Genomic DNA, 179,372 nt, shown 5'->3' with positions numbered 1-179,372 from the left:
TAAGCAATGCCCCCAGCTCGATAGAGTTGGGGGCATTTTGCGTTCTTGGGCTAGTTTTTTTAGTTCATTCAGACTGTTGTAAGCGGCCAGCCATCCTGTCTTGAATCACAGCACACATAGCAGCTCGTGTCCACCTCAACTCTCTTGGTGGACACCTCAACACTTTTCCCAAACAAGTCGTCGGTGGCTGCTGTCATCGTCGCCTGCATAGCGACGAATTCAAGGCCAGCGCGTGTCAAGTAGCGTGCAATAGTTTCCAGCTGTCAGCGCCCAATACTTTCCAGGTGGTCAGTCAGTTTTGATGTCCTTTTTGCGCTGTTTGAAAATCTGGTGCTTGATCCTGAATTCTGTATTTCAGTAGCCTGTTAGGATAAATGCATCATCTGGAAAAGGTCTGCCATGCCGTCTGCCAAACGTCAGCAACAGGATCTCCGCTGTGAGGACTTGCTCCAGCAGGCGCATTTGGTGCTCGAGTCCGAGCGCCCGCTGGCGGCCGCCGCGCTGGCACTTTTGGCCGAGCAAAGCTGTGATGGCTCGAACGCGACCGCCTGCGCGGCGGCGGCGGCTCAACTGCAGGCAGAGGCCCATTGGGCCAGCGGTGCCTTGGAGCAAACCTATAGCTGTGCGATGCGCGCCGTCGAACATTACGCGGCCTTGAACCAAGCAGCAGGTCAGGTGGCGATGTTGAATCTGTCGGCGCTGGCCGCTTGCGCCGTGGGTCTGGCCGAAGATTCCTTGCCTTTGGCGCTGCGGGCCTTGGAGTTGGCCAGCCGTGAGCCGCAGCTCGATTGTTTGGCCAGTGCCTTGTCAACATTCGCCCATGTGCAGGCGAATCTGGGTGAGTTCGAGACGGCCGAGCAGGTCCATCAACAAGCGCTGATCAAGGCTCGGGAATCGGGCAGTGGCCCGGCCTTGGTGCGTTGTTTCGCCAATGCCTTGATGGCGGGTGTGATGGCGTTTGACAACTTGCTGGCCGGCGGCAAGACCCTCTTGGCGCAAGCCAGTTCGATGCGCTTGCTGCCGATGGCGCAGCAGGCCCATGACCTGCTCGATATGGGTTTTATGTCGGACACCCAGCGCGCCATTCTGCGGCTCAATGTGGGCCATGCCTTGATGAACGCGGAGCGCTTTGAAGAAGCGGGTCAGCTGTTCCGGGATAGCTTGCAACTGATGGCCGATTCGACCTCGGAGGTGCTGCACTACTCGGCGGCGCATGCGCTGTGCGAGTTGGATCTGCGCTGCGGGCATCTGGCCTCGGCGCAGCAGCGTTTGCAACAGTTACTGACGAATCGATCGGTGTCCCTGAATCCGCTGCAGCGGGAGGACTTTTTGCGCACGGCGATGAGCTTGTGTCAGGCCTTGAAGGAGCAGGAGCAGTCGCTCAAATATGGCGTTAGGCTGGGTCAGATACTGGCCGAGCAAGCCGAAAAGCGTCAACGCGCCGCCGCGCAAATACGTGTGGCCAAAGAGAGCGGCCTGCGTCTCGTGCCCGGCCCCTGAATGACGGCGCTGACGGCTGTCGCCGCGTCGCTGGCGCGTAAACACAATTGCGCGTCGCAATATCGCTAGCCTCCAAGGCCTTGGCTGCATAAGCTGAGGCCTTGTGTTTTTGAGCCGGGGATTTGTGATGCGACGATGGAATGGTTGGGGTGATGACGGCGTGACCACGGTCTTGCATGACGGTGCGCTGGAATTTCTGCATGCCCAGGTCGGCGCCACCACGCCGCCGCAGGACGCCGCCTTGGCCGACGCGCTGGCGCGGATTCCGGCCTCGCGCCTGCCCGCGCACCCGCTGCTCGACACCGGCGCGGAGGCAAGGCTGCGCGCCAGTTTTGGCCAGAGCCTGGGTGACTGGTTGCGCCTGCGCTTTGGCCGCATCGGTCCGGTCAGCGACGCCGTGGCTTGGCCGGAAAGCTCGGCCCAGGTGCGCGAACTGCTGGATTGGGCACGCCTGGTCGGCGCCTTGGTGATTCCCTGCGGCGGTGCCACCAGCGTGGTCGGCCACCTGCGCCCACCCGAAGGCGATGCGCGGCCCGTACTGACGCTGATGCTGGGCCGCATGCGCCGCCTGCTGGCGTTGGATCCGCTGTCACAACTGGCCCGCTTTGAGGCCGGCGTGCTGGGCCCCGACCTAGAAGCGCAGCTGCGCGCGCAGGGCTGGATGCTGGGCCATTACCCGCAGAGTTTCGAGTACGCCAGCCTGGGCGGTTGGGTGGTCACGCGCTCGTCCGGCCAGCAGTCGGCGCGTTACGGCCGTATCGAGGCGATGTTCGCCGGGGGCCGGCTCGAGACGCCGACCGGCACGCTCGAGCTGCCGACCTTTCCGGCCTCGGCCGCCGGCCCCGATCTGCGTGAGTGGGTGTTGGGCTCGGAGGGCCGCTACGGCGTGCTGACCGAGGCCAGCGTGCGCATCAGCCGCCTGCCCGAGCGCGAGGACTTTGTCGCCGTCTTTTTGCCCGACTGGGCCGCCGGCGAGGCGGCGGTGCGTGAGTTGGCGCAGGGCAAGCTGGGTCTTTCGATGCTGCGCCTGGCCAACGCGACCGAGACCCTGACCACCTTGCGTCTGGCCGGCCATGCCGGCGCGATCGGCTGGCTGGAGCGCTATCTGTCCCTGCGCGGCTGCCAACCCGGCAGCAAGGTGATGTTGATGCTGGGCTTCAGCGGCGGCGCGGCGCAAGTCGGCGCGATGAAGGCACAGGCACGGTCGATTCTGCGCCGGCACCGGGGCGTCTCCACCGGCACGCTGCTCGGCAAGAAATGGCAGGCCAATCGCTTCAAAGGTGTCTATCTGCGCAATGCCCTGTGGGCACAAGGTTATGCGGTCGACACGATGGAGACGGCGGTCGACTGGCCGCGTGTGCCGGCCATGATGGCCGCGATGGAGCAGGCCGGCCGCGCGGCCTTTGCGGCCGTTGGCGAGCGCTGCCACGCCTACACCCACCTCTCGCATGTCTATGCCCAGGGAAGCAGCGTCTACACCACCTTTGTGTTCCGCATCGGCCCCGACTTTGATGCGGCCATGGCGCGCTGGCAGGCGCTCAAGACGGCGGTCTGCGAGGCCATCGTGCAGGGGGGCGGCACCATCACGCATCAGCATGGCGTCGGCAAGGATCACGCACCCTATTTGGAGGCCGAGAAGGGCGCTGAAGGCATGGCGGCGCTGCGCGCCATGGCCGACCATTTCGACCCGGATCGCCTGCTTGACTCGGGCAATCTGTTCGGCCGGCGAGCAATATGAAACGCGAGGTCGAAATCAAGCGGCTGCAGGCCTTGCGGCAGGTCGATGTGCTGGTGATTGGTGGCGGTATTGCCGGTGCCGGTGTGGCGCTGGAGGCGGCGCGGGCGGGCGCCTCGGTGGCCTTGGTGGAGGCGCGCGACTTTGCCAGCGGTACCTCCTCGCGCTCGTCCAAGCTGGTGCATGGCGGCCTGCGCTATTTGGCGCAGGGCCGTATCGGCCTGACGCGAGAATCGGTGCGCGAGCGTGAAGCCTTGCTGCGCGATGCGCCCGGCCTGGTGGTGCCCTTGCGTTTCCTCTTGCCGGTGCGCGTGGGCGACAAGACCGGCCGGCGTCTGCTCGGCGTCGGCTTAGCGCTCTACGACGCCCTGGCCGGGCTGCGTACGCGCTGCTGGTACGGCGTGGCGGCCCTGCTGGAGCGCGCACCGATTTTGGGTCTGCAGGGTCTGCTGGGCGGTTGGTCCTACCAGGATGCGCAGACCGATGACGCGCGCTTGGTGCTACGCCTGCTGGCCGAGGCGCGCGGCCTGGGGGCGGTGACGATCAATCATCTGGCCGTCAAGGCCTTGACTCGCGGCGCGGCCGGGGTCGACGGGGCACTGCTGGAAGATGCCATCAACGGCGATCGCTTTACCTTGCAGGCCGCTTGCGTGATCAATGCCACCGGCGTCTGGGCCGACCAGCTGCGTGCCGGCCTGGGCCATGCGCCCAAGCTGCGCCCGCTGCGCGGCAGCCATCTGCTGTTCGAGGCCTGGCGTTTGCCGGTGGCCCAGGCGCTGGCCTTCTTTCATCCGGATGATGGCCGGCCGGTGTTTGCGCTGCCTTGGGAGGGTGCGACCTTGGTTGGCACCACCGATCTGGATCATGCCGACGATCTGGCGCAGGAGCCCGCCATCAGCGGCGCCGAGTTCGACTATTTGCTGCGAGCGCTGCGGCAGCAGTTCCCGTCGCTGGGCTTGGGACGCGCCGATGTGCTGTCGACCTGGGCGGGCGTGCGGCCGGTGCTGGCGGAGCAGGGCAGCCAACCAGGCAGCTCTGTAGTTAGCAAACAGGGCGATCCGTCCAAGGCCACGCGCGAGCATCTGATCGTTGAGGAAGACGGGCTGATCACCGTCACCGGCGGCAAGCTGACGACCTTTCGCTCCAGCGCGATTGCGGCCTTGCGGCTGGCCGCCGTGCGCGTGCCGGCGCTGCGTAATTTGCGCCGGCATGCGGCCGTGCTGGCGCCGGCTGGCGCACTGCCTGCTCAGCTGCCTGGCGAATGGCGGCAGCGTTGGCTGGCGCGCTACGGCGGTGAAGCGCAGGCCTTGCTGGACTGCGCGCTGGCCCATCCGGATGAGCTGCAGCACATCGACCGCAGCGATTATTGTTGGGCCGAGCTGCGTTTCGCCTGCCGTGCCGAGGCGGTTGTGCATCTGGACGATCTGCTGCTGCGGCGCACGCGGCTGGGCTTGTTGCTGCGCGGCGGCGGCGCAGAACTGCTGCCCAAGCTGGAGGCCATCGTCTGCGAAGAGCTGGGCTGGTCGGCCGCTCAATGGGCCGATGAAGTGATGCATTACCTGGATCGGGTGGCGCGTTGCTATGCGCTGCCGGCGGAGACCCAGCCATGAGCAATGCCGCCTCCAATAATCGCGATGAGCTGCTGCTGACCATAGACTGCGGCACGCAAAGCGTGCGCGCGCTGCTGGTCGATCTGCAGGGCCATATCCGCGCCAAATGTCAGCAGACGCTGGATGACTACATCTCGCTGCAGCCGGGCTGGTTGGAGCATGACGCCGAGGCCTTCTGGCAGGCGGCGGCGGCGGTCTGCCGTGGCCTCTGGCTCGAACACGCCGATCTGCGTTCGCGCGTCAAAGGCGTGGTCGTGACGACGCAGCGCGGCACGCTGGTGCCGGTCGACGCTGCGGGTCAGGCGCTGCGGCCCTTTATCACCTGGCTGGATCAGCGCCGCGCGTCCAAGGCGCCGCGCGTCAGCCCCTGGTGGGCGCTCGCCTTCAAGGCCGCCGGCGTCAGCGGCACGATCGACTACTTCGGCCGCGAGGCCGAGCTGAACTGGATCGCCGAGCATGAGCCGGAGCGTCATGCGCTGACCCACAAGGTCTTGCTGGTGTCCGGTTGGCTGAACTACCGCTTGACCGGCCGCTTTGCCGATTCGGTCGGCTCCCAGGTGGGCTATCTGCCTTTTGACTTCAAGCGCCAGGATTGGGCGCCGGCCTGGGACTGGAAATGGCAGGCGCTGAAGGTGCGGCGCGAGCAGATGCCCGAGTTGCTGCCGGTCGGCGGCCTGCTCGGCGGCCTGAGCCGCGAGGCGGCCGAGGCCACCGGCCTGGACGAGGGCTTGCCGGTGATTGCCGGCGCGGCCGACAAGGCCTGCGAGATCATCGGAGCCGGCGCGATCAGCCCCGAGATCGGCGCGATCTCCTACGGCACCACGGCCACCATCGACATTACCTCGCCGCGCTATGTCGAGGCCACACCCTTTGTGCCGCCCTATCCGGCGGTGCTGCCGGGCCAGTACAACACCGAGGTGCAGATTTTTCGTGGTTACTGGATGGTCAGTTGGTTCAAGGAGCAGTTCGGCCACCCGGAGCTGGCGGCTGCGCCGATGGAGGGCGTTACGCCCGAGGCGCTGTTTGACCGCATGGTCGCCACCGTGCCGCCCGGCAGCCAGGGTCTGATGCTGCAGCCCTACTGGACGCCCGGTATCCGGCACCCCGGCCCCGATGCACGCGGCGCGGTGATCGGCTTCTCGGATGTGCACACGCGCGCCCATCTGTACCGGGCGATTCTGGAGGGCCTGGCCTATGCGCTGCGCGAGGGCAAGGAGAAGATCGAGGGCCGCAGCAAGGTCAAGATGACTTCGCTGCGGGTGTCGGGCGGCGGCTCGCAGTCCGACGCGGCGATGCAGCTGAGCGCCGACATCTTCAATCTGCCGACCTCGCGCCCGCATACCTTCGAGACCTCGGGCCTGGGTGCGGCGATTGCCGGCGCCGTCGGCCTAGGGCTGCACCGCGACTTCCCGACCGCGGTGGCCGCGATGACGCGGCTGGGCCGGACCTTCGAGCCCAACCCGGCCAATGCCCGGCTCTACGACGAGCTCTACCGGCGCGTCTATCTGCGCATGTATCAGCGGCTGGGCCCGCTTTACGGCGAGTTGCAGCAAATCCTCAATCCGGGTGATTGAGGATGGCCGGCGGGCTTTGCGTCCGGCACACTGTCGGCCATCATGCCCGCTCCCTTCTCACTGCCAAGCGCTGTGCCAGCAAGACCTGACCCCGATCTCGCTCACGCTCACGATCCGCTGAGCGGCCTGCCGCCGCCGGCGCAGGCGCGCGTCGTCGGCGCTTATGCCAAGACGGCGATTGACACCGCGCGTGAACTGGGTGCCGACATGACCCGTCTGGCCTTGGCCTGCGGGTTGCCGGAGATCGCAAGGCCCGGCACGCCTCTGCCCGAGGCGATCGCGGTGCAGCGCTATATCGAGTTGCTCAACGCGGCCGCAGAGCAGTTGGGCGACCCCTTCTTCGGCTTGCATGTCGGTCAGCGCATGGGCCTGTCCACCTTTGCCAGCTACGGCCTGGTGCTATGTACCTGCGCCGACTTTCGCAGCGCCGCCGAACAGACCCGGCGCTTCGAGGGTCTGGCCCACGATCTGGGGCGCTCGCAGATCGTCGAGCGGGAAGGCGTCGCCCATTACCGCTGGCATTCACCCTGGTTGGCTCAGCCCGGCGCCCGCCATTTGAGCGAAAGCGTGATGGCCGGCATTCACACCTTCGTCAGTTGGCTGGCCGGTGGCGCACAGGTGTCGGCCTACGAGTTGGCCTTTGTGCATGCGGCGCCCGAGGGTGTGGATTTGACCGAGTACCGGCTTGTCTTCGGTGCGCCGGTGCGCTTTGGCGCGGCCGTCACCGAGGCCAGCTTCCCGGCCGCCCTGCTTGATGCGCCGCTGCCCAATGCTGACATCGGCATGTTCCCGCCGCTGGCCCGCGCCGCCGAAGAGCGCTTGCTGCAACGCCAGCGTGAGGCCGGTCAGGCCGGCGCGCGGGCCGAGGCCGCCATCGTGCAAGCGGTGCGTGAGCGCATCCGTACCCAGTTGATGCATGACAGCGCGCAACTGCCGGCGGTGGCCGCCGCGCTGGGCCTGAGCGCGCGCACCTTGCAGCGCCGCTTGGCCGAGGTCGAGGCAAGCTTCACCGCCTTGGTCGAGGCGGTGCGGCGCGAACAGGTGCAGCAATATCTGCGCGACCCCAGCCTGTCGCTGACCGAAATCGCCTTTTTGCTCGGCTTCAGCGAGCAGAGCAATTTCAACCATGCCTTTCGCGCCTGGTTTGGATGCACGCCCGCAGCCTGGCGTTTGCGCCCGGAGCCTTGAGGCCAGCCGATCGGGGCTTTCAGAACTCAGAACTCGATTTCGGTGCTGGCTGTTGCGGCTATGCGCGGCCCAAAGCTGGTGATGTCGGGCAGGGTGGCGTTGTGGTGAGCCCGAATCTGCGCGGCGCTGGCATGCGCTTTGTCATGCGTCGTGTGGGCATCGGCCGCCAGCGTGACCGAGAAGCCTAATGCCGCGGCGCGGCGGGTCGTGGTGTCGACGCAGAACTCGGTGGCATAACCGCAGATCACCACATGCTCACAGCCAAAGCCTTGCAGCAGGGCCAGCAAATCGGTGCGCAGGAAGGAGTCCGGCGTGGTCTTGCGCAGCAACTGATCTCCCGTCATCACCACCAAGCCGCGCTCCAACGCCCAGCCGTCCGAGCCATGAGTCAAGGCGCTGGCCTCGCGTTCATGCTGAATGAAGATGATCGGCGCGCCCGCAGCTCTGGCCTTGGCGGCCAGCGCATTGATGCGAGCGACCACCGCATCGGCCTCGAACGGGCGCGGCTCGGCGTCAAACAAGCCGCGCTGCACATCGATGATCAGCAGCGCTGACTTGTTGTGCGCACTCATCTCAGACTGCCTTGACCGGAATGACTGAGGTTTGTCCCGAGGCAATGCGTTGCTGCCACTCGGCCGGGCCGGTGATATGGGCGCTGGTGCCGCCGGCATCCACCGCCACCGTGACCGGCATATCGACGACGTCGAACTCGTAGATCGCCTCCATGCCCAGATCGGCAAAACCGACCACCGGTGCGGCCTTGATCGCCTTCGACACCAGGTAGGCGGCGCCACCGACGGCCATCAAGTAGGCCGAGCCGTTGTCCTTGATCGCTTCGATCGCCACCGGGCCGCGCTCGGCCTTGCCGACCATCGCGATCAGGCCGGTTTGCTCCAGCATCATGCGGGTGAAACCATCCATGCGGGTGGCGGTGGTCGGGCCCGCAGGCCCCACCACCTCGTCGCGCACCGGGTCAACCGGGCCGACGTAATAGATCACGCGGTTGGTGAAGTCGACCGGCAGCTTCTCACCCTTGGCCAACATATCGGCAATCCGCTTATGCGCGGCGTCACGACCGGTCAGCATCTTGCCGTTCAGCAACAGCGTATCGCCCGCCTTCCAGCTCGCCACCTCGGCCTTGCTCAGCTTGTTCAGATCGACGCGACGGCTCTTGTTGTAGTCGGGCGCCCAATGCACATCGGGCCACAGGTCCAGGCTCGGTGCCTCCAGCAAACTCGGGCCCGAGCCGTCCAGCACGAAATGCGCGTGGCGTGTGGCTGCGCAGTTAGGGATCATCGCCACCGGCTTGGAGGCTGCATGGGTCGGGTAGGTCTTGATCTTGACGTCCAAGACCGTCGTCAGGCCGCCCAGGCCCTGCGCGCCGATGCCCAGCGCATTGACCTTCTCGTACAGCTCGATGCGCAGCTCCTCTAACTTGTTCTGCGGGCCGCGCGCCAGCAGCTCATACATATCGATGTCTTCCATCAACGATTCCTTCGCCATCAGCATGGCTTTTTCGGCCGTGCCGCCGACGCCCAGACCCAGCATGCCGGGTGGGCACCAGCCGGCGCCCATCAGCGGCACGGTCTTGAGCACCCAGTCGACGATGGAGTCGTTCGGATTCATCATCACGAACTTGCTCTTGTTCTCCGAGCCGCCACCCTTGGCCGCGACCATCACGTCGACGGTGTCGCCGGGCACGATTTGGACGCTGATGACCGCCGGCGTGTTGTCCTTGGTGTTCTTGCGCTCGAAGATCGGGTCGTTCAAGACCGAGGCGCGCAGCTTGTTGTCGGCGAAGTTATAGGCCTCGCGCACGCCCTGGTTGACGGCGTCCTCAAGCGAGCCGGGGAAGCCTTCCCAGCGCACATTCATGCCGACCTTCAGAAACACATTGACGATGCCGGTGTCCTGGCAGATCGGGCGGCGGCCCTCGGCGCACATCTTCGAGTTGGTCAGAATCTGCGCGATCGCGTCCTTGGCCGCAGCGCTTTGCTCGCGCTCATAGGCTCGCGCTAGGTGGGCGATGTAATCGGCCGGGTGGTAGTAGCTGATGTACTGCAGCGCGCCGGCGATGCTTTCGACGAAGTCGTTGTATTTGATCGAAGTAGACATGATGGGGCGGAGTCCGGAAATTAATGAAACTGCCGTCAGTTTACTGAAACCGGCTTGCGGCGCGCTTTCAGCTCGCCTTATGGGGCCGCGTCCTACAATCGGCCGCCCTCAAATCTTCCTAGACCGATGAACCTGCTGCTTGCCACGGTTGTCCTCTTGCCCCTGCTGCCAGGCACCGTCTTGTGCGGCTGGCTTGGCGGCTTCAAAACAAGCAGACCGCAAGCCCCAGCCTGGGTGGCAGGCCTGATCACGGCCATCGCCTTCGGCCTGCTGCTGTCGGCCGCACCGGCCGTGCTGCAGGGTCAGGTCTTGCTCAGCCATGCCGACTGGGTGCCGGCAATCGGCTTGAATCTCGGTCTGCGCCTGGACGGTTTGTCGCTGCTGTTCGCCGGCCTGATCACCGGCATCGGCCTCTTGATCATTCTCTACGCGGCCTTCTACCTCGGCAAAGACGACCCCAAGGGCAAGTTCTACAGCCAGTTGATGTTGTTCATGGCGGCGATGCTGGGCATCGCTCTGTCCGACAACCTCTTGTTGCTGGTGGTGTTCTGGGAGCTGACCAGCATCTCGTCCTTCTTGCTGGTCGGCTACTGGGGTCACAAGGAAGAAGCTCGCCAGGGCGCACGCATGGCGCTGGCGGTGACCGGCGGTGGCGGTCTGGTCTTGCTGGCCGGTGTGATTGTGCTCGGGCAGATCTGCGGCAGCTACGACTTGGGCGAGATGCTGGGCAAGGGCGCTTTGGTGCAGGCCGACCCCCGCTATCCGCTCGCCTTGGGTCTGATCCTGATCGGTGCCTTCAGCAAAAGCGCGCAACTGCCGTTTCACTTCTGGTTGCCCGAGGCGATGGCCGCTCCCACCCCCGTGTCGGCCTATCTGCACTCGGCCACCATGGTCAAGGCGGGGCTGTTTTTGATGGCGCGGCTCTACCCGGTTTTGGGCGGCACGGGCCTGTTCGAAGGCGTGGTCGCCAGCGTGGGCCTCGCAACGATGGTGTTCGCCGCCTTTGTGGCGATCTTCAAACATGATCTGAAGGGGCTGCTGGCTTATTCGACCATCAGCCACCTGGGCTTCATCACCTTCATGATCGGCTTGGGGACGCCGATGTCGGCGGTGGTGGCGGTGTTTCACATCCTCAACCATGCCTGCTTCAAGGCGGCGCTGTTCATGACGGCCGGCATCGTCGATCACGAGACCGGCAGCCGCGATATGCGCCGGCTCGGCGGCCTGATGAAGGCGATGCCCTGGGTCGGCAGCTTCGCCCTGATCGCGGCGGCCTCAATGGCCGGCCTGCCTCCTTTCAATGGCTTCTTGTCCAAGGAGTTGATGCTGGAGCAAGCGCTGCAGGCGGACTTCTGGGGGGCGATGTCCTGGGCGATCCCGGTCTTGGCGACGCTGGGCGGCCTGTGCTCGGCCGCCTATTCGCTGCGCCTGGTGCACGACGTGTTCTTCAATGGCCCGGCGCGTGATCTGCCCAATCCTCACCCGCATGAGCCGCCCTGGGGCATGAAGCTGCCGGTGCTGATCTTGGTGGCGCTGTGTCTGGCCGTCGGCCTGGCGCCGATGTGGCTGGCCGGGCCGCTGGTGCATGGGGCCGCCACGGCGATGTTGGGGAGCCCGGCGCCCGAGTTCCACTTCGCACTCTGGCATGGCCTGAACCTGCCGCTGCTGATGAGCGTGATCGCCTTGGCCGGCGGCGCCATACTCTATTTCGCGATGCAGGCGGGCGGGCGGCTGCATCGTTACTTGCCCGGACCCTTGAATGCCAAGGCAATATTCCATTGGCTGATCAATGGCCTGTTCGGCCTGGCCGGGCGTTGCACAAGGCGGCTGGAGAACGGCTCGCTGCAGCGCTATGCCGCCTGGATGTTGGGGCTGGCGATTGGCCTGTCGGCTTGGGCAATATTGCGCGTGGGCGGGCTGACCAGCGGCTCTCGCGAATTGCTGGAAGCGCCACCGCTGGCCGTCGCTGTCTGGCTGCTCTTGATCGTGATGGGGGCGGCCTTGCTCGTGCTGCACAGGCAGCGCTTTGTCGCGGTGGTGCTGGCCGGTGGCGTGGGGCTGGTGTGTTCGATGGCGTTTTTGGCCTTGTCCGCGCCCGATCTGGCGCTGACGCAGTTGTCGGTCGATGTCGTGTCGACCGTTTTGCTCTTGATGGGCCTGGCCTTGCTGCCGCAAGTCAGCCCGGTCGAGTCCAGCAATTTGCGGCGCGGCCGCGACGCCTTGCTGGCCCTGCTTGGCGGCGGCGGCATGGCCTGGTTGAGCTGGCTGATGCTGACGCGCAACCATGACTCGATTTCCTGGTATTTCCTCGAGAACGCGCTGGCGGGTGGCGGTGGCAACAATGTCGTGAACGTGATCCTGGTCGACTTCCGCGGCTATGACACCTTCGGTGAGATCACCGTGCTGGGCATCGCGGCCGTCGGCGTGTTGGCCCTGCTGGATGGCTTCAGGGTCAAGCGGCCCGAGCAAGACAGCGCCGGTCGGCCCTGGAGTTATGCCCGCGAGCCGCTGATGCTGCGCGTGGTCGCAAGGCTGGCGCTGCCGCTGGCCTTGCTGGTCTCGGCCTATATCTATTGGCGCGGCCACAACCTGCCGGGGGGCGGTTTCATCGCCGGCCTGATCACCGGCGTGGCGCTGGTCTTGCAATACATGGCGAATGGTCAGCAGCGCGCTGAAGCTGTTCTGCATGCCCAGGGCGGGCGGCGCTATGTGCGCTGGATAGGCGCGGGGCTCTTGATCGCCTGGCTGACCGGCGTGGGCGCCTTCTTGTTCGGCCGGCCGTTTTTGAGCAGCGCCCATGGCCACCCGAGCCTGCCCTTGATCGGTGAGCTGCCGCTGGCGACGGCGGCCCTGTTTGATCTGGGTGTCTACATCACGGTGGTGGGGGCGACGATGTTGATGCTGTCGGTGCTGGGTTCGGCCAGCAAGGAAGGGCCCAAGCCCGCCACGCGAGGAGCGCTCGGATGACGATTTCGATGGAATTTCTACTCGCCACCGGCATCGGTTGGGTGACGGCCTGCGGCATTTATCTGCTTTTGCGTGGGCGCAGTTTTTCGGTCGTGCTGGGCCTGAGCCTGATCGGCTACGCGGTCAATGTCTTCATCTTCGCGATGGGTCGGCTGTGGCAGGCTGCGCCGCCGATCTTGGGCCAGGCCAGCGCCTCGGTGGCGGACCCCTTGCCGCAAGCCTTGGTGTTGACGGCCATCGTGATCGGTTTTGCCACCACCGGTTTTTTGATCGAGCTGGCGCTGCGCAGCCGGCATGAAAACGGCAGTGACCATGTCGACGGCGGCTCCAGCGGGGACCTGCGATGAGTGTCTTCGATCTGCATCTGGCGGTGCTGCCCGTGTTGCTGCCGGCGCTGACCGCCATCTTGCTGCTTTTATTGGGCGACCATGGCGGCGACAGCCATGGCGGCCACGGCCACCACAAGCTCTTGTGGGCGCGCCGGATTACCTTGGCGTCCACCGCCTTGGGGCTGCTGCTGGCGCTGGCGCTGGCCTGGCGCGCGGCCGAGGGCGAGCTGATCACCTACCGGCTGGGCGAATGGCCGGCCCCGTTCGGCATCATGCTGCTGGTTGACCGGCTGGGCGCCATGATGCTGGTGTTGAGTGCTTGCGTGGCGCTGCCGGTGCTCTGGTATGCCTGCGGCGGCTGGGATGCGCATGGCCGCTATTTCCACGCACTGTTCCAGTTCCAGTTGATGGGCTTGTACGGCGCTTTCGTGACCGGCGACCTGTTCAATCTCTTTGTCTTTTTCGAGATCTTGCTGATCGCCTCCTATGTGCTGATGGTGCATGGCCAGGGCGCCGAACGCTTCCGGGTCGGCATGCATTACGTGGTCTTGAATCTGGCCGCCTCGGCGCTGTTCTTGATCGGCCTGGCGCTCATTTACGCCAAGGCCGGCACGCTCAATCTGGCCGATCTGGCGCTGCGTGTGCCACAGGTGGCTGCGCCCGATGCGGCTGTGCTGCAGGTGGCGGCGATGTTGCTGCTGGTGGTGTTTGGTTTCAAGGCGGCGCTGATGCCGCTGGCCATGTGGTTGCCTTCCACCTACGCGGCGGCCAGCCCGCCGGTGGCGGCGCTGTTCGCCATCATGACCAAGGTCGGCGTGTACGCAATCGTGCGGGTGCATGGCGTGGTGTTCGGCGACAGCGCTGGCGCCACGGCGCTGACGGTTGAACCGATTTTGCTGCCCTTGGCCCTGGCGACCAGCGTGCTGGCGGTGCTCGGCGCGCTGGCCGCCAAGACGCTGGCGCGGCTGGTCGCCTGGCTGACCGTGGTGTCGGTAGGCACGGTGTTAGCGGGCATTGGCCTGTATGGCCCGGCGGCCTGGGGCGCGGCCTTTTACTACATGATCAACAGCACGCTGGTGATTGCGGCGCTGTTCTTGCTGGCCGAGTTGGTGGCGGCGCAGCGCGGCGATGCCGATGGGCAATTGGTGCCCGCTGCACCGGTGGCGCAGCCGACGCTATTGGGTCTGATGATGCTGTTGGCGGCGGCCTCCGCCGCCGGCTTGCCGCCGCTGCCGGGCTTTATCGGCAAGCTGATGCTGCTGGAGGCGTCCAGCAATCATGCCTGGGCGCCGCTGGTCTGGACGGTCTTGCTGCTGGTCGGCTTCTTCACTCTGCTGGGGCTGGCGCGGGCGGGCAGTATTCTGTTCTGGCATGTGCGGCTGGATCTGCCGGCCAATGTCAGCTCGGGCGGCAGCCCCAAGCTGGTGCTGGCGACCTGCTCGCTGCTAGCGGCCAGCGTCTTGCTGAGCGTGGCTGCCGCTCCGATTCAGCGTTATACGCAGGCGGCCGCCGTGCAGTTGTCGGACCGCGCGGCCTATGCGGCAGCGGTGTTGGACGAGCAGGGCGGGGCGGCCGCGCAGACGACCCGGCCCTATCAAGTTCAGCAAATTCAGCCTGGGGCGCAACCATGAATCGGAAATCGCCGCTCACTGCCCCGGCGAGGCGCTGGCTCACCCACCCCGCGCTGTCGCTGCTTTTGTTCGCCGGCTGGCTGATGCTGCAGCAGAGCCTGAGCCTTGCGCATGTGTTGATGGCCGCCTTCTTCGGCTTGTTGCTGCCGCGCTTGCTGCTGGGCTTGCTGGGCCCGGCGATGCGGCCGAGGCGGCCAGGCCTGATGTTGCGCTTTGCCGGCATCGTGCTGTGGGACATCGTGATGTCTAACCTGACGGTCGCGCGGCTGGTGCTGGCGCCCGGTGCCAAGCCGCAACCGGCCTGGGTGAGGGTGCCGCTGGCCCTGCGTCAGCCCGGGCCCATCACGCTTTTGGCCACCATCATCACCACCACGCCGGGCACGGTGTCTTGCGTGGTCGATGACGAGGCCCATGAAATTTGGGTGCACGCGCTGGATTGCACCGATGCGCAGGCTATGGCCGCCGACATCAAGTCGCGCTACGAGCAGCCCTTGCTGGAGATTTTTGAATGACAACGAGCTTGCTCTTGGGCTTGCCCATATTGGCCTGGGCCTTGAACTTCGCCACCGGCGCGGTCGGCCTGGCGCTGCTGCTGACCGGCTGGCGCTTAGCTGCCGGGCCAACCGTCACCGACCGTGTGCTGGCGCTCGACACCATGTATGTCAATCTCGTCGCGCTGCTCGTGTTGCAGGGTTTGCGCGAGGGCAATGGCCTGATGTTCGAGGCGGCGCTGATCATCGCGCTGCTCGGTTTCGCTTCGACGGTGGCGCTGGCGCGCTATCTCGGTCGCGGCGATGTTATTGAATAGGAATAAAGCCCATGACTAACTTTGAAATCCACGGGCTGGCGCAAGTGCTGATCGCCTTGCTGCTGGTCATCGGCGGCTTGTTTGCCTTGATCGGCGCTATCGGCCTATTGCGCTTTCCGGACTTTTTCATGCGCTTGCACGCGCCGACCAAGGCCACCACGCTGGGTGTCGGCGGCGTCTTGCTGGCCAGCTTGGGCTATCACTGGACGCAGCATCAGTTCGGCTTGCAGGAACTGCTGATCACGCTGTTCTTGTTCATCACCGCGCCGGTGTCGGCCAATCTCTTGTCCAAGGCGGCGCTGCATCTGCGCCTTCCCTCCAAGGCCGGGCTGCCGCCGGGGCAGCCAAGGGCCTGATGCCTGCTCATCAGTGCTTGTCGTTGCTATGCGAGCCTGACAGCAGCTTGTCGGTATAGGCAATTGCCAGCGCCGAGAACAAGAAGGTCACGTGGATGATGGTCTGCCACATCAGCGTCTTGACTTCGTAGTTGTCTGCGTTGATGAAGGTCTTGAGCAAATGGATCGACGAGATGCCGATGATGGCGGTGGCCAGCTTGACCTTGAGTACCGAGGCGTTGACATGGCTCAGCCATTCGGGCTGATCCGGGTGCTCCTCCAGCCCCATGCGCGACACAAAAGTCTCGTAGCCGCCAACGATCACCATGATCAAGAGGTTGGAGATCATCACCACGTCGATCAGGCCCAGCACCACCAGCATCAGAATCGTTTCATTGAGCTTGGCGATGGGCTCGTAGCCAGTCACTGCGCCGGCGGCGTCCTTGATGGCCACGGCCTTGTAGCCGATGCTCTTGACCAGCTGGGCCAGCGCATCGTGGTTGCCGAATGCGGCCTCGATCAAGTGCACCAACTCGGTCCAGAACTGGAACACATACAGCGCCTGCGCCACGATCAGCCCCAGGTAGAGCGGGAGTTGTAACCAGCGTGTCGCGAATATCAGTCTCGGTAAGGGGCGCAACGCGGGTGTGGGCTGATTCATTGGTTTTCTCATAGGGTTAACGCTAGATTGACGGGCCTTGGCAGGCGATTTTAGGGCCCTATTTATCGGTATGGTGCCTGGGTACGTCGAGTTACCGCGCTAGAGTAAGCGCTTCGTCAGAGATGAGACGCACAGTAGCGGCCAGTCGCACAAGTTAAGTCTTCTTTTTGTAATCCGCTCCTGTCAGAGGAAACACATCATGAGTCAGAACGAACTTTATCTGCCCAGCGCCGCTTGGCAAGCCCAGGCTAATGTCAAAGGCATGGCCGGCTACAACGCATTGGTGGCCGAGGCCGAGGCCGATTACCAGGGTTATTGGGCCCGCCTCGCTCGTGAGTTTGTGACCTGGCAGACACCGTTCACCAAGGTGCTCAATGACAGCGAAGCACCGTTCTTCAAATGGTTTGAAGATGGCCGCCTGAACGTCTCCTACAACTGCCTGGACCGCAATGTCGAGCGCGGTTTGGGTGACAAGGTCGCGATCATCTTCGAGGCCGATGACGGCAGCAGCAGCAAGGTGACTTACAAGGAACTGCTGGGCCGCGTTTCGCAGATGGCCAATGTGCTGAAGGCACGCGGCGTCAAGAAGGGTGACCGCGTCGTCATCTATATGTCGATGTCGGTCGAGGGCGTGGCGGCGATGCAGGCCTGCGCTCGCATTGGCGCGATCCACTCGGTGGTGTTCGGCGGCTTCTCGGCGCAGAGCCTGCGTGACCGCGTGCAAGATGCCGGCGCCGTGATGGTGATCACCGCCGACGAGCAGCTGCGCGGCGGCAAGGCCTTGCCATTGAAGGCGATTGTTGACGAGGCGCTGGACGGCGGCTCCTGCCCAACGCTGAAGGACGTGATCGTCTATCAGCGTACCGGCGGCAAGATCGGCTGGGTCGAAGGGCGTGACCATTGGCTGCATGAAGAGATGGCCGGCAAGTCCGAGGTCTGCGAGCCCGAGTGGGTCGAGGCCGAGCATCCGCTGTTCCTGCTCTATACCTCCGGTTCGACCGGCAAGCCCAAGGGCGTGCAGCATTCCAGCGGCGGCTATTTGCTGCACGCGGCGCTGACCACCAAGTGGACCTTCGATCTGCAGGACAACGATGTGTTCTGGTGCACCGCCGATATCGGCTGGGTGACCGGCCATAGCTACATCACCTATGGGCCTTTGGCGCTGGGTGGCACCGAGATCGTGTTTGAAGGCGTGCCGACCTATCCGGATGCCGGCCGCTTCTGGCAGACGATAGCGAAGCACAAGGTCTCGATCTTCTACACCGCGCCGACCGCGATTCGCTCGCTGATCAAGGCCGCTGAAGGCAATGCCGCCGTGCATCCGGATCGTTATGACCTGAGCAGCCTGCGCTTGCTGGGTTCGGTCGGCGAGCCGATCAACCCGGCCGCTTGGGAGTGGTATCACAAGCATATCGGCGGTGGCCGTTGCCCGATTGTCGACACCTTCTGGCAGACCGAAACCGGTGGTCACATGATCACGCCGCTGCCGGGCGCGACACCGCTGGTGCCGGGTTCTTGCACGCTGCCATTTCCAGGCATCACGACGGCCATCGTCGACGAGATGGGCAATGATGTGCCGAACGGGCAGGGCGGCATCCTAGTCGTCAAGAAGCCATGGCCGTCGATGATCCGCACCATTTACAACGACCCCGAGCGTTTCAAGAAGAGCTACTACCCCGAGGAGTTGAAGGGTTACTACCTGGCCGGTGACGGCGCGATCCGCGATGCGGAAACGGGTTACTTCACCATCACCGGACGCATTGATGACGTGTTGAACGTGTCGGGTCACCGCATGGGCACGATGGAAATCGAATCCGCGCTGGTCAGCTGCACGGAGTTGGTGGCCGAAGCGGCGGTGGTGGGTCGCCCGGATGACACCACGGGCGAGGCGATTTGCGCCTTCGTCGTGCTTAAGCGCGCGCGCCCGACCGGTGATGAAGCGAAGGCGATTGCCAAGCAGCTGCGCGATTGGGTGGCCAAGGAAATTGGTCCGATCGCCAAGCCCAAGGACATCCGCTTTGGTGACAATTTACCTAAGACCCGCTCCGGCAAGATCATGCGCCGCCTCTTGCGCTCGGTGGCCAAGGGTGAGGCCGTTACGCAGGACACGAGTACTTTGGAAAACCCAGCCATCCTGGATCAATTGTCGGAAGCCAATTGATTCAGGAGACGCGAGCGCAGCTCGCGTCAGCGCCGACGGCGCTTGGCTGGGTTAGGGATCACTCATATCGCGCAGCGATGTGGGTGATCACAGAACCCGGCAATCCTTCAATCGCCCGCTCTGCGGGCGCTTTTCATCCTGGATCAATTGTCGGAAGCCAATTGATCAAGGAAGCGCGAGCGCAGAACCTTTGTGGGGCTCAGCAATGGGCGCCCGCCCTCGGCTTTGGTCAAAACCTGGCATTCGGCGCTGCTGCTCTACCCGCACGAAACCCCGGCATGATGCGGGGAGAGCAGTTGCCCTGAGCCTCACCAGATTTTGAACAAGATTTGAAACCAGGCTGCCCGGTCAAGCTGATTGCCCGCTGAAATTGGAAGTTTGCTCTGTGCCCGGAGCTTACGTTGGCCGGCAGACAGTTGGAGCGTCAAAAGGTTGGAGCTTGAGATTCAAGACCCCGGCCTTCGCTGTTACTGACGAGGCCGGGTCACAGGATGATTTTCTTCAATCGCTCGGGAGCTAGGCCAAGCGCCGCGCTTAAATCGGCCCCGGCTAGATCTGCTTGCTCCAGGCAGGCGTCGGTCAAATCTGCTCCGGCGAATCTGACGCCGCGCAAATTGGCTCCCTCCAAATGCGCATGCGCCAGCTTTGCACCCTCCAGATTGGCTCCCCACAGTTTTGCTCCCTCCAAGTGCGCACCCCAAAAATCGGCATGCACCAGATTCGCATCCCAAAATTCCGCTCCGCGCAAATCGGTGTTGCGCAAATCCAATTTTTGATCCAGTCGCTGATCCTTCAATAATGGCGGCTTCGAGCGCCCGAGCACCGTCAAGATCGCCTGGATATCTGTGCGCGGCTTGCTTTGAGCAGCCGGCTGTCCGCCGGCAGGCCAAGCGGCGTTATGCCGGACATAGGCCGTCATGATCTCGCTTGCATGCCAATAATAAGAGTTCGGCGAATCATGGGCCAGGGTGGCGAGCGCGTAGATCCCGCCCAAGCGCGCCTCGATATTCGGATTGCCATTGGCCAATTGCGCACCGAGCTGCGCACTGGCCTGAGTGAAGCGGTCAGTATCTTGCTTGGCGCGGTCCAAATCGAGCTTGTCTTGCGCCGCGCGCAGATTTTTCCAAGAAAACATAATTCCCACCAACAGTGCTGCCCCGCCCGCAGCCTGCACGATCACCGTCCAGATCTTGATCCGGTTGTCGGTCTCGTATTGGAGCAAATCCTTTTCCAAGGCCAAACGTTGTGGCGTCGGCAATTCGGACTGGCTTGCGCCTTCGATGCGCCGACGCAATTGATCCGCTTGCTGACTGGGATATTCGGACAGGCCGATTGCCGAAAAAACCAGCAGTGAGATGAGTAGGGCCAGCAGCAGCGGCGCCAGGATCCGCTCGCGCAATCGTCCAACAACATGATCGATTTGTTTTTTCACATTGCCTCCCTTCGCATCGTTCTAGTCTTGTAAATCCGCATGGCGTTTGCCTTGCGCTTGCTCAAGCAGACGATGAAACGTCAATCGATGCCGACATTTTGTGGTTCAGCTATATTGATTCGCGCTAGCCAGCCGAAGCGGGTTAATCCGCACAAGTTAGGTAGGCTCCCAGCGACGGCAATGGGCCGCTGACATGAAAGGCAACCGAGAGTCCTCGCGCCTCGCTCTACGAGCGCCAATCCTGAGCGGACACATTCCGGACGTTCAAATCGGGTCGATGGTGAAGGCGATTTGAGGGTTAGGGATCGGGCTTTAGGCAAGACCCGACCCTTTTAGGTCAAGTCTTGCTGAAAATATGGGGCGACTCGGCCCATCTGCTCTCCGCGTACCCTGTCGATGCGAACTTCGGTCCCCCGGCCATCTTGCGCTTCGTAAGCCGGCCGCGCATGAACGAGGGCAAAGAAGGCGAACTATGTGGGCTTGAGTCCATCTATGTTGCCAATTAGCTTGTCGACTGGATGGGCCTCGCATCAAGACCGAGAAACAAACCGGCTAGACCTGGCTAGAAATCGTCATGGCCCAGCTTGACGCGTAATGCCAATGCCACCGAGTTCTGCGCTGGGCTGCTGCTGGTGTAGAGCTTGCCCGTTAGAATCCGCCCCGATCCGAATCGAATCGAACTCGACTCATCCAATTTCGCTACTTCCTGGAGATTCTCATCATGGCTTCCAACAATCAAGACGACAACGAACGCATCGCCCTTTGGGTGGTCAGCCTGGTCATCGCGATTTTGCTGCTCAGCATCACCAGCTTTGTGCTGATTAAACAGCGCCACCGCGCCGCTGCTCCTGCTGCGGCTCCCGTCGCGGCCATGGCCGATGCCGAGCTTTATGACGCGCCGCTCAGCGGTGAGTTGCTGGCGACCGTGCAGTTCGGTTTTGCCGAAGCGACCGTGCCGGTCGAAGCCGCACCCGATCTGGCCCGTGCGATGGAGGCCTTGATGGCAGCTCCGGCTCGCAAGATCGTGATTGCCGGTTTTCACGACGCCAGCGGCGACGCGGTCAAGAACGCCGACTTGGCCAAGCAGCGCGCCATTGCGACCCGCTCTGTGCTGACCGCCGCGGGTGTGGATGCCGCGCGCATTTTGTTGCGCAAACCCGAGTCGACCTTGGCCGACGGCACGGCAGAGGAGGCCCGCCGGGTCGAGATCCGCTTGCTGGACTGAAACAAGTAATGGCCAGTTTCGACGGCCAAGAAGCATAGAAAACCGCCTCCGGGCGGTTTTCTATTTGGCGACTGAATTCAGCGCAGCGTGAACACCGCGACGGTGGCCACCAACTCCTCCGCCTGCGTTCTGAGGCTGCTGGCCGAGGCGGCCATTTCTTCGACCAGCGCCGCGTTTTGCTGGGTCGTGTGATCCATCTGCGTGACCGCCTCACCGACCTGCGCCACGCCTGACGCCTGCTCTTTGCTGGCCGTATCGATCTCGGCCATGATGTCGGTGACGCGCTTGATCGAGCTCACGACCTCGCCCATCGTCACGCCGGCTTGGTCGACCAATTGCGTGCCCGCTTCGACCCGCTCGACGCTGGCATTGATCAGCTGCTTGATTTCCTTGGCCGCTTCGGCCGAACGCCCGGCTAGGCTGCGTACCTCGCTGGCCACCACGGCAAAGCCTCGTCCTTGTTCGCCGGCACGGGCCGCTTCGACGGCGGCATTCAAGGCCAGGATATTGGTCTGGAAGGCGATGCCGTCGATGACGCTGATGATGTCGGAGATTTTGCGTGAGCTGTCGTTGATGCCCTTCATCGTCTCCACCACCTGCCCGACGATATTGCCGCCTTCGATGGCGATGGTCGAGGCGCTGGCGGCCAGTTGATTGGCGTGGCGCGTACTGTCGGCGTTTTGCCTGACGGTGGCGCCGAGTTGCTCCATGGAGGCGGCGGTCTGTTCCAGGGCACTGGCTTGTTGCTCGGTGCGGGCGCTCAGGTCAAGATTGCCCTGGGCGATCTCGGCGCTTGAGGTGGCCAGTTGCTCGGCCCCTTGCCGCACGGTGCTGACGACCTGGATCAGGTTGTCCTGCATCGCCTTGAGTCTGGCCATCAGGCTGCTGTGGTCGCCGGGGCGCAGCTCCAGGGGCTGACTCAGATCACCGGCGCCGACACGCTCCGTCACCGCCGCGGCCTCGGCCGGCTCGGCGCCCAGGGCCTGGCCTATGCTGCGGGTGGTCAGCAGCCCGATCAGGCCAGAAAAACCCAGGCCCAAGGCGATGGCCAGCATCGATGCCCAGCGGATGCTCGAGTAACGCGCCGAAGCCTCGTCATACTCCCGCTTCGCCACGTCGATCTGTAATTGCATCAGCGCCTCGGCACCCTTTTTGACCGGCGCAAACAGCACCGGCAGCTGTGTCTTGACCAACTTCTCCACCGTCGGCATGTCGTCGGCCTTCAAAGCAGCAATCGCCGGCAGCAAGCCTTGCTGCACGAACTGCTTGCGATCCGTGCCCCAGGCCTTGGCCAGAACGGCTTCCTCGGGCGTCAGATAGGTCTGCACATAGGCGTCCCAGAGCTTGGTGATGGTGGCGATATTGGCCTCGACCGTGCCGATGGCGGTCTGTACAGATTGCGGGGTTTGATCCGCCAGAGCCATGGTGATGGCCAGGCGGTTGCTGACCACCATGGCCTCGATCTGGCCAATCTGCACCGCCGTGACGGTTCGGTCTTCATAGACTGTTTTCAGCGAGGCGTTCGAGCTGGAAATGCCGTAGAGGCCGAGCCCCCCGACGAGCAGCAGCGCGAAAGAGAGAATGCTCACCAACATCATCAAGCGCGAGGAAATCTTCATGCGGGCTCTCCAGAATCAGGGCGCAGATCGACACCCTTGTTGCGGATATTTGTCAGCTGTTATCGGCGCGGTGCGGCAATTTTTGAGCAATATTTCACGCAATTTTCAAGCAGCCCGGCCGCTCTGACTTGGCCCCGATCCGGCCCACCACGGCCGCCTGCTCGAAGCCATGGCGGGAGAACAGGGCCAGCACCGCGTCCACCGCCTGAGGCGCACAGGAAACCAGCAGACCGCCACTGGTTTGCGGGTCGCTGAGCAGCGTTTGGGCGAGCGGATCGAGGCCGGGCGTCGAATGGATGTCATGGCCGTAGGCGGCCCAGTTACGCCCGGAGGCGCCGGTCACGCAGCCCCGCTCGGCCAAGTCGCGCACGCCCTCCAGCAAGGGCACCGCCGACCAGTCGATCTGCAACTCGCAGCCAGCGCCGCGCGCCAATTCCAGCGCATGGCCGGCCAGGCCGAAACCGGTCACATCGGTCAAGGCATGCACGCCGTCCAGAGCCGCCAGGTCCGGCCCCGGCGTGTTCAATTGGGTCGTGACGGCAATCATCCGCGCATAGCCTTCGGCGCCCAGCAAGTCCTTTTTCAGCGCGGCCGACATGACGCCCACACCCAGCGGCTTGCCCAGCACCAGCACATCGCCCGGTTGTGCGTCGGCATTGCGCTTGACCCGACTCGGGTGCACCAGACCCAGCGCCACCAGGCCGTAGATCGGCTCGACCGAATCGATCGTGTGGCCGCCCGCAATCGGGATGCCCGCCGCCCGGCAGACCGAGGCACCGCCCTCGAGAATGCGGCCAATCGTCTGGGTCGACAGCACATTGATCGGCATGCCGACCAGGGCCAGCGCCATGATGGGTCGCCCGCCCATCGCGTAGACATCGCTGATCGCATTGGTGGCGGCGATGCGGCCAAAGTCGAAGGGGTCATCGACGATGGGCATGAAGAAATCGGTGGTGGCGATCAGCGCCTGCTCGTCATTGAGCTTGTAGACGGCCGCGTCATCGGCGGTCTCTATGCCGACCATCAGCTCGGGCGGAACCGGGAAGCCGGTCGTGCCCTTGAGGATCTCGGACAGCACGCCGGGTGCGATCTTGCAGCCGCAGCCGCCACCGTGGGAGAGCGAGGTCAGGCGGGGTTCCGTGGTGCTCATGGCGCTATTCCTTCTTGAAGTGATGTTGTCTGGCTCAGCAGGCCGGCGACGATGGCGCGCAGCCTGCGCTTTTCTTGATCGGGGTGAAACAGCGCGGCGCGTGCGTCGGCCTGTTTACGCAGGGCTGTCAGCATAGCGGGATCGTCGCGACATTGCCGCAGCAAATCGGCCAGGCCTGCCGCATCGTTCCAGTCAAACAGGCCCAGATAATCTTCGCCCAGCAGGCCGACATTGCCGTCGACCCTGGACGCCAGCACCGGCGTGCCGCTGCACAGCGCCTCGATCACCGCATGGGCGCCGCCCTCCAAGCGGCTCGGGTGCACCAGCACATGGGCCGCTTGAATCCGCTTGCGCGTTTGCTGATGGGGCAGGGCGCCGAGCCAGCGATATTGCGGGCAGCGCTGCATCAAGGCCAGTGCCGCCGCACCCAGGGCAGGTTCCAAGGCGGCGCCGATGTGATCGAGCCGGATGTCGGGGCGGCCCGCCAACAGCTTGGCTGCGTCAAAGTAGGTCTGCGGCGACTTCACCTCGCGCAAATGCCCGACCATCAGCGCACGCAGCCAGCGCCTGGGTTTGTCGGCCAGCGCCTGCCTTGGCGCGCAAGACTGCAGGCAGACATGGGCCTTGGCGCGCAAGCCTTCGGGCAGGGCGCGCAGGCCCAGCTCATTCAACACGACCAGCGCGCTGGCCGCGCGCAAAGAGGCCTGTGCGGCGGCGTCGCTTTGGATGTCTTGGTAGAGGTCGGTGCCGGTCAAGACCAGCAGCAGCGGTTTGCCCGGCCGCTTTTCGGCCCAGGCCCGGACGCTGGCGGCGGAGCGGCGCGCATGCAGGGCCAGCAGCAAGTCGGGCTGCGCTTGATCGTCGCCAGCCTCCCAGCTCTTCGCCAGCGTGACGCGGTAGTCCTCGGACAAAAAGCGCGCCCAGCGCTGCGCTGTTTGCCAATTGCCATTGTTCGCGTCGGCAAAGGCTGGGGTGACGATTAGGATGGCGGGCCGAGACATGACGGGTTTATACGCGATGAAGATGGATCAAGGCAGATTGGCGCGCAGCGCCGGCGCTGAATGGCTGAAACAGGCTTTGGCCGACTCGCGGGCCGACACCTTGCAGACCTTGGCCTGCTACGAGCGGACCTTGGGGGCAGGGTTGCCGGTGCCCTATTCTGCCGAGCTCAATCCGCCGCTGTGGGAACTGGGCCATATCGGCTGGTTTCAGGATGTCTGGCTGAGCCGCAATCCGCAGTGGCGATTGGGGGTGCAAGCCGATCCTTCCATTCAGCGAAGCCCCGGTCGGCGCGGCAATTCAGATGCCTTGTACGACTCCAGCCAAGTGCCGCATGCGCAGCGTTGGACGCTGGACCTGCCCGACCTGAGCAGCACGCGCGCCGACCTGGCCGCACAGCTGGCGCAAAACCTGACCCTCTTGACCCAGGCCGATGGCTCGGCCGCCGAGCTGTACTTCTTCCGCCTGGCGCTGCTGCATGAGGACATGCATCACGAGGCGGCGCTGTATATGGCGCAAAACCTCGGCATCCCGATCGCCGACCCGCGCTGGCAGCCACAGGCCTTGGTGGGCGAGCGGACCTTGGCCGCTTTGTCCGCTTGCCGCTGGGCGCCGGGTCAAGCCGAGGCGGCGCGGGACTGCTTTCACTTCGACAACGAGCTGGGCTGCGCCGAGTCGGACTGGGTCGACCTGGCGCCCTTCGAGATCGACCTGCGCGTGCTCAGCTGGGCCGAATACCTGGCCTTTGTCGACAGCGGCGGCTACGGCCAAGCGCGTTGGTGGAGCGAGGCGGGCCGGGCTTGCTTGCAGGGGCGAACGGCGCCGCGCTATCTGCGCCGGGGCGAGCAGGGCGGCTGGCAGCTACAGCGCTGGGGTGTTTGGCAAGACCTGACCCCGCTTCATCTGACGCAGGCCGCCGTGCATCTGACGGCCTATGAGGCCGAGGCCTGGTGCGCCTGGGCCGGCCGGCGTTTGCCGACCGAGGCCGAGTGGCATTGCGCCGCCTCGAGGCTGGGCACCGACTTTGCCTGGGGCCAGGTCTGGGAATGGACGGCCAGTGACTTCCTGCCCTTCAGCGGTTTCCAGGCGCACCCCTATCGCGACTATTCGCAGCCTTGGTTCGGCCAACGGCGGGTGTTGCGCGGCGCCTCGCTGTTCACCCAGCCGCGCATGCGCCATCTGGACTATCGCAATTTCTTTGCGCCGGCGCGAAACGATATCGCCGCCGGTTTTCGCAGTTGCGCCATGCGCCCGCAGCCAACTTGAGTTCCAATGCCGGCTGAGATTTCTATTTGGAGTGAGTCATGCCCGTCGTCAATCGCCGTTATCTGAACCAAACCCTCGCCGCGGCTGTCTTGGCCCTGGCGGGCCTGTCCGCCCAGGGCCAGACGCCGGTGTTTCGCGTCACCGCGATCCCCGACGAGTCGCCGACCGAGCTGTCCCGTAAGGCCGCGCCACTGATGCGTTACCTGGAGGCCCAACTCGGTATGAAGGTCGAGTTCACGCCGGTGACCGACTATGCGGCGGCGGTCGAGGCGATGGTCAATAAAAAGGTTGATCTGGCCTGGTTCGGGGGCCTGACCTTTGTGCAGGCGAACGCCCGTTCGGGCGGCAAGATGCTGCCCTTGGTGCAGCGCGAGGAAGACACCAAGTTCCGCTCGGTCTTCATCACCTCCGACCCGGCCATCAAAAGCCTGGCCGATCTGAAGGGCAAGGATGTCTCTTTCGGCTCGCAAAGCTCGACCTCCGGCCATGTGATGCCGCGCAGCTTTGTCTTGCAAGCGGGGCTGAACCCGGACAAGGACTTCCGCCGCCTGGCCTATAGCGGCGCGCATGACGCCACCATCGCCGCGGTCGCCGCCGGCAAGGTGCAGGCCGGTGCGCTGAACATCTCTGTGTGGGAGAAGTTCGTCGCCGAGAAGAAGGTCGACACCGAGCGGGTCAAGGTCTTCTTCACCACGCCGCCTTACTTTGACTACAACTGGACCGTGCATGCCGACATGCCGGCCGCTCAGCGCGAAAAAATCGCCAAGGCGTTTTTGAGCTTGAGCCGCGATGATGCCGCCGGCAAAGAGATTCTTGATCTGCAGCGCGCGACTCGTTTTATTCCGACTCAGCCGGCGAATTACAAGGGCATCGAGGCGGCGGCGCAAAACGCCGACCTGCTCTGACCCGGATCGCTTGATTTGAAGCTGTCGCTTACCGCCATCGACGCCGCCCCGCTGGGCGCGGCCGCAGGGCAAGCGCCCGTGCTGCGGGACTTGAGTTTGAGCGTCGCCGCGGGTGAGGCGCTGGCCGTGATCGGGCCCTCGGGTGCGGGCAAGACCACCTTGTTGCAGTTGCTGGCCTGTGCGCTGCGGCCCAGCGCCGGGCAGTACCGGCTTGACGATGGCGAGCCTTGGCGGCTCGGCCGGGCCGACTTGCAGGCGCTGCGCGGCCGCTTGTTTCTGGCGCCGCAAATGCCGCCGCTGCCGCCCAGGCAACGCGTCATCACCGCCGTCTTGGCCGGCTGCCTGCCCGCTTGGAGCCTGCTGCGCAGCCTGCGCTCCTTGGTCTACCCCAGCGATATCGCGGCGGCGCATGCGGCGCTGGCCAGCTTTGATCTGGAGGAGAAGCTGTTCGAGCGGGTCGACCGGCTCTCGGGCGGCGAGCGCCAGCGGGTCGGGCTGGCGCGGGCCTTGGTGACGCCGGCAAAGTTGTGGCTGATGGATGAGCCCTTGTCCGCGCTTGACCCCTTGCGCACAAGCCAGGCGGCCCAGACCTTGATCGAGCAGGCCGCTCGGCGCGGCGTGACGCTGCTGGCCTCGCTGCACCATGTGGAGATGGCCTTGGCGCATTTCCCGCGCATTGTGGGCCTGCGCCAGGGTCAGGTCTTGTTCGACCTGCCGGCTTCCGAGGTCACGCCGGCCTTGTTGGCCCAGCTTTATGCCCAGCATGAAGAGGAGTTGCACGCAGCGGTGACCAACTCGGCCAACTCGGTTGATGCGGCCGCGGCCCGGCCTGCCTTGCTTTCAACGCCATGCCGATGAGTTTGCATGCCAGCGGCCGCGTGCCGGCACGCGACCCGGCTTGGCTGGGGCGCATTTTTGGCTTCAGCCTCGCCTTGGTCCTGCTCTGGCCCTTGATGGTCGCGACCGAGTTCCGCCCTTGGGTCTTGCTGGAGCCGCAGAGCCTGGCCGTTACGGCGCGATTCTTGGCCGACTTTATGCCGCCCAAGCTGGAGCCGGAATTCTTGGGAATGGTCGCACGCGAGGCCTGGCGCACGGTGGCCATCGCGACGGCCGGTATCAGCCTTGCCTTGTTGGCGGCCGCTCCGCTGGCGCTGCTGGCCACGCGCAGCCTCTCGGTCTCGGCCTTGAGCGGGCGCATGGCGAGGGGGCCGGCACTGCTGCGCCTGAGCGTGCGTTGGCTGTTGATCTTGTTGCGCAGCGTGCCGGAGCTGGTCTGGGCCTTGATTTTTGTGCGCGTGGTTGGCCTGGGCGTGACCGCCGGTGTGCTGGCGATTGCGCTCAGCTATGCCGGCATGTTGGGCAAGGTCTATGCCGAGGTGCTGGAGAGCGGCGACACCGAGCCCACGCGCGCCTTGTTGCGCAATGGGGCCGGGCGCGTGCAGGCATTTTTCTACGCCTTGCTGCCGCAGAATGCCGCTGAACTCAGCAGTTACACGGTCTACCGCTGGGAATGCGCGATTCGCTCCTCGGTGGTGCTGGGCTTTGTTGGCGCCGGCGGTTTGGGTCAGCAGATCGACTCGTCGATGAAGATGTTCAATGGCGGCGAGGTCGCCACCATGCTGCTGGTGTTTGTGCTCTTGGTGGCCCTGGCCGATGCCTTGAGCGCCGGCATCAGGCGGGGCCTGGCATGAAACCCTGCCCAGCGCCTCAAGCGCAGCTGAGTCGCCGCGGCTTGGCCGTGCTGCTGGCCATGCTGGCGCTGGTGGTGGCGAGCTTCGGTTCGCTGGATCTGCAATGGGCGCAGATGTTTTCGGCGGACGCCGCGCGCAGCATGGGGCGCTTTGTGGCGGAGTTCTTCCCGCCCGATTTGAGCCCGGTTTTTGTCGCCAAGGTCGGCTGGGCCAGCCTGGAAACCTTGGCCATGTCGGCCTTGGGCAGCTTGATTGCCGCGCTGTTCGGGCTGGCGCTGGCCTTGCCGGCGGCTCGCCTGCATGGCCAGGACGCGGCCCTGGCGCGGCGCCCGACGCGCTGGCTTTTGAATGCCTTGCGGGCGGTGCCGGAGCTGGTCTGGGCCAGCCTGCTGTTGATTTCGGCCGGCCTCGGGCCCTTCGCCGGTACCTTGGCTTTGGCGGTGCATACCACCGGCGTGCTGGGGCGGCTGTTCGCCGAGGCAATCGAGAACTGCGCCGAGGGGCCGGGGTTTGCGCTGCGCGTGCAGGGGGCCGGCAGCCTGCGGGTGTTTTTGTACGCGACGCTGCCGCAGATCTTGCCGCAGCTGATCAGCTACACGCTGTACCGCTGGGAGAACAATATCCGCGCCGCCGCCGTGCTCGGTGTGGTGGGCGCGGGCGGCCTGGGTCAGCTGCTGGCCTTTCATATGGGGCTGTTCCATATGCACAAGACCGCCACCGTCCTGCTCGCGATGCTGCTGCTGGTCGCGCTGGTGGACTTGCTCAGCGACAGATTGCGCCGCGTTCTCGCTTGATCAGGGCTTTCCCGCCTCTCCGAATGGAGGGTATGCAGGGCCAATAGCTTGGCTTGCAAAGTCGGCCCGCTTCGGCGCTCCTGCCGCCATCATCGGCGGCTGCAAAAACAAGCCAAGCAAGGGGCATCAAGATGCTGGATCAAAAGCCGCGTGGCGATTGCGCAGATGCAGCGATGTCGCGGCGCGACTATTGCTGGTTCCGCATGGACGGGCCGAGCAATCTGATGGTCATCAACAGCGTGTTGATGTTCGAGGGCGCACTGGACTTCAACAAGCTGCGCGACACGATCGCGCAGCGCCTGCCCAATTACGCGCGTTTTACTCAGCGGGTGTGCGTGAGCCGGGGCGGGCTGCTGGCCAAGGCCCGCTGGATCAATGATCCTGACTTTGAAATTGCACGGCATCTGGCCTTCGATGCCTCGGCACCCTCGCTCACCGAGAGCGAGCTGCATGATTTGCTTGGGCGGCAAGCCTTGCTGCCCTTGGCCAAGGACAGACCGCAATGGCATATGCAGGTGCTTGCCCGCGCGGGCGGAGGCTTTGCGATCTTGTTTCGCCTGCATCACTGCATCACCGATGGGCTGGGCCTGGTTCATGTGCTGAAGCATCTGACCGATGACAGCATCAAGCACGAGGGCCAAGCCTCGCTGGAATGGCACCCGGCCCATGCCAAGCCCCAAGGCCCGGCCTTGCTGTGCAAGCGCCTGCATCGCCTTGTGTTCTGGACCCGCATCACCGCGCAGTTGGCCCGTTTGGCTTTGTTGATACCGGATCGCCGCAGTTCGCTAAAGCGGCCGCTGAGTGGCGACAAATGCCTGCTGCAACTGCCGGCCATGCCACTCGATCTGGTGCGCGGCATTGCCAAGAGCATGCAGGCCACCGTCAATGATGTGTGGGTGGCGGCGGTGGCGGGCGCGCTGCGTGCCTATCTGCAAGAGCGCGGCGAGCCGGCGGCCAAGAACTCCTTGCGGGCGGCCGTGACCTTCAATTTGCGCAACAAGGGCGATGCCTTTTTGCTAGGCAATCACTTTGGCCTGGTGGCGATGGATCTGCCCAGCGACAGATCCCGTCCGCTTGACAGGTTAGCGCTGGCCAGCGCGCGCATGAATGCCATCAAGGCCTCGCATCAGCCGCACGCGACGATGTTCTTTTTGAGCCTGAGCGGCTATTTGCCGGCGCGCCTGCAAACCGTCTTGCTCAAACTCTTCACGGCCAAGGGCTCGGTTGTGTTGACCAATGTGGAGGGCCCGCCGCAGCCGCGCTATCTGGCCGGCTCGCTGCTGCAGGGCGCTATTTGCTGGGTACCGCAGGCCGGCACCATGGGCGTGGGCTTTGCGCTGATGTCTTATGCCGGGCAGGTGCAGGTCAGCATGTTCGCCGACCGCAACCAGGTCGCCGATCCGCAGCGCCTGATCGCCTTGGTCGGCGAGGCTTTTGCCGAGTTGGATCAGCAAACGCGCTTCGGTGCTTTTGCACTGTCGCGCTGCAATCAAGCCAGGCCTGTGGCTACTGCTACTACTACTACTACTACTGCTTGGTCGTCGGGGCCGGCCGGGTCGGCGGGGTGATGCCGCACAGATCGACATGATTGGGATTGTGCACAAACCAGCCGCCACGGTTGCGCCTTGAGGCCAGCAGTTCGGTCCAGGTGTTGCTGTCGGTGCGCAGCACCTGCAGGGCAGGGCGATCCTCGAGCGGCATATCGGCCAGCAGTCGAACGCGCTGGATCGGCTGGCGTTGCTCGGCTTGCTCGTAAAAACCCATATTCGGCCCGCCACGCTGCAGGCTGGCCAGCAACTCGATCCCCTTCAGCACGCGCCCGACCAGGGTGATGTTCAGGTCCAAGCCACGTGGCGCTTGGCCAATCACCGCATACAGCTCCGCGCCGGTGCTGGAGTCGACCGCATCGCTGCGGCCGGCACCTACCGCCCCATAACAATGCGCGAGCCAGGCCCGGCCGGTCTTGGGGTCGGCGGCGACGGAGAAGCCGTCGACGAAACCCGTTACCGGCGCCCAGCCGTCCAGATCGGGCAGGCGGGCGAGCGGCAGGTCTTTCAGCGGAATCGAGAATTCGGCCGGTAGTTTGGGGGCGGCGGCGCCCAAGGGCTTGGCCAGCGCGGTGTCGTCGGCATTGGGGTCGCCCCATTGGGTGACGAAGTTGTCTTGCACGCGCACGACGGCCAAGCCGTCGTAGTAGCCGCCGTGGGCCAGCGCGCGGATATTGAGCGTATGCAGCGGCGCGAAGCGCGGTGCCAGTTCGATCAAGACCTGACCCTTGGTCTGGCCCTGCGGCAGTTCCATCAGCAAGGTGTTCTCGGGGTCAAGCCCGCGCCAGTGGCTGTCCGGGGACTGCGCCAGAATTTCGGCCCCGCTGCGTGGCTTGGGGATGGGTTTGGCGGTGGCCGCTGGTTTGGGTGCCACTGCCGGCTTGCCGGCGGGTTTCTTCTTCGCTGTTGCCGAAGCTTGCGCCGGCGTCTTCTTGGCCGTATTTTTGTGGGTCGTCGTGGCGCCGGCGCCGGTGCTGATCAGCAGGGCCGCGCTCAGCAGCGTGATGAGGGGGGTGAGTTTTGTTGGCATCTTGGGGTCTTCTCCAGGTGCGGCAGCATACGTCCTTTGCAGGGTGGCTTCCGGTGCGACGGGCCTTCCGGGGTTAGATATTGAACATGCAGGCAAGACTTGACCCCTTCGTCAATTTTTTATCCGGCGCGTCTTGGCGCTGCTGCTCGTTCGGCACGATGCCGGGAGTTCGGCCCGGCGGCCGACTCACTTTTCTTGCTTCGCCAAGAAAAGTAAGCAAAAGAAGGCGACCCTGCCGCATGGCCCTGCGGGTCCGCTCGGTGCTCAAATTTGCCGGGCCGCGCCCAACTCACTGCGCTACGCTGCGTTCAGACAAGGGGCGCGAAGCCAGTTCTTGAAGTCGCTGCGCGACGCCCGGCAAATTCTCCGCTCCTCGCCCACGCAGAAGGGGGGAACGCCCAAGAACATGGCTCGCTGCGCGTCGCCTCGAAGGGTGCTGCGCTGCGCGCAAGCACCGCTCAAGCCGGTGCTTTGAGTGTCGGGATATCCGCTTAGAATGAAAGTAAGCATTGCGGCCGGGGCCAGCTTTTTCCGGCTTGCAAAAGAAGCGTCTAAAGGCCGGCAGGCCTTTGGGTTTGAGACCTGACCCCGGCCTTTTTCAAATTTGCCGGGCCGCGCCCAACTCACTGCGCTACGCTCCGTTCAAACAAGGGGCGCGTAGCCAGTTCTTGTAGTCGCTGCGCGACGCCCGGCAAATTCTCCGCTCCTCGCCCATGCAGAAGGGGGGTCAATAAATTCGGCTCGCTGCGCATCGCCTCGATGGGTGCATGCGCTGCGCGCATGCACCTCGTATGTCTTTGTAGTGAGGGTCAGGTTTTGCCTATATATTTGAAACATGACGGCGAATTTCGGCGGCGTGTCCTCAAACTCTCGGGAGACTCAGATTTATGCGCTTCACAGCTTCTTCCTTCACTCTGGCGCTCAGCGCACTATTGATTCAAGGCTGCGCGGTTCAGGCTCCGCCTACCCCAGTTGCCCCCGCAGCCCCCCCCAGCGCCTCTTGCGTGGAAGGCTTTGATGAAGCCCGCTCGCTCGAAGAAGCCCGCACGCTCGAAATCTTCAATCGCCACCGTAAGTTGCTGCTTGCCCTGAATGCCGGGAATGTGGATCAGGCGCTGGCGATCTATGCGCCGGATGCCATCGTTGTGGCGCCTAACCGCGGACAAATCTCCTACCTAGGCCCCGCCTGGGTACGCCTGTACCTGCAAGAGCAGTTGGTAGCTCGGGGGGCACGCTTCGAGACCGAAGACTTGTTCTACGGCTTTGGCAGCCATTGCGAGGTTCAAGTGTTTGGCGGGCAGTACCACCTCACTCTCAATGGCGAAAAACAGCGGCGACCCTACCTGATTGTGTGGCGACGCATGGACTCGGAATGGTTTGTCATTGCGCATCACATTGATTTGGCATTGCGCGCGGAATAGCAAGTTAGCGCGGCACTCGAGGTCAGGTCTCAGAATATAGGCAAGACTTGACCCTGAAGCCTTCGACCTTCGAGGTGCCAGCGCGCAGCGCAGCACCCATCAAGGCGACGCGCAGCGAGCCGTGTTCTTGGGAAACCCCTTCTGCATGGGCGAGGAGCGCAGAATTTGCCGGGCGTCGCGCAGCGACTTCAAGAACTGGCTTCGCGCCCCTTGTCTGAACGGAGCGTAGCGCAGTGAGTTGGGCGCGGCCCGGCAAATTTGAGCACCGAGCGGACCCGCAGGGCCATGCGGCAGGGTCGCCTTCTCTTGCCCACTTCTCTTGGCGAAGCAAGAGAAGTGGGTCGCCCGCCGGGGCGAACTCCCGGCATCGTGCGGGTAGAGCAAATCAGCCGGAAGCGAGCAGCACCCACCATCGGCGAATTCGCCGTGCATGCCTCGAAAGTCGGAGCAAAAATGATGCCTCCTTACAATCACGCCCATGGCCTTTGTTCACCTCCGCACCCACACCGAATTCTCCGTCGTTGACGGCACCCTCAGAATCGACGACGCGGCCGCCGCGGCCGCCGAGGACGGGCAAATCGCCTGCGCGATCACCGACCTGGCCAACCTCTTTGGCGGCATCAAGTTCTACAGCGGCATGCGCAAGAAGGGCGTCAAACCCATTTTGGGTGCCGACTGCTGGCTGGAGCCGGAAGGCTCGGACAAGAACCCCAGCCGTTTCTTGCTGCTGGTGCAAAACAAGCAGGGTTACCTGAACCTGTGCGAGCTGCTCTCAAGAGCCTGGATTCAAAACGTGCAGCGCAACCAAGCCTGCATGAAATGGGAATGGCTGAGCGAGTTGAACGAAGGCTTGATCTGCCTGTCGGGCGCGCAGTTTGGCGGCCTGGGTGCCGCCTTGCTGGCCGGTGACAAGCCGCGCGCGCTCGATTGGGCCGGGCGCTTTCAAGAGATCTTCCCGCAGCGCTTCTACATCGAACTGCAGCGCGCCGGGCTGGCCGGCCAAGAGGCGCTGGTGCAGGCCAGCGTGCCCTTCGCGGCCGAATTGGGGCTGCCGGTCGTCGCCACCCACCCGGTGCAGTTTTTGGGCACCGAGGACTTCGAGGCCCATGAGGCGCGTGTCTGCGTGGCCGAAGGCGAGACGCTGACCAATCCCAAGCGCATCAAACGCTTTTTGCCGGGTCAGTTTTTCCGCAGCCAGGCCGAGATGGAGGCGCTGTTTGCCGACATCCCCTCGGCGATTGCCAATACGGTGGAGATCGCGCGGCGCTGCAGCCTGAGCCTGGTGCTGGGCAAGCCGCAGCTGCCGGAGTTCCCGACCCCGCTGGTCGACGGCGTCAAGATGACGCCCGATGATTATTTCCGTTATGCATCGCATGAGGGGCTGAAAGAGCGGATGGTGCTGCTCTACCCGAACGAGGACAAGCGCGCCGAGCAGATGCCGCGTTACATCGCCCGCCTGGAGTTCGAGCTCGAGACGATTGTGAAGATGGGCTTCCCGGGCTACTTCTTGATCGTGTCGGACTTCATCTGGTGGGCCAAGAACAATGGCTGCCCGGTCGGGCCCGGCCGGGGTTCGGGCGCGGGCTCCCTGGTCGCTTATGTGCTGAAGATCACCGACCTCGACCCGCTGCAATACAACCTGCTGTTCGAGCGCTTCTTGAACCCGGAACGGGTCTCGATGCCCGACTTTGACATCGACTTCTGCCAGGGCAACCGCGACCGCGTCATCGACTATGTCAAGGACAAATATGGCCGCCCGGCGGTCAGCCAGATTGCGACCTTCGGCACCATGGCGGCCAAGGCGGCGCTGCGCGATATCGGCCGCGTGCTGGGCATGGGTTATGGCCAGGTCGACTCGATCGCCAAGCTGATCCCCGCGCCGCCCGGCAAGACGGTGACGCTGGCCAAGCTGCCGGAGAACTTCGACCCGGCCAAGGAGAAGATGATCTACGCGCGCCATGAGGCGCCCGAGATCGATCAGCGCGAGGCACAGGAAGAAGAAGTGGCCGAGTTGCTCAAGCTGGCCGCCCGCGTCGAAGGCATGGTGCGCAATATCGGCATGCATGCCGGGGGCGTGTTGATTGCGCCCGGCAAGATCACCGACTTTTGCCCGCAATACCAGCAGCCCGGCTCGAACAGCGCGGTCAGCCAATACGACAAGGACGACGTCGAGGCGGTGGGCCTGGTCAAGTTCGACTTTTTGGGTCTGGCCACGCTGACGATTCTGGAGTTGGCCAAGAATTTCATCATTGCCCGCTACCCGGAGCAAAAGAATTTCAAATGGGAGACCGTGCCGCTGGACGACCGCAAGGTCTTCAAGCTCTTCAGCGACGGTTACTCGGAGAGCGTGTTCCAGTTCGAATCGCCCGGCATGCAGCGCCTGCTCAAGGACGCCAAGCCCTCGCGCTTCGAGGACTTGATCGCGCTGGTGTCACTCTATCGGCCCGGGCCAATGGACCTGATCCCTTCTTTTGTGGCGCGCAAGCATGGCAAGGAAGTCATCGAGTATCCGCATCCCCTGTTGGGCCAGGTGCTGGCGGAAACCTACGGTGTGTTCGTCTACCAGGAACAGGTGATGCAGGCGGCCCAGGTGCTGGGCGGCTACAGCCTGGGCGGCGCGGACATGCTGCGCCGGGCGATGGGCAAGAAAAAGGCCGAGGAGATGGCCGAGCATCGCGGCATCTTCCGCAAGGGCGCGGCCGAGAAGGACATTAGCGCTGAAAAAGCCGACGAAGTCTTCGACTTGATGGAGAAGTTCGCGGGCTACGGCTTCAACAAGTCGCACGCGGCTGCCTATGCCTTGCTGTCGTATCACACGGCCTGGCTCAAGGCCTATTTCCCGGCCGAGTTCTTCGCCGCCAACATGACCATCGAGGCCGACGACTCCGAGAAGCTCAAGGTCTTGATGAATGATGCCAAGCTGTTCGGCATCGATTTCGAGCCGCCTAACGTCAATCTCGGTGTGCACCGGTTCGAGCCGATCTCGCCAATCTTGCCCAACGACGGGCAGCCCACGACCGGGCCTACCAAGCCCTGCAAGCGCGTCAATTACGGCCTTGGGGCGATCAAGGGCACGGGCAAGGGCGCGATCGAGTCAATCGTGGCGGTGCGCACAAGCGGCGGCCCGTTCACGAGTTTTTATGATTTCTGCAACCGGATCGACCGCAAGGCGGTCAACAAGCGGGTGGTTGATGCCTTGATCAAGGGTGGTGCCTTCGACGCCCTGCAGCCCGACCGGGCGCGCCTGCTGGCCAGCGTGGCGCGCGGCTACACCCATGCGGAGACGCAAGAAGCAAATGCCGATCAGGGCGGGCTGTTCGACTTTGGCGACTCGCATGCGTCGAGCACCGCCGAGCCCGATCTGGTCGAGGCCGCGCCCTGGAGCATCAAGGAGCGGCTGACGCTGGAGAAGACCGCGATCGGTTATTACCTGAGCGGCCATCTGTTTGATCAGAGCGGCGAGGAAGTGCGCCGCATGGTCAAGCGCCGGGTCGCCAATATCGAGGATGCGGCGCAGAGCCGCGAGGTGGTGATGCTGGCCGGCATCGTCAGCGATCTGCGCGTCATCAATGGCAATCGCGGCCGTGTGGCGATCTTCAAGCTTGACGACAAGAGCGATTTCATCGAGGCGGTGGCCAACGAGGAACTGCTGAATTTGCACAAGGACTTGTTGGTCGATGACGAGTTGCTGATCCTGCAAGGCAAGGTGCAGATGGACCGTTTCGCCGGGGGCTTTCGCTTCAATGTGCAGGCGGTCTGGGACCTGGCCGGTGCGCGCGCCCGCTTCGGCAAGTATTTCTATGTGCCGGTGAGAGCCAAGCTGCCGGCGCTGCAAGACGTCATCAAGCAATGGCCGGCGCGCGTGACGAGTACCGAGCAGGGTCAGGTCGCGCAGGGCCTCAAAATGATCACTCACCATTTCTTGTCTGGCGAGCAAGAGGGTGCGGAGTTCAAGATCGAGTTGGGTGAAGACAGCCGATTCTGGCCCTGCGATGAGGCCTTGGCTCAGCTCAGGCTCGCAACACAGGATGCCAAGCCGGGGTCGGTGTCGCAAATCATCTACGACTGAGGACCCGGGGCGCTTTACTTGCTTTTTTGCCCCTTGTTTGGAGGCTAGAGCGCGCGCAAATAGGCGATGATTCAGCGCATTGCCGACCATGCCAAACGCTCATCCTCAACCCAGCGATTCGCCAGCGCCCCAGCACCCTGTGGTGGGGCCTTGCGGACTCATCCTCACCGGGGGCGGCGCTCGTGCGGCCTACCAGGTGGGCGTGCTGGCGGCGGTGGCGCAGTTGCGCCGTGACGCGGGCCTCAGCGGCGCCAGCCCCTTTCCCATCATCGCCGGCACTTCGGCCGGCGCCATCAATGCGGCCACCTTGGCCTGCCATGCCGATGACTTCGATGGCGCGGTGGACGGCCTGGTCCACCTCTGGCAGAACCTGCATGTCGATCAAATCTACAGCGCCGACGCCTTTGGCATCATCCGCACCGGCGCCCGCTGGTTGACGATGATGAGCCTGGGCTGGGCGGTCGCTCGTTGGCGGCGCACGCAGCCGCGTAGCCTGCTCGACAATTCCCCCTTGGCCGCCTTGCTGCATCGCTGGGTGAAGATGGAGCGCGTGGACGAAATGCTCAGCGCCGGCCATATGCATGCGCTGGCCATCAGCGGCTCCAGCTACACGTCGGGCCAACATGTTACGTTTTATCAAACCCATAAGACCATCACGCCCTGGATGCGGTCGCAACGCATTGCCGTGCCGGCGCAACTGACGGTCGAGCACCTGACGGCCTCATCGGCGATCCCCTTCATCTTTCCGGCCCAATCGCTTGATCTGGACGGGCAGGCCGAGTGGTTTGGTGACGGCTCTATGCGTCAGAGCGCGCCGATCTCACCGGCCATCCATCTCGGCGCCGAGAAAGTCTTGGTGATAGGCGCCGGCCGCATGCATGAGCCGCCGGGGACTCGGCGCGCGCAACTGGTCAGCGGCCACCCCAGCATGGCGCAAATCGCCGGCCATGCCTTGTCGAACATCTTCTTGGACGCGCTGGCGGTGGATGTGGAACGTTTGCAGCGCATCAATAACACGCTGTCCTTGTTGCCGCCCGATGCCCGCGCGGAGACGCCGCTGCGGCCGATCGATGTGTTGGTGATTGCGCCGAGCCGGCGCCTGGATGACCTGGCTGCCGAGCATCAGGGCAGCCTGCCGCCGGCGATCAAGGGCTTGTTGCGCAGTGTCGGCGTGGCGGGTGAGGGCAAGGGTGCCAGCGGCTCGGCCTTGACCAGCTATTTGCTGTTCGAACCCTCGTTCACCGGCGAGTTGATCAATCTGGGCATGAGCGACACGCTGGCGCGGCGCGCCGAGGTGCAGGCCTTTTTTGGCTGGCCGGCGCAGGCCTTGCAATGCGATCCGGCCTCGATGCGACGGCGCAAGGCCGGTTTTGCCGAAACGGTGCCCGGAACTATCGGTCAATCGGGGTAGGCGAGCCCATTGATGCGCAGGCCCATCGCGGAGAGTTTCTTGGCGGTTTTTGCGCCTAGGCCGCTCACCCGCGAACGCATATCGGCCCAGTCAACGAAGCTCGCCTTGGCTCGCTCGACCAGCAGGCGTTCGACCAAACTCGGCCCCAGGCCCGGCATCGATTCAAGCTCGGCTCGACTGGCTTGATTGAGCTCCAAGGGTTTTGGCTGTGCAGCCAAGCTTGCACAAGATCCGCTCAGCATGGCAATCAGCAAGCAGCGCCGTGTCAGGGGGGCTGATCGCTTGCCGTGCATCATGAAAGGCGCTGCTGCACTCTGGCCAACACCTCGTCGGCCGTGTACCACACCGGGTAGCGCTGCATGATCTCGACATTAGGCCCCCAGGGCGCCCATTGCTCAAGCGGGGTCGGGCCCAACACGCTGAGCAGCGGCGCGCCGACCGCCGCCGCCATATGAGCGGGCCCGGTGTCATTGGCCACCACCAACTTCGCACGCGCCAGCAAGGCGTTGTAGACACCCAGGCCGACGCCTTCGAGCCGCAGCGCGGTCGGGTACATGCTGCGTGCGCCCTCGACCTCGTTCGGCCCCGGGCAGATCACCACTTGCTGCCCGCTGGCGGAAAGCCGTTCCACGAAGCTCATGAATTGCGGCCAAGTCTTGTCGACCAAGGCGGTCGTGCCATTCGCAAACGGGCAGACCAGCACATAGCCCGGCTTGATGCCTCGCTGCTGCAGCATCGCATCGGCCTGAGCATATTGAGCGGGGCTGATCTTGAAGTCGATCGAGGCCGGCGGCGCCTCCTTGATGCCCAGGAAGGCGCAGCTCAAATCCCAATAGCTGCGCAAAGCATGGACCTTCATATCCATCGGGTGGGCGCGTGTCAGCAGCCAACTGCGCCCATCGCAGGCATAGGCTTCGGCCCGCAAACCCGCCAGCCGCATATCGAGCGCTGCCGAGATGGCGCCGGGGAAGGCCAAGGCATTGGGCCGCTTGTCAAAGCCAGGGTCAATGCGGCAGGCCTCGGCGCGCAGCGCACGCAGTTGCTTGACGCGGTCACGCAGCTTTTTGGGGCGAACCAGCACCGGCCAGCCTTCACTTTCAAACAACTCGCGCGCCCAGCCCTTGCCCACCAGATGAAGTTGATAGCCATGTTGTTCCAGCAGTCGCAGGGCCGGCAGACCGAGCACCGCGTCGCCGACAAAATTGCGCAGGCGCACGATCAAAGGCCGCGCTCCAACTGTCTCTATCATGGCGAATACTCCCGGTTATGCTCTGCGGCGGCATTCTGCCACCGCGCTTGATGCACATTGATGCGAACTGACGCCGACCTTGATTTCGAGAACACCATGACAACTTCTGAGCAACCCGCCATTACCTTGCCAGCCGCGCGCGAGATCATTGCGCTGCATACGGCAGCCGTGGCGGCCGGCCCAAGCAGCACCGCGCCCCTGGCCGATGATGTGCTAGGTTGGGCGCGCGTCAATCATTTCTACAACGCCAGCCTATGGGCCGAGGAAGACCTTGCCCGCCGCCAAAAAGCGCTGGATGCGGAAATCGTCGCCAACAAGCGCGCGATTGATCGTTTCAACCAGGCTCGCAATGACGCGATCGAGCGCATCGATGAATGGCTGCTCAGCGCCTTGGGCTTGGTTGATGCCAGCAGCATCGGCAGCTTGACGCCGCGCTCAACCCAGCAAGCGGGTGCGCGACTCAATAGCGAGACCGCCGGCAGCATGGTGGACCGCATGTCCATCATGGCTCTGAAGATCGAGGCGATGCGCTTGCAGACCTTGCGCAGCGACGTCGATGAGGCCCACCTTGCCGCTTGCCGCGAACGCCTCACCCGCTTGCGGCAGCAGCGCGATGACCTGGGTGACTGCTACGACGAACTCTTGGCCGACTCCGCTGCGGGCCGCGCCTACTTCAAGGTCTACCGGCAGTTCAAGATGTACAACGACCCGCGCCTGAACCCGGCGCTGGTGGTTGAGAACACCGCCAAGCCGTAGCGGCTATTCGCCGTGCTGTGCCCGCACCATCGCGGCATAGGCACCGTCGCGTTCAAGCAGTTCGGTGTGCGGGCCGCTTTCCAAAACCCGGCCGGCGCCCAGCACATGGATGATGTCGGCCGAGCGAATGGTGGACAAGCGGTGCGCAATGACGATCAGCGTCTTGCGGCCCTGCCATTGCTCCAAGGCTTGCTGAACCGCGCGCTCGCTCTCGGTGTCGAGCGCGGAGGTGGCTTCATCAAAAACCCAGATGGGTGCGTCGCGGTAGAGAGCTCGCGCGATGGCCAGACGCTGGCGCTGGCCGCCGGAGAGCTTGCTGCCGTTGGCGCCGATGATGGTCTCCAGGCCCTGCGGCAGACCCAAGGCAAAGTCCCATAGATTGGCAGCGCGCAAGGCCTGCTCTAACTTGGCCTCATCGCGCGGCTGGGCGTAGGCGATGTTGTCGGCCACCGAGGCGTCAAACAGCACAATGTCTTGCGACACCACCGCAAACTGGCGGCGCAGATTGCCCTTGCGAAGCTCGCTGACCTCGACGCCGTCGATCGTGACCTGACCCGTGTCGGCTTGGCCAAAGCCCAGGAGCAAATGCACGATGGAGCTTTTCCCCGCGCCCGAGGCTCCGACCAGGGCCGTGGTTTGGCCGGCCGCAAAGTTGAGGGTCAGCCCGTTCAGCGCCGGGCGGTCGGCGTCCGGGTATTGCAGATGCACGTCCTTCATCTGGATCTCGCCCTTGCAGTCGCTGAGTTCACGCCTGCCTTTGTCGGGTTCAACCGGCATGTCCAGCAGGCTCATGCAGCCGCGCGCGATGACCAGGGCGCTGGTGATGGGGGGCATCAGGTCGCTGAGATGGCGCAGACGCGAAGTCAGCAAGAGCAGGCCGGTGATGAAGGCCGCGAATTCACCCACACCGGTGTTGGCTTGGCGCGCTTGCAGCAAGGCCAGGCAGACGATCAAGGACAAACCCCAGCTCGCCACGAACTGCGACAGCGGCTGCGTCATGGCAGCCGCTGCGGCCGATTTCAGGTTGTTGCGTTGCACCTGCTTGGCCAGCGCATTGAACTGAGCCCGCTCATGGTCGGCCGCATCAAAGCTGCGCACCACCCGCCAGGCGCGCGTCAGGTCATCGACCTTGTTGACCAACTGCAATTGCGCGTCGTAGGCGATGCCACCGAGCCGGCGCACCCGCGTGGCGACCCGGCGCATGACGAAGGCCATCAAGGGCGTGGTGATCATCGATAGCAGGGTCAGCTGCCAGTTCAGCATGATCAGATAGCCAAGAATCGCGATAGCCGGCAGGCCGTCGCGCAACACGCTGATGAAGGGGTTGGTCAGCATGCCCATCACTTGCTGCGGGTCGTTCACCACCTTGGTGACCGCCGTGCCCGGCTGCAAGCTGGTGAACACGCGTGCATCGGCCTTCAACAGCGCATCAAGCAGCGCGCAGCGGAAGTCCAGCACCACCCGCGTTACCGACCAGTTGAGCAGGTACTGACCCACAAAACCCAGCAGGCCACGCAGCGCAAACAGCCCAATCAAAACCACCGGCACCCACCAGACCGAAAAGGAGTTGGTCGCGAAGCCCTGGCCAAACACGGTCTTGATCAGGTGCGGGATCAGCGGCTCGGTGGCCGCCGCCAAGGCGTAGACCAGCAAGGTCAGCGACAGGCCGGTGCGGTACGGTTTGACAAAGCGCATCAGGCGCTTGGCAACGGGTTTGAGTTCGGGAGAATCAGTCGTCATGGCGGGGGATTGTCGCTGCTGTTTTGGCTTGCGGCCCGAGCCCTGTTGCGTGCGCGCCTGCGTTGATAATGGCGCGATGTGATTGGCCCAGAGTTTGGCCCTGGCGAGCGCTCACAAGCCCTCATCGGCTTGATCCACTTTTTACTTTTCATGGATTTCCATCAATGAATTCACTGTTTCTGCGCAACCTTGCCGAGCATCAGCAATTGATGAACTTGCTGCATGACTTGGACCCCGCCATCGCCGAGGCCGGGCAGCAGTTGGCCAAGGTGCTGACGCAGGGCGGCAAGATCCTGTTCTGCGGCAATGGCGGCTCGGCGGCCGACAGCCAGCATCTGGCGGCCGAGTTGACCGGCCGCTTCATCAAGGACCGGCGCCCGCTGGCGGCGATTGCGCTCAACACCGATACCTCGGCGTTGACCTGCATTGCCAATGACTATGCGTTCGAGCAGGTGTTCGCGCGTCAGCTGACGGCGCTGGCGCGCTCGGGCGACGCCTTGGTGGCGATCTCCACCTCGGGCAATTCGGCCAATGTCTTGCGCGCGGTCGAGGCGGCCAAGGCGGCCGGCGTTTACACCCTGGGTCTGCTGGGGCGCGACGGCGGTCAGCTGCGCGGCCTGTGTGACGCGGCCATCGTGGTGCCGCACCAGGTGACGGCGCGCATCCAGGAGGCGCATATCTTGATCGGCCACACCTTGTGCGGGCTGATCGAAGCCGAACTCGGCTTGGACTGATCGGGGCGGGCCTGTGACTAAGAACTTACTTCAAGGCCTTCCCGCGCGCGAGCTGCTGGCGGCCAAGCGCGTGCTGGTGGTCGGCGATGTGATGCTGGATCGCTACTGGCATGGTGCGGTCGAGCGCATATCGCCCGAGGCGCCGGTGCCGGTGGTGCGGGTTGAGCGCGAGGAGGAGCGTCTGGGTGGCGCGGCCAACGTGGCGCTGGGCGTCAAGATGCTGGGCGCGCGCACGACCTTGTTGACCGTGGTGGGGCGAGATCAGCCCGCCGTCAAGCTGCGCGAGTTGCTGCATGCGCAAGGCGTGGAGACGGTTTTGCGCGACGACCCCAAGCTGCAGACCATCGTCAAGCTGCGCGTGATCGGGCGGGCCCAGCAACTGCTGCGCATCGACTTTGAAAACGAGCCCGACCATGAGTTGCTGGGCGAGATGACGGACGCTTTCGAGCAGCAACTGGCCTCGCATGACCTGGTGCTGTTTTCCGACTACGGCAAGGGCGGCCTGGCGCATATTCCGCAGATGATTGCCTTGGCCCGTGCGGCCGGCAAGCCGGTCCTGGTTGACCCCAAGGGCAGTGATTTCCAGCGTTATGCGGGTGCCACCGTGATCACGCCGAACCGGGCCGAGCTGGCGCTGGTCAGCGGCCAATGGCGCAGCGAAGCGGACTTGACAGCCAAGGTTGATGCCTTGCGGGCCGAGATCGGTGTCGAGGCGGTGTTGCTGACGCGCTCGGAGGAGGGCATGAGCTTGTTCGCCGCGGACGGCATCAGCCATGAGCCCGCGCAAGCGCGCGAGGTGTTCGATGTGACCGGCGCCGGCGACACGGTGATCGCCACCTTGGCGGTGATGATGGCGGCGGGTCTGAGCATGGAAGAGGCGATGCGGTGGGCCAACCGGGCCGGCGGCATCGTGGTCGGCAAGTTCGGCACCGCGACGGTCAGCTATGAGGAGTTGCAAGCATGAGCGTGGGCATGAGCTGGAGCCTGCAAGACAAGCTGCTGGACGCGGCCGCGCTCGACGATGCGGCCCTGGCGGCACGCTTGGCTGCCTTGCCCCGCCCCTGGGTGTTCACCAACGGGGTGTTCGACATCCTGCACCGAGGCCATGTCAGCTATTTGCATGCGGCGCGTCAACTCGGCGGCAGTCTGATCGTCGCGATCAACACCGACGCCTCGGCGCGCGGCCTGGGCAAAGGGCCGGAGCGGCCGATCAACCGCGAGCTCGACCGGGCGCTGGTGCTGGCCGGCTTGGCGGCGGTGGATTGCGTAACTTTCTTCGATGAGCCCACGCCCTGCGCCTTGTTGGCTCGCATTCGGCCCGATATCTACGTCAAGGGCGGTGACTACGATATGGAGTTGCTGGAAGAAACCCGCCTGGTGCGCTCCTGGGGCGGCCGCTCCGAGGCGCTGTCTTTTGTCGGTGGCTACTCGACCACGGCGCTGGTGCGCAGCCTGCGAGCCACCTGAATGAAGGCAGCATTTTTGGACCGTGACGGCGTGATCAATATCGACCATGCTTATGTGGGTCGCTGGGAAGATTTCGAGTTCGTGCCCGGCGCGATTGAGGCGATGCGCCGGCTGCATCGGGCCGGCTATGCGCTGGTCGTGGTGACCAATCAGTCGGGCATTGCCAGGGGCAAATACAGCGAGGCCGATTTTCTGCGGCTGACAGCGCAGATGAGCGAGTTCTTGCTGACACAGCAGGTGCCGCTGGCGGCCGTCGAGTATTGCCCGCATTTGCCGGATGGGCAGGTGGCTGAGTACCGGCAGAACTGCGATTGCCGCAAACCGGCGCCGGGCATGATTTTGCGCGCGGCGCGTAACTTGCAACTTGATCTGAGCCTGTCGGTCTTGTTTGGCGACAAACCCTCCGATATCGAGGCCGCGCAGGCGGCCGGGCTAGGGCGTGCGTTTCTATTGGCCAAGGACGGGCTTGGCGATCCTCCTGACTTGCCAGAGCTGGCTCCCGAACGCTTCGGCAGCTTGGCGCTGGCCGTGTCAGCCTTGCTGGCTTGAGTCTGCGTCCAAAGGCCTGCCGGCGCGCTCCAGCAACTCTGCGCTGGCCTGGGCCCAGGTTCTGATCGGTGCGGCCTTGATCAAGGCCTCACGGGCTTGCAGGGCGGCGGCATCGTTCAGGTAATGACTGAGCTTGGCCTGCATCTCGTCCTCGTCATAGGGATCGAAATAGTCGGCATAAATGCCCGCCGCCTCGGGGATGGAGGTGGCGTTGGAGGCTAGGCAGAACTTGCCGTAGGCGACCGACTCGGCCGCCGGAAGACCGTAGCCCTCGATGGTTGACGGGAACACGGTGAACAGGCAGTTCTGATAAAGGGTGTTGAGCAACTGGTCGGACGCCTTCTCCAGCAAGATCAACTTGCCCGTCAAGGCCTTGGCATTGTTGAGATAGTCATTGAATTCCCGGTAGCTGCCGCTGAGTTCACCCAGCAGCACCAGCTTCACGCCGCTGTCGGCGCCTGCCTGCACGAGCTTGTGCCAGGCCTTCATCAAGCGAATCTGATTCTTCGAGGCCGCAACCCGGCCCACGCACAAGAGATAACGGCCAGCCTCTAGCCCAGCGGGCAAGGCGGTCGGGGCCAGGCCCATCGCGTTGATGTTTTGCCCGAAGCCGAGTTTTTCGACCGGCTTCTCGTAGCCGACAAACTCATGCATGTATTTGATGATCTCGCCTCGGTTGTAGTCCGAGCTGGTGAAAAAGCGGTCGAAGGTCTTGAACGCATCGATGACAAAGCTCAGGAAACGCTTGGCCGTGCCGGCCTGCTTTTCGCCCGGGATCGGGATCATGTCGTGCAGAAAAAGCTGCGGCCGGATGCCGTATTCATCCTTCAGGCGCTGGATATTGGCGACATAGCCCTCCATCGTCCAGTCGCGGCCGATGCTGAGCAACGCGTCACCGGGTTGGAATTCGGGGCTTGGCGCTTTGCGTTCGAACAGCCAGCGCTGGCTATGAAAGCGCAGATGGCCGCCCAGCGTGTGCAGCACGCGTTTGAGCGGGCGGTGAGCGTATTTCTGGCGGTAGTCTGGCCAGGGGAATAGCCGAGCGTTCGGGCACATGGTGAAAAACTTGGCCTTGTCCATCGGCACCCGGCTGCTCAGCACATCGCCCATATATCGTACGAATTCATCGCTGACCAGCGCGACCTTGCGGCAGTCGCGGCCATAGAACATCAAGCATTTCGCGCCATGATCCAGCGCATTGACGGCGTAGTTGATATGCACACGCTGGATGCCGGTGACGGTGGACTTGCGGCGAACCCACAGGATGAGGTCGGTGACGTCAATGTAGATCATGGGAAGATTCAGTTTTCAGTGCCACATACCCGACGGCGATCAATGCGCGCCGGCAAGGCCCAATACTTCGATGACCTGTTCCGCCGTGATCGCCTTGACCCAATCACTGCGCTTGAGCGTCGTGATCACAGTACTGTTTTTCTCGTCAATCGGAGCCCATTCCGGGTTCTTTTGACGCATCAAGGCGATCACCGGAATATGCACCGCATTGGCCAAGTGCATGACGGCCGTTTCAACCGAAATGATCAAGCCGCATTGACTCAACATTGCAGGTAATTGAAAGAAGTTTTCCTCGGCGCTGAATAGCTGCACCCGCTCCAGGCCCTGGGTCGCGAAATAGGCCCGCACCTGGGGCATTTGCTCCGGCACCACATTGACGACAAAACAGGTATTCGCCCAAGCCGGCAGTTTGCGCATTGCCTGGATCAGCTCTACCACCCGAGACAAAGGCCAGCAGCGCTTGTTGTTCTTCGCGAATGGGTTGATGAAGACGGCGCGAGCGGCTTGTTGGCCTTCAGCGGCAAAACCCCATTGCCGCAGTTGTTGCTGGCTGGCCTGCAACCATTGCGGCGGAATGTCGAGAAAGGGGAAGCGCCGATCTTCGGCCAGATTCATGCCAAAAAATGACTTGAACCAGCCGTTGTAAATCGCCGTTATGTGTTGACCGGCTTGCGTCAAGCCGTCCGGATTCAAGGCCGCATTCAGCTTTCTATAGGCCCAGCGCCTGTGCAAGGCCAAGAGACCGGGCTGATGCTTCATGCCGGCCACAAAACCGTTCGGGCAGATCTCGCGGGCCAAGGCCGCGTACAGATGCGGGCGCAGCGTGGCCAGTGAAACGACCAGTGGATATTGTTGTTGCCTTGCTTCTTGAATCGATGCCTTGTACAGCGCCGGGCTATAGGTCTTGTCATAGGTCTTGGCGACAAAAGGGCAGGCCGCCAGCCAGTCGTACAAGGCATATTTTTTCAGATGCACCCAGTCCGCAGGCCGATTGCTGCGGCGCAATTCATCGACCCAGATATGCACTTCGATATGCGGGTATTGCTTCGAAAAGGCCTGGAAGAAGTTCTGCAAATAGGTGTAGTCGCCCAGGGCCAGATGGGTGATGAACAGAATCTTTTGCGACTTCGCCAGCAGGTCGTTGGGGATGAGTTGGGTTGACATAGGCTTTTAGAGGGTACTGGCTTGCCGGACTTCGGATGTGGCCTTCAAGACGCGGGCCACATCCAACTGGCGCATGCAGTCAAAGCGACCATGGCAAGTGGGTTTGCGGTTGCAGGGCGAGCAGTCCAGCCGCTCGTAGAGAACCTGGGTGCGCGCATCGGGGCCGCGCAAATAGGGGGTGGTCGAACCAAACAAGGCGACGGTGGGGATGTTCAACGCGATCGCCATATGGCTCAGGCCGGTGTCGACGCCGACCAGCAGGCTGGCTCGGCTGATGACGGCCACGGTTTCGTCGAGCTTGAATTGGCCGACCAGATTGACGATGGCCGGGTTGCTGGCGGCGATGCGCTGTGCCGCAGGCAGATCGGACGGGCCACCGAGCAGAAGCGGCGTGAGGCCTTGTGCGAGCAAGCCGTCCGCCAGGGCGGCCCAGTTGCTCTCTATCCAATGCTTTTGCGGCCGCGTGGTGAAGGCCGCCAAGACCGCGTACCTGGAGCCGACCTTGGCTTGCTCCAAGCGAGCGCTAGCCAGTTGCCGAGCCGCCTCGCCCACGGCCAGATCCATCCGGTAGCTGTCGCTCGCGGCACCGAGATAGACCGCCAGATCGCGGTATTCATGGGCAACGATGGGCAGTGTCGCGTCGATCCCCACACCGGGCCCAGGCCGCACGCTCTCATGCATCAGCCATTGACTCGATTCGCGCGGCTTCAGGTTGACCCGCCGGGGCGCGCCGGTGAACCAGGCCATCAGGCCGCTTTTGAGCAAGCCTTGCGGGTCGATGACCAGGTCGAAGCGGGCCGCACGCAGGCTGGCCCGAAAGCGCCAGATTTCGCGCAGCGCCTGTAGCCGCTTTCCTGCCCGCCACAAGTTTTTCCATTCGGCCGTCGGCAAAACAATAACTTCGTGCAGACGCGGGTTGTGCTTGAGCAGAGGGGCGGCCGCGGGCTCCACCAGCCATGTGATTTGGGCCTTGGGCCAACGGCTGAGCAGTGAGGGGATCAGCCCCGAGCTCAACACGACATCGCCCAGGGCGCTCAAGCGGACGATCAGGATGCGATCAGGGTCCGACGGCACCGGCCTATTCGTCGACATGGTGTGGCGGGTAGGTGTCCCAGTTCAAACAGCCAGGGCATTGCCAGAAATAATGCTGGGCCTCGAAGCCACAGGCGGCGCAGCGGTAGCGCTGCAAGGGGCGCACTGCGCGGTCGATGGCTGCACCCACCAGGGGGGCTTCCACCTCGCTGAGTTTGAACTGGGCTTGGGTCAGCAGCAAACGTGCGGCTGACAGATTGGGCTGCTCGCGCAAATGGCGGCTCAGGCGTTCACGCTGCAGGTCGGCGGCTGGTTCCAGCTTGGCGATCGCTTGCAGCAAATGCATGCCCGGCGTGCGGCAGTATTGATCACTCAGAATGGCCAAGGCGCGCTCGTGGCATCCGCAGGCCTGCGCGGCCTCGGCAAAGTCCCGTGCCACCAGATTGAAGGCTTCAGGGTTGGCCGCCAACAATTCGGCATAGGCCGCCATCGCCAATTTGGGCTCGCCCAACCTGGCTTGCATCTGCCCGGCCAAGACATGCGCGCGCGCGGCATGGGGCGCAATTCTGCGGGCTTCGGCCAGCAAGTTGGCTGCATCATCGTCGTGATCCCGTGCCTGCGCTTCCAGTGCCAGTTCGCACAGGTAATGCGCTATGCGGGTGGCAAAGGAGGCGGTGCCGGTTTGTTCCAGATGGCGCGCCACATCGGCGGCCTTGCGCCAGTCGCGGGTGCGCTCGTACAGCGCCAGCAAGGCCAGTTCGGCCTCGCTCTCGAAGGGTGTACCGGCCAGCGCGGTGAAGGCGCTTTCGGCGCGGTCAAACAGACCGGCCTTGTAGAAATCCTGGGCCAAGGCGTGCTGAGCGCGCTCGCGCTCGGAGCGCGGCAGGTCGCCGCGCTGCAGCAGATGCTGGTGTACCCGCACCGCGCGCTCGTATTCGCCGCGCCGGCGGAATAGATTGCCCAGAGCGAAGTGCAGCTCCGAGGTGTCGGGATCGTTTTGAACCGCCTCGATGAAGGCATCGATGGCCTTGTCTTGCTGCTCATTGAGCAAGAGGTTGAGCCCTTTGAAATAAGCCTTGGGCGAGTTCTTTTGCTCACGCTTCCATTGCCTGGTGTCGAGCTTGGATGCGAGCCAGCCGATGGCAAAGGCCGCGGGCAGAGCAAACAGCAACCAGCGAAGATCAAATTCCATCGTGGATCACGCCGGGCGACTGGGGCTCGTCGCTGCCATTTGCCGGAGTGACGGCAGCAGGGTTGCGGCTCGCGATGCGGCGGTGATGCCACCAAGCAGGCACCATCGCCAGCACACCCAGGGCGCAACCCATTCCGAAGGCCAGCAAGACCACGATCACCAGCGGCGAACGCCATTCGTGACCGAAGAACCAGCGTACGACGACCTCGTGGCTGTTGTTCAGCGCGAAGGCGAAGAGTGCAAAAAAGAGGAAGGCCCTGAAGACCCAAACAAGGATACGCATTGAGCGGGGATTCTAGTGCCGCTGCCGTGGCCCTCGACGCTACTTAGCGCGCAATCTGTTGCGTAGCGATCAATTCTTTGCCGCTGTGCTGTCGGCATCAACGCCCTCGCGCAGCGCTTTGCCGGGCTTGAAGTGAGGCACCAACTTCTCCGGAATCAAGACCTGCTCGCCGCTGCGTGGGTTGCGGCCCATGCGGGGTGGGCGGCGGTTGACGGAGAAGCTGCCGAAGCCGCGAATCTCGATCCGGTGGCCGCGCGCGAGCGAATCGGACATGGCGTCCAGAATCGTCTTGACGGCGAATTCGGTGTCACGCTGCGCCAGTTGACCGAAGCGCTCGGCCAGCAATACAACGAGGTCGGATCGGGTCATGGCTTGGTGGCCTCAAAGTTTGTACGTATTCATAAAAAAGGCCCGCCCTCCTTGAGGAGGCGGGCCTTCGTGGCAATCAAGCTATGGATCGGCAAGACCTCTGTGAGGCCTTGCCAATGACAGCCGATTTAGCCTTGGTTGTCCAGCTTGGCGCGCAGCAAAGCGCCCAGGCTGGTGGTGCCGGCGTTTTCACGCTCGCTGGTTGCCGACAGACGCTGCATAGCCTCTTGGTTGTCGGCGTTGTCCTTGGCCTTGATGGACAACTGGATGTTGCGTGTCTTGCGGTCGATGCTGACGATCAGCGTCGAGACTTCGTCGCCTTCCTTCAGCATGGTGCGGGCATCTTCCACGCGGTCGCGGGAGATTTCCGAAGCACGCAGATAGCCGGTGACTTCGTCGGCCAGGTCGATCTCGGCGCCACGCGCGTCAACCGTCTTGACCTTGCCGGTCACGATCATGCCGCGGTCATTGACCGTGGTGTAAGTCGTGAACGGGTCGCTGTCCAGCTGCTTGATGCCCAGGGAGATGCGCTCGCGCTCGACGTCAACGGCCAAGACCAGGGCTTCAACTTCTTGGCCCTTCTTGAAGTTGCGGACAGCTGCTTCGCCAGTCTCGTTCCAGGACAGGTCGGACAGGTGCACCAGACCGTCGATGCCTTGAGCCAGGCCAACGAACACGCCGAAGTCGGTGATCGACTTGACGGGGCCCTTGACGCGGTCGCCGCGCTTGACGGTTTCAGCGAAATCTTCCCAAGGATTGGCCTTGCACTGCTTCATGCCCAAGGAGATGCGACGCTTGTCTTCGTCGATTTCCAGGACCATGACTTCGACTTCATCACCCAGGGTGACCAGCTTCGAAGGTGCAATGTTCTTGTTCGTCCAGTCCATTTCGGACACGTGCACCAGACCTTCGATGCCCGGCTCGATTTCAACGAATGCGCCGTAGTCAGCGATGTTGGTGATCTTGCCGAACAGGCGGGTGCTGGTTGGGTAGCGACGTGCGACACCGAACCATGGATCGTCGCCCAACTGCTTCAGACCCAGCGAAACGCGGTTCTTCTCGGCGTCGAACTTCAGGATCTTGGCGGTCAGTTCCTGACCAACCGTGACCACTTCCGATGGGTGACGCACACGACGCCATGCCATGTCGGTGATGTGCAGCAGGCCGTCGATGCCGCCCAGGTCCACGAACGCACCGTATTCGGTGATGTTCTTGACCACGCCCTGAACGATGGCGCCTTCGGCCAGCGTTTCCAGCAGCTTGGCGCGCTCTTCGCCCATCGAAGCCTCGACCACAGCGCGGCGTGACAGCACGACGTTGTTGCGCTTGCGGTCCAGCTTGATGACCTTGAACTCCATGGTCTTGCCTTCGTACGGGCTCATGTCCTTGACCGGACGTGTGTCCAGCAGGGAGCCCGGCAGGAAGGCGCGGATGCCGTTGACCAGAACGGTCAGGCCGCCCTTGACCTTGCCCGACACGGTACCGGTGACGAAGTCGCCCGATTCCAGCGCCACTTCCAACGACAGCCACGAAGCCAAACGCTTGGCCTTGTCGCGTGACAGGATGGTGTCGCCGTAGCCGTTTTCGATCGCGTCGATGGCGACGGAAACGAAGTCACCGATTTGAACTTCCAGCTCGCCCTGGTCGTTCTTGAATTCTTCGATTGGCACGTAGGCTTCGGACTTCAGGCCGGCATTGACGACCACAAAGCTGTGCTCGATACGGACCACTTCGGCGGAGATAACTTCACCGGCGCGCAGGTCGGAACGCTGCAGCGACTCTTCGAACATGGCACCAAAGGAGCCAGCTTCGAACGAAGTAACTTCGGCGAGATTCTTGATTTTTGTCATGGTGTTTCCTGTGTCGGCGCGGTCAAGGCGTTTGGCGAACCGACGGTGGGTGTCTGACGTTTGACCGCCGGACGGGTTAGGTTGTTGATATCGCCGACTTCGGCGAGCCCAAGCTTTGCACTGGGCCCGACAGCAGTAGTCGACGGGTTTTATTGAGCCTCGCCCGGATCAACGCTGATCCGAAAAAGGCCCCGCCTTGGCCCACCAAGCCAGCACCAAATCCTTTGATTCCTCAATGGACAGGGCCGAGTTGTCGAGCTCCAGCGCATCTGCGGCAGGGGCCAGGGGCGAGGCCTTGCGGGTTTTGTCCTGCAAGTCACGCGCCTCCAAATCTTGACGCAAGCCCGCGATACTAGCCGAAATCCCCTTGGAAATCAATTGCTTATAGCGCCGCTCGGCCCTTGTTGCGGCGGTTGCCGACAGAAAAACCTTCAGCGCGGCGTCGGGGAACACGGCCGTGCCCATATCGCGGCCATCGGCGACCAAGCCGGGCAGGCGGCGATAGTCGAGCTGCAACTGGTTCAGCGCGTGGCGCACCTCCGGGTGGGTGGCAACCTTGGAGGCCAGCAGGCCGGTGGTTTCCAGGCGCAAGGCCTCGGTGATGTCGAGCTCACCGAGCGTCACCCGGCCTTTGCGGAAATGCAGATCGAGCCGGGCGGCCACGGCGGCGACCGCTTGGCCGTCATCCAGATCGACGCCGGCGCGCTGTGCGGCCAGGCCGCTGGCACGGTAGAGCATGCCGGAGTCCAGCACTACGTAGCCCAAAGCATGCGCCACCTCATCGGCCAGCGTGCCCTTGCCGGACGCAGTCGGGCCATCGATGCAAATGACCGGAATGTCTTTGCTGCGCGCCTTGCTGACTTCGAACAGCGTCTCGAAATAGTCGGGGAAGGTCTTTGCCACGCAATGCGGCTCAAGAATCCGCACCGGCACGGCCGGGCTGGTTTTGCCCGCCACCAGGCCGTTGAAGGCCGCCAGCGAGAAGCACATTGCGATGCGGTGGTCGTCGTAGGTGTGGATGCTGGCCGCTTTCCAGCTCAGCAGCGGGTGCACGCGCAGCCAGTCCTCGCCTTCTTCGACCGTGGCGCCGAGCTTGCGTAGCTCGGCGGCCATCGCCGCAATGCGGTCGGTTTCTTTGACCCGCCAGCTGGCGATGTTGGTCAGCGTGGTCGGGCCATCGGCATACAGCGCCATCACGGCCAAGGTCATCGCCGCGTCGGGGATGTGGTTGCAGTCCAGGCTGATGCCGTGCAAGGGCCAGGCACCACGCCGTACCTCCAGCCAGTTAGGCCCGGCCTCGACCCGCGCGCCCATCGCCTGCGCCGCCTCGATGAAACGCACATCGCCTTGCAGCGAGGCGCTGCCGACGCCTTCAATGCGCAGCGGCGCCTCGGTGGCGGCCAGCGCACCCAGGGCCACGAAATACGAGGCCGAGGAGGCATCGCCCTCGACATGCACCGCGCCGGGCGAGCGGTAGCGGCTGCCGGCGGGGATGGTGAAGCGCTGCCAATCTTCACGCTGCACCTGGATGCCGAAGCGCTTGAGTAACTCCAACGTGATGTGGATATAGGGCTTGGAGATCAGCTCGCCGACTACCTCAATCACCACGTCCTGTTCGGTGGCGACCAAGGGCAAGGCCAAGAGCAGGGCGGTCAGGAACTGGCTGGACACATCGCCGCGCACCTTGACCGGCCGGGCCAGGTCCAGCTGGGACGGGCCGGTGAGCTTCAGCGGTGGATAGCCTTCTTGGCCCAGGCATTCAATCCGGCAGCCGAGCAGGCGCAAGGCGTCGACCAGATCGCCGATCGGCCGTTCATGCATGCGGGCGACGCCGCTGAGTTCGAAATCACCGCCTTGCGTCGCGGCCAGCAAGGCCAGCGCGGCGGTCAGCGGGCGCATCGCCGTGCCGGCATTGCCGAGGAAGAGTTGCGCTGCATCGACCTTCAGCCGCCCGCCGATGCCGGTGACTTGCAGCACGCCATGGTCGGAGGTTTCGAGCCGGCAACCCAAAGCCTTGAGCGAGTCCAGCATGACGGCGGTGTCGTCGGAATCGAGCAGGTCGTGCACCTCGGTCACGCCCTCGGACAGGCCTGCCAGGAGCAGCACGCGGTTGGAGATGCTTTTGGAGCCGGGCAAGCGAACGGTGCCGCTGGCACTGCGCAGCGGCGGCAGATCGAGAAAGGGAATTTTGAACATGGCTATCGAGAATAAATTGCTGCGGCTGGCGGGTCGCCGAGCGCGCCTTACTTGGGCTGACGCGGTGCTGGCAGTTGCCACTGCGCGCGCGCTTCCGAGATCAAGCGGATGCGGGCTTCGAGCCCGGACGCATCGTCGTCCTTGAGCAGCGCTTCAATGGCATCCAGTGCTTGGCGAAAGCGCTGCGATTGGATCAAGACCTCGGCCTTGTTGGCCATCAGAATGTCTCGCCAGACAGACGGCTCGCTGGCGGCGATGCGGGTGAAATCACGAAACCCTGGGCCGGCCAGGCTCAGGTAGTCGCGCCCCGCCGGCTGTGCGGCTACCGACTGGAAGTAGGCGAAGGCGAGCAAATGCGGCAGATGGCTGACGGCTGCGAAGGCGGCGTCGTGATTCTCAGGCGTCATTTTGAGAACTCTTGCGCCCAGCGCCGACCAGACATCGGTGGCTCGCTGCACCAGGCTTGCGTTGGTCTGTGGCAAGGGCGTCAAAATGACTTGGCAATCGGCGTACAGCGTCGCATCGGCATTTTGGACGCCGCCGGACTCCTTGCCGGTGATCGGGTGCGCCGGCACAAAGGCGTCAATATGCTTGCCCAAGGCGCGTTTGGCGGCGCTGACTACATCGCCCTTGGTCGAGCCGACATCCATCACCAGCACGTTCGGATTGACCATGTGGCGAATCGCCTTCAGCGTCGACTCGGTGGCCGACACCGGCACGGCCAGCAAGACGATATCCGAGCCGGATACCGCCAGCAGCGCCGATTCGGCCGCCACATCGATGACGCCCAGGCGTTTGGCCATCTCGGTGGTTGACGGTGATTTGCTGTAGCCGACCACGCGCTTGACCAGGCCAGCCTTTTTGAGCGCCAGGGCGAAGGAGCCGCCCATCAGGCCACAGCCGATGACTCCGAGCTGATTGAACATCACTGCCACTTGCCTTACGCCTTCAAGGGGTAGGAGCCGATCACCTTGAAAAAGGCGCTCAGTTCACGCAACTCGGCCAAGGCCGCTGCCACATTGGGCTGCGAGGGATGACCATCCAGATCGATGTAGAAATAATAGTCCCATTGGCCGGTGCGGGCCGGGCGCGACTCCAGTCGCGTCATCGACACACCGTGGGTCTTCAGCGGGACTAGCAGGTCATGCATGGCGCCGGGCCGGTTCGGTACCGAGACGATCAGACTGGTGCAGTCATGCGCCGAAGCGGGCGGCGTGGCCATGGTCTGCGGCAGGCAGATGATGGCAAAACGGGTGCGGTTATAGGCTTCGTCCTGAACCGCGTGGGCGACGATATGCAGGCCAAAGATGGTCGAGGCGCGCTCGCCGGCGATGGCCGCCCAGGCCGGGTTGGTGGCCGCGAGGCGTGCGCCCTCGGCATTGCTGGAGACCGCGCGCCGCTCGGCATTCGGCAGATGTTTGCTGAGCCAGTTCTGGCATTGCGCCAAGGCCTGTGGATGGGCCAGTACGACCTCGATACCGACTTGCGAATTGTCCAGCCGCAGCAGATTGTGGCGAATCAAGAGGCTGACCTCGCCGACTACATGCGTGGGGGTGTGCAAGAACAAGTCCAGCGAGCGCGTCACCACGCCCTCGGTCATGTTCTCGACGCCAACCACGCCGTATTGCGCGCTGCCGCTGGCGGTGGCGTGGAAGACCTCGTCAAAGCTATTGCAATAAATCAGGTCGGCGGCGCCGCCGAAGTACTCGATCGCCGCCTGCTCGCAAAAGGTACCCAAGGGGCCGAGCACGGCGACGCGCTGTGGGCTTTCCAGCGCCAGGCAGGCCGACATGATTTCGCGCCAGATCGCGCTCACATGCTCGGCCTTCAAGGGCCCGGTGTTGGCGCTCTTGATCTTCTCGATCACCTGCGCCACCCGGTCGGGGCGGAAAAAAGGCGAACCTTCGCGGCGCTTGATCTCGCCGACTTGCTCGGCCACTTGGGCGCGTTGGTTCAGCAGCGTCAGCAACTGGGTGTCGAGTGAATCGATTTGCTGGCGCAGCGCCAGCAGTTCCGGCGCGGCGGTTGTTTGGGCCGCGCCCGGTGTTTCAGCTGATTTGTCAGCCGGTACTTCAGCCATATTGAGCCTCAAAGTCCTTCAGATACGCCACCAGCGCTTGCACGCCTTCGAGTGGCATGGCGTTATAGATCGATGCACGCATGCCGCCCACGGACTTGTGGCCCTTGAGTTGCAGCAGCTGTCTCTCTTTCGCTCCGGTCAGGAAGGCTTGAGTGAGTGTTTCGGTATTGAACTTGCCGCTCAGGTAGAAGGGCACATTCATGCGTGAGCGACAGTCCGCCGCCACACGGTTTTCAAACATGGTCGAGGCGTCCAGCGCCGCGTACAGCAGTTGGGCCTTGTCGATATTGCGTTGCTCGATCGCCGCCACGCCGGTCTTGCCGGCGTAGCTGAATCGCTTCAGCCACTGGAACACCAGACCGGCCACATAGATGCCAAAGGTCGGCGGCGTGTTGTACATGGACTTGGCCTCGGCCACGACCTTGAAGTCAAAGGCGGACGGGCAAATCGCCATCGCATGACCGAGCAGGTCTTCGCGCACAAACACCAGGGTCAGGCCGGCCGGGCCGATGTTTTTCTGCGCGCCGCCAAAGGCCAGGCCGACGCGTGACCAATCTATGCTGCGCGAGAGCTGATGCGAAGAGCAGTCGATCACCAGCGGTGCGTCGCTGCCCAGCGCCTTCAGGTCGGGCAGTTCGTGAAACTCGACCCCGTCGATCGTCTCGTTGGAGCAGATATGGACATAGGCCGCATCGCCCCGCAATTGCCAGGCGCTTGGGGCGGGCAGGGCGGTGAACTTGCTTTCACTGCCACTGGCCACTACGCTGACATCGGCATAACGCTTCGCCTCGTCGGCGCTTTTCTTCGACCAGGAGCCGCTGACAACCACGTCGACCTTGCCGCCGCGCGCCAAGTTCATCGGCACGATGGCGTTTTCGGCTAAGCCCCCGCCCTGCATGAACAGGATGCGGAAGTTGGCCGGTACCTGCAGCAGCTCGCGCAGATCGCTTTCGGCCGCCGCTGCAATCGAAGTGAACTCCGCGCCGCGGTGGCTCATCTCCATCACGCTCATGCCCGAGCCTTGCCAGTCCAACATTTCGGCGGCGACCTGCTGCAATACTTCTTCAGGCAAGACGGCAGGGCCGGCGGAAAAATTGAACGGACGACGGCTCATCGGATCGAGGCAATAGAGAGGTTTGAGCGTTTACTTCTTGGCGGCTGAGGCGGCTGGAGCGGCAGGCTTGGGCGTGATGCCCAACTGCTTGGCAATACTTGCCTGCAAGGTCTTGAACTTGCCGTCCAGGCCAGGGCCGACATCGGCCATCAGTTTTTGACCCAGCGCGTTTTGCATTTCGGCGCCGATCTGCTGGTACTTCTTGCTGGCGGGTGACTCCAACCAAACGATGATCTGCTTCAGCTCTTCTTCGCTGAATTTCTCATCCAGCATCGGTGCCCAGACGCCGGCCGACATCTTGGCGCCCTTGTCTTTCACCATCGGCACGGACTCATCAACGAACTTGCGCACTTCGGCTTCAATCGCCTTGGCGGTGGCTTCGCGCTTCTCGGCGGGCACTTGGGTTTGCAAGGCCTGGCCGGCACCTTGCATCAGCTGACCGACCGGCTGCTGAATCAGCATGCGGGCAATGTTCTCGACGCCGGGTTGCTGCAGCTGAATCAGCTTGGCAATCAATTCCTTCTTGGCGGCCGACGGAGCGGCAGCAGTAGCCGGGGCAGCGGGCGTGGCGGCCTGTGCGAAGCCGGCATTGACGCAAACTGCGAGGGCCGCTGTGGCCAAAATCTTCATGGACTTGTTCAAGCTTATTCCTTGTTAGCGTCATCAATGGCGCCACCGTCTTCGGTGTGTGCGCCGTCAGGAGTTTCTGTTTCCGAGGTGTTGCCTTCATTCGCATCGTTTTCAACGATGCGTTGCAGGCCCGACAGTTTAGAGCCGTCGTCCAGTGCAATCAGTGTCACGCCTTGGGTGGCGCGACCGAGTTCACGGATTTCCGATACCCGCGTGCGAACCAGCACGCCGCGGTCGGTGATCAGCATGATCTCGTCGTCCGGACGCACCAGCGTTGCGGCCACCACACGGCCATTGCGCTCGGTTTGCTGGATCGCAATCATGCCCTTGGTGCCACGGCCATGCCGCGTGTACTCAAGGATGTTGGTGCGCTTGCCGTAGCCGTTTTCGGTCGCGGTCAGCACCGATTGCGTGCCGTCATCTTCGGCCACCAGCATCGCGATCAGGCGCTGCTCGGGCTCCAACATCATGCCGCGCACGCCGCGCGCGGTGCGGCCCAGCGAGCGCACATCGTCCTCGTCAAAGCGCACCGCCTTGCCGCCGTCGCTGAACAGCATCACATCGTGCTTGCCGTCGGTCAGCGCGGCACCGATCAGGTGATCGCCTTCGTCCAGCGCGATCGCGATGATGCCGGACTTGCGCGGGTTGGCGAAGTCTTCCAGCGAGGTCTTCTTGACCGTGCCCAAGGCGGTGGCCATGAAGATGAAATGGCCTTCCGGGAAGACGCGGAACTCGCCGGTTAGCGGCAACACGACGGTGATTTTTTCGTCTTGCTGCAGCGGGAACATATTGACGATGGGCTTGCCGCGCGACGCGCGTGAGCCCTGCGGTACTTCCCAGACCTTCAGCCAGTAAACGCGGCCACGGTTGCTGAAGCACAGCAGCCAGTCATGCGTATTGGCAATGAAGAGTTGGTCGACCCAATCATCGTCCTTGGTCTGGGTCGCTTGCTTGCCGCGCCCGCCACGCTTTTGTGCGCGGTATTCGCTCAGCGCCTGGCTCTTGATATAGCCGGTGTGCGAGAGTGTCACCACCATATCGGTCGGCGTGATCAAGTCCTCGGTGCCGAGCTCTTGCGGGTTGTGCTCGATCGAGCTGCGGCGCGCGCCGATCTTGGTCTGGCCGAACTCCAGGCGAACCTGCGTCAGCTCATCGACGATGATGGCGGTGACGCGGGCGGGTTTGGCCAGAATGTCGAGTAAATCGGCGATCTGTGCCATCACTTCGCGATACTCGGCGACGATCTTGTCCTGCTCCAGGCCGGTCAAGCGCTGCAAACGCATCTGCAAGATTTCGCCCGCTTGCTCGTCGGAGAGTCGGTACAAGCCATCGCTCTGCAGACCGTAGGCCGGCGGCAGACCTTCCGGGCGGTAGGCGTTGCGGCCGCCTTCGGTGTCACCCTCGGCGCGTGCCAGCATCTCGCGCACCAGCGAGGAATCCCAGCTCTTGGCCATCAAGGCGGCCTTGGCCACAGGCGGCGTCGGCGAGGCCTTGATGGTGGCGATGAACTCATCGATATTGGCCATCGCAACGGCCAGACCTTCCAGCACATGACCGCGGTCGCGCGCCTTGCGCAACTCGAAAATCGTCCGGCGCGTCACCACCTCGCGGCGATGCTCCAGGAAGACGATGATCAGCTCTTTCAGATTGCACAGCTTGGGCTGGCCGTCGATCAGCGCGACCATATTCATGCCGAAGGTGTCTTGCAGCTGAGTCTGCTTGTACAGATTGTTCAGCACCACCTCGGGCACTTCGCCGCGCTTGAGCTCGATCACCACCCGCATGCCGGACTTGTCGCTCTCGTCCTGGATGTGGCTAATGCCTTCGATCTTCTTCTCGTGCACCAGCTCGGCGATGCGCTCCAGCAAGGTCTTCTTGTTGACCTGATAGGGGATCTCGTCAACGATGATGGACTGACGCGAGCCCTTGTCGATGTCCTCGAAGTGGACCTTGGCGCGCATCACCACCTTGCCGCGTCCAGTGCGGTAGCCGTCTCGGGCACCCGACAGGCCGTAGATGATGCCGGCGGTCGGAAAGTCCGGCGCCGGGATGATTTCCATCAATTCGTCGATGGTGACATCGGGGTTCTTCAGCGCATGCAGGCAGGCGTCGATGACCTCATTGAGGTTGTGCGGCGGGATGTTGGTGGCCATGCCGACCGCAATACCGGTCGAACCATTGACCAGCAAACTCGGCAGCCTTGTCGGCAATACCAGCGGTTCGCTTTCCGAGCCGTCATAGTTTGGTCCGAAATTGACGGTTTCTTTGTCAATATCGGCCAGCATTTCATGCGCGATTTTCGCCAAACGGATTTCGGTATATCGCATCGCGGCGGCGTTATCGCCGTCGACCGAGCCGAAATTACCCTGGCCATCGACCAGCATATGGCGCATCGAGAAATCTTGCGCCATCCGCACGATGGTGTCATACACCGCGGTATCGCCGTGTGGGTGATATTTACCAATCACATCGCCGACGATACGGGCAGATTTTTTGTAGGGTCGATTCCAATCGTTATTAAGCACGTGCATCGCGTAGAGCACGCGCCTATGCACCGGCTTCAAGCCGTCTCGTGCATCGGGTAGAGCACGACCCACAATCACGCTCATCGCGTAATCGAGGTATGAGCGCCGCATTTCCTCTTCGAGGCTGATGGGCAATGTTTCCTTGGCGAACTGGGTCATGCTCTATGTGCTCGGCTCGCACCCAGCGGGGGCGGCCTGCATCGTTGGGGACAGGAACCGGCATTCTAAAGGCCTGCGGCTGTAGCAGCGGCGCAACATTGCCGCGAACCTTGTCGCCAAGCCCCGCCACAATACGAAGTTATCGGTGCCCTATGGCACAATCGATGAGTCCCTAGGAGAAACCCGTACTGTGGGAGTTTCCGAGGTTTTTTGTTCCAGTACTAGGCAATCGCAGGGCAACTGCGGCATTCCTTGAGAGGAGAATCATGAAGAAATTGAATCGAGTGGCGTCGCTTTTCGCTATCGCAGCGGTTGCCGCGTCCGGCGCTTTCGCGCAGACCGCACAACAGACCGTTGATAACTGGCGCGCCGCAGACGGTACCGCTGTTAAGAACGGTACCAACGAGTTGTGCTGGCGTGACAGCAACTGGACGCCAGCGACGGCACTCCAGGAATGCGACGGTGCTTTGAAGCCTGCTGTTAAGGCCGCACCTGTTGCTCCAACCCCACCTCCGGTTGTTGCTCCTGTTGCTCCTAAGCCAGTGGTTGTTCCTCCAAAGCCAACCAGCGAGAAGGTCACCTTCGCCGCTGACGCATTCTTTGACTTCGACAAGTCTGTGCTGAAGCCAGAAGGCAAGACCGTGTTGGCCGACCTGTACGGCAAGACCAAGGCGCTGAATCTGGAAGTCATCATCGCCGTGGGTCACACCGACTCGGTCGGTACCGATGAATACAACCAGAAACTGTCGGTCCGTCGTTCGGAAGCCGTCAAGGCGTATTTGGTGAGCTTGGGCGCCGAGAAGAATCGCGTCTACACCGAAGGCAAGGGCGAGAAGGCTCCTGTTGCTGACAACAAGACCGCCGAAGGCCGTGCCAAGAACCGCCGTGTTGAGATCGAAGTGGTCGGTACACGCGACACCAAGTAATCAGCTAGCAAGCGCCTTGGCGCTTGTTTTGCTGAAATCAAAAACCCCGCTGATGCGGGGTTTTTTCTTTTGGTTAAGCGGCTTTGTGGCTGAAGAGTCAATACCCAATGGCAAAGCGCCAAAAGAGCCTGTTTACTTCCCCTCAACGTCAACCCGCTACGATTGCGCCATGATGATCAACGCCGACCCTCAAGAGCTTGCCAAGTTTGGCGATTTGGCCCACCGCTGGTGGGATACCGAGAGCGAGTTCAAGCCGCTCCACCAAATAAATCCTTTGCGTCTGGACTGGATTTGTGGCTTTAGCCCATTGGCCGGCAAGCAAGTGCTGGATGTCGGTTGCGGCGGTGGCATCCTGAGTGACTCGATGGCCCGTCGCGGCGCCCAAGTGCTGGGTATCGATCTGGCGACCAAGGCGCTCAAGGTCGCGCAACTGCATGCGATGGAAACCGGCACCGAGGGTGTGGACTACCGTGAAGTCGCGGTTGAGGCCTTGGCCGCCGAGCGGCCCGCCAGTTTCGATGTTGTGACTTGCATGGAAATGCTTGAGCATGTGCCCGATCCGTCCTCGGTCGTGCGTGCTTGCGCCGAGTTGGTCAAGCCGGGCGGCTGGGTCTTTTTGTCGACGCTGAACAGAAACGTCAAGTCCTTCTTGTTTGCCATCCTGGGCGCAGAGTATGTGTTGAAGATGCTGCCGGCCGGCACGCATGAATATGCGCGTTTCTTGCGGCCTTCGGAGTTGGCGCAATTCTGTCGTGATGCGGGCTTGGATCTGCAAAGCAGCCGAGGCCTGAGTTACAACCCTTTGACTCAGCGCTACAGCTTGGGCTCGGATACCGATGTCAATTACCTTGTCGCTTGTCGCAGACCGTTATGACATTTGATTGCCCCAGGAAATGGCAAGATTCACCTTCCGCCATTCATGCACTGCTATTTGACCTTGACGGCACTTTGGTCGATAGCGCACCGGATTTGGCCGGTGCAGCCAATGAAATGCGTTTGAGCCGGGGTTTGGCTGCGTTGCCGCTGGAAACTCTGCGGCCGTTGGTGGGTACTGGCGCGCGCGGCATGTTGGAAGTGGCGCTGCAAATGACCCCCGCTCACAGCGATTACGAAGCCAGCAGGAGCGAGTTCTTGGATCGCTATGAAGCGCGTATGGCGCGAGAAACGCAGCTGTTTGATCAGGTGCTAGAGTTGCTGAGTGGGCTTAGGCTTGCTGGTATTCCATGGGGCATCGTCACCAATAAGGCCGAGCGATTTGCCCTGCCGCTGACGCGCGAGCTGGGTTTGGATGAGGCGGCCTTTGCCGTCATTGGCGGGGATACAACAGCGCATGCGAAGCCGCATCCCGCGCCGCTGCTCGAGGCGGCCAAACGCGGCGGCATAGATCCGCAGCGCTGCGTCTATATCGGAGACGATGAGCGCGACATCATTGCCGGTCGGGCTGCTGGCATGGGTACGGTGGCAGCGGGCTGGGGATATTTGGGCAATGGCAAGCCGATTGAGGCCTGGAATGCCGATATTATTCTTTCTTCGCCATCCGGGATCTTGAAGTTGCTCGGATTGGCTTAAAATACACAGTTCTGGGGCCGACCAGGTTTCGACGTGGGTGCGGATCCGGAGTAGGGCATGCCGAGCACCAGTTCGCTCGTAAAACCACTGGAAACAAAGTAACTGCAAACGACTCTACGTTCGCACTCGCCGCTTAATTGCGCGTGAGCTTCTCAACGGTTGGCCAATGGGCCGGGCTTAAGTCGCAAGGCTGAAGGCTGAGAAGTCATACACATTGGCTGGTTCTGCATCGGGTTACAAGGTACAGGACAAGATCAAGTGACTGGCGGGAAGGATAGCGTGCCACTGCGCGATTCAACCGTGAGATTCAAATCAGACGGCTAAGCATGTAGAACTGCCCGGTGATGGCTTGCGGACGGGGGTTCAATTCCCCCCGGCTCCACCAATTTAGCATCCCAGGGGATGCAAGAAAGTGAAAATGCCCAAGTAAATCAACGACTTGGGCATTTTTTTTTCGTCCAAAAATGTGGGCTTCACCAAAGCGGCCGCGAGATTTGTGGTCCAGTCCTCAAGCAAATCAATCGTTCGAACGGCGCAAGGCGCTGGAGCGGCGCTCCTCTTCCTTTGAATTGTGTTCGATGCTGTCGCGCACGAATTCGATATGGGCGCGCGCGGCTTGCTCCGCTTTTGCCGGATTGCGCTCGCGAATAGCTTGCCAAATGGCGCGGTGCTGGGCCCTCAATTGCTCCCAGCGTTGCGGGCGCGTGTGCAGATGCTCCAGATTGGTCGATACATGGCCGTGGATCGCACGCATCAGGCTGGCGGTCAAATGCCCAATCAAGACATTGTGGGCGGCCTCGGCAATCGCTTGGTGGAAGGCCACATCGGCATTGATCGATACCGCCAAATCCTCGCCGTCGTAGGCGAGTTCCATCTTTGCATAGAGCGCGTCCAGACGCTTGATATCAAGGTCTGTGGCCCGCTCGGCGGCCAAGCCCGCGGCTTGGCTTTCCAGCATTTGCCTGAACTCAAGCAGATCCCGGTGCAGCATCGGGTGATCCTTGACCATCTCCTGCCAAGGGTCCGCGAAATGCGCCTCCAACTTGTCGGTGACATAGGTGCCGGCGCCATGGCGCGTGCTCAGCAAACCCTTCAAGACCAACTTCTGGATGGCCTCCCGCAGCGAGGGCCGCGAGACGCCCAGGTCCAGCGCAAGAGTTCGCTCTGAGGGCAGGGCGTCACCAGGCTTGAGCGAGCCCTCGAGGATGCGTTTTTCAAGCTCAGCAGCAACCGTATCGGCAAGGCGGGGCACGGCAGATCGGTTCAATGTCATGGCTAAGGCAAGTGGTAAGACCATTCAAATGGTACACGATTGTCGCGCGTGCCAGCCCATGTCACCAAGGGGAAACACCTATTCAATCCATTTTCGAGTCTTCTAACATTTGGTTAACTGGTAAGACCATTTAACCACTCAAGGAAGCTGAGGCCGGAGTGAATTCAAAAGACCCCCGTCAAAACCCAAAGTCCTTTCCACATGCGCCATGTGGCGCCCGTATTTTTTCGATCGGGGTGATTGGGGGCGGACGGCCATGAACACCTTTTTGCAAGACTTGGCCCGCTTGCTGCCGGCGGAGCAACTGATCACCGACCCGCTGCGTCGTCTGGCCTACGGCACCGACGCGAGCTTCTACCGGCTGACCCCGGAGTTGGTGGTGCGGGTCGAATCGGAGCCGCAGGTGCAGGCCTTGCTGCGGGCGTCGCGCGAGCATGGCCGCAAGGTCACCTTCCGTGCCGCCGGCACCAGCTTGTCGGGCCAGGCGGTGACCGACGGCGTGCTGGCGCTGATCGGCGAAGGTTTTGCCGGCTGCGAGATCGGCGCCGATGCCACCAGCGTCAAGATGGGCCCAGCCCTTATCGGCGCCGAGGTCAACGCCCGTTTGGCACCATACGGCCGCAAGATCGGCCCTGATCCGGCCTCCATCAACACCTGCAAGATCGGTGGCATCGCCGCCAACAACGCCTCGGGCATGTGCTGCGGCACCGCGCACAACAGTTATCAAACGCTGGCCGGCCTGCGCGTGCTGCTGGCCGACGGCAGCCGACTCGACACCGAGGACGCCGCCAGCGTGGCCGCGTTTCGCGTCAGCCATGCCGCGTTGCTGGCCGAACTCGCGCAAATGGGCCGCGCCACCCGGGCGGACGATGCCTTGGCCGCACGCATCCGCCGCAAGTACAAGATCAAGAACACCACCGGCTACAGCCTCAATGCGCTGATCGACTTCGAGAACCCCATAGACATCCTCGCTCACCTGATGATCGGCTCGGAAGGTACGCTGGGTTTCATCGCTAGCTTGACGCTGAGCACGGTGGTCGAGGACCCCTGCAAGGCCAGCGCTTTGTTGTTCTTCCCCAGCATAGAGATCGCTTGCCAGGCGGTGACGCGTTTGAAGGCGACGCCGGTCGCGGCGGTGGAGTTGCTTGACCGCGCCGCGCTGCGCTCGGTCGAGTACAAGCCCGGCCTGCCCGCCGTGATGCGCACGCTGGGCGCCGACGCAGCAGCCTTGTTGATCGAGGTGAGGGCCGAAACCGCTGTCGCCCTGCAGTTGCGCAGCGGCGCCGTGCTGGCGGCACTGACCGGCATCGAAACCATCGAGGCGCCGGCCTTTGCCACCGACCCCGCCACCTGCGAGATGTACTGGAAGGTGCGCAAGGGCACTTTCCCCTCGGTCGGTGCGATGCGCCGCGCCGGCACGACGGTGATCATCGAGGACGTCGCCTTTCCGCTCGAATCGCTGGCGGCGGCGACGCTTGATCTGCAGGCGCTGTTGCAGCGCCATGGTTACGACGAGGCCATCATCTTCGGCCATGCGCTGGAGGGCAATCTGCACTTTGTCTTCACCCAGGACTTCTCCGGCGCAGTCGAGCTGGACCGTTATGAAAAATTGATGGAGGCGGTCTGCGCGCTGGTGGTCGACAAGTACGACGGCTCCTTGAAGGCCGAGCATGGCACCGGCCGCAATATGGCGCCCTTTGTCGAGCGCGAGTGGGGCGCCCAGGCGACCGCCTTGATGCACAGGATCAAGCAACTGCTCGATCCGCAGCATCTGCTCAACCCAGGCGTTATCCTCAACCCCGATCAGCAAGCGCATCTGCAGCATCTGAAACCGATGCCGTCGGCCGAGTCGCTGATCGACCGCTGCATTGAATGCGGGTTCTGCGAGCCGCATTGCCCGTCGCATGGGCTGACGCTTTCACCGCGCCAGCGCATCGTCAGCTGGCGCGAGCTGTCGCGGCGCGCGGCCGCGGGCGAGCCGTCCGGCGAGCTGGAGACCGCCTTTGCCTACCAGGGCCTGGACACCTGCGCCGGCTGCGGCCTGTGCTCCACCGCCTGCCCGGTCGGCATCGACACCGGCGAGTTGACGCGTTTGCTGCGCGGCCGCCAAAGCAGCCCGGTCGCGCGCAGGCTTGGGGCTTGGACCGCTGACCATTTCGGCAGCGTGGTCGGGGTGGCAAGGCTGGCCTTGAGCGCCGGCCAAATGGCCGCCGGCGTGATCGGCGACGGCCCACTGGCGCGCCTGACCGGCGGTGCCTGGAAGGCCGGCATGCCGCGTGCCGGCAAGCCGCCCCGGTCTTACCGCGGCGCCGGTGATCCGGTGGTCTATTTCCCGGCCTGTGCCGGCCGCATTTTTGGCGCCAATCATTCCGCTGAGGCGAGCTTGCCGGAGGTCGTCAGCGACTTGTTGGTGCGTGCCGGCTACGCGCCGCGTCTGCCCAAGGATTTTGACAAGCTTTGCTGCGGCCAGAGCTTGGCCAGCAAGGGCCAGGCCGAGGCGGCCGGTGCGATGGCCGAGGCCGTCGTGGCGGCCTTGCTGGCGGCGGCCGATGACGGCCAAGGCGGCTATTACCCGGTCATCTCGGATGCCAGCGCTTGCTCGGCACGCTTGCAGCAAATCCTCGCCGGACTGCCTTCGAACTTGCGCCTGTATGACTTCCACGAATTCGCCCATGACGCGTTGTTGCCGCGCCTGCGCATCACGCGCCAGGCCGGGCCCATCGCGCTGCACATCAATTGCAGCGTGCGTCGTCAAGAGAGTGACGCCAAGCTGCGTGCGTTGTTGAACGCCTGTAGTGAACAAATCATCGAGCCGACCGGTGTCGGCTGCTGCGGTTTTGGTGGCGACCGTGGCTTCGCCGTGCCCGAGCTCAATCGCCACGCGCTGCGCAAGGTTCACGCGGCGCTGCCGAGCAATTGCTGCTCGGGCGTGTCGACCAACCGAACCTGCGAGATCGGCCTGACGGCCGAGACCGGGCGCAGCTATCGATCGATCGCCTATCTGCTCGAGGAATGCAGTCGCGAGTCGCTGCAAACGAGTTGCTAGGCCGTCGCTATTTTTTCATCGACCCAAGGAGACAAACATGAGTTGGCAACAGATCTACGACCCGTTCGGAAATATGGTGATTTCCACCTTGCTGGCGGCCACGCCGGTGGTGGTGATGCTAGTGTCCTTGGGCTTTCTTCACATCAAAGCGCATATCGCCGCCGGGCTTGGTCTGCTGACCGCCGTGTTGGTGGCGGTGTTCGCCTACGGCATGCCGGTCGGCATGGCGGGCACGGCGGCCATGTATGGCGGCTTCACCGGCCTGTTGCCGATCGGCTGGATCGTGCTCAACATCATCTTTCTGCAGCAACTGGCCGAGCAAAACGGCAGCTTCAAGGTCTTGCAGGCCTCGCTGTCGGGCATCACCGATGACAGGCGTTTGCAACTGCTCTTGATCGCGTTCTGCTTCGGCGCATTCTTCGAGGGCGCGGCGGGTTTCGGCACCCCGGTTGCGGTGACGGCCGGCATCCTGATCGGCCTGGGCTTCTCGCCACTCGCCGCCTCGGGCCTGAGCCTGATTGCCAACACCGCGCCGGTCGCTTTCGGTGCGCTCGGCACGCCGGTCATCACGCTGGCCAAGGTGCACGGCTATGACCTGATGGAGGTTACCGCGATGATTGGCCGGCAGCTGCCGTTCTTCTCGTTGCTGGTGCCGTTCTGGCTGATCTGGGCCTTTGCCGGGCGCAAGGCGATGATGGAAATCTGGCCCGCCATTCTGGTCACCGGCCTGTCGTTTGCGATTCCGCAATACATGGTGTCGAACTTCATCGGCCCCGAGTTGGTCGACATCATCGCGGCGATTGTCTCGATGGCCAGCCTGGTGCTGTTCCTGCGCGTCTGGCAGCCAAAGAAGATCTGGACCTCGCCGAATCTGAAGGGCCATGAGACCGACGGCGGCGAGGCCAAGGCGGCCGAGCCGATTCAGCACTACTCACGTGCCGAATTGGCGCGCGCCTGGACACCCTGGTTGATCCTGACCGTATTCGTGTTCGTCTGGGGCTTGCCGCCGGTCAAGGCCTTTCTTAACAGCCTTTACGCGCCAAGCTTCCCGATGGCCGGTCTGCACAATCTGGTCGAGAAGATGCCGCCGGTGGTGCTCAAGCCGACCAAGGAAGGTGCCGTCTATGTCTTGGGTCTGCTCTCGGCCACCGGTACCGGCATCCTGCTGTCGGCCATCGTTGGCGCGCTGGTGATGAAGTACCGGCCGATGGAAATTGCCCGCACCTTTGTGCGTACCTTCTGGCTGGTGCGCTATTCGCTGCTGACCATCGTCTTGATGCTGGGTCTGGGCACGCTGACCCGCTTCTCGGGTACCGACACCACGCTGGGCCTGGCCTTCGCCAATAGCGGCGTGTTCTACCCCTTCTTCGGCACCTTGATGGGCTGGATCGGCGTGGCGATGACGGGTTCTGACACCGCCTCTAACGTGTTGTTCGGTGGCATGCAGCGGGTCGCGGCCGAGCAACTGGGCTTGTCGCCGAACTTGATGGGGGCGGCCAATAGCTCGGGCGGTGTGATGGGCAAGATGATCGATGCGCAGTCGATCGTGGTGGCGTCCACCGCCACACGCTGGTTCAACCATGAAGGCGACATCCTGCGCTTTGTCTTCTTCCATTCGATCGCCCTGGCCAGTCTGGTCGGCGTGCTGGTGACGCTGCAGGCCTATGTCTGGCCGTTCACGCTGATGGTGGTCAAGTAAGGCGGGTTTGGGGCGCGAGCGTCGGCCGGGATACACCGGCCTTGCGAGATCAGCATCAAGGTTCTCAAGAGCTTGCGGGTCAAGGGGCTGAAGTTGTTGCTTGCCGACTAGACCTTTGTCGGCACGCGGCATGGGCTGGAGATCCAAATGCTATGCTGAACTCAGCTGTTCACGATTGACTTAGGCATGATGAAACTAACGCGTAAATTCATGGGCCCGGTAGCGGGCCTGGGCCTCGCATTGACTTGGCTGACGGTCCCTGCACAGCCGGTGGCGCTTGAGCAATGCAGGGCTTTGGCGGATGCGCAAGCCAGGCTGCTTTGCTACGACGGCTGGGTGGACGCGCAGGTGGCGGGCAGAAAGACGGCAGGCCAAGTTGCTCTGGCTGCAGCGCCTGCGCTTGTTCCCGCTGCTGCCCCGGCGGCAGCGCCGGCCGCAGCCGGCTTCGGCCTGGAGCAGCAGGCCCGCAAGTCCGAAGCTCAGGAGGTCGAAAGCGAAATCAGCGGGCTGTTTGAGGGTTGGGGCCCCAAGCATGTGATCCGGTTCGCCAATGGGCAGCTTTGGCAGATCGTGGACGACAGCTCGGCCGTGCTCTATTTGAAGAACCCCAAGGTCAAGGTACGCCGCGGCATTATGGGCACTTATGTGATGGAGTTCGAGGCCAGCAACGAGACCGCCAAGGTGCGGCGTTTGGAGCGCTGAGGGGCCAGCGCGCTGGCCCGGAAAAGTTCAGCGCATTCTGGGCGGTAGCAAGACGCCGGGCCCGACCTGATCGATTCGCGTATGGCCGCAAAACGCCATGGTCAGATCCAACTCCTTGTGGATGATCTCCAGCGCTTTGCTGACACCGGCTTCGCCCATCGCCCCCAGGCCGTACAAAAACGCCCGGCCGATATAGGTACCGCGCGCGCCCAGCGCGCGCGCCTTCAGCACATCCTGGCCCGAACGGATGCCGCCGTCCATATGCACCTCGATCTGCTTGCCCACCGCCTCGACGATGGCGGGCAGCGCGTGGATGCTGGACTCGGCGCCGTCGAGTTGGCGCCCACCGTGGTTGCTGACGATCAAGGCATCAGCGCCCGAGTTGACGGCCAGCCTTGCATCTTCGACGTCCTGTATGCCTTTCAAAATCAGCTTGCCGCCCCAGCGTTTTTTGATCCACTCGACATCGCCCCAATTGAGCGCAGTGTCGAACTGCTGGGCGGTCCATTCGGACAAGGAGCCCATGTTCTCGACACCCTTGACATGGCCGACGATATTGCCGAACTGCCGCCTGGGTGTGCCCAACATGCCCAGGCACCAGCGTGGCTTGGTCATCAGATTGATCAGGTTGGCGATGCTCGGCTTCGGCGGCGCGGACAGGCCGTTCTTGATGTCTTTGTGACGCTGGCCGAGGATCTGCAAGTCCAGCGTCAGTACAAGAGCGCCACAGCGTGCGGCCTTGGCCCGGTCGATCAAACGTTCAATATAGGCGCGGTCCTTCATCACGTAGAGCTGAAACCAGAACGGCGCCTGCGTGCGGCCGGCGACGTCTTCGATCGAGCAGATGCTCATCGTCGACAAGGTGAAGGGGATGCCGAATTTTTCGGCCGCGCGGGCGGCCAGAATCTCGCCGTCGGCATGCTGCATGCCGGTCAGTCCGGTCGGCGCAATCGCGACCGGCATCGCTACATCGACGCCAATCATCTGCGTGGCGGTGGAGCGGTTTTCCAGATTCACCGCAACCCGCTGGCGCAGCTTGATGGCCTGGAAGTCCGCCGAGTTGGCGCGGTAGGTGCCTTCGGTCCATGAGCCGGAATCGGCATAGTCGTAGAACATTCTCGGCACGCGCTTTTGGGCCAGGATGCGCAGGTCTTCGATGCAGGTGATCACGGGCATGGTGAGGTCTCTGGGTGTTTTAAGGTCTTGTTGGCGCTAATGCTAGCGGAGCGAGCTGAGAGAATGTTGAACGCGGACGCAGTTTGTCGTTTCCATTTTTGCCACCAATGAGTAGCCGATGCCAGTCGCTGAGAATCTCGCAAGTCCCTTGCCCACCTGGCAGCGCGTGCTGTGGTTGCTGGCCGGCATCGCTTGCCTGGTGCTTGGCTTCGTCGGCATCTTTGTGCCGCTGCTGCCGACCACGCCTTTTGTGCTGCTGGCGGCGTTTTGTTTCTCGCGTGGCAGCAGTCGCTGCGAGCGCTGGATGCTCAATCACAAACTATTCGGCCCGATGGTGCGCGACTGGCGCGCGACGCGGGCGGTGCCGCTGCGGGCCAAACAGTTGGCCACGGTGATGATGGCTATCGGCTCGGTCACGGCGGCATTCAAGCTGCCGCTGCTCTGGGCTTGGCTGCCGGCGGCTTGCTGTGCCTGCGTGGCCTGGTGGTTATGGAGTTTGCCGACGCGCAAGCCCTGAGACTGCTCAGCACTCAGCCGATACCGGCTCAAGCGGCAATCGAACCCGCACACAGAGTCCTTGTTCGACCTCCGGCAACTCGATGCTGCCGCCGAGGCGCTGCACGATCGACTGCACGATATAGAGCCCCAGGCCTGAGCCACCCTTGCCGCGCTTGGTGGTGAAGAAGGGTTCGAACATGCGAGCCCGCACGGCCGCGCTCGCCCCGACACCGTCGTCCGTCACATCGAGCAAGACCTGGCGCCCATGAAGCCGGGCACTGATCAAAATCTTGCCGCCGCGGCGTTCCGGGAAGGCGTGATTGATCGCGTTCATGACCAGGTTGGACAGCACTTGGGTCAGCAGACCGGAGGCCATGCAAAGTTCGATCTCGGTGTTGACGTCGAGCGAAACCTCCACTGCCGCCTTGCGCAGCGCGGGGCTGAGCACCGACAGCACGCTGCTTAGGTAGTCGGCCAAGTTGAACTCGCTGACCGCCTCTGAGGCTTGATCGACGGTGACCTTTTTGAAATTCCCGATCAAGGCGGCGGCACGCTCCAGATTGCGCTCCACCAACTCGGAGCCGGTCTTCAAGCGGACCGACAATTGCTGCAACTCGTTGCGGCTGATCCGGTCGCCGGCCAATATGTCGACCAGGCGCTGAGCGTTGTCGGACACGCTGGACGCGGCCGTAACGGCCACGCCGATCGGCGTGTTGACCTCATGCGCGACGCCGGCCACCAGGCGGCCCAAGGCGTCGGCCTTCTCTTGCTCCATCGAGGCCTGTGTTTGTTGGGCGAGGGCCAGATCGGCACTCAACAGCACGCGCTCAAAGACCTTGCCCAGATGACTTGCTTGCAACTGGTCTTCGCGCGTCCAGGCCCTCTGGCCGGTCTGAGTCAGCCACAAGACGGCGCGCAATTGCTGCTGCACGAACAAGGGGATCTCGATTTGTGAACTTGCCTGCTCGATGCCGGGCAACCCCAGAAACTCGTTCAGGCAGGGGTGAAGGCGCAGATCCGCCAGCACCAGAGGCACGCCCCGTTGCGTCAACATTTCCAGGTAGCTCGCCTGGTCTGGGGAGCTCAAGCTGAAGCCGCGGCTTTGTTCGTCCAAGCCGGCATGCTGCTGCAGTGCATAAACGCCGGGCAACTCGTTTGCCCACCAAAAGCTGACCCCGTCCAGCGACAGGATCTGGCGGGCTTTTTCGGTCAGCTCCATGCAGGCCTTGCCGATATCGTCGGCGTTGTTGAGCGGCCACTGCTGGTTCGATAGCTCCAGCAACATGATTTCCGGCGGCTTGCGCGAGATGTCGTAATGGGCCAGTTTGGCCAGCCGCTCGGGCAGGTTCAGGCGTTCTATTTCGGCTTGCACCTTGACATGCCGCCAAAGATGTTTGAGCGCCAGATTCAAATCGCCTTGCGCTTGATAGAGCTGAGCCAACTGCTGGTGCGAGCGGCTTTCCTGCGCCCGCGATTGAATGCGCTGTGCCCGCTCAAGTGCGAATTGGGCGCTCTTTAACGCCTCGCCCTGATCGTTGCGCTCCAAGGCAATTTCGGTCCAGGTTTGGCTGGCCACACTTTCTAACCAGGAGTGCCCCAGGCTTGAGGCCAGATCAAGCGCCATGCGGCAGGGTTGCGTGGCCAAATCGGCTTGGCCGCGGGCCAGCAAGACTCGCGCCATTTGCCACAAGGCCTCCGCTTCAAACTCCTGGTGTTGGCCGCGCCGCGCCGCCGCCAAACCTTCCTTGAACTGCCGCTCGGCTTCTTCGAGTTGCGAGTTCTCCAGGTTGCCAACGCCCAGATTGAGCGCCAGCTTGGCCTCCAGATAGCTGTCGTCCAGATTGGCCAGCAAGTTGGCGGCGTCGCGGTGAAAGCGCCGGCCACTGTCCCATGCACCGACGGCGTAATGGATCTGCCCCAAGCCGATGCGTGCCGCCACACCGACGCGGAGTTCTCCCGCCAACTGTGCCAGGTCGACCGCTCTTGACCATTTTTCGGTGGCCTCCAGGTAGTCGCCAACTTGGTAGGCAATCCGGCCTAGCGCCTCGAACATGCGGGCGGCTTGGGCTTGCAAGCCGGCCGAAGCGGCCTGCTGTTGAGCCTGGCTCAAGCTGCCGCGCAACTCTTGGGCGCGGCCTCTATGTTCGAGCAGATTGAAGCGGATATACAGGGTGTCTATCGCCTCGGCCAGCCGGCCTTGGCTACGCATCGCTTGCTCCAGCGTTGCATAGCGGCGCTGCGCGCACAGCGGGTGCCGCTTGGCCATTTGGGCCAAGCGTTTGAGCAGGTCTTCCAGCGCAGAACAGGGAACAGGCACTTGGTCGGCACTCCGGGCTTTGTGGGCCGCTTCGACGCGGGCAAGCGCGTCCAGACCCGCCGCAAGGATAACGGCTTGGCCGCGCGCTGTCATTGCGGCCTTGTCCGGGGTGTTGCAGCGCTGCCGCGCGGAGTCGAAGCTTTGTGGGGTACTCAAAACAAGGCCAAGTTCTCCGGCTTTGGCCCGCTTGCTGCTGGTTTGAGCCGCGCGCGCTTGCCCGCCCCCAGGTCAGGCACCCCCGGCCGGCTCAGCCCCCCGACCCGCACGCCCAGCAGCCGAATCCGCTTGTCCAGCGGCACCCGCTTCAGGCAGGCTCCGGCCGCGCGGCGGATGGCCTGCGCGTCCTGGGTTGGCAACTCCAGGGTCAGGTCTCGCGTGACGGTGTGAAAGCCCTCAAAACGCAGCTTCAGCCCGATCGTGCGGCCCTGATAACCCTTGCGCGTCAGGTCGCTGGCCAACTGCTCGCACAGCCGGGTGAAGACGGCGCCCAACTCGGCCTTGTCGAGCACCGCGTGCAGGTCGCGCTCGAAGGTCGTCTCGCGGCTGATCGATACCGGCTCGCTGTGCGTGACCACGGCGCGCTTGTCGCGCCCATGTGCCGCTTCGTGCAGCCAGGCGCCGAAGCTGTTGCCGAATTGGCCGATCAGCATTGGCGGCTCGGCGGCCGCCAGCTCGGCGACCGTTTCTATGCCCAGCGCCAAGAGCTTGGCCGCCGCTTTTGGGCCGATGCCGTTGACCTTGCGCACGCCCAAGGGCCAGATGCGGGTCGGGATATCGGCCTCGGTCAAGATGGTGATGCCGTCGGGCTTGTCCAGATCGGAGGCAATCTTGGAGAGCAGCTTGTTGGGCGTGATGCCGATCGAGCAGGTCAGGCCGGTGGCACGAAAGACCGAATTCTTGATCTCGCGGGCGATCGCCCGCACGCCGCCCAGCGGGTCGTGGCCGACGGCTTCGCGGATGCCGGGGATGTCGCTCAGGTCAATGTAGATCTCGTCAATACCCCGGTCCTCGATCACCGGCGCCAGCTCGGCCACGGCCGCCTTGAACAGGCGCGAGTACAAGCGGTAGGCGTCAAAGTCGGTCGGCAAGAGGATGGCGTCGGGCGCGCGCAAGGCCGCCTTCATCAGGCCCATGCCCGAGAACACGCCGAGGTCGCGGGCCGCATAGGTCGAGGTCGTGATGACGCCGCGGCCGGTGTAGTCGCGCAGTCTGGAATAGCGCCGGCTGCCGTCTTCCAGCGTCACCGGTGCGTGGCTGCGGCGCCCGCCTATTACCACCGCCTGACCCTTCAGGTCGGGGTAACGCAGCAACTCCACGGAGGCGTAGAACGCGTCCATGTCCAGATGCGCGATCAAGCGCTCGGGGAGCTGTGGAGGGATGTTCTGCGGCGTCGCCATGCCGCCATTGTCGATGCTGCTGCTGTCAGGCTTTGTCAGCAGCGACGCCGCCGGCTCAGGCGTTCAGCCGCAGCTACCGCTGCCGCAGGAACTGATAGGCTCGGCGCCGACCATGGCGGGTTTGCTGAATGCGCCGGTCGCTGGGTCGAAGCCGACTTGGCTCATGTGAAAGACCAAGGCCGCGTCCATCATCTCGGCATGCGATGGAAACCAGTTGACCAACTCCGGCAGCAGATTGCGCATCGGCTCCAAATCATGTTCGGCGTGGGTGTGCACCAGCACTTGGCGCATCACGTCTAGCACCATCGCATGCTGCTTGCTGTGGCAGTTGTCCGGGGCAAAGCCGGTCGCCGCCATAAAGCCTTCTTCCATCGCGAAGTGCTGCTCGGTATGAGCCAGCAGACGCTGGTAGACGGGCAGGGCGCTGTCCTCGGTTTGCAGGGCCAAGGCAAGTTCATTGAGCAAGACAACGAACTCTTGGTGGGTTTGATCAATTTGCGGCTGCTGCAAGGCCAGCGCGTCGGTCCAGGTCAAGATGCTCATACCGAAAGCTTAGCGTGAACGCTGGCGCGCGAGCTTGTCTCAGATCAAGGAGGTCGGTTTCAAGCTTCAGACTCAAACGGATGCGCAAAACGGATGCGCAAGCGCAGGCAATGGGCTGCGCAACTTTGGCGGTTTGGCAATGCCGGCGCCGGTCCCATGCTGACCGGAGCCGGCGATGTTGGTCCCGGCCAGCATATGCGCCCAAGAGCTCACATATATCGCGGCATCTCCTTGGACGCCGTGAACTCGATCGTGGTGCCATCCCGCAAGGAAATTGCCAGAAAAGGGGTCGACTCGACATCCAGCTCGAACAGCGCTTGGTGGTGGCCGGGTTCAACCAATACTCGCAGCTTGGTCGGATGAGATCCATCCTCTAGGTCGAGTTCCAAGGCGTCGGCGCGCGAGATTCTCAAATCTGTAGAAACCCCCGACCGACTGTAGGCTTGCCTTCCATTCACCTCAATGGTCACCGCCTGACCTTGAAAACCGTCTTGCAGATCAATCTGTAGTCGACTCATGGCCGCTCTCCCTTTGATATTGCGAATGAGCCGATGCTCGCACCGTTGGCCGAGCAAAAAAAGGTCTCGTGAAGATGACACGAGACCTTGTCACGAGCTTGGCGAATCAGGGGCGTTAAGGTTTCCCGCTACTGTTTAGCCCTGCCCGAGACTTCACGCGGCTTGCTTGAACTTGGCTGCCGATCGACTCGACGCCAAGGGTCGAACCCCTCATTTCGCGGCGCGCATATTGGCAATGTCCTGCGCCATTTTGAGGGCCAATTTCGCCGACTTTTCGTCACCTTTGTTGCGATGAATCGAGGCGAGCGATTCGAGGCAGTTCTGCTTGCTCAAATCATCCAGCACACTCTTGCCCGAGGTGGCGGCCATCAGCAATGCGTTGGCATCGGCCAGATTTGACTGTCGCACAAGCACGCCATGCTCTTTGTCCTTGGAGATCGTCTTGAACGTCCGTCCCGCATTCACTCCTCGGGCGAATCGGACATAGTCCGTCAAGCGATGGCCTGGATGCTTTTCGAGCATGGTCTCAAAAGCCTCATTGCCTGAGCGCAAGAATTCAGAGTCGGAACCCTTCAGGAAGAACAAGGTGCCTTGTTCTTCGCCCAGAAGCAGGTTTGCCACCTCTTCATTTTCGGCCGATCCCGGATAGCGAACCCGTACCGACAGCACGTTGGACATGACTTGCGATCCATCCAGGGCGTGATAGACGGCCCGCAATGTGTATATGCCGGGCTGATCAAAGTAGAGTCCACCCTTGCCGAACCCGATATAGGCACTGTCTTCAATGACCTTGCCAGCCGGCAGGAACTTTGTCTTGCTGGCCATCAAATGGTCGATGTAGGGCTCATAAAGAACCACGCTGCCGTTGGGCCTTCCGATCACCACGCTGCACATGCCCTGGTTCGGGTGCACATGTGGAATGACGGTCTTGCCGCGCAGGTCGGTCGGGCTGAGCTTGAGATGAATGACCACAGGCTCACCCAAGGCAAAACTCGGATGCACGCCATTGATATGGAATTGCAATCCCGACTGATCACTGATCGGCTCGGCCATCAACTCGGGGTTGCTGAGGGAGGACCCCGTGGCGAAGGGGTTGCCGCCCAAGATGATGTTGTTGCGGAAAGCATGGCGCAGATGAGTCAGTTCCGGGTCGTCAAAGACAAAGCCAAAGGCGGCCCAGAACGCCGCCGCTCCACCGGGGTAGCGCCATGGATAGTTCATATAGGATTTGGCGTTAGGCCGGTTGGCGCCCGGTGGGTTGCCGAGGGACTTTTGCCAGGAATGCAGCAAATTGAAGCAGTGCCCCAGTTCATGCACATAGCAGTAGAGTTGTTCGCGCAGCCTGTCGGGCGTGCTGCCACCCAGCCCGGCATGAAATACCGCGCAACCTTGGCGTTGGCGCCCGGCCTGATCGAACATGATGCCCAGCAACCCGTCACCCAACTCATGGTGCTGACAAACGACCTGCCATACCGCCCATTGGGGAACATCGCGCCACAAGGAGAAATGCCTGACCATCGAGGCATGGAGTTCGGCATCTGACCAACGCACATCCCCCCCGGCTTCACGAATATCGATCACATCTGTGCCGGCGGTGGGCACCAGTTGGATGCCTGCTTCGGCGTAGGCGGACACGACCGACAAAGTCCGGCCCGGGCCACCCGAGGGTAGCGTCGCCGTGTTGTAGCTGCTGAATACCGGAGTCGTGACATCAGATACCCGGTCTGTTTCAATGAAGACCGAGCGGAAATGATGCGCCCCGAATTGGCAAAGGTAGCTGGCTCCGGGCGCGCCGCTGCTGGTGAAGAATTGCAGCACAGCAGGCGCTGCGGGCTGAAATATCGAACGTCGCTGGATCGTCACTTGTACGACGGGCGCTCCGGCACTCCAGGTGAAACGACCCTGACCACGAATCACGATCGCGTTGCTCGTGGTGGTGATGGCGGGGCTGTCGACGATGAAGGATCCGTAATAGTTGACGGTGGCGCCGGCCATCGTGAAGAAGTCCCCGCTGACCTTGCGCAGCGGGTGCACGCCATCAACGTCAACACGCAATTCGAGTTGAATGCCGGCTGTTGTGGGGCTTCGGTAGAGCCCGCTGCTGGTTCTATGAATGACAGGCAAAGGAGCGGGCGCTATCGCCTGAGCGATCTGCCCCTCAACACCGGCCGTAGGCTCTGCGGCGGTCAACACATCAAGCCGATCTTCGATTGAGAGCTCGGCAACATCGGCGAGATCCGCCGGATATTCGTCCACCAAATTGTCAAAGGAAGAGCTTGTCGGATCTTCGTAAGCCATATCAATCTCCTTGAGTTAGTGATTAAGTCAACACTCGATTCACTGGCCTCAGAGCCGTATTTGCAAGGTCAGCGAACTACAAACTTCGACATCTCAAAAACATCAAAGTTCTATCCATTCATATCGCCGAGCAGAGATGAACCGCAAAAAAATATTAGGCCGCCATTGACCGTCCTGATTGCGAAACAGCAATTGCAATGCACACCGCTTCGGTGAACGTGGGTTTCCCGGTGCCAGTTGGCTATCAGTGGTCTCTTGGAGTTAGCTTGTTTCAAGCCGAGCTTGAAATTCCCCGCCGGTGTACCGCCTTTGTGTCAGCGTTGGCTTGGGTGAATAGACAGTTGTGATGTTCGGTGCATGGCCGGACTTGGGCCTCACCTTGGCCGCTCAATGCTGCTGCCTGGGCGCCCGTGGAGCCATACCGCTGCCCGCGCCATCATGGGTCGGGAGCTGGTCACCCATAGGGCATTGTTGTAGCCGGCAAAAGCGGCTTGGCTTTCTGGTGTTGCCGTGTGGCTTGGGGGCGGTTGTGCCACCGCCCCCGCTTCGACCGCCCTGGGTTGAATCGATCCTGTCAGCCTAGCCGCACCCGGTGCCGGGCAATCTGCGCCCGCACCTGGGCCGGCGCGGTGCCGCCGAGAATATTCCGGGCGTTGAGGGAGCCGCGCAGCGACAAGACCTCGAACACATCCTCGCCAATGCGGGCATCGAACTTCTGCAACTCGCTCAAGGGCAGGGCCGACAAATCAAGCCCGGTGCCGATCGCCGTCTTGACCGCATGGGCGACGATCTCATGCGCGTCGCGGAAGGCCAGGCCTTTCTTGACCAAATAGTCGGCCAGATCGGTGGCGGTGGCATAACCCTTCAGCGCAGCGCGTTCCATCGCCTCGGGTTTGACGGTCAAGCCGCCCATCATTTCGGCAAAGATGCGCAGCGTGTCCTTGAGCGTGTCGACGGTGTCGAACAGCGGCTCCTTGTCTTCCTGGTTGTCCTTGTTATAGGCCAGCGGCTGGCCCTTCATCAAGGTGATCAAGCCCATCAGATGGCCGACCACGCGGCCGGTCTTGCCGCGTGCCAGCTCGGGCACATCGGGGTTTTTCTTCTGCGGCATGATGGAGGAGCCGGTGCAAAAGCGGTCGGCCAGGTCGATGAAGCCGAAGCTCTGGCTCATCCACAAGATCAACTCCTCGCTGAGGCGCGAGATGTGCACCATCACCAGCGAAGCGGCGGCCGTGAACTCGATCGCGAAGTCGCGGTCGGAGACGGCGTCCAGACTGTTCTGGCAGACCGCCTCCATCCCCAGCGTGCGGGCGACGCGCTCGCGGTCGAGCGGGTAGCTGGTGCCGGCGAGTGCCGCAGCGCCCAGCGGCAGGCGGTTGACGCGGCGGCGCACATCGACGAGGCGCTCGGCATCGCGGGCAAACATCTCCACATAGGCCAGCAAATGGTGGCCAAAGGCGACCGGCTGGGCGACTTGCAAATGGGTGAAGCCGGGCAGGATCACGTCGGCGTTCTTCTCGGCCACATCGACCAACGCCGTCTGCAGCGCGCTCAGCAAGACGCTCAGCTCATCGATCTCGCCGCGCAACCACAGGCGCACATCGGTGGCGACCTGGTCGTTGCGGCTGCGGCCGGTGTGCAGGCGTTTGCCGGCAATGCCGATCAGCGCGGTCAGGCGCGCCTCGATGTTCAGGTGCACATCCTCCAGGTCGAGCTGCCACTCAAAGCTGCCGGCCTCGATCTCGCTCTTGATGGTGGCCATGCCGGCTTGGATGGCGGCGTGATCTTCGGCACTCAGGATGCCTTGCGCCGCCAGCATCTCCGCATGGGCCAGACTGCCCTGGATGTCGGCCGCCCACATGCGCTTGTCGAAGAACACGCTGGACGTGTAGCGCTTGACCAGATCGCTCATCGGCTCCGAAAACAGCGCGGACCAGGCTTGGGCTTTGTTGGCAAGAGGGTTTTCTGAGACTGAGGACATGGCGGGCTGGACGGCTGAGTGGGGAAGGAAAAATGCGGCCGGTTTGACACACAATCCGGAGCAGGGCGATTCTATCGAGTCGCACACTTACCAGGCTTCGCACAGAGAAAGCAAACATTGAGACCACGCAGCAAGCCGTCGGACTGGCCCGATAGCCCCCCTCAATCCAGCATCTTGGGCTTTGCGTCAAGCGATACGGGTGACGCCGTGCTCCTGCCTTTGTTCGATCCCGAGCGGGTCTTTGACGTCTGCCATGTCGGCGTGGTCTTGCGGGCGGTGTTGGGTGTGCAGGGTTTGCTCGCCTTGGGTCTGGCGCTGGCATCGCGCGACTTGGCCACATGGATGCAAAGCATGGCCAGCGGCACGGTGGTGACGATGTCGGCCGTGCTGGCCTGGCTGCTGCTGGTTTGCAGCGCGCGTCGCCAGTTGGCTAGGCTGCCGCCCATCTGGCAATGGCTGTTGTTGATGAGTTTGGGCGCGCTATGCGCTTTGCTCGGCTGGGAGTTGCTGAGTCTGGCCAGCGATGAGCCCAGCAGCGCCTTTCGAGTCCTCAGCATTGGCTTGGCGGGGGCCGCCACCGCCGGGCAGCTTTTGGCCTGGTTGAAGCAACGCGAACGGGCGCAGCGGCCGGCCGACGCGATGGCGAAACTGGTCGAGTTGCAGGCCCGCATTCGCCCGCATTTCTTGTTCAATACGCTCAATAGCGCGATTGCCTTGGTGCGCTTGGACCCCCAAAAGGCCGAGGGTTTGCTGGAGGATTTGAGCGAGTTGTTTCGCGTCGCGTTGGCCGATGCGACCGCAGTGGTCAGCCTAGACGCCGAGATTGAATTGGCCCGCCGTTACCTCGACATTGAGCAGGTCCGTTTTGGCGAGCGCTTGCGCATTCATTGGCGCCTGGATCCGGCGGCGGGCGCGGCCAAGGTGCCACCCCTGCTGCTGCAACCATTGGTCGAGAATGCGGTGCGCCATGGCGTTGAGCCGAACGAGGCCGGCGGCGAGGTCGAAATCAGCACAAGGCGCCTGGGCAGCGAGGTGGAGATTTGCGTGCTCAATACGGTGGGCCTGCCGGCGCAAACATCTGGTCACGGTTTGGCGCTGCGCAATGTGCGCCAACGCCTGCGGCTGATGCATGATGTGGCAGCGCGTTTCGAGCTGAACCGGGAGCCGACTCGCTTCAGCGTGCGCATTGTGCTGCCCCGTTGAGCGGATTTTTGGGGAATCGATTCGATGTCTTTGCCTGTCACATTGAGAGTTTTGCTGGTTGACGACGAGCCCTTGGCGCGGCTGCGCTTGCGCAGTTTGCTGGAGGGCTGTGCTGATCCGTGCGCCGAGGTCGTCGCGGAGGCGGGCACTGCTTCGCAGGCTCAAGCCTGGCTGCGCGAGCATGGCTGCGATCTGGTCTTGCTGGATGTGCAAATGCCCGGCCCCGACGGACTGGCTTTGGCCACCAGCCTGCGCGCGCAAGGCGAGCAGGGCAGGCCGAGTCCGGCACTTGTGTTTGTGACGGCCCATGCCGAGCATGCGCTGCAGGCATTCGAATTGGATGCAACTGATTACCTGACCAAACCGGTGCGGCGCGAGCGCCTGCAAGCGGCCCTGTCGCGTGTGGCGCAGCGCATGGCCGAGCGGGCGGCCATGCTCGCAAGTCCAGAGGGTCAGGCCTTGCCCGGCGAGGAGGCGAGTGGCGTGATCAATGTGACGGATCGCGGCCGGCTCTTGCGGGTGCCGCTGGCCGAAGTGCTGTATTTCAAGGCCGAGCTGAAATATTTGACCCTGCGCACCGCGAGCCAAAGCCTGGTTATGGACGGCAGCCTGTCGGACTTGGAGCCGCGTCTGGGTGAACGTTTTTTGCGCGTCCATCGCAATGCCTTGGTGGCCAAATCGGCGGTGCGCGAGTTGGAACGGCATGCGCCGACCCATGGCGGCGAGGATGAAGCTGCCGGTGAAGGCAGTGAGGGGGCCGAGGGCTGGGCGGTGCGGATTGCCGGCGTCAATGAATGGCTGGCGGTCTCGAGGCGGCAGGTTGCGGCGGTGCGTGAGGCCTTGGCCGCGCAGGGCCGCTAAACCGGCCAGCCGATCCGGGCAGTGGCGCCGAGCGAGTAGTTCGAGTTTTAAGGCAGCCAGATTTCAAACTTGGTGCCGCCTTGCGGCCTGGGCTCCAGCGTAACCCGACCTTGGTGTTCACCATGCTTATGGGCACGAGCGACGGCCGCGCACAGCTCCATGCCCAGTCCGGTGGAGGAACGACTGGAGGGGTCTTTGGCGCCCAGGCCGAGGCCATCATCCTCGACCGAGAACACCAGGTAACTTCCTATTTGCTTGGCACCAATTTGAACGTCGGAGCGAGCAAATCTCCAGGCATTGTGCAGTGCGGCCTCCATGGCCAGCAGCACCAGCCGGGCATCGAAATACCAGAATGGCGGGGCCTCCGTGCAGTCGCCCAAGCGCAGCGGCGTGCCGTCCGGGCGGGAGTCGACCTTCAATAGTTTGTGCAAGAAGTCCAGTGGCGATTCGTCTTCGGCCTGCGCGCTCATCGGCCTATCGTCGGAGGCATACAAGGTCAGATAGGCGATCAGCCTTTGGCGCAACTGCGAGCAATGCTGGTGCGCGCGGTGTGCGCGTGGCCGGTCGGGTTCAGCCTCCAGCAGAAACAACTCGGCTTCGAGTACGCCCAATTGGTTCTTGATGTCGTGAACAAACAGGGCCAGCAACTCCCGGTTCATGCGTTTAGCTCCAGCATGTGCTCACTTGACCATTTTCACCAAGCTCGACGCGGGGCCGCTGGAGATTTCAATCGCCGAACCCTTGGTCTGCAAGGCCGCCAGCGTTTCGCGCAAATAGCGGCGCATGCTTGCCACGCGGTCATTCGCCGGCAGCAGTTTTTCCAGCCGCGCCAGATAGTCGCGCACCTGCTCGACGCGGCGGTCGTCAAGCGATTTTTTAAGGCGCAGCGACATGCAATTCATCTGCGCGCATTCCAGCAGCACGGTGGTGTTGTCGGGAAAGGCAGCCAACTCGCCTTCGATGGCCACCAGTGCTTCATCCAATTCGCCGGCGCGTAGCAGGCGCTTGGCCTCATGCAAGCGGGTCTTTAAGCCCTGAGTGGCCGTCTTGACCAGCAACTCTATCTGCTCGGTATGACCGGTGTCGGTCAAAGCCTTGCAAATCAGTTGCTGCACCCTTGAATTTTCATGGTCGGCGTTGACCGCTTGACGCAGCAAGGCCAGACCTGCCTCGACCTGCCCGGCCTGCAGTGCTGCCCTTGCGACGGTGACGGTGGCGAAATCGGCCTTGCCCTGACGCATGCTGGCGAGCGCTTGGGCAGCTTCCTTTTGCGCCTTGTCGGTGTCCCCCAGCAAGGCATGGGCCTGCGCGCGTATGGCCAGGGCCACGTTGTCGAATTCAGGCGTGTGGGAGCCCCGGGTGGCGGCTTCGCAAAGTGTTTCCAGCGCTTCTTTGGCCTCGCCCATGTCGATCTGGGTTTGGGCCATGATCAGCAGATCTTGCGAGTTAGCGGTCATCGCACCCTGGCTTGACTTCAAGGCCTTGCTCAGACTGGCCTTGGCGGTGGCGAGGTCACCGTTGCGGTAGGCGCTCTCTGAGAGCACGCGCAGCCGCTTGGCCGACGGCACCACCTGGGCTGCCTGCTTCATCAGAGTGAGTGCGCTGTTCGTATCCCCCAAGGCCTCCATCGAGGCCGCCACCAGGTCAAAGGCGACCAGGCATTTGGAACCCTCCTGGCTATCAAGAATTTCTTGACCCAAGCGCTTGGATTCCTCGAACTTGCCGGATGCCTTGGCAGCCTTCACCAAGCCCAGCTGTGCCCACATCAAGCCGTCGCGCAAGGCCAGCGCGTCCTGATAGATCCGTTTGGCGTCATCGGGGCAACCCAGATCGAGCAGCGCCTGCCCCTTGATCTGCAGCGCATGCATATACCAGCGGTCTTTTTTGGCCAACAGCGTGTCGCAGGCGGTCACCGCCGCGGCCAGGTCGTTCTTGTTCAGGTGGCGATTGATTTCGAGCAGCGCTTGACGCTTGTCGAGTTGGTTTTTCAGCCGGTCTTCGATGTCGCCGGCGGTGATGGGCTTGAGCAGATAGGCATCGGGCATATGCTCGCTGGCCGAGGCCACCGAGTTGTAATTGCTCTCGGCCGTGATCATGAAGAACAGGCAATCGGGCGCCAGCACGCGTTGATCGCGCAGCAACTCGAACAACTGCTGGCCGTCGGTGCGGTGGTTGAGGTTGTAGTCGCACAGAATCAGCCCGTAGCGCTTGGCCTTGATCATGCGCAGCGCGTCTTCGGCCGAGCCGGCCGCGTCGATCTTGCCGATGCCCAACATACCCAGCTGGCCGCGCAGCGTGGTCTGCTGGGTGGCCATATCGTCAACCACCAAGGCGTCGATCTTGGCGTAAGGTGTCTCTATATGCATGGGCTTACCTTGGTCTGGCGCCCCGGCCTGACAGGCGGGCGCGGCGCAATGAGTTTTGCTCGCAAGCCGCAAGCTTACCGGACGAACGGCTGCGCCGCGAGCACAAGCGCAGTAACAAGCTTTGTTTCAGGCCCAGACTTCTCCCGGATTCACGCATAGGTATTTAACTGCGTGCCCAGATGGCCGCTGCTGGCCAATGCCGGTTGAGGCGGCAAGCTGCCGAGCAGGTCCATAACACCTTGTGTCTGCAGATTGATGGCCTTCTTGAGCACCATCATCTGGGCGGCGCTTTCCACCGAGCCGGGCGAGGCTGAGCCGGCGTTGTTGACCAGGGCGGTGTTGGCGAGTTCCATGCTGCGAGCTCCTTGAAGGACGTTCCAGAGCTATCGGCTCGCAAGGGCATAACTTGAGCCGCCCATGGCCGAGCTTGTCGCTATCATCCGCCTGCGCGTCAGATGGCTGGCCTGGGAGGGCAAGGGATGAGGGTTCTGGGCGGTTTGCTCTTGGGTTTGTTGGTGGCGGCGGGGTTTTTGTGGCTGGGCAATGGCGAAGGCACGGCCGTGTCTGCGCCGCAGCCGGCCCGGGCGGATAGTGCGGCCTTGATCGCTAGCGCTGCGTCCGGTCAAATGTTGCCGGCTGCCTCCAATGACCCTTGGGCCTTGTTGAATCGTGCCGAAGTTTCAGGCGGAGATGATTCGCAGGCTTTGCCAATCGAGGTTCAAAAAGCCTTGGCCTGGTTGGACCCGGCCAAGGACTCCGCTTGGTGTGCGTTACGGGCGACGCAGGCGGCGGCCCCAGCGAACGAAGAGCACTCGGAGGAGCTTAGTTTGACCCTGGCGATGCACCAGACCTTGCTGCGTTGGGCGCATCTTCTGCAACAGCGTGGCGATCTCCGTTCATTGGCTGCGGCCGACTACTTGGAGGCCATGGCCTTGCAGATGTCTGAACAGCGTTGGGCGCTCGGCCCGTTGCAAGGGCGAGCGCTGAATAGCCAGGACGGTCGCGTGCTGGCTTTGGCTACGCAGCTGAGCTGTGAACCTGTGCAGGCCAGATGCCAAGACCTGGTGACGCGTTGGTTGTTGCTGGAGCCTCGCAATGAGTTGGCCTTGGGCTGGCAGTTCAATCTTCTTCCGCCCGACAGCCCAAGGCGGCTGGAGGCCTTGGCGCGCTTGGCCGAAGCCCAGGCGGATACTGAGTCACAGCGGTTTTGGGCCGAGTTCTTTCAGAGTCTGCCCCGTACTGCCAGCGAAGGTTTGCGTCGTGTGGCCGAGCAATCAGCGTTGGAATCATTGTTTTGGGCGGGCAGTGGGCCCCAAGTGGCGAGTTGGGCCATGGTTTGCCGCCGGGACAAACGCCCCGCCACGGTCTCCGCCTGTGTCAAGTTGGCCGAGCGGGTCTGGCAGAGCGAGCGCGCCAACTTGCTTGAAAAATCGCTGGCGGTTCTGATCGGCAAGAGCCAAGCCGGCGCAGGGTCTGACTGGGCTCAACGGGAGCAAACCGTCAAGGCCGTGCAGGCGGCCGGCTCGCGCATGCATGAAGAGGCAGTGGGCACTGGCCCAATCACATGCAAGCAGCTGGCAGCACGTCACGACAGGATGCAAGAGCTGTTGCGTGATGGCGAGTGGCGGGTGTTTAGCCGACTCGCCTCTCAAACGACCCCGCTCACTCAACCCGTATTGCGCAGCCCCGCCGCAATCCCGTTGATCGACAAATGAATGCCGCGCTGCACGCGCTCCAGCGCTGGATCTTCGGCGCGCTTGTCCGCCGGAATGGCGCGGTAGCGCCGCATCAGCTCGACCTGCAAATGGTTCAGCGGGTCGATATAAGGGAAGCGGTGCTCGATTGAGCGCGCCAGCGCCGGGTTGCCGGCCAGGCGGTTGGCCTCGCCGGTGATCAGGCTCAGCGCTTGCTGCGTGCGCAAAAACTCGGCCTTGACGGCGGCAAAAATCCTTTTGCCCAGGCGCTTGTCTTCGACCAGCTCCACATAGCGCTCGGCGATGCCCAGATCGGTCTTGGCCAAGACCATGTCCAGGTTCGACAGCAGGGTGCGGAAGAACGGCCAGCCTTTGAGCATGCGCTTGAGCAGGGATAAGTTTTGCTGGTGTTGAACCGAGCCTTCCTCGCCCAAGAATTCCAACACCGCCGAGCCGAAGCCGCACCAGCCCGGCAGCGCAACGCGGCTCTGGCCCCAGCTGAAACCCCAGGGGATGGCGCGCAGGTCTTCGATCGCGCGGGTCGCCTTGCGCGAGGCCGGGCGTGAGCCGATATTCAGCTCGGCAATTTCGCGGATCGGCGTGGCGGCGAAAAAGTAGTCGGCAAAGCCGGGCGTGTCATAGACCAGACCGCGATAGGCCTTGAAGCTGGCGTCGGACAGCGTTTGCGCCGCTTCCAGAAAGCTCTTCGGCGCGTTCTTGGTCGGGTGCAGCAGCGTGGCTTCCAGCGTCGCCGCCACCAGCGTCTCCAGATTGCGCCGGCCGATCTCGGGGTTGGCGTACTTGGAGGCGATCACCTCGCCCTGTTCGGTCAGACGGATCTGACCGTTGACGGTGCCCGGAGGCTGGGCCAGGATGGCCTGGTAGCTCGGGCCGCCGCCGCGGCCGACCGTGCCGCCACGGCCGTGGAAGAGCCGCAGCGTGATGCCATGCGCTTTGCTTAGCTTCTCGAACATATCCACCAGCGCGATCTCGGCGCGGTAGAGCTCCCAGCTGCTGGTAAAGACGCCGCCGTCCTTGTTGGAGTCGGAGTAGCCCAGCATGATGTCTTGCTCGGCGCCGCTGCGAATCAGCATGTCGGCGATGCCGGGCAATTCATAGAACTCGGCCATGATGGCCGGCGCCTCGCGCAGGTCGCCAATGGTCTCGAACAGAGGCGAGACGATCAAGTCGTTGACGGCGCTGCCCTCATCCAGCGTGCCGCGCAGCAGGCCGACTTCCTTCAGCAGCAATAAGACTTCCAGCAGGTCGCTGACCGACTCGGTGTGCGAGATGATGTAGTGGCGCAGCGACTCGCGGCCGAAAATTTGCAGCGATTCACGCGCGGCCTCAAAAATCGCCAGCTCGGTCAGGCTGCGCTCGCTATAGGCGGCACCATGCACGCGCAGGGGGCGGGCGTCGTTCAAGAGCTTGAGCAGCAGCTCGCGCTTATGAGCCTCGTTCAGGCTGGAGTAATCCGATTCGATCCGAGCGATCTGCAGCAGCTCGGCCAGCACCGCCTCATGCTGATCGGAGCTTTGGCGCAGGTCCAGCGTGGCCAGGTGAAAGCCGAACACCCTGACCGCACGCATCAGCGGCTTCAGGCGCGGCGCGATCAGCGCTTGCGCGTGGTTGCTGCGCAGCGAGGCCTCGATCACGGCCAAGTCGGCCAGCAGCTCATCGGCGCTCGCATAGGGTTCTTGCGGGGCGACCGCGTGGCGCATCGCCTCGGTGCCGGTCAACTGCTGCAGGGTGGCGGCGGCGCGCGCATACATGCCCGTCAAGGCACGGCGGTAGGGCTCGTCCATGCGATGCTCGTTGCGGTCCGGGCTGCGTTCGGCCAAGGCCTGCATCGCGGGCGAGACCTGCGCCAGCCTTGCCGAGATCGACAGCTCCGCGCCCAGCTCATGCAGCTCGGTCAGGTAGTGGCGCAGCGCCACCTCGCTCTGCCGTGCCAGCGCGTGGCGCATCGTCGTGGCGGTGACATTGGGGTTGCCGTCACGGTCGCCGCCGATCCAATGGCCCATGCGCAAAAAGCTGTTGAAGTCATGGCCCGGCAGTGCCTCTTCCAGCTCGGCATAGAGCTTGGGGATCTGACGCAAAAAGGTCGACTGGTAGTAGGACAGCGCGTTCTCGATCTCGTCGGCGACTGTGAGCTTGCTGTAGCGCAGCATGCGGGTCTGCCAGAGCTGGGTGACGCGGGCGCGGATGGCGGCCTCGTTGTCACGGTGCTCGCGCTCGGTGTGCAGCTCATCGCGCTGCTCGACCAATTGCGCGACGGCGCGCTCGGCGTCCAGAATGCTCTTGCGCTGCACCTCGGTCGGGTGGGCGGTCAAGACCGGCGAGATGAAGCCGTGGTGCAAGGTCTTGGCGATCTCGGCCGGACGCACGCCGGCTTCATGCAAGCGCTCCAGCGCGAAGGCCAGCGAGCCGGCTTGTTGGCTGCCGGCGCGTTCATGGATTTCGCGCCGGCGCACATGGTGGCGGTCCTCGGCGATATTGGCCAGATGCGAGAAATAGCTGAAGGCGCGGATCACGCTGACCGCTTGCTCGCCGCTCAGGCTCTTGAGCAGCTTGTCAAAGCTTTTGCCCGCCTGCGCGTCGGCCTTGTGACGATACGCGACCGAGAGCTTTCGGATGCGCTCGATCAGCTCATAGGTGTCGCGCCCCTCTTGCTCGCGAATCACCTCGCCCAGAATGCGGCCCAGCAGGCGGATGTCATCCATCAAGGGCTGGTTTTTGTCGGCAGCGGTGGGTGCAGACTTTTTGGCGCGGGACACTGGACTAACTGGCTTGGGCGGCATGGCAGGACTCGTCAGAAGGGGTGAAACAGGCATGTAACCAAGTTACGTGTTTCTGACTTTAACAGTTTCTTTGAGCCCCGCTGGCCTGGCCTCTGCAGATTAGGGCGAACTGTTGAATCCGTCCGACAGCGTGCGCAGAAAAGCGACCACATCGCTGACGTCTTGAGGGCTCAAGGCGGGCGGCTGATTGGCGCGCCGCCCGAACGGCGGGCCCTGGTGCACATTGGCCCGGTAAGCGGCGGGTAGGTCGTTGAAGCGCTGCACCTGGCCGCCGACGACCGGGTACCAGCGCGCCGGATCGCTGTCGCGGGTGGCGTAAAAGCCCACCACATCCTCCAGCGACTGCAGCGATGCGTTGTGGAAATAGGGTGCGGTCAAGGCCACATTGCGCAGCGTCGGCACGCGGAACAGGCCGCACAGATCGCTGCGCCCGCTCAGGTCGCTGCGTTGCGGGCCGCATAGGCCGAGGTCGAAAAAGGCGGGGTCGGCTGTGGCTTGGCTGCTATTGCGCGGCACGCCGAGGGCGAAGTAGCGGAAGTTGGTGAAGGCGGCGGGCTGGCCGTTGGGCCTGGGCGAGCTGTCATGGCAGGCCGCGCAATTGCCACGCTGCGGGTCATTGAAGGTGGTCAGCCCGCGCGCCTCTTGGGCGGTAAAGCTGGCGCGGCCGGCCTGCACCGCGTCGAACTTGCTGCTGTGCGCGTGGAAGTCGATATCGCTGACTTGGTAGGCCGCCAGGGCGCTGGTGACGGCTTGCAGCAATTGCTCGTCGTTGGCGCTGGCGGTCAAATTACTGCTGCGCAACAGGTCCGGAAAATAGCTCAGCGCGCGCAGCTTGTTGCTGAAGGCCGGCCCTTCGGTATTGGCCATCTCCTTGGCGTTGAACAAGGGGCCGCGGGCTTGCGCCTCGCGGCTGTCGGCGCGGCCGTCCCAGAACAGGCCGCCCTGCGGATCACCTTGAGCGTTGAAGCGGAAGGCGCCCGCGCCTTCGAGGTAGTTCAGGCTGGGGCTGCTGCGCAGGCCTTGCGCCTGGCCATCGATGCCGCCCAGCGGCAGGAAGCTGCCGGCCGCGTCGGCATGGCCAAAGGCTTGCACATGGCAGCCCGCGCAGGACAGCTTGCCGCTGGCGGATAGGCTGACTTCGTTGAACAGGCGGTCGCCGACTTCGCTCAGCGACAGGGGCGTCGGTGGCGGAGCCGGCACAGGAACTGGCGCTGGCGGCCTAGCCATCGCGGCGGCCGTCGCGTCCACAGAGGTGCTGCTGCTGCCGCCGCCCCCTCCGCAAGCGCTTAACAAGAGCAGCATGCCGGCGCCGGCGACCCATCGATTGCAAATCATGCTCAAGCGATTCATACGGTTCTCCATCGGGGCGAATGATTGATTGATGGGCGCTAGCTTGAGCTTGCCTTGTGCGGCAAGAATGGAGGAATTGTGGAGAGGCGCTCCATAGTTGTAAGCCGATGTCTGCGTAAGATGGAGTCCAACTTCTTGCGAGCCCGCTGTCTTGAACTTTCGCCTTGTCCATCAACTCTCACTGCTGGTGCTGGTCAGCACGGCGCTGGCCGTGCTGGCCATGGCCGGCGTGGTGGCCTGGAATTTGCGCGCCGGTTTCAGCGACTATCTGCGCGCCCAGGACGGGCAAATGTTGGACCGGCTGATGGTCTTGGCCGAGCAAGACCTGAGTCAGCGCCGCTCGCGCGACGGTGTGTTGCCCGAGCGCTGGCAGCCGGTGCTGCGGCAATGGCTGGACGGCAGCCTGGAGCAGCGCGGTGGGCAAGGTGAGGGGCCGCCGCCCGATGACGCGCGGCCGCCACCTCCGCCTCGTTTTGGCCCCAGGCATGACGGGCCGCCGCCTCGGCCTCCCAGACCGCCGGGCGACCCCAATTTCTTCGCCCCCCGCATCGTGCTCTTGGACGCCAATGGCGAGCGCGCCTTGGCCGGCCATCCCGAGGTGGCCCGCCTGCCTGGGCAGCAACGCGCGCTCAAGCTAGATGGCCAAACCGTCTTGATCTTGCGTCTGGCCGAACGGGCCGGCCCGGCGCAGGGTGTGGACGCGAGCTTTTTGCGCCGTCAGTATTGGGGCTTGGGCGGCATGGCCTTGCTGGTGATTGCGCTGGCCTTGTTGGCCGCGCGCGTGTTGGCGGCGCGCTGGGTGCGGCCGCTGCAGCAAGCGCAGGCCGCCACGCGGCGGATTGCGCGCGGCGAGTTGAAGGTGCGTATCGCCAAGCAAGGCGATGACGAACTGGGTGCGCTGACCGACGACATCAACGCCATGGCCGAGGCGCTGGCGCGGCTGGAATCGAGCCGGCGGCGCTGGATCGCCGAGCTTTCGCATGAGTTGCGCACCCCGCTGGCGGTCTTGCGCGCCGAGCTGGAGGCGCTGCAGGACGGTGTTCGCCCGCTCGAAAAAGAGGCGCTGGGCTCGCTGCAAGACGAGGTGCAGCGCCTGAGTCGTTTGACCGAGGACTTTCACACCCTGGCGATCTCCGAGCTGCAGGAGCTGCCCTGCAATTTCACGCCGACCGAGCTGACGGCCTTGTTGGCCGAGGCCTTGGCGCGCATCCGCTCGCGTGCGCAGGTTGCGGGCTTGGCGCTGCAGGCCGACTGGCCGGCGCAATTGCCGCTGGCCAATTGGGACGGTGAGCGCATCGCGCAGATGCTGGCCAATCTGCTCGAGAACAGCCTGCGCTATACCGATGCGCCGGGGCTGCTCAAACTGAGTGCCAGGCTTGACGGCGATAGTCTGGAAATTTGCCTCGACGACAGCAAGCCCGGCGTGCCCGCCGAGGCCTTGGCCCATTTGTTCGAGCCGCTCTACCGCGTGGACGCATCGCGCAGCCGCCAAGCCGGCGGCAGTGGCTTGGGGCTGGGTGTGGCGCAGGCGATTGCGCGCAGCCATGGGGGCAAGCTAGTCGCCTTGCCTTCGGACCTGGGCGGTTTGAAGCTGAGCTTGGCTTTGCCTTTGCAGGCAAGGCAGCCGCCGCAAAAATTGAGGAGACCGGTCTGATGGACACAGCGCGGCGCGTTCTGGTGGTTGAGGATGAGCCCAAGCTCGCCGCTGTGCTGTGTGATTACCTGAACGCAGCCGGCTATGGCAGCGAATGGCTGGCCGATGGCCGCTTGGCGCTGCAGCGGCTGCAAGACGGCAGCCAAGCCAAACCGGCGGCGATGCTGCTGGACCTGATGCTGCCGGGTATGGACGGCCTGGAGCTTTGCCGCGCCGTGCGGGCCTTTTCCGACCTGCCCATCGTCATCATCAGCGCGCGCGTCGATGAGCTGGACCGGCTGCTGGGCCTGGAGTTGGGCGCCGATGACTATGTCTGCAAGCCCTTCAGCCCGCGTGAGGTGGTGGCGCGGGTGCGGGCGCTGCTGCGCCGTGCCGATGGCCGGCTGGCACCCGTGACTCAGCAAGCCGCGGCACCCATGGTGATCGGCGGTTTTTCGCTTGACGAGGCGGGCCAGCGGATTGCCTGGCAGGGTCAGGTCTTGCAGCTGACGCCGGTGGAGTTCAAGTTGCTGCGGCTGTTGCTGTCGCAAGCCGGCCGGGTGTTCGAGCGCAGCCGTTTGCTGGACCTGATTCACGAGGACTTTCGTGATGTCAGCGACCGCGTGGTCGACAGCCATGTGAAGAATATTCGCCGCAAGCTGGCAGCGCTGCAGCCGCCGCAAGACTGCATCAGCGCGGTTTACGGGGTCGGCTATCGCTTTGATCCCGGCGTTGGCGCCGAGGGCAAGGTGGCGGGCTGATAGCATTCGCCCATGAGTGAAAAAGTAATCATTGCCACCCGTGAAAGCCGCCTGGCCCTGTGGCAGGCCGAACATGTCAAAGCCTTGCTGGAGCAGCGCCTGCAATTGCAGGTCGACTTGCTGGGCATGACGACCCGAGGGGACCAGATTCTCGACCGGAGCCTGTCCAAAGTAGGCGGCAAGGGGCTGTTCGTCAAGGAGCTGGAAACCGCGCTGGAAGAGGGCCGCGCCCATCTGGCCGTGCATTCCCTGAAGGACGTGCCGATGGAATTGCCGGACGGCTTCGAGCTGGTGGCGATCCTGGAGCGCGAAGATCCGCGCGACGCCTTTGTCTCCAATCTTTACGCCAATTTGGCCGAGCTGCCGCAGGGCGCGGTGGTCGGCACGTCCAGCCTGCGCCGGGTCGTGCAGCTCAAGGCCTTGCGGCCCGATCTGCAGATCGAACCCCTGCGCGGCAATCTGGACACCCGTTTGCGTAAGCTTGATGAGGGCGGCTATGCGGCGATCGTGCTGGCTTCAGCCGGGCTCAAGCGGCTCGGCCTCGAGTCACGTATCCGCTGCTGCTTCAGCGTCGAGGAGATGATCCCCTGCGCGGGCCAAGGCGCGCTGGGCTTGGAAGTGCGCGCCGATGCGGCGGTGCTGAAGGCCAGCCTGAGCGGCCTGATCGATACCCCCACCTGGCTGGCGACCCAGGCGGAGCGGGCGGTGTCGCGCAGCCTGGGCGGCAGCTGCAGCATGCCGCTGGCCGCGCATGCCCATTGGGTAGGCGCCGACTTGCATCTGGCCGTTGCCTTGGGCGACGCGGAGCGGGCCGAGCGCCCGCTGCTGAAGGCGTCCATTCAGGCCAAGGTACAGACGGTCGAGCAGGCTTTGCAGTTCGGCGAGCAGGCCGCGCAGGCCTTGCGAGACTTGGGCGCCGCCGCTTATTTGCCGCAGGTCTGAAAGTTCGCTGTGAGCGAATCTGAGTCGACGCTATTGCTGACCCGCCCCAGGCAGCAGGCGGGGGAATGGCTGGCGCGGATGGCGGCCTTGGGGGTACAGGCGCGCAGCCTGCCCTTGATCGAGATCGTGCCGACCGACGGGCAAGCAGCCAGAGCGGCTTGGGCCTTGTTGCCGACGGCGGCGCTCGCGCTGTTCGTCAGCCCGAATGCGGTGGCCAACTTCTTTGCCGAGCAGCCGGCCGGGAGCGGCTGGCCCGAGCAGACGCTTGCCGCCTGCGTGGGCCCAGGCAGCGCACGCGCCTTGGCGCAGGCCGGGGTGCCGGCGGCGCTGATCGTGCAACCGCCGGCCGACTCGCAGAGTCTGGATTCCGAACATTTATGGCCGCTGTTGCGTGAGCGAGATTGGGCGGGGCGGCGCGTGCTGATGCTCAGAGGCGATGGCGGCCGGGAATGGCTGGCCGAGCGCTTGCGCGAGCAGGGCGCAAGCCCCGAGTTTTTCAGCGTCTACCAGCGTCGCTGCCCGAGTTTGACGGCGGGTGAGCAGGGCTTGTTGAGCCAGGCGCTGGCTGAGCCCGAACGTCATGTCTGGCTCTTCAGCAGCGCCGAAGCAATCGGCTATTTGCAAACGCTGGTGCCGGCCGGCCATGACTGGCGCGCCGCACGCTGCATCGCGACGCACGAGCGCATCGCAGCCCGGGCGCGCGAGTTGGGTGTCGGGCATGTGGTTTTGGCGCGACCGGATGCGCAGGCAGTGGCCCAAGCCTTGGCTGCGATGCCGAAGCGGCCCCTACAATCATTTTCACTGTGAGCGATACCCAACAAACCCCTAATGAGGCTGGTCCCGTGCCGGCCGCGAATGCCATTGCCGCTTTGCCCGGCTGGTTGCCTGTAGGCGCCGTGATTCTGGCCTTGACGTCCTTCGCCGGCCTTGGCTTGGCTTGGCAAAGCATGAGTCGCCAGCAAGCGCTTGAGCAGGAATTGGTGCGACGCCAAGCCGCGGTGCAGGCCGATGCCAGTGAAGCCCGGGCGGCATCGCGTCAGTCGCAAGACCTGACCCGCGACACCGCCGCCAAGGTGGCGATGCTGGATGCGCGCTTGGCCGAAGTGGCCTTGCAACGCGGACAGTTGGAGGAGTTGATCCAATCGATGTCACGCTCGCGGGACGAGAACGTGATCGGCGATATCGAGGCCTCGATTCGCGTCGCGCTGCAGCAGTCGAGCATCACCGGCAGTGCGGAACCCTTGATCGCGACGCTCAAGCAAGCCGAGGAGCGACTGCTGCGTTACAAGCAGCCGCGCATGGAAGGCGTGCGCCGGGCCGTGGTGCGTGACCTTGATCGGGTCAAGGCGATCAGCGTCGTCGATATGTCGACGCTGACGATCAAGCTCGATGAGGTGGTGCGTTTGCTGGATGAGTTGCCCTTGGTGGCGAGTGGCGAGCCATCTTCGGATGGCAAAGGCCGCGAGGAAAAGTCGCTCGCAAGCCCGCCTAAAAATGCTCGAGGCCCTGGCTCGGCGGCAGCGAAGCCGCCGGAGCAGGCGGACGGGATGCTGGCCCATTGGTGGTGGCAGGCCAAAAACAGTTTGACCGAAGGCGCCGGGCTGGTCTGGGGTGAGGCCAGAACGCTGTTGAGGGTCACCCGTATCGACCATCCCGAGGCCGCTTTGCTGGCCCCGGATCAAGCCTTTTTCTTGCGGGAAAACTTGAAACTGCGCTTGCTCAACGCTCGTTTAGCGCTGCTAAGTCGCCAGTTCGATACGGCGCAAGCCGATTTGCGGGATGCCCAAGAGGCGCTGTCGCGTTACTTTGATTCGCATTCGCGCAAGGTCGTGGTGGCCAATGATTTGATCAGGCAGGTGGCGGGCCAGGCACGCCAGGTCAATGTTCCCCGACCCGACGATACGCTGGCGGCCCTGGCTGCCGCGGCGGCCGGGCGCTGAGGGGGAGCAAGGGCGATGCGCACCATTATTTGGTTGGTCTTGCTGTTTGCCGTGGCCGTGGTCGCGGCGCTGGTGCTGGGTCGCAATGACGGGCTGGCCAGCTTCTACTGGAACGGTTGGCGGCTTGATGTCTCGCTGAATCTGTTCTTGCTGGTCTTGGTCGGCACTTGCTTTGCGCTGGTGACCGCGATCCAGACCTTGCATTCCTTGACAACCTTGCCCGAGCGGGCGCGTGCCTGGCGTCTGGCGCAGCGCGAGCGCACGGCGCAAGTGGCGCTGCGCGAGTCATTGGCGGAGTTCTTCGGCGCTCGCTATGGGCGCGCTCAAAAAGCCGCTCAACGGGCCTTGATCATTCATCAGCAAACGCCGGAATTGGTGCAGGACCCGGGCTTTATGGCTTTGGGTCATTTGCTTGCGGCCAGCAGCGCGCATCGCTTGCAGGACAGGCGCCGCCGGGATGAGCAATTGCTATTGGCGCTGAATTTGTCCAAGGGAAACTCAGCCACGCGCCCACAAGAGGAGGGGGGCTTGCTGCTGGCTGCCGAATGGGCTTTGGATGATCGCGATGCAGGCCGGGCGCTGGAATTGCTGGCCGACTTGAATCCGGGCGTTGCGCGCCGTACGCAGGCGCTGCGTTTGAAGCTGCAGGCGACGCGCCTGGCCAAGCAAGCGCTGGAAGCCTTGCGCACCGCCAGGTTGTTGGCCAAGCATCAGGGCTTCTCGAAAGTGGCCGCGCAAGGGCTGTTGCGTTCCTTGGCATTTGAGGCCTTGGACGGCGCCCGCGATGCGGATCAACTGCGTTCGGTCTGGCAGCAACTCGACAATGTGGACCGGCGTGATGTGGTGGTGGCGGCACGTGCTGCTCAGCGCGCCGCGGTGCTGGGTGCGCCGGAAGATGGGCGCGGTTGGTTGCGGCCATTTTGGGACGATATTGGTGACTTGGCCGTAGATGACCGGGCGGTGCTGGCCGAGGCCTTGGTGCCGGTCTTGCCGGGCCTGGGGCCGGAGTGGTTGCAACGTCTGGAGTCGGCCGTGCAGCGTTTTCCGCGTGACAAATACCTGGCCTATGCACTGGGCGCCGCGCTGGCCGAACGGCAGCTCTGGGGCAAGGCACGGATGATGTTGGAGCAGGTCTGCGACGACCATTCGATGCCGGCTGCGGCCCGTCGCCGGAGTTGGCTGATGTTGGCTCAAATGGCCCATGAAGACGGCAACCAAGAGCGCCGGGCGCGCTGCCATGAGGCCGCAGCCTTGGTTCAGTAAGACAGCGATGTGACGAACTTCTTGCTAAGCATGTAAAAACCATGCTATAGTGCAAGGCTTGGCGGCTGTAGCTCAGTTGGATAGAGTACTTGGCTACGAACCAAGGGGTCGTGGGTTCGAATCCTGCCAGCCGCACCAAAAAAAATAAGAACGCTAAAAAGAAAGTAAAAAGGACCAGTGAGAAATCGCCGGTCCTTTTTCAATTGTGCCGGATAATTTAACGTCGCGAGGGAAATTGAAGAATATCAAAATTACCTTGCGTTGATTGTAAATTCGATGCTATAGTAGAGGGCTTGGAGCGGCTGTAGCTCAGTTGGATAGAGTACTTGGCTACGAACCAAGGGGTCGTGGGTTCGAATCCTGCCAGCCGCACCAAAACTATAAGAAATGAACAGGGCCAGTGAGAAATCACCGGCCCTTTTTATTTTCCGAATGGGTCAGCTCGGCTTGGGCTGGGCGAGGCCAAGTTCAATCAGTATCTCCATGCTGTGTTGCCCTGGGGTGGGGCCTGTTTGGGGATTTCGAACTTGGCTGCGCGAGAAGCGCGGAGCGGGCGCCGGCTGCAAATGCCCGTCGACTTCGTGGAAATTGCCGCGGGCCCGTTGGTGAGGGTGCGTCGCGGCCTCGGCAAACGTCAATACCGGTGCAAAGCAGGCGTCGGATCCTTCCAGCAGTGCCGACCATTCATCGCGTGACTTGCTCTTGATGCGGGCCGCCACGCGCGCACGCAAGGCCGGCCAGCGCTCGGTGTCGAATTGCTGGGCCGGGTCTATGTCGGTCAGCTCCAAACGCCGTAGCAGTTCACTGTAAAACTGCGGTTCGATGGCGCCGAGGGTGACATGCCGACCGTCAGCACATTCGAAGCTATCGTAAAAGGGTGACTCGTGCAGAAAGAGGTTTCTGGCCGGCGCCTCGGGCCACATGCCGCTGCCCCGCATCGAGTGAATCAAGGCGCTGAGGGTGCCGACGCCGTCTATCATTGCCGCGTCCACAACTTGGCCTTGACCGCTGCTCTGCGCCTCAAGGATGGCGCAGAGCAAGCCGAAGGCGAGAAACATCGCGCCGCCGGCCATATCACCGATGATGGTGGCCGGCAGGCTAGGCGCCATGCCCGCGCGGCCGGCAATGGAGGCGATACCGGTCAAGGCGACATAGTTGATGTCGTGGCCCGCCGCTTGGGCGAGTGGCCCCGTTTGACCCCAGCCGGTGACGCGCCCGAACACCAATTTTGGATTGCTGGCTGCAAAATTTGCCGGCGCCAAGCCCAGGCTTTCCATCACCCCGGGCCGATAGCCTTCGATCAAGGCGCTGGCGCTGTTTATCAAGGCGATGGCCGCCCGCAGGCCAGACTCTGTCTTCAGGTCCAGGCAGATCGAGCGTTTGCCGCGGTTCATGGCCGTGCCGGTGTTCAGCACCCGTAGCGAGGCGGGTCGCTCGATCACGATCACATCGGCGCCCATATCGGCCAGCAACATGCCGCAAAACGGCGCCGGACCGATGCCCGCCATCTCGATCACGCGCAGGCCCTGCAGCGGGCCGCCGGCGGTTGGATTGCTCATGGTTTGAACCTGCTCACTTTAGTTTTGGCTTGCCGCCACAATACACGCATGAACAAGGCATTCACCAAAGAAAGCGACTCCCAAGACGATGAGGAAGAGGGCGCATTGCCGGCCTTGCCGCAGGGAACGCGCAACTACATGACGCCCGAGGGCTATGCCTGCATGCGGGCGGAGTTCATGACGCTGCTGGACGAGGAGCGACCGAAGATCGTCGAGATCGTCTCCTGGGCGGCCAAGAACGGCGATCGTTCGGAGAATGGCGATTATTTGTACGGCAAGAAGCGCCTGCGGGAGATCGATAGACGCTTGCGCTTCTTGACCAAGCGCCTGGACATTGCCGAGGTAGCCGACCCCAGCATCCACTATGGCAAGGACCAGGTCTTTTTTGGCGCGACCGTGACCTACTCAAACGCCAAAGGGGAAGAGCGCACCATCACCATCAAGGGCATCGATGAATCGAATAGCTTGGCCGGAGAGGTCAGTTGGATTGCGCCGATAGCGCGGGTCTTGCTGAAGGCGCGCGAAGGCGATGAGCTGCAATTGATGACGCCAGGCGGGCTTGAGCAAATCGAGGTGCTGGAGGTGCGCTATCCGGCACCTAAAGCTGCTGCAATAGACTAAGGCTTGACCCGCCAAACCCGCAACACGGCGGGCGAGCGTTTCAGGGTGCGCAACACATCGGCGAGGTGCAGACGGTCGCGCACCGACAGCAGCAAATTCATCTCGGCGGTCTCACGCTGTTGCGACTCATCGCTCATCAGGATATGGGTGATATCGGCCTCGGCCGCGCTGACGGCGGCGGCCACCTGCGCCAGCACGCCCTTGCCATTGTTCAGCAGCAATGAAACGGCGGCCTCAAAGGGGCGGGTGAGTTCCTCGGCCCAATGCACCGCGATCCAATGCTCGCTGTCGCGGGCAAAGAGCTTGCGGCCGACTTGGCAATCGGCGGTATGCACCAGCAGGCCCTCGCCGCGCCCCAGATAACCCTTGACTTCATCGCCAGGAATAGGCCGGCAGCAGCTGGCCAGACGCACCGAGGCGCCCTCGCTGCCGTCCAGCGTGACCTGACCCTGTGCCGGTGCATCATCGGTTGCAAAGCGGCCCATGCTGAGCATCACCGCGTCGGGGCGTTGGCCTTGTTCGGCCAGAATGCGCGCCAGTTTTTTGGCCACGATGGTGGCGATCTTGCGACCCAGGCCGATCTCGACCAGCAACTCGTCAACATGGCGATTGCCGGCCCAGCGGGCCAGTTGCAGCCATTGATGCGCGGCGGTGCTGTCTTCGTCATCCAGGCTGGGCAGGGCCAGGCCTTCGGCGCGCAGTGCCTGCGAGAGCATCTTCTCGCCCAGATCGCGGGACTCGTCTTGCTCCAGATTCTTGAGAAAGTGGCGAATCTTCGAGCGGGCGCGGCCGGTGCGCACAAAGCTCAGCCAAGCCGGGTTGGGGCGGGCGCCGGCGGCGGTGACGATTTCGATCACATCACCGCTGCGCAATTCGGTCCGTAGCGGTACCGCTTCGCCGTTGATCTGCGCCGCGACGCAATGGTCACCCACGTCGGAGTGGATCGCGTAGGCAAAGTCCACCGGCGTGGCGCCCTTGGGCAGGGCCATGATCTTGGATTTGGGCGTGAAGACGTAGACCGCGTCGGGGAACAGGTCGATCTTGACATGCTCAAGGAACTCGTTAGCGTCGCGAGTTTCGTCCTGAATTTCGATCAGCGACTGCAGCCAGCGGGCGCCCATTTGCTGCGCGCTGTGGGCGCCGCCCGAATCCTTGTAGAGCCAATGCGCGGCGACGCCTTTTTCGGCCACCATATGCATGGCCTCGGTGCGAATCTGGAACTCCACCGGCGTGCCCAGCGGGCTCACCAGCGTGGTGTGCAGCGACTGATAGCCGTTCGGCTTGGGGATGGCGATGTAGTCCTTGAAGCGGCCGGGCTGCGGCTTGTAGAGCTGATGCAGCACGCCCAGGCTCAAGTAGCAGTGGGGCAGGTCGGCCACGACGACCCGAAAACCGAAAATATCGCTGACCTGGGCGAAGCTCAGGTGCTTGTCCTTCATCTTTTTGTAGATCGAGTAGATGGTCTTCTCGCGCCCGTCGATCTCGGCCTTGTATTGCGAGCCCTCAAAGGCCTTCAGCACATCCTTTTCAATCCGCGACACCAGATCGCGCCGATTGCCGCGCGCCCTGGAGATGGCCTTGCTCAAGGCGGCATGGCGCCAAGGGTTGATATGCTGGAAGGACAGGTCTTGCAACTCGCGGTAAATCTGATTCAGACCCAGGCGGTGCGCAATCGGGGCGTAAATGTCCAGCGTTTCGCGGGCGATGCGGCGTCGCTTGATGGCGGCCATCGCTTCCATCGTGCGCATATTGTGCAGACGGTCGGCCAGCTTGATCAGGATCACCCGCACGTCGCGGGCCATCGCCAGCAGCATTTTGCGGAAGCTCTCGGCCTGCGATTCTTCCTTGGTCGAGAACTGCAGCTTGTCCAGTTTTGTCAGCCCGTCTACCAGTTCCGCCGTGGGTGCTTCGAAGCGCTCGATCAACTCGGTCTTGGTGACGCCGCAATCTTCCATCGCGTCATGCATCAGCGCCGCCATGATGGCCTGCGCGTCGAGCCGCCATTCGGCGCAAATGCCGGCCACCGCGATCGGGTGGGTGATGTAGGGCTCGCCGCTGGCGCGGAACTGACCCAAATGCGCCTCATCGGCGAATTTATAGGCTTCGCGCACACGTTTGATATCGGCCTTGGGCAAATAGTTCAGGCGATGCAGCAGCGCGTCGAAAGAGGCCGCTTCGGCAGCAGTCGGTTCGGCGGGCGTGCGCAGGCCCGGCAGACCGGAGAGGGCCGCAGGCAAGCGGGAGGCAGCAAATGATCGAAAACCCATGCGCCTAATTTAACGCATCAACGGCCACGCGGTTTGCCGAAACAAAGCCAAGCGGGGTCTGGAAACGACAACGGGCGCCCGAAGGCGCCCGCTAGGACAAGCTATTGGCTGCGATGTGGTGTTTAGACCGGCACCTTGCGCAACATTTCGATGCCAACTTCGCCGGCAGCAATTTCGCGCAGAGCGGTCACGCCTGGCTTGTTCTTGCTCTCGATTTTTGGCGTGTGGCCTTGGCTCAACATGCGAGCGCGGTAGGTCGCGGCGAGCACCAACTGGAAGCGGTTAGGGATCTTGGTCAGGCAGTCTTCAACAGTGATGCGGGCCATTTTGGGTTCCAGTACAGATGTTCGGTGAAAAACTAGGGCAGATCGAGCGCCTGGAAAACGGCGGACCGGTTTCTGCGCTGAGCCGCGTATTTTAACCGCTGCGCGTGAACAATCGCCTTCAAATCGAAAACAGCGGTGTCAAAGACGGCATTTACCACCACAAAATCGAATTTATGGGCTTGCGCCACCTCGATACGTGCGTTCGCCATCCGCCGCGCGATCACATCGGGGTCGGTATCGCCGCGCCGGTTCAGGCGCTGCTCTAGCTCTTCCCAGCTTGGCGGCAAGATGAACACCAAGACGGCATAAGGGAACAACTGCTTGATCTGCAGCGCGCCCTGAAAGTCGATCTCCAGCACCACATCATCGCCATGGGCCATGCGCTCTTCGATGGCTGCGCGCGAGGTGCCGTAGAGATTGCCATGCACCTCGGCCCATTCGAAAAACTCGCCGCGCTCTGCCATTGCGTGAAATTCTTCGATGCTGGTGAACCAGTATTCGCGGCCATGTTGTTCTTGGCCGCGCGGTGCGCGTGAGGTGTGGGAGATCGATACGCCTAGTTTGGCGTCGAGTTCCAGCAAGGCCTTGACCAAGCTGGACTTGCCGGCGCCACTGGGCGCGGCGACGACGAATAAATTGCCTGGATATTCCATGCTCAATCGACCTTCTTTTTATTCAATGTTCCGCACTTGCCGCGCGAAATGAGCCGCAAGTCTTTGATTTACAAGAATCTTCTATGCCGGATTTTGAGCCGATACACAGTTCTCTACACAAATCTATCGTGTTTGCTCCGCGATCTCACCCCAACAGCGCAGCGCGATTTTATCAGTGACGCCGGATAGGCTCGCGTTGTAGTCGGGCCCGCTTGGGATGTTCCCGTTAAGGTCTTGCGGCGTTGCGCCGCCGCGTGCCGCCTACCCTGGAGGCGAACAGGACAAGGTAGGCCGCCCGGCAGATCGCGCATTAGCCCAAGCGGCGGCTTGAAAATGTGCATCGTGGGCGCGAAGCTCCGCGCCGCAGGCAACGCCGGCCACCCTGTCACGCCTATCGGCGATGTAGTCCTAAGCGCAGAGTTAAATCGACACGATCTGCCGCACGCCCTTGGCTACCATTTCGCTGCGTGTGCCTTGTGAGATCACCGCGCCGCGCTCCAGCACCAGGTAGTCGTCGGCCAGCTCTTCGGCAAAGTCGTAATACTGCTCGCACAGCAGCACCGCCATGCGCTGACCGTTCAAGCCCTGGTCGGCCAGCTGGCGAATGATGCGGCCAATGTCTTTGATGATATTGGGCTGTATGCCTTCGGTCGGCTCATCCAGGATCAGCAACTTCGGGCCGGCCGCCAGCGCACGAGCAATCGCGAGTTGCTGCTGCTGTCCACCCGACAGATCGCCGCCGCGCCGGTGCAACATTTGCTTGAGCACAGGGAACAGCTCGAACAGCTGCGGCGGAATCGGCGTGCCCCCGGGCAGCGTGGCCAGACCCATGCGCAGGTTTTCTTCCACCGTCAGCCGGGCAAAAATCTCGCGGCCCTGCGGCACATAGCCGATGCCGGCGCGGGCGCGCTCGTAGGGTGCCAGCTTGGTGATGTTGCGCCCGTCGAACAGCACTTCGCCGCTCTTGATCGGCACCAGGCCCATCAGCGACTTCAGCAAGGTCGTCTTGCCCACGCCATTGCGCCCGAGTAGCACGGTGATGCGGCCGGCGCTGGCGCTAGCGCTGACATCGCGCAGGATGTGCGAGCCGCTGTAATACTGATGAATGTTTTTGGCTTGCAGCATGCTCATCGTCCTAAATAGACCTCGATCACCCGTTCGTCCGCCTGCACCTGGGCCAGCGTGCCCTGGGCCAGCACCGCGCCCTCGCACAGCACGGTGACGATCTCGGAGATGCGCGCGATGAAGCTCATGTCATGCTCCACCACGATCAGCGAATGCTTGCCCTTCAGTGACAAAAACAGCTCCGCCGTGCGCTCGGTTTCCTGGTCCGTCATGCCCGCCACCGGCTCGTCCAGCAGCAGCAGCTTGGGCTCCTGCATCAAAAGCATGCCGATTTCCAACCATTGCTTCTGGCCATGGCTGAGCAGGCCGGCCGGCCGTTGCCATTGATCGCTCAATTGAATCAGCGTCAACACCTCGCCGAGGCGGTCGCGCTGCACGCCGCTGAGCCGGTGCCAGAGCGCGGACGCCACACCGCGCGGCGACTTGAGCGCCAGCTCCAGGTTCTCGAACACGGTCAGCGCTTCGAACACGGTCGGCTTCTGGAACTTGCGGCCAATGCCCAGACCGGCGATCTCGGCCTCGCTGTGGCGCAAGAGGTCGATGGTGCTGCCGAAGAAAACCTGGCCGGCGTCGGGTCGGGTCTTGCCGGTGATGATGTCCATCATCGTGGTCTTGCCGGCACCATTGGGCCCGATGATGCAGCGCAACTCGCCCGGTGCAATGTCCAGCGACAACTTGTTGATGGCGCGAAAGCCGTCGAAGGAGACGCTGACCTCTTCCAGGTAAAGGATGCGGCCATGCGCCAGGTCCAAGGCGCCGGGTTCGTGTATGCGGGAGTAACCGGCATTGCGCCCGCCCGAGCTGCCTTTGTTTTCGTCGACTTCCTTCTTGTGCTGCAGCCGCTCGCTGCCTTGCTCCATCAGATCGGGGGTCATGATGTTTTGCCCTTGAATTTGATCAGGCCCGCCAGACCGTTCGGTAGAAATAGCGTGACCGCAATGAACAGCGCGCCCAGAAAATAGAGCCAGATCTCCGGCGCGCTGACCGTCAACCAGCTCTTGGCGCCGTTGACCAAAAAGGCACCGACGATGGGGCCCAGCAGCGTGCCGCGCCCACCGACCGCCGCCCACACCGCGATCTCGATCGAATTGGCCACGCTCATCTCGCTCGGGTTGATGATGCCGACCTGCGGCACATAGAGCGCGCCGGCCACACCGCACATCACGGCAGACAGCGTCCAGACGCCCAACTTGTAGGCGAACGGCGAGTAGCCGCAGAACATCAGTCGGGATTCGGCATCACGCACCGCCTGCAGCACGCGGCCGAACTTGCTGCGTGTCAGCCAGCGCGCCAGCAAATAGCAACCCAGCAGGGACAGGCCACTCAAGACGAACAGCAGCATGCGCATCTGGGGCGTGGCGATCGTCAGGCCGGCAATGCGTTTGAAGTCGGTGAAGCCGTTATTGCCGCCAAAGCCGGTCTCATTGCGGAAGAACAGCAGCATCGCCGCATAGGTCAGCGCCTGCGTGATGATGGAAAAGTAGACGCCCTTGATGCGCGAGCGAAAGGCAAAGAAGCCGAACACAAAGGCGACCAGGCCGGGCACCAGCGGGATCAGGATCAGGGTGGCGATGAGGCTGTCGCTGAAGCTCCAATGCCAGGGCAGCGCGTTCCAGTCCAGGAACACCATGAAGTCGGGCAGCGCGCTTTGGTATTGGCCGTCGCTGCCGATCTGGCGCATCAGATACATGCCCATCACGTAGCCGCCGAGTGCAAAGAACAGGCCATGGCCCAGCGACAAAATGCCGGCAAAACCCCAGATCAAATCCATCGCCAGCGCGCAGATCGCGTAGCACATGAACTTGCCCAGCAGGCCCACCGCATAGTCGCTCAGATGCAAGACCTGACCCTCGGGCACCCAGAGGTTGAGCATGGGTGCCAGCAGGCAGATGACCAGCAGCGCGCTGGCGAAGCTCAGCCAGCCTTTGGGGCTGAGCAGTTGTGTGTGTGGCAAGTTCTTCATGCTTCCACCGCCCGGCCCTTCACCGCGAAGATGCCTTGCGGGCGCTTCTGGATGAAGATGATGATGAAGACCAGCACGGCGATCTTGGCCAGCACGGCGCCGACAAATCCCTCCAGCAACTTGTTCAGCAGCCCCAGGCCCAGCGCCGCATAGACGGTGCCGGCCAATTGCCCGACGCCGCCCAGCACCACCACCATGAAGGCGTCGACGATATAGCTCTGGCCCAGATCCGGCCCGACATTGCCGACCTGACTCAGCGCACAGCCGGCCAGGCCCGCGATGCCGGAGCCCAGCGCAAAAGCATAGGTGTCGACGCGGGCGGTGTTGACGCCCATGCAGGAGGCCATGGGCCGGTTCTGCGTCACGCCGCGCACGAACAGGCCCAAGCGCGTGCGCTTGATCAGCAGCGTCATGCCGCCCAGCACCAGGCCGGCAAAGACAATGATCATTAGGCGATTGAAGGGCAGGCTCAGATTCGGCAAGACCTGCCAGCCACCGCTCATCCAGGCCGGGTTCTCGACGCCGACGTTTTGCGCGCCGAACAGGCTGCGTACCGTCTGCATCAGCATCAGGCTCAGGCCCCAGGTCGCCAGCAGCGATTCCAGCGGCCGCCCATACAGCCAGCGCAGCACCAGCCGCTCCATCAACGCGCCCACCGCTGCGGCGGCGAGGAAGGCCGCCGGCAAGGCCAAGACGAGGTAATAGTCAAACCAGCTCGGCGGCAACCATTGGCGAAAGGCCAGATGCACCAGATAGGTGGCGTAGGCGCCAATCATCATCAGCTCGCCATGCGCCATATTGATCACGCCCATCAGCCCGTAGGTGATGGCCAGGCCGAGTGCCACCAGCAGCAAGATGCTGCCCAGGCTCAGGCCGGTGAACAAGGCGCCCAGGCGCTCGCCAAACGCCAGCGTGGATTCCAGGCTGCGCAGCGAGTTCTTCAAGGCGCTTTTGACGTCGGGGTCGGTTTCCTCGGCCAGGCGCTGGTTCAACAACAATTGGGTGGCCGGGCTGCGCGAGGCACCGAGCAGTTTGGCCGCTAGCAGGCGCTGATCTGCGACCGGGCTGAAGGACAGCGCAGCGGCTCTTGCCAGCGCCAACTCCGTACGGACTGCGGTGTCTGCTTCTTTAGTCAGCGCCATGTCCAGCATGGGCAGATAGTCGATCTTGGCGTCCTGCTGCAAGGCCCGCGCGGCAGCGAGTCGCTCAGAGCCAGTAGCCGGCGCGAACAGCTGCAAGACCGCCAGCGCTTGATCCAGCTCGCCGCGCAGGCGGTTGTTCAGCATCACGTCTTCCAGAGCCGCCGGCACCTGGGTCAGCGGCTTGCCCGTAAGCGCGTCCTGCATATCGCCATTGGCGGCGACGATGAGCAAAACTTGGCGCGCCGGGTCCAGCTTCACTTGTTCGGCCTTCATGGCCAGCAGCAGCCTTGTGCTGCTGGCGTCCGGGGCCGCGACGATCGCTTGCAGCACGGCGCTGCGCTCGTCGCCATCGCCGGTCGCCAGCGCGAGCGCCTGCTGCGGCGTCAAGGCCTGTGTGACGCAGGGCCACAAAAGCAGGCAACATAACATTGAATTCAGCAGGCGCTTCATACGGCTCGCTCTTCTCTTATTTATTTCTTCACCGGCTCATCGGGCTTGACGTCATTGCCCGCGATGAAGGGGCTCCAAGGCTTGGCCTTGACCGGGGCCGGGGTTTTCCAGACCACATTGAACTGACCGTCGGCCTTGATCTCGCCGATGAACACCGACTTGTGCAGATGGTGGTTCTTCTCGTCCATCTTGGAGGTGATGCCGCTGGGCGCGGTGTAGGTCTGGCCGGCCATCGCGGCGATGACCTTGTCCACCTCGGTGCTCTTGGCCTTTTCAACCGCCTGCTTCCACATATTGATGCCGATATAGGTCGCCTCCATCGGGTCATTGGTCAGCGGCTTGTCCTTGTGGCCGGGCAGGTTCTTGGCCTTGGCATAGGCGGTCCATTTGCTGATGAATTCGCTATTGCTCGGGTTCTTGATCGACATGAAATAGTTCCAGGCGGCCAGGTGGCCGACCAGTGGTTTCGTGTCCACGCCGCGCAGCTCTTCTTCGCCGACCGAGAAGGCCACCACCGGCACATCCTTGGCCTTCAGGCCGGCATTGCCCAGCTCCTTGTAGAAGGGCACATTGGAGTCGCCATTGATGGTCGACACCACGGCGGTCTTGCCGCCGGCCGAGAACTTCTTGATGTCGGCGACGATGGTCTGGTAGTCACTGTGGCCGAACGGGGTGTACTTCTCGTCGATGTCCGAATCCTTCACGCCCTTGCTGTTCAGGTAGGCGCGCAGGATCTTGTTGGTGGTGCGGGGGTAAACATAGTCGGTGCCCAGCAGCACCCAGCGCTTGGCCGCGCCGCCGTCCTTGCTCATCAGGTAGTCCACCGCAGGGATGGCCTGCTGGTTCGGCGCGGCGCCGGTGTAGAACACGTTCTTGCTCAGCTCTTCGCCCTCGTACTGCACCGGGTAGAACAGCAGGCCGTTGAGTTCTTCCAGCACCGGCAGCGCCGACTTGCGCGACACCGAGGTCCAGCAGCCGAAGATCACGGCCACCTTGTCTTGGGTCAGCAGCTGCTTGGTCTTCTCGGCGAACAGCGGCCAGTTGGAGGCCGGGTCGACGATCACCGGCTCGAGCTTTTTGCCCAGCACGCCGCCCTTGGCATTGATCTCGTCAATCGCCATCAAGACGGTGTCCTTGAGCACGGTCTCCGAGATCGCCATGGTGCCGGACAGGCTGTGCAGCACGCCGACCTTGATGGTGTCGGCGGCTTGCACATTGAGTCCGGTGAAGCTCAGGCCGGCGACGGCGCTGGCGGCGGCCAGGGTCTTGAGGGAGAAGTGGCGGCGTTGCAGCATGGTGGATGCGCTCCTGGAAAGGGTTAGGGGCTTGAATGGCAGTTAAGCTCGCCGCAATCGCATTGCGGACAGGTCCAATGTAGGCAGCGCCGGCCGCGCGGCATATACGGCGAATGGCGTACAAGAGCAGCAGTCCGCTATCCTTGCCAAGGCCTTCAAAACCTCCAAGCACTTTCAACCACTTCCAAGCCATTCCGCTGTTTCTCAATGATTCGAACTCTTCGCTTTAAGCTCTTGATGGGCCTGGCCGCGCTGGGCGTTGCCCTGACTTTGATGGTTTTGTGGCTGCTGGAACCGCATGAACTCAAGGCCGAGCGTGAGCTGCCCTTGAGCTTTGCGCATGCAGGCAACACCTTGACCGGGACTCTGCTGCTGCCCGCCGGGCCGGGGCCCCATCCGGTCGTTTCTTTTGTCCATGGGGATGGCGCCCAAACGCGTGGGCTTGAGCAGTACGCCCTGGTCATGAATGCATTCTTGAAGGCCGGCATTGCTTGCTACAGCTGGGACAAGCTCGGCACCGGGCAATCTCAAGGCCCGAATCAAGGCAATTGGCTTGAGCAAACCATGTCTGACCGGGCCGAAGAGGCGGCTGCCGCGATGGCCATGTTGGCGCAGCGGCCCGAGTTGGATGCCAAGGGTTCTGGTTTGATCGGCTTTTCGCAAGGCGCTTGGGTATTGGCGCAAGCCGCCCAATGGGGCCAACAGGGGAAGGTCATCAGGGCGCCCGCCTTCTTGATCACCGTCGGTGGTGCGGTGGACTGGGCCAGCCAGGGCGAGTACTTCACCCGCATGCGCTTGGCGCGAGCAGGCATGGCCGACGCGCAGGCGGTGCAGCGTGTCATCGCTTGGCAGCGCGGCGCGCCGCAGCCGGATGTCACGCTCGGCCATGCCGACTATCTGCGTGCGCTGGCGGCCTATGTATCGGCTGCGCCCGTGCCACCCGGCGCCAATTCCGAGCCTCTTTCTGCGCAGCGCTACCGTTTTGTGGCGCTGAATCGGCGCGCCGATGTGAGCACGGGGCTGTTCCAGACACAGGCGCCCTTGTTGGCGGTTTGGGGGGCGCAGGATCTCAATGTCGATGCGCCCGCGAGTGCGCAGCGTTATGCCGAGTTGCTCAACGCCGGGCCTTCGGACCAGGCTTTGCACCTGATCGAGCCGCAGCACCATGCGGTCAAGGTGTTTGAAGGTGGCGATCACAAGCTGCTGAATGCGGCCGACTACGCGGGGCAACTGCCGCAGGAATGGACCTGGGCCATGAGCGCGCGCTATTTATGGCAAGCCGAGGCCGCGTTTGCGCCCGGCTATTTGGAGCTGTTGCCGGCATGGACCTTGGCGCAGTTGCGCCGACGCTGAAGATGCGTATCGGGCCGTAGCCATCTATGCGGCTGCAAGGCTAGTGCGTGGTTCAAGGGCCATGGTTGCGGGCGAGCGGCGGTTCGTCCGCTATCCTTCACAGGCCCGGGCCCAGCCAAACATGAGGAGACTTGTCATGCCAAAAGAGAAGGCCGCTGCGCCGCTGTCCCTTGACCGCCTTGTCGTGATCGATGGGAAGGACCGCTTGACGGTGGTGGCCAAGGACATGGGTGCTCAAGTCGGCAAGACGCTGCGCATCGAGGCGGGTGATTCGCTGGAGTTGGTGGTGGGCCAGTCGAGTTTGCTGATGAAGAAGGACGGCAGCATTGTCATCAAGGGGCGCAGGCTGAGCTTCGAGGCCAGTGAGGCCGTGGGCGTCAAGGCTGGTGGGGATGTGGTGCTTAAGGGCGGCAAGATTGCGGAGAACTGATGGTCCGGTTCAGTCGGGCTCGGTTTTCGGGGCTGGCTTCGTGTGTATTGCTCATTCAGCACGATGCCGGGAGTTCGCCCCGGCGGGCGACCCTCTTTCTTGTGCGCACAAGAAAGAGGGCAAAGAAGGCGCCCCTGCCGCATGGCCCTGCGGGTCCGCTCGGATGCTCAAATTTGCCGGGCCGCGCCCAACTCACTTCGCTACGCTCCGTTCAGACAAAGGGCGCGAAGTCAGTCTTTGAAGTCGCTCCGCGACGCCCGGCAAATCTTCCGCTCCTCGCCCATGCAGAAGGGGTGAACACCCAAGAACACGGCTCGCTGCGCGTCGCCTCGAAGGGTGCTGCGCTGCGCGCATGCACCTCGCAAGTCGATTGCTTGAGGGTCAGGTCTTGACTATATATTTGAGACCTGACCCCGAGTTCTCGTGACCCCGAGTTCTCGGATACCTAATCAGGTAGATTTGAGACCTGACCCCGGCCTTGTGGTGTGGTGCACAACATCGAAAAGCTCTCGAAAGCGGGGTTTGGGCAAACCAGGATTCAGTAACCCGGCCGCCAAGCGGCACAATCGCCCTCGGGCTGCGCTCACGGGTGCAGCACAAGCTTCATCAAACTCATTTCAGCAATGAAACCAGCAATCCCATTCGACAAAGACTCCCGCGCGCCGGTCGGCAGAAGTGGCTGTGGATTTGGGGTTGTTCGTTAGCCGTCTGACCCCAGCTTCTACACGTCATGTTCACAATCACAAATGAAGATCCAGCCTCGCCCGCAGCCGCGCAGTTGATTGACGCACTGTCAGAGACCCTCGCAAAGATCACGGGGGACAGTGGTAAGTCCTCATTCGATCCAAACGATGTTCGTGGAAGCAGAGCCTGCTTTGTCGTTGCTCGCACGAGCACTGGAACTCCCGTCGGCTGCGGCGCCTTCCGTCCAATCGAAGAATCAACGGCAGAAGTGAAGCGCATGTATGCAATGCCAGGCACATCCGGCGTCGGGAGCGCAGTGCTCGCCCACTTAGAGAGCGAGGCAAGACTACTTGGCTATTCTCAGCTCTGGCTGGAGACCCGAGTCGTCAACCTCCGAGCAGTCTCGTTCTACGAGAAGAAGGGTTACTCCCGTATTCCAAACTTCGGCAAATACGCCGGCAAAGCTGAAGCAGTCTGTTTCGCCAAGAACTTGCTAGCTTAGGGTCATTCAGTCCGCATTCCTCCATGAACCCACAGACGGCTAACCCCTAGTTCGAGCCGACTCGCAACGGCTGGTCTCTCCAGGCCCCCATTTCATTCTGGGCCTTCCGTGCCCAGCCGCCGCTCGCGGCTCAACTTTGACGTTAGAGCGCTCCAATACAAAGCGCGCCGTTACTCGCCCAATCCAAAATTCACGTCATGCCAATCGCCAAAATTGAAGTCTGCCGCCCGCGAACCGCAGTGGAAGTTGCCGCGCTCATCGATGCTGTCTACCAAGCTCAACTTATCGCATTAAAAGTGCCTGAGGATGACAAGCAGATTCGTTACATCGAATACAAGCCCGAGCATTTCCCCGTGCCGCCAAGCAAGACTGAGAACTACACTTTGGTAGAAATTCAGATATTTCCCGGAAGATCGCTGGATGCGAAGCGCAACTTGTACAACGAGGTTGCTCGGCGCTTTGGTGAAATTGGAATTCAACCCAATGACATCACAATCATCCTGCATGAGCCTTCCCTGGACAACTGGGGCGTAGGCGGCAAGTCAGCATCCGAAATCAACCTGGGTTTTAAACTCGACGTATGAAAGAGCGCTCTGACCCGTCGCTCGAGTGGACCTCCGCCAGCTGGCCGCGCTACGCTGCCTGTATATTTTCAGCTCCGCGCGGCCAGCTGAAAGGTTCGGAAAGGTTCGGGGTCAGGTCTTTAATCTAAAGGCAAGACCTGACCCTTAAGTCATCGGCCTGCAAGGTGCAGGCGCGCAGCGCAGCACCCATCGAGGCGACGCGCAGCGAGTCGTGTTCTTTGGAGTTCACCCCTTCTGCATGGCGAGGAGCGGAGAATTTGCCGGGCGTCGCGCAGCGACTTCACGAACTGACTTCGCGCCCCCTGTCTGAGCGCAGTGGCCGTTAGGGCGCGAAGCGAGTTGGGCGCGGCCCGGCAAATTTGAGCATCCGAGCGGACCCGCAGGGCCATGCGGCAGGGTCTGAGGCCGCACCGAGCAAGCATCGCTTGCGACGGCTGCCGAAGGATCAGACGCCTACCAGCGGCTGAGCGCCTTCTCTGGCCTACATCTCTTGGCGAGACAAGAGATGTAGGTCGCCCGCCGGGGCGAACTCCCGGCATCGTGCGGGGCAAGCAATAGCGTCGAAGGCCACGCATTCTTTCTGCAGGCCCTGGCATACAAGCCCGAAAGCTGCTCTCAGGCCTTGGAAATTCAATCGCAACAAGCAATCAAAAAAAGTGCTACGCGCCCCCTCAAGGCGCCGAGATCAATCGGTCCACCATGCCCTTGACCGCTTGCAACTGCGGCCCACCACGCACCTGAAAATTCAGCCCCGAGTAACCCCACCAATCCCAACACCCCTTGGGGTTGAGCGGCAACTCGGTGGCCACCACCTGCGGATACAGCACGATGATCTGATTGACGTCGGCCCAGCGGTTGTAGCCGACCTTGCTGTAGACATCGCTGCCGACCACCGCCGCCCCCTGCTCACAGCCATGGAACACCACATGCACCGCGCAATGGCTGGATTTGTCGGCACAGGCTTTGGGCAGGTAGTAGAAGCCGATATTGTCCAGCCCCGTCTCGGCCGCAGCGAACTCACGCTGATCAAACGGCCGCACCGTGGACGATAGCGACAACATCGCCGGCTTGAGCGGCCCATAGATTTGGCTGAGGATGGCCTTGGCCTGGTCATAGGGCGCGCCTTTCACCTTGCATTGGGCGATGTAGGGCGACTCGGTGACCTTGCAAGCGTTGCCGAAATCCGGCGAAATAAAGGCATGGCCCGAGGGCAAACTGCTGACATAGGCCAGATTTTTCTTGGCTACGCCGCCGGCGGTATAGAAGTCTTTGGTGGCCTTCACCACGCTGGGCAGCACCACGGTGTCATGCTTGCCTCCGTAGACATAGACCTTGAACTTGCTGATGGCAGCGACCGGGTCAATCTGCCCGAGTGAGGCAAAGCCCTGTGCGGCTTGCCATGAGACCCCGCCCGACGGCGCCCCGCTCATGCAAGTCAGAATGCCGCCCAGATTCACATAAGCACAGTTGTAAGGCCCGCCGGCGACGACCCCGATGCCCATCACACTGGCCGAATAAGCGGTGCTGTACTGCACCGCCATGAAGGCCCCGGAGGACAAGCCCGAGATTGAGGTGCGGTCGGCCGCCGCCTGTATGGCCGGCAGACTGTCGGCCGCCCATGCCGAATGCAGGCCGGTCAATAGCGTGAGTAGGCCGAGCCCGATCCGGGCCAAGTTGCTGTTGATGTTGATGATGATGCGCATAAGGATCTTCCTGGTAAATGCTGCAATGCAGCATAGATGGGCGGCGGTCTGTGCGATATCCCTAAAAGCCTGCCACTGTCCAGCGCCATGGCTTCAGCGCAGTTGTTGGCGCCGGACCTTTGCGGTCTGAACATGGCGCTTTTTTGATTTCTTGCTTCGCCGAGCCGAGCCGAAACCAGACCAGCGAACAACTCGGTGGCGCTCAAGCGGCTATAGCCGCGATCAGGGCATCCGTGCAGCACGGCTTGGGCGTGACGCCGTTCAGCTTTCGCAAGGCGGCCCGGAACCCCGCTCAGCGGGAGTTGATCATCTCCTTCGGTAGCAACGGCTACGTGGCGCTGTACGAGATTGTCAGCACATCCAAGGTCGTCGTGCTGGCCTTACGCCACCAGCTCGAAGAGGACTATCACTGAGCCCGAAATCCAGCCAGCTGACTATTCGTTCCCGCGACAAAAAACCGACGACGTTTTGATTCAGGGCAAGGGCAAGGGCATGGGCATGGGCAACAACGGCGCTGCAAACGCCTTGGCCACTTGAAGATTTCGTTGCGCCCAAGCACGCATCGCAGGCGAAATCGGCGCCGACAAATCTTCTGTCATGGCGGCCCGCCAAAAGCGATCCGCAGCCGCAGCGGCCTTTGCCCATACCGCCGGCTTCGCTCCGATGCTGCCGATCTTCGGCTCGATGTCCACAAGGTCGGGGTCAAGGCCGCCCCCGATCGAGGCGTAGCGCATCGGCAGGATGTCGTAGGCGGGCGCAATGCCTTGGTATTCACCGTCCTCGCGAATCAGCAAGGAGATGTTCTCGAAGTGGCGGTCGGTGTTCCCAATCAGCTCGCTGAAGGCGGCCATGGTGTCGACAAGGCGTGCGTCGGCAGGGCTGAGGTACTTCGCTTGCTCGCACCTTGCCACGAACTCCGGCCAGGTGTCCCGCTTGCCGAAGAATTCATCGTCAACAGCGCCGGCCGAGAGCATCCCGATGCGGCCATGCAGGCCCATGCGGTCGAACCTCTGGATCTCCAGGAAAACGTAGGCATCAGAAGTCAGCAGCCGAGTACGGCAGGCCGGCACACCGACCTCGGCCAATGAGCGCAGCGCCAGATGCTCGAGCGGCAGCAATTCAGCCATGCGGCTGCCGAGCTTGGCAAACTTCACGATGACGTGGCCAGCATCCTCGGTCAACCAGAGAAATTTCGGCTGCTCGCCACCGGCGCTGGAGCCGTAGGTCGCACCCTTGAGCGCGGCCGCCATCCCTTCGTAATGTTCGAGTTTGCTGTCGACGGCGGTGGGGCGCAGGCTGCGGAAATCGAGCTCCATCTGCAGGCAGGCGTCACCGAAAACAAGATTGCCAGGCAGGTTGATGCCTCGCGTGAAGAGGTAGGCCAAGCAATGGTCATCCCCCCAATCCTTCAGGCTGCCAGGGAAAGGCAGGGTACGTGCCGCCTCTTGGGCCAGCTGGCGGCCGAGGAAGCCAGACGGGGCGGCAAACCGCAGATAGGGCGGCAGCCCCTCGTACAAGCGAGTGACAGTGCCACTGCGCTCCAGCGTGGCCCCGCCCGCGAGGAACTCCAGGTCTGCAAAAGGCTCGATATTGCCTTGGCTCATATGCCGGTAGACACGCTGCCGGGGGTTCAGGCCCATTGGCAATGAACGGAGCATCGCGTAGCGCGGTGTGCGGTCGCCGGTGACGCGGAAGCTGGACACCGAAGCAGACATGTCACGAATAGTTCGCGACAGGGTTGGCTGGCTGATTCCAAGCACAGCAACAAGTTGCGCCGCTGACAGCGGGCCCACAGCTAAAGCACGCTCAATTTGCTGAGTTTGAGTGAGCGAAGTCAGCCGTCTGGTGGCATTCATTTGAATAGTTTGTGAATAGTTCAACGAATTGTAAATTGAATCGTTGGCGCATGACCATGGCGCTTGATGGGGCTGGCGCGGCATGCTTGCTCGCCCCCCGCTTTTCTTTACAACTCCCAATGCGGATGCAGCGCCCGAATCCGGTTCAAAGCCATCGCCGCGGCCGAGGTCCGAGTCTCCACCCCTAACTTCGAAAACACCCGCTCCAGGTGCTTCTTCACGGTGGCGGGGCTGGCGCCCAGGATGTCGGCAATATCGCGGTTGATCTTGCCCTTGACGACCCAGTACAGCACCTCGGCCTCGCGGGCGGTGAGCTTGAAGTTCAGGCCCATCGCTTCGATGATGGCCAGGTCCGATACTTCGCGCATCACGATCAGCCAGTCGCTGCTTTCGCCGTCGCCTGCGTCTTCCGCCTCCTCCTCGCCGCCCATCTGCTGATGCAGCGCAAAGCTCAGGCGGCGCGCGCCCAGTTCGGCATAAAAGCGCGGCGGCTCGATTTGCTGCTCGCGTGCCGCCGGCACATGGCGACGCAGCCAGGCCAGCACCGGCGCGGGCGTCAACTCACCCATCGCGCCGAAATAGTCGCTGAGCAGCTCCCGCGCCAGCGGCGTCTGCCACATCAGTCGGCCGTCACTCACCCGCACCGTGATGCTGGCGTAGCCAAAAGCATCGAGCGCGCGGCGGGTCTGCACGGCGCCCTGCGCCTGGCGCGCGCCGCGCAAATGCACCTGCATGCGGGCCAACACCTCCTTGGGCTTGATCGGCTTGGTCACATAGTCAACGCCGCCGGCGTCCAGCGCCGCGACCAGGTGTTCGGTCTCGGTCAAGCCGGTCATGAAGACAATCGGGATATGCGCGGTGGCGGTGCTGGCCTTCAGGCGGCGCGCCACTTCGAAGCCGTCCATGCCGGGCATCATCGCGTCCAGCAAGATGATGTCGGGCAGCGCCTGGGTGGCGCGTTGCAGGGCCGTTTCACCGCTGGTGGCCACCAACACGGTGTAGCCGCTTTCGTCCAGCGCGTCGTGCAGCACGCGGACGTTGTCCGGCATGTCGTCAACGATCAGCACCAGGTCACCGCCTTGAAGGGCCAGCAGGCCGTCTGACTTGAGAACCTCATTCATGCGCGGAGCTCCGGCCCCAGGAGGTCTGAGATTGTTTCGAATTGGTATTGGCGCGCCAAGCCGCGCAGGCTCTCAACCCAGGCTGCACTGGCGGCGCTTTCGGGTATGGCGCCGGCAATCAGGTCCAGCTGGGTCTGTACGCCGCGGTAATAGCCGAGGTTCAGCGCCTCGCGCAGTGGCGTCAGCAGGGCGGGGCCCAGACCCAGGGGTCTTGGGGGCTGCGCCGGAGCCAGGGTCGCTGCCTCCAGCCATTGCAATCCAAGCCGGCGCCCCAGCCAGTCCAGCAGCTCGGCATGGCGCACCGGCTTGGTGATGAAGTCCACCTGGGCGATGCCAAAGGCCGCGTTGTCCTGGCCTTTCTCAAATGCATTGGCGGAGACGACGGCGATATTGAGCAAGGCGGGCGTGAGCAAGCGCAGGCGGCGAATCGTCTCCCAGCCGTCGATGCCGGGCATGGCCAGATCCATCAACACCGCGTCGGGCCGCAGGCCGCTGACGAACAGGTCCAGCGCATCATGGCCGCTGGCGGCGCTGCGCACATCGAAGCCCAGCGGCTGCAATAGCTCGCTCAGCAATTGGCGGTCGGCCGCTTCGTTGTCGACGATCAGGATTTGCCGGCGCGGGCCGGCATAGCCACGCCTTGGCGGCGCTGTTTCGCGGCCCCGCGACAGGCCCCCAAGCGCCGGCAAAAACAGCTTGACCCGGAACACCGAGCCCTGGCCGGGCTGGCTGCTGGCGCTCAACTCGCCGCCCATCAGCTCGGTCAGCATCTTGGCGATGGTCAGGCCCAGACCGGCCCCAGGTGCGGCGTCGGTGGCGCGCGTGCTGCCGCGCGTGAAGGGCTCGAAGATGCGGCTCAACGCTTCGCTGCTGAGGCCGGGCCCACTGTCCTCGATCTCGAACAAGGCAATCTCACGCGCATGGCGCACGCGCAGCAAGACCTGACCCTTGGGCGTGAACTTCAGGGCATTGCCGAGCAGATTGATCAGGATCTGGCGCAGGCGTTTTTCATCCGCGCGCACGCTGCTGGGCAGCTCGCCGATGACCTCGAAGCGGAAGTGAAGGCCTTTGGCGGCGGCTTGCAGCTCGAACATTTCGGCCAGCTCATGCATCGCGTCCTCGAAGGGCATCGCGGCCGGTTCCAGCGACAGCTTGCCGGCCTCGATGCGGGCCAGATCCAAGGTGCCGTCTATCAACTGCAGCAGATGCTCGCCGCTGCGCTTGATCACCTGCACCGCTTGGCGGCGGCGCGGCGGCAGCTCGGCGTCTTCGGCCATCAGCTGCGCATAGCCGAGGATGCTGTTCAGCGGCGTGCGCAGCTCATGGCTGATCGTGCTGACATAGCGGCTCTTGGCCTGGTTGGCCTGCTCGGCGCTCTGTTGCGCCTGTTCGGCCGCGACCTTGGCTCTTTGCAAGGCTTCGTCGGTGCGGGCATGCGAGGCAATCTCCAGCATCAAGGCTTGCGTCTGCCGATTCGATTCCTCTTGCGCGACCTCGCGGCTTTGCTGCGCCAGCACCAGCCACCAGGCCGCGATGCCGACGCCAACGCCGAGCAGCAGATAGGCCTTCACAAAGCCATTGCGCAGGCTGTCGGCCGCTGCGGGCGCCACCGCATTGGCAGCGCCGGCGAGGCTGCGCAGCTCCTGGTGATAGAGCAGGCCGAACAGCGCGGCCAGCATCGGCATCAGCAGCGCCATCAGCAGCAAAAAATGACCCAGGCCGGTGTCCAGCCAGGGCCAGGTCTTGCGCGGCAAGACGGCTTGCAAGGCAGAGCGCCATTGCGCCGAGAGTTTGGCCTCGGGTTTGCATAAATCGCCGCAGCGTGCGTCCAGCGTGCAGCAGAGCGAGCAGATCGGGCCCTGGTAGGCGGGGCATTGCGCCATGTCCGGGCCTTCATATTCGCGCTCGCAAATCACGCAGCAGCGGGCTTGCTCTTCTTGCTGCGCTGGCCGGCGCGCCAGGTAGTAGCGCCCGCCGGTGGCCCAGGCAATCAAGGGCGCCGTGACGAAAGCGGTGGTCATCGCGATGACGGCCGAGAAGGCCTGTGCCAGCTCGCCCATCAGGCCCAGATGCGCGCCGACCGAGAGCAGCGAGGCCAGCGCCATCGCACCGACGCCGACCGGGTTGATGTCGTACAAATGAGCGCGCTTGAACTCGATGCCAGGCGGCGACAGACCCAGCGGCTTGTTGATCACCAGATCGGCCACCACGGCCATGATCCAGGCGATCGCCACATTGGCATACAGGCCCAGCACCTGACCCAGCGCCTCGAACACATTCATCTCCATCAGCATGAAGGCAATGAAGGTGTTGAACACCACCCAGACGACGCGGCCGGGGTGGCTGTGGGTCAGTCTGGAGAAAAAGTTACTCCAGGCAAGCGAGCCTGCATAGGCATTGGTGACATTGATCTTGATCTGCGAAACCACCACAAACAGCGCGGTGGCTGCGACCGCCCAGCCGTAATGCGGGAACACATATTCATAGGCGGCCAGATACATCTGATTCGGGTCCACCGCGCGCTCGGGCGGCACCATATGCTGCAGCGCCAACCAGGCCAAGAGCGCGCCGCCCAGCATCTTGAGCACGCCCAGCAGCACCCAGCCCGGCCCGCCGACCAAGACGGCCGCCCACCAGCGGCGCTTGTCTGCTTTGCTGGCTTTGGCGCCGAGCGCCGGCATGAAGCGCAGATAGTCGGCCTGCTCGCCCATTTGCGTGATCAAGGCGATGCCCACCGTCAGCGCCGCACCAAAGTGGATCAAGCCAAACCCGGCATCGTGCGATTGCGAGCCAGCATGGTGCACAACGCCCGCAAACGCGGCGGGGTCTTTGGCCAGCACCACCGCGAAGGGCAGCAACAGCATGAGCAGCCACAGCGGCTGGGTGATCAATTGCAGCCGGCTGATGGCCGACACACCGTGCGTGACCAGCGGGATCACCACCAAAGCGCAGATCAGATAGCCCCAGCGCGGCGGGATGTCCAGCGCGAGGTCCAGCGCATAGGCCATCACGGCGGCCTCCAGCGCAAAGAAGATGAAGGTGAAGCAGGCGTAGATCAGCGAGGTGAGCGTGGAGCCGATATAGCCAAAGCCGGCGCCTCGGGTCAACAAGTCCATATCGACGCCGTAGCGGGCCGCGTAGATGCTGATCGGCAGGCCGGCCAGGAAGATGATCAGGCCGGTGGCGAGGATGGCCCAGAAGGCATTGGCCCAGCCGTACTGCACCAGCAAGGTGGCGCCTACCGCCTCCAGGATCAGAAAAGCGGCGGCGCCAAAAGCGGTGTTGGCGACGCGGAAATTCGACCAGCGCCGAAAGCGTTGCGGCGTGTAGCGCAGCGCGTAATCCTCCAGCGTTTCGCTGGCCACCCAGGCGTTGTAGTCGCGCCGCACCTTGATCACGCGCTGCGGCGCGGCGGCGGCGGCTGATGAAGGAGTTGAGGGTGGGATGTGCATGGCTGAGTGAGAGCGTTGCAGTTTTCGTGCCCGCGCAAGACGGCACGGGCCTTGCTTAGAAACAGGGACTGAACAGAGTAGGTCCGCAATGGAACTCACACCTAGAGAGAAAGACAAGCTGCTGATCTTCACCGCCGCCTTGCTGGCCGAGCGCCGCCTGGCGCGCGGCCTCAAGCTCAACTATCCGGAAAGCGTGGCCTTCATCAGCGCGGCGGTGATGGAAGGCGCCCGCGACGGCAAGACCGTCGCCCAGCTGATGAGCGAGGGCCGCAATGTGCTGACCCGCGCCGATGTGATGGACGGCATCGCCGAGATGATTGCCGACATCCAGGTCGAGGCGACCTTTCCCGACGGCACCAAGCTGGTGACCGTGCATCAACCGATTGTGTAATTCGATTCGACCCAGGCAAACTCCTATGAAAAATCTGCTCATCCTTATCCTCACCCTCCTGCTCGCGGCCCCGCTGTTGGCGCAGGCGCACAGCGTTGACGTTCCGCACAGCCATGGGCAATTCGGCCAAGTCTTCATTGACTTGCTGCATGCAATGAGTAGCCTGGATCAGGGGTTGATCTTGGGGGTGGGACTCGTGGCGAGCCTAGGCCTGGGTTTGCGCCGCTGGCTTCGCGCGGGGCGCAAATGACGCCGGGCGAGCTGTTCACGCCCGCTGGCGAGCATCAGCTCAACCCCGGCCGGCGCACGCTAGTCCTGGTGGTGCAAAACGCCGGCGACAGGCCTATCCAGGTCGGCTCGCACTATCACTTTGCCGAGACCAATGCGGCGCTGAGTTTCGACCGGGCCGCCGCGCGCGGCATGCGTTTGAATATCGCCTCCGGTCTGGCGGTGCGCTTCGAGCCCGGCCAGCAGCGCACGGTCGAGCTGGTCGATCTGGCCGGCGAGCGCATCGTTTACGGCTTTCGCGGCTTGATCCAGGGGGCTTTGTAATGGCGACGATTGGACGGCGCGCTTATGCCGAAATGTATGGCCCGACCGTCGGTGACCGGCTGCGCCTGGCCGACACCGACCTGATCATCGAGGTCGAGCAAGACCTGACCCTGGCTGCGGGAGGCTATGGGGAGGAAGTGAAATTCGGCGGCGGCAAGACCATTCGCGACGGCATGGCGCAGTCGCAGCGCGGCCGTGGTGATGGGAAGGACGGAGGCGCCGTCGACACGGTGATGACGAATGCGTTGATCCTCGACCACTGGGGCATTGTCAAGGCCGATATCGGCCTCAAGAGCGGCCGCATCGTCGCCATCGGCAAGGCCGGCAACCCCGACACCCAGCCGGGCGTGGACATCATCATCGGCCCCGGCACCGAGATCATTGCCTGCGAGGGGATGATCGTGACGGCCGGCGCTGTCGACACGCATATCCACTTCATCTGCCCGCAGCAGATCGAGGAAGCACTGGCCAGCGGCGTCACCACCATGTTGGGTGGCGGCACCGGGCCGGCCACCGGCACCTTTGCCACCACCTGCACGCCGGGTGCCTGGCATATCGAGCGGATGCTGCAGGCGGCCGACGCCTTCCCGATGAACTTGGGCTTTATGGGCAAGGGCAATGCCAGTCTGCCGCTGGCCCTGCATGAGCAGATAGCGGCCGGCGCCATTGGCCTCAAGCTGCATGAAGACTGGGGCACGACGCCGGCGGCGATCGACAACTGCTTGAACGTGGCCGAGGCCACCGACACCCAAGTGGCGATCCACACCGACACGCTCAACGAGAGCGGTTTTGTCGAAGACACGGTGGCGGCCTTCAAGGGCCGCACCATCCACACCTTCCACACCGAGGGCGCCGGCGGCGGCCATGCGCCGGATATTCTGAAGGTGGTGGGCGAGCCGAATGTGCTGCCGTCGTCGACCAACCCGACAAGGCCCTACACGATCAACACGCTGGACGAGCATGTCGATATGTTGATGGTCTGCCATCACCTCGACCCGGCGATTGCCGAAGATCTGGCCTTTGCCGAAAGCCGCATCCGCCGCGAGACGATCGCGGCCGAAGACATCCTGCATGACCTCGGTGCCATCAGCATGTTCAGCTCCGACTCGCAGGCGATGGGCCGGGTCGGCGAGGTCATCATCCGCTGCTGGCAAACGGCGCACAAGATGAAGCAGCAGCGCGGTGCCTTGGCCGGCGACGGGCCGCAAAACGACAACGCGCGGGTCAAGCGTTATGTCGCCAAGCTGGCGATCAACCCGGCCATCGCGCATGGCATCAGCCACGAAGTCGGCAGCATTGAAGCTGGCAAATGGGCCGATCTGGTGATCTGGAAGCCGGCCTTTTTCGGCGTCAAGCCCAGCTTCATTTTGAAGGGCGGCAGCATCGCGATGGCGGCGATGGGCGACCCCAGCGCTTCGATCCCGACGCCGCAGCCGGTGCATTACCGGCCGATGTTCGGCGCCTATGGCGGTGCTTTGGCGCGCGGCTCCTTGACCTTTGTATCGCAAGCGGCGCTGGCCGCCGGGGTGGGCCCGCGTTTCGGCTTGCATAAGACGCTGGCGGCGGTGAAGAATATTCGAGGCATCGGCAAGCGCGACATGATTCATAACGACTATCTGCCGCGCATGGAGGTCGATGCGCAAACCTACGCGGTGCGCGCCGATGGCCTGCTGCTGACCTGCGAGCCCGCGACCTCGCTGCCGATGGCGCAGCGTTATTTCCTCTTTTAGACCAAGTTCAAACCATGTCCACGCTTGCCCCCGAATTACTGGTCCGCCTCGACGATCTGAGCGACCCGCGCATCGCGGTCTTCCTTGAAGAGCATATGCAAGACATGCGCGCCGCCTCGCCGCCGGAAAGCGTGCATGCGCTCGACCTGGCGGCCTTGCGCCAGCCCGGCATCAGCTTCTGGTCGGCCTGGTTGGTGGACGAAGCCGGTGTTGAAGCCCTGGCCGGCACGGCGGCGATCAAGCGCCTGGACGACAGCCATGCTGAGCTGAAGTCCATGCGCACCGCCGCCGCGTTGCGCGGCCGCGGGCTGGCGCGTGCGATGCTGATCCATGTGTTGAGCCAAGCGCGCCTGCAGGGCTTTAGCCGCTTGAGCCTTGAGACCGGCCCGCAACCATTTTTTGCGCCGGCGCGAGGCCTGTATCAGCGCGAGGGCTTTCTGCAATGCGCGCCGTTTGGAAGTTATGCGGAAGATCCCTATAGCTGCTTCATGAGCATCGAGCTGTGAGCGCCACGATGTTGCAAGTTTCCAAATTATTGCCGCAAGGCCAGGGCCTGGCGCTGGTGCTGCTCAAGCGCGCCGCCGAGCTGCGGCTGGACTGGGACACCCGCCAGAAAAGCCGCTTCCAGGCTGAGGACAGCTTGACTCGCAAGTTAGGTATCTTCTTGCCTCGCGGCACGCAGCTGCGGGGTGGCGATGTATTGGTCGCCGAGGACGGCAGCCTCATTCGCGTCCTTGCCGCGCCGCAAGCGCTGCTGCGCATCAGCGCCTGCAGCAGCCATGGTTCGCCCTTCGATCTGACACGCGCGGCCTACCATCTGGGCAATCGCCATGTGCCTATCGAGCTGCGCCCCGACTATCTGCAAATCGAGCCCGACCATGTGCTGGCCGAGATGCTGCGTGCCCAGCATCTGACGGTCACCGAGGTGGACGCGCCCTTCGAGCCCGAGGGCGGCGCCTATGCGTCGAGTCATGGGCATGGGCATGGGCATGATCACGGCCACAGCCACGCATGAGCGCGCTGCTGCAATTGATCTGGCTGGCCTCGCCGGCGCTGCCGATTGGCGGGTTTTCCTATTCCGAGGGCCTGGAGTCGGCGGTCGAGCATGGCCTGGTGCGCGACGAAGCCTCGGCCGCCGAATGGCTGTCGCAGCAATTGGCGCTGACGCAAACGCGCGGCGACTTGGCGCTGGCCGCGCGCGCCTTGCCGGCCTGGCGCGAAGGCGATCTGCCGGCTCTCAAACGGCTGAACGATTGGGTGCTGCAGACCCGCGAGACGGCCGAGCTGCGCCTGCAGTCCGAGCAGATGGGGCGTTCGCTCCTGGATTGGCTGCGCAACCATCACACGGCCAGCGCCGAGCAGATCGAGCAATGCCGGGCCCTGGGCCAGCCAACCTATCCGCTGGTGATGGCCTTGGCGCTGGCCGGCAGCGGCGCGGCCTTGGCCGATGCCTTGCTCGCCTATGCCTTCGGCTGGGCCGAGAACATGGTGGGTGCGGCGATCAAGTCGGTGCCGCTGGGCCAGAGCGCCGGTCAGCGCATCTTGGCTCGTTTGGCGGCCGAGATGCCTCAGGCGGTGGCGCAGGCGATGACGCTGGCCGAGCGCGATCAACGCCAGGCTTTTTCTCCGATGCTGGCGATTTTGTCGGCGCGGCATGAAACCCAATATTCACGGCTATTCAGATCATGAACACAGCAATCCACCAAATCCCCCATCGCACGAAAAAGCTGCCGCCGCTGCGGGTCGGCATTGGCGGCCCGGTCGGCTCGGGCAAGACCACCTTGCTGGAGATGCTCTGCAAGGCGATGCGCGAGCGCTGGGACCTGGTCGCCATCACCAATGACATCTACACCAAGGAAGATCAGCGCCTGCTGACCGTCAGCGGCGCGCTGCCGGCCGAGCGCATCCTGGGCGTGGAGACCGGCGGCTGCCCGCATACGGCGATCCGCGAAGATTGCTCGATCAACCTCGAAGCGATTGACCGCATGCTGGCCAAGTTCCCGGATGCCGATGTGGTGTTCATTGAATCCGGCGGCGATAACCTGGCCGCCACCTTCAGCCCCGAGCTGAGCGATTTGACGATCTATGTGATCGACGTCGCGGCCGGTGAAAAGATCCCGCGCAAGGGCGGGCCCGGCATCACCAAGAGCGATCTGTTCGTGATCAACAAGACCGATCTGGCGCCGCATGTCGGCGCCAATCTCGACGTGATGGAGGGCGACACAAGGCGGATGCGCGGAACCAAGCCTTTTGTGATGACGAATCTGAAGACAAGCGTCGGCGTGGCCGAGGTGGTGGACTTTATCGAGAAGCGCGGCATGTTGCTTCGGTGATTGGAATTTGGCCGGGCGTGAAGGTTTTTGGGTCTGTTGAGCGACCGGATTGATGCTGCGCTTGGCGTTTGCTCAGCCAAGTGAATCGACCACCAACCCGCATAAAAGCTGGCGAGGTCAGGAGTTGGGCATTGCGCGCGGGCGCTGGGCTGCAAGCCGCAATGCCGTCCGCCCTTGGCGTTATTCGGCTGTCATGTGATGGAAGCGCGGTTGAACAGCATCAAGTCTTTTTTGCAGTTTCCAATGCTCGGCCCAAGTCTTCTTGCGGGTGGCGCCCTTGATCACGAGGTAGGGGCCGCCAGACCATAGGGCGTGTTGCGCCCGCTGGTGAAGGTATGCAAATTCATGCGGGTCGCCAATTGCAGCGTGCCGCAGATGAAATCGGTGGCCGGGGTGGCGGCAAATATCAAGCCCTTGGTCCGCACGCGCTCGCCCGGCAACAAGACACCGTTGATCGCTTGGACCGCCATGACAGAGTGCTATGTTGCGGTGCAGCATTCTTGAATTTGGCGCGGATATGGGGGATGAAGCCCAGCGATGGGGCGAAATGCCGAGGTAGAGAGGTGTTTTGGCCTGGCATGAGGTTTGCAATCACTGAGCTTGCCGGGGCGACTGGCCTCGGATCAACCAAAGGAGTAATCACCATGACCACCTTGACTATTGCGCGCTCTTTCAAACTACTGGCCGCGTTTCTCGCTTCCCTTGCTTTGTCTGCGCATGCCGGTACGCCTGAAATCCCCGGTACCGCTGCCGAGCGAAGTCTGCTCCGCGAAGCCACAGGCTATTACGACCTTGAAGACGGTCGAACGCTCAAAGTGGACATTGGCGTGCACCGCATTGCGGTGGCTCTAGATGGACAGCCGCTCGAACGCTGGCATGCCGAGAACGCCGACATGCTCTTGAGTTCCGACGGGCATCGCCGCGTGCGACTGTTCCGCAACGCCAAGGGCTCGGTTGAGCGCGTGGCCTATGAAATGGATCGACTGCGTTGAGCCGAGCGGAGGAATGAGCGGGTGCGCAGCCATTTTCAATTGGCTGCGCACCCGAGCTGCGCAACAGCCCGAGCGATTGGACTAACGCACCTGACATGCCTGCCCAGTGCCGCTAGCGCCCCGTCGCTTTGGCCGCCAGGAATGCAATCCAGAAAGTCAGTGCCGCAGGCTTGGTTCTTGCATGCAATGACCGCATGAGCAAATCCCCAGAGTTTTCATCCCAAGTCCAGGCGCTTGGTTCGGCTTGGCGCGCCAACTTGGACTTGTCCTATGCCCGCGAAGCCGGACGCTGCGTGGCGCGCTACAAGCATGACGGACCTTTGCGCATCCTCAAGAGCCTTTACCCGGAAAGCGAGGCGGTCTGCCATAACGTGATGATCCATCCGCCCGGGGGCTTGGTCGGCGGCGACAGGTTGCAGGTGACTGTGGCGGTGGGCGAAGGCGCACATGGGCTGCTCACCACGCCGGGCGCCACACGTTTTTATCGCAGTGAGGCGGGGGCCATCGCCACGCAAGCGGTGCGAGCGACGCTGGCAGCGGGCGCGCGGCTTGAATGGTTGCCCTTGGAGGCATTGGCCTATCCCGGCTGCGAGGCGCGCAACGAGGCCCGTTTTGCGTTGGCCCCGGGGGCCGAGATGATGTGCTGGGACATTACCGCACTGGGCCTGCCCGTCTCCGGTCATCCTTTCGAGCGCGGGCATTTTTCTCAGCATTTGGAGGTCGAAGGTGTGTGGCTAGAACAGGGATTGATCGCAGCCGAAGACGATTTGCTGATGAACGGGCTGCTCGGGCTAGCAGGGCGGCGCTGCCTGGCCACCCTGGTGTTCGCGGCCGGCTCGATGATCTCCCGCTCGCGTCAAGAGCGCGCACTTGACGCCGTGCGAGCGTTGATCGAGACACATGCCTTGCGTGAGTTTGCCGGGCTTACCGCCCCACATGGCCAGGTGCTGGTCCTGCGCGCCCTCAGCGAGCTGACGGAGCCGAGCTTGGATCTGCTGCGTCAGGCTTGGGGCCTGTGGCGCCATGAGCTCTGGGGTCTGCCGGCCACCCCGCCGCGCCTATGGGCGATGTAGATCCAAACCTTGATGGGGCTTGCGCTGCGAAATCTCTCGGTAGCTTAGGTCTTGCCATGGGCCGCCAATTCGGCTCGCGCTACTTGCAGCTCCTTTTGTAGACGCGCCAACTCGAATCGCAGAGGTGCGATGCCTTGCTCAATTTCACTTTCAGTAAAGCGTGGAGTGATGTGCTGCGGGCAATTCCAGTCGTAAGCTTCGATCGTGATCACGGCAGCACGCTCAACGCGAGCGCGGTAGTCAGGCATGGTCAATCGTGCCATGAGCCCTGGATCCTGGTCGGCAGGAACGAACTTCACTCGGCCAAGAATCTTCAAACGGCTCTTGCTCGCATAGTCCATCAGGATCAAGGAAACACGGTCGTTGTTCTGCAAGTTGCCGACGCTGATGTACTGCACATTGCCGCGAAAGTCGGCATAGGCAATGGTTTTTTCATCCAGAACCTTCAAGAATCCCAGCGGACCGCCGCGGAACTGCACATAGGGCCAGCCGGTTTCACCCACCGTCGCTTGGTAAAAGCCATCGCGTGCTTCGATGAACTCGGCTTCGCTGCCGCCCAGGACGTTTTGTCGGTCATTGGTGTGATCTAGTGGTGCGTACGCAGCACGGCTGCCCATGCGGGTTTGCATGGCCCGCACGGCGGGCGTGAAAGCGATGTCGGAATAAGCTCGGCTCATGATGGCTCTATCTTGTCTTGCAGCGGCTGCGATGACAGGACTGTCGCTCAAAGCTTTCCCCATTGGAATCACCGGCGTCATCAAGACACTGTTTCGTCAATTGCAATGGTTTGCTTGTCGAGCTTGTGACAAGCCTGGCGGCGACTTATTCAGTCGGCAACAATCCAAGCATTACCTCCGCTCCGTTTAGCGCGATACATGGCCGCATCGGCAATCCGTGCGAGCTCGGCCGGGCCTATGGCGTTCGGGCCTCCAGCTGCCGCGCCGGTGTAGATGGCCACCCCGATACTTGCCGAAATTTCCAGGTACAGCCCCCCCGTCAAGGAAAACGGCTCTGACAAAGTTTGGCGAATCTTTTCTGCCACCAAGCCGGCATCCTTGGCGCCGGCAAGCGGATGCAGTACCGCCACGAATTCATCGCCGCCAATGCGGCCAACTGTGTCGGAGGTGCGCAGCAAGGTCTTTAGCCGATCGGCCACCATCTTCAGCAGCGCGTCACCCGTCGCATGGCCAAATTTGTCGTTGACGGGCTTGAATTTATCGAGGTCAATGAACATCAAGGCTAGATGTTCGCTGCGGCGATGGGCTTGTTGCAATGCGGCAAGCAAGCGGTCATCAAAAAGGCTGCGATTGGGCAAATCGGTCAGAGCGTCGAACTGCGCCATACGGCGCAGTTGCGATTCTTTCTGGGTGCGTTCAATAGAGGTGGCGAGCTGCGTTGAGACGAATTGCAGCAAGTCCCTATCCGCCTCGGTATAGGGCCGAGCAGGATCTTCGCTCTTGACCACCAGTGCTCCGATCACCCGTTTGGACGCGCGCAAAGGCACGCCTAGCCAGTCATGCGGCACATGGCCTGCCATTTGCACGCCGTTCAGCAAAATTGCCCGGTCTTGCTGAATCACCTCGGCCACCCGGCCGCCCTGAGCGAGCGGCACTGGGGCTAAAGCGCTGGAACGGGCATCGACCCAATAGGGAAAGCTGAGCAACTCATTGACTTCATCAAAGAGTGCGATGCAAAAATGATCGTTGCTCAACAGCGCCGAAATCATGCGGTGAACCTGTGGATAGAGGGCCGCAGGGCTTTCGCAGTCATGCGCACAATTGGCGATGCCGTGAAGTGTTTGTTGCATCAGGCCTGCACGTTTGCGCTCGGTGATGTCGCGAAACACCACGGTCACGCCGTATCGAACGCCGTCGGGGTTGCACAGCGCAGCGGTCCTGTATTGGACCGGAAACGAACTGCCGTCTTGGCGCCAAAAGACGTCATCGTCAACTTCCCGGGCTATGCCGTCATTCAGGGTTGCATAAATCGGGCATTCATGGGCGGGGAATTCTGTACCGTCGGCATGGTGATGGTGAATGGCGGCATGCCCGGACTTCCCCACCAGGCAATCGCCGCACCAACCCAACATCAAAGAGGATGCCCGATTTTCGATCAAAACCGTACCCTTGAGGTCGATCACATGGATGCCATCGGTCACCGATTGCAGAATATGGTGATTCAGTTCGTCGACATCAAATGGCAAGTTGGGATGCAAAGCGACTTGGTAGGGATCCATCTGAAACCTTCTCGCAATCAGGCTGATTCCAACTTTATCCCCTTTGCCCATTGGCGGCCAAGGGCAGCAAGGCCACGCGGAATGTTGCAATACAACGCGAACTCAAGGTTGTGATCTTCATTGCTCGTCCGGCGCCTTGGCGCCTCGCCCGTCCTGGCGACCGCGCTCGGGGTCCAAGTTTTTGCTGACGGTCTCTTCTGCGTAGGCCAGCCTGTTCAGAATGCGTCGGCAATCCTCAAAATAGCGTTCGCCTGCCGGCGTGAGCTTCAATTTACGTGACGGCCGCAGAATCAACGCAACTGCTAGTTGTTGTTCTAGCGCAGCCATGGTCCGCCGCACGGTGGAGGCCGACCGCTCCAGCTTTTGCGCAGCTGCGGCAACGCTGCCCGCTTCTACAAGGGTCACAAAGATGGTCAGCAGTTGAAGCCGGTTGGCGCTCATGGGCTAGTTCTCAGTGCAGACCTTGCTCCGACTCAGACGGCGAGTCATGGACCGACTGCCTTTCTCGGCGAAATAATTGTCAGCATTTACAAGAATGCTTGTTGGCTGTTTGGCGTGGCAATCGAGTGCCACTCGATTCATCGTTATGGCCATTTCATGTTTCGTGTTCATAGATGATCCGGCGTATGAGTTTTTGGCTTCGAGTAGCCGCAAAGAGGTGCGCGCATTCTCGGGCTGCCATTGAAATTCAATCCTAAAGAGGAATGCCTCGCGCACAAATAGCGCGGTGGGCAATGAGCTATTTCCGGAGTGGAAACAATGGCTGGCCTATCCGGCGCACCGAGCGGGATTCAATCAGAGTGGCGCACTTCATTGCAGGCCTAGAATTCGGGCGGCACTGTGCCCAACAATGATCGGAGGGGAAGTCATTGGACAGACTGCATCACATCAATGTTTTCGTGGCGGTTGTGGATGCTGGCGGTTTTGCCGGCGCGGCGCGCAAGCTCAATGTGTCACCGCCGGTGGTCACAAGAGCGGTGAACGAATTGGAGGAGTTTCTTGGCGTGCGGCTATTGACTCGCACGACGCGTGTGGTTCGTGTAACCGCAGCAGGGATACGTTATGCCGATGACTGCCGGCGCGTCTTGCATGACCTCGGTGAAGCGGACCGAGTTGCGGCCGGCTTGCATGAATTGCCTCAAGGTCAGCTGACCGTCACGGCGCCGGGATGGTTTGGGGCCAAATTCATGGCGCCCATCGTGGCCGAATACTTGGATCAATATCCCAAAGTCAGCGTGGCGACTTGGTTTATGGATCGCGTGGTGAACTTGATTGAAGAGGGCGTCGATGTCGCCCTGCGCTTCTCTGAGCTACAGGATTCAAGCATGCAAGCGATCCGGGTAGGTTCCATGCGCTTGGTCATTTGTGCCAGCCCATCCTACCTAGAGGAGCGAGGCACGCCGCTCACCATGGCTGACATGGCGCAACACAGCACCGTCGCCGCCACCGGCGTTATGCCAGGCGCCGAATGGCGCCTCAAACCAGGAAGCCATGCCGGCAATATTTTGAAGTTGACGCCGCGCTGGACTTGCACCAGCAACGAAACCGCGGTGGCTGCTGCGGTGGCCGGTCATGGCTTGACACAGCAAATGCTTTACAAAGTCGCCGACCCGCTTGCCGAAGGAAAATTACGGATAGTTTTGCCGCAATATGAGCCCGAACCCTTGCCCGTGAATCTGCTTCACCGCGAGGGCCGTCATGCCTCAATGAAGGTGCGCGCATTTCTTGATCTCGCCAAAGAACGTCTTCAGGCTTTGGCGGAATTACACGCCTAAGAAAGAGCAAGCGATTGGAGCTCTCTAAGTCTGAGGTCTACTCGCGAGTGGCGGGACCTGTGCGCAAACTGCCCTCGAAGACCAAGAACTAACGCTGTCTGCAAGCCCTTGGCGCAGGCGTCACTTGTAATGAAAGTCGGCAATCCACGCGATCGAATGGCTGTGGGTGTTGTCGGCGTCGGCAGCGAGAAAAATGGCGGTCACGCCTGGCTCTGCAGCGCCCGAGGGCCACTCGTCGCCAAAAGCCAAGCGCAGGTCTTTCATGATGTCCCGCTTTTCATTGAACCATGTGCTCCCCACATGCGAAGCGTTGCGCAATGCAATGCTTCGCACGCGTCTTGTGTAAGGGTTGTCGATGGCAACCCCAAGCTCTTCGGATCCGGCCCAAGTCCAGCACAGCGTAGCGGCCGAGAGGTCCTGAGCACTGCGGGAGCGTGCGAAGCGCATCAGCTGCCGATCCAAAAAAGGCATCCGCTCATCGGGCCAAACAAAACTCATGCAGACTTTGGCTGCGGCGTCATCGCCGTTCTTTTTTCGCAAGTCAATGGTGTCGCCTTGTTTCGCCACGCGCCAGGACCATGCCACCTGGGTCAGCCCGAGCGCAGGGTAGAAGGACTTGACCAGGGGGCCATACGAGTCCATAGCCTCCAGGCGAAGCGCTACTTCGCCTGATTCAATGGCGTCCGAGTAGGCCGTCAGCGGCATGCGCTGCCTGGGCAGCGTGGCAATATGCCAGCCCGCGCCTACTGCCCGAAACATCAACTCAGCGTTGCCCTGGTCTTCCGCGTTAGCAGCCGGCTTCTGTGCCATGGCGCCGCCACACAGCGACACCAAGCCGCATGCCAGGACATTGCGCGAAAAAGGCCAAACCATCACTGGTCGAATACCCGAGTCAGCAACCGCATCCGGATGCGAAGCGGTTCGTTCCGTGGCTTGCGCGTCTGGGGTTCTGACGGCGCAAGCCAGCTATTTATGGACTTGTGCATCAAACGGCGGATGTGTGAATTGCCACTGGCCTGGCCCACTCAGCGCCCATTGGCTCGGCGCCGGGGTCAATATGCTGTACGGAATCGTTGCGGTACAAAGTCTGCAACTCGGGTTCCCCCACCGCCTCCACAGGCAAGTCAAAGGCCAGTCCAGCTTGGCGCAAGCCGATCACGCGCTCGCCCAACAGGGGCAAGAGGGCGGTGTTGTGGACCACGCTGATCAGCGTCGCGTTGAGATCCTTGGCTGCTCGCGCTAGCAGCTCGCAGATCTCTAAAGCAGCGGCCGGGTCGAGCGCAGCGGTGGGTTCATCGGCCAAGATCAAACGAGGGCGCTGCATCAGCATGCGGGCGATTGCGACCTTTTGACGCTCGCCCCCCGACAGCTTGTCGGCCCGCTCTTGCTCGCGGCCAGCCAATCCGACCTGATGTAGCGCAGCAAAAGCAGCGGCGCGTTCCCGCGGGCTGTAAATGCGAGCCCAGCTTCGCCAAGCCTCGGCACCATTCAAGCGGCCAAGCGCACCGATCAAGACGTTCTCAAGCGCGGACAAACGCTGAACCAGATGCAAGCCTTGCAGCACCACGCCAACCTCGCTGCGCAGACTGCGCAGCGCTCGGTGCTCAATCTTGTGCAACGGTCGCCCAAGCACCGACAAGTGACCTCCGGCGGTCGCGGCAAACCCGGCCAGACAGCGCAACAAGGTCGACTTGCCGGCGCCATTGGGCCCAATCAGGGTGATATGTTCACCACTCTCAATGGTGAGCCTGGGGAGCGCCAGGGTCAGGCGACCTTGAAACTCGCAGCGCAGGTCTCGGATCTCGATGTCGGGTGCTCGGCTCATAGAGGTTTGATTCATAACAGTGCTTGGCGGATGCGCCGACTCAGACCGTCGAACACCACCACCATCGCGATCACCACCATCAGCAGCGTGGCCAAGCGCCCCCATTGGAACAAGGCGGTTGCTTCCGAGATCAATAGCCCCAGGCCACCGGCTCCGATCAGGCCGAGGATGGTGGAATCGCGGATGTTGTATTCCCAGATGTAGAGATGGTTGGAGACGAACTGCGGCAGTACCGTCGGCCAGACCGCATTGAAAAAAACCTGCGCCGGGCCGGCGCCGGTGGCGCGCACTGCATCGATGGCCGCACGGTCCAGCGTTTCTATCGATTCGGCGTAAAGCTTGCCATAGGTGCCCAGTGAATGAAGAGCGATGGCCAGAATGCCGGCCGTGGGCCCGAGGCCCACGATGCCCACCAGCACCAAGCCGAACACCAGTGTGTGTATGGCGCGCGTGACGTTCAGGATTGCCTGCGAGGCCGCCACCAATGGCCACGGCGCCTCCAGGTTCTTGGCGCTCAAGACACCCAGGGGCAGGGCGAGTATGGCGCCCAATAGCGAACCCAAGGTAGCGATCTGAAGCGTGGTCCAGGTCGCGCGGGCGACTGCCAGCAGGTAGTCGCGTTCGATCTCGCGTCGATTCTCTAGACGCAACAGCGTGCCGTCATCGCTGCGGTATTCGAGCCGGGTGTTGCCGGACCATGCATCCAGGAAACTTGGATGCGAAAACTCGACCCCGGTCTTGAGCAGATTGGCCCAGGGTTGGCGGCCCATCGACAACTCGCCTGCCCTCCACAAACTGCCCAGACACAGCACCACCAAGGCAATGTAGAGCAGCACCAAAGACAAAAAGCGCAAGCGGCCGGGCACGGCCATCAAACTCCGCAGCGGGGCGCTGGACGTCATTTTGGCGCGAGCTTGCCGGTCGCGAGGCCGGCGTCGCGAATGGGTTTGTAGAAGGCGTTGTCGCTGTTGACGAAGCCGGTGTAATGGGCAGGTAGCAAATTGGCCTGCGTCTTCAAGAGTGGGCCGACGGCTTCCAGCGCCGTTTGCAACTTGCCTACAAAGGCCTTGTCCTTGAACAAGGCTTCGCTGACGGCCACCGCGTCATTGGGCAACGGGGCCGATTGCCAGATGATCTTGGAGCGCTCGGCCTTGATCAGACCCTGCTCGATCATGGCGTTACGGTTGCGGTTGTAGTCGGCGCCGGCGTCCAGCTGGCCAGCCACGACTTGGGTTTCGATCGCTTGATGCTTGGTGTAGAGCAACTTGGAAAAATACTTGTCGGGGTCAATGCCTTGACTCATGAAGAAATGCAGCGGGATCAAGTAGCCGGAGGTCGAGCCCTTGTCGCCAAAAGCAAAGGTCCGCCCTTTCAGGTCGGCCACATTGTTGATGCCGGATTCTGGATGGGTCACCATGATGGCGAAATACTCGGGCTTGCCGTCATAGAGGATGGTGGACACCACCTGGGCCTTGGCGGATTGGTGTGCCAGCACATAGCCCCAGGGGCCGAGCAGGCCGATGTCGGTCTCGCCGTTGGCCAAGGACTTGGCCAGGCCCTCCCAGCTGTCTACCGTGCGCAGCTCAACCGGGCGACCCAAGGCGGCGGCCAGGTGTTGAGCCAAGGGGCGGTAGGTGGCGTCATTGCGCTCCTTGTCGGGCTGGAACAGGCCGACGCCAAATTTCAACGGGGCGAGCTGCTGCGCCGATGCCGATAGCGTCAAGAGGCTGAGGCCGACGGCGGCCAGCAAAGGTTTGAGGCGAGGAACTAGTGTCATGGGCTGATCCTGTTTGCTTAGGGACGTTTGAAGGAAGGTTGAGAGTTGAATGGGGAAGCGCTGAGTTGGAAGCGACGCAAAAAGCTGCGGTCAATATGGTCTTTCCAGCGCCACAAGGCGCGGGCTATCCAGCGGCCTCGCAGTGACCAAGAACCCCAGCTGGCAATGGCACCACCATCGGCAGTGGCGAGCAGTGCCAGATAGCGGCGCTGCGGCTTGTAGTTGGTCGCGGCGGGGCTGCCTGGATCCAGTGCCGCACGCAGATTGCGCGACAGCACCGGCCCCATGCGGACCGCAAATACCCCCGCCTTGGGCAGCGGCGACGACCATTCAGCGCAATCTCCGACCGCAAATACTTGCGGATGCGAGACCGAGCGGAGCTGCTCATCGACCCGGATGAAGCCCTCGCCGGTGACGGCCAGACCGGATGTGGCTGGCCATGAGTGCGCCTTGGCCCCGGTAGCCCAGAGCAGCAAGTCGCAGTCTTGTGCAAGCTCCGCGTCGAAGCTGCGTCCGAGCTGAATGCTGACGCCGGCGGCGTGCAAAGCCTGGGCCGCAGCCCGGGCTGCGGCCGGCGCCATGCCGGGCAAGAGCCTGTCCCCTCGCGTCAACAGTTGCGGCTGTAGCGCTCGATGGGGTCCGACTAGCTTGCGAAGCCTCGCCACAGTCGCCAACAAGGCCTCCACGCCGGCGGCTCCGCCGCCCAGCGCCGTGATGCGCAGTGGCTTGTGACCGGACATCAGCTGAGGGTCGGCCAGCAGGCTTTCCCAGCTTTGCTGGAGTTCGCCGAGTGGGCGCAGGCTGAGCAAGCGGCAGGTCGCCGGCAGCGCTGGCGGCGTCAGGGTCGAACCGATATTGAGCGAGAGCAAGTCGTAGTGCAACTGCGTTCCGTCGAGCAGGATCAGCAGCTTGTCTTGCGTGGCCAGATTGGCCGCATGCCCCAAGATAAAGCGAGCGCCGGCTGCCGCTGCAAGCGCCGCAAAATCGATGCAAATTTCGTCGAATGAATAGGTTCCCGCCAACCAGCCGGGCACCATGCCGGAATAGGGCGCCAAAGCCGTCGGTGAGACCAGGGTCAGCTCGGTGTCGGCCAAGGGGGCATGCAGCCAGTCCAGCAACACTTGTGCATGGGCATGGCCGGCGCCGACAAGAAGAAGTTGCTTCTTCACTGCACCCATCCCGCAGGCAAATGAACGAGGTCGGCAGGCTCGTCGATGTCGGCGACCGGCGCGAGTTCGATGTGCTGCAGGCCGGCCAGCTTAAGGCGCTCGCGAGTCTGCGCCATGACCTGCACCGTGCTCCAACTCACCGCCTCGAACAGGCAAGCCGCCGGACGGCGCAGACCCACCAAGGCATAGCCGCCGTCCAGCGCGGGGACGAATACAGCGTCCGCCTGTCGCAGCGCAAGGGCGGCGGTGGCCAGTATGGCCGCGTCAAGTGACGGCGCATCGGTGCCGATCAACAGCACCGGGCCCGCTGCGCCGGCCAAGCGCCTCTGGAAGGCACGGTTCATGCGGGCACCCAGATCGCCAAGCCCTTGCGGGTGCAGCTCAATCGGCTGCTTCTCGGCCATACGAGCAAAGCTGGGGTGATCGGTATCGGGCGCGCAGCAAATTTCAATTGCGCCACCCAGCCCGGCGGCCAGTGCTTGTTCGACCGCCCGGCACAGCAGGCGTTCGGCCAGCGCCGCCGCGCCGGCCGCGCCCAATGCCGGTATCAAGCGGGTCTTGGCATAGCCGGCCACCGGGGCCTTGGCCATCACAATCACCCCGCAGTTAAAGCTAGCTTTGTTTGAGTTCATTTGTATTGCGCCGCCAGGGTTGCGGGGGCGACGCCGCGCCAGTAAAGCCAGCGCAGACGCCACATCAGAAATATGGTGCGCCAAACGCCATGCTGCTCCCAGCGCCGCCCGGACGTGAGTACGGTCTCCGGCAAGCAGGCAGGGGGCGCCACGGCGCGCAGGCGCTTTGAGAGTTCGATGTCTTCCATCAGGGGCTGATCCGGAAAGCCGCCTACGCGTTCAAACAATTCGCGCTGCACAAACATGGCCTGGTCGCCGGTCGCAATGCCGCTCCAGCGTGAGCGACGATTCATCATGGCGGCAATGACCGGCAACATGCTTGAGCGGCCCGTGATCTTCACATCGAAGCGGCCCCATTGCGCGCCCGCATCGAGCGCGTTTGCGATCGCCCGATCGGCCCCTTCTGGCAGGCGGGTGTCGGCGTGCAAAAAGAGCAGTACGTTTGCGCGAGCCGCCGTCGCCCCCGCCATCATCTGCTTGGCGCGGCCCCGTGGGGCCTGGATGAATTGGTCGGCCAGGCCTTGGCTGAGCGCCACACTGTCGTCCTTGCTGCCGCCGTCCACCACAATCACTTCTGCCCCGCGCTCGCGCAGGCCGGCCAAGGCGTTCAGGCAGGCTTGGATGCCGGCCGCCTCATTGAGCATGGGAAGAATGACGGAAATTGTTGGACTCATGGGCGGGCGTCGTTCAACTTCCAGTCGTAGTCGAGATAGCTGATCTTCGCTACGGTTTGGCCGCGCAAACGCTCGCGCTCGGCCGGAACGTCGGCTAACTGATCAGCATGGCGGGCCAGATAAGTACCCACCGAGCCGATACCGCGGTGGCCAAGTTTGAAGTCGTCCGCATACCAGTCGAAAATCTTCGACACCTCGAAGCGTTGTTGCTCGCCGTTCCAGCGATTGCGGCTGCGGTCGGACAAAAACCGCCTCGCTTGCTCATCCAATTGAGCGTCGAGGCGTTCGGCTACAAAAGCCTCCTCGCGCAGCGGCGGGCAGCCGATGGAGGCGCAGTTGACGGCGAAATGCAGGCGTGGGTCGTCAAAACGGCCGCGCTCGCGCAGCATGTCTTGTTCGATCCCGTCGAGCGACAGTTGCTTGCCCAGCAGGGGGATGAATTTTTGCTTCCAGGGGCTCTGGATCAAACTGCCCAGCTCTTTGATCGAAGCCAGCTTGGGGTAGCGCGTCAGGATCAGTTCGACCGTGAAGGCGTTGTAGGCATTCAACAGGAAAGCCATCTGCTGCGGTTTGCTGAAGGCATCGAAGCTGGCCTTGCTGACGGCCGAGAGTGCAGCCAAATAGGATGTCAGCGCAGCGCGGTCGGAGGCAAAACCGGCATAGCGAAGCTGCGAAGCGCGCCCTCCGTCCAGCACCACCACATGCTTCTTCAGCAGCGCGGCCCAAGCCGCGTGCTGGTGGTCAAAGCTCTGCGCCCGGGCCGGCAAGACCCACAGCAGGCAGGAGGCCAAGATCAGTCGCCGTTGGATCACGGTCTTCATCCACGCTCCCAGGCGTGCAGGCGTTCCAGCCAGGGCATGATCTTTTGTGGGGCATGAGCACGTTTCCACTCACCGGCCACGTACTTATTGGCTTCGGCCAGGGTCGGATAGGTGTGGATGGTGCCGAGGATCTTGTTCAAGCCCAGACCATGTTTCATCGCCAGCACATATTCCGCCAGCAGGTCACCCGCATGTTCACCCACAATCGTGACGCCAAGGATTTTGTCTTTGCCCGGCACGGTCAGCACCTTGATGAAGCCATGGGCGGTGCCATCGGCGATGGCGCGGTCGAGTTCCTCGAATTCGAACTTGACCACTTCATAGGCAATGCCTTGAGTCTTTGCTTCATCTTCCGAGAGCCCGACGCGAGCGACCTCGGGGTCGGTGAAGGTGGCCCAGGGGATCACCGAGTAGTCCACCTTGAAGCGCTTGAAGCGACCAAACAAGGCGTTGACGGCCGCATACCAGGCCTGGTGAGCGGCGGTGTGAGTGAACTGGAAAGGCCCGGCCACATCGCCAACCGCATAGATATTGGGGTAGTTGGTGCGCATAAAGGCATCTACGGCGATGGTCTTGCGCGGCGTCAGGGCGATGCCGAGTTCCTCGATGCCAAAGCCTTCAACGCGCGCACTGCGGCCAACCGCGCAAAGCAGCACATCAAACTCGATGGCGATCTCTTGCTCCCCATGTTTGACGATCAGGCGCTTGATGTCGCCGTCCAATTCACAGCGCACCGCTTGGTGACCGGTCAACACTTGCACGCCGTCAGCCTGCAAGGAGGCCGTGACCAGCGAAGCAGCGTCTTGGTCCTCACGCACCATCAGGCGCGGCGCCATTTCTACTTGGGTCACTTGCGCACCGAGGCGGGCAAAGCTCTGTGCCAACTCACAACCAATCGGCCCGCCACCCAAGACCACCATGCGACGTGGCAGTTCGGTCATGCCCCAGACGGTGTCCGACGTCAGGTAGCCAACCTTGTCCAAACCCGGGATAGGCGGCACAAAGGGCCGCGCACCAGAGGCAATGACGATGTTGCGGGTGCTCAGGGTTTGCACACCCGCCTCGGTGGTGATCTCCACCGTCCAGGGCGAGGTGATGCGGGCTTGCCCTTGCACCACATCAACTCCCATCTTGCTGTAGCGCTCGGCCGAGTCATGCGGTTCAACGTCGGCAATGACGCGGTGTACCCTTGCCATCACGCCGGCAAAATCAACCCGTCCGTCAGCAACTTGCACGCCCAAAGAGGCGGCTTTTTGCACTTGTTTGGCCAACTTGGCCGAGCGGATCAGCGCCTTGCTGGGGACGCAGCCATAGTTCAGGCAGTCGCCGCCCATTTTGTGACCTTCCACCAGCGTCACCTTGGCCTTGACGACGGCAGCGATGTAGGAGGTAACCAAGCCGCCGGCGCCGGCGCCAATGACAAGCAGGTTGCGATCGAAGGAGCTGGGCTTTGTCCACTTGGCGTAGATTTTGCGTTTTTGCAGCATGGCGACGATCCATTTGCCGATCAAGGGGAACACACCCAGGAGCACGAAACTCAAGAGCAAGGCGGGGCTCAAGACATCCGACGGCCGCTGTATCGCCGCCAGTTGTGTGCCCGCGTTGACGAATACCACCGTGCCGGCAAACATACCGACTTGGCTGACCCAGTAAAAGCGGCCGGCACCAATCGGTGTCAAACCGGCCAATAGATTGACCATGAAGAAGGGGAACAGCGGCACCAGCCGCAGCGTCAGCAAATAGACAAGGCCGTCGCGCTGCATGCCTTCATTGATGGGCGCCAACTGCTTGCCGAAGCGCGTCTGCACCATATCGCGCAGCAAGTACCGGGCGGCCAAAAAGGCCAGCAGCGCACCCAGACTGGAGGCGAAGGAAACCAGCAGGGTGCCCACGCCCAAGCCAAACATCGCGCCCGCGCCCAAGGTCAAAATCGCCGCTCCTGGAACCGACAGCGCTGTGCATGCGACGTAGATCGCGAAGAAGCTCACTACTGCGAACAGCGGACGTTCTTGGTAAAGCGACACCAGTCCGTCACGGCTGGCTTTGAGCGAATCCAGGGTCAGCAGTTGACCCAGTCCGAAATGTTGGTACAAAAAGATCGCAGCTACACCTAAGGCGACGATCGCCAGCCACAGTGTTTTCTTGGAGGTCGATGCCATTAGGCGGCCTCTTGATTGAGTCGGAGTGAGGGCGACTTGCTGTCGAGCGAGCCGCCGCAACTGCTGCCTTGGCCAGCGGTGCAGCCATAGCAATGGTCGGCAACTCGGATGCTTTCGCCGGCAGTGCCTTGCGTCAGAAGGTCACGTAAATGAGGCCTGCCCTTTGTGTCTTCAGCCGTGCCCAGGCGAGCGCGCAAGCCCAGCATTTGGTTGAAGTCACAGTCGTACAAATCGCCTTGGTAGTCAACGCTGTACATACTCATGCACATCACGGTGCCAAGGTTCTCCGGCCGGTAGGCGGACTTGAGCAACTGCATATAGCTTTGAAACGTACCCTTGGAAATCAGCGTGCTGCCGAAGCGCTGAATCGGCATATTCGTCAACGCAAAAAGCTGGTTGAACCGGATGCCGAAATGAGCCATCAGTTCACGCTTGTAATCGGCCTCCAGCGCCATTTGCGGCGGCGGCAGGGTGGCGCCCTGTGGGTTGTAAACCAGATTCAGCACCAGGCCTGAGCCCTCTTGACCGTAGCCCAAAGCATTGAGTCTTTGCAGGCCCGCAATGCTGAGGTCGAACACGCCATCGCCACGCTGCCGGTCCACCCGCTCGGGTGAATAGCAGGGCATCGATGCCACCACCTCAACGCCCGAGGCGGCCAGAAACTCCGCCAAGGTTTCCTGGCCAGGTTCGGCCAAGATGGTCAGGTTGCAGCGGTCAATGACTTTGACGCCTAGCCCCCTGGCTGCAGACACCAAACGGCGAAAGTGTTCGTTCAACTCGGGTGCACCGCCTGTCAAGTCCAAGGTCTTGATGGCGCGCGCGCGCAGCACTTCGATGACAAGGTCAACCGTGCCCGAATCCATCATCTCGATTCGATTGGGGCCGGCATTGACATGGCAGTGCAAGCAGGACTGATTGCATTTGTAGCCCAGATTGACCTGCAAGGTATCGAGGCTGGCGCGAGTGATGCGCGGGAAGTCGGTCTTGGCAAGCAGCTGAATGGTGGGATGCATGGTGCTGTGGGTTCCGGCGTTATTCGTGAAACTGGCTTGATGTAGGTGGCGGGCAATGGCAGTAGGGCAGAGCCCCGACTCCTTTGAGTCGTCGGAGGAATTTTTTACTTACACTTTGCGCGACATAGCGACGCAAATCCTGCCCATCCTGACTACTAGGTTCTTGTGATGTTGGCGCTAGCGCCTGCAGCCAAAAGCAGGCCGCCTGCAAGGCCGATGTTTTTCATGAATAGCAGTTGCTGAGCGAACTGGAATTCCGGCGCAACGGCCCAGAATTGATGAAACAACAAGCTGGTGATGATCGTGGAAATAGCTAGCGCCGGTGCGGTCCAGCGAAGCCGCACGCCAAGCCCCAGGCAAAAACCCACAATCAGCTCGAATCCGCCAATCAGCAGCGTGGGCATGCGATCCAGCGGCAAACCTTCACTGGCGAGATGGCCGGCAGTGACAACTTCGGTGCTCGCCAGCTTGGCCAGCCCTGCCAGGATGAAAATCGAGGCCAACAGCCATCGCCCCAGCAGAACATAGCGACTTTGGTGGATTGGTTTCAAGCCCATCTCCGGTCAAAAAAACTTTGGAAGGACCCGCGTGCCAAGGCTCACGGTCGGGCCCTGTTCAGACTTACTTGTTCAGGCCGGCCCAGTTGTTCTCTGCCTTGCCGACGAAGCCGGCGGTGTCGCGGGCGAAAGTCTTGTTCAGGTCGGCATTGAAATTCAAATAGAGCTTGCCGTTGCTGACGGTCCAGCCATTCACCGGATCCACATCAAACAGCTTGCCCTGAGCCACGCCCCAAGCGCAGAAGCCGCCGTACTGTGGTGCGTATTTGGTCGGGTCGGCTTTGAATGTGTCACGGTGCTCGGCCGAGGCAAATTGCCAAGTCACGCCGCCGTAGGAATGGGTGAATTTGTCCGAACCTTGCACCGGCTTTTTATCGGTGAAATAGGACACCACGTCATAGCCTTTGGCGCCCAAGCCGGCGTACAGCGTGTTGTATTCGCCGCCGGTGGCTTTCACCGCGAACGAGGTCGACGGCACGATGGCCATGAAGGCTGCCGCGGCGGCAATGATTGCGGCCAGGAAGTGGCGCGAGGAAGAAGTGCCGATCTTTGACATTTGAAGACTCCAGGAAAGAAAGTTAAAAGAATGAATCTGGGGAAAGTCCGCCAAGTGCTACCCGGCGAATGACTGAACTATCTCTTCTGGAGGCTGCGAGGGGAACGGCCAGTATTCCCAATAGTCTCTTCCGAAAAGTGGAACGGTTGATGGGCGCTTCTGCGGCGAGGGTCCTGAAAAAGATTCGTTGCCACTAGCGCTGGTTGGCCATTCTGGGGGGGCGGGTGTTTTGTAATAACTTACAAATCACACGGTTTTTTTGCGAGCGACTCTTGTGAGTGCTGACCACGCATCGATACAGTTTTCAGCAAATTTTGAAAGCCGATCGGGGCAATTGTTGCGAATTTTGGAATGCTTCCTTCCGCCAAAGGGAGCTTCAAACTTGCTGCGGCCAAGACTAGCATTTCCAACCTTGCATTAAGCGGTTATCACAAGAGGGCCCCATGTTGTTTACCGGCAAGTCGATGCCCAAGCTTGGATTCGGAAGCGCGGCGATGCGCTCAGAGGCATTCGTCTATGGCTTTGGCAATTTTGGGAGTGGTTTCAATCAAAGGGTACTCATTTTCTGGGCGTTTTTGGGCTGCCTGTTTTTGGCTTCCGCGGCGCAAAGTTGTGAGCGGACATTGGTTGCTCCGGCATCGCCGACAGGCTTGAACGTAATACTCCAAGAAGACAAGGTCGCTGGCGTGTTTCCAGACTTCATGCGCCTCATCGGCACTTTGGCTGGGTGCCAATTTGAATTCCCGGTCTTGCCCCGCAGCCGACTGGACAGGGACTTTTTTGCCAACAACGTCGACGTACTCGCACCTGCGACGCAGTCGACGATGAGAGACAAACATGCCGACTTCATTGCTTGGATGGAATTGACGCCTCAGCTGATCACCGCATCTTGGGATCGTGAAACCATGCCTGATTTGAAGAGCCTGCTCACCAGCAAAAGCTGGCGAGCCGTTGTGGTGCGCAACTACAGCTGGGGTGATCTCTATGACGCCTTCATTAAGAAGATGGACCAGGAGGGCAGGCTTGACTTGGTCAGTGATTTGAAAACCGTCCATGCGATGTTGCGGGCAGGTCGCGCCAAGTTCACCATCTTGCCGCCGACCCTGCTTTACGGATCGATGCATAGCGGCCGTGGCCCTGCCGGCTTGCCCCCCGATTTTCGATACTCGCTCCTGTCAGACCTGCCAAGAGCCAAGGTCGGGATCTACTTAAATTCCACCAACGTAGCCAAGTCCGACGTCGAGAAAATACGCGCCGCAACCATAACTGCAAAAAACGACGGTAGTTTGCTTCGCATCCTTGAGTACTACTACCCGGTAGAGATCTTGTCTGCTGATGTGGTTTTGAATATTCCCGTCCATCTTGAAGGGCGAGTCGGCAATCGCGGCAAGCAATAGTTGGCTTGCGCGACAACAGTTCACTGCGAACTCTGCTTCGCCGCATTGAACTTCATATTTAGCGTAGCGGAAATGCTCCCAGAGCCCTGTTCAAAGAAAGCAGTCCATGAAACTCAAGACAAAACTACTTGCTATCGCCGCTCTGGTGGTGCTTTTGCCGGCCGCGGTTTTCGTGTCCTCAGCGCTGGCACTCCGAGTCACTGCCGATGCCGTGACTCGCGTTCATTCGAACAATATGGTGCCCGCGGTGTTGCTGGGGCGTATCGACGCAACCCTTAAAAACAGCCGCGGGCATATCAATGCCGGCTATGTGCACAACCCAGCGGTTCCTGCTTCCAAATTGCATAGCCATCCAATCACTTTGCACAGCAACTACATACGGTTGGCCATCAAGGATGTCAAAACAATGTGGTCGCAATACGCTTCGCTTGAACATCGCGGCGAAGAACCAGCGCTGATTGCTGAGATCGAGCAAGGATTGAACGACTACATCGTCAAGACCATGACGCCTGCCGCCGACGCTCTTGACGCCGCCGACTATGAGACAGCGGTGCAGGTCGTCACAACCACCTTCAAGTCCTACGGCAAGATAGAAAAGGCGATTGCCGAATTGCAAAAATTGGCCGACGCCAGAGCGATAGCGGACGTGGAAACGGCCCAGGCTCTGTACAAACGACTGCAGAATGGTTCGTTGGCGCTTTGGCTGATTGGCACGGGTATCAGTCTATGGTTCGTAGGTGCGACGCTGCGCTCCATCGCAGGCTCGGTGGCCAGCGCTGCAAAGCTGTCGGCGCAGCTAAGGCTAGGCATTCTCAAACCTGTTGATCTCCCTGCCGGTCAAGATGAGTTGCTGGATATTTGTCAGAGTTTGAACGCCACCGTCGAGTCGATTGCGACGGTCATGCGTGCAGTGCGCGATTCAGCGGAACGTGTGGGTGCCGATGCAAGTGCAATTGCCGATGGCAGTGTCGATTTGTCAAATCGAACCGAATCCCAGGCTTGTTCGCTCGAAAACACGGCTTCGGCCGTCAGTCAGCTTCAGGCAACCGTGGAGCAGACCGCACAGTTTGCAACTTCTGCCGACCAACTCGCAGGACAAGCCTGCCTCGTAGCGCGCCAGGGAGGCACGGTGGTGGCGCAGGTGGTGAGCACCATGAAGCAGATCAATGAAAGTTCTCGCCGAATTACTGACATAACCTCTGTTATTGACGGTATAGCTTTTCAGACAAACATTCTGGCCCTCAATGCTGCCGTCGAGGCCGCGCGGGCTGGCGAACATGGCCGTGGATTTGCGGTAGTGGCAAGCGAGGTACGCAGTCTTGCTCAACGTGCGGCCCAGGCTGCAAAGGAAATCAAGGGCTTGATCGACAGCAGCGTTGCAAGGGTCGAGCAGGGCAGCAATCTTGCCGACCAAGCCGGCCACACCATGACCGAAGTCGTTGACGCAATTTCCCGGACCGCTGGGCTACTCCGTCAAATCAACGACGCCAGCCAAGAGCAGCGTCAAGGAGTCGGCCAAATAGGTTCAGCCATAGAAGAGATCGACGGCGTCACCCAACACAACGCGGCCTTGGCCGAAGAGAGCGCCGCAGCTGCAGACAGCCTCAAACATCAAGCCAAACAGGTGCTGAATTCGGTGGACTTCTTTAGCATCCGTACTGAGGAAGATCTCGCGGTCGCCAAAAAATCTTAATGAAGGGCGATCAATAGATCGCCATTGTTCCTATTCGAACAATACAGCCTTGGCAATTTAGCGGCTTCTGTTCTCACGCTCGAACAAGCACAGTGGGGGCATAGACAAAAGACTTCCTTAGGAAATCCATGCTTCCCGCCCCATTCTTTATCGAGTGCCTTGATGACTTGCTTCTCGACCAGCCTTATCGTGAAAACGCTCATGTCCTGACAAAGCTGCCGACTGCACAGTTCTGGCTATACAGGCAATATTTGAAAGCCAGTTGCAGCGTCTATGCATGGTTTGGTCCTGCCACACAGCAATAGGAGTCTCAAAGTTGAAGACCATTCAAACTGACGTAGCCATCATCGGCGCGGGCAGCGCCGGTATGGCAGCCTATCGGGCCGCATTGGCTCATACAGACCGCGTAACTTTGATCGAAAGTCAAGCCTATGGCACCACCTGCGCGCGCGTGGGCTGTATGCCCAGCAAGCTGTTGATCGCCGCCGCAGAGAGTGCCCACGCCGTCAAACATTCCGGGCAATTTGGCGTGCATGCAGGCAAGGTGAATATTGATGGTGCCGAGGTCATGGCTAGAGTGATCAGTGAGCGTGATCGCTTTGTCGGCTTCGTGCTCGATACCGTGGAGCAATGGCCGCCCGAGAACAGACTTTGGGGCCATGCACGCTTTGTAGAAGATATGGCCTTGCATGTCGGTGGGCACACCCGCGTAGACGCGTCGCGGATAGTCATTGCGACAGGTTCGCGCCCGGCTGTGCCCGAGGCTTGGCGGCGCGAGTTGGGTGACAGGCTCATAGTCAATGATGATGTGTTCGCCTGGTCGACCTTGCCGACTTCGGTTGCGGTAGTCGGCACCGGAGTCATTGGCCTGGAGTTGGCGCAAGCGCTTCATCGATTGGGCGTGCGCGTTCGCTTGTTTGGGCGCACCGAGCGTGTTGGGCCGCTGAGCGACCCCCTATTGCAGAGCGTGACTCGAGATGTTTTCCAAAAGGAGCTGGCGATGTCGCTGTCGGCTCAGGACATCCGGCCGCGCCGCAATGAGCAGGGCGTGAGCTTGCAGTGGATCGCATCCGATGGCGTGCGTCACGAAGAGGAGTTTGACTACCTCTTGGCCGCCATGGGCCGACGCCCCAATATCGACAACTTGGGACTGTCAATGACAAGACTGGAGCTTGCTGCCAACGGGGTACCAGTTTTCGACCGACGCTCTGGGCAGGTCGGAAATTCACCGGTGTTTATTGCCGGCGATGCGCTCGACGACCGCGGGCTACTGCACGAAGCCGCTGACGAAGGGCGCATTGCAGGCGACAACGCTGGTCGCTTTCCTGACGTCAGGCTGCGGCTGCGCAGAGCGCCATTGGCGGTCGTATTCAGTGAACCGCAGATCATGCTCGCGGGAGCCAGCCATGCCGAGCTGACACGTGATGGCCAGGCCTTTGAAACCGGCGTAGTGTCGTTTGAAGACCAAGGGCGCAGCCGGGTTATGGGTCGCAATCAAGGGGCCTTGCATGTCTATGGTGAACCAGGCACTGGTCGCTTCCTCGGCGCTGAAATGATAGGACCGGCTGCCGAGCACCTCGGCCATTTGCTGGCCTGGTCCGCCCAGCGAGGAGACACCGTTCAGCAAATGATCGACAGCCCTTTCTACCATCCGGTCATTGAAGAAGGCTTGCGTACAGCGCTGCGCCATCTGCGCAGCAAACTGCAATTGGCGCCATCGGCGATTGACCAATGCATTGACTGCCTTCCGGGTACCTGAATTGGTTCAGAGTTCTTGGCTATATAGGATAAGAAATGATTGACGTCTACACAGCGAACACGCCGAATGGCATCAAGGTTCCAATCGCATTGGAAGAGCTGGGGCTGCCTTACCGTCTTGTTCGTATCGATTTGAGTGCCAACCAGCAAAAGCAGCCTGAGTTTCTACACATCAACCCGAATGGCCGGATCCCTGCCATTGTTGACAGTGACGGGCCAGATGGTGAACCACTGAATGTGTTCGAGTCAGGGGCCATTCTTTGGTACTTGGGTGAGAAGTTCCATGGCTTGTTGCCCTTAGATCCGAGAGAGCGCGTCAGTGCAATGGAGTACTGCTTTTTCCAAGTTGGCGGGGTGGGGCCAATGTTTGGGCAGGCAGGCTGGTTCATGCGCCAGAGTTCTCCAATACCGCTTGCGGTTCAACGCTATCAAGATGAGTCGCGCCGACTCACCGCAGTGCTCGAGGCCAGGCTGCAAGTTCAACCCTGGTTGGCAGGCCGGTCCTATTCAATTGCCGACATCATGAACTATGGGTGGCTTCGGCAACTGAACTATGCGGGAGTCGATGCTGCCAATTACCCCGCCGTGGAGGATTGGCTTGCCCGCATCTCGGCTCGCCCGGCAGTGATTCGCGCCTTGGCAAAGTTGGCAAACTGAGTTTTGCATTCCACTTGACATTGGTCGGGCTCTTTACGGGAGCTCGGGCTCGACTGGGTGCGAGTGCACAGCGCCCACAAGTCGGAATTGTGATCGCATGGCCGCATCTCGGACTGGTACCAGCGCCTGGTACTCGGGCGAGTGGTACCACGCCAATGCCTGTTCTTTTGAAGGGAATGCCAGGATCACCTGCATTTGAAAACCGCTGTCGCCCAGCAACTGTTCTGCCGGACCCTTCACCAAGTAGGCGCCGGAGAATTGGGCCAAGGTCGCGGGCACTGCGGCACCATACTTCTGCAATTCTTCTTTGTCTGTGGGTGTGAAGTCCACGGTGATAAAAGCGCGCATAAATTTCCTAAATTGTTATTTGGACGGTGCGGCTATGAAAATACCCGCACCGGAATGCTTGCTTACTTGCCAGCCTGACCATCGACCCAGATGTGCGAGGCGAAGACACCATCCACGGGAGTTTGCACAATATGGTTTGTGTAGTTGGACATGACCTTCAGGCTGATGCCTAGAATCACTTCCAGCACAGTCTGTTGGCCATAGCCGGCGGCGACAAGCGCTTGCACATCCTTGGGTTCTGGCCAGCCACGGCTATTGACCATCACGATCGCAAACTGACGCAGGGCTTCGAGCTTGGCGTCGGCGATGGGGCTGTTATTACGCAACGACGCCACTACTTCGGCGGATACCCCCGAACTGCTGGAGATGAAGCTGTGCGCTGCCATGCAGCAAGTGCAACCGTGGATGCGGTTTGCGGTCATCAAAATGATTTGGCGTTCCGTTTCCGTCAGGGCGGTCTTGTTGAAGATGCCTGCCAGGGTCATATAGCCTTCCAGCAGCGCAGGGGCGTTGGCCATGCCGGCCAGCAAATTGGGCATGAAGCCGTAGGCTTGAGTGGCACCTCGCAGCAGTGACTGGCTGCCTTCGGGAGCGGATTCCATCGTGTGGATAGGGAACTTGCTCATCAAATATTTCCTTTGAAAACTACAGAATAGATCCCGTTGTACGGTGATGCGTTCGGGAGGAGGGGGTTTCGAAATGGCCGGAAGTCGGGCCGAATTCGGCTTCAGGCGATCTTCACCACCAGCTTGCCAAAGTGGGTCGCTGCGCTGAGTTGGGCATAGGCCTCGGGCGCACTTTCAAAAGCGAATTGCTCATCAATGACCGGACGGATCTGGTGCTGTGCCATGAATTGCACCAAGCGTTTCAGTTGCTCGACACTGCCTACGCAAATACCGTTGATCGAGGCATTCTTGAATTGCAGCGGCAAGATATTGGGCTGAGATGCGAAGCCGGTCAAAACGCCGATTTGCGCAATCTTTCCGCCTGGAGCGATGGCTGCAATAGAGCGGTCGTAGGTGTCTGGGCCGCCGAGCTCCAAAATGTGATCAACACCCCGGCCACCGGTCAGGTCCAACGCGACTTTTTCCCAATCTGGGTGGCTGCGGTAATTGATGGTTTGCCAGGCACCCATCGCCTTGACGCGCGCCAGCTTCGCATCTGACGATGAGGTCACAATGACCTTGGCCCCAATCGCCGTGGCCAATTGCAAGCCAAACAAGGCCACGCCACCGGTGCCTTGCACCAAGACGGTGTCGCCGGCCTTGATGCCGCCGCGCTCGAATAAGGCATGCCATGCCGTCAAGGCAGCACAGGGCAGGGTAGATGCTTCTTCCAAGCTCATGCCCTCGGGGACTGCCACCAAACTGCTTTGATCGACGATCACATGCTCGGCCAACATGCCGTCAGTGGTTCCACCTCCAAAGGCATTGCCCAGCTGAGTGGGATTGAAAGCGCCATCCACCCAGCCGGGGAAGAAGTTCGCCATTACGCGGTCGCCAAGCTTCCAGCGCGCTACACCAGCACCAAGAGCGATCACCGTGCCAGCACCATCCGACAGAGGAACCAGGCCATCCTTTGTAGATGCGCTGTCTCCTTGAGTTAGCAGATCGCGATAGTTCAGGCTTGCTGCGCCCATACGCAGCAGCACCTGGCCGGCGCTTGGCGTTGGGATTTGGACGGATTTGAGTTCAAGTACCAGCGCAGAGCCGGAATTGAGCAATTGAAATTGACGGGATGAAGAGGTCATGCGCCTGATACTTTGTTGTGTACAAGTCTGTATGTTATGTCAAAATTTTTGGGTGTGCATTAAATATTTATAGACCTGTATGTTTTTATTGCGCGACAGGCCAAGCAAGCTTCAACCCGAGCTTGTGCAAACGGTGCAGCGACGCAAGGGCGATGGGGAGTTGTCGGACCGGCGTGCGCATGGAAGGCCACAGCATGTTGCTAGGCTGCGCAAGTCGTCGGCCACCGCGTCGGCCACCGCGTCGGTCGCGCAGTGGAGGAAGCAAATCCTCAAGAGCAGGGCGCAGGCCCGCAAATGAAACAAGACTGCTTCAGTTCAGAGCAAGCCTCATGCAAGCACAGCAGAATTGCTTGCCGGTTTTTGGTTGCGCGCCTGCTCAGTGATTGCACAGATCGCGAGTTGCTGGTGTAGCCGGAACCGTTAGAACCGAATCATCGAAGCCGATCCGGCGGCGCCATAGCGCCCTTTCCGCGCTGAAGGCCAAGGCCTAAACCGAGCCCGCAGGCCCGATACAGCGAGTATTAATTGATGGACGGGTCAGCGCGCAGGCGTTCAATCGCGAGGTCCAAAAAGGCTCGCGCCTTCTTGGATGCATGGCGGCCTTCGCGGTGGATCAAATGGATCGGTAACTCTGGCGGTTCGAACTCGCTCAGGACGATCTTGATGCTGCCCGCGCGCAAATGCTCGGCCACTTGATAGGACATCAGCCGCGAGAGGCCAAAACCCGAAGCCACAGCCGCCACCGCCGAATCATTGGTGGTCGTCAGCATGCGCGGCTGTAGCTTGATCAACTTTGGCTCACCCTTGTCAAACAGTCGCCATTCCGGCGTTGGTGAAACGGCGCTGGCGGAAATAATGCTGTGCTGTGTCAGCGCCTCTGGGGTTTGCGGTATGCCATGCGCGGCCAGATAGTCGGGCGAGGCGCAGATCACTCGCCGTACCCGTCCGACGCGTATCGCTTGCATGCTGGAGTCAGGCAACTCGCCGATGCGCACCGCCACGTCCACGCCTTCATCCATCATGTTCACTACCCGATCCAGAAACCAGCAGGAAGCATTGACCTCGGGATAGCGCTGCAGGTATTCGGTCACGATGGGAGTGACGAAAAGCGCACCAAACAGCACCGGCGCAGTCAGAGTCAGGCGCCCGCGCGGCGCGCCATGCATGCCGCTGACCGACTCATCCGCCTCGGCCAGATCGGCCAACACGCGCCGGCAATCTTCGACATAACGCGCCCCTGCATCGGTCACCCGCACGACCCGGGTGGTGCGCGTGAACAGGCGTACGCCGAGGTGTTCTTCCAATTCGCTGACCGCCCTTGTTACGGCCGGCGGCGAGATGTTCAGCTTGCGCGCAGCGCCGGCGAAACCACTGGCATCCACCACGGCCACAAAGACATTGATCAGGTGCAGACGGTCCAATTGTTTCTCCTGGCGTAACGGTGTATTGGTGGCGCCGGTGATTCTAATCAACCATCGAATAAAGGACAGTTCAGTCATTCGCTGATGACGCCAAAGCGCCGGCAGACGAACCACTGGAAACCCCTTTTATCCACTTTGCTCAGGAAATAACCATGTCACGCATCAGCATCCCTTCCGTCGACCAATCTCTCGCCGCAGCCAAGCCTTTGCTTGCCGCCGTGCAGCAGCAACTTGGTGTGGTGCCCAATCTGATGAAGCTGGTCGGCCACAGCCCGGCCGCGCTGGAAGGCTATCTGGCGCTGAACGGCGCGCTGGCCAAGGGCAAGCTGAGCGTGCAGCTGCGCGAGCGCATCGCCTTGACCGTGGCCGAATTCAACGGCTGCGACTACTGCTTGTCGGCGCATAGCTACCTGGCCACCAACGTCGCCAAGATCAGCGCGGCCGAAGTTGACGCTGCGCGCGAGGGCAAGTCCGATGATGCGCGCACCGCCGCAGCGCTGGCTTTTGCCCGCCGCGTGGCCGAAGCGCGCGGCCTTGTGGCCGATGCCGACCTGGCCGCCTTGCGCGCCGCCGACTTTGATGAGGGCAGCGTGGTCGAAATCGTCCTCAATGTGGCACTCAATGTGCTAACCAATTACGTCAACAACGTGGCGCAGACCGATATCGACTTTCCTCTCGTGACTGCCAAGTCGGCCGCTTGATCCACTCCGCCCAGCATAGAGAGAACTTCAATCATGAATACCACTTCAATCGCTCGCCGCAGCCTCTTGGCCGCCTTGATCATCGGCGCCGGTTTGCTGGCTACCTTGCCTCAGCTGGCTCTGGCCTATGAGCAAAATTCGACCAGCGAGCTCAATCTTGATCAACAAGGCCTGGCTTTGCAGGGTATAGACCCGGTGGCCTATTTCACCGTCGGCGTGCCGACGGCCGGCAAGCCCGAATTCACGGCCAAACACCGGGGTGCGAGCTACCGATTTGCCAGCGCCGCCAACCGCGACGCCTTCAAGGCCGACCCGAACAAGTTCGCTCCCCAATATGGCGGCTTTTGCGCGATGGGCGTGGCCTTGGACAAGAAGCTCGATGGCGACATCAACGCCTGGAAGATTGTTGACAACAAGCTCTACTTGAACGTCAACAAGGACGTGCAGAAGAAATGGTCGGAAGACATCGCCGGCAATCTGGTCAAGGCCAATAGCAGCTGGCCAGAGATCAAGAACCGGGCTCCCAAAGATCTTTGATGGATCTTGTGCCAGCGGCCGCTTAACGCCGCTGGGCTTGACTCCAGCCTTGCTCAAGCGCTACTCGGTCTGCCGGCAAGGCCCCAGACATCCGCCAACCAGAGCCCAGAAAAGTGAGTAAACCCATGTCCCAAGAAGCCCCCCGCCTGCCGCTGCCACCGTTCACAAGGGAGAGTGCGATTCTCAAAGTACGCCTGGCCGAAGACGCCTGGAACAGCCGTGACCCGCAGCGCGTGGCGATGGCCTATACCAGTGACAGCCGTTGGCGCAATCGCAGTGAATTCCCGCGCGGCCGCGAGCAAATCAGGCAGTTGCTGGAACGCAAATGGGCGCGCGAGTTGGACTACCGCTTGATCAAAGAGCTGTGGGCCTTTGATAGTCACCGCATCGCCGTGCGCTTCGCCTATGAGTATCGGGACGAAGCCGGCAACTGGTTCCGCGCCTACGGCAACGAGAACTGGGAATTCGATGAGTTGGGGTATATGGCCGTGCGCCACGCCAGCATCAACGACCTTCCCATCCGAGCCGACGAGCGCCTGTTCCTTTGGCCACAAGGTCGCCGGCCCGATGAGCATGCAAGCTTGAGCGATCTTGGGCTTTAAGCAGCTTCAACCGATGAGCCGGCGGCGCCAACATGATGTTGTGCCGCCTGCTTGAACCGACGCGCATGCCATTGCGATGTCGCGCGCAAAAAATAGCGACTTGGCAGGCATCAACGGAGAAGCAGGATGAAAATCGTTCATCTCATTATCTTCAGAAGAGGCTGTAAGAAGGCTGGCCGCTGCGGCGCGCGTGGCGACGGTGTTCGAGCCGGCTTCAACGCGAGGGCATTAATCAGCCGCGCGCATGTCCTGCTGGCGGTGATGGGTGATGGGCGCCGAACTCACCGGCCGAGGCCAGCTTCAGCACGGTCCACAGCGGGACCGAAGTCGATCACCGTGTCATCACCCCAGGGGAATTCTTGGGTCCGGGTCGACCATTCCGTCCCGGCTGGCTTCATCCGAAATTGCTCGATTACATAGGGCAAGCCTTCACTGGCGAACAGGTCCGGCTGGTTGGTCAACTGGAAGTGCAGATGAGGCACCCGAGAATCCCCCGAATTGCCGACCAGCCCGATCAATTGCCCGCGAACCAGCTGCTGCCCTTGTTTTACTTTCACCGAGCCCGCCTGCAAATGCGCATACTGGGCGAATTGACCGTTATGCAGTTGAACCACTACCCGATTGCCCCCGAGGTTTTCCATCGTGATCGGCAAGGCCGGCTCGAATCCAGCCGCCGTTCTGGGGATATTGTCTGGGTAGCCATCGCGCGCCAAGACGACCGTCCCTTCGGCGACGGCCAACACGTTTTCCCCATAGGCGTGGTAGGCCCGCACATCGCGCGCGTCACCCACATATTGCGAGCCGTCCTTTTGTTTGCGCCAGTCAATCGCAAAGCGCCTTGAGTTTTGCGCCAGCCCATCGGTGACGACCAGGCCCATGCGGTGATGCGAATCGAGGTGCGGGCCGTTGCGGGGATGCCAGTCGCCGCCTGTTAGCGGGCCGCCGAATACAGGCACCGGGGTGAGCTGAACCGGGATCAAGGGGCCGTCGGTGCTGTCGTTCTCCAGATGCACGCGGTGGCGCAATTGGCTAGGCATCGGCTGCTTGCCTTCAAATGCCAGGCAGAGAAATGCCACCGCACTTTGCCCCGTACCGAGCTTGCGATTGGCATCGCCATGGGGGTGGGCGTGGTACTGCCAATGATCCATACCTATGGGACGCAGTTGGGCCTTGAGCTGGCTTTGATTGAACGATGCGATCGGCCTTGCCGTCGCCTTGCTGGCGTCCAATACCTCAATGGCACGCAAATCCATCGTTTGGTCCGAGTAGTTCTGCAAGTCCAGCTCGTAGATCAGATAGTTTCGCCCGCCACTGGCAAAGGCGGTCGGGGCGATGACAGTCCTGATCTGCAGGGCAACGGGCGGAAATACCTGCTTGTGTGCAGGGCTCGCGGCCACTTTGCTGCTTGCAGTCTCCGCCAAGGCGCAGCCGTCCGGTACTGGTAGAGAAGTCATGTCCGCAGGGTTCGCGGCGAGGGCCATTGTGCAGGTCAAGATACTGCTCAGCAGGCTTGCTGCCCTGAGTTTTCCGGAAATAGGTTTGATGAGGGGCATTGAAATTTGTCCTGTTTATGGGCGATGGCTCAGTAAGAATTGGCCAAGCCTTGCTGCGTTGCTTGAATCAGGGCTAGCCTTTGCACTGACAAGAAAGGGATGGGATGGGCCGCCCCGACTTTTCTTGACCCCCTCGGGGGTGGACGACGTCGGTCGCCGGTCTGGGGCGCTCAGAAGGCAGAAACTTGCTGAATACGAACCCATGGCCTCGTTCGCAGCATGAGTAGATGCCTGCTATTGGCTGGCGCAACGGGTTTGATGGCGCTTCTGCTTATGTATAATTTTGTACATATTTTTGTGGTGAGCGCAAGCTTGTCAATTGAAGATTGAAGATTGAATAGATTAAGCAACGTTTAGATGAACCTGATCCCTCCGAGCACAAAACGATCAGCCGGCCGGCCGCGTGCGTTTGACCGCAACGTGGCACTCGAGATCGCTCTGGACATGTTTTGGCGCCGGGGCTTCGAGGCGACCTCGACAACAGACTTGACCGCGGCCATGGGCATATCTCAGCCAAGTCTGTACGCAGCCTTTGGCTCCAAAGAGGGGCTATACCGCGAAGCAGTGGAACTCTACCTGCTGCGCTACGGCACACGTGTTCAGCAGCTTATTGATACCAAGGGCAGCGCGCGGGAGGCTGTTGCGGCAATTCTGGCCAATGCCGCTCACCAGTACACCGATTCGAGCCATGCTCCGGGCTGCATGATCGCCAGCGGGGCTCTGCAAGTTGGCCCGGCGCATACAGACTTATTGACTCAGATGGTAGAGCTACGGCAAGCTGCGCAGGCCGCCATCAAGCTGCGCCTAGATCGCGCAATCAACGAAGGCGAACTGCCAAAACGTACGGACACCAGCAGCTTGGCCGCCTATTTCGCGATGGTGATTCAAGGCATGTCGGTACAAGCCCATGACGGAGCAACAAGCGTTTCATTGAAGCGAATTGCCAAACTGGCAATGGAAGTTTGGCCAGAGGCGAATTCGAGCGACTGAAGGCAAGGTGCGGAGTCTGGCGACTTGCCAAGCAAAATTTCTGACAGGCCCAATTTCCAGCGCAATTCTGCTTCTGACGCCTTGAGTAGCCTCAATGGGCTTGTGGTGCAAAGCAAGAGCGAGCTCCGCAGCCCATTTCTACTGCCTGCTGATATCCACAATGTGCCTAAGGCGCCATTTGCGCGTCGGTCTAAATTCCGGATGCCTGATTCCGATTCAGGGTCCGAAATTCCCCCGACTCGCGGGCGCGCCGGAACTCGGCTTGAACCTGCTCACGGCTGACTGGCGTGCCCTCGTACTTTCTCGGTGCATTGGCCCAGTTGCTTGAATTGCGGGAATGCTCAACAAACTCACCGCTGTCGCGAGCGCGCTTCAACTCCGCCAATACCTGAGCTCGAGTCAAGCTGCCGGTGCTTGGTTCTGCTTGCAATATATTGGCGCGGCTTTCGCCGTGTATCTCGCGCAACTCACCGGCGGCTATGGCTTTCGCCAACTCTGCTTGCACTTGTTGGCGTGTTTTGCTGGAACCGGCTGGCAAAGCATCGGCCGTCACAGCTGAACTTGCCGTAGTGGAGTAGAAGCCCGCGAGAGCTAGCAAAGTAACAACAACAATTTTCTTCATTTGATTTTCCATTTGAGCGAAGCGTCGACTTGACGACGCAAGGGCATGAACCGCACAAGACAGCCTGTGTCGATGGCTTGAACTTTAGGCAAATGCCGGCCGTAGAAAAATGGTGCGTGGGCCAATTCACCATTTCTCCTGGCGACACAATCCCCGATTCTTGGGACAAGAACTAAGCCAAGGCAACACCGCTCGCTCTGCCCAAACATGGCTCAATTTTGGGGACATTGCGGCCGGCAGTTGATCCAACGCGTCAAGCCAATTTTTGTAGCCGTTGGTCTCGGCCAAATCGTCCGGATGAATGATCTTGTTGACCGTCGTCGAAACATTTCGGGCGCTCGACTGGTGCTCGGCTGGCGCTCTGAACGCTTGAAGTTGGTGTGCCCTCCATTGCTCAAGCAAGCCCTCTGAAAAAGCCCGGTCCTGCAATGGTTCGCGAAAGAGCGCCGACCGATTATTCCCATCCTGGCAATAGCCAATTGCGCGCCGCGCTATTTGTGCCGAGCACAAGCTTGCCTAGCATTCAAGCCCAGCGGCAAGTAAGAAAACAGCTCGCCGTTTTAGTTCAACAAAACTCCCTCAGATCTCCAAAAGGTATCCCAATGAAAGCAGCCATCATCATCTTGTCTGACCCAACAAACGGCGGCGAAGACGCGCTGGGCCGGATGTTCAACGGCTTGGCAGCAGCCTACGATTTCAAGCAGCGCAATATTGAAGCGTCGATCTACTTCCAGGGTGCCGGAACGCGCTGGCCCGGCGTCGTAGGCAAGGCCGACCATCCGGTACATGCCTTGTTCAAGGCGGTAGAAGGCTCGATTGCAGGTGTGTCTTGCGGCTGTGCCGATGTCTTCGGTGCCCGTGAGGACGCCGTCAAGAATGGCTTCGACCTGATCACCGACAACAGCGTGCCTGGGACTTCCGGCCTGCCAAGCCTAGGCAAATTGGTAGCTGAAGGCTACACCGTCTTTACTTTCTAAGTACCCACGCCGGACCACGCGCGATTGCGAAAGTGGTTCGGCCCAAGGACAAGCCATGAGCAGCAAGTTTGCATTTCATGCCGGTGAACGCGCCGTGCAGTCTCGCGCCGGAGAGGCAATGATCGCGGACCGCAATTTCGCAGTCATGTCAGACACCGTATTGCCGGGTGCCAGAACCTTTATTGAAAAGCAATCGATGGTGGCCGTAGCCTGCGTCGACGCAGCCGGAAAGAGCTGGGCCTCCTTGATATTCGGAAAACCAGGTTTTCTCAGCACGCCCAACGGCACCAGCATTCGCATTGCATTGACAAGCAATCAACGCGAGCCGAGCGACCCGGTGTGGGAGCACCTGCATATTGACTCAAGGCTTGGGCTTCTCTTTATTGAACTGGGTACCCGCCGGCGCTACCGGGTGAATGGCACTGTGACATCGATTGATGAAGCTGCGGTCGAAGTCGCTATCGCTGAGGCTTACCCAAATTGCCCCAAATACATTCAACGCCGACATTTGCGCAGCCAACATGAACTGGCCACTCACCCGGCGCAGAAGGCCGGTCAAGCATTGACTGCATCACTGGCTGACGTGATTCGCCAGGCCGACACGCTGTTCATCGCATCCAACCATGTAGAAGGCCATTTGGATGCATCCCATCGAGGAGGCGCGCCGGGTTTCATCGCCTTTATCAACAACGATACGCTGCGCATCCCCGATTACCAGGGCAATAGCTTATTCAACACGCTAGGCAATTTGCACCTGAATCCGCAATGCGGTTTGGTCATTCCAGACTTCGCTGGCAATCAGCTTTTGCATCTCAATGGCCGGGCAGTCTTGCATTGGGATATCGCGGACGAAGCCGGCCTCAGCGGCGGCACTCATCGTTTCTGGGATTTCCACATTGATGCATGGCGCTTGCGCGAACTGCCTCTTAGCCTTGAGTGGGAATACCTTGACGCTTCACCGTTCAACCCCTCGGTTGCCATCTAGGGTCTGACTTTATGGACTACCTTGTTTCAGAAGTGATTTCTCACGGCAGCGACGTCAAGGAGTTCCGGCTGCGTCACCCCTTGGGCCTTGCTTTGCAGCCCTGGCAAGCTGGCGCGCATCTGAAGCTGAACCTGCCAGGGGTCGATGGCGAGGTGATTGTTCGGCACTATTCAATGATCGGAATGCCCGGCCCGGCCACCGAATACCGCATCGCAGTACTACGCGACGCGAACGGTCGCGGCGGCTCTCTGCACATCCACGAGCAAGTCCAGGTCGGCCAGACCATCAACATTGACGGCCCATTCAATAGTTTCAATTTCAGCGCGGGCAATGCACGGACCTTGCTGATAGGCGGCGGGATAGGTATTACGCCGCTGGTCTCGATGGCTTACCAACTCGAGCATTTGAAACAACCGTTTGAACTCCATTACCTGGCCCGCTCACGCGAGCGCATGGCCTTGCTGGAGGAGTTGCAAGCACTTCGCCACGCAACCATTTACCTCTACTCGCCCGAAAGCGGCAACGCGATGCCGAATTTGGCTGAACTGCTGGGCGCATACAGCGCAAATGATGCAATGTATGCATGCGGCCCAGTGCCGCTATTGAATGCCCTTAGAGACCATGGCGCTCAACAAGCCTGGCCGCTCAAGGCTCTGCATTTTGAAAGCTTCGGGGCGCGCGCGAATGCCGGTGACAAGGCGATCAGCGTGCATCTTGCCCAAACCGGCGTGACGATCGAGGTTAGCCCGGGCGTATCCATTCTTGATGCCCTGATCAAGGCCGATGTCTTTGTCGCGTTTGACTGTAAGCGCGGTGAGTGCGGCAATTGCTACAGCAGCGTGTTGGAAGGCGCCCCAGAACATCGCGACGTCTGTTTGACACCGGCACAGCGAGCTCAGGGCATGTGCACCTGCGTTTCCTGGAACAGCACTGAGCGCTTGGTGCTTGATCTTTGAGGCATCGGGCTTGAGCAACGACAGACTCTATTTGATTTCCGTCTTTGTGGCGGTGGTGGCCGCCAATGGATTTGCCGGCGCAGCACGCAAACTCGGTATCTCGCCTCCGGCCGTGACCCGAGCCATCGCCGAGTTGGAAAATCAACTCGGCGTGCGCTTGCTGATTCGAACGACCCGAGTGGTGCGTGTGACCGAGGCAGGAGCGCGTTATGTGGAGGACTGTCGGCGTATTCTTTTAACTTTGGCCGAAGCCGACGAGGCAATTGGCGGCATGCATGGGCATCCCAAAGGCAAATTGATTCTGACTGCTCCGGTCCTATTCGGCAGCCGGTTTGTAACTGCCATCGTCAGCGAATACCTGCAGCGCTACCAAGACGTCAGCGTGAGCTGCATGTTCTTGGATCGGCTCGTCAATTTGATGGACGAAGGTGTCGACATTGCGGTCCGCATTGGCGAATTGCCTGATTCGTCGATGCAAGCCATCCAGGTTGGCAAGATCAGACGATTGATTTGCGCTTCACCTACTTATTTGGAGCGTCATGGAGTCCCAACATCGCCCGACGACTTATCAGGGCACAGCATCATTTCGGCGAGTGGCGCATCCACCTCGCTTGAGTGGCGCTTGCGCGAGGCGGGCAAGATGAGAGTCGTCAAACTGAATGCTCGCATGGCCACCACAACAAACGACTCAGCGATTGTTGCCGCGGCCGCAGGCCTAGGCTTGACTCGGCTGATGTCATATCAAGCGGTTGATCAGCTTCGCAGTGGTCTGCTCAAGGCCGTTTTGGTCGAGTTCGAGCCTGAAGCACTTCCTTTGAATTTGCTGCATCGTGAAGGGCGCATGGCGTCACCCAAAGCCCGCGCGTTCTTGGACTTGGCAATCGAGCGATTGCGCAACGATCCAGCTTTGAGTTAGGCAATTTTTAGATCCCCGGTTTGTTCTGAATAGGGGTGAACTCGCGGTTCAAACAAAGCTTCGCGCCCGCCTTCAGATGGCATGACACAGACGCTGGAGCAGCAACTCAGGCAGATCGGCGCCGATGCCATTCTGGGACGTCACATCCTCTCATGCAGAACCATCCCTGTTGCACGCTCACGGGTGAGTTGTTGCGCAAGAAAACCGTCGCGGGAAAAACTCAAGCGGACGACGCTTGGCCACATTGTTCCGACTACAGCATTGGTGAATTGACGCCGATGGTGATTCCCTGTTTCGTCGCGATCCAAGATAGTTCAGGCACTTGCTGCAAGGTTCGCAGCCAATTTTTGAATAACCGTTGAACAGCACAGATCTATGAGTCGCATCACCATCCTCGAATACACCCAGGCCAATGCCGAGCAGCAAGCACTGCTTGAGTCCATCCGACTTCAACACGGCAAGGTGCCCAACCTCTTTGGCGTGCTGGCGAATTCGCCGGTCGCCCTGCAGTCCGTTCTGGGCTTACGCGGTGTGGTGAGTGGCGGCTCCTTGACGCCGCAAACTCGCGAGCGTATTGCCCTCGCTTTGGCTCAGCAAAACGCTTGTGAATACAGCTTGGCAGTTCATACAGCGAATGGCCGCAAGGTGGGCTTGACCGGTGACGAAATTGCCTCCAACCGGGCTGGAGATAGCGAAGACGCGAGGGCATCGGTAGCTGTAAGGCTGGCCCGCAGCTTGTCTCAACACAAGGGCGAGATCAGCTCCGGAGAGTTGATTGAAGCCCGCGAGGCGGGCTATAGCGATTCCGACATTGTCGAGATCATCATCCATGTGGGTTTGAGCTTGCTGACCAATATCTTGGGCAAAGCCAGTCGTATCGAGGTCGACTTCCCCAAAGTCGCGCTATACACCCTTTGAATTGCAAAACCCATTCCATTTCGCCAAACACATTTGCACGAAGCCACCAATACGTCACACGCATGCGCAACCTGGGGCAAATCCGTCCACAGGGGGCGTTATGAACGAAGTCGGACCTCAGCGGGTTGCAAATCAAGCTCGAAACGTCGAAATGGACCGCGAATATTCCGGATCACGAAACTTTTGATTCAAGCGTTCCGTTTGCAATGGGCGGCTGTTTTTTAGCGCTTGGTATTCAAGCAGCCTGCTAAGGCCGTCTAAATCCTCATCTCTCGCCTTGGCATTCGATTCTGTCAACACTGCCTGGTATTTTTGGCGGCATTTTGCTTGGCGCTGCTCGGAAGTCCCACTTCAAAATTTGACTGAATTTGTGGGAACAGCAGAATGGAATCTTGGCCGGGTCTCCTCGGCTGTCAATTGCTTGCTGGGCCGATTGGAAATATTTTTTCTAGCGCGCTGAAACTTGCATCAGTACCCGAAGCGGGCCTTATAGCTCAGCGGCGCGATGCGGCGGGCGCTGTAGTCAATGCCGCTGAACGCGGCGTAGTCGGCCAAGCTGCGTTCGGCGCCTAAGCCATAGCGGCCTAAGTCATGGCCGTGCCACAAGAGATTGGCCAAGCGGATGTTGGCTGCGTCGCTCAGTACGCCGGAGCGAACGCGACGCTGTTGGTCCAACTCGGGTGACCAATGCATGGCCCGCCCCGAACCGTTTGGGCCCACGTAGTGGTGATAGAGCGGCACGGCGGGCACATGGAAAATGTCCCAGCCACGTGTCCAGGCGCGCAGTGCGAACGCTTGCTCTTCGCCGTGGAAGTACAAAAACGGGTCGTAGGGCAGGGCATTCACCAGTTCGCCCGGCGCAAACAAGCAGCCCGCCGCGATGTGCAGGCCCAGCACCGGCTGCTCGGTGGCCACCGGCACCGCCTCGAAATACAGCACCGGGTTGTCGGCCGTGAACGCACAGTCGGTCTTGACCACATGGGCCAGCACCTGCTTGGCGACCAGTTGCGCGACCGGTTGGCCGTCCTGCATCTGGAACGGGTTGGGGTAGGCGGTGATCAGGCAGCGTGGGTTGATAGCCTGGCAGGCGTGTCCCCAGCGGAGCAGCCGCTCGTCCCAGCCCGGTTCAAACCAAGTGTGCGAGTCCACCTGCAAAAACCAGCGCTCGCCTTGGTAGAGCGACATCGCGATCGCACGTGCCCAGCAGGGACCTCGGGCCTCGAGTGGATGCAGGTGCACCAGGCGCAACTGCTGCGCGTAGGGATCAGGAATATGCAGGCGCAGCTCTGCACTTTGTTGATCGACCACGCCGATGAACACCCGTTCGGGCCGGAGGGCCTGGGTCAGGGCGCTGCGGATGGTGAACTCCAAGAGCGGGTCGCAAAACGACGCGATGCTGATGAAGATGCTGTCCTCGGCTTGGGGATCTGATGCCATTGCGTGCGCTTTGCTCACTCCGGCCGATAGACGGTTTCGCGCCAGTGGTTGACCAGACGCAGGCGCGCCGGACGCACAAGGCTCTCGCGGTCGTGGAATTCATGAATGGGTATGGTCGCGGCGTTTATTTGCTCCACCAGTTGCTTCAAACTCACGGGCGACGGCAAATAGCCGCGCAAGAGAAAGATCGACACCGAGCGGCAGTTGTCCCAGGCCCAGAGGTCATGCCAGCCCAGATCCCGCTCGCTCCAGACCGATACATGTGCCTCGGAGATGACACCGTCGACGATGCCTTGCAGCACGAACTCGGGCGAAACGACCATCGTGTAGGCGCTGCGATAGGCCAAAAAATTAAGTAGATCCAGGCCTGCACTCTTGGGCATATGTTCGATGCAGTTGCCCAGAATTGCCAAATCATATTGGCGGTCGAGGGCCTGGTTTTGCCAGTCGGCCGCGGTGCCGATATGCAGCTCGTGATAGAGCTCGCGCAGGCCGAATCGTTCGATATAACTACTTTCTGCCTCAATGGCGCTGCGCTTGCAGTCGGGCTTGAGGCGGCTCAGCAGTTGGCCATACTTGCCCGCCCCGCAACCGATATCGAGGGCAGATTGCGGGGCTATCGCGGCAATGAGTTGTTCCACTAGGGAATCGAAGACGACAAAGGATCCGGGCATCGAACCATTGTCGGGAATTCATGTGACGGAAGTTTGACGGCAATGCTAGCTTGTCGGGCGTGAATCCGTTGGGGCCGCTCTTTCAATGGCTGAGTCGATTTTTGGCAGCGCCAGGCTGAAACAAACGGGTCTTGGTGATTTTGCGCCGACTCATGTTGACTGACTCAGTCGCGTTGTTCGTTTAAGTCAGTTTACGGATGACCGGCGGATAGTCGAAGAACCGTATTAGGCGAGACCTGCTGTGCGGCCAGGATTGTCCAATCGGGGCGAAGGGGCCATTCCATTTTGGTGCGAATTCTGCGAGCCGGCGCTCGACCTCGGTGGCGGTTGCGTGAATCAATCGCAAATCGGCCGCCACTTGCTTGGGCTGCATTCATTTCACGAAGTTCAAGCTGTGGCGCACCATGTGCACGAGGCAGAGTTGCTACTTCGTTTGTGGTTGCGCCGTCTCAATCGCCTCAGGAAAGCCCCGAGCTCCAGAATAGATTTCGCGCCCGTTCTTGCGGATGATCCGTGCTTGCTTGGGGGTAATCCCCTCCGATTGATGGGAAGGGTGTCTTTTAGAATATTGCTGCACTCGCACAATACTGGAAATACCGACAGCCCTGCTTGGCAGAGGGTTCCAAACGCATAGCCTGATGCTATGTTGCCAACCGATTCGAAGAGGAGTTTTCCATGGTCACTGCCCGCAAAAAAGCCGCAGGAGGCGCGGCGGGACAAACGGAGGGCGATCAGCCTGCAGGCGTTCGTGTGCTCAAGAAGTATCCGAATCGGCGGCTCTATGACACTCAAACCAGTAGCTACATCACCCTGGCCGATGTCAAAAAGATGGTCTTTGCTGGCCAGGCCTTCGAGGTGCGTGATGCCAAAACGGCCGAGGATCTGACGCGCAGCATCCTCTTGCAGATCATTCTGGAAGAAGAGACCGGCGGTGTGCCGATGTTCAGCACCGCGGCGCTGGAGCAGATCATTCGCTTTTACGGCCATGCGATGCAGGGCGTGATGGGTGACTATCTGGAGAAGAATGTGCAGAGCTTTGGCGACCTGCAAACCAAGTTCGCCGAACAGAGCCAGGGCCTGGCCTTCAGCCCCGAGTTGTGGACACAGTTTCTGGGCGCTCAGGCACCGATGATGCAAGGCTTGATGGGAGGCTATGCCGAGCAGTCGAAGAGCTTGATCTCGCAAATGCAGGAAAAGATGCAGGAACAGATGCAGCAGGCGTCGAGCTTGTTTCCTGGCATGGCGGGCATTCCGGGCATGCCTGGCTTCCCGAAAAAGTAGGCAATAGCGGGGTTTTGGCGAGGCCTGCTCGGGATGAGCGAAAATCCCGCCATGAACACAATCAATACAAGCGGCACAGCGGCCGCAGCCGCCAGCCCGGCCCCCAAGATCGGTTTCGTATCCCTGGGTTGCCCCAAGGCCTTGACCGATTCCGAGCTGATCCTGACGCAGTTGCGCGCCGAAGGCTACGAGACCTCCAAGACCTTTGCCGGCGCCGACCTGGTGATCGTCAACACCTGCGGCTTCATTGATGATGCGGTGCGGGAGAGTCTGGACACGATTGGCGAGGCGCTGGCCGAAAACGGCAAGGTCATCGTCACCGGTTGTTTGGGCGCCAAAGCCGGCGCGAGTAGCCCGGATGCGGGTGGCTTGGTGCGCGAGATGCACCCCAGCGTCTTGGCCGTGACCGGCCCGCACGCGACGCAAGAGGTGATGGACGCCGTGCATCTGCATGTGCCCAAGCCGCATGACCCCTTTCTCGACCTGGTGCCCGAGTCACGCGGCATTGCCGGTATCAAGCTGACGCCCAAGCACTACGCCTACCTGAAAATCAGCGAGGGCTGCAACCACCGTTGCACCTTCTGCATCATCCCCAGCATGCGCGGCGACCTGGTGTCGCGGCCGATCGGCGATGTCTTGAACGAGGCGCGCGCCTTGTTCGAGTCGGGCGTCAAGGAGTTGCTGGTGGTCAGCCAGGACACCAGCGCCTACGGGGTCGATGTCAAGTACCGCACCGGTTTCTGGGACGGCAAGCCGGTCAAGACCCGCATGCTGGACCTGGTCGCGCAGATGGGCGAGATGGCCAAGACTTACGGCGCCTGGGTGCGCCTGCACTATGTCTACCCCTATCCGCATGTGGACGAGGTGCTGCCGCTGATGGCCGAAGGGCTGATCCTGCCTTATCTCGACGTGCCGCTGCAGCACGCCCATCCCGATGTGCTCAAGCGCATGAAGCGCCCGGCCAGCGGCGAGAAGAATATGGAGCGCATCTTGCGCTGGCGCGAGATTTGCCCCGACATCGTCATCCGCTCGACCTTTATCGCCGGCTTCCCCGGTGAGACCGAGGCCGAGTTCCAGTACCTGCTGGACTTCATGAGCGAGGCGCGCATTGACCGTGCCGGTTGTTTCGCCTATTCGCCGGTCACCGGCGCCACGGCCAACGAACTGCCCGGCGCGCTGCCGCAGGAATTGCGTGAAGAGCGTCAGGCTCGTTTCATGCAAATCGCCGAGGCCGTGTCGGTAGACAAACTGCGTTCGCGTATCGGCTCGACCATGCAGGTCTTGGTCGACTCCGCGCCGGCGATGGGTCGCAAGGGCGGCGTCGGTCGGACCTATGCCGATGCGCCCGAGATCGACGGCACCGTGCGTTTGGCAGCGCCACAAAAGGCCAGCAAGATCCTTAAGGTGGGCGAGTTCACCAAGGCCAAGATCGTTGCGACCGAAGGGCATGATTTGATCGGCATCCCGGTCTGATTCGGTTTCTTGTATCAAACGGGCTGCGGCCCGTTTTCTTATTTCTGGACGGAGCAATCACTTGAGCAAACGCGCCATCTCGACGGATCAAATTCATCATCCTTATCGCGCTCCCGAGGGCTGGGACGCATTTCCGCCCGGCGTCTTCAAGGCGTCCACGGTGCTGTTCAAGAATACCGCCGACCTGCACCAATACCGGCCCCGCGATGGGCTCAGCTACCGCTACGGCCTGCACGGCACGCCGACCAGCTACACGCTTGGCGCACGCATCGCCAGCCTGGAGGGCGCCAAGCATTGCTTGCTGGTGCCCAGTGGTTTGGCTGCGGTGACGCTGGTCAGCTTGGGGTTGCTGCGGCCCGGTGACGAGGTGCTGGTGCCCGATAACGTCTACGGGCAAAACCGCTATCTGAGCGAATCGTTTTTGCCGCAGTTCGGCGTTACGTACAAATTCTATGACCCGCTTGATGCCGAAGGGTTCAAGGCGCTGTTGACGCCAAAGACCAAGTTGGTGTGGTTGGAGGCGGCCGGCTCGATCACGCTGGAGTTTCCCGACTTGCTCGGTCTGCTGGCGGCTTGCAAAGCCCATGGCGGCGTGATCACCGCACTCGACAACACCTGGGGCTCGGGCGTCGCCTTCAATCCGTTTGAGATTGCGCCAGGCGTCGGAGTCGATATCTCCATGCAGGCGCTGACCAAGTACCCGTCCGGTGGCGCCGATGTGTTGATGGGTTCGGTCTGCACACGCGATTTTGCCCTACACGAGCGGCTCAACTATGCGCACGAACATCTCGGTTATGGCCTGGGTCAAAACGATGTGGAAATGGTTTTGCGCGGCCTGCCTACGCTGGAATTGCGTTACCGCGCGCAAGACGCGACGACGCGCGCGCTGGCTGCCTGGATGCAGGCTCAGCCGCAAGTGGCGCAGGTTTTGCACCCGGCCTTGCCTGACTCGCCTGGCCATCAGTATTGGTTGCAGACCAGCATGGCCGGCGCGGCTTGCTTGTTCTCTGCGGTGTTCAAGCCAGAGTACGGCGCGCGCCAGGTGGATGCATTTGTCGATGCGTTGGAACTGTTCGGCATCGGCTACTCATGGGCCGGGCCAATGAGTTTGGCTGTGCCCTACGACTTGAGTCGCAGCCGAAATTTGAGCCGCACATTTGCCGAGGGTGTGGTTGTGCGCTTCGCCATCGGCCTGGAGGCCGAGGCCGATTTGCGTGCCGATCTGGCGCGGGCGCTGGCGCTGCTTTAGTCTCGGGAAGGGGCTTTGGCAGCGTGCCGCATCAACTGCCCCTTTTAGCGAAAGTGGCAGCCAATCTGCTTCGCAGCTTAGGTCTTCGACTTTGATGCGTGCCGCATCAATTGCCCCTTTTCTTTCTCCCAGTCGCGTTTTTTCTCGGTGTTGCGCTTGTCATGCTCGGCCTTGCCCTTGGCCAGGCCAATCTCGACCTTGACGTAGCTGCCCTTGAAGTGCAGGTTCAACGGCACCAGGGTGAAGCCTTTTTGCTCGATCTTGCCAATCAGACGGCGGATGTCTTCGCCTTTGAGCAAGAGCTTCTTGATGCGGTCGGCCAGCGGGCTGATATGGGTCGAGGCGTTGCGCAGCGGGTTGATGCGGCAGCCGATCAAATACATCTCGCCGCCCTTGATCATCACGTAGCCATCGGTCAGTTGGACCTGGCCGGCACGGATGGACTTGACCTCCCAGCCTTCCAACACGATGCCGGCCTCATGCCGTTCTTCGATGAAGTAGTCATAGCGGGCGCGGCGGTTTTCGGCGATAGGGGCGGCCGAAACGGCCGGCTTGGCTTTGGCCGGGGGGCGGAATGACGAGTTGGAGGCAGTGGACATGGAACTCTTATTTTCGGGTGGCTTGGGCGGCGCTGAATTGAGCCGGCCGCGCCAATACAATTCGCCCATTGTATGAAGCATGTAAAAAAATCTGTTCTGCTCTGGTACTCGCCGCGCGAGATGTATGACTTGGTCGTGGGTATCGAGCGCTATCCCGAGTTCTTGCCCTGGTGCGAGCGCGCCGAATTGCTCGAGCAAGAAGACGAGGGCGTGACCGCGCGCCTGTCGCTGGCCTATGCCGGCGTGCGCCACGCTTTCACCACTCGCAACAGCCATGAAGTCGACCGGCGCGTCAGCATGCGTCTGGTCGACGGCCCTTTTTCCTTGTTGGACGGCGACTGGCGTTTTCTGCCCTTGGTCAAGCCGGGTGGTAATGCGGAAGGCGAGGTTGCCTGCAAGATCGAGTTCGATCTGCGCTACGCCTTCTCTAGCGTGGCGCTGGAGGCGGTGGTCAGCCCCGTGTTTGACCGCGTCGCCAATACCTTTGTCGATCGCTTCGTTCAGCGTGCCGAGGCGGTCTATGGGCCTCGCTGAAGCGCCGGGGCTTGATATCCAGGTTGAGCTGGTCTGGAGCCCGCAGGCCGGCGACGTCAGGCAACGGCTGTTGACAGTTGCCGCCGGCGCCTCGATCGAGCAGGCGCTGCGCGCTTGTCCGGACTTTGCCGATCAACTGCCTCGCCTGGGTGTCTTGAAGATTGGTGTTTGGGGGCGGCTGCAACCCCTGTGCACGCCGCTGCGCGAGCGCGACCGCATCGAGGTTTATCGCCCCTTGACGGTTGATCCGAAAGAATCGCGCCGCCTACGTTTTCGCAAGGGCAGCGCGCGCGTGGCCTCTAGGCATCGGCCGCTGGGTGGAAAAATAGGCCTTTAGCGGCACTCGCTGTCAATGATGCTGCGGGTGCGCTGCATCTCTTCGGCACGCTGGCGATCATCGATGACGATGGGTTCGCCCTTGTCGTTATTGCGGGTCAGGCGCACGCCGTCTTGCAGCAGCTTCATATTTTCTTTGGCTCGCACGCAGTTGTCGCGCCGCTGCTCGGCCAGTTTGGCTTCGTTCTCTTTTTGCCGCGCCTGCACATCCTTGTCTTGCTGCTTCTCGCGTGCCTGGCGCTCTAGCTCGGCCTTGCTTGGCCCGCTGGCAGCGGTGGCCGCTACGCTTGCTGCGCTGGCACCATAAGGCCCGACAACGATGCGCGGAGGCTGCTGGCTTTTGGGCCTTTGCAGAATGTCCTTCTCGGGCGTACCTTGGGGTGGCGGCAGGTCACTGAACTGAAGTTTGCCCGCACCGTCGCGCCATTTCCACTGCGCCTGTACTGGCATTGCAATGCAAAGAGCAAGCAGGCCCAGCAGGCCAATGCGTTTGAGGTCAAGAGTGGCGAGTAGATTTGGCATATTTCGAGTGTAGCCTTGACCACCAAAAGTTTGAGGCCTTGCGCGCCTCCGTATAATGCCGCTTTGCGTCTGGAGCTTCCCCTATGCGCCTACTCGGCAAAGCGCTCACCTTCGATGATGTCCTGTTGGTGCCAGCGTTCTCGCAAGTGTTGCCTCGCGACACCAGTTTAGCCACCCGGCTGTCCCGCAATATCCGCCTCAACCTGCCCCTGGTGTCTGCCGCCATGGACACGGTGACCGAAGCGCGCCTGGCCATCGCCATCGCGCAAGAGGGCGGTATTGGTATCGTCCACAAAAACCTGACGGCTGCGCAGCAAGCGATCGAGGTTGCTCGGGTCAAGCGCTACGAGTCGGGCATCGTGCTCGAGCCCTTCACCATCACACCTACCACCACGGTGCGTGAAGTGATTGAGTTGCAGCGCCTGCACGGCGTGTCGGGTTTTCCTGTGCTGGACGGCAAAAAAGTCGTTGGCATCGTCACCGGCCGCGATGTGCGTTTCGAGACCCGCATGGATCTGGCCGTCAGCCAGATGATGACGCCGGCCGAAAAGCTGATCACCGTCAAGGAAGGCGCTTCGTTGGAAGAGGCCAAGGCCTTGATGCACAAGCACAAGCTGGAGCGCGTGGTCGTCATCAACGCTAACTTCGAGTTGCGCGGCCTGATGACGGTCAAAGACATCACCAAGCAAACCAGCTTCCCGCTCGCCGCCCGTGATTCGCACGGCAAGCTGCGCGTCGGTGCTGCGGTCGGCTTTGGTGACGACACCGAAGAGCGCGTGACCATGCTGGTCAAGGCCGGCGTCGATGCCTTGATCGTTGATACCGCCCATGGCCACAGTGCTGGCGTGCTGGAGCGCGTGCGTTGGGTCAAGGACAAGTTCCCTGGCGTCGACGTGATCGGCGGCAATATCGCGACCGCCGCGGCCGCCCTGGCGCTGGTGGAGGCGGGCGCCGATGGCGTCAAGGTCGGTATCGGCCCTGGCTCGATCTGCACCACCCGCATCGTGGCCGGTGTTGGCGTGCCTCAGATCACCGCGATCGACAATGTCGCGACCGCCTTGCGCGGCACCGGCGTGCCGGTGATTGCCGACGGCGGCGTGCGCTTCTCGGGCGATCTGGCCAAGGCGATTGCGGCCGGCGCCGATTGCGTGATGATGGGCGGCGCTTTTGCCGGCACCGAAGAGGCGCCCGGCGACCTGATCCTGTATCAGGGCCGCAGCTACAAGAGCTACCGCGGCATGGGTTCGATGGGTGCGATGGCTAAGGGTTCGGCCGACCGCTACTTCCAGGACACTTCGGCCAACAACCCCAACACCTCCAAGCTGGTGCCCGAGGGCATCGAAGGCCAAGTGCCTTACAAGGGTTCGGTGGTGCAGGTGATCTTCCAGATGGCCGGTGGCCTGAAGGCGTCGATGCATTACTGCGGCTGCGCCACCATCGAGGACATGCAGAACAAGGGCGAGTTTGTCGAGATCACCTCGGCGGGCATGCGCGAAAGCCATGTCCACGATGTGCAGATCACCAAAGAGTCGCCGAATTACAGAAGCGAGTAGGCCCCTCGCCCAGGGCATACCTGGTCGGTCCCCCGAGGGGACGAAGGCTGATGCGGGGGCTTGCCCCACATCAGCCTTCAGCGGCCGTCCTTGGGAGCGGCCCGGCGGACGACTCGATGGGGCCTCGGCCCCTTTTTCACATTGAGTAGCAGCAAGGAATTCGATTGAGCAGCGAGACAGAGCCAAGCAAGGTGGCCAAGGGCAGGGTGGCCGGCATGGGTTTCATCATGGTGGCGGTGTTGATCGACATGATCTCGATCGGCCTGATCATCCCGGTCTTGCCGCCTTTGGTGGGCAGCTTCACCAGTTCGGCCGCCAATCACACGCTGGCCTATCTGATGGTGGCCTTTGCTTTCGGCTTTGCCAATTTCATCGGCTCGCCGATTCTGGGCGCCTTGTCCGACCGTTACGGCCGCCGGCCGGTGATGCTGATCGGTTTTTGCGGCCTGGCGTTGAGCTTTTTCGTCACGGCCATGGCCACCGCCTTGTGGATGCTGGTGGCGGTGCGTCTGGTCAGCGGGGCGATGCAGGCCAATGCCTCGGTCGCCAATGCCTATGTGGCCGACATCAGCTCGCCGGATGAGCGCGCCAAGCGCTTCGGTATGCTCGGCGCAGCCTTCGGCATGGGCTTTATTCTCGGCCCGGTGATGGGCGGCATCCTGGGTGCTATCGATTTGCATCTGCCGTTTTATGTGGCAGGTACCTTGGCCTTGATCAACTGGTGCTATGGCTTCTTTGTGCTTCCGGAATCGCTGAAGCCCGAGAACCGTCGGCCCTTTTCTTGGCGGCGCGCCAATCCGGTCAATGCGCTCAAGAAGTTGAGCGGGCTGAAGGGCGTCGGTCCCTTGGTTTTTGTGATCGGGCTGTCGGGTCTGGCGCAGATGATTCTGCAGTCCAGCTGGGTGCTTTACACACATTTCAAATTCGGCTGGGGCCCCAAAGAAAACGGCTGGTCGCTGTTTGCGGTGGGCGTGATGTCGGTGTTGGTGCAGGGCTTTTTGCTGCCGCGCCTGCTGAAAATCTTCACCCCGCAGCGCTTGGTGGTGCTGGGCCTGCTGTCCAGTACGCTGACGAATTTTGTCTGGGGCGCCTCGACGGCGGGCTGGATGATGTACGCCATCATCGGCTTCAATCTGCTCGGCTTTGCCGTCAATGCCGCGATGCAAAGCCTGATCTCGAATGCCGCCGACGCCTCGACGCAAGGCGAGACGATGGGCGCGGTGTCTTCGCTTAACAGCATCATGGCCGTGCTGGCACCGGTGGTCGGGCCGGGGCTGATCTATTTCGTCGCCGATTTCCCTCAGGGTGATTGGCGCATCGGCGCACCGTTCTATTTTTGTGCCGGGCTGCAGGCGCTGTCGCTGATGTTCGCTTGGCGGCATTTCGCCCGCACTCGGTCTGCCGCGCCGGCTGTGGCTTGAATACCAGTTTTAAGAAGAGAGAAAAGCTATGCATGACAAAGTCCTGATCCTCGATTTCGGCTCCCAAGTCACCCAGCTGATAGCCCGCCGCGTGCGCGATGCGGCGGTGTTCTGCGAGATTCACCCGAATGACGTCAGCAACGAGTTCATCCGTGAATTCGCGCCCAAGGCCATCATCTTGTCCGGCAGCCATGCCTCGACCTACGAAGACCACGAGTTGCGCGCGCCGCAGGCGGTCTGGGATCTGGGCGTGCCGGTCTTGGGCATTTGCTACGGCATGTTCACCATGACCGAACAGCTCGGTGGCAAGGTCGAGGCCAGCGACCACCGCGAATTCGGCTATGCCGAGGTGCGCGCCCATGGCCACACCAGGTTACTTGATGGCATCCAGGACCACGCCACGCTGGAAGGGCACGGCATGCTCAAGGTCTGGATGAGCCATGGCGACAAGGTCACCGCGATGCCGCCTGGCTTCAAGCTGATGGCCTCGACACCGAGCTGCCCGATCGCCGGCATGGCGAATGAAGAAAAAGGCTATTACGCGGTGCAGTTCCACCCCGAGGTGACACACACGGTCAAGGGTCAGGAGTTGCTGACCCGCTTTGTGCGCGACATCGCCGGCTGCAAGGGCGACTGGATCATGGGCGACTACATCGAAGAAGCCGTCGCCAAGATCCGCGAGCAGGTCGGTGACGAGGAAGTCATCCTGGGTCTGTCCGGCGGGGTTGACTCCTCGGTCGCAGCGGCGTTGATTCACCGCGCCATTGGCGATCAGCTGACCTGCGTGTTTGTCGACCATGGCCTCTTGCGCTTGAACGAGGGTGCGATGGTGATGGAGATGTTCGCCGGCAAGCTGCACGCCAAGGTCGTTCATGTGCAGGCGGAGGCGCAGTTCCTGGGCCATCTGGCCGGCGTCACCGACCCCGAGCAAAAGCGCAAGATCATCGGCCGCGAGTTCGTCGAGGTCTTCAAGGCAGAGGCGGCCAAGCTCAAGGCAGCGCATGACCATGTCAAGGGCGCTAAATGGTTAGCTCAAGGCACCATCTACCCCGATGTGGTGGAGAGCGGCGGCACCAAGACCAAAAAGGCGATCACGATCAAGAGCCACCACAATGTTGGCGGCCTGCCCGAGCAATTGGGGCTGAAGCTGCTGGAGCCGCTGCGCGAGTTGTTCAAGGACGAAGTTCGCGCCTTGGGCGTGGCGCTAGGCCTGCCGGCCGATATGGTGTATCGCCACCCCTTCCCGGGCCCCGGTCTGGGCGTGCGGATTCTGGGCGAGGTCAAGCGGGAATATGCCGACCTCCTGCGCCGGGCGGACGCCATCTTCATCGAAGAGTTGCGCGGCTGGAAGGATGCCGAATCCGGCAAGAACTGGTACGAGCTGACCAGCCAGGCCTTCACCGTCTTCTTGCCGGTCAAGAGCGTGGGCGTGATGGGCGACGGCCGCACCTACGACTATGTGGTGGCGCTGCGTGCGGTGCAGACCAGCGACTTCATGACGGCCGACTGGGCCGAACTGCCTTATGGTCTGCTGAAAAAGGTGTCGGGTCGCATCATCAACGAGGTGCGCGGCATCAACCGGGTCACCTACGACGTGTCGAGCAAGCCTCCGGCAACGATCGAGTGGGAGTGATTCAAATCGAGGGAGACTGAGCCATGCGCGCTGCTTTGAGCATTCTGGGTCTGGTGATCGCTTTTGCGATCGTGATGGGCATGATGAAGAAGCAGGCGCAGCAATTGCAGGCGCCGACTTCGGTTGGGGCGGCATCGGCGTCGACCGCGACCCCTGACGCGGTGCGCCGGCAGTTGCAGCAAGCCGCGCAGCAGGCTGCTCAGCGGGCGTCCGAGGCCATGCCTTGATCGATCTGACCCCCGGTCAGGTGATGCCGAGCAGCGCCACCGACGAATTCGCGATGCGCATTGCGCTCGACCAGGCGCAGAACGCCTGGTTGGCCGGCGAGGTGCCGGTCGGCGCCGTCGTGATGCGTGCGGGCCAGGTGATTGCCACCGGCTATAACCGGCCCATCACCACGCATGACCCGACCGCGCATGCCGAGATCGTGGCTTTGCGCCATGCCGCCACCTTGCTGGGCAATTACCGTTTGCCGGAATGCGAGCTTTTCGTGACGCTGGAGCCTTGCGCGATGTGCGCGATGGCGATGCTGCATGCGCGCATCAAGCGAGTGGTGTTCGCCGCCACCGACCCCAAGACCGGCGTGGCCGGCTCGGTGCTCAATCTATTTGATCAGCCGCAACTCAATCACCACACCTGTATTCAGGGCGGTGTGCTGGCCGAACCCTCGGCGCAGCTCTTGCGCGAGTTTTTTGCCCAGCGCCGCGAGGCCGCGCGCGAACGTCGAGCCGCCCTACGTGCCTTGGCTCAATCGCCTGTTGAACCCATCCCCACCGGCGACGTGACGCATCTCGATGTGTTGCCGGATTTCACTGTTACGGACCATCCATCATGAGCAACTCACTGACCCTCTACACCCCGGCCGGCGTGCTGGCCAAGGCCCAGCCGATCAAGCGCGCCGCCAAACGCCTGGCCAAGCTTGGCTTCGAGGTCAGCATTGACGAAGCGGCCTTCGACAAGCACCAGCGCTTTGGTGGTGACGACGACACCCGCCTCGCCGCTATCCACCGCGTCGCGGCTGCGGCCCCCAGCGTGGCGCTGGCCACGCGTGGCGGCTACGGCCTGACCCGTTTGCTGGACCGCATCGATTGGAAGCTGCTGGCCAAAAGTGTGGAGCAGGGCACCCGCTGGGTCGGGCAGAGCGACCTGACCGCCTTGCAGTTGGGGCTACTCACGCATGCCAAGGCCCCGCACGTGGTCAGCTGGTCCGGCCCGCTGGGGGTGGATTTTGGCCGCTCGGACAAAGACGGCGGCGTTGACGATGTCACGCAGGACTGTTTCACCGAGGCGATGAGCGGGCAGTTGGAGGCGGTGGGCTTTCGCACCGAAAAGGGTTTTGACGGCCTGTGCCTGCGTGGCCAGCTCTGGGGCGGCAATCTGTGCATGGTCAATTCGATGCTGGGTACCGCGCATTTCCCGCGCATCAAGGGCGGCGTGCTGTTCCTGGAAGATATCAACGAACACCCCTACCGGGTCGAACGCAGCCTTTTGCAGTTGGCGCAAGCGGGCGTGTTGGACGCGCAAAAGGCCATCGTGCTGGGTGACTTTGGTGGTTGGCGTGCCTCGCCGCTGGACCGGGGCTATGACCTGAAGTCGGCCATCGCTGCGGTGCGCGCCGTCACCAAGACGCCGATCCTGACCGGCCTGCCTTTCGGTCATGTCGACACCAAGGTCTGCCTGCCCGTCGGCGCCAAGGTTGATCTGGTGGTGCAAGGGCGTAATGTGCTACTTGGCTGGCAGAACGATCCGCTGCTCAAGCATGAGCATGAGCATGGTGACGCTGGCGAGCATTCGCACGCGCAATGAGTTCTATCGAGCGGCGCGGGCGTTCTATTGCGCTGCGCGTTGAAACTCGATGAAACCTTTTGGGTTTGCAAGCGAGACCAGTTCCGCCAAGCTGCCGGCTGCGGCCAATGCGCGGCCGCAGCCGGCGACGGCAGCCGGAAGTCGTTCGCCATGGCCCTTTGATCCGAATTTGTTTTTTGCAAATATATTTACCGTCGTTTCGTGGCAACGTTTTGTGCATTTGAAACATCAAATTTCACAGGGTAAACGCTCGCTTTGGGGGGTGAATTAAGTCATAGAGCGATCTCTAAGGGAGATCACGGGGGTGCCTTTTCGGCGCACGGCAGGACACTGGAATCACCGAATGCAGAGCCGAACATGCTCCCGCAAGGTGTTGGGCCCAGCTTGGCTTGTCCTGTCCTGTGTACGCATCAATACACAACCCCCAGTTCTTCTATTACGGAGTTCACAATGTTCCAAAGAAAACGCATCAATGTCGCGGTCTTGTTGGCCTTGGGCAGCGCGCTGTCCGGCGTCGCAATGGCCCAGGAAAGCCTGCAACGGGTCGAAGTGACCGGTTCGCGCATCCGCACCATCGACACCGAAAGCACCAGCCCGATCATCGTGCTGAGCGCCGAGTCGATCCGGGCCGACGGTATCCGTACCGCCGAGGGCTTGTTGAATAATCTGCCTCAGGTGATGGCCGACTTTGGCGGCTCGGTCTCCAACGGCGCCTCGGGCACCGCGACCGTCAATTTGCGCAATCTGGGTTCAAGCCGGACCCTGGTCCTGATCAATGGTCGGCGCATGCCGGCCGGTAGCCCGCGCAATGTGGCTGCCGACTTGAATCAAATCCCCGTCTCGATGATTCAGCGCGTTGAAGTGCTGACCGGTGGCGCCTCGGCCGTGTACGGTGCCGACGCGGTAGCCGGCGTGGTCAACTTCATCTTGAAGGATAACTTCCAGGGCGTTGAGGTCGACGGTAGCTACCAGTTCTTCAACCACCAGCAAGGCAATTCGGTCGCCAGCATTGTTGAGGCGCGCGGTTTCGCATTGCCAGGCAACAAGAGCGCCGACGGCAAGGTGCGTGAGTTCAACCTGACGATGGGCGGCAACTTTGCCGACAACAAGGGCAATGCCACCATCAACTTCACCCGCAACCAAACCGATGCTTTGCTGCAGTCGGAGCGCGACTTTTCGTCTTGCGCACTGAATCCAGCCGGCGCGACCTTCACTTGCGGTGGCTCCAGTACCAGCTACCCGGGCCGCTTCTTCCTCAATACCGGAAGTCGCACCGTTGCAGATGCGAATGGAACTACGCGTCCTTTTAAAGCCGCCACCGATGTATTCAACTTCGGCCCGACCAACTACTTTCAGCGCCCCTCAACGCGCTATTCGGTCACGGCTTCCGCCCATTTCGACATCAATGACAAGGTACGCGTTTACACGCTAAATTCCTTCCACGATGACAACACCGTGGCGCAGATTGCGCCTAGCGGTTTGTTCGGCACCGACTTTTCCGGCGTCAATTCGATCAAATTCGAGAACCCATTGTTGTCCGCTGATTGGAAGGCGCAGTTGCACGCCTCCAACCAGGAGGCAGATACGCCAACGACTTTCAACAAGCCCGGTGACACTGCGGACCTGCAGATCGCGCGCCGTAACGTTGAGGGCGGCGGGCGGCAGGACCACATTCGCCACACCTCTTACCGCACTGTGACCGGTGTCAAGGGTGATATCGGTGCTTGGTCCTATGACGCATTTGCCCAGATCGGCAAGGTGATCTACCAAGAAACGTACAAGAACGACTTCTCGACAGTCCGTATTCAGCGCGCGATGGACGTGGTGGCGGATAAGGATGGCAAACCGGTTTGCCGCAGCTTCGCCAGTGGTGTCGACCCAAACTGCGTGCCTTATAACATCTGGTCACTGGGCAAGGTTGATCCTGCGGCGGTGAAGTATTTGGCCACCCCCGGCTTTCAAAAGGGCTACACCGAGCAGCAAGTGCTCGGTGCCAGCTTGGCCGGTGATTTGACCGAATACGGCATCAAGCTGCCAACCGCCAAGAGCGGTGTGGGTGTGGCTTTTGGTTTGGAGCGCCGTACCGAGCGCTTGCAACTTGAGACGGATGCGGCCTTCACCAGCGGTGACCTGGCGGGCCAGGGCGGCCCAACCATTGGTACCGAGGGTGAGTATTCGGTGACCGACATTTTTGGTGAGGTGCGGGTACCAGTGTTTGAGCGCATGCCTTTGGCCTATGCGCTGAATCTGAATGCCACCTATCGCCACTCTAACTACAGCACCGGCCCGAAGACCAATACCTGGGGTTCCGGCCTGGATTGGTCGCCCATCAAGGAGGTCAAGGTTCGCGGTAGCTACCAAGTTGCGGTTCGCGCGCCCAATGTGGTCGAGTTGTTCTCGTCCCAGGCGG

At 61.9% G+C, this 179,372-nt stretch carries 159 protein-coding genes, 2 tRNA genes, 1 other RNA gene and 4 pseudogenes (1 of these 166 running past the window's edge); 89 read left to right on the top strand and 77 right to left on the bottom strand.

What is annotated here, in order from left to right:
- The first annotated feature begins 399 nt into the window (after nt 1–399).
- The 5 genes from LNV07_RS15530 to LNV07_RS15510 all read left to right on the top strand — a co-directional run bounded on the left by LNV07_RS15530 (nt 400) and on the right by LNV07_RS15510 (nt 7,607).
- A complete protein-coding gene (locus tag LNV07_RS15530) occupies nt 400–1,500 on the top strand; it encodes a tetratricopeptide repeat protein (protein WP_263572064.1) in 1,101 nt (366 codons plus the stop codon).
- Nucleotides 1,501–1,627: 127 nt separating this feature from the next.
- On the top strand, nt 1,628–3,238 hold the full coding sequence (locus tag LNV07_RS15525) for an FAD-binding oxidoreductase (protein WP_263572063.1): 1,611 nt from the start codon (nt 1,628–1,630) through the stop codon (nt 3,236–3,238).
- Nucleotides 3,235–4,845 (top strand): glycerol-3-phosphate dehydrogenase/oxidase, encoded by a 1,611-nt coding sequence (locus LNV07_RS15520; RefSeq protein ID WP_263572062.1) that lies wholly within the window; start codon nt 3,235–3,237, stop codon nt 4,843–4,845. Before LNV07_RS15525 ends, LNV07_RS15520 begins: the two co-directional genes overlap by 4 nt.
- Entirely contained in the window at nt 4,842–6,419 is a 1,578-nt protein-coding gene (locus tag LNV07_RS15515; RefSeq protein WP_263572061.1) for an FGGY-family carbohydrate kinase, read from the top strand. The genes LNV07_RS15520 and LNV07_RS15515 overlap by 4 nt, the downstream gene beginning before the upstream one ends.
- A 72-nt stretch (nt 6,420–6,491) precedes the next feature.
- Nucleotides 6,492–7,607 carry an AraC family transcriptional regulator gene (locus LNV07_RS15510; RefSeq protein WP_263572060.1) on the top strand — a complete coding sequence of 372 codons (1,116 nt, stop codon included), beginning with the start codon at nt 6,492–6,494 and terminating at the stop codon, nt 7,605–7,607.
- Nucleotides 7,608–7,633: 26 nt separating this feature from the next.
- On the opposite strand, the gene LNV07_RS15505 is transcribed toward LNV07_RS15510, so the two are convergent.
- Complete coding sequence (locus tag LNV07_RS15505; protein ID WP_263572059.1) at nt 7,634–8,179, bottom strand: cysteine hydrolase family protein; 546 nt, start codon at nt 8,177–8,179, stop codon at nt 7,634–7,636.
- 1 nt (nt 8,180) lies between these two features.
- Nucleotides 8,181–9,722: a fumarate hydratase gene (locus LNV07_RS15500; RefSeq protein ID WP_263572058.1), complete on the bottom strand. Its 1,542-nt coding sequence runs from the start codon at nt 9,720–9,722 to the stop codon at nt 8,181–8,183.
- 126 nt (nt 9,723–9,848) lie between these two features.
- Here LNV07_RS15500 and LNV07_RS15495 point away from each other — a divergent pair, with 126 nt between their 5' ends.
- The 6 genes from LNV07_RS15495 to LNV07_RS15470 are packed head-to-tail and all read left to right on the top strand — an operon-like array spanning nt 9,849 to nt 15,813.
- Complete coding sequence (locus tag LNV07_RS15495) at nt 9,849–12,689, top strand: monovalent cation/H+ antiporter subunit A (RefSeq protein WP_263572057.1); 2,841 nt, start codon at nt 9,849–9,851, stop codon at nt 12,687–12,689.
- A gap of 8 nt (nt 12,690–12,697) precedes the next feature.
- Nucleotides 12,698–13,036: a Na+/H+ antiporter subunit C gene (locus LNV07_RS15490; protein ID WP_263572056.1), complete on the top strand. Its 339-nt coding sequence runs from the start codon at nt 12,698–12,700 to the stop codon at nt 13,034–13,036.
- Nucleotides 13,033–14,649 (top strand): monovalent cation/H+ antiporter subunit D, encoded by a 1,617-nt coding sequence (locus LNV07_RS15485; RefSeq protein WP_263572055.1) that lies wholly within the window; start codon nt 13,033–13,035, stop codon nt 14,647–14,649. Before LNV07_RS15490 ends, LNV07_RS15485 begins: the two co-directional genes overlap by 4 nt.
- Nucleotides 14,646–15,161 (top strand): Na+/H+ antiporter subunit E, encoded by a 516-nt coding sequence (locus LNV07_RS15480; protein ID WP_263572054.1) that lies wholly within the window; start codon nt 14,646–14,648, stop codon nt 15,159–15,161. Before LNV07_RS15485 ends, LNV07_RS15480 begins: the two co-directional genes overlap by 4 nt.
- Nucleotides 15,158–15,457 (top strand): K+/H+ antiporter subunit F, encoded by a 300-nt coding sequence (locus LNV07_RS15475; RefSeq protein ID WP_263572053.1) that lies wholly within the window; start codon nt 15,158–15,160, stop codon nt 15,455–15,457. Before LNV07_RS15480 ends, LNV07_RS15475 begins: the two co-directional genes overlap by 4 nt.
- Before the next feature lie 11 nt (nt 15,458–15,468).
- Entirely contained in the window at nt 15,469–15,813 is a 345-nt protein-coding gene (locus LNV07_RS15470; RefSeq protein WP_263572052.1) for a Na+/H+ antiporter subunit G, read from the top strand.
- 10 nt (nt 15,814–15,823) lie between these two features.
- Here the strand turns inward: LNV07_RS15470 and LNV07_RS15465 are convergent, their stop codons facing one another.
- Nucleotides 15,824–16,453, bottom strand: coding sequence for a TIGR00645 family protein (locus tag LNV07_RS15465; RefSeq protein WP_263572051.1), 630 nt, complete (start codon nt 16,451–16,453; stop codon nt 15,824–15,826).
- A 199-nt stretch (nt 16,454–16,652) separates the two neighbouring features.
- On the opposite strand from LNV07_RS15465, the gene acs reads away from it, so the two are divergent.
- Complete coding sequence (gene acs, locus LNV07_RS15460) at nt 16,653–18,614, top strand: acetate--CoA ligase (protein ID WP_263572050.1); 1,962 nt, start codon at nt 16,653–16,655, stop codon at nt 18,612–18,614.
- Between the two features lie 484 nt (nt 18,615–19,098).
- Here the strand turns inward: acs and LNV07_RS15455 are convergent, their stop codons facing one another.
- The gene (locus tag LNV07_RS15455) at nt 19,099–20,046 is read right to left on the bottom strand and encodes a pentapeptide repeat-containing protein (protein ID WP_263572049.1); all 948 of its coding nucleotides are present in this window, start codon (nt 20,044–20,046) and stop codon (nt 19,099–19,101) included.
- A 721-nt stretch (nt 20,047–20,767) separates the two neighbouring features.
- Here LNV07_RS15455 and LNV07_RS15450 point away from each other — a divergent pair.
- A complete protein-coding gene (locus tag LNV07_RS15450; RefSeq protein WP_263572048.1) occupies nt 20,768–21,271 on the top strand; it encodes an OmpA family protein in 504 nt (167 codons plus the stop codon).
- Between the two features lie 77 nt (nt 21,272–21,348).
- On the opposite strand, the gene LNV07_RS25465 is transcribed toward LNV07_RS15450, so the two are convergent.
- From LNV07_RS25465 to senB, 3 genes are all read right to left on the bottom strand, one after another.
- The gene (locus tag LNV07_RS25465; protein WP_318013734.1) at nt 21,349–22,890 is read right to left on the bottom strand and encodes a methyl-accepting chemotaxis protein; all 1,542 of its coding nucleotides are present in this window, start codon (nt 22,888–22,890) and stop codon (nt 21,349–21,351) included.
- Nucleotides 22,891–22,984: 94 nt separating this feature from the next.
- Nucleotides 22,985–24,040, bottom strand: a complete 1,056-nt coding sequence (gene selD, locus LNV07_RS15435; protein WP_263572047.1) for a selenide, water dikinase SelD — start codon at nt 24,038–24,040, stop codon at nt 22,985–22,987.
- Nucleotides 24,037–25,041 carry a selenoneine biosynthesis selenosugar synthase SenB gene (gene senB, locus LNV07_RS15430; RefSeq protein WP_263572046.1) on the bottom strand — a complete coding sequence of 335 codons (1,005 nt, stop codon included), beginning with the start codon at nt 25,039–25,041 and terminating at the stop codon, nt 24,037–24,039. The genes selD and senB overlap by 4 nt, the downstream gene beginning before the upstream one ends.
- Here senB and senA point away from each other — a divergent pair.
- The 6 genes from senA to LNV07_RS15400 all read left to right on the top strand — a co-directional run bounded on the left by senA (nt 25,040) and on the right by LNV07_RS15400 (nt 31,263).
- Nucleotides 25,040–26,305, top strand: coding sequence for a selenoneine synthase SenA (gene senA / locus LNV07_RS15425; RefSeq protein WP_263572045.1), 1,266 nt, complete (start codon nt 25,040–25,042; stop codon nt 26,303–26,305). The genes senB and senA overlap by 2 nt on opposite strands.
- A 38-nt stretch (nt 26,306–26,343) precedes the next feature.
- Nucleotides 26,344–27,210, top strand: a complete 867-nt coding sequence (locus LNV07_RS15420; protein WP_263572044.1) for a putative selenate ABC transporter substrate-binding protein — start codon at nt 26,344–26,346, stop codon at nt 27,208–27,210.
- A gap of 15 nt (nt 27,211–27,225) precedes the next feature.
- A complete protein-coding gene (locus tag LNV07_RS15415; RefSeq protein WP_397545571.1) occupies nt 27,226–28,068 on the top strand; it encodes a phosphonate ABC transporter ATP-binding protein in 843 nt (280 codons plus the stop codon).
- Nucleotides 28,065–28,901: a PhnE/PtxC family ABC transporter permease gene (locus tag LNV07_RS15410; RefSeq protein ID WP_263572043.1), complete on the top strand. Its 837-nt coding sequence runs from the start codon at nt 28,065–28,067 to the stop codon at nt 28,899–28,901. The genes LNV07_RS15415 and LNV07_RS15410 overlap by 4 nt, the downstream gene beginning before the upstream one ends.
- The gene (gene phnE, locus LNV07_RS15405; RefSeq protein WP_263572042.1) at nt 28,898–29,695 is read left to right on the top strand and encodes a phosphonate ABC transporter, permease protein PhnE; all 798 of its coding nucleotides are present in this window, start codon (nt 28,898–28,900) and stop codon (nt 29,693–29,695) included. Before LNV07_RS15410 ends, phnE (LNV07_RS15405) begins: the two co-directional genes overlap by 4 nt.
- A 131-nt stretch (nt 29,696–29,826) precedes the next feature.
- Entirely contained in the window at nt 29,827–31,263 is a 1,437-nt protein-coding gene (locus LNV07_RS15400) for a WS/DGAT domain-containing protein (protein WP_263572041.1), read from the top strand.
- Here the strand turns inward: LNV07_RS15400 and LNV07_RS15395 are convergent.
- The gene (locus LNV07_RS15395; protein WP_263572040.1) at nt 31,223–32,272 is read right to left on the bottom strand and encodes a peptidylprolyl isomerase; all 1,050 of its coding nucleotides are present in this window, start codon (nt 32,270–32,272) and stop codon (nt 31,223–31,225) included. The two genes, LNV07_RS15400 and LNV07_RS15395, sit on opposite strands and share 41 nt — an antisense overlap.
- Nucleotides 32,273–33,276: 1,004 nt before the next feature.
- On the opposite strand from LNV07_RS15395, the gene LNV07_RS15390 reads away from it, so the two are divergent.
- The 3 genes from LNV07_RS15390 to LNV07_RS15380 all read left to right on the top strand — a co-directional run bounded on the left by LNV07_RS15390 (nt 33,277) and on the right by LNV07_RS15380 (nt 39,173).
- Nucleotides 33,277–33,693 (top strand): DUF4440 domain-containing protein, encoded by a 417-nt coding sequence (locus tag LNV07_RS15390; protein ID WP_263572039.1) that lies wholly within the window; start codon nt 33,277–33,279, stop codon nt 33,691–33,693.
- Between the two features lie 478 nt (nt 33,694–34,171).
- Nucleotides 34,172–37,762: a DNA polymerase III subunit alpha gene (dnaE, locus tag LNV07_RS15385; RefSeq protein WP_263572038.1), complete on the top strand. Its 3,591-nt coding sequence runs from the start codon at nt 34,172–34,174 to the stop codon at nt 37,760–37,762.
- A gap of 88 nt (nt 37,763–37,850) precedes the next feature.
- A complete protein-coding gene (locus tag LNV07_RS15380) occupies nt 37,851–39,173 on the top strand; it encodes a patatin-like phospholipase family protein (RefSeq protein ID WP_263572037.1) in 1,323 nt (440 codons plus the stop codon).
- Here LNV07_RS15380 and LNV07_RS15375 read toward each other — a convergent pair.
- Entirely contained in the window at nt 39,161–39,391 is a 231-nt protein-coding gene (locus tag LNV07_RS15375) for a ComEA family DNA-binding protein (RefSeq protein WP_263572036.1), read from the bottom strand. The two genes, LNV07_RS15380 and LNV07_RS15375, sit on opposite strands and share 13 nt — an antisense overlap.
- A 74-nt stretch (nt 39,392–39,465) precedes the next feature.
- Entirely contained in the window at nt 39,466–40,422 is a 957-nt protein-coding gene (locus LNV07_RS15370) for a glycosyltransferase family 9 protein (protein WP_263572035.1), read from the bottom strand.
- Nucleotides 40,423–40,518: 96 nt separating this feature from the next.
- Here LNV07_RS15370 and LNV07_RS15365 point away from each other — a divergent pair, with 96 nt between their 5' ends.
- Nucleotides 40,519–41,178: a DUF4254 domain-containing protein gene (locus tag LNV07_RS15365; protein WP_263572034.1), complete on the top strand. Its 660-nt coding sequence runs from the start codon at nt 40,519–40,521 to the stop codon at nt 41,176–41,178.
- 3 nt (nt 41,179–41,181) lie between these two features.
- Here LNV07_RS15365 and LNV07_RS15360 read toward each other — a convergent pair whose 3' ends face one another.
- Nucleotides 41,182–42,918 (bottom strand): ATP-binding cassette domain-containing protein, encoded by a 1,737-nt coding sequence (locus LNV07_RS15360; protein WP_263572033.1) that lies wholly within the window; start codon nt 42,916–42,918, stop codon nt 41,182–41,184.
- Between the two features lie 164 nt (nt 42,919–43,082).
- Between LNV07_RS15360 and LNV07_RS15355 the strand changes: the two genes are divergently transcribed.
- Genes LNV07_RS15355 through gmhB form a run of 4 tightly spaced genes read left to right on the top strand, consistent with a single transcriptional unit; the run spans nt 43,083 to nt 45,668 of the window.
- On the top strand, nt 43,083–43,652 hold the full coding sequence (locus LNV07_RS15355) for a D-sedoheptulose-7-phosphate isomerase (protein ID WP_263572032.1): 570 nt from the start codon (nt 43,083–43,085) through the stop codon (nt 43,650–43,652).
- 13 nt (nt 43,653–43,665) lie between these two features.
- Nucleotides 43,666–44,616, top strand: coding sequence for a D-glycero-beta-D-manno-heptose-7-phosphate kinase (gene rfaE1, locus LNV07_RS15350; protein ID WP_263572031.1), 951 nt, complete (start codon nt 43,666–43,668; stop codon nt 44,614–44,616).
- An 8-nt stretch (nt 44,617–44,624) separates the two neighbouring features.
- Nucleotides 44,625–45,119 (top strand): adenylyltransferase/cytidyltransferase family protein, encoded by a 495-nt coding sequence (locus LNV07_RS15345; RefSeq protein ID WP_263572079.1) that lies wholly within the window; start codon nt 44,625–44,627, stop codon nt 45,117–45,119.
- Entirely contained in the window at nt 45,120–45,668 is a 549-nt protein-coding gene (gene gmhB, locus LNV07_RS15340) for a D-glycero-beta-D-manno-heptose 1,7-bisphosphate 7-phosphatase (RefSeq protein WP_263572030.1), read from the top strand.
- On the opposite strand, the gene LNV07_RS15335 is transcribed toward gmhB, so the two are convergent.
- The 13 genes from LNV07_RS15335 to gyrA form a co-directional block, all read right to left on the bottom strand.
- Nucleotides 45,651–46,961, bottom strand: coding sequence for a glycosyltransferase (locus tag LNV07_RS15335; RefSeq protein ID WP_263572029.1), 1,311 nt, complete (start codon nt 46,959–46,961; stop codon nt 45,651–45,653). The two genes, gmhB and LNV07_RS15335, sit on opposite strands and share 18 nt — an antisense overlap.
- A 39-nt stretch (nt 46,962–47,000) precedes the next feature.
- Complete coding sequence (locus tag LNV07_RS15330; protein WP_263572028.1) at nt 47,001–48,125, bottom strand: glycosyltransferase family 9 protein; 1,125 nt, start codon at nt 48,123–48,125, stop codon at nt 47,001–47,003.
- A gap of 6 nt (nt 48,126–48,131) precedes the next feature.
- The gene (gene waaC, locus LNV07_RS15325) at nt 48,132–49,217 is read right to left on the bottom strand and encodes a lipopolysaccharide heptosyltransferase I (protein ID WP_263572027.1); all 1,086 of its coding nucleotides are present in this window, start codon (nt 49,215–49,217) and stop codon (nt 48,132–48,134) included.
- Nucleotides 49,204–50,349, bottom strand: a complete 1,146-nt coding sequence (lapB, locus tag LNV07_RS15320; RefSeq protein WP_263572026.1) for a lipopolysaccharide assembly protein LapB — start codon at nt 50,347–50,349, stop codon at nt 49,204–49,206. The genes waaC and lapB overlap by 14 nt, the downstream gene beginning before the upstream one ends.
- Nucleotides 50,339–50,632 carry a LapA family protein gene (locus tag LNV07_RS15315; RefSeq protein ID WP_263572025.1) on the bottom strand — a complete coding sequence of 98 codons (294 nt, stop codon included), beginning with the start codon at nt 50,630–50,632 and terminating at the stop codon, nt 50,339–50,341. Before LNV07_RS15315 ends, lapB begins: the two co-directional genes overlap by 11 nt.
- Nucleotides 50,633–50,701: 69 nt before the next feature.
- A complete protein-coding gene (locus LNV07_RS15310; RefSeq protein WP_263572024.1) occupies nt 50,702–51,001 on the bottom strand; it encodes an integration host factor subunit beta in 300 nt (99 codons plus the stop codon).
- A gap of 128 nt (nt 51,002–51,129) precedes the next feature.
- Nucleotides 51,130–52,851: a 30S ribosomal protein S1 gene (gene rpsA / locus LNV07_RS15305; RefSeq protein WP_263572023.1), complete on the bottom strand. Its 1,722-nt coding sequence runs from the start codon at nt 52,849–52,851 to the stop codon at nt 51,130–51,132.
- Between the two features lie 168 nt (nt 52,852–53,019).
- On the bottom strand, nt 53,020–55,047 hold the full coding sequence (locus tag LNV07_RS15300; RefSeq protein ID WP_263572022.1) for a bifunctional 3-phosphoshikimate 1-carboxyvinyltransferase/cytidylate kinase: 2,028 nt from the start codon (nt 55,045–55,047) through the stop codon (nt 53,020–53,022).
- Nucleotides 55,048–55,094: 47 nt separating this feature from the next.
- Complete coding sequence (locus tag LNV07_RS15295) at nt 55,095–55,973, bottom strand: prephenate dehydrogenase (RefSeq protein ID WP_263572021.1); 879 nt, start codon at nt 55,971–55,973, stop codon at nt 55,095–55,097.
- A 14-nt stretch (nt 55,974–55,987) separates the two neighbouring features.
- Entirely contained in the window at nt 55,988–57,127 is a 1,140-nt protein-coding gene (gene pheA, locus LNV07_RS15290) for a prephenate dehydratase (protein ID WP_263572020.1), read from the bottom strand.
- Nucleotides 57,120–58,241 (bottom strand): 3-phosphoserine/phosphohydroxythreonine transaminase, encoded by a 1,122-nt coding sequence (serC, locus tag LNV07_RS15285; RefSeq protein ID WP_263572019.1) that lies wholly within the window; start codon nt 58,239–58,241, stop codon nt 57,120–57,122. Before serC ends, pheA begins: the two co-directional genes overlap by 8 nt.
- Nucleotides 58,242–58,271: 30 nt before the next feature.
- Nucleotides 58,272–58,883 (bottom strand): DUF2059 domain-containing protein, encoded by a 612-nt coding sequence (locus LNV07_RS15280; RefSeq protein ID WP_263572018.1) that lies wholly within the window; start codon nt 58,881–58,883, stop codon nt 58,272–58,274.
- A 2-nt stretch (nt 58,884–58,885) separates the two neighbouring features.
- Nucleotides 58,886–61,555, bottom strand: coding sequence for a DNA gyrase subunit A (gene gyrA, locus LNV07_RS15275; RefSeq protein WP_263572017.1), 2,670 nt, complete (start codon nt 61,553–61,555; stop codon nt 58,886–58,888).
- Between the two features lie 266 nt (nt 61,556–61,821).
- On the opposite strand from gyrA, the gene ompA reads away from it, so the two are divergent.
- From ompA to ssrA, 4 genes are all read left to right on the top strand, one after another.
- On the top strand, nt 61,822–62,481 hold the full coding sequence (gene ompA, locus LNV07_RS15270; protein WP_263572016.1) for an outer membrane protein OmpA: 660 nt from the start codon (nt 61,822–61,824) through the stop codon (nt 62,479–62,481).
- 169 nt (nt 62,482–62,650) lie between these two features.
- Nucleotides 62,651–63,355, top strand: coding sequence for a bifunctional 2-polyprenyl-6-hydroxyphenol methylase/3-demethylubiquinol 3-O-methyltransferase UbiG (gene ubiG, locus LNV07_RS15265; protein ID WP_263572015.1), 705 nt, complete (start codon nt 62,651–62,653; stop codon nt 63,353–63,355).
- A complete protein-coding gene (gene gph, locus LNV07_RS15260; RefSeq protein ID WP_263572014.1) occupies nt 63,352–64,050 on the top strand; it encodes a phosphoglycolate phosphatase in 699 nt (232 codons plus the stop codon). The genes ubiG and gph overlap by 4 nt, the downstream gene beginning before the upstream one ends.
- Nucleotides 64,051–64,063: 13 nt before the next feature.
- Nucleotides 64,064–64,435, top strand: a transfer-messenger RNA (tmRNA) gene (gene ssrA / locus LNV07_RS15255).
- 132 nt (nt 64,436–64,567) lie between these two features.
- Here ssrA and LNV07_RS15250 read toward each other — a convergent pair.
- Nucleotides 64,568–65,323, bottom strand: coding sequence for a FadR/GntR family transcriptional regulator (locus tag LNV07_RS15250; protein WP_263572013.1), 756 nt, complete (start codon nt 65,321–65,323; stop codon nt 64,568–64,570).
- Between the two features lie 256 nt (nt 65,324–65,579).
- Here LNV07_RS15250 and LNV07_RS15245 point away from each other — a divergent pair, with 256 nt between their 5' ends.
- From LNV07_RS15245 to LNV07_RS15235, 3 genes are all read left to right on the top strand, one after another.
- The gene (locus LNV07_RS15245; RefSeq protein ID WP_263572012.1) at nt 65,580–68,369 is read left to right on the top strand and encodes an FAD-binding and (Fe-S)-binding domain-containing protein; all 2,790 of its coding nucleotides are present in this window, start codon (nt 65,580–65,582) and stop codon (nt 68,367–68,369) included.
- A 37-nt stretch (nt 68,370–68,406) separates the two neighbouring features.
- Complete coding sequence (locus LNV07_RS15240) at nt 68,407–70,068, top strand: L-lactate permease (RefSeq protein WP_263572011.1); 1,662 nt, start codon at nt 68,407–68,409, stop codon at nt 70,066–70,068.
- A 186-nt stretch (nt 70,069–70,254) separates the two neighbouring features.
- Nucleotides 70,255–70,770 carry a hypothetical protein gene (locus LNV07_RS15235; protein ID WP_263572010.1) on the top strand — a complete coding sequence of 172 codons (516 nt, stop codon included), beginning with the start codon at nt 70,255–70,257 and terminating at the stop codon, nt 70,768–70,770.
- A gap of 27 nt (nt 70,771–70,797) precedes the next feature.
- Here the strand turns inward: LNV07_RS15235 and LNV07_RS15230 are convergent, their stop codons facing one another.
- The gene (locus LNV07_RS15230) at nt 70,798–71,946 is read right to left on the bottom strand and encodes an alpha-hydroxy acid oxidase (protein ID WP_263572009.1); all 1,149 of its coding nucleotides are present in this window, start codon (nt 71,944–71,946) and stop codon (nt 70,798–70,800) included.
- 118 nt (nt 71,947–72,064) lie between these two features.
- Between LNV07_RS15230 and LNV07_RS15225 the strand changes: the two genes are divergently transcribed.
- The gene (locus tag LNV07_RS15225) at nt 72,065–72,463 is read left to right on the top strand and encodes a YbaN family protein (protein WP_263572008.1); all 399 of its coding nucleotides are present in this window, start codon (nt 72,065–72,067) and stop codon (nt 72,461–72,463) included.
- Nucleotides 72,464–72,469: 6 nt separating this feature from the next.
- Here LNV07_RS15225 and LNV07_RS15220 read toward each other — a convergent pair whose 3' ends face one another.
- The 6 genes from LNV07_RS15220 to argH all read right to left on the bottom strand — a co-directional run bounded on the left by LNV07_RS15220 (nt 72,470) and on the right by argH (nt 81,498).
- Nucleotides 72,470–74,854, bottom strand: a complete 2,385-nt coding sequence (locus LNV07_RS15220) for a sensor histidine kinase (RefSeq protein WP_263572007.1) — start codon at nt 74,852–74,854, stop codon at nt 72,470–72,472.
- 59 nt (nt 74,855–74,913) lie between these two features.
- Nucleotides 74,914–76,158 (bottom strand): DNA polymerase IV, encoded by a 1,245-nt coding sequence (gene dinB, locus LNV07_RS15215; protein WP_263572006.1) that lies wholly within the window; start codon nt 76,156–76,158, stop codon nt 74,914–74,916.
- 63 nt (nt 76,159–76,221) lie between these two features.
- Nucleotides 76,222–76,701, bottom strand: coding sequence for a hemerythrin domain-containing protein (locus LNV07_RS15210; protein WP_263572005.1), 480 nt, complete (start codon nt 76,699–76,701; stop codon nt 76,222–76,224).
- Nucleotides 76,702–76,910: 209 nt separating this feature from the next.
- Nucleotides 76,911–77,219: a hypothetical protein gene (locus tag LNV07_RS15205; protein ID WP_263572004.1), complete on the bottom strand. Its 309-nt coding sequence runs from the start codon at nt 77,217–77,219 to the stop codon at nt 76,911–76,913.
- Between the two features lie 210 nt (nt 77,220–77,429).
- A complete protein-coding gene (locus tag LNV07_RS15200; RefSeq protein ID WP_263572003.1) occupies nt 77,430–79,517 on the bottom strand; it encodes a hypothetical protein in 2,088 nt (695 codons plus the stop codon).
- 574 nt (nt 79,518–80,091) lie between these two features.
- Complete coding sequence (argH, locus tag LNV07_RS15195; RefSeq protein WP_263572002.1) at nt 80,092–81,498, bottom strand: argininosuccinate lyase; 1,407 nt, start codon at nt 81,496–81,498, stop codon at nt 80,092–80,094.
- A gap of 207 nt (nt 81,499–81,705) precedes the next feature.
- Between argH and LNV07_RS15190 the strand changes: the two genes are divergently transcribed.
- Together LNV07_RS15190 and LNV07_RS15185 are read left to right on the top strand one after the other, a co-directional pair.
- On the top strand, nt 81,706–82,701 hold the full coding sequence (locus LNV07_RS15190) for a sensor histidine kinase (protein WP_263572001.1): 996 nt from the start codon (nt 81,706–81,708) through the stop codon (nt 82,699–82,701).
- A 24-nt stretch (nt 82,702–82,725) separates the two neighbouring features.
- Complete coding sequence (locus tag LNV07_RS15185) at nt 82,726–83,562, top strand: LytR/AlgR family response regulator transcription factor (protein WP_263572000.1); 837 nt, start codon at nt 82,726–82,728, stop codon at nt 83,560–83,562.
- 47 nt (nt 83,563–83,609) lie between these two features.
- Here LNV07_RS15185 and LNV07_RS15180 read toward each other — a convergent pair whose 3' ends face one another.
- The 3 genes from LNV07_RS15180 to LNV07_RS15170 all read right to left on the bottom strand — a co-directional run bounded on the left by LNV07_RS15180 (nt 83,610) and on the right by LNV07_RS15170 (nt 86,281).
- Nucleotides 83,610–84,221, bottom strand: a complete 612-nt coding sequence (locus LNV07_RS15180; protein ID WP_263571999.1) for a sensor histidine kinase — start codon at nt 84,219–84,221, stop codon at nt 83,610–83,612.
- Nucleotides 84,222–84,242: 21 nt separating this feature from the next.
- On the bottom strand, nt 84,243–85,928 hold the full coding sequence (locus LNV07_RS15175; protein WP_263571998.1) for a response regulator: 1,686 nt from the start codon (nt 85,926–85,928) through the stop codon (nt 84,243–84,245).
- Between the two features lie 149 nt (nt 85,929–86,077).
- On the bottom strand, nt 86,078–86,281 hold the full coding sequence (locus LNV07_RS15170; protein ID WP_263571997.1) for a putative motility protein: 204 nt from the start codon (nt 86,279–86,281) through the stop codon (nt 86,078–86,080).
- Between the two features lie 126 nt (nt 86,282–86,407).
- Between LNV07_RS15170 and LNV07_RS15165 the strand changes: the two genes are divergently transcribed.
- Nucleotides 86,408–87,643: a hypothetical protein gene (locus tag LNV07_RS15165; protein ID WP_263571996.1), complete on the top strand. Its 1,236-nt coding sequence runs from the start codon at nt 86,408–86,410 to the stop codon at nt 87,641–87,643.
- Here the strand turns inward: LNV07_RS15165 and ppc are convergent.
- On the bottom strand, nt 87,595–90,423 hold the full coding sequence (gene ppc / locus LNV07_RS15160) for a phosphoenolpyruvate carboxylase (protein WP_263571995.1): 2,829 nt from the start codon (nt 90,421–90,423) through the stop codon (nt 87,595–87,597). The two genes, LNV07_RS15165 and ppc, sit on opposite strands and share 49 nt — an antisense overlap.
- Before the next feature lie 99 nt (nt 90,424–90,522).
- The gene (locus LNV07_RS15155; RefSeq protein ID WP_263571994.1) at nt 90,523–91,773 is read right to left on the bottom strand and encodes a cytochrome-c peroxidase; all 1,251 of its coding nucleotides are present in this window, start codon (nt 91,771–91,773) and stop codon (nt 90,523–90,525) included.
- 151 nt (nt 91,774–91,924) lie between these two features.
- Between LNV07_RS15155 and LNV07_RS15150 the strand changes: the two genes are divergently transcribed.
- The 8 genes from LNV07_RS15150 (at nt 91,925) to LNV07_RS15115 (ending at nt 98,687) form a co-directional block, all read left to right on the top strand.
- Entirely contained in the window at nt 91,925–93,427 is a 1,503-nt protein-coding gene (locus LNV07_RS15150) for an ATP-binding protein (RefSeq protein ID WP_263571993.1), read from the top strand.
- Nucleotides 93,427–94,167 carry a response regulator gene (locus LNV07_RS15145; RefSeq protein ID WP_263571992.1) on the top strand — a complete coding sequence of 247 codons (741 nt, stop codon included), beginning with the start codon at nt 93,427–93,429 and terminating at the stop codon, nt 94,165–94,167. The genes LNV07_RS15150 and LNV07_RS15145 overlap by 1 nt, the downstream gene beginning before the upstream one ends.
- 12 nt (nt 94,168–94,179) lie before the next feature.
- A complete protein-coding gene (gene hemC / locus LNV07_RS15140) occupies nt 94,180–95,109 on the top strand; it encodes a hydroxymethylbilane synthase (RefSeq protein WP_263571991.1) in 930 nt (309 codons plus the stop codon).
- 9 nt (nt 95,110–95,118) lie between these two features.
- Nucleotides 95,119–95,916, top strand: coding sequence for a uroporphyrinogen-III synthase (locus LNV07_RS15135; protein ID WP_263571990.1), 798 nt, complete (start codon nt 95,119–95,121; stop codon nt 95,914–95,916).
- A 35-nt stretch (nt 95,917–95,951) separates the two neighbouring features.
- Nucleotides 95,952–97,049 carry a uroporphyrinogen-III C-methyltransferase gene (locus tag LNV07_RS15130; RefSeq protein ID WP_263571989.1) on the top strand — a complete coding sequence of 366 codons (1,098 nt, stop codon included), beginning with the start codon at nt 95,952–95,954 and terminating at the stop codon, nt 97,047–97,049.
- A 15-nt stretch (nt 97,050–97,064) separates the two neighbouring features.
- Nucleotides 97,065–98,312 (top strand): heme biosynthesis HemY N-terminal domain-containing protein, encoded by a 1,248-nt coding sequence (locus LNV07_RS15125; RefSeq protein WP_263571988.1) that lies wholly within the window; start codon nt 97,065–97,067, stop codon nt 98,310–98,312.
- 61 nt (nt 98,313–98,373) lie between these two features.
- Nucleotides 98,374–98,450 (top strand) — tRNA-Arg (locus LNV07_RS15120).
- Between the two features lie 160 nt (nt 98,451–98,610).
- A tRNA-Arg gene (locus LNV07_RS15115) sits at nt 98,611–98,687 on the top strand.
- Nucleotides 98,688–98,749: 62 nt separating this feature from the next.
- On the opposite strand, the gene LNV07_RS15110 is transcribed toward LNV07_RS15115, so the two are convergent.
- Nucleotides 98,750–99,871 carry a CaiB/BaiF CoA transferase family protein gene (locus LNV07_RS15110; RefSeq protein ID WP_263571987.1) on the bottom strand — a complete coding sequence of 374 codons (1,122 nt, stop codon included), beginning with the start codon at nt 99,869–99,871 and terminating at the stop codon, nt 98,750–98,752.
- A gap of 48 nt (nt 99,872–99,919) precedes the next feature.
- Here LNV07_RS15110 and greB point away from each other — a divergent pair, with 48 nt between their 5' ends.
- Entirely contained in the window at nt 99,920–100,492 is a 573-nt protein-coding gene (gene greB, locus LNV07_RS15105; protein WP_263571986.1) for a transcription elongation factor GreB, read from the top strand.
- Here greB and LNV07_RS15100 read toward each other — a convergent pair.
- From LNV07_RS15100 to urtA, 8 genes are all read right to left on the bottom strand, one after another.
- The gene (locus LNV07_RS15100) at nt 100,489–102,759 is read right to left on the bottom strand and encodes a RelA/SpoT family protein (RefSeq protein WP_263571985.1); all 2,271 of its coding nucleotides are present in this window, start codon (nt 102,757–102,759) and stop codon (nt 100,489–100,491) included. The two genes, greB and LNV07_RS15100, sit on opposite strands and share 4 nt — an antisense overlap.
- A gap of 122 nt (nt 102,760–102,881) precedes the next feature.
- A complete protein-coding gene (rpoZ, locus tag LNV07_RS15095; RefSeq protein WP_124452325.1) occupies nt 102,882–103,085 on the bottom strand; it encodes a DNA-directed RNA polymerase subunit omega in 204 nt (67 codons plus the stop codon).
- A 32-nt stretch (nt 103,086–103,117) separates the two neighbouring features.
- A complete protein-coding gene (gmk, locus tag LNV07_RS15090) occupies nt 103,118–103,738 on the bottom strand; it encodes a guanylate kinase (RefSeq protein WP_263571984.1) in 621 nt (206 codons plus the stop codon).
- 420 nt (nt 103,739–104,158) lie between these two features.
- Nucleotides 104,159–104,863: an urea ABC transporter ATP-binding subunit UrtE gene (gene urtE, locus LNV07_RS15085; protein WP_263571983.1), complete on the bottom strand. Its 705-nt coding sequence runs from the start codon at nt 104,861–104,863 to the stop codon at nt 104,159–104,161.
- Nucleotides 104,864–104,865: 2 nt separating this feature from the next.
- Nucleotides 104,866–105,738, bottom strand: coding sequence for an urea ABC transporter ATP-binding protein UrtD (urtD, locus tag LNV07_RS15080; RefSeq protein WP_263571982.1), 873 nt, complete (start codon nt 105,736–105,738; stop codon nt 104,866–104,868).
- Entirely contained in the window at nt 105,735–106,826 is a 1,092-nt protein-coding gene (gene urtC, locus LNV07_RS15075) for an urea ABC transporter permease subunit UrtC (RefSeq protein ID WP_263571981.1), read from the bottom strand. The genes urtD and urtC overlap by 4 nt, the downstream gene beginning before the upstream one ends.
- The gene (gene urtB, locus LNV07_RS15070; RefSeq protein WP_263571980.1) at nt 106,823–108,418 is read right to left on the bottom strand and encodes an urea ABC transporter permease subunit UrtB; all 1,596 of its coding nucleotides are present in this window, start codon (nt 108,416–108,418) and stop codon (nt 106,823–106,825) included. Before urtB ends, urtC begins: the two co-directional genes overlap by 4 nt.
- 20 nt (nt 108,419–108,438) lie before the next feature.
- Nucleotides 108,439–109,713, bottom strand: a complete 1,275-nt coding sequence (gene urtA / locus LNV07_RS15065; RefSeq protein ID WP_263571979.1) for an urea ABC transporter substrate-binding protein — start codon at nt 109,711–109,713, stop codon at nt 108,439–108,441.
- Between the two features lie 207 nt (nt 109,714–109,920).
- Between urtA and LNV07_RS15060 the strand changes: the two genes are divergently transcribed.
- The 4 genes from LNV07_RS15060 (at nt 109,921) to LNV07_RS15045 (ending at nt 113,266) form a co-directional block, all read left to right on the top strand.
- Nucleotides 109,921–111,066, top strand: a complete 1,146-nt coding sequence (locus tag LNV07_RS15060) for an alpha/beta hydrolase family protein (protein ID WP_263571978.1) — start codon at nt 109,921–109,923, stop codon at nt 111,064–111,066.
- Between the two features lie 136 nt (nt 111,067–111,202).
- Nucleotides 111,203–111,496 (top strand): hypothetical protein, encoded by a 294-nt coding sequence (locus tag LNV07_RS15055; RefSeq protein WP_263571977.1) that lies wholly within the window; start codon nt 111,203–111,205, stop codon nt 111,494–111,496.
- Between the two features lie 730 nt (nt 111,497–112,226).
- Complete coding sequence (locus tag LNV07_RS15050; protein WP_263571976.1) at nt 112,227–112,682, top strand: GNAT family N-acetyltransferase; 456 nt, start codon at nt 112,227–112,229, stop codon at nt 112,680–112,682.
- 197 nt (nt 112,683–112,879) lie between these two features.
- Nucleotides 112,880–113,266 carry a tautomerase family protein gene (locus tag LNV07_RS15045; protein ID WP_263571975.1) on the top strand — a complete coding sequence of 129 codons (387 nt, stop codon included), beginning with the start codon at nt 112,880–112,882 and terminating at the stop codon, nt 113,264–113,266.
- Nucleotides 113,267–113,937: 671 nt separating this feature from the next.
- Here the strand turns inward: LNV07_RS15045 and LNV07_RS15040 are convergent.
- Complete coding sequence (locus tag LNV07_RS15040; protein WP_263571974.1) at nt 113,938–114,969, bottom strand: extracellular catalytic domain type 2 short-chain-length polyhydroxyalkanoate depolymerase; 1,032 nt, start codon at nt 114,967–114,969, stop codon at nt 113,938–113,940.
- 233 nt (nt 114,970–115,202) lie between these two features.
- On the opposite strand from LNV07_RS15040, the gene LNV07_RS15035 reads away from it, so the two are divergent.
- Complete coding sequence (locus LNV07_RS15035; protein ID WP_263571973.1) at nt 115,203–115,382, top strand: hypothetical protein; 180 nt, start codon at nt 115,203–115,205, stop codon at nt 115,380–115,382.
- 60 nt (nt 115,383–115,442) lie between these two features.
- On the opposite strand, the gene LNV07_RS15030 is transcribed toward LNV07_RS15035, so the two are convergent.
- From LNV07_RS15030 to LNV07_RS15020, 3 genes are all read right to left on the bottom strand, one after another.
- Nucleotides 115,443–116,684: a HipA domain-containing protein gene (locus LNV07_RS15030; RefSeq protein WP_263571972.1), complete on the bottom strand. Its 1,242-nt coding sequence runs from the start codon at nt 116,682–116,684 to the stop codon at nt 115,443–115,445.
- Between the two features lie 248 nt (nt 116,685–116,932).
- Entirely contained in the window at nt 116,933–117,946 is a 1,014-nt protein-coding gene (locus LNV07_RS15025; RefSeq protein WP_263571971.1) for a response regulator transcription factor, read from the bottom strand.
- A complete protein-coding gene (locus LNV07_RS15020; RefSeq protein WP_263571970.1) occupies nt 117,943–121,398 on the bottom strand; it encodes an ATP-binding protein in 3,456 nt (1,151 codons plus the stop codon). The genes LNV07_RS15025 and LNV07_RS15020 overlap by 4 nt, the downstream gene beginning before the upstream one ends.
- Before the next feature lie 88 nt (nt 121,399–121,486).
- Here LNV07_RS15020 and LNV07_RS15015 point away from each other — a divergent pair, with 88 nt between their 5' ends.
- From LNV07_RS15015 to ureG, 8 genes and pseudogenes are all read left to right on the top strand, one after another.
- A complete protein-coding gene (locus LNV07_RS15015; RefSeq protein WP_263571969.1) occupies nt 121,487–121,789 on the top strand; it encodes an urease subunit gamma in 303 nt (100 codons plus the stop codon).
- A 25-nt stretch (nt 121,790–121,814) separates the two neighbouring features.
- Nucleotides 121,815–122,039 (top strand): hypothetical protein, encoded by a 225-nt coding sequence (locus LNV07_RS15010; protein WP_263571968.1) that lies wholly within the window; start codon nt 121,815–121,817, stop codon nt 122,037–122,039.
- Nucleotides 122,036–122,341: an urease subunit beta gene (locus LNV07_RS15005; protein WP_263571967.1), complete on the top strand. Its 306-nt coding sequence runs from the start codon at nt 122,036–122,038 to the stop codon at nt 122,339–122,341. The genes LNV07_RS15010 and LNV07_RS15005 overlap by 4 nt, the downstream gene beginning before the upstream one ends.
- On the top strand, nt 122,341–124,071 hold the full coding sequence (gene ureC / locus LNV07_RS15000; RefSeq protein ID WP_263571966.1) for an urease subunit alpha: 1,731 nt from the start codon (nt 122,341–122,343) through the stop codon (nt 124,069–124,071). The genes LNV07_RS15005 and ureC overlap by 1 nt, the downstream gene beginning before the upstream one ends.
- A 14-nt stretch (nt 124,072–124,085) precedes the next feature.
- Nucleotides 124,086–124,577, top strand: a complete 492-nt coding sequence (locus LNV07_RS14995; RefSeq protein WP_263571965.1) for a GNAT family N-acetyltransferase — start codon at nt 124,086–124,088, stop codon at nt 124,575–124,577.
- Between the two features lie 8 nt (nt 124,578–124,585).
- Nucleotides 124,586–125,080, top strand: a pseudogene (gene ureE, locus LNV07_RS14990) (urease accessory protein UreE); the annotation flags it as partial.
- Nucleotides 125,081–125,082: 2 nt separating this feature from the next.
- Nucleotides 125,083–125,760, top strand: coding sequence for an urease accessory protein UreF (locus LNV07_RS14985; protein WP_263571964.1), 678 nt, complete (start codon nt 125,083–125,085; stop codon nt 125,758–125,760).
- Nucleotides 125,757–126,404, top strand: a complete 648-nt coding sequence (ureG, locus tag LNV07_RS14980; RefSeq protein ID WP_263571963.1) for an urease accessory protein UreG — start codon at nt 125,757–125,759, stop codon at nt 126,402–126,404. Before LNV07_RS14985 ends, ureG begins: the two co-directional genes overlap by 4 nt.
- 191 nt (nt 126,405–126,595) lie before the next feature.
- Here the strand turns inward: ureG and garD are convergent.
- Nucleotides 126,596–126,859: pseudogene (gene garD, locus LNV07_RS25560) on the bottom strand (galactarate dehydratase); the annotation flags it as partial.
- A gap of 189 nt (nt 126,860–127,048) precedes the next feature.
- Between garD and LNV07_RS14970 the strand changes: the two are divergent.
- Both LNV07_RS14970 and LNV07_RS14965 read left to right on the top strand, forming a co-directional pair.
- Nucleotides 127,049–127,396, top strand: coding sequence for a hypothetical protein (locus LNV07_RS14970; protein ID WP_263571962.1), 348 nt, complete (start codon nt 127,049–127,051; stop codon nt 127,394–127,396).
- Nucleotides 127,397–127,590: 194 nt separating this feature from the next.
- Nucleotides 127,591–128,469 carry an urease accessory protein UreD gene (locus LNV07_RS14965; protein WP_263571961.1) on the top strand — a complete coding sequence of 293 codons (879 nt, stop codon included), beginning with the start codon at nt 127,591–127,593 and terminating at the stop codon, nt 128,467–128,469.
- A gap of 44 nt (nt 128,470–128,513) precedes the next feature.
- Here LNV07_RS14965 and LNV07_RS14960 read toward each other — a convergent pair whose 3' ends face one another.
- The 3 genes from LNV07_RS14960 to LNV07_RS14950 form a co-directional block, all read right to left on the bottom strand.
- Nucleotides 128,514–129,227 (bottom strand): pyridoxamine 5'-phosphate oxidase family protein, encoded by a 714-nt coding sequence (locus LNV07_RS14960; RefSeq protein ID WP_263571960.1) that lies wholly within the window; start codon nt 129,225–129,227, stop codon nt 128,514–128,516.
- A 68-nt stretch (nt 129,228–129,295) separates the two neighbouring features.
- On the bottom strand, nt 129,296–130,705 hold the full coding sequence (locus tag LNV07_RS14955; RefSeq protein WP_263571959.1) for a diguanylate cyclase domain-containing protein: 1,410 nt from the start codon (nt 130,703–130,705) through the stop codon (nt 129,296–129,298).
- Nucleotides 130,706–130,822: 117 nt separating this feature from the next.
- Complete coding sequence (locus LNV07_RS14950; RefSeq protein WP_263571958.1) at nt 130,823–131,146, bottom strand: LysR family transcriptional regulator; 324 nt, start codon at nt 131,144–131,146, stop codon at nt 130,823–130,825.
- A gap of 428 nt (nt 131,147–131,574) precedes the next feature.
- Here LNV07_RS14950 and LNV07_RS25460 point away from each other — a divergent pair.
- Nucleotides 131,575–131,748: pseudogene (locus LNV07_RS25460) on the top strand (helix-turn-helix domain-containing protein); the annotation flags it as partial.
- Between the two features lie 81 nt (nt 131,749–131,829).
- Entirely contained in the window at nt 131,830–132,480 is a 651-nt protein-coding gene (locus LNV07_RS14945) for a LysR substrate-binding domain-containing protein (RefSeq protein WP_318013735.1), read from the top strand.
- A gap of 120 nt (nt 132,481–132,600) precedes the next feature.
- Here the strand turns inward: LNV07_RS14945 and LNV07_RS14940 are convergent, their stop codons facing one another.
- The 12 genes from LNV07_RS14940 to LNV07_RS14885 form a co-directional block, all read right to left on the bottom strand.
- Nucleotides 132,601–133,290: a DUF3047 domain-containing protein gene (locus tag LNV07_RS14940; RefSeq protein WP_263571956.1), complete on the bottom strand. Its 690-nt coding sequence runs from the start codon at nt 133,288–133,290 to the stop codon at nt 132,601–132,603.
- A 175-nt stretch (nt 133,291–133,465) separates the two neighbouring features.
- Nucleotides 133,466–134,320: a phosphonate ABC transporter ATP-binding protein gene (locus LNV07_RS14935; protein ID WP_263571955.1), complete on the bottom strand. Its 855-nt coding sequence runs from the start codon at nt 134,318–134,320 to the stop codon at nt 133,466–133,468.
- Nucleotides 134,317–135,207, bottom strand: a complete 891-nt coding sequence (gene phnE, locus LNV07_RS14930) for a phosphonate ABC transporter, permease protein PhnE (RefSeq protein ID WP_263571954.1) — start codon at nt 135,205–135,207, stop codon at nt 134,317–134,319. Before phnE (LNV07_RS14930) ends, LNV07_RS14935 begins: the two co-directional genes overlap by 4 nt.
- Nucleotides 135,204–136,082, bottom strand: a complete 879-nt coding sequence (locus LNV07_RS14925) for a phosphate/phosphite/phosphonate ABC transporter substrate-binding protein (RefSeq protein ID WP_263571953.1) — start codon at nt 136,080–136,082, stop codon at nt 135,204–135,206. Before LNV07_RS14925 ends, phnE (LNV07_RS14930) begins: the two co-directional genes overlap by 4 nt.
- 17 nt (nt 136,083–136,099) lie before the next feature.
- The gene (locus LNV07_RS14920; protein WP_263571952.1) at nt 136,100–137,251 is read right to left on the bottom strand and encodes an FAD-dependent oxidoreductase; all 1,152 of its coding nucleotides are present in this window, start codon (nt 137,249–137,251) and stop codon (nt 136,100–136,102) included.
- Complete coding sequence (locus tag LNV07_RS14915) at nt 137,248–137,883, bottom strand: TIGR04282 family arsenosugar biosynthesis glycosyltransferase (RefSeq protein WP_263571951.1); 636 nt, start codon at nt 137,881–137,883, stop codon at nt 137,248–137,250. The genes LNV07_RS14920 and LNV07_RS14915 overlap by 4 nt, the downstream gene beginning before the upstream one ends.
- Nucleotides 137,880–138,557 carry a TIGR04283 family arsenosugar biosynthesis glycosyltransferase gene (locus LNV07_RS14910; protein ID WP_263571950.1) on the bottom strand — a complete coding sequence of 226 codons (678 nt, stop codon included), beginning with the start codon at nt 138,555–138,557 and terminating at the stop codon, nt 137,880–137,882. The genes LNV07_RS14915 and LNV07_RS14910 overlap by 4 nt, the downstream gene beginning before the upstream one ends.
- On the bottom strand, nt 138,554–139,378 hold the full coding sequence (locus LNV07_RS14905; protein ID WP_263571949.1) for a DUF547 domain-containing protein: 825 nt from the start codon (nt 139,376–139,378) through the stop codon (nt 138,554–138,556). Before LNV07_RS14905 ends, LNV07_RS14910 begins: the two co-directional genes overlap by 4 nt.
- Complete coding sequence (locus tag LNV07_RS14900) at nt 139,375–141,537, bottom strand: FAD-dependent oxidoreductase (RefSeq protein ID WP_263571948.1); 2,163 nt, start codon at nt 141,535–141,537, stop codon at nt 139,375–139,377. Before LNV07_RS14900 ends, LNV07_RS14905 begins: the two co-directional genes overlap by 4 nt.
- Complete coding sequence (arsS, locus tag LNV07_RS14895; RefSeq protein ID WP_263571947.1) at nt 141,537–142,550, bottom strand: arsenosugar biosynthesis radical SAM (seleno)protein ArsS; 1,014 nt, start codon at nt 142,548–142,550, stop codon at nt 141,537–141,539. The genes LNV07_RS14900 and arsS overlap by 1 nt, the downstream gene beginning before the upstream one ends.
- Nucleotides 142,551–142,705: 155 nt before the next feature.
- Entirely contained in the window at nt 142,706–143,107 is a 402-nt protein-coding gene (locus LNV07_RS14890; protein ID WP_263571946.1) for a DoxX family protein, read from the bottom strand.
- A gap of 64 nt (nt 143,108–143,171) precedes the next feature.
- A complete protein-coding gene (locus tag LNV07_RS14885) occupies nt 143,172–143,663 on the bottom strand; it encodes a YHS domain-containing (seleno)protein (protein WP_263571945.1) in 492 nt (163 codons plus the stop codon).
- A 443-nt stretch (nt 143,664–144,106) separates the two neighbouring features.
- On the opposite strand from LNV07_RS14885, the gene LNV07_RS14880 reads away from it, so the two are divergent.
- The 4 genes from LNV07_RS14880 to LNV07_RS14865 all read left to right on the top strand — a co-directional run bounded on the left by LNV07_RS14880 (nt 144,107) and on the right by LNV07_RS14865 (nt 149,168).
- Nucleotides 144,107–145,060, top strand: coding sequence for a substrate-binding periplasmic protein (locus LNV07_RS14880; protein WP_263571944.1), 954 nt, complete (start codon nt 144,107–144,109; stop codon nt 145,058–145,060).
- A gap of 106 nt (nt 145,061–145,166) precedes the next feature.
- Nucleotides 145,167–146,753: a methyl-accepting chemotaxis protein gene (locus LNV07_RS14875; protein ID WP_263571943.1), complete on the top strand. Its 1,587-nt coding sequence runs from the start codon at nt 145,167–145,169 to the stop codon at nt 146,751–146,753.
- Between the two features lie 316 nt (nt 146,754–147,069).
- Nucleotides 147,070–148,512: a dihydrolipoyl dehydrogenase gene (locus LNV07_RS14870; RefSeq protein WP_263571942.1), complete on the top strand. Its 1,443-nt coding sequence runs from the start codon at nt 147,070–147,072 to the stop codon at nt 148,510–148,512.
- Between the two features lie 35 nt (nt 148,513–148,547).
- Nucleotides 148,548–149,168, top strand: coding sequence for a glutathione S-transferase family protein (locus tag LNV07_RS14865; protein ID WP_263571941.1), 621 nt, complete (start codon nt 148,548–148,550; stop codon nt 149,166–149,168).
- A 33-nt stretch (nt 149,169–149,201) separates the two neighbouring features.
- Here the strand turns inward: LNV07_RS14865 and LNV07_RS14860 are convergent, their stop codons facing one another.
- The 4 genes from LNV07_RS14860 to LNV07_RS14845 all read right to left on the bottom strand — a co-directional run bounded on the left by LNV07_RS14860 (nt 149,202) and on the right by LNV07_RS14845 (nt 152,687).
- Nucleotides 149,202–149,516 (bottom strand): DUF1330 domain-containing protein, encoded by a 315-nt coding sequence (locus LNV07_RS14860; RefSeq protein ID WP_263571940.1) that lies wholly within the window; start codon nt 149,514–149,516, stop codon nt 149,202–149,204.
- A gap of 62 nt (nt 149,517–149,578) precedes the next feature.
- Nucleotides 149,579–150,142, bottom strand: a complete 564-nt coding sequence (locus LNV07_RS14855; protein WP_263571939.1) for a carboxymuconolactone decarboxylase family protein — start codon at nt 150,140–150,142, stop codon at nt 149,579–149,581.
- A gap of 101 nt (nt 150,143–150,243) precedes the next feature.
- Nucleotides 150,244–151,266: a zinc-dependent alcohol dehydrogenase family protein gene (locus LNV07_RS14850; RefSeq protein WP_263571938.1), complete on the bottom strand. Its 1,023-nt coding sequence runs from the start codon at nt 151,264–151,266 to the stop codon at nt 150,244–150,246.
- A 521-nt stretch (nt 151,267–151,787) separates the two neighbouring features.
- The gene (locus LNV07_RS14845; protein ID WP_263571937.1) at nt 151,788–152,687 is read right to left on the bottom strand and encodes a LysR family transcriptional regulator; all 900 of its coding nucleotides are present in this window, start codon (nt 152,685–152,687) and stop codon (nt 151,788–151,790) included.
- A 152-nt stretch (nt 152,688–152,839) separates the two neighbouring features.
- Here LNV07_RS14845 and LNV07_RS14840 point away from each other — a divergent pair, with 152 nt between their 5' ends.
- The 3 genes from LNV07_RS14840 to LNV07_RS14830 all read left to right on the top strand — a co-directional run bounded on the left by LNV07_RS14840 (nt 152,840) and on the right by LNV07_RS14830 (nt 154,527).
- The gene (locus tag LNV07_RS14840) at nt 152,840–153,388 is read left to right on the top strand and encodes a carboxymuconolactone decarboxylase family protein (RefSeq protein ID WP_263571936.1); all 549 of its coding nucleotides are present in this window, start codon (nt 152,840–152,842) and stop codon (nt 153,386–153,388) included.
- Between the two features lie 33 nt (nt 153,389–153,421).
- Complete coding sequence (locus tag LNV07_RS14835) at nt 153,422–153,925, top strand: YHS domain-containing (seleno)protein (RefSeq protein WP_263571935.1); 504 nt, start codon at nt 153,422–153,424, stop codon at nt 153,923–153,925.
- Between the two features lie 125 nt (nt 153,926–154,050).
- Complete coding sequence (locus LNV07_RS14830) at nt 154,051–154,527, top strand: nuclear transport factor 2 family protein (protein WP_263571934.1); 477 nt, start codon at nt 154,051–154,053, stop codon at nt 154,525–154,527.
- A gap of 281 nt (nt 154,528–154,808) precedes the next feature.
- Here LNV07_RS14830 and LNV07_RS14825 read toward each other — a convergent pair whose 3' ends face one another.
- Nucleotides 154,809–156,080: a M23 family metallopeptidase gene (locus LNV07_RS14825; RefSeq protein ID WP_263571933.1), complete on the bottom strand. Its 1,272-nt coding sequence runs from the start codon at nt 156,078–156,080 to the stop codon at nt 154,809–154,811.
- A gap of 357 nt (nt 156,081–156,437) precedes the next feature.
- On the opposite strand from LNV07_RS14825, the gene LNV07_RS14820 reads away from it, so the two are divergent.
- Complete coding sequence (locus LNV07_RS14820) at nt 156,438–157,070, top strand: TetR/AcrR family transcriptional regulator (protein WP_263571932.1); 633 nt, start codon at nt 156,438–156,440, stop codon at nt 157,068–157,070.
- 190 nt (nt 157,071–157,260) lie between these two features.
- Here LNV07_RS14820 and LNV07_RS14815 read toward each other — a convergent pair whose 3' ends face one another.
- Nucleotides 157,261–157,692, bottom strand: a complete 432-nt coding sequence (locus tag LNV07_RS14815; protein ID WP_263571931.1) for a DUF4148 domain-containing protein — start codon at nt 157,690–157,692, stop codon at nt 157,261–157,263.
- Between the two features lie 380 nt (nt 157,693–158,072).
- Here LNV07_RS14815 and LNV07_RS14810 point away from each other — a divergent pair, with 380 nt between their 5' ends.
- From LNV07_RS14810 to LNV07_RS14790, 5 genes are all read left to right on the top strand, one after another.
- The gene (locus LNV07_RS14810) at nt 158,073–158,669 is read left to right on the top strand and encodes a DsrE family protein (RefSeq protein ID WP_263571930.1); all 597 of its coding nucleotides are present in this window, start codon (nt 158,073–158,075) and stop codon (nt 158,667–158,669) included.
- Between the two features lie 55 nt (nt 158,670–158,724).
- A complete protein-coding gene (locus tag LNV07_RS14805) occupies nt 158,725–159,654 on the top strand; it encodes a pyridoxamine 5'-phosphate oxidase family protein (RefSeq protein WP_263571929.1) in 930 nt (309 codons plus the stop codon).
- A gap of 11 nt (nt 159,655–159,665) precedes the next feature.
- The gene (locus LNV07_RS14800) at nt 159,666–160,610 is read left to right on the top strand and encodes a PDR/VanB family oxidoreductase (protein ID WP_263571928.1); all 945 of its coding nucleotides are present in this window, start codon (nt 159,666–159,668) and stop codon (nt 160,608–160,610) included.
- Nucleotides 160,611–160,656: 46 nt separating this feature from the next.
- The gene (locus LNV07_RS14795; RefSeq protein ID WP_397545570.1) at nt 160,657–161,526 is read left to right on the top strand and encodes a LysR family transcriptional regulator; all 870 of its coding nucleotides are present in this window, start codon (nt 160,657–160,659) and stop codon (nt 161,524–161,526) included.
- 375 nt (nt 161,527–161,901) lie between these two features.
- Nucleotides 161,902–162,444, top strand: coding sequence for a carboxymuconolactone decarboxylase family protein (locus LNV07_RS14790; RefSeq protein ID WP_263571926.1), 543 nt, complete (start codon nt 161,902–161,904; stop codon nt 162,442–162,444).
- A 468-nt stretch (nt 162,445–162,912) separates the two neighbouring features.
- Here the strand turns inward: LNV07_RS14790 and LNV07_RS14785 are convergent, their stop codons facing one another.
- From LNV07_RS14785 to LNV07_RS14775, 3 genes and pseudogenes are all read right to left on the bottom strand, one after another.
- Complete coding sequence (locus LNV07_RS14785; protein WP_263571925.1) at nt 162,913–163,881, bottom strand: UDP-N-acetylglucosamine-transferase; 969 nt, start codon at nt 163,879–163,881, stop codon at nt 162,913–162,915.
- Between the two features lie 14 nt (nt 163,882–163,895).
- Entirely contained in the window at nt 163,896–164,555 is a 660-nt protein-coding gene (locus LNV07_RS14780) for a methyltransferase domain-containing protein (RefSeq protein ID WP_263571924.1), read from the bottom strand.
- A 184-nt stretch (nt 164,556–164,739) separates the two neighbouring features.
- A pseudogene (locus LNV07_RS14775) lies at nt 164,740–165,033 on the bottom strand (transposase); the annotation flags it as partial.
- A 197-nt stretch (nt 165,034–165,230) separates the two neighbouring features.
- On the opposite strand from LNV07_RS14775, the gene phaR reads away from it, so the two are divergent.
- The 3 genes from phaR (at nt 165,231) to LNV07_RS14760 (ending at nt 168,558) form a co-directional block, all read left to right on the top strand.
- Nucleotides 165,231–165,836, top strand: a complete 606-nt coding sequence (phaR, locus tag LNV07_RS14770; RefSeq protein ID WP_263571923.1) for a polyhydroxyalkanoate synthesis repressor PhaR — start codon at nt 165,231–165,233, stop codon at nt 165,834–165,836.
- Between the two features lie 51 nt (nt 165,837–165,887).
- Nucleotides 165,888–167,309: a 30S ribosomal protein S12 methylthiotransferase RimO gene (gene rimO, locus LNV07_RS14765; protein WP_263571922.1), complete on the top strand. Its 1,422-nt coding sequence runs from the start codon at nt 165,888–165,890 to the stop codon at nt 167,307–167,309.
- 61 nt (nt 167,310–167,370) lie between these two features.
- The gene (locus LNV07_RS14760) at nt 167,371–168,558 is read left to right on the top strand and encodes a PLP-dependent transferase (RefSeq protein WP_263571921.1); all 1,188 of its coding nucleotides are present in this window, start codon (nt 167,371–167,373) and stop codon (nt 168,556–168,558) included.
- Between the two features lie 77 nt (nt 168,559–168,635).
- Here LNV07_RS14760 and smpB read toward each other — a convergent pair whose 3' ends face one another.
- The gene (gene smpB / locus LNV07_RS14755; RefSeq protein WP_263571920.1) at nt 168,636–169,157 is read right to left on the bottom strand and encodes an SsrA-binding protein SmpB; all 522 of its coding nucleotides are present in this window, start codon (nt 169,155–169,157) and stop codon (nt 168,636–168,638) included.
- Between the two features lie 72 nt (nt 169,158–169,229).
- On the opposite strand from smpB, the gene LNV07_RS14750 reads away from it, so the two are divergent.
- Both LNV07_RS14750 and LNV07_RS14745 read left to right on the top strand, forming a co-directional pair.
- Nucleotides 169,230–169,691, top strand: a complete 462-nt coding sequence (locus tag LNV07_RS14750) for a type II toxin-antitoxin system RatA family toxin (RefSeq protein WP_263571919.1) — start codon at nt 169,230–169,232, stop codon at nt 169,689–169,691.
- The gene (locus tag LNV07_RS14745; protein WP_263571918.1) at nt 169,678–170,028 is read left to right on the top strand and encodes an RnfH family protein; all 351 of its coding nucleotides are present in this window, start codon (nt 169,678–169,680) and stop codon (nt 170,026–170,028) included. Before LNV07_RS14750 ends, LNV07_RS14745 begins: the two co-directional genes overlap by 14 nt.
- Here LNV07_RS14745 and LNV07_RS14740 read toward each other — a convergent pair.
- The gene (locus LNV07_RS14740; protein ID WP_263571917.1) at nt 170,025–170,549 is read right to left on the bottom strand and encodes a DUF4124 domain-containing protein; all 525 of its coding nucleotides are present in this window, start codon (nt 170,547–170,549) and stop codon (nt 170,025–170,027) included. The genes LNV07_RS14745 and LNV07_RS14740 overlap by 4 nt on opposite strands.
- Nucleotides 170,550–170,632: 83 nt before the next feature.
- Between LNV07_RS14740 and guaB the strand changes: the two genes are divergently transcribed.
- The 7 genes from guaB to LNV07_RS14705 form a co-directional block, all read left to right on the top strand.
- Nucleotides 170,633–172,102 (top strand): IMP dehydrogenase, encoded by a 1,470-nt coding sequence (gene guaB / locus LNV07_RS14735; RefSeq protein ID WP_263571916.1) that lies wholly within the window; start codon nt 170,633–170,635, stop codon nt 172,100–172,102.
- A gap of 164 nt (nt 172,103–172,266) precedes the next feature.
- Nucleotides 172,267–173,523 carry an MFS transporter gene (locus tag LNV07_RS14730; RefSeq protein WP_318013732.1) on the top strand — a complete coding sequence of 419 codons (1,257 nt, stop codon included), beginning with the start codon at nt 172,267–172,269 and terminating at the stop codon, nt 173,521–173,523.
- 28 nt (nt 173,524–173,551) lie between these two features.
- Nucleotides 173,552–175,156, top strand: coding sequence for a glutamine-hydrolyzing GMP synthase (gene guaA / locus LNV07_RS14725; RefSeq protein ID WP_263571915.1), 1,605 nt, complete (start codon nt 173,552–173,554; stop codon nt 175,154–175,156).
- 23 nt (nt 175,157–175,179) lie between these two features.
- A complete protein-coding gene (locus LNV07_RS14720) occupies nt 175,180–175,383 on the top strand; it encodes a hypothetical protein (protein WP_263571914.1) in 204 nt (67 codons plus the stop codon).
- Nucleotides 175,384–175,406: 23 nt separating this feature from the next.
- Nucleotides 175,407–175,991: a tRNA adenosine(34) deaminase TadA gene (gene tadA / locus LNV07_RS14715; protein ID WP_263572077.1), complete on the top strand. Its 585-nt coding sequence runs from the start codon at nt 175,407–175,409 to the stop codon at nt 175,989–175,991.
- A complete protein-coding gene (locus tag LNV07_RS14710) occupies nt 175,988–176,962 on the top strand; it encodes an LD-carboxypeptidase (protein WP_263571913.1) in 975 nt (324 codons plus the stop codon). Before tadA ends, LNV07_RS14710 begins: the two co-directional genes overlap by 4 nt.
- A gap of 450 nt (nt 176,963–177,412) precedes the next feature.
- Nucleotides 177,413–179,372, top strand: partial view of a TonB-dependent receptor plug domain-containing protein gene (locus LNV07_RS14705; protein ID WP_263571912.1) — the 5' portion only. It continues 944 nt past the right edge of the window; only the first 1,960 of its 2,904 coding nucleotides appear in the window; its start codon is at nt 177,413–177,415; its stop codon lies off the right edge, out of view.

Source organism: Roseateles oligotrophus (assembly GCF_025717515.1).
GTDB classification, from domain to species: Bacteria; Pseudomonadota; Gammaproteobacteria; order Burkholderiales; family Burkholderiaceae_C; genus Paucibacter_A; species Paucibacter_A oligotrophus.
Note: the sequence above shows the minus strand (reverse complement) of the source record. Positions and strands in the feature narration are given on the sequence as shown.

Coding starts and splice junctions, on each gene's coding strand:
- LNV07_RS15315 (WP_263572025.1), bottom strand. CDS start 50,632: ATGCGTATCCTTGTTTGGGTCTTCAGGGCCTTCCTCTTTTTTGCACTC.
- pheA (WP_263572020.1), bottom strand. CDS start 57,127: ATGGCTGAAGTACCGGCTGACAAATCAGCTGAAACACCGGGCGCGGCC.
- rpsA (WP_263572023.1), bottom strand. CDS start 52,851: ATGACAAAAATCAAGAATCTCGCCGAAGTTACTTCGTTCGAAGCTGGC.
- LNV07_RS14885 (WP_263571945.1), bottom strand. CDS start 143,663: ATGTCAAAGATCGGCACTTCTTCCTCGCGCCACTTCCTGGCCGCAATC.
- LNV07_RS14855 (WP_263571939.1), bottom strand. CDS start 150,142: ATGAGCAAGTTCCCTATCCACACGATGGAATCCGCTCCCGAAGGCAGC.
- urtA (WP_263571979.1), bottom strand. CDS start 109,713: ATGCTGCAACGCCGCCACTTCTCCCTCAAGACCCTGGCCGCCGCCAGC.
- ureG (WP_263571963.1), top strand. CDS start 125,757: ATGAACACAGCAATCCACCAAATCCCCCATCGCACGAAAAAGCTGCCG.
- LNV07_RS14900 (WP_263571948.1), bottom strand. CDS start 141,537: ATGGCATCGACCTCCAAGAAAACACTGTGGCTGGCGATCGTCGCCTTA.
- LNV07_RS15360 (WP_263572033.1), bottom strand. CDS start 42,918: ATGACGACTGATTCTCCCGAACTCAAACCCGTTGCCAAGCGCCTGATG.
- LNV07_RS14830 (WP_263571934.1), top strand. CDS start 154,051: ATGTCCCAAGAAGCCCCCCGCCTGCCGCTGCCACCGTTCACAAGGGAG.
- LNV07_RS14995 (WP_263571965.1), top strand. CDS start 124,086: ATGTCCACGCTTGCCCCCGAATTACTGGTCCGCCTCGACGATCTGAGC.
- LNV07_RS14790 (WP_263571926.1), top strand. CDS start 161,902: ATGAGTCGCATCACCATCCTCGAATACACCCAGGCCAATGCCGAGCAG.
- LNV07_RS15355 (WP_263572032.1), top strand. CDS start 43,083: ATGAATTCACTGTTTCTGCGCAACCTTGCCGAGCATCAGCAATTGATG.
- rimO (WP_263571922.1), top strand. CDS start 165,888: ATGAACACAATCAATACAAGCGGCACAGCGGCCGCAGCCGCCAGCCCG.
- LNV07_RS15490 (WP_263572056.1), top strand. CDS start 12,698: ATGGAATTTCTACTCGCCACCGGCATCGGTTGGGTGACGGCCTGCGGC.
- LNV07_RS14985 (WP_263571964.1), top strand. CDS start 125,083: ATGAGCGCGCTGCTGCAATTGATCTGGCTGGCCTCGCCGGCGCTGCCG.
- ompA (WP_263572016.1), top strand. CDS start 61,822: ATGAAGAAATTGAATCGAGTGGCGTCGCTTTTCGCTATCGCAGCGGTT.
- phaR (WP_263571923.1), top strand. CDS start 165,231: ATGGTCACTGCCCGCAAAAAAGCCGCAGGAGGCGCGGCGGGACAAACG.
- LNV07_RS14875 (WP_263571943.1), top strand. CDS start 145,167: ATGAAACTCAAGACAAAACTACTTGCTATCGCCGCTCTGGTGGTGCTT.
- LNV07_RS14955 (WP_263571959.1), bottom strand. CDS start 130,705: ATGGATCCCTACCAAGTCGCTTTGCATCCCAACTTGCCATTTGATGTC.
- LNV07_RS14950 (WP_263571958.1), bottom strand. CDS start 131,146: ATGAGCGCCAACCGGCTTCAACTGCTGACCATCTTTGTGACCCTTGTA.
- LNV07_RS15450 (WP_263572048.1), top strand. CDS start 20,768: ATGGCTTCCAACAATCAAGACGACAACGAACGCATCGCCCTTTGGGTG.
- LNV07_RS15365 (WP_263572034.1), top strand. CDS start 40,519: ATGACAACTTCTGAGCAACCCGCCATTACCTTGCCAGCCGCGCGCGAG.
- LNV07_RS15345 (WP_263572079.1), top strand. CDS start 44,625: ATGAGCTGGAGCCTGCAAGACAAGCTGCTGGACGCGGCCGCGCTCGAC.
- LNV07_RS15045 (WP_263571975.1), top strand. CDS start 112,880: ATGCCAATCGCCAAAATTGAAGTCTGCCGCCCGCGAACCGCAGTGGAA.
- LNV07_RS15500 (WP_263572058.1), bottom strand. CDS start 9,722: ATGTCTACTTCGATCAAATACAACGACTTCGTCGAAAGCATCGCCGGC.
- LNV07_RS15330 (WP_263572028.1), bottom strand. CDS start 48,125: ATGTCAACCCAACTCATCCCCAACGACCTGCTGGCGAAGTCGCAAAAG.
- LNV07_RS14785 (WP_263571925.1), bottom strand. CDS start 163,881: ATGGCATCAGATCCCCAAGCCGAGGACAGCATCTTCATCAGCATCGCG.
- LNV07_RS15175 (WP_263571998.1), bottom strand. CDS start 85,928: ATGCATATAGAGACACCTTACGCCAAGATCGACGCCTTGGTGGTTGAC.
- LNV07_RS15475 (WP_263572053.1), top strand. CDS start 15,158: ATGACAACGAGCTTGCTCTTGGGCTTGCCCATATTGGCCTGGGCCTTG.
- LNV07_RS15520 (WP_263572062.1), top strand. CDS start 3,235: ATGAAACGCGAGGTCGAAATCAAGCGGCTGCAGGCCTTGCGGCAGGTC.
- LNV07_RS15060 (WP_263571978.1), top strand. CDS start 109,921: ATGATTCGAACTCTTCGCTTTAAGCTCTTGATGGGCCTGGCCGCGCTG.
- LNV07_RS15410 (WP_263572043.1), top strand. CDS start 28,065: ATGAGTTTGCATGCCAGCGGCCGCGTGCCGGCACGCGACCCGGCTTGG.
- LNV07_RS14925 (WP_263571953.1), bottom strand. CDS start 136,082: ATGACACTAGTTCCTCGCCTCAAACCTTTGCTGGCCGCCGTCGGCCTC.
- acs (WP_263572050.1), top strand. CDS start 16,653: ATGAGTCAGAACGAACTTTATCTGCCCAGCGCCGCTTGGCAAGCCCAG.
- waaC (WP_263572027.1), bottom strand. CDS start 49,217: ATGTCGACGAATAGGCCGGTGCCGTCGGACCCTGATCGCATCCTGATC.
- LNV07_RS15420 (WP_263572044.1), top strand. CDS start 26,344: ATGCCCGTCGTCAATCGCCGTTATCTGAACCAAACCCTCGCCGCGGCT.
- ureC (WP_263571966.1), top strand. CDS start 122,341: ATGGCGACGATTGGACGGCGCGCTTATGCCGAAATGTATGGCCCGACC.
- hemC (WP_263571991.1), top strand. CDS start 94,180: ATGAGTGAAAAAGTAATCATTGCCACCCGTGAAAGCCGCCTGGCCCTG.
- selD (WP_263572047.1), bottom strand. CDS start 24,040: ATGAGCACCACGGAACCCCGCCTGACCTCGCTCTCCCACGGTGGCGGC.
- arsS (WP_263571947.1), bottom strand. CDS start 142,550: ATGCATCCCACCATTCAGCTGCTTGCCAAGACCGACTTCCCGCGCATC.
- LNV07_RS14970 (WP_263571962.1), top strand. CDS start 127,049: ATGACCACCTTGACTATTGCGCGCTCTTTCAAACTACTGGCCGCGTTT.
- LNV07_RS15465 (WP_263572051.1), bottom strand. CDS start 16,453: ATGAATCAGCCCACACCCGCGTTGCGCCCCTTACCGAGACTGATATTC.
- LNV07_RS15300 (WP_263572022.1), bottom strand. CDS start 55,047: ATGTTCAAAATTCCCTTTCTCGATCTGCCGCCGCTGCGCAGTGCCAGC.
- LNV07_RS15235 (WP_263572010.1), top strand. CDS start 70,255: ATGATGAAACTAACGCGTAAATTCATGGGCCCGGTAGCGGGCCTGGGC.
- LNV07_RS14935 (WP_263571955.1), bottom strand. CDS start 134,320: ATGAATCAAACCTCTATGAGCCGAGCACCCGACATCGAGATCCGAGAC.
- LNV07_RS14880 (WP_263571944.1), top strand. CDS start 144,107: ATGTTGTTTACCGGCAAGTCGATGCCCAAGCTTGGATTCGGAAGCGCG.
- LNV07_RS14825 (WP_263571933.1), bottom strand. CDS start 156,080: ATGCCCCTCATCAAACCTATTTCCGGAAAACTCAGGGCAGCAAGCCTG.
- LNV07_RS15050 (WP_263571976.1), top strand. CDS start 112,227: ATGTTCACAATCACAAATGAAGATCCAGCCTCGCCCGCAGCCGCGCAG.
- ppc (WP_263571995.1), bottom strand. CDS start 90,423: ATGCCGCCCAAGCCAGTTAGTCCAGTGTCCCGCGCCAAAAAGTCTGCA.
- LNV07_RS15310 (WP_263572024.1), bottom strand. CDS start 51,001: ATGACCCGATCCGACCTCGTTGTATTGCTGGCCGAGCGCTTCGGTCAA.
- LNV07_RS15400 (WP_263572041.1), top strand. CDS start 29,827: ATGCTGGATCAAAAGCCGCGTGGCGATTGCGCAGATGCAGCGATGTCG.
- gmhB (WP_263572030.1), top strand. CDS start 45,120: ATGAAGGCAGCATTTTTGGACCGTGACGGCGTGATCAATATCGACCAT.
- LNV07_RS15505 (WP_263572059.1), bottom strand. CDS start 8,179: ATGAGTGCGCACAACAAGTCAGCGCTGCTGATCATCGATGTGCAGCGC.
- LNV07_RS15010 (WP_263571968.1), top strand. CDS start 121,815: ATGAAAAATCTGCTCATCCTTATCCTCACCCTCCTGCTCGCGGCCCCG.
- dnaE (WP_263572038.1), top strand. CDS start 34,172: ATGGCCTTTGTTCACCTCCGCACCCACACCGAATTCTCCGTCGTTGAC.
- LNV07_RS15005 (WP_263571967.1), top strand. CDS start 122,036: ATGACGCCGGGCGAGCTGTTCACGCCCGCTGGCGAGCATCAGCTCAAC.
- LNV07_RS15100 (WP_263571985.1), bottom strand. CDS start 102,759: ATGGGTTTTCGATCATTTGCTGCCTCCCGCTTGCCTGCGGCCCTCTCC.
- LNV07_RS15530 (WP_263572064.1), top strand. CDS start 400: ATGCCGTCTGCCAAACGTCAGCAACAGGATCTCCGCTGTGAGGACTTG.
- LNV07_RS14840 (WP_263571936.1), top strand. CDS start 152,840: ATGTCACGCATCAGCATCCCTTCCGTCGACCAATCTCTCGCCGCAGCC.
- guaA (WP_263571915.1), top strand. CDS start 173,552: ATGCATGACAAAGTCCTGATCCTCGATTTCGGCTCCCAAGTCACCCAG.
- LNV07_RS14960 (WP_263571960.1), bottom strand. CDS start 129,227: ATGACGCCGGTGATTCCAATGGGGAAAGCTTTGAGCGACAGTCCTGTC.
- LNV07_RS15170 (WP_263571997.1), bottom strand. CDS start 86,281: ATGGAACTCGCCAACACCGCCCTGGTCAACAACGCCGGCTCAGCCTCG.
- phnE (WP_263571954.1), bottom strand. CDS start 135,207: ATGACGTCCAGCGCCCCGCTGCGGAGTTTGATGGCCGTGCCCGGCCGC.
- LNV07_RS14800 (WP_263571928.1), top strand. CDS start 159,666: ATGGACTACCTTGTTTCAGAAGTGATTTCTCACGGCAGCGACGTCAAG.
- LNV07_RS14835 (WP_263571935.1), top strand. CDS start 153,422: ATGAATACCACTTCAATCGCTCGCCGCAGCCTCTTGGCCGCCTTGATC.
- LNV07_RS14915 (WP_263571951.1), bottom strand. CDS start 137,883: ATGAACTCAAACAAAGCTAGCTTTAACTGCGGGGTGATTGTGATGGCC.
- LNV07_RS14745 (WP_263571918.1), top strand. CDS start 169,678: ATGGGCCTCGCTGAAGCGCCGGGGCTTGATATCCAGGTTGAGCTGGTC.
- guaB (WP_263571916.1), top strand. CDS start 170,633: ATGCGCCTACTCGGCAAAGCGCTCACCTTCGATGATGTCCTGTTGGTG.
- smpB (WP_263571920.1), bottom strand. CDS start 169,157: ATGTCCACTGCCTCCAACTCGTCATTCCGCCCCCCGGCCAAAGCCAAG.
- gyrA (WP_263572017.1), bottom strand. CDS start 61,555: ATGACCCAGTTCGCCAAGGAAACATTGCCCATCAGCCTCGAAGAGGAA.
- urtC (WP_263571981.1), bottom strand. CDS start 106,826: ATGAAGAACTTGCCACACACACAACTGCTCAGCCCCAAAGGCTGGCTG.
- LNV07_RS15055 (WP_263571977.1), top strand. CDS start 111,203: ATGCCAAAAGAGAAGGCCGCTGCGCCGCTGTCCCTTGACCGCCTTGTC.
- LNV07_RS14820 (WP_263571932.1), top strand. CDS start 156,438: ATGAACCTGATCCCTCCGAGCACAAAACGATCAGCCGGCCGGCCGCGT.
- LNV07_RS15110 (WP_263571987.1), bottom strand. CDS start 99,871: ATGAGCAATCCAACCGCCGGCGGCCCGCTGCAGGGCCTGCGCGTGATC.
- LNV07_RS15225 (WP_263572008.1), top strand. CDS start 72,065: ATGCCAGTCGCTGAGAATCTCGCAAGTCCCTTGCCCACCTGGCAGCGC.
- senB (WP_263572046.1), bottom strand. CDS start 25,041: ATGTCTCGGCCCGCCATCCTAATCGTCACCCCAGCCTTTGCCGACGCG.
- LNV07_RS15025 (WP_263571971.1), bottom strand. CDS start 117,946: ATGAATGAGGTTCTCAAGTCAGACGGCCTGCTGGCCCTTCAAGGCGGT.
- LNV07_RS15395 (WP_263572040.1), bottom strand. CDS start 32,272: ATGCCAACAAAACTCACCCCCCTCATCACGCTGCTGAGCGCGGCCCTG.
- LNV07_RS15485 (WP_263572055.1), top strand. CDS start 13,033: ATGAGTGTCTTCGATCTGCATCTGGCGGTGCTGCCCGTGTTGCTGCCG.
- LNV07_RS14805 (WP_263571929.1), top strand. CDS start 158,725: ATGAGCAGCAAGTTTGCATTTCATGCCGGTGAACGCGCCGTGCAGTCT.
- greB (WP_263571986.1), top strand. CDS start 99,920: ATGAACAAGGCATTCACCAAAGAAAGCGACTCCCAAGACGATGAGGAA.
- LNV07_RS15200 (WP_263572003.1), bottom strand. CDS start 79,517: ATGGCTTACGAAGATCCGACAAGCTCTTCCTTTGACAATTTGGTGGAC.
- LNV07_RS15470 (WP_263572052.1), top strand. CDS start 15,469: ATGACTAACTTTGAAATCCACGGGCTGGCGCAAGTGCTGATCGCCTTG.
- LNV07_RS15125 (WP_263571988.1), top strand. CDS start 97,065: ATGCGCACCATTATTTGGTTGGTCTTGCTGTTTGCCGTGGCCGTGGTC.
- LNV07_RS15525 (WP_263572063.1), top strand. CDS start 1,628: ATGCGACGATGGAATGGTTGGGGTGATGACGGCGTGACCACGGTCTTG.
- LNV07_RS14710 (WP_263571913.1), top strand. CDS start 175,988: ATGAGCAACTCACTGACCCTCTACACCCCGGCCGGCGTGCTGGCCAAG.
- LNV07_RS15165 (WP_263571996.1), top strand. CDS start 86,408: ATGAGGGTTCTGGGCGGTTTGCTCTTGGGTTTGTTGGTGGCGGCGGGG.
- LNV07_RS15250 (WP_263572013.1), bottom strand. CDS start 65,323: ATGACATTGAACCGATCTGCCGTGCCCCGCCTTGCCGATACGGTTGCT.
- LNV07_RS14860 (WP_263571940.1), bottom strand. CDS start 149,516: ATGCGCGCTTTTATCACCGTGGACTTCACACCCACAGACAAAGAAGAA.
- LNV07_RS14850 (WP_263571938.1), bottom strand. CDS start 151,266: ATGACCTCTTCATCCCGTCAATTTCAATTGCTCAATTCCGGCTCTGCG.
- tadA (WP_263572077.1), top strand. CDS start 175,407: ATGCCGAGCAGCGCCACCGACGAATTCGCGATGCGCATTGCGCTCGAC.
- LNV07_RS14865 (WP_263571941.1), top strand. CDS start 148,548: ATGATTGACGTCTACACAGCGAACACGCCGAATGGCATCAAGGTTCCA.
- LNV07_RS14780 (WP_263571924.1), bottom strand. CDS start 164,555: ATGCCCGGATCCTTTGTCGTCTTCGATTCCCTAGTGGAACAACTCATT.
- LNV07_RS15040 (WP_263571974.1), bottom strand. CDS start 114,969: ATGCGCATCATCATCAACATCAACAGCAACTTGGCCCGGATCGGGCTC.
- LNV07_RS15335 (WP_263572029.1), bottom strand. CDS start 46,961: ATGATCTACATTGACGTCACCGACCTCATCCTGTGGGTTCGCCGCAAG.
- LNV07_RS15295 (WP_263572021.1), bottom strand. CDS start 55,973: ATGTTCAATCAGCTCGGAGTCATCGGCTGTGGCCTGATGGGCGGCTCC.
- LNV07_RS14965 (WP_263571961.1), top strand. CDS start 127,591: ATGAGCAAATCCCCAGAGTTTTCATCCCAAGTCCAGGCGCTTGGTTCG.
- LNV07_RS15230 (WP_263572009.1), bottom strand. CDS start 71,946: ATGCCCGTGATCACCTGCATCGAAGACCTGCGCATCCTGGCCCAAAAG.
- LNV07_RS14905 (WP_263571949.1), bottom strand. CDS start 139,378: ATGAAGACCGTGATCCAACGGCGACTGATCTTGGCCTCCTGCCTGCTG.
- LNV07_RS25465 (WP_318013734.1), bottom strand. CDS start 22,890: ATGAAGATTTCCTCGCGCTTGATGATGTTGGTGAGCATTCTCTCTTTC.
- serC (WP_263572019.1), bottom strand. CDS start 58,241: ATGAGCCGTCGTCCGTTCAATTTTTCCGCCGGCCCTGCCGTCTTGCCT.
- LNV07_RS15185 (WP_263572000.1), top strand. CDS start 82,726: ATGTCTTTGCCTGTCACATTGAGAGTTTTGCTGGTTGACGACGAGCCC.
- dinB (WP_263572006.1), bottom strand. CDS start 76,158: ATGGCGACGCCGCAGAACATCCCTCCACAGCTCCCCGAGCGCTTGATC.
- urtE (WP_263571983.1), bottom strand. CDS start 104,863: ATGCTGCAAGCCAAAAACATTCATCAGTATTACAGCGGCTCGCACATC.
- senA (WP_263572045.1), top strand. CDS start 25,040: ATGACGGGTTTATACGCGATGAAGATGGATCAAGGCAGATTGGCGCGC.
- LNV07_RS15240 (WP_263572011.1), top strand. CDS start 68,407: ATGAGTTGGCAACAGATCTACGACCCGTTCGGAAATATGGTGATTTCC.
- LNV07_RS14740 (WP_263571917.1), bottom strand. CDS start 170,549: ATGCCAAATCTACTCGCCACTCTTGACCTCAAACGCATTGGCCTGCTG.
- gph (WP_263572014.1), top strand. CDS start 63,352: ATGACATTTGATTGCCCCAGGAAATGGCAAGATTCACCTTCCGCCATT.
- LNV07_RS15370 (WP_263572035.1), bottom strand. CDS start 40,422: ATGATAGAGACAGTTGGAGCGCGGCCTTTGATCGTGCGCCTGCGCAAT.
- LNV07_RS15210 (WP_263572005.1), bottom strand. CDS start 76,701: ATGAGCATCTTGACCTGGACCGACGCGCTGGCCTTGCAGCAGCCGCAA.
- LNV07_RS15015 (WP_263571969.1), top strand. CDS start 121,487: ATGGAACTCACACCTAGAGAGAAAGACAAGCTGCTGATCTTCACCGCC.
- phnE (WP_263572042.1), top strand. CDS start 28,898: ATGAAACCCTGCCCAGCGCCTCAAGCGCAGCTGAGTCGCCGCGGCTTG.
- LNV07_RS14815 (WP_263571931.1), bottom strand. CDS start 157,692: ATGAAGAAAATTGTTGTTGTTACTTTGCTAGCTCTCGCGGGCTTCTAC.
- LNV07_RS15155 (WP_263571994.1), bottom strand. CDS start 91,773: ATGAATCGCTTGAGCATGATTTGCAATCGATGGGTCGCCGGCGCCGGC.
- LNV07_RS15220 (WP_263572007.1), bottom strand. CDS start 74,854: ATGACAGCGCGCGGCCAAGCCGTTATCCTTGCGGCGGGTCTGGACGCG.
- argH (WP_263572002.1), bottom strand. CDS start 81,498: ATGTCCTCAGTCTCAGAAAACCCTCTTGCCAACAAAGCCCAAGCCTGG.
- rpoZ (WP_124452325.1), bottom strand. CDS start 103,085: ATGGCCCGCATCACTGTTGAAGACTGCCTGACCAAGATCCCTAACCGC.
- LNV07_RS14750 (WP_263571919.1), top strand. CDS start 169,230: ATGAAGCATGTAAAAAAATCTGTTCTGCTCTGGTACTCGCCGCGCGAG.
- LNV07_RS15380 (WP_263572037.1), top strand. CDS start 37,851: ATGCCAAACGCTCATCCTCAACCCAGCGATTCGCCAGCGCCCCAGCAC.
- LNV07_RS15515 (WP_263572061.1), top strand. CDS start 4,842: ATGAGCAATGCCGCCTCCAATAATCGCGATGAGCTGCTGCTGACCATA.
- LNV07_RS15030 (WP_263571972.1), bottom strand. CDS start 116,684: ATGTCTGCTTCGGTGTCCAGCTTCCGCGTCACCGGCGACCGCACACCG.
- LNV07_RS15480 (WP_263572054.1), top strand. CDS start 14,646: ATGAATCGGAAATCGCCGCTCACTGCCCCGGCGAGGCGCTGGCTCACC.
- LNV07_RS14890 (WP_263571946.1), bottom strand. CDS start 143,107: ATGGGCTTGAAACCAATCCACCAAAGTCGCTATGTTCTGCTGGGGCGA.
- LNV07_RS15205 (WP_263572004.1), bottom strand. CDS start 77,219: ATGAGTCGACTACAGATTGATCTGCAAGACGGTTTTCAAGGTCAGGCG.
- LNV07_RS15495 (WP_263572057.1), top strand. CDS start 9,849: ATGAACCTGCTGCTTGCCACGGTTGTCCTCTTGCCCCTGCTGCCAGGC.
- LNV07_RS15180 (WP_263571999.1), bottom strand. CDS start 84,221: ATGAACCGGGAGTTGCTGGCCCTGTTTGTTCACGACATCAAGAACCAA.
- LNV07_RS15245 (WP_263572012.1), top strand. CDS start 65,580: ATGAACACCTTTTTGCAAGACTTGGCCCGCTTGCTGCCGGCGGAGCAA.
- LNV07_RS14720 (WP_263571914.1), top strand. CDS start 175,180: ATGCGCGCTGCTTTGAGCATTCTGGGTCTGGTGATCGCTTTTGCGATC.
- ubiG (WP_263572015.1), top strand. CDS start 62,651: ATGATGATCAACGCCGACCCTCAAGAGCTTGCCAAGTTTGGCGATTTG.
- gmk (WP_263571984.1), bottom strand. CDS start 103,738: ATGGAATATCCAGGCAATTTATTCGTCGTCGCCGCGCCCAGTGGCGCC.
- urtD (WP_263571982.1), bottom strand. CDS start 105,738: ATGACCCCCGATCTGATGGAGCAAGGCAGCGAGCGGCTGCAGCACAAG.
- LNV07_RS14910 (WP_263571950.1), bottom strand. CDS start 138,557: ATGAGTCCAACAATTTCCGTCATTCTTCCCATGCTCAATGAGGCGGCC.
- LNV07_RS15145 (WP_263571992.1), top strand. CDS start 93,427: ATGGACACAGCGCGGCGCGTTCTGGTGGTTGAGGATGAGCCCAAGCTC.
- LNV07_RS14940 (WP_263571956.1), bottom strand. CDS start 133,290: ATGGCACAGAAGCCGGCTGCTAACGCGGAAGACCAGGGCAACGCTGAG.
- urtB (WP_263571980.1), bottom strand. CDS start 108,418: ATGAAGCGCCTGCTGAATTCAATGTTATGTTGCCTGCTTTTGTGGCCC.
- LNV07_RS15020 (WP_263571970.1), bottom strand. CDS start 121,398: ATGCACATCCCACCCTCAACTCCTTCATCAGCCGCCGCCGCCGCGCCG.
- lapB (WP_263572026.1), bottom strand. CDS start 50,349: ATGGAATTTGATCTTCGCTGGTTGCTGTTTGCTCTGCCCGCGGCCTTT.